This is a genomic window from Planktothrix pseudagardhii, assembly GCF_904830925.1.
Lineage (GTDB): Bacteria > Cyanobacteriota > Cyanobacteriia > Cyanobacteriales > Microcoleaceae > Planktothrix > Planktothrix tepida.
This window is the reverse complement of sequence record NZ_LR882967.1, coordinates 2,133,844-2,364,529: the sequence shown is the minus strand read 5'-3', so window position 1 is coordinate 2,364,529 and position 230,686 is coordinate 2,133,844. Positions and strand designations below refer to the sequence as shown.

Sequence of the window (230,686 nt, the reverse complement as noted above, 5' to 3'; positions counted from 1 at the left end):
AACTGTATAACGCGGTTGTTGATTTCCCCCAACAGATTCACTAAACTCCCAAGCGGTTTCTGTAGGTTCCAACCATTCATAAGCTTCTTGGGTTGTAACTTCTTTCACTAAGTTCAACCCAGCCATACTAGGAGCTTGTTCGACTAAATTTCGCAGTTCCCCCGGATCTAAAATTTCCGTAGAAATCGCCCCATTCATCGCTCCAACAGTACGGATTTTCCGAGTCAGGGCGCGGGTATCAATTCCGTAAATACCGGGAATATTGTGCTGTTTTAAATAGTCCGGTAAGGACTGAGTGGAACGCCAATTACTCGGACGGTGACAAATATTACGAGCAATAGCCCCTCGAACATGGGGAAACGCGGATTCTTCATCGTCGGGGTTAACCCCAGTATTGCCCAACTCTGGATAGGTAAAGGTGACAATTTGTCCACAATAGCTGGGATCAGTCAATACTTCTTGATATCCGGTCATACCCGTATTAAAGACAACTTCCCCAATGACGGTTCCTGGAGCGCCAAATGACCAGCCTGTATAGGTGGTTCCATCAGCCAGGACAAGTAAAGCAGGTTGTGCAGAGGTCAGGGACATTTAATTTGGTCTACCTTTAATCTGAAATCACCTCAATATTATTCCAGACATTCTCTGAACTGACACATAGATCTTGTCCTGTGTTGTCATTACCTGACTTTAGAGAAAAGGGAACAGGGAACAGGGAACAGGCAATATAGGCAATAGGTAACAGAGGGACATTGAACTTCTTTGACCATTCTTTAACTTCTTTAATATTCGGCTTCCTAATAACTAATTTGCAGGGTGACGGAGGCTCTGACTTGTTGTTCTCCTCCGACAACGGGAGTCGGTGGGGCTGCTGGTGCCATCGCATCTGCTTTATACATAACAGGCATGGGAACTGGGACACTGGCATTATTGACTTGAATACCGATAATTTCTCGGCGGGTTAAATTTAATGCACCTAAAACCGCATTGGCTTGACGTTCTGCTTCTTGGGTGGCGAGTTTTAAAGCTTGTTGTTGGGCGGCGTTAATTTCAGCTTCAGACGCGACGAAACTCACCCCATCAATACGGGTCGCCCCGGCTTTAACGGCATCATCTAATAAACTGCCGACTTTTTCGGTTTTCAACTTAAAACTGACGGTATTGGTGGCAGAATACCCGGTTAAGCGTTGTTGATCGTTAGTATAACTGTAGGTGGGGTTGAGGCGAATTCCGGTGGTTTCCAGTTTCTCAACATTGCGCGATCGCAGTAATTCTATCACCGCATTCGTTCGTCTGGCGGCTTCTGTTTGCACTTCTTCGGCGGTTTTCCCCAAGACTTCAACCCCTAACTGAACTTGGGTTTGGGTCGTTGGGATCATGACTACACCTTCCCCACTGACGGTTAGGGTTCTAACCCGTTGTTCTTGGGCAAAAACAGGAGCAATGAAGGGGATGCTAACTAATCCTAAACTTAAGGATAATGCTGTAATCAGGCTCCAAGGATTAATCGAACAAGAAGATTGATTGAAGGACATTGTGGACGTTCTCTCAAGTGCGAAAGGGGTATAACCATCAGGATAGTAGCTTCTTATGTAGAAGTTGTTTCTACCCTAGCTGTTCCTCGATTTCGCTCAATTATCCTCAAATTCGGGATGATCTCTGTAGAGACGCGCCTGGGCGAAGCCATGCCGTAAGGCTATTGGCGCGTCTGTATTTGCATGGCGCGTCTGTATTTGAGGTTCAATAGCGCGTCTGTATTTGGGTTAATGAGTTACAAATGATCAACTTGACGCTCTAGTTTATCTTGAATATTTTTAGGAATATTGCTTAATAAATCTAAACCCGTATTGGCTTCAATATCATCCACAGAAACTTGATAAGATTTCCAATTCTTTTTTAAGGAATTTGAGTTGGGAATTTTGACAGCAATCACACGGGTATTTTCCGTAATTTTTTGATTAGCTTGATCTAAAATAACAATGACTTTCCAATTCCATTCAGGAACAGTTATATTTCCTTTGGCAATAGTTCTAAGTTTGCCAGAACCCCCGGCAATAATATATAATTCTTTTCCTTCTTGAGCTAGATCTCGGCAGTGTTGTTCTAAATCACTCCAAATGCCTCGATTTAATTGTGGGGCTTGGGGAATAATATTAGTGAGAATAAATGTAGCACTATTATGTTCAGAGGTATTGGTGCGATCGCCAGAGGGAACTAAATGACCTCGATCATAACCTGTTCCCCGATAATCATTGGATTGAACTTGATACCATCCGGGAGGTAAATTTTCATCGGGTCTAAAATTATTTTGACGTTTAACCGTTCCTAACCAAGATTGATTCAAGTGCCAACTCACCCAATTAGCTGTTCCAGTTTTGCTATTATAAGATAAAACAAATTCGGGTTTTTCGATCAAAAAATTAGTGGAATTTTGAGGATCAGCCGTTGCTTGACTAGGGTTGCCCAGTTTCAGATGAATATCTGAGGCTGTGGGTGGGTTAAACAGAATTTGACATCCAGTTAATGTTAATACAGCAGCGAATCCTAGATTAAAAATTTGTAAAATATTTAATTGAACTAGATCTGTGGATTGGTTTTTTGTAGAAATAATTTTTAAATTAATCAATAAAGCCATAATAATATTATTCATGGGAATCCTTGGGTTAAAATACTTACATTACTTTTTAATCTATTTTGGTTTAGGTTTAGGTTATTAAACTCAAACCTGATTTTTTAGCCCAAAATATTATAGATCATTTTTCGTTATTTAAAGATTTTGTGAAAAAAAGTAAAATTTTATAAAATCGAGAAAAACAGTAGCCATCATAGGATAATAGTGCTACAATCAAGACGGTTTAAAATCCATCTTATAGGAATTTGTAATTCATCTTAGATCAATCGGTATGACTACGCTCAAAAATTACTATAGTATGTTACAAGTTAACCCCACATCGACAGCCTCAGAAATCAAACAAGCCTATCGTCGATTAGCAAAAATCTTTCATCCTGATAGCCAAACTCAATCAGCAGATCATGACCGAATTATTCAGATTAATGCAGCTTATGAAGTATTAAGTGATCCACAAAAACGCCAATCCTATGATCGACAACTGGGTTTAGAAGTTAATCCGTATTCTAACGGTTTTGAACCCTCGATTTCTAAAAAACAACAACAAAAAGCTACGGAAGCTGATGCAGAATTAAACGGTTGGATTAATAAAGTTTATAAACCCATTAATCGTTCGATTAATCAAATTTTAAAGCCTCTAAAATCGGAAGTCAATAAATTATCTGCCGATCCCTTTGATGATGAATTAATGGAAGCTTTTCAAGCTTATATAGAATTGTGTAGAAACGCTCTCAATAAAGCTCAACAATTATTCCGTTCTCAAAAAAATCCCTCCCCTGTCGCTGGAGTTGCAGCCCATATTTATTATACCCTCAATCACTTAGATGACGGACTCAATGAATTAGAAACATTTACCCTCAATTATGATGATTCTTCTCTACACACAGGTCAAGAATTCTTTAGGATTGCCTCTCGTTTACGTCGAGAAGCCCAGGAAGAAATGAAAAAAATTTGCTAATATATAAAGGTGTTATAGTTTAACCTATCTAGCGATCAGCAACAGGAGAATTAATTATTATGTCACCAACAAGATGTGCTTCCGGGGTTTGTATTAGATTTGCAAGAAATTTGGAATATCGGTTAAAATATAGAAATACTAATTAGTTAGGAAATTCAAAAATCAAGTTGTAGATCTGAATTTTTAACAGTTACTAATTGCTGCGGACAGATTACAGTAATTCTTGATGTGAGTGCAAAATCACTAGGATTAAAGGTTAGAATATGTGTAATATTATTGGCAAGCATGACGGCAATAAGGCGAACATCGTGAGTACGTTTTCCCATGACTTTATCCGTTGTAACCAAATCTAACCAATTTAAAAAAATTTGTGGGAATTCTTCTAATAAGGGAAAATGATTGAGAAGCTCATCTATAATGTTTCTTGTTTTGTCTGTAGTCCATCCTAAGCCATTTACTTCGATTGGTCTTGTAGCAACAACCCAAAGTTCAATTAATACTTGTCCAGTCAAAAAACATTCATCTCCTTGGTTTAGCAAATAAGATATTGCTTCTGTGGCAAGATCATGTTGCACATCTGAAGGGTTGCAAAAACGCAAGATAACATTGGTATCGAGCAGGTATTTAATCATTCTTCGTAAATACACTCACGGCTAAAGGCTTCATCGGGTAAGCTCACACTGGTTTTAGGGAGTTGAGAAATCCAATCACGGAATTCTATAGCCCGTTGTGTTGGTGTTGCTTTTTGCCACAATGGAACAAAAGATGATGTCACTTGACTAGATTGAGATTCCATCAAACTAATGAAATTGGCAACTTTCTTGAGTTGATCTTCATTGAGTTTGTCTAATTCTTGTTTAAGTTTTTCTCGTAGCATAACTAATGGTGGGGTAGAATTCTATTGATTATATCCTAAGCTTAGTTTCTTTTAGTTTAAGAAATCGAATTTTTGACCGTTCTTGAGCAACTGAAACAAGATTTTTTTATGAAAGTTGAGTTTTTTCTAAAAAAAGCTTAGAATAAATTTACATAACTTAACAACAGCAATCTGGCTTGCATTTTTATGGAATGCGTGATCACTCGTCGGGCGCAATTTTCCGCTAGTCATCGGTATTGGTTGCCCGAATTGAGCGCCGCCGAGAACATTGAGCGGTTTGGCCTCACATCCCGCGCCCCTGGACACGGACATAACTATGTTTTGTATGTGTCAATGGTGGGAGAACTCGATGAATATGGTATGGTGCTGAACCTATCGGATGTCAAACACACCCTAAAACAGGAAGTTACCGACCATTTAGACTTCGCCCATCTTAATGATGTTTGGCCGGAATTTCAGCAAACCCTACCCACTACGGAAGCTCTAGCACGGGCAATTTGGCATCGGTTAGCCCCCCATCTTCCCCTAACGAATATTCAACTATTTGAACATCCTGAACTCTGGGCAGACTATCAAGGAAACGGCATGGAAGCTTATCTAACACTTAGTACACATTTTAGCGCCGCCCATCGGCTGGCTCATCCCGACCTCAGTTTTGAGGACAATTGCGAAATTTATGGCAAATGTGCCCGCCCTAACGGTCATGGTCATAATTATCATTTAGAAGTCACGGTGAAAGGAGAAATTGATCCTCGTACAGGGATGATTGTAAAATTAGAAAGTTTACAAAAAGTGATTGATGATTATGTGGTAGAACCCTTTGATCATACTTTTTTAAATAAAGATATTCCCCATTTCGCTAAAGTTGTGCCAACGGCTGAAAATATTGCGGTTCATATTCGAGATTTATTGCAAAATCCCATTCAAGAATTAAGGGCAAAATTGCATAAAGTTAAATTGATTGAAAGTCCGAATAATTCCTGTGAAGTCTATTGTACAAATACAGAATCTGAGCCTAAAACACTTCAAGTAAAACAACCTGTATTAGCAAAGGTTTAATTAGGGGGTTGAAAACTCAAGCAACCGGGTTTCTAGTCATCATCTCTTGGAAAAATCAGGAGTTTTGGTCAAGAAACCCGGTTTCTGTATCAGTCCTAAAATCCTGACAAAGCTCTGTCAATTCGTAATATAGACTAGCACACCCAAATTCCACATCCCTTTCCTGTTGTTGAGTTTTATAAAGGGTTGGCAAAACTTTTATCCCACACGAGTTGACACCTATGCGGTTATCGACAGTTACCCTTTTAACCTTAGCGGCTTTTGTTGCTCAAGACTCCTCAACTGAGGCGAGTCCTATTCCTAATCAGGCGACAAATGCTTTACCTCATGCTTCCGAGTCGAGTCAAGCTGCTAATCCGGTCGAGATGATGGCATTAACTCCTAGTTTAGCAGTTAGTATTCCCGAAATGATGGAAAGTCCATCCTTTTCCTCAACGGAATTTTCTCCAAAAGATCTTACCTCTGTATCTATCACAAATGTACTTGATCAAACTTGGTTAGCGGAATTGGTTAAAATCGGTAATGGGGAACACCAAAGCCAGATAAAAAGCCCGATTTCTGTTGCACAACTGAGTCCGAGTTCCGCGTTAAATTATGAGTTTAGTCAAACCATTACTTTACTGAATACTTTATTAATTGTTGCCACCTTAGTTCCCAGTATAACAATTTTATTCTTTTGGTTAGTCCGTCGTTTGATTGTTAAAGAAATTGTGGCTCAAGCCCAGAAAAAATTAAATCATATTGATAATTTAGAAGCCCAATTAAAAGCGTCTAAACAACGCTATCAACAGTTAATTAAAGAATTAGAGTTTCAAATTACAACGACCCAGGAATCAATTAATTTTTTAAATCGGGAAGCGAAGGTTTCTAAATCTTCTATTGAACAGGTAGAAACCCTCAAATCTCAATTTATTTTACGTTTACAAGGAATGATTTCTGAGGTTCAAGACCTCAAAGAGCAAGCATTAAAAGAATTAGAAGAAAAAACCAGAGAAACAAAACAATCTATCCTTCCTGAAACATCCGTTTCGTTGAATGGTTTATCTCCCTCTTCCCCTTCAACAGAATCTTTACCTAAACAATCCATTAATTCTAGTATTGTACAGACAACGAAACCTTCTCAATCTTCTGAATCTATGATTGCGGATGATTATTTAAAAAAAGGGGAAGCTTTCTTAGTTGAAGGCCAGTTTAATCAGGCTTTAAATTGTTTAGGACAAGCAATTAAAGCCAATTCCCAGTTAGGGGAAGCTTGGTTTAAAAAAGCAACAATTTTAGGTCGATTACAACGGTATAATGAAGCTTTGATTGCTTATGAGAAATATCTAAATTTATACCCGGATAAATATGAAGGTTGGTATAATCGAGGTAATATTTTAGTCCGCTTACAACGGTATAACGAAGCTATTGAATCTTATGATAAAGCGATTAAAATCAAACCAAATGATTATGAATCATGGCATAATCGAGGGGCAATTTTGAAAAAATTTAAACGATTTGATGAAGCTTTAGAATCTTACAATAAAGCTTTAGAAATTTCTCCTGATAAATATGAAATCCTGCACAATCGAGGTAACGTTTTAGCAAAGTTACAACGCTATGAAGAAGCGATCGCTTCTTATCAACAAGCCATCAAACTCAATCCTAACAAGTGGGAATTATGGTCAAATCAAGCTAATGCTTTATCAGCTTTAGAACGTTATGAAGAAGCATTAGAAGCATTAGAAAAAGCTTTAGATTTAAAACCAAATCATTTTGAACTGTTGAAAACTCAAGGTAATCTTTTAGGGAAATTAAATCGAAATTCAGAAGCTTTAGATGCCTATCAAAAAGCAATACAGATTAAACCTGATAGTTATGAAACTTGTTTCCAGTATGGAGAAAATTTAGTAAAATTAAAACACTATGCAGAAGCGATTACTCTGTATGAACAAGCCATTAATTTAAAACCTGATTCCGCAGCATCCTGGCGTTCTAAAGGAATGTGTTTAGAAAAATTAGAACAATATTCTGAAGCTTTGGCTTCCTATGATGCAGCCCTTTCCTGTCAGTCTGATGATGCAGAAACCTGGCGTTATCGCGGATCTTTATTATCTAAATTAAAACAATATCCTGAAGCTATTTCATCATTAGGAAAAGCAATTTCTATTCAAAAAGAACTCAGAACTGCCAAAAATCCTGCTATTAGTTGAGCTTCCTAACCCTCCCCTGAATGAGGAGAGGGCTAGGGATAAAGTTAAACATTATTATCACAAATCATAACAACCGTTAGGGAAAGAGTACCTGAAAGAGTCTAACTTTCATTAAATTAGATGTAAGTGACTTAATCGGGCTTTAAATCGAGCCGGATTTAAAGAATTAGTGGGTAAAGTTTCCCCTGTTAAAATTATAGTTTTCAAAATGCCAAAATGAACTTCCAATAGATCAAATCTTTGGCGTTCAAGTGCGGGACAACCCCATTGAGTTGAACGACGATGGAAACAGGGTTGCAGAGTTTGGGAAACAGGAATACAAGAGAGTGGCTGGGATTGAGATTGCATAGATTTAATACAGTGGCTATTCCCCTCAATCATGTCTGTGTAAGTTCTGGAATTCTGTGGTAACAATCTCAATCCTTCGTGAATTTGATCCGTAAAACCACTGTATTAGATCAAAGTTAAAATAAGGCTAGGATCGGATTACTCGGTGATTAACATCACAACAACCGTGAAATTACCAAGGAATCGGTTGGCGATCGCGCCAAAATCCTCCAGTCGGTGTATCATCAGTGCGTGTAGCTAACCAAACAACCGTATCCGCCCCTTGTTCAGGAGTACGGGGTGCATTCGGGCCACCCATATCGGTTTTGACCCACCCTGGACAAATAGAATTCACTGTAATCCCACTACCTTGGAGTTGAGCCGCTAAAATGGTGGTTAAGCCATTTAAGGCAACTTTAGACAGGCGATAGGCGACTGCATCACTTCCCATGGTGCTGAGTTGACCCATTCCCGAAGACACATTAATAATTCGTCCTGTGTTGTGAATTTGCATCAAAGGAATGAAGGCTTGACAAACAAGTAAAACTCCATAAACATTGGTTTCCATTGCTAACCGAACTGTTTCTAAATCGGTACTTAAAATATTGTTTTGGGGAGGGTCAGGATAAATTCCAGCATTATTAACAAGAATATCAAGACGACCAAATTCTTGACGAACCCATTCTGCTAACTGTTGACTACTTTGTTTTTCTGTCACGGTTAGAGGAGCAGAAATCACATCTAATCCCTGAGATTTAAGTTCTTCCGCCGCTATTTTTCCCTTTTCGGGATCACGACTGGTTAAAATAATTTTAATCGAATGTTGAGCCAGTTGGCGACAGGTTTCAAATCCGATTCCTCGATTTGCACCCGTTACAACAGCAATTTTTGACATATTTTTGCTTTCCCAGGAAATTAAACAGATGGTTTAATTTTAAAGCAGAGTTAATCTGTTTTGTCATCCTCCCAAGAATAGATTATACAACTGTAAAAAACTCAGTTTCTGCATTGAGATAGTCTATGAATTTTCAACCCCTGATCAACCGACCCCATACAACCGTTATTTTAGCGATGAGTGCTGATGGTAAAATTTCAGATGAAGGGCGATCGCCTGCTCGATTTGGTTCTGAACAAGATAAACGACATTTAGAACAACAAGTTGCACAAATGGATGGGGTTTTATTCGGTGCTGGAACTTTAAATGCTTATCAAACTACAATCAGAATTACCGATCCTGAATTATTAGAAACCCGAAAACAACAAGGAAAACCTTCTCAACCGATTCAAATTGTGGTGTCTGGTTCAGGAAAGATTAATCCCAATTTTCGGTTTTTTCAACAACCTGTTCCCCATTGGTTATTAACAACAACAAGAGGTCAAGAATTAGGAGAAAAAACTAAAGGGTTTGAAAAAATTATCATTGCTGACAATAATTTTAATGAAATTGACTGGATAATAGCGTTTGAACAATTCCAAAAATTAGGATTAAAACGATTAGGAATATTAGGCGGAGGTCAACTTATTTTTACTTTATTAAAACAGAATTTAATTGATGAATTCTGGTTAACGATTTGTCCGTTAATTTTAGCGGGGAAAAATTCACCCACTCCCGCCGATGGAGATGGATTTTTATCCTCTGTTGCTCCCCGTTTGCAATTATTAGAGGTTAAAACCCTTGGTCAGGAAGTGTTTTTACATTATCAAGTGAGTTACACTACCTTACAGGAATAATGCGTCCCTAATCATTCTTGAGACAACATGGTAAAACCCTTAACATCCTCTTATTCTACCCGTTGGATTAATACGGTTGCCGAAGTCCCTCAAACGGCTTGGGATGCCCTTGCCCAACCCTTAATCACGCCTTTTTTTGAGTGGGATTGGTTGCATAATATTGAATCATCAGGAAGCGCCACTGGACGCACAGGTTGGCTACCTCATCATTTAACAGTATGGCGAGATCAACAATTAGTTGGAATTGCACCTTTATATGTTAAAGGGCATAGTCGAGGAGAATTTGTTTTTGATAATCAATGGGCGGATGTTGCCCATCAATTAGGAATTGAATATTATCCCAAACTATTAGGAATGTCGCCTTTTACTCCGGCAGAAGGCTATCGATTTCTGATTGCACCGGGAGAAAATGAAGAAGAAATTACAGAGTTAATGGTGCATTCTATTGATCAATTTTGCATTGGAAATAAAATTTCTGGCTGTAATTTTCTCTATGTTGATCCCGACTGGAAACCGATGTTAGAAAAGTTTGGTTTTGCTTCTTGGTTACACCATAGTTATATTTGGCAAAACCAAGGATATCAAACCTTTGATGATTATTTAAAAGGTTTTAATGCCAATCAGCGACGCAATATTAAACGGGAACGTAAAGCAGTTAATCAAGCCGGATTACAACTCCAAACCCTGACAGGGGATGAAATTCCTAAAGCCTTTTTTTCTCAAATGTATCACTTTTATGCCAGTACCTGTGATAAGTTTGGTTGGTGGGGAAGTAAATATTTAACGCGCAAGTTTTTTGAAGAATTACATCATAATTATCGCCATCGAGTGGTATTTGTTGCAGCGTTTGATGATACAAATCAACATCAACCTGTGGGAATGTCCTTTTGTTTAACCAAAAGCGATCGCTTATATGGTCGTTATTGGGGAAGTGTTCAAGATATTGATTGTTTACATTTTGATGCTTGTTATTATTCTCCCATAGAATGGGCAATTAATAACGGAATTTCAATTTTTGATCCGGGCGCTGGAGGTCGTCATAAAAAACGTCGAGGTTTTCCAGCTACACCGAATTATAGTTTACATCGATTCTATGATCAACGGTTGTCTAAAATTTTGCAATCTTATATTGGCAGAATTAACGATATGGAACAACAGGAGATTGATTATATTAATCAGGATTTACCGTTTAGTCAGTAGAAATTTGGTGCGTTGAATTAAATTTAAAAAGCTTTACATCTTTTGAATTTAAAAACGCAGCAAATCGCAAGTTAATACTGTAGAGACGTGCTATGTCTCGTCTCTCGTAATCCTGTATTATTAACAAATTATTCAATAATTTATATTGAGTCCTGAAGGACTCACTACGAGTGGGAAAAAGCGATCGCTATTTAGAATTCCTCTATTTTATGATAATATTGAATTTATTGCATCGTGCCATCCTCACCCCAGTCCTTAACCATGAGTCAATGCCTTAACCCAGATTGCCTCCAACTCAACTCTCAAACAACAATTTTTTGTCAAAAATGTGGCTCGAAATTACTGTTAACAGATCGATATCGAGCTTTAAAAATATTAGGTCAAGGAGGATTTGGTCGAACATTTCTAGCAGTTGATGAGCATAAACCGTCTCAACCCTATTGTGTAATTAAACAATTTTTACCGCAAGCTCAAGGCACAAATAATCAACAAAAAGCCGAGGAACTGTTTAAACAAGAAGCGATACAATTAGAACAGTTAGGCAAACATCAACAAATTCCTGAATTATTCGCCTATTTTATCCAAGATCATCGTCAATATTTAGTTCAAGAATATATTGAAGGGCAAAATTTAGCTCAAGAATTAACCGAAATTGGAGCATTTTCAGAAGCTAAAATTATTAATCTGTTAGGAGATTTATTACCTGTTTTAGCATTAAAGTTAATAATACTTTGGGTCAAGTCTTAGATAAACTCTTACAACAGGGAACTAGAAAACGTTTTCAAACGGCTCAAGAAGTATTAGAAGCATTACAATTAACAGAAAAACCGATATCACCACCAACACCTCAATTTACACCCCAACCAACAGTAAAACCTACACCCCAACCGGATATAGAATTAAAGTCAGCTAGAGGTGTTAATTATCATCAATTAGAGCAACTTTTGAAAGCCGGAAAGTGGAAAGAAGCTGACAAAGAAACGACTAATAAGATGTGTGGAGTCGCCGGAAGAACAAAGGCGGGATGGTTCAGGGCTGAAGATATTAGACATCTCCAAAATAGAAAAAAGGAGGGGTAAAAAGATGATAAAATTAAATTTTACCCCGGATTAGAGATGAGTAAATTAAGAGACTATCTGGACAAGAATCCCCAGCAAGCAAAAAGGCTATTAGGGATGGAATATGAACAGATGATAGAACTCATTCAAGCTGCGGAGTTATTAGAAGAAGAAAAACGACAGGAAAAAGAAAAAACTAAAATCAGGTTGATTAAAGCAGGTGGGGGTCGTCGGCAGAAATTATCTGTGGAGGAACAAATCTTACTGACTCTAATTTATCTGCATCAAATGCCCACATTTCAAATGTTAGGGTTACAGTTTGAAGTCAGTGAATCAACAGCGAATGATATTTTCCATAACTGGATAAAAATCTTGAGAGAATTACTACCAGCGAGTTTGCTAGAGCAAGTAAAAAAAAACGAGAGTGATTGGGAGTGGGTAGAAAAAATTCTGGTGGAATTTGAGTTAGTAGTAGATAGCTATGAACAGCCCAGGGAAAGACCAACAGACAATGAAGAGCAGAAAAAATATTACTCAGGAAAGAAAAAGACACATACCTTTAAAAATCAAGTCATTGTCATGCCAAATGGAAAAGAAATAGTGGATGTAGCTGTGGGTTATACCGGAGCAACAAGTGATCTGAAATTGTGGAGAGAAAGAAGCCAGGAATTGGGGAATAATCAAAAATACAGAGGGGATAAAGCTTATGTAGGAGAAACAGCAATTAATACACCACATAAGAAACCGAGGAATCAAGAGATATCGGCTGAAAAGCAAGAAGAAAATCGATTAAAAGCTAAACAAAGGATTGTAGTCGAACATTTAATAAGACTGATAAAAATTTATCGAGTTGCTTCAGAAAGATTTCGGTTAAAGAGGCAAAATTATGAAGCAATAATCTTGACAGTATGTGGATTAATAAGATGGCGAATAGGAGCGATTGTATTACCATCTAAGAATTGCCCAGAATTCTTTTGAGAAATGATTGCATATCAGAGATAAAATTCATTAGTTATTATTAATGTGACTGAAAAAGCCTATGAATCCGTTACTTTTGGAGAAGCCGGCACAGGAGTGCTAGAGATTCCAAAAGTAGCGATAGAGGGCATTTGGAGATTTTCGGAGATGTCTATTGATAATTTTCCCTGTGAGGATTTACGCACGATTGACCAACTTTGGGTCAAATATAGCAATGGACGCTTTGGCTTTTCGGTACAGAAGCGCATTTATCAAAGTCTGGGAGGAACCCGGAGTTATGATCCCAAAGTCTGGGAAGCGTTTGGTGATCAGGTCGGTTGGCGTGTAGGAGGTAGCTGGTTGTACTACAGTGAGCTAGAATTCAATCAGACAGCAGATATAAGCCATCTCCCTTGGGTTGATTGGTTGTGTTTTGGGGGTTGGGATGGGGTTGTTTTGGCTCCATCCTTCTTCGCATCGAGACTTGTAGACTGTAACATATAACGCTTTTAACCCGACAGCGTAGGGGCGAGGCGCGCCTCGCCCCTACAGGGGATTAATAGGGTTGCGGGTTTCCGATAGGGTCAGAAACCGGGTTTCTTAATTGCGCTTTTTGTTAGTAGCTGATATTAACGCAGAAACCCGGTTTCTTGGAATCGTCAATTTAAACACCCTGATTAGAGGCTAAAAACTCATGATGGTGCAAACCGTTACTAAAACCTATAGCTTTGAAGACTATCTCAATTATAGAGATGATACCGATCTTAAATATGAACTTTTTAATGGAGAATTAATTCAGATGACTCCCGCAAGTGGATGGCATTCGGATATTGTTGATTTTATACAAGAACAATTCAAAATAGAGATCCGCAGATTACAATTAGATTGGGTTGTGCGACCTGGAACTGTAGGAGTGAGAACCGGAATCAGAAAATCTCGCATTCCTGATTTATTAATTATGACGGAAACTCAGCGTCAACTTCTGAGAACATTACCCTCAGCTATTCTCGAAGACCCGCCTTTATTAGTGGTTGAAATTGTTAGTCCCAATAACCCCGATGATGATTATCGTTATAAACGTTCAGAATATGCAGCATTAGGCATTCCTGAATATTGGATTATTGACCCCCAAGCCTTAAAAATCTCAATTTTAACGTTAGTTTCTGGTTTATATGAAGTTATAGAAATGAGCCAAAAAGATCCGATAAATTCTATAACCTTTCCTGAATTAAAATTAAACGTTGAACAAATTTTAAATCCTTTTTAGACGGGTTCCCCTCGTTTCTAGGTTCTACCTAGAAATGAAAAAAGGAGGCTCTGCCTCCTATTATAATTAAGATTAGATCTCCTATTATAATTAAGATTAGAGGCAGAGCCTCAAATTGGCATTCCAATGCAGAGCATTGGAACGAGGAACTAATCAATTAAACGGATAAATTTCTTTTTGCCAACTTGGAGAACTTTACCCTTTAATTCATCAATAGAATTAAATATTATATCAACTTCAGAAATGCGATCGCCATCTAACTTAACAGATCCACCTTGAATTTCTCGTCGTGCTTCACTGCTGCTTTTACATAACTTACTTGCGCCGAGAATATAAAATAACTTAGCGGGAAATTGAATTTCAGCTAAGGAAAACTCAGGAACCGCTTCTGCTGTTTTTGCATCCCCTTGAACTAAGGTTAAAGAGGCTTTTTGAGCTTCTAACGCGGCTTCTTTTCCATGAAATTGAGACGCTATTTCTAATCCTAATAATTTTTGCTTGTCTCTAGGATTTTCGGGTAATTGATCAAGGGGAAGATTCGTTAATAGTTCAAAATATTGGTTTAATAAATTATCTTGAACCTTCTCTAATTTAGAATACATCGTTAACGGATCTTCCGATAACGCCACATAATTTCCCAGGGATTTTGACATTTTTTGAACGCCATCCGTCCCAATTAAAATTGGCATTAATAAACCAAATTGAGGTTTTTGTCCAAAATGCCGTTGTAAATCCCGTCCCACTGCTAAATTAAACTTTTGATCCGTACCCCCGATTTCAATATCCGCTTCCACCGCAACGGAATCATAACCTTGCATTAACGGATAGAGAAATTCATGTAAATAAATTGGACTTTCCTTTTCAAACCGCAGCGCAAAACCTTCTTTGGCTAACATTTGCCCGACGGTCATTGTTCCTAACAATTCCAGAATTTTAGCTAAATCTAATTGCGATAACCATTCCGAATTATAGCGAATTTCCAACCGTCCAGGGGTGTCAAAATCCAAAATCGGACGCAGTTGTTCTAAATAGGTTTGAGCATTTTTCTGGACATCTTCCGGGGTTAATTGACGGCGGACTTCGGATTTTCCCGTTGGGTCACCAATTCTAGCCGTAAAATCCCCAATAATTAACACAGCGATATGACCCGCATCTTGAAAAGCGCGTAACTTGCGAATGGGGATACTATGTCCTAAATGAATATCCGATGCAGTGGGATCAATGCCAAATTTAACCCGTAGAGGTCGATTTGTTGTCAATAATCGTTGACCCAAATTCTCATCGGGGTTCTCAGAGCTTATAATTTCAGGAAAAATCTCAGTAATCCCTCGGCGAAGGGGGGGAAAATCTTGTAGAGATACCGCCGATTCCAATTCTACAGAAGGTTGACTCACAGCCATGATCTTAAAATTCTTTTGCCAATTTAGGGTAAAATCCGTTAACCTTGATCCCGGAATAAAAATTTGATCCGTACCTTCGGGATTCTATCATTTCCCGCCCAACTAGGAGGAGATCTGTTCAACCCAAGCCTAAAGAAATCTGTTTCTAGGGTTTAACTGCACAATGCCAATGTTATATGCTATCACTGGAAGCTCAAAAAAAGTTAATATTTCTATCTGCAAGCCATAAATGTTATGTAGCCCTGTTTTCATTGAGGGAGTAAATTAAACGTGTCGTCAACTAACACAATCCCACAGGAGGTTCAGGTCAACAACTCATCAACGTTGTTTGACTTTGTTCAGTCTGTTAGCAAAGTAACTGCCGGAACCTTACTCGGCGTTACGATGTTAACCAGTTCTGTCGTCGCCGGTGGGCTGGTCGGCTTGGCAGTCAGTTTCCGCAATTTGCCGGATGTGCGGGTATTGCAGAACTATGTTCCTACAGAAACCACCCACATCTATGATATTAAAGGGGTTCCTCTGGCCAGTCTTCACGATGAAGCTAACCGGGAAGTCGTCTCTCTCAATCAGATTTCTCCCCATCTGAAACGGGCTGTTATAGCGATTGAAGACAGCAATTTTTACTATCACAAGGGAATTAACCCGACGGGGATTGTCCGGGCGTTTCTGGCTAACTTAGAAACGGGTTCCACGGTGGAAGGGGGTTCGACCCTGACCATGCAGTTGGTGAAAAACCTATTTTTATCCCCGAATCGTACCATTAGCCGTAAAGCCGCAGAATCGGTGATGGCGATTCGTTTAGAACAAATTTTATCCAAGGATGAGATTTTAGAACTTTATCTCAATCAAGTTTATTGGGGTCATAACCTCTATGGTGTGGAAACCGCAGCCCAGAGTTATTTTAATAAATCGGCGGCGGATTTAACCTTAGCGGAATCGGCAATGATGGCGGGTTTAATTCCTGCCCCGGAAGATTATAGTCCGTTTGTGGATTACAAAAAAGCCAAACAAAGGCAGTTAACCGTTTTGAAGCGGATGCGGGAACTTCAGTGGATTACCCCCCAAGAAGAAGCCCAAGCCAAGAAACAAACCTTACTCGTCGGCAAAATTACCTCCTTTAGCAGTAGCCGTCTTCCCTATGTGACGGAAGCTGTGGTTGAGGAACTTTCTGAACGCTTTGGTCGGGAGGCGGTTCTTAAAGGGGGAATGCGAATTCAAACCACCATTGATATGAATTTCCAACGGATGGCGGAAAAAACCATCAGTGAATGGCATGAAAATTTATACTATCAAGGGGTTTATAACAGTTTACAAAATGGCCAAATTGCCCTGGTTTCTATTGACCCTCGTACCCATTTTGTTAAGGCGATGGTCGGGGGAGCCGATTATAAAACCAGTCAGTATAATCGAGCCATTCAAGCCCTACGTCAACCAGGATCTGCCTTTAAACCCTTTGTTTATTATGCGGCTTTTGCTAGTGGCAAATACGGGCCGGATTCAACGGTTTATGATACGCCCGTAAGTTATCCCGATGGCTATGGCTATTATTCCCCCCAAAACTACGGTGGAGGTTTCTCTGGGGCGGTGAGTATTCGTACAGCCTTAGAACACTCCTTGAATGTTCCGGCGGTAAAACTGGGTCAAGAGGTGGGACTCAATCAAGTGATTGAAGTGTGTCGAGTCCTGGGAATTAAGAGCCCGATTGAACCTGTTGTTTCTCTACCGTTGGGGTCGGTGGATTTAACGCCGATGGAAATGGCTGGAGCTTATGCCACCTTTGCCAATGATGGCTGGCACTCTGACCCGACGTTTATTGTCCAAGTTACCGATAGTCAAGGCAATATTTTATTGGATAATACCCCAAAACCCCGATTAGTCTTGGATCAATGGGCTGTGGCGTCTCTCAATAGCGTGTTACAAGGGGTGATTAATAGCGGGACAGCGACTCGTGCCCAAATCGGACGTCCGGCGGCGGGAAAAACTGGAACAACCTCTTCTGAACGGGATATTTGGTTTGTTGGGTATACTCCCGATTTAGCAACGGCTGTTTGGGTGGGTAATGATGACTATACTCCCCTAACCTATGGGGCAACGGGAGGAACTATTGTGGCTCCGATTTGGCGTGACTTTATGTTACAAGCATTAGATGGGAAACCAGCCACTTCTTTTAAACCGGCTTCCGCTTATAGCAAACCTTAATTCAGAATCCAGTTCAGCTTCTAGTAAACCCAGAGAGGGAAACAATTTTTCCCGTGAGAAGAGTACAATAAAAGCAACACCCCCTGCTTAAGAAGTGGGTATCTGTTTCTGTGGGAATAAGCTAAAACGTTTTCCCTAGGCAATTGGAGTGATGGGTCTGTGGGAAATAACGCTCATTAGCTATTCCCAAAGATTAAAAGTTTTTATGCGTTAGGATCTAATTTGTTATGGAAAAGAATACATTTTCTTCGCCCAATACCACTCAGAAAGTGGAAGTTTCAATCCACATTGACTCGGAGTTACTCAATCAAATTAAACATCTGACCAATGATCCGAGTAAGGTGATTGAAACAGCCCTGCGTCAATGGCTTAGAGGAGAGCGTCCAGAGGATGAACTTGCCTTGACACTCCAGCGAAATCCCCCGATTCCACCGCGAGGGGAATGGAACGATTAAAATAAAATCCCTGATCAATCAGGATTTTGTTGATTGGGGTGTCTTAAATTCTCAATAGGAGATTTAGGGCAATCGCTGTATATAGTTGAGTAGGAGGCGCGGCTAAACGCTTCGATGTTGGATGGTTCAGTTAACACAGTAGTCGCGGATGCCAATGGACTTAGACAGGAACTCTCAGTTTGCAAGTTCAACTTCGGCTGACCCGATTTGGCAAGAGTTGGGTACTGATCTGGTTTTTATTCAAGATGCCGAGGGTCAGTATTTATCGTTTTATTGGCAACGACAGGATCGCTATCCGTTAGCGACGGATCAAATTATCGGTTCATCCATGGGGGAGTTGTTTAAACCTGTTGTAATTGCTCCCTATGAAGATCGAATTCGCCGCGTTTTAAGTAGTTTAATTCCAGAACGATTTGTTTATTCTTTTTCCTACGAAGAACAATATAAGCTGTTGTGTATTTAAACTGTGATTATAGCATTACCTTTGTTTTTAAGTTTACGTCCCCATTTAATAGATAACTGTCCTTCATTTAAAAGCTGATGTAATAAACACTCTAGCTCATCAACTGATTTAAAGAGTCGATGAGCTATATATTCTTTAGCTGAATGCCAGACTAATTCAATTAAATTATAATCTGGACTATATGCTGGAAGAAATTCTAAATAGACATTCGGCATTTCTGCTTTAATTTTTTCTAGGTACTCTTCTTTTTTGTGAAAACTTGCATTGTCAAGAATAATCAGGATCTTAGCTCCTTTTTCTACAAATTCTTCTGCTTGATTTCCCGCTAATACCCATTCATAAATTAGCTCTTGATAAAAACTTTTTAACACTTGATAAAAATTATCTGCATTTCCTTTATCCAGAAATTCTACAAATCTTTTTTTATCCGAGTACCTCAATCCTCCCATCACATTAACTCTTCCTTTCCTCCTGTCTCCTCTAATCTGTTTCCTCTTCCCTTTTTTACACCAATTCTTTCTTTTTATCACTCTTAAATTAAATCCACTTTCATCCCAAAACCATACCTGTAATTGTTCTGGACTTTCTTTTGCTATTTTCAAATATTCTTCTATTTTATCTTTAAATAATTTTCTTTTTTCTGGATCTCTTTTCTCTTCTAAGCTATACTTTGCCCACAAATAAACATACTTTTTTTCCTTTAATATCTTTCTCACTTGTGAACTACTTAATTTGATTCCTGTGATTTGTTCTAAATAAGTTGCCAATCTTTCTCCTGTCCATCTCCCAAATTCATATCCTAATTCTTCCGGTTCTTTTTCTACTGTTTCTAATAATATCTCTATATATTTGTCTGTGGCTTTTCTATAATTTCCTTTCATTCTTTCATCTTTTAGGCTTTCTAATTTGTCAGGGTCTCCATGTACACACCAATAACATACTTTGTTTAATGAGCAGCCCAAAAACTTGGCAATTTCACTTTGCTTTTTACCATCATTTAGCAATAATAAAATCAAGATTCTTTCTCGGATTTGTCCATTTTCTTCCTCTTTCAATCTTTTCTGTAGTTTCTCTACTTGCTTTTCATTTAAATGATTTTTAGCAGGCATCTTTTGATTGATTTTTCTAAACTTGGTTTTTCATTATACCCTATTTAGATGCTTAACAGCTTAAAACAAATTTGGCAACAAACCGTTAATAGTTTAGGGCAAGTTTTAGGGGTCAGTCGTTGTATTTTATGTCCCTATCGAGGCGGAAAAGAAGATCATTGGAACTTGCAAGAAACTCAAGTGGTGGCTGAATATCGCCTCGAAGAATTTCCGATGATGTTGGGTTTAGATCTGGAAATTGCCAAGGAATTAGGGTGGACACAAGCTTTAGCGACCTTAGAACCTGTTGTGGTCGAACGTACCTCTCCTGACCATGATCCTTATCAAAGGCATTCGATTTTAGTGGTGGCGACTTCTTATCAAGATCAACCGAATGGAATTATTAGTTTACAACAGTGCGATCGCTTTCGACAATGGACATCGGCGGAAGTGGAATTTATCAGAGAATTAGCGACTCATGTAGGAACCGCAATTGCTCACGCCACTCTCTATCAAGAGCTAGAAGAAGCTCGGATGGAAGCAGTCGCTCTTTCCCGATTAAAAAGTGAATTTTTAGCGAATACCTCCCATGAATTACGCACGCCTCTAAATGGAATTATTGGGTTTTTAAAGTTGGTTTTAGATGGGATGGTTGATGATCCCAAAGAAGAAGAAGAATTTATTCAAGAAGCTCACCGAGCCGCTTTACATTTATTAAATTTAATTAATGATGTTTTAGATATTGCTAAAATTGAAGCGGGGAGAATGGATATTGACTTGGCTTTAATTAAAGTCAATGAACTTTTAGAAGAAATTGAACATTTTACACGGGCGCAAGTGCAAGAAAAAGGATTAACCTTTACCGTCCAAAAAGCGGCTTATGAAGATGAAGTTATTATCTATGGAAATTATCAACGGTTATTACAAGTGATGTTAAATTTAGTCGGAAATGCAATTAAATTTACCCATGAGGGGGGAATTAATATTAGTTTGGGAATTCTTAAACAAACCGTTGTGTTTCAAAATCGAGAGTTTCCAGGAGTTGTAGAATTTCGGGTGGCGGATACGGGAATTGGGGTTCCCATCGAAAAACAAGATCGATTATTTAAAGCTTTTTCTCAAGTCGATGGAGGCTATACCCGCCAATATGGAGGAACGGGTTTAGGGTTAGTGATTTCACAGAAATTAATCCAAACTATGGGAGGAACGGTTAAGTTTTATAGTCTGGGTGAAGGGTTAGGATCAACTGTAACCTTTACTGTTCCCCTCTATCAGGAACCTCGGAATATGAGTCATTAATTGAAAATTGAGGTGTTGACTGATTTAATATTTTCGGGCGGTGAGGAAATACGTCAACATTTCGCCTTTTCCTTTAATATCAATTAACCCTCGTTCTTCAAATATATATTTATCTTTTAAACGTTCATAGGTAGCGACGGTAACTTGAATTTTTCCTGCGATTCCATGGGATTCCATACGATTTGCTGTATTAACAGTATCTCCCCATAAATCATAAGTAAACTTTTTTGTGCCAATGACTCCCGCTTCCACTGCGCCTGTATTAATTCCGGTTCGCATTTGTACAGGTTCATTTCCTTGCAGATGAAATTGACCGATAATATTTTGCATATCTAAAGCCATATTAGCGATCGCTTCAGCATGATCATCCCGTGGCGTGGGTAATCCCCCAACCACCATATAAGCATCCCCAATAGTTTTAATTTTCTCTAATTCATATTTTTCTGCTAATTCATCAAACGCGGAAAAAATTTCATTCAGAATTTCGACTAATTGAGCCGGGGATAAATTAGCCGATAATTTTGTAAAATTAACAATATCTGCAAATAAAACCGTCACATCTGCGAAACTATCCGCAATTGTGCTTTCACCCCGTTTTAATCGTTGAGCGATCGCTTCGGGCAAAATATTTAATAATAATCGTTCCGATTTTTCCTGTTCTTCCGCTAATTTTTTTAAATAGGCTTGTTCTTGATCCCTTAATCGTTTCTTTTCTAAACAAGCATTAATTCGAGCTTTTAATAAAACCGGATTAAAAGGTTTTGATAAATAATCTTCTGCCCCTAATTCAATACAACGCACAATACTATCAATATCATTAACCGCCGAAATCATCACCACCGGAATATGACGCAAAGCCGGATCAGCTTTCAAGGTTTCTAACACCTGATAGCCATTCATCTGAGGCATCATAATATCCAACAACACCAAATCCAGGGACATTGAACCCATCAGTTCCAACGCTTCAAAACCATTAGAAGCCACTGTCACCCCATAACCTTGACGCTGGAGTCGTTTGGCCAGCAGATCACGGTTCACTTCATTATCATCAACAATTAGTACACGATCCGGTTCAGCGTCCATCTCTATTCGTGGCTCCTACGCTCGTTTTGGGATAGTAACAACGAGTGCCACGCCTCCAACTAGGGTTTTCATATTATCAACAGAGATAATTAACGGTTGTATCCGACAACGTAGATGACAGTAGACGTGGGGGTGTTCCTTGGGTATGATCCCCCATCAGGGCTAGATCTGAGCCCGTGATCAAATCGGTTCATATCGCGCACAAATAATAACACACTCACTAATTGACTAGCTAGATGGGGATAAACAGCACAGGACGGGATAAAATCCGAGCGTTAACCCGATGAAATTTAAGCTCAGGGTGCAGGAGCTTTGTTTAAGCAGAGTTCTATTTTTTCCAACAGACGGGGAAATTCCACTGGTTTAGTATCATAATCATCACATCCAGCTTTTAAACATTTTTCGCGATCGCCTGCCATAGCATGGGCCGTGAGTGCAATTACAGGAATTCCCCCAGTTTTGGCATCGGCTTTAATTTGTCGAGTGGCTTCCCAACCATCCATCACCGGTAAACTCATATCCATCAGGATTAAATCGGGCATCAGGGAATGAGCTAATTCCACACCCTTTGCCCCATCTACGGCAATAGATACCTCATATCCTTTTCGGGATAGTCGCCGTTGTAGCATATCCCGATTCATTTCATTATCTTCAACTAACAAAATCTTTACCATGATCCAATCTCAACGTTGATAGTTTAGCGTTAGAATTCTCACGATTTAGAACTTAAGGGGGACTGTTTCAGGCTGGCATTTAACAAGATATGAATTTCTCGTAAAAGATCTTCACAGCTATAACTGCCTTTCTGAAGAATCTGCTCCACATAGCCCCGCAATAGTACCCATTCTGTGGGGGTTAATTCAGCCGCCGTTAGGACGATAATCGGGATATTTGCCCACTGATCTGTTCTGTGAAGGTCATGAATTAACTCAAAACCACTTTTTTCCGGGAGGACTAAATCGAGCAAAATCAGTTTGGGGGCTGACTGTTGAATCAGTTGCAAAGCCTCCTGACCATTTCCGGCTTCTTGGACAATCCAGCCCTGTCGCTGTAATAACCCCCGTAATAGTTGTCGGGTAGCGAGATCATCTTCGACCACTAAAATATGATCAGCCACAGGAAGCATATCCCGTTTCCGATCCGGGTGATACTTACTCAACAAAGCACTTAGGCGCTTACCATCAAACGGTTTGGTCAAATAGTCCGATGCACCAAGAGCAAAACCTCGATTTTTGTTGCTGATGAACGATAGCACAATCACAGGAATATCAGCGAGATCTGGATCAGCCTTTAATGTCGATAATACCGTCCAACCGTCCATTTTCGGCAAAATTATATCTAATATAATGGCATCGGGACGCTGCTGCTGGGCACGAGCGAGCCCTTCTTCCCCCGTTGCTGCCGTTTCTACCTCCAGTCCTTCCCGAATAAGTGATCGCTCAATTAAATCCCGTGTATTGGGATCATCATCAATCACTAACACGGTAATCGATGGCTCATTCACGTGTTCGGAAGGGTCATCCAGAATGATATCCGTTTCCCCTAGAGCGTCGATGTCTTCGACAGTAGCTTCTAAATTCGGATATTCTGAGCCTTTGAATTGAGATTGAACCAACAAAGGTAAATAAATGGTAAAGGTGGAACCTTTGCCTAATGCACTGTCAATGGCGATATGGCCTTGCATCATTTGACAAAAGCGTTGACTAATGGTAAGCCCTAACCCGGTTCCCCCATAGCGGCGAGTAGTAGACGCATCCCCTTGGGTAAAGGGTTGAAACAATTGTTTTTGTTGTTCGGGGGTAATTCCAATTCCGGTATCTCGCACTTGAAACTGAATATAATTGGCATCATCCGATGGCGGATCAAGGGATAAATCATTGTCCCGAACCCACTCAAAGGGAAGGCTTTGGGCACGACTAATATTCAGGGTAATTTCACCTTCCGAGGTGAATTTAGCCGCATTACTGAGTAGGTTCAACAACACCTGTCGAACTTTTGTTAAATCAGCGTGCATGGTGTCAGGCGCATCAGGGGCATAGTAAATATTTAAACTATTTTTATTTTGATCGACTAGAGGTTTAGCTGTTGTGACAATGCTCTCAATTAACATGGAAATTTGAAAGGTTTCCAAATACAAATCCATGCGTCCGGCTTCAATTTTAGAAATATCTAAAATATCGTTAATCAACGCTAATAAGTTGCGTCCGGCGGTGCGAATCCGATCTAAATCGGGGACAATATCGCCATAACCGGAGTCTCCTGCTTCCTCTGCTAAAATCTCACTATAGCCAATAATAGCGTTGAGTGGGGTGCGAAGTTCATGGCTCATATTAGCTAAAAAGGTACTTTTAGCTCGGTTAGCAGCAACAGCTTCTTCTTTCGCTTGTTTTAAGGCTTCGGCGGCGCGTTTACTCTCAGTAATATCTTCAATTGTACCTTCAAAACATAGTAATTGTCCGGTTTGATCCCGAACCGCACGGGCGTTTTCTGAGATCCAAATCATGGTTCCATCTTGACGATAGACTTGGGATTCAAAGCCGGATACAGAATGATTGGCTTGAATTTCTGCGATAAATTCGGCTCGACGGTTAGGATTTACATATAATTGATGATTAATATCCGTAATAGTTTCTAATAAATCTTCGGGAGAATTATAACCTAAAATTCTCGCTAAGGCTGGGTTAGCACTAATATATCGTCCTTCTAGGGTCGTTTGACAAATACCTTCGGCTGCATTTTCAAAAATACTCCGATATTTGGCTTCTGTTTGTCGCAGAAATTCTTCCGTTTGTTTGCGTTCAATGGCATTAGAAAACATTTCTCCGACCATTTTCAACAATGCAATACTATCCGATGACCAGGTATAACTTGAATGAATGGAATCAAACCGCAAAAATCCAACAATAGACCGACGACAGACTAAGGGAACTAAAATAATGGATTGAATTTGAGGTAAAGTATCGGTTTCTGAATAAGACGATACATCTGAAACGGGATGAAACTGCTGCAAATACTTTAAATCCTTTAGGGCTTCTGGGGGTAAATCCTGAACAGCAAGATAAATATTTTCATAGCGATTGAGTTGTCGTTCTAACCAAGGAATATCAGCCCCATAAAGTTTAGAACCGGAAATTTTTTTGATTAAATCTGTCAATTTGGAAGGCTGTTGAGAACGCTGATGTGGAGTTTTTATTGCCAACCATTGATAAATCGAATTCATCTGTATTTCTTGCTCGGAAAATAAATATAAATAGCTTTGTTCTACTCCAATAAAGGTACTAATTCGTTGTAACGCTTGTTGAATCCCATTTTCAATTTCATCCGTTGTTAAACTAATAAAATGGGTCGATAAATTAGTAATCAGTTGTTCAAATTCAACGCGATATTGCAAAGCTTTTTCGACTCGTTTGCGTTGGGTAATATCCCGAAAACTCCAGACTCTTCCCACTAATTTTTCTCCCATTTGGGAGGGATGGGAATATAACTCAAAAATTCGCCCATCTTTGAACTCCACCACATCATAAGTCGGGGTATGGGGTTCCGAAGATAACTGCATCACGGTTTTGAGAAATCGAGGCGGATCTTTTAATTGTCTTAACACAAAGGCTAAGACCGATTGATCATGGGGGGGCTTTAATAATCCAGGAGGAACTTGCCACATTTCCACGAATTTTTGATTAAAATTTAAGACTTTTCCCGTGCGATCAACTGCTAAAATTCCTGCATCTGTTGAATCAAAAGTAGCTTGTAATAAAGAGATAGATCGTTCCGCCTCTAATTGAGCTTGTTTGCGTTCGGTAATATCTAAAAAAACTAAGGCGGCTCCGACAAACGTGTTTTGTTCTAAAATCGGTGTTAATACATAGGAAACGGGTAAAATATTGCCATCGGCACAGATAAATTGATCATCACTGGATGCGATCGGTTCCAGAAGGGACGCTAACCCTGTAGCGGAAGCAGCAGCCAGCCGTTGAAACGTATTCAGAGATAATCGAGAACGGGCTCCAATGCGGTCTAAAATGGAGTTTCCGACTAATTCGGCTTCTGACCATCCCAATAGTCTTTCCGCTTCGGGATTCATGGATAATAAACAGCCCTGGGGATCTAAGATACACAATCCAGCACCTAGGGAACTAATCACCGAGCGCAGTCGATCCCGTTCCGCTTGTAAACGGGCTTCCGACTCCTGACTTTGCTGGTTATACAACTCTAACAATTCTCTGGAGGACAGGGTAAGGGAACGCTCCATCAAATAGCGTTCTTGATCGGCTTCCTTGTAGCTGCGGCTGACACGCTCCAGAAATTCTTCCCATGTAGCGATATCCACCGGAGGAGTCTGTGGATCAAGACCCAGGCGTCTGAGTTGGCGTTGGAGCGCATAGTGCATAGAATCTTAAGAGTGAAGAAGTCAGGATGCAGCCATTCATCAGAGACAATAGGGATAAAGCTAGGATTAGCTACTATTTTCTCGAATGGTAATTAAGGTCATGGTTTGATTGTGCAGTTCGCAGAGAGAGGCGACACCCGTAGGAGCTAGTTCCCCGTAGGAGTAAAAACCCATTTGTTGGGTTCCTTGGGGTAATTCATCTAGTGTAGCTTCTAATTCTTCTTCAGTACGCTCTCCTAGAACTAATCGACGACCGGAACCACTCATCGCGATCGCTAAAGTGGGTTCTAACATTATTGCCTGATTCTGGTTCAATTTCTGCTGTTCCCATTCTCCCGTTTTGCGTTGATTACTATTGCGAGTAATGAGTGCTGCTGCTAATGCTCCATCCACTAAACGCTCATAATTTCCTCGCATAAGTTGAGCAACAGAACCGACAGGAATATCACCTGTAAAAGTTAGGGATTTTGTCTCTTCATTAATGCCGATTAGGGTTCTCACCGTGCGTTTACGAGCTAAGGGAGTTCCCAATGCTAAAGGAAAAAATAAGCCACTGGTGGGCAAATTTCGGGCGTATTTGCCTAAATATTCTTGATAGAGTTGTAAAACCGGTTTGTGATCTAATTCATACAAAATATTGTGGTGGGAACGAGTGACTTGTCGTTCAGGGCCAAAGATTGTCCAACCCCCTTGGGAACCATAGCTAATTGCAATATCATTTCCATAAAATCCAACGGCGGAAACAGCACCAGAAATGGGTAAACGATTTTGTAAAATCCAAGTACGTTTAAATTGATGATTATCGGCGGCTAATCCTCCAACAATTAAGATAGGATCTGAAGAATTAAAAACAGAACTTTGATATAAAATTGAATTCACACCTCGTAAAAATTCACTGCCATTGAGTTGTAATCCATCTCCTAAAATAAAGACAGCTTTTAACTGAGGATCAGCCAATTGTTGAGCAATAGAACGACCTGCTTGATAAGAATAATCTTGTCTTTGAAGCGGATTTGATGAATTTGTTTCTTCAGAAAGGTGACAAAATGCTGTTTTTAATGAGGTATTATGAAATTGCAAAACACTGACGATTAAACTATCCTTCATCAAGGTTGAACCCCAAATTTCTCCGGCGGTTGAACACCCAATAAAATGAGATTGAGGATAAGCTTCTTTTAAGTCTTGTAAAGGTTCGAGATCGTCTTGAAACTGAACCCCACCAAAGACAATCACTAAAGTTTGATTTGAGTCCAGGGAGGGCAATGTTTTGACTGACCAGCCCGTGGGTTTCTTCCAGAAAAAAGTTTCTAATTTCATGATGAACTGGGTACAAAAGAAAAGGAAAAAATCAGGGAAATTGAGTAGAGGAAGATACTTCGGGGGGAGTTAAACGTTCCTCTTGTTGTTCGGCTTTGAGTTTAGGTTGAAGATAGAGATTTTCAACTAATGCCGCGACTCCGGCAAACCAAGGGGGAACAATTAATGCCCCCATAATTCCGAGAACTTGTACACCACCGAGTACGGATAAAAGCTGATATAAGGGGTGAATTCCCACCGATGAACCCACTAATAAGGGATCGAGAACGTAGGTTTCAACATTTTGAATAATTCCATATAATAATAATACCCAAACCACTAAAAATCCCCCTTTGGCTAAGGCAACAATTAAGGCAGGAATTGCTCCTAAAATCGGCCCTAAAAAGGGAATTAAATTGGTAACTCCGGCAATAGCTCCTAAGCCAATAGCAAAGTCTTTTAAGCCTAAAAATCCTAATCCCGTTGTTGTGGCTACCCCTAAAATTCCAGAGACGAGAATTCGCCCTCGAATATAACCCCCCATCCGTTGGCTAATGGGATCAACTTGGGCGGCTAATCGTTCATTCCAAGGATAGGGAAAAAATTGAATAAAACTATGAATTAAGGTTTTACTATCCGCTACCATATAGCCGGAAATAAATAAAGCTAAAATTAAACTGGCAACTCCCCCTAAAATTCCCCTCGTAATTCCGTAGGAACGTAAAATTAATTGTTGGCTGGAACGAATCACCCAACTGGTTAAAGATTGAGGATCAATGAGTTGTTCAATAAAGGTGGAAGTCTCTGATCCTAATCGACCGGCTAAATCCGTTGCAATTCTAATAATTTGTTCTGCAAAAACGGGAGATTGACGGACTAATAAGGTAATTTGATCCACAACCGCAGGCCCAATGACTAAGCCAAATCCCATTAATCCTGCGATTAAGGTTAAATAGACGATAACAACCGCTAACCATCGAGGAACCTGTTTTTTTTCTGCCCAATTGACAAGGGGGACAATAGAAGCAGCCAAAACAACAGAAATCATTAATAGAACGATTAAACCTCGCAGTTGCCAAAGCAGGACAAGCAGGAAAACCGATGCTACAATCAGAAGCAGACTAGAGAGAGAAAATGAGATACGTCGTTCAGATTTCATGGGTAGGCCGTGAGTTAGTCTAAGGAATGGAGACCTATCAAAGACCCCGTTTAATTCTATTCACCTGCTTTTTTAGTTTAATCATTACTGGAACATTGGTCAAGAGGAATTCTTTATTGATTGGTTATCAACTCTTTCGGAAGTTCTGTTTTATTTTATAATTGAAAAATTAAGAGAGTTTTAACTGTCTTAATGGTTTCTATCTGGGTAGAAGGTTCTTTATGCGAATTCATGTTGAAGGCTGGCGTTTTATGCCCCATTCTTATAGCATTATTAATCAATTCCAACTCTTGGAAATGCTAAGGCGATCGCCCTTACAATTAACCCATGAAGACATTCCTAGTTTAAAACCCCAATGGCAAACTTTTACCGGATTATTCAATCCTGAATTAGAAACTCGTTTACAACAAATTCCTCAAGCTATTAACCCCGTTGCTGATGTTACCCTCAGAATTCATCAACCGTTTAATTTTAAATCCTCTCTCAGTCGAAAAACCCTGGTTTATGCCACTGCACCTTGGGGAATTTTAATTGATTCATCCGCCCCCCTTAAACCTTTATTTCACTTAAAAAATCAAATTCTTAATCCTGATATCACAATTATTACACCGTCTCAATGGTCACGGGAAGGATTCATCAGAAGTGGTCTAAATCCTCAACAGGTAAAGGTTGTTCCTTGGGGTGTTGACCCAAGGATCTATTATCCTCTCAATCAAACGGAACGAACCGCTTTAAGGCAACAATGGGGATGGGATGATTATTTTATTTTTCTTCATATCGGTAGTTTACAAGATCAAGATGGAATTAAACCGATTTTAAAGGCATTTTCTCAAATTGTAGAGGATTATCCACAGGCGAGATTAGTCTTAAAAGGATCAAATCTATTTCACGATTCTGATCAATGGTTAGAGAGTGCCTTTAAAACTGTATTAACAGAAGAACAAGTTACTAAAATTTACCCTAAAATTGCCTATTTGAATCAACCTTTATCTTGTACCGCCCTAGCCCAATTATATCAAGTTTCTGATGCCTATTTAGCCACAGATGTTGCAACGGCTTTTAATTTATCGGTCTTGGAAGCTGCTGCATCAGGATTACCGATTATTTGTAGTTCTGGAGGTGCGACAGAAGACATTACTGATGAGCAGTTTACCTGGAAAATTAAAAGCTCCTTTAAGAATCAAATTATTCACAACCAAAGTCGGTTTTTCCTACATCCCAGTTGGGAACATTTGGCAGAATTAATGCAAGAAATTATAGACCATTCGGAATGGCGAGAACAAGCTAAAAAAATCGCTCCTCAATGGATAGCAGAACGTTATACCTGGAAACATACCATTGATCAACTGTTGGAAATTGCTCAACAAGAAACTCCCATCGCCTGGGGGGCTCCCCATCGTAACCTTCCCGTTTCTTTATCGTCTCCTCACAGTATTATTGTGGAAGGATGGCGAGATCTTCCCCATTCCTATTCCTTTATTAACAGTTACCAACTGTTAGAAATGGTCAAATATCCAGCTTTAAAAGTTTTTCATAAAGATATCCCCTATGTCACCTCTGAATGGAAGCCGAGTAAACAGTTATTAAGTCGGGAAGCTGAGGATATTTTAGATCGGATTCCTGCTCCTGAAACTGACCAAAAGGCAGATGTTACTCTCCGGGTTTATTGTCCGTTTAATTTAACAGCTTCTCCGAGTAAAAGAACTGCTATTTTTGGTTGTACAGAATGGGGAATTGTACCCCGTTCTATTTTAAACGGGATGAAAATTGACTGTTTTAGAGAAGCACATCGCCATTGGGATACCTTAATTATTACGTCTTCCCATTGGTCACGAGAAGGATTTATTCGCAGTGGTGCGGTTCCTGAACGAGTGGTGGTAATTCCGTTAGGAGTGGATACCCAGATTTATCATCCTTTACCCGAAGAGAAACGACAGGAACTTCGCCAACAATTGGGATGGAATGATAGTTTTATCTTCTTAAATATTGGAGTAATGTGGAATGAACGTCAAGGGATTGATCGGATTTTAAAAGCCTTTGCTCGAATTACTGAAAAATACCCAGAAGCTCGATTATTATTAAAAGGCAGAGATGCAATTTTTCCCTCAAAAGATTATCTCAAACAAGCAACAAAAGACAGCTTAAATGATGAAGAAATACAACGAGTTTCTACTCGAATGCGCTATATTGGTAACAATTTATCCTCCCTAGAAATGGCGCAATTATATCAAGCTGCTGATGCTTATGTGTCTCCCTATTCCGCCGAAGGGTTTAATCTTCCTGTCTTAGAAGCGATCGCCTGTGGCGTTCCGGTCATCTGTACCGATGGGGGGCCAACGGATGATTTTACTAATGAAACATTAGTGTATAAAATCAAAAGTACCTTTGATAAAATTACCTTACCAAGCGGTGAAACTCGATTCTTTTTAGAACCAGATCAAGAACATTTATTTGCCTTAATGGAAAAGGTGATTGAAAACGTAAATCTTTATCAAACCTTACAAAAAATGGGGCCGAATTTTGTCGAACAAAACTTTACCTGGAAAATTATTGTTGAGCAGTTATTAAAGGTTTTATTTCACAACCTTTAATTTTAAAATTAATCCCCAAACAGATGATTTTTAACCGAGAAATTTATTCTCAGTTTTAAGATTGAGATGTTCTGACTGTTTTTGTTGAAACGGACTTTATCTAGTCATTCTGGGAAGAATACGATACACTAACAATTACCAGTTTAAATTCTTGACGTTTTTGGTAGTACCTCTATGCAATCGGCCGTAACACCTAACACAGAATTAACAATGGATAATCCAAAGCGAGGGATGCCTGTCACCATTATTACAGGGTTCTTAGGCAGTGGGAAAACCACCCTCCTGAATCATATTTTATCGAATCAACAGGGAATCAAAACCGCCGTCCTGGTGAATGAGTTTGGTGAAATTGGGATTGATAATGAATTGATTATCAATACCGATGAAGATAATACAATGGTTGAGTTAAGTAATGGTTGTGTTTGTTGTACCATTAACGAAGATTTAGTGAATGCGGTTTATAAGGTTTTAGAACGGTCTGAAAAAGTGGATTATATGGTGGTAGAAACCACTGGACTTGCTGATCCGCTTCCTGTTGCTCTAACATTTTTAAGCACCGAATTACGGGATATGACCCGTTTAGATTCCATTATAACATTAGTGGATTGTTCTAATTTTAGTTTAGATTTATTTAATAGCCAAGCAGCTAACAGCCAGATTGCCTATGGGGATATTATTGTTTTGAATAAAACCGATCTGGTGGATGAAGCCGATGTCGATTTATTAGAAATTAGAATTCGGGATATGAAAAAAGATGCCCGAATTTTACGCACTCATAATTCTCAAGTTTCTCTTCCTTTAATTCTGAGCGTGGGATTATTTGAATCCGATAAATATTTTAATCCTGAATCTGATGCTCATGACCATGACCACGACCATGACCATCACGATGACCATGCTGATCATGTTTGTGATGAACATTGCGATCATGATCATGATCATGAACACCATCACCATCATGATCACGACCATGAACACCATCACCATCATCATTCCAACCACTTAGAAAATGATGGTTTTACCTCCCTTTCTTTCCAAAGCGATAAACCCCTTTCTTTAAGAAAATTTCAATACTTTTTAGATAACCAACTTCCTGGGAGTGTGTTCCGCGCTAAAGGAATTTTATGGTTTGATGAAAGTCCCAAACGTCATATTTTTCACCTCAGTGGAAAACGCTTTTCCATTGATGATGATGAGTGGAAAGGGGAACCCAAAACCCAATTAGTTTTAATTGGTCAAGAATTAGATCATGAAACCCTCCGTTCTCAACTCAATAATTGTTTATGTCTCCCCTCTACAAACCGGGGTAAAGGGTTTGGGAAATAGGTTAACATCAGTTATCAGTTATCAGTTAAGAGTAGAGAGTTAACCGTTTAAAATTTAATAGTTGTTTATTGTTACCTAAAAAGTGCAAGACTCAAAACTGCTCACTGGTAAGCTGCTCCTATCTAAATTGAATATTTTGTAGCCTAGAGTCCTTCTAGCAACGCTTGTAGGCAAAAAAATTAAGTGCATGACAGCTTAACTGATAACTGATAACTAATAACTGATAACTGATAACTGATAACTGATAACTGTTATGCGGGTAATAATTCAGCGAGTTAATCATTCTCAAGTTACTGTTGATGGGGAAATTATAGGTAAAATTGGAAGAGGACTCAACCTATTAGTGGGAATTGCAGAGACAGATACCGAAATTGAACTAAACTGGATGGCGCGAAAATGTTTAGAATTAAGATTATTTCCTGACCCGGAAACCAATACGGGAAAATGGGAAAAATCTGTTCAAGAAATCGGAGGTGAATTATTAGTTGTAAGTCAATTTACCCTTTATGGAGATTGTCGAAAAGGTCGGCGTCCATCTTTTGACCGTTCCGCACCGCCAGAAAAAGCTGAAAAACTTTATGAACTGTTTGTAGAAAAATTGCGTTTGAGTGGGTTAAACGTCAAAACTGGCAAATTTGGAGCTTTAATGCAAGTGTTCATTGAAAATGATGGCCCTGTTACGTTAACCTTAGAAAAAGAAGCAAACCCTTAATTCTTTCACTAATAAAGTATTTAGAAAAATGACCATTGCTATTGATTTTGGAACCAGTAATACTGTTATTTCCCGTTGGAATCCCGCCACACAACAAGCGGAAACTTTAAAATTACCGAATTTATCCTTAATTTCTAGTCAAAATCCCCCCCTAATTCCCAGTTTAGTTTATTTAAAAGATGCCCGTCAAGGAGACTGTTTATTCGGTCAACAAGTACGGGATGGGGGATATGATATTAGCAATGATTCTCGCTTTTTTAGGAATTTTAAACGGGGAATTGGTAGCAATATTCAAGGATTTTTACCTGAAATTGATGGTCAAATTATTAGTTTTGAACGAGTTGGAGAATTATTTTTAACGGGAATTGTTAATACAATTCGTCAACTCCCGATGGCGACTGATTCTTTAGTCTTTACCGTTCCCGTTGATAGTTTTGAATCCTATCGATATTGGTTAGGAAAAGTCTCTCAATCTTTGGAGGTGGAACAGGTACAACTCTTAGATGAACCGACAGCAGCAGCGCTAGGATATGGATTAGCAGATCAGGAGCTTTTATTAGTGATTGATTTAGGCGGAGGAACCTTAGATCTTTCCTTAGTTCGGTTAGATGGAAATAGCCATCAAAAACCCTTGGGATTTATTTTAAAATGGGGTCAAAAATCCTTTGCAGAATCATCAGGACAACGGGTAAAAACAGCTAGGGTTTTAGCCAAAGCGGGACAAAATTTAGGAGGTTCGGATATCGATAATTGGTTAGTAGATTATTTTACCCAAACCCAAGGTTTACCCAAAACTGCGTTAACTACTCGTTTAGCAGAACGCTTAAAAATACAATTGTCTTTACAAACCCAAGCAACAGAAGTGTATTTTGATGATGAAACCTTAGATAGCTATGAATTAACCTTAACGAGAAATCAGTTTGAAACGATTCTGAGCAAAGCTCAATTTTTTGAAACTTTAGATGATGCGATTGGAAAAGTCTTTCAACAAGCTCGTCGCCAAGGAATCGAAGTTGCGGATATTAATGGGGTTTTGCTCGTGGGAGGAAGTGCTCAAATTCCGGCGGTACAAACTTGGATTCAACAATATTTTGAATTCAGTAAAATTCGCTGTGAAAAACCCTTTGAGGCTATTTCTCACGGTGCTTTACAACTAAGTCAAGGCACCAAAATCGAAGATTTTTTATATCATAGTTATGGGGTGCGCTATTGGAACCGTCGAGATAATTGCCACAATTGGCATCCGATTATCAAATCAGGTCAACCTTACCCGATGACAACTCCTGTAGAATTAGTCTTGGGTGCCTCTTTAGAAAATCAACCAAGTATCGAATTAATTTTAGGGGAATTGGGAGATGAAACTGGGGGAACCGAGGTTTATTTTGATGGCGATCGCTTAATTACTCGTCGTTTAGATCAGGGTCAAATTGTACAACCCTTAAATGATAACCCAGGAGGTCGAACCATTGCTCAATTAACTCCCCCAGGGAACCCTGGAAGCGATCGGATTAAAGTTTTATTTCAAGTGGATGACAAACGATTTTTACGCATAACCGTCGAAGATTTATTAACAAATAGAATACTATTAGACAATCAAGTTGTTGTACAGTTAAGTTAAATGTGCCATCAATCAGGTTTTCAGTTCATCCTGATTTTAAGAGGGGGAAGAAAATATGCGATCGCGCGCCGTTCGAGAAGGTTCTGTTGGTTTGTTAATTCTGTTAGGATTGGGTTTGCTGGGAGCCGTAATTTTATGGCTCAAAAATATTAGTTTAGGCACTCGCAGCTATACTTTAATTGCAGAATTTACTGATGCGTCTGCATTACAAATCGGCACTCCGGTGAGATATCGAGGGGTTAAAATCGGTCGAGTAACCCGACTGGAACCCAACTTGAATTCTGTCGATGCCATCTTAGAAATTACACCCAGTAGTTTTATTATTCCTCGTAATATTATTATTCAATCTAACCAAATTGGTTTATTAAATGAAGGATATGTAGATATTATTCCTAAAGTAAATACCTCTCAAAAAATCGCCGATGCAGATCCCTTAAGTCCTGATTGTCCTGACACAATTCTGTGTAATAATACTCGAATTCCTGCGGAAACAGGCATTGATATTATGAAACTGATTTCCAGTTTATATCAGTTTGCAGAAATCTATGGAAATCCTGAGTTATATGTTAATTTGAATACGACCGCAAAAACCACCACAACGGCGGCGCAGGAAGCCACAAAATTGACAGGAAAACTATCGGATTTTTTGGTAGTAGCGCAATCTGAAATGAAAGACTTAAATGAGTCTCTTGATACAGGAATTGGCGGTTTAAATCAATCTGTTAATCAAGGTGTTACCTCTTTTACCTCAGAAATCAGTAATCTTTCGGCTAGTGTTCAACAAGATACCCAAGGAGTGTCTAAAGCTGCTGTTGAGTCTGCAAACTCAGTCGGTCGTGCGGCGGATCAAATTACGTCTTTGAGTAATCAATTTAATGGGTTATTAGCTAATAATCGTGTTACGTTAATTTCTACCTTAGAAAATATTAATCAAACCACAAAAGAATTAAGTGTTTTAGTCACAACTCTTACACCGATTATGAGTCAGCTAGAACAAGCCAAAATTGTTGAAAATTTAGAAGCCACCTCAGCTAATGCAGAAGCTGCTTCCGCTAACTTAAGAATTCTCTCAAAAGCAGTCAGTGATCCTGAAAACTTAATGCTAATTCAAGAAACTTTAACGTCCACCCGCAATACGTTGCAAACCCTTCAAAAAATTAGTGAGGACGTTAATCAATTAACCGGGGATGAACAGTTGCAAAATAACCTGAAAAATTTAATTAATGGTTTAGGTCGATTATTTGGTTCAACTCAACGGTTAGAACGTCAGAAATCCATGTCTGAACAATTAGAACCCTTAGCAGAAGCAGTAGAAAAAACTCAAGTTACACTCTCCACACTCAATCAAGCTTCAACTCTTAACACCGAAACACCACAACCCAATGAAACCGTAGAGAAATTGATGGATTCTGCTACAAATTATTCGGTTCATCAAAATCAAAAATTTATTTCTCAACCTTCCTATCCCCTAGAAACAAGTTCTTCTCCTATTTTAAATCCTACTCATTAGTAAAAAGAGCATTAACTAAACCCGGTTTCGGTTCCTTTCCCCCCATGAACTAATGCTAACTTTTCATACCGTTTAGCGTGTTCAATTAAATCTGCTGCTTCCTCTGGAGAAATTTCCCGTATCCGTTTTGCTGGAACACCAACAACTAAAGAAAACGGAGGAACATCTTTGGTAACAATCGAACCCGCCCCAATAATACTTCCCGTTCCCACTCGCACCCCGTCCAATATAACCGCCCCAATGCCGATTAAACTTCCTCGTTCAATATGAGCCGCATGAATCACCGCCCGATGGCCAACGGTAACACAATCTTCTAAATGTGTCACTTTTCCCGGATCACCATGTAAAATAGCACCATCCTGAATATTGGTTTTTTCTCCAATCACAATCCGTTCCACATCCCCCCGAACAACAGCACCATACCAAATACTCGCCCCAGCCCCAACTTCCACAAAACCCACTACCACCGCATTTGCAGCGACAAAGGCAGCTTGGGAGAGATCTACAGTAGGCCAATAGGTTGGGGGAGTCAACAAAGGTTGATCAGACATGGGTGTAACATTCCGTGAAAAACGAACAAACTAGAATAGAGAAGAAAGGGTAAAATTCCCATAGCTATAATAAACGACAGCCCTGGTGTAAAACCATTTAATGATGAATTCTGCCTTGCAGTACCCAATTTTTGGCCCAGAGATTAGTTGTCCCCATTGCCGTCAGCAAATTCCGGCTCTTACGCTGACGGATACCTATTTGTGTCCTCGTCATGGTGCTTTTGAAGCTGACCCGAATACAGGTGAGTTGGTTCATTTGCAATCAGGTCGTCATTGGCGAGAATGGCAGGGAGAATGGTATCGACAACATACCCATCCCGATGGAATTCGATTTGAAATTCATGAAGCGTTAGACCGACTCTACACCCAAGGTTATCGGGCTACCCGTGTGATTATCGCTAAACGCTATCAAGAATTAATCAGTGCCTATTTAGAACGCAGTGCCCCTTGGCGGAATGGGACAGATACCACACAACCGAGACTATACGGTTTACCTGTGGAATTTAGCCCCGATGCGAAGGATGAACCGTGCTGGGATGTGATTAATTTTGATTTAGATAAAGAACAGGGAGTACCCGTCCGTTATCCCTATTTTCGATTATTTGAATAGGGGGAAATTCATGCACCATGCGTCAATTCGGACGGCTAATATTCATCGAGCGATCGCTTTTTATGAAACCCTGGGATTTACGGTTTGTGAACGGTTTACAACGGGATATACCTTAGCGTGTTGGATGGAAGGGTTAAACGGACGAATTGAATTAATTGAAATTCCCCAACCGAAACCCGCCCCCGATGCGTTCTCGGATGAGCATTATGTCGGCTATTATCATCTTTCGTTTGATTTAACGGATCAAGTTTCTGATTTAGCCAGTTGGTTGAATCATCTTCAACATCAGTTTAATCAAGGAGTTACAGAACAGCCCAATTTATTTCAACCGTTAAAAATTCTATTAGAACCTATGCAACAAATGATCGGAGATCGGGTGTATGAAGTCATGTTTATTGCGGACACAGACGGTTTACCCTTAGAATTTATCCGCATTTTGTCGGCTGTCTAAGCAATTTCCACCCATTTCCTAAGAATGTTGTTCATAAAAATATAGAATTCAAAGTTTCCAAACTTGATATAATTCTCCCAAAAGTTTAGATCAAAACTTTGAAACCTAGAGAATTTCTGTTTTTTTTTAAATAAAAGGGTAAAAACATGATAAAATTTAATTTTGATTTTAAATTATTATTTAAACAAATTTTTGTTGGTTTAGGTTTATTATTGATCCTAATTTTGGAATTGAATTCTATTGAGATTCAACCTGCTTTCGCTGCGGTTGATTTATCCCGTCAACCGGCAACGGAAGTTACCGTTAGTTTAAGTAATGAATCAGGAGAATTAAAATTTTTCCCGGATCACTTCCAATTTGAAGCTGGAAAACCCTATAAATTAATCTTAAAAAATCCGAGTCCCGGTAAACATTATTTCACCGCTAAAGATTTTGCGGATATGAGTTGGACACAAAAAGTTGAGTCTGGAAAATTAGAAGTTAAAGGTGCAATTCACGATTTAGAATTAAAACCGGGTGGGGAAGCAACCTGGGTATTCGTTCCCATCAGAACCGGAACTTATAGTTTACGCTGTTCTATCCCCGGACATACTGAAGCCGGAATGAAAGGGGAAATTATTATTACCGAGAACTCGTGATTACAGTTGTTAGTATCTTGATTTTTGTAAAGAATAAGTGAGCGCTCTTGATTTTATCAGGTGGCCATCGCTATTTCTTTGCTTTTTTTCCTCCGACCCATGAAACAGCCCTGGTTTATTAACGGGGGGTTAAGTTGCTCAAAACGTAAAGATTTATTAATAAAATTTAGCTGAGGTAAAGCTTTATGCTCTGGATTTAAAGATTGAGTGAAACTAAGACCTATCAGAGTATAGAGGGAAACTGGATGAGGGTGATTATAGTATATTGATGAATATCAGGGGTATTATTCGCATATTTTCTGATGCAAAAACGGTTTTTCAACCGAGATCAGTTCCCAACCGAACTAATAATTAACACTGCATCTGAGGGAAATAGGGCTGACTGAAACCCACAACCCATAGGGAGACATTATGACAGGGTTAGAATTGGCTATTTTTATTGTAGGGCCGTTAGTTTCGTTTTTATTTGCGATCGCATTAACACCCAACAAACCGGAGATTGTTTCTGACCAGGAACATTCTCATATTTAATTTAATGAAGGTTTACGGGAGTGAGGGCAAAAGTCTCGTAAACTAGAGTCAGATTATTCTGACGGTTAAAACCGATGATAGGTTCCATAACTTTTAAACGGTTTTCACAAATTCTACTCGGTGGTGTGAGTGGAATTTTTATCTTGAGTTTTCATCAAGCCCAAGTTGCTGTATCTTTGCCGACTGTTGGGTTACCAACTCAAAATCAGGTTCTTCCAGCCGAGATTAATTCTTCTGAAGATTACATCGAAAAACCCACTATTCCCCCTTTAGGAGAACCAGACCCCTTTATCCCCAGACAACCTTTCCCCCCTCCGACTTTAAAGAAACCTGAAAAACCTTATTATTCTTTAATTCCAGAACGCTATAAAGGCAAAACCGTTAATCACGTTTCTCCTCGAAATCAAGAAAAAGTAATTGCCTTAACCTTTGATGATGGCCCTTGGTTAGAAACCTTAAAAGTGTTAGTGGTTTTACGACAGTTTGATATTAAAGCCACATTTTTTATTTTAGGTCGCAATTTAGTATTATACCCTGAAATTATACAACAAGTGGTTCAAGGGGGTCATGCGGTTGGGAATCATACTTGGACACATCCTTATGTTAAAATGGAGTCCCAGCAGGCAAAATCAGAAATTGAAAATACAGCCGCAAAATTACAGTTAATGACAGGGTTAAAAACCCGGTTATTTCGTCCTCCTGGCGGCATTTTAGATAATGGAACTGCGGAGTATGCTCGCAGTAAAAACTATGCCATTATTATGTGGTCAATTGATACGAAAGACTATCAACAGGCTTCGGCTGAAATTTTAGCAGATCGGGTTTTAAATCAAGCCCGTCCAGGGGATATTGTTTTAATGCACGATGGCGGTGGAAATCGGTTTCAAACCATAGAAGCTTTAAAGATGATCATTCCTGAATTACAAAAACGAGGCTATCGGTTTGTCACTGTTCCTGAATTATTAGCCTTATCTGAATAGTAAGCTAAATTCCACGAACGAGGTAATCATTGATGGAATTTTAGTCAGCACACTCTAGTCTCATCATTTCTCCAACCTTTGACAGATGAATTTTAGAGTTTTAACTCTTTAAAATAATAAAAGGGTCAAGGAATCAATTGAGCTTATACAGCCCCAAAATAACCCATTTTAAAGCTCAGATTGTTCATGCAAACTTTAATAGTAAATTCATCATCATTAGGAGAATAGCATGGCATTAAACAATAACAGTTCATCTAAAAAGCGGGTGGCAATTTTAATTGAAAATGGAGTCGAAGATGCAGAGTTTCTGATTCCTTATAATGCCTTTAAAATGTCCGAGGTGGAAACCGTTGTTCTTGGTTCTCGGATGAATGAAAAATACAAAGGAAAACAGGGAAAAATGACTCATTCTGCCGATGGAACGACGACAGAAGCCCGTCCAGAAGACTTTGATGCTGTGATTATTCCGGGGGGAATGGCACCCGATAAAATGCGCTGTAACCCCAATACAGTTAGATTTGTGCAGGCGATGATGGAACAAGGAAAATGGGTCGCTGCGGTTTGTCATGGCCCCCAGGTATTAATTGAAGGAGATTTATTGCGCGGGAAAAATGCAACGGGGTTTGTGTCTATTCGCAAAGATATGATGAATTCTGGGGCAATTTATCTAAATAAACCTGTAGTTATAGATGGTAATTTAATCACCTCTCGTCAACCCGGAGATTTAGCGATTTTTACCACTGCAATTTTACACCGATTAGGGTTAGGAAAACAAGCGGGTCTTCCTGATGAAAATAACAATTTAGCGGAATGGTGGAAATTAGCGGATGCTTGGGGAGGTTCTACCAAAGGAGAAATAGCTAAAGCATTGAATACGGCTTTAGCAGGAGAACATTATTCTTTAGAAGCCTTAGAACAGTATGCCGAAAAAGCGGATTATCTAAAATTAAAATTACTGTTGAAGGATTTTATTGCGATTAAACGGCGACATATTGATCAATTAGAAACTCGTTTGCAAGAGTTAGGAGAAAAACCGAGTTTACCATCAGCAATGGCGGAACCCTATGCGAAGTTAAAAAGTTGGTTACAGTCTAGTGATGATATAGCGGTTACAAAACGAGCATTAGGGGATATTCAAACCGGGGTTGTTGATGTTTTTAATTTACGGGTTCAAACCACTGACCCAATTTCAACGGCTTTATTTACCGAAATTGAACAACATTTAGCCGAACAAGAACAACAATTAGTCGAACTTTATCAAACCATGTTAGGGTCAAAATCTCCTGAACCTGCGACCCCTTCTACGGGTGCTGCTATCAGTCTGTAGGTTGTTTGAATTCAAGGTTAAAACTCAACAACAAATTTTTTTGAGCGATCGCTTCTTAATCTCATTGTCCATAATTGGAGAAGAGAGGCGATCGCTATTTTATCCCGTGAATCTAAATTAATTGTACAACTGTTTTAATTCCAAAATTATCGTAAGGGGGAGGTAACCTCGCCCCTACCTAGAAATCACAGTATTTTTGGGGATTAATAATTGGGCTGACTATTTTATACAATTGATTTAAACTTGCTATATAGCGGTTTCCTATTCTATCTGCTAAACAGCCAAATCTTTTAATCGCATGGAATATGATATGTCATTTTATGATTGGGGTTCCGGGTTCAGGAAAGTCAACGATTGCTCAACAACTTGCGGAAATTACCCAGGGTATTATTATTTCTACAGATCGAATTCGAGAACAACTTTATGGGGAGGAAATTATTCAGGGGAATTGGTCAGAAATTGAAGCAGAAGTTTTAAGACAAATGGAAACGGCGATCGCTTCTTCTCAACCGATTATTTATGATGCGACTAATGCTTATCCCCGATGGCGACTCGAACTGTTAGAAAAAATTGCTTTAATTTCTCCTGAAATCCCTCGTTATTGGATGGCTTGGGTATTAGAAACCCCGATAGAAATTTGCAAACAATGGAATCAAAATCGCCAGCGCCAGGTTCCTGAATTTGTTATTGAAAAAATGGGACAAGCGATCGCCAATTTTCCTCCCACTTTATCAGAAGGATTTATTACCATTTATCCTGTAAAACCTGGATATCTCGATTTAAAAATTCTACTAATCACTAACTATTAACAGTCAACAATTAACTTAAAATCGCGTTTCATACTCAAACCGAATTTCACTTTCATTACCGAAATTTGTAGCTCCGCGTAACAATAAATTATCATTCAGACGATAATTAATATTAAATAGAAAAGGTTGATGAGCCGCTAAGACACGACTTAAAGACACATAGGTATTATTGGTTACATCTAAACCCACTTCAATTCCCACCCCTAATGCTGAAGCTCTTCCACTCGAACCTCGTTCAGCAACCCGTGAGGGATAAATTCTAAATTCCGTTAATCCCGTTGCATTAATAATATCCTGCTGTAGCTTACCAAATAATCCCGCGCTGGCAATATTTGCTAATACTAATGTACTATCATCTTGAATGCCTTGAATCACACTTCCACCCAATAAAGCGACTAATTCATTTTGAGAACGAGGCGGAGAACTTTGTAACTTAATAATATCATTAATTTCCGATGCCGGGCCGCGCACAAGGGCAACAATACGAATCGTTCGCACAGTTCCAAACCGAGACGGACTTAAGGCTTCCGTTTGTTCAGCCGGGAATGCAGAGGGAGGAGAAACAAACCGCACCGCTTCAGGAACACGGGTGACTAAGCGAACGTTTAAAATGGGGTCGAGTCCCTCAGAAGGAACAAAGATGGCTTGTTGAGGATAGCCTCGATCTAATCGTAATTGACTGGTATAAAGATTCACTTGTCCTCCCGTTAAGTCAATGGTTCCTTGAGGACGAATATCATTAATACTCGCTAAACTTCCATTCAATTGAATTGTTCCTTTGGCAGTAAAATTAATTAAAGGAGCATCTAAAATTGGGGGCGTCATGACTTGAATATTATCGGCTAATGTAAGTTTTAATCCATTTAAACTGACATTCACCGGTGATTGAGAATTTGTTTCTGGGGTATCGGTTGGTAAGGTGGCGGTTTCTTGAGACGGTAAAATCACTCTTCCCTTACTTAATACGACTTCTCCGCCTAATTTGGGTTTTAAAGCTGTTCCTGTAATTGTGATAGCACCGGAAGCATTTCCTTTATAGAGATCGGGTAAATTTAGGGTTAATTGATCTAAGCTTAATTGTAGAGGAGTTTGCAGATCGGGATCAGTTTCAGCCAAGGGAGAAGACACGGGTAAAACGCCACTTAAGAGGATATTTCCTGTTCCTTTATCTCCTTGTAATTCCCCTTTAATTTCTTTAACCTGAATGCGATCGCCTGTAAATAAAGCCGTTCCACTTAATCCTACAATAGACTGTTCTAAACTGCGGGCGGTTAAGACTGCATCTTGAATTTTAAATAACCCTTCCGGTTTGAGATTGAGTTTAATTCCTCCTGTTTCTGGTTGTTGCAAACTGCCACTAATTCTTAATTGGACTAACCCCTTTCCTTCTTGCCAATTTAACTCAGGATTCAGTAAATTAATCACCGCTAACCCTTCATCTTTAATATCCACTCGCACATCCACTAAATCGCTTTCTGGAGTGACTTTAGCAAAGGGTAATTTAAAGGGGAGAGTTCCTTTAAAAGCAATAGGATCAACTTCAGTAACTAATAAGCTACCTCCAAATCTTAAGCGAGCATTATTATAACTAAAACTGCTTTGAGCTTCTTGAACCGGATCACCATTGACTGTTGCTTCTAATAAAGTTAATTCTCCCGATGCTTGGGGATTATCTAAAGTTCCCCCAACACTCGCCCGCACATTTAATTGTCCGGTTAAATCAACATTCGGTAAATCGACAATTTTTTCAATTTCTTCTAAGCGGATATTTTTAACTCGTAATTGACCAGAGGGTTGTTGATTGGCTAAATTTAATTGTCCGCGAAAATCATATAATGTTGCACCCGAACGCAGTTGTATAGGTTCAACTCGTAAAACATTATCAGCGAAATTAGCGTCTAATAGAAACTGATCAGCCCTATATTTTCCATAGTTCCAATCTTCACCTTTAACCGTTGCAGTCGCTTGAATTCCTGATTGAATTGAACCTTGAAAAGCAATTTCTCCGGTAAATTTTCCTTGTAAATCTTGTAAGGGAGGTAAAGGTTCCTTCGCGGCTTCTTCAATTGATTGTTGTAAGATGGCTTGAATTTCTGCAAATCGTCGTAATTGTTGCAATAATGTGGGATTTCCTGGTAAACCGACGGGTACTGGGGCGACTTCTGTAGCTGTTGCATAGTCAGGGGGTTTTAATCCTCTGGCTAAATCTTCTAAATTAAAGATTTTTAAGGCGGTTAAGACATCTTGTAAACTACCTTGGGGGATTTTAATGGTTCCTTCAAATTGATTGGATACAGTTGATAAATTTTGGGTATTGGGTGCGGAAAGACTGGCTAAAATTTCAGAAACCTGGGCTTTAGTATTAATTAAAACTTGAGTGATTCCCTTCTTCAGTTCAGCATCCGTTAAGGTTGCAATTCCATTTTGATAATTAAAATTTCCTTTAAAGGAATCCGCTTGAATATATCCTAAAGCGGGTTCTTGAACAATAATATTTCCCGTTGCAGCAATTTGATTCAGGTTAAAACTGGCTAAATTAGAAACTGTAACTTGTCCCGATGCTATCCCTTTTAACAGTCCAATATCGAATTGGGCTAAAGGAGAAAAACTTAAAGTTTGTAGGGGAAATTGTTCTAAACTAATGTTTAAATTATTGCCTTGGGATTGTCCGACTAATAAGCTTTTATCCCGTTGAACTAAGAATGAAATCGGTAAGTATTTATCATCTAAAACCAGTTCTATTTTATCCTGTTCTCCTGCTAAAGCAACATTTACCTGCTGACCGGGACTAATATTAACGGTTCCTGCTAAAAGGGGATCAAAAGTGACATCCCGCAGGGCAAAATTATTTAATCTTAAATCTCCGTTTAAATTTAAGGCGGAAAGGGTTCCGGTTAACTTCCCATTAAAATTAACAATTCCCGCCACTAAAGGGCTATCTCCGGTTGTAACTTCTGGGGGTAAAATTGCTAAAATATTTTGAGCTAAGGGAGATTGTAAATCAAAATTATTGACCCGAACATTTAAGTTTAAATTTGAGAGTTGGAGAATACCATTTCCTTGAAATTCAACCCCAACAAACCCATCGGTTGAAAATCCTGGGGTTTCTGCTTTTTGAATATTAATTTGTTGACCATTCCAACTCGCAATGGCATCAAAGGGTTGTTTAATAATCGGTAATTCTGTTAGTCGTAATTGGCCTAAAGCTTGGATCGTTTTAGGATTAATAGAGGCTAGATTTCCCTGTCCGATAATTTCAGTATTTAATAATCCTCGTAATAAAGGCATATTTTCTGCTTGGTCTAGCAGTCCGTTTTGATGTAAACTAGCCATGAGTTCAGGGATTTGAGATTCGACTAACCGAGAGAACCGACTAAGGGCAATTTCATCTCCTTTAAAACCTGCTTTCCATTGTCCTTGTTGGGTTTCTCCAGTTGCTAAAACTAAGCCTCCTCCTTGACCTAAATTAACTTGTCCGTCCAGACTGGCTATTAAGTTATTGGGTGAAAAATTGGTTAAATTTCCGCGAAAGTTAGCTGAACCTTGGAGAAATCCTCCTTGTAAATTTAAAGCGTTAATTTCAGCGACTAAACTGGGTTGTAAATTGGCTAAGGGTAATCCTAAATTAATTAAAGGTTGTAGAGGAATTTGATTGGTAATGACTTGAGCTATTAACTGATTATTTTGTAATTGTCCTTCTGCATTAATCGTACCGCCAAAATTACCTAAATTAACTTGTCCTGATGCGTTAGCAATTAGCGTATTTAGGTTTAAGTTATCTAAATTTCCGGTAATATTTCCCCCCCCAGTTAAACGACTATTCCGCAGGTCAATTGTTTGAATTTGAGTTTTAACATTATTGGGTAAATTAGCAAGGGGTAAGCCTAAATTAATCCAAGGATTTAATTGAATATCTCTGGCGTTAAATTCGCCTTTAAACTGTCCTTGATTGATTTGGCTATTGGCGGTAATGATTCCCCCTAAATTTCCTAAATTAATTATTGTTTTTGCGTTTCCCGTGAGGCTATTCGGGGTAAAATTTTCTATATTTCCGTTGAGAGAACCTGCAATTTGTAAAGTTCCTTGGCTGAAATCTAAGTTTTGCAGTTGTGCGGTTGTGGTCTGGGGTAAATTTGCTAAGGGTAATCCAATATTAATTAATCGAGGTAAGGCTAAATTATCGCTGGAAAATTCCGTTTTAAATAGTCCGTTTTGCAGTTGAGCGATCGCATTAATCGTGCTATCCCGAAAATTAAGTTGAATTTGACTATCTGCAATTAAAGTATTTAAAGAAAATCCCTTTAAATTTCCTGATAATTTTGCAGCGAGATTCAAACGACCATCAGTTAAATCAACCGATTGAATTTGTTGTTTTGTCGCATTGGGTAGGGAGGCAAATAATAAGCCTAAATCTACTAAAGGCGTGATTGCAATTTGATTCCCTAAAATTTCAGCGTTCCAAATATCATTATTATTTTTTTGAGCAATCAGATTCAGATTACCGTTAGCAATTTCAACTTGTACTTTCGCCGTTGTTCCTGCAAATTGAGCTTGACCCAACATCGGATAGGTCGCCGAGGGTAAGCTAAATTTAGCCTCACCTTTTAAGTTGTCTAAATTTCCAGAAACTTGAGCATTTGCGGATAAATTACCAATTCTAAAACTTGGTAAAAGTCCATAGGATTGAGCGATCGCATCCCCTGGAATATTATCTACAGTAAAATCTAACTTAACCGTCGGATTAAATTCGACTTTTCGGGTTGTAATTTCAGGCTTTGGAGGTAAGGTTGGGAGCGATTGATTCGGAGTGGGTTTTTGTTGACGGATAATGACTTTATCACCGGGTTTAAGCAGTTCCGGTTGGGTTCCTAATAATGCCGTTAATCCGTTTAATTGAACTTCTCCATTTCCCTTAACGGAACCGCCAACGGATGGTTGAATTAATAAATTTTGAATACCAATAACCGGATCGGCTAAAATTTTAAAATTGGGATCAAATTTGGCTAATAGATTAAAATCGGTTTGAATTGTATCAAAATAAATTCGATCAACTAACGTTTTTTGAGTAGTAGCAATCGTTCCTGAAATTTGAGGGGTTTGTAAATAGCCTTTTAAGTTGACATCAGCTTTTAATTCTCCCGTAATCGGAAACGGTAATTTCAGAGGTTCTCCTTGAATTCTTTCTACAGTTTTTAACAGCGTTGAAATTTGAACAGGTTTTAAATTAGCTGCTAAATTAACTTGAGTTTTAGCCAATTCTAAATTAGGATTTGTTAAAACAGATCCCTTCAGATTGAGAGCTAAATCCCCCATTGTTGTATTAAACTGATCAATAATCAGTTGAGTTCCCGCAAATCGCAATTTAGCTTGACTTAAATTAACCGTATCGGGAAGATTTTCAACCCCAACTTTAATTTGATCTAAATTTAACGTTCCTCGAACATCTAGGGGTTTATAATTCTCTAATTTAACGCTTAAATTTGTATTTAATTTCCCTTGTTTGACGGACACACCCGGAGTAGAAACAAACCAGGCGATTAAGGGTAAATCTATACGATTGGCTTGAATTTGGGCATTTACTCTGCCTGGTTCTAGTAAGGCATCTCCCTTAATTGCAAAGGTTCCCGTATCCCCAATTGTTCCAGCTAAATCTGCTTGAATTCGAGCATTATCTTCGCTTAAGTTAGCTCTAACTTGATCAACCCCAATTTTAATTGGTTTTTGCGTTTTAGTTCCTTGGGAATTAGCTTTCAAAATCTCATAAGGCATTAAATTAATTTGAGCCTTTTCAATGCCAATGGTTCTAAAAACTAAAGTAATGGCAGGATTCGGATCTAAATTTAGCTTTGTATTTAGCCAATTTCCTGATGCGTCTTCTTCGATATAAATATTAGGTTTAACTAATGTAATATCCAGTTGAACTTTGGGTTTATATAAGGATAAAAGGGAAAAATTAACTTCTACGGCTTCCGCTACAGCTTTATCAGTATCTGTTGCGGTAGGGGGAATAGATGAGTGACCAAAACGAATACTATTAAGGGTAAATCCTTCAACGGGGCCGACATTAACAGGCCGTTGTATAATAGTTTCTAAGGTACTGCCAATAATGGGTGCTAACCGATATCGAATAAACCAGGCGGCTGTTGTTCCCACTGTTAAGAGGGTGATTCCGCATCCGACACCCCCCCAAACCAGGATGCGCCTTAACCGTTGTCGGGGATGTAAAATTGGTTCAGAATTAGGATTAGGAGAATGAGTCATCTCAAATCTGGCTCTGGGTGAATCAAAACACTATTATAGAAGCAATTGAGACTTTAGCATTTTAGCAGTGAACTGCATAAAATAGTAGGTGGATAAAATTAATAACGTGTTAAGGCGAACTTCTGGTTCATCAAGTTGGATTCCTGTATCAATATTAAACTTAAATTGAGCGGGTTTTCTGAAGTTTACACTCGTTGATTAACAGGTAAGCTACAGCATTCTTATCAGTCAAAGTTTATTTAATTTTAATTAATTAAGTATTCTCCCGGAGTTAAATTTCTACAATCTATTCAATTATTACCTAAAATTCAGTGCATATACGGGGATAGCCACAAAATACAAGGGGAAAAACCCAATTTCGTTTTGACAATTATTAAAAAATGTTAAACACAAAAATATAAAAACTTTCTTAAGATTTCCGGGTATATTGAAAATACAAGCCAAGGAAACTGGAGCCATACATCTATGCTAGTCAGCCAACTCTTGAGGCAGTACGAAGAAGGGGAAACCAATTTTACAGAGGTAGACCTCCAAGGTGCAGACCTATCGGGTACGATTTTGATTGGCGTTAACCTTTCCAGAGCGAACCTGACGGGAGCCAACCTTAGTCGAGCCTTCCTGAGTCGGGTCAAATTGAATGGGGCCTGTTTGCATCGTGCTAATCTCAGTTATGCCAAAATGAACGAAGCAAAATTAGGGGATGCTAACCTGAGTAAAGCCAATTTGAGTGGTGCTTTTTTAGTCAAAGCTAAACTTCCTAATGCTAATTTGAGCGGTGCTATTTTGACGGGAGCTAATTTAAGACGCGCCACACTCCCTAATGCTAATTTATGCTCGGCAAATTTACAATTAACCAATTTAAGAGAAGCAAATTTAACGGGAGTTAACTTAAAATGGGCGAATTTAATCGCGGCAAAACTCAGTGGAGCCAACCTATTCGGAGCAGAATTAAACGGAGCTAATCTGCAAAAAGCTTATATGAATGGTCTTAAATTAAGTCGAGTTAATCTTGAGGGTGTAAATCTAAGTGAAGCTAGGCTTAATGGTGCAGATTTAGAAGATGCCACCTTAATTAATACTAACTTTAGTAAAGCTCAAATGCGAGGAATTCGGTTAACAAACGCAGATTTAACCGGGGCTAATTTAGAACGAGCGAGTCTGATGTGGGCTAATTTAAACTGGGCAAAATTACCTCAAGCTGACTTAAGGAATGCCGATTTAAGAGATGCGTCTTTATTGGGAGCAACCCTTGAAGGAACTCAATTTCAAGGCGCAAAATTACCTCAATCTTTAAAACTTTATCTGGATTTAGCGATTACTTGTTCTAATTTATATCAAGCTCATACTCAAAAGTGTGCGATTGAGTTAAGATCATGATTATAAAGAGTTAATCAGACATCAATGGGAACAGATTATGCGGTAGTGCTTGTTACGGCAAGTTCTAGGTTAGAAGCGGAAAAAATTGCTCAAGCTTTAGTTGAAAAAAAACTGGCGGCTTGTGTTAGCTTAATGCCTATTCATTCGATTTATACCTGGAAATCAGAATTATGTCAGGAGGATGAATGGCAATTAATGATCAAAACCGATCTCAGACAGTTTGAGCAGTTAGAAACAAAAATCAAACAACTTCACTCTTACGAAGTCCCTGAAATTATTGCGTTACCGATTATTAAAGGTTCGGGGGATTATTTAAACTGGATTTCTGAACAAACTCAGAAACATTAAAATTAAATTTTCATTTTCTCTTAATAATTTTATCCTTCTTATTCAGGTATTTAAGATACAATTAGCCTTAAGGTTTTTCCTTTTTCGTCGCTAACATCATATTGGATTGGTTCACCCCAAACTTATAACCGACTCCAAAATTAAGCGGTTTTATAGAAGAATTAGTTTGATAAACTTTCCTTAAATCCGATTGATAACGAACACTAAATAAGGAAATGGGGGCGGTATAGGTTCCAAAAAAATCTAAATTCCATTGTTTTTCTGCAAAGGATTTAAGCGGTATCCCAGAATCATCTTGTAAAATGGCTTGACTTTGATCCAGAATTAATTCTCGAATTGCTGAAAAAGTGGGTCTGTGCATTAAATAGGATGCGGCTTTAAGATAGGTCACGGGTTGATTAATTTGTTTAACAAATTGGCTGTATTGGGGTGTTTTTTTCAAGCCGTCATCGGAAATATCTGCGGAAAAATAATATAATGTTCGCGGTTGTTTTTCCCCTTTAGGAACAAAATCAATTTTTACCCCTGGAATCATTCCTTTTTCAAACTTTTGAATTTTAGCATCTTGATCTAATCCAATATATTGTAGATCTAAAATTCTATTATTGGTTCTTGCCATAAAGAATACAATTAACGGTAAAACGCCTTGATTCGATAAATCAGATTTCATTTCTTTGGTTTGAAAAAAGCTAAACTGAAGTAAAGAATAAAGAGAGTTTTTAACATCCGCTAACTTTTGATTACGTTGAGTTTCCGATAATTGATTAAAATCAGGAAGAGTTCCAACGGGTTCTAAAGCAGTAAGAACATATTTTTTAGATGTGGGAAAAAATAAATAAGCATATAAAAAATCAGGGCCACTAAAGGGATAAAAAATCTCAGGATTGGATTGATTAATCGTCGCTAATTCTTGTTCTGACCATTGACTGACTTTCGCCAGTTGTTGTTTTTCGAGTTTTGACCAAGCCGAATCAATAAAATTATGATAATTCATCCAAAAATTTGATTTTTCTAAGGAATAAAGTTTGCTTTTGGCATCTACTTTCATTCCAGCCATCAATTTAGCTGTATCGGTTAAATTATCAGCTTTTTTTGGGTCATAACTAGCTAAAGAGTCAACAGGTTTAGGGGGAATTGGTGGTGTTGTTTTCGTTTGACTGACTTCAGGTTGAGGTGTTTCAATATCTTGTTGAGGTTGAGTTTGAGAACAAGATTGCAATCCAGTAACCGTTAAAATAAGGGCTAATAAGGCTTTGATTTTCATAGACTATACTAATTTTTTGTGAACACCGATAAAATAGAAGGGTAAACCTAAGGCTATTGTTCCTAATCCAGCTAAGGATTCTAAAGGTTTATCCTGAAAAATAAATATTAGCATCCAAAGGCTAATTCCTAAAAAAATAATTGGGGTAATAGGATATCCCCAAGTTTGATAAGGACGGGGAGCATCAGGACAGCGCCATCGATAAACAAAAACCCCTAAAACGGTAATCACCGAACACAGGGTTAAGGTAAATCCTAAATAGGTAATTACGGCTTCAAAGCTGGCTGTAATGATTAAAATCATCACAATTGCGAGTTGGAAACAGATCGCATAATAAGGAATTCCATGTTTATTTTTTCGAGATAAAATTTTAAATAAAGGAATATCTTCTCCGATGACTTGGGTAACTCTTGGCCCGGTTAATACCATTGAACTGATAGAAGAAATCAAACCAAACCCAATTAATAATCCCATTAATTTTGCCCCAAAGTTGCCGAAAATTTGTTGGGCTGCAATATAACCAATTTCTAATTGTCCGGCTAATTGGTTTAGGGGTGTGGTATAGAGAAAAATAAAATTCAGAAGTAGATATAGAATTGTCACAATTAATGTGCCAATTAAGAGCGAGCGTGGTAAGTTTTTTTCAGGTTCTTGGAGTTCACTCGCTAAATAAACGGCTGCGTTCCAACCGGAATAGGAATAGGTAACATAGACTAAAGAAATGGCAAAAGAGGAACTTAAAATTATCGAAAAATCATTAATATTGGGTAAAAATTGAATCGGTTGGGGGTTAGCAAAGCTGAATCCACAGAGAATAAAAATCAAGATAAGAATTACTTTTAGAACAGTAAAGCTTTGTTGAAATATACTGCCTATTTTCAAGGTTTGGCTATGAATAAAAGAAACTAATATAACGGCTATTAAAGCGATTAGTGTAGGATAATTAAATATAGGAAATACACTGGATATATACTTACCAAAAGCCATCGCTGTGGCGGCAATGGGAGCGGCAAAACCAACAGTGACAGAAACCCATCCAGAGAGAAACCCCAACAGAGGATGGTAAATTTTAGATAGATAATGATATTCTCCCCCAGAACGAGGCATTGCTGCGCCTAATTCCCCATAACACAAAGCACCTGAAAGGGCAAAAATACCGCCAATTAACCACAAAAACAAAATGGCAAAACCCGATTGAATATCGATGACTTGAAACCCTAAACTGGTAAACACACCCGTTCCAATCATATTAGCAACGACAATACAAATTGCTGTTAATAATGAGATTTTACCCTGGGATGGTGGGACTATATTAGGGAAATCCGAGGTAGAATCAAGAGATGGAGTATCGTTAGATGAAGTCATGAATATTTTTAATGAATTCAGTAGGACTATAGCAGATTTTAATCTAATTTTCTATCCTACATTTTCATAAAATCACGGGTTGTCCCCTTTATTTAAGCTTAAAATTGTTCTCACTTCTTCCAAAACTTGATTTTGTTGTTATGGCATCATTGATTGGTAAATTAGGCATATAAAACTGACATTTAAAGCGTTTTTTAGATTTTATTGCCAATCAAAGATTAAGTTATCTATCTCTAAGTTGATTTTTAATGGTTTTAATCCCATGCTTGTAGAGACGTTTCATGAAACATCCCTACATTAACATTGAATTAATATTAACCCTTTAATTCTAAACACAACTGACGGAAATGTTCTCCTCGATGTTCAAAACTTTGATATTGATCAAAACTAGCACAAGCTGGAGATAATAACACAACTTTTGCTCCTAATTTAGGGGCAATTTCAGAGGCTTTTTGAATAGCTTTTTCCAGGGTTTCAACAATTTCAAAATTAAAGTAATTTTCTGCTTTTAACCGTTGAGAAAATGCCTCGGCTGCATCTCCAATTAATAACACTGAGGCTACTTTTTCTTTAATTCTATAAATCCAAGCCGTATCATCTCCTTTTTTAGCCTCTCCCCCAGCAATTAAAATCACCGGAGAATCAACCGCCGCTAATCCCACTTCTGCTGCATCATAATTGGTGGCTTTACTATCATTAATCCAATCAATTCCTTGCCAAGTCATAATCTGTTCTAAACGATGGGCAACCCCAGGAAAATTAGAAATAGCATGACAAATAGCTTCTGTTTCAATTCCGGCTAATCTAGCTGTAGCAACAGCCATTAATAGATTTTGTTGGTTATGACTTCCCACCATTTTTAAAGCATCGGCTTGAACAATGGGTTCTCCATTTTGCATCACCCAATTATTCTCAATATAAAATCCGAGTTCAGAATTAGCCACTAATTTTTCTTGTCCTAAAACACTTGTCCAACAGGCAGAAAGCCAACGTTGATGAGCCGTTTCTCTTAAATAAGGATCATCCCCATTAATTACTTGTTGTTGGGATTGATATAATAATTTAGCTTTAATATCATAATAGCGTTCTAAGGTGTAATGACGATTCAAATGATCCGGTGTAAACGTTGTCCAAACCGCAATTCTAGGATTTAAAGTGGATGAAGATTCGATTTGATAACTACTCACTTCCGCAATAATCCAATCTAACGGTTGAGCGCTTCCTTCGTATTCTTGTAAGGCTAATTCACAGGCTGCATACCCAATATTTCCACAGGCTGGAGCGTTTAAACCTGCGGCTTGAAATATCGCAGCAGTCAGGGCTGTTGTTGTGGTTTTTCCATTCGTTCCTGTAATACAAACCCAAGGCACATCTCGCAGATTTCGCCAAGCTAATTCCATTTCTCCAATGGTTTCTATGCCTAAATTTCGGGCGGTTTTTAACCCCGGAATATCCCAAGGAACCCCAGGACTAACCACCACTAAATTTAAGGACTCATCCGGTTGAAAATTCTCTCCTAAATTAACTACAATTCCTTCGCTTTCTAATTGTTGTTTTTGGGGTTCTAATTGAGAGGAATTGTTGCGATCGCTTAAACTAACATCCCACCCTTGCAATTTTAACAACCGTGCTGCGGCATTTCCAGATTTTCCTAAACCAATAACATGAGCTTTGAGCATAGACAATGTAATGATACCCTGTATAAATTCGTTGATTGTACTTGATAAAGAGGGCAGGTTTAGATTCACAACCTACCCCTATTTTTAACTTTTGACAATTGCTCCAAAATCAGCTAAAACACGGGCATGATTTCTTAATAATCCCAATAAATTCAAACGATTACGTTGAATATTTGGATCATCATCCATCACTAAAACACTTTCTGGGCCATCAAAAAAGCTGCTAACCGTCGGGGTAATTTCTGCTAATGCTTCTACTAATTGACGATAATTTCGCGTTGTTTGAGACGCTTGGGTTTTGGGAACTAACTGCACTAATGCTTGATAAAATTCCTGTTCAGAAGATTTTTGGAAAAGATCAGGTTTAACCTTTTTGTCCGGTTGCAATTCTAGGGTGCCTAAATCTCCGTGTTTGGCTAACCGAGTGGAACGATTAACGGTTTCATAAATTTGATCTAATGTGCCATCATTACGGATAGTTTGTAGGAATAACGCTCGATCTCGGACATCCAATAAATCCTGTAACGCCCGTTCTTTATATTCGAGATCATTGTCTCCTAAAACCGCATTGACTAAATCATAATCAATGGCTTTTTCATCCTGTAATAAGGTTCTAATCCGTTGCAGGAAAAAATCATCTAATTGATGAGTTAATCCTAGCATGGCATTAGGAAATGTATTGACAAAATCGGCTGAAATTTGTTTCAAAAGTTGATATAAATTCAACGATAAATCTGCCGACCAAATAATATTAATTACTGCATTTGCCGCACGACGTAAGGCAAAAGGATCAGAGGAACCTGTGGGTAACATTCCCAAACCAAAAATACTAACTAAGGTATCAAGTTTGTCCGCTAAACCCAACACTCGACCGACTAAAGTTTGGGGTAAATTATCAGTCGCACTGCGAGGTAAATAATGTTCAAAAATCGCCGTTGCTACCGCTTCCGGTTCTCCCCCTTCACGCGCATATTTTTCTCCCATTACCCCTTGCAATTCGGGGAACTCATACACCATTTGGGTGACTAAATCCGCTTTACATAATAATGCTGCCCGTTGAATTAAATTGCGATCTGATTCATTCACATTCAGTTGATCTGCAATCCAGTTAGCAATTTTACCAATGCGATTAACTTTATCTCGAACTGAACCTAAATTCTCTTGAAATGTCACTGCTTCTAAGGCAGGTAAATAGCTTTCTAAGGGCGTTTTTAAATCCGACTTATAGAAAAATTGACCATCCGCTAACCTCGCCCGAATGACCCGTTCATTTCCGGCTGCAATTAAATCTGATTTAGCGGGATCACCATTAGAAATCGTGATAAAATAGGGTTTTAACAGCAATGAATTTTGAGTTTCTGTTGTTAATACCGGAAAATACCGTTGATGGGTTACCATGACCGTTTTAATGACTTCAGCAGGTAAATTCAAAAATTCCTGATCAAATGTTCCGACAACAGCCGTCGGCCATTCCACTAAATTAACAACTTCTGCTAATAAATCTTCGGGAATTTCTGCCTGTCCTCCCACACTATTCGCTGCTATTTTAACTTCTTTTTGAATCGTCTGAATCCGTTCTTGGGGGTCAACTTCAATAAACCCTTTCCTAATAGATTCAGCATAGGTTTTAGCCTCAGAAATGGTAATCGGTTCTGGATGTAAAACTCGATGTCCTTGGGAAATGCGATCGCTTTTAATTTCTTCGGAACCACTAACTAATGTAACGGGTAAAATCTGGTCATCCAATAACGTAATTAACCAGCGAATCGGACGGGGAAATTTTAAATCTCCATCCCCCCAACGCATAAATCGTTTTCCTTCTAATTTGCTAATCCATTCTAGGGTTAATTTTGCTAAAATATCTGCTGTTAATGGACCCGGAATTTTTTTTAAAACAAAGACAAAATCCCCTTTAGAAGTGGGACGAATCTCTAGATCTTCTAAAGTCACACCCTGTTTTTTAATGAATCCTTCCGCCGCCGGAGTCGGTTTGCCGTCTTTGAAAGCGGTCGATGCTGGGGGGCCTTTAATTTCTTCTTCCCGGTCAGGTTGGTGGCTAGGAAGTCCTTCAATTAATACAGCTAACCGTCGTGGTGTTCCCCAGACATGAACGGACTCAAAGGTTAAAAACTGTTCTTTGAGACTGACGGAAATTTTTTGTTGCCATTGTTGAATGGCGGTTTCCACAAAGGTTGCTGGTAATTCTTCTGTACCCACTTCGAGTAAAAAACTAACCATAGGAAATTTTATAAGGGATGTTGCTAAGAAAATTAAGGTTACAAATAATTACCATAGCAGGTTAGGGGGTCATTACTCAAGGGTTAACCATTTTTTGAGAATTTTTCAATCCCCGTAGAGACGTGTCATGGCGCGTCTCGACAAGACTTTTGAAAATGCTTTTATTCCATAGGTTCGACGCCTAAAGATCGTAATTGTTCGGCTAAACATTCAGCCCGATTTTGAGCTTTTAATGCAGCTTCTTCAGGAGTCGGAATAACATCACCTTCTGGGGTAAAATATCGAAGTTTTTCTTGATAAATTCCCAGACATAATCCTAACACTTCACTTTCCAATAATCCGGTAGCATTCGGAATAATTTCTTCATATTCCTGTCCGACTAATTTAAACCCTGCTAATTCTAAATCATCGGGAGAAAACCAAAAATATTCCTGGGTTCTAAAGCGATCTTGATATAAATTTTTTTTAGTAGTTTTATCGGTTTCTGCCGTTGAGTCGGAAAGCAGTTCAATAATTAAATCGGGATATTTCCCTTCTTCTTCCCAAACCACCCAAGATTTCCTCGGACGTTTATCAGTGTTTCTCACCAAGAAAAAATCCGGCCCTCGAAAGTCTCGATTTCTTAGTTGTTGACGACTAAAATAAATCGTTAAATTTGCCCCGATAAAATAATTTGTTGTGTCTCTCCACAACCAATCTAAGCAAGATACTAATAATGCCAACTGGAGATAATGTAAGGTACTTTCCATTTCTATATATTCACTTTCAACCTGAGTTCCATCGGGCATTAAAGCCTCTAGTTGTTCTGCGGTAATTGACATTCTTACTTCTCCTCATTTGAGGTTGGCTTAATTTATTATATAGCAAGTATAAAGGAATTGTATAAAAGCAGGATTACGATTGTGAGGTTAAATAACTAATAACATCTAGCATTAACCGTTGTGATCGCCTCCTATCTTTTCCTTAAGTTGACACCAATGGGACGTGCCTCGCCCCTACACAGGGATTTGCGTTCATTTCTTAGGATTAATAATCAGCCATGATTATGAGGGTACAATCCATTTAGACTTGCTATAGTTTAAAATTTTTATATTCATTTTAATTTAAGTTAATCTGTTTTAATTCTAAATCTTTTTCAAAAATTTCATCAATGGGTAACATTTGACCATGAGTGGTCATAAATTTATGATCTTTTGTTGCTCGAATAACTGAACCATCTTCTAGGCAATATTCAAAAACTTCTTGTTCTCCTCGATGGTGCCATTGGGCGATAGGTTGAGTATAGATATAACCCTGATTATTAACAGTATAAACGGTGCATTCTATTTTTTCCTTAACAATTTTACCGATGGGCATTAACCCATATTCAACAGTTAAAATTTCTGTATCATAACTCAAACAATATTCAGCGAATTGAAGCATCTGTTCAAACAATTTTTCGGCAATTTCTTGGCGAACTCCATTTTTCGTTGCCCCATCAATAAAGGTTTCCCGTTGCTTCTGCATTTCTTCCGCTTTTTTCTTCCCCATCGCGCGGCGTAATAAGTCCGCTTGACCTAAAGAATAGCCCGCTAAATCTTGAGCTAATTTCATGATTTGTTCTTGAAAGCATAAAATTCCATAGGTTTCTTTTAAAATCGGTTCTAACATCGGGTGATCATAGCAAATTTCATCCCGTCCATGTTTACGATCAATAAATTGGGGAATTAAACCTGCATCTAATGGCCCCGGACGATAGAGGGCTAAAATAGAAGAAATATCATCTAAACAGGAAGGTTTGAGTTTTTTAACAATATCCATCATCCCAGAAGATTCTAACTGAAAAATTCCATCTAAATCCCCTTTTTCTAATAATTTATAAGTTTTCAATACATCTTCGGGTAACTTTTTATGGGTTTTATAAGCATCTTGCGCTCTCTTTTCTACATCAGAAGGTAGTTTTTCAGGATCAATTTTATGCTGATATTTTTCTTCAATATAATCAACGGCTTTTTGAATCATGGTTAAATTTTTTAAACCCAAAAAATCCATTTTTAATAATCCAACCGCTTCTAAATCCTCCATATAATATTGAGTAATGACCGCCCCATCATTATTACGTTGGAGGGGAACAATTTCGTCTAAAGGTTGTTTAGAAATCACCACACCCGCCGCATGAACTCCGAAGGTTTTGTTGGTTCCTTCGATACGAATTGCCATATCTAGCCATTGTTTAACTTTAATACTTCCGACTTCATCGCCTGCATCATTATGAATGGCAACATCTTCATTATCATAAGCTTCTTTGAATTCTGGAGCGGGACTTTGATCGGAAATCATAACTTTTAAACGGGTCGGTTTTCCCCGCGAAACCGGAATTAATTTTGCCATTTGATCCGATTTTTTATAAGAAATTCCTAACACCCTGGCGACATCTTTTAACACGGCTTTAGAGGTCATGCGGTTAAAGGTAATAATTTGAGCCACCTTATCTTCGCCATATTTATCAGTCACATATTTAATCATTTCGTCTCGCCGTTCAATACAGAAATCCGTATCAATATCAGGCATCGATTTTCGTTCAGGATTCAAAAATCGTTCAAATAATAAACCGTGAAAGACCGGATCAATATTGGTAATTTTTAAGGCATAAGCTACTAATGATCCGGCGGCTGAACCTCGTCCTGGCCCTACGGGAATATTGTTATCTCTGGCAAATTTAATATAATCCCAAACGACTAAAAAGTAAGTCGAAAACCCCATCTGTTGCATCATTTTAAGTTCATATTCTAAGCGCTCTTTATAAATAGGTTTAATCTCGCTTCGAGTTTTAGCATTCATCCGTTCTAATAACCCTTTCCAAGTCACTTCTTCTAAGTATGTATCGGCTGTATGATCGGCAGGAATGGGATAGTCAGGAATACGAGGTTCGCCTAAAATACCCTTATAGGGTTCAACTTTATTGGCAACTTCTACGGTATTATTAATCGCTTCTTGAATAATGTCATCGGATAAATGATCTCGAAATAGTTGCGCCATTTCTTCAGCAGATTTTAAATATTCTGTACCGCTATAGCGCATTCGTTTATCTTCATTAATTAACTTCTGGGTATTAATACAAAGTAAGGCATCATGGGCTTCCACATCGTTACAGGAGATAAAATGGGAATCATTTGTAGCCACAATTTTAATATTTAATTCTTGACTAATATTAACAATCTCAACATTAACCATCCGATCTTCTGGAGAGCCATGATCTTGAATTTCCAAATAAAAATCCTCTCCAAATACATCTTTATACCATTGAGCAACTTTTCGCGCCACATCATACCGTCCTTGTAAAATTGCCTGGGGAATTTCTCCGCCTAAACAAGCACTGGTAACAATTAACCCTTCATGATATTGTTCTAATAGCTCTTTATTAATACAGGGACGTGCAAAAATGCCTTTTCCTTGAAATCCTTGCAGGTGTGAAATGGTTGTTAATTTAACTAAATTTTTATACCCTTGGGTATTTTTTGCCAAGACGACTTGATGATATTTTTTCCGTCGAGAATCTTGAATATTAACATCCCCATTAACTACATACATCTCATTGCCAATAATGGGTTTAATATTCTTATTTCGACAAATTTTAATTAACTCAATTGCCCCATACATGACACCATGATCGGTGACAGCGATCGCAGGCATTCCTAACTCTAATGCTCGATCAATTAATTGAGGTAATTGAGATGCACCATCCAGTAAACTATAATCACTATGAATATGTAAACCGACAAAAGACATGGTTGAGTTCCTTTATTAAATTAAACTTAAAAATACTTGAGATAAAATGATTGACTTTCGTAATATTAACACAGTTTGGGCATCCATATTAGTGGAAACCCTCGCTCAATTAGGATTAAAAACAGCCATTCTTTGTCCCGGTTCCCGTTCTACTCCTTTAACCCTTGCTTTTGCTCAACATTCTAGCATAGAAACGATTCCGATTTTAGATGAACGGTCTGCCTGTTTTTTTGCGTTAGGAATTGCAAAAAGATCGGGTTTACCGACGGTTTTAGTGTGTACGTCAGGAACCGCCAGTGCTAATTTTTATCCGGCTATTATCGAAGCAAAAGAAAGCCGAGTACCTTTATTAATTCTAACAGCAGATCGTCCCCCGGAATTACGAGATTGTCATGCAGGTCAAACTATTGATCAAGTTAAATTATATGGGAATTATCCTAACTTTCAAACAGAATTAACGGTTCCGAGTTTAGATTTAGGATTGTTACGTTATTTGCGACAAACCTTAATTTATGCTTGGGAGCGATCGCAACTTCCCATCCCTGGCGTTGTCCATCTGAATATACCTTTTCGTGACCCGTTACATCCCGTTTCTCAAGCGGAAGCCACAGCTTTAAAAAGTGTATTTCCTGATGATTTTTTTACCAAAATTAATCTGATCAAAGCTCCTGTTTTATCGAGTTTTCATGCTTCTGATTATTTTAAACTCTGGTATAATTATTCCCAAGGAATTATTATTGCTGGGGTGGCACAACCTCAAAATTCAGAAGTTTATTGTCAAGCTATCACCCACCTTTCTCAACAGTTAAACTACCCCGTATTAGCCGAAGGATTATCTCCCGTTAGGAATTATTCTAACCTAAATCCCTATTTAATTTCAACCTATGATTTAATCTTAAGAAATTTTACCTTAGCCGAAAAACTTGCGCCTCAAGTTGTGATTCAAATTGGAGATTTACCCACCAGTAAAACCCTGAGAAACTGGTTAGAACAACAACAACCCGATTATTTTATCCTTGACCCTAGCTATCAGAATTTAGATGGGTTGCATGGAAAAACAACCCATTTAAGAATATCAATTGAACAGTTATCAGAACAAATTTATCGCCGGGAAGCTCCAGACACCTTAAATTTGACTGAATCTCAATTCTATTGTCATCTTTGGTGTGAGTTAGAAGCTCAAGCGAGAACTACCATTGATCAACAATTAGAACCTATTAACTTATTAATAGAACCTAAAGTTGCTTGGTTGCTGCCTCAAATTCTACCTCAAAACACCCCCATTTTTATTGCTAATAGTATGCCAGTCCGAGATGTAGAATTCTTTTGGAGTCCTAATTCTTTAAATATTCAACCCTTTTTTAATCGGGGTGCAAATGGGATTGATGGGACTTTATCCACTGCGTTAGGAATAGCCCATCATCAGCAAAGTAGTATTTTATTAACCGGAGATTTAGCTTTACTCCATGACACCAATGGATTTTTAATCAGCAACAAATTCATCGGTCATTTAACGATTATTTTAATTAATAATAATGGCGGTGGGATTTTTGAAATGTTACCCATTTCTCAATTTAATCCTCCCTTTGAAGATTATTTTGCCACCCCTCAAAATATTAATTTTGCTCAATTAGCCACTACTTATAATGTTGAGTATGAACAAATTAAATCTTGGGAACAACTACAACAACGTTTAAATCCGCTTCCCGAAACAGGAATTAGAATCTTAGAAATCCCAACAAATCGCAAAAAAGATGCTCAATGGCGACAACAGTATTTAAGGGAATTAGCAGATAAATTAAAGTTTTAGAAACCCGGTTTCTGAAGTTGCCAAACTCTTCGGCGTTTTTGACCTATTGGAATAGCCGGAAATTCATCAAGAAATACAATTTCAGGCATCTCACAGTGCAGACGTTCAAAAAGTGATTTTAACGATTTCTTAACCTCTTCTTGAATCACATCTTTTTCTCGATTTCTAACTTTCAAAGCAACTTCTATCCGATTAAAACTTAACTGCATGACTTGATAATCTTCAATATCCGCAGAAACCATAATAATTGTCCTCCGAATAAAATCAGGAAAAATTCTTACCCATTCATTTGTAGACTGATGAGGTAGATAAAAAATATCATCCTGTCGTCCTTCAATTCGTTCAATTGCCATTAATATTGATCCACATTGACAGGGTGTTTTACGTTCGACTAAAATATCATTCAGTTTATAACGGATTATCGGTTGCGTTTTGCGTCTAAAATCGGTTATAATCGGCATAAATCGAGATTGATTATCATCTAAATAGTCTTTCTGAATAGCAACAATATCCTCATTGAGATGTAAAGTTCCATAATCACAGGTATAACCTAAAAATCCTTCTGTACATTGATAAACTTGATGAATCATTTGATTAAAAACACCGCTCATATAATCAGCATCTAAAGGATCAAGCACTTCTGCAACAGAAACTATTTTTTTTGGTGATATTTTTAAACAGCCTTGTGCTTGAGATTCCGCTAATAATCTTAATAAAGAAGCAGGTGCAACTAAAAGTGTGGGTTGATAATGATTTAATCGTTGAATATGGTTGGTAATTGGGTCTAATAAATCAAAGAATTGGAACTGCAAATGCCGACTTTTTACCGTTTCATATAATCGACTATTTGCCCTCAGAAAAAATGCAATTTTTTCAGGGTATAAAATAAAATTGGGTAATAATTTAGCTAAAATGGTTCCAGCCCAAATCCATTGTTCCTGAGAACTAACTAAAAATAATCCTCGATTTCCACTGGTTCCCGTTGATAATCCAACGGTATAGCCGTATAAATTAGAGTTAAAATCCCGTGTTTGTTCAGCTTTTAACGCTATTTCAAAGGCTTCTGAGGCTGAAATTCCAACGGTATTAAGTTGATCAAAGTTTTCCATCATTTTTGCTTTATCAATCATCGGAAAATTTTGCCAATCAGAAATTTCTAAACCTTGATAATACTGTTGATAAAAGGGAGATTTTGGCAAAACCTTATTGAAAAACTTCTGAACCTGTTGATTTTGCCAAGTTAATAATTGTTCTCGGCTGTTGAATTGTCTAAAATATTTTGTTTGTAAATAATGTTTAAGAATGGTTAATGTGCGTTTCATTTTAATAATATCCTTGTAGGGTATGTTTTAAGCAGGATGATTATTATTGTATTGAATCAATAGATGGTGCGTGTGCTGCGATGACTAAAGGTTACAATGGCCTGTTGTATTGAATTAATATAGGGTGCGTGCGATGCAGCTTACGCACCCTACATATTACAGATAAAATTCAGTAAATTTACGGTTTATTTTTATGATTTTATCCTCTATTCTGATATTGGGAACTTTGAGCGATCGCTTCTGCTGAACCCTTGATCAATATTTCTACCCGCTTCCATTCTCCACATCACCCCCCCTCTCTGCTGCTTTCCATCTACCTCAAACACAAATTATGACAAATAAACCATCATTTGACCTAGCCAAACAAGGTGATCCGCAAGAGATTGCTAGACTAATCACTTATTTAATGACAGAACAAGAAATTATTGCTTTTGCAGAATTCAAGCAAGATTATCTGGAAATTAGCTTAGAATCTACCCCTGTTTCTCCACAACAAGAATCTGTTGCAGTTGTTGAGAGGATCATGCAAAAATTAAACTGTCCTTATATTAAATCAGTTGTTATTCAAGGTAAAGAACTAGCACTAGAGGAACCGATTTGGACTGAATGTATTAGTTTAGAGCAAAAAACTAAACCCCATCAAAAAAAATCCACCTTCACTTTTTTTCAGGGGTTAAAATGGCCAGTTTGGTTTCCCTATCCCAATTCTTGGTTGAGAACCATTCTGCTAATCGTTTGGATTATCTCTGTTGCTAAAATTACCCTATTTTGGGGAGCATTGATAGGGGGATTAACTTCAGATATTGAAATTGATCCTCGACCATTTTTACAATCATTGGGAATCGCATTTTTAATCTCTGGAGTCATTTATTCCTACGCGCACCACTGGATTTTTAATCGATCATTGCGGTATTTTTCCCCTTGGACACCCCATTATAGAAGTTTATGGGAAGGAATTTATGCTTTAATTGTCTTCTTGTTATCTATACTCATTGTTTTAGGCATTTTAATTCCCTTTTATCCAATTGAGAATTGCTATTCTTACATTATAGACAACTTTCAAGTTCAAGCGTGTCGTTTTCGAGAGCATCAGCAATGGGTAGAATCAGCAGGATTATTACAGATTATTTGCATTTTGTATCTCTATCAAATTGAATATCTGATTCGCCATAATCCTCAATTGAAAAAAAATGTGATTTTAATGGGATGTATTGGTTTAATTGCGGCGGTATCCATTCCTCTGTATTCTAAAAACATAGAAAATATTAAAACGGTACGTTCTTGGGTTGTTTCTTATCTTCCTGAAGGGAGAAAAACTGAAAATATTGTTAATAAAAATAGCGCAACCCAAACTGAGGCTTATTTAAACCGTGATGGAATTGCTCAAGAACAAATTCAACAAGATCAAAGTCGTTTAGAGTCTAATTACCAACCTCTAACTCCATCCTTAAAACCACCAGAAACTTATTTTCAACAAGGGTTAAATGAAGCGAATACCGCAGCGTTATTAACACAAACTTCTAAATCAAAAGATGAATGGGAATTTATAGCTAGTCAATGGGAAAAAGCCATTGAAAATATGAAAGCAGTTTCGACTTCTGATATTAATTATGGGAAAGCACAACAACGGGTTATTCAGTATCAAAAAAATCTGGATTATGCGCGTTTAGCTGCTAGTCGTGCTAAATAGTAAAACGAGCTAGACAACTTCTAGACTCAATGTGCTAAAGTTAAAGTAGATTAGGGCTATTTTTACAGCACAATTTGATTAATATGCTTGAACATATAGAAATTCAAAATTTTAGATGTTTTGAAGATACTAAAATTTTAGGGTTTAAACGAGTGAATTTAATTGGAGGTAAAAATAACGCAGGAAAAACAGCTTTTTTAGAAGCTTTACTGCTGCATAACTTTCCTCGCCCTAAAAGTATAATTGAACTGAAGAAAATTAGGAGAGAATCTTCAGAGATTTCAAAATCAAGACCTGAACGGACTTGGGATAATTTTTTTTTAGATCAAAGCCATCAAGGGCAAATAAAAATTAGTGGTGGAGATTCAGAAAATTTGAAAACGATAGAGCTTTCTATTTCGGATACAATTAACTCTGAAGATCAACAAGATATAAAAAAATTGATTGACTTTATTTCTCAAAATGAATCAGTAACATCACTTAATATTAAAGTCATTCAAAATCAAGAGAAAATATCTGAATCTTCGGTAATTTCAAGCTCTAACGGAATAATTTCAGTGAATGGTTCAGACTCCATTGATATACCCATTATCCCCTCTGGTTTAAGAATGTCGAATCAAGAGTTAGCTGAAGCTTATGATAAAGCTCGTTTAGATGAAAAAGATGGTGAAGTTTTAAAATTATTACAAATTCTTGATTCATCAATTCAAGAAGTCGATAGTTTTTTGATTGGTGAACCTACTTTATATTTAAGAAGCATCAATAAACGTCGTTTACCGATTTCACTTTATGGAGATGCTATTATTCGGGCTACAACTATGATTTTAAAATTAATTAATAATAATCATAAAATTTTATTAATTGATGAAATAGAAAATGGGATACATTATACTAATCAACGAGAATTCTGGAGAACCTTATTTCGGCTATCACAAGCACTAGATACTCAAATTTTTGCCACTACCCACAGTTTAGAAATGATTCAAGCTTTTGGAGATGTAGGCTTAGAAACAGATGAGGAAATGAGTGCTTATTTTGAACTAGCCAGACATCCTAAAACCAACAATATTATAGGGATTAAAAGGGATGTAGAAACTCTAAAATATGCTTTAGAACATGGAAAAGGAGTTAGAGGTGAGTAATCTTTTAATTGTGGAAAGTAAAAATGATAAATTTTTTCTTCAAGCTCTAATTAAAGAGCTAAATTATGAGATTGAGATTGATGCTTCTATTTGTATTGATGACTATGAGTGTTTAGAAGGATTAAGTGAAAAAAGGCTAGTAGCAGCTTTAAAATCCTTGTTAGCTGATATCCAAAAAAGACAAATTAGTAAAATTGGAATAGTAATCGATATTGATCATTATTCTCAGCAAGAGCGTTTGCAATTTATTAATCAATGTTTACGGCAGGTTTTTCCTTTAAATAATGAATTTTCTGAGATATCCCAATTCATAACGGTCAATATTCCTGACTATGATTCTATTAAAATCGCTTGCTATTTTACTAATGTAGAAGGTCAAGGAGAGTTAGAAACTGTTTTAAAACTGATTAAAACCCAAGAATCTCTTTATGCAGATTGTTTAGACAGTTGGCGAACTTGTTTAGAAAGTAATAATAAATCGATTAGTGATAAAGACTATGATAAATTTTGGATTAGTCTTTATCTTAGATTTGATACTTGTTCCCGTCGAGATCGATATCAAGCAGAACGAAAATGCAGCATGACAAATTTTAACTATATTATGGAAAATAAACAAGATATCTGGAATTTTAATCACCCTGTTCTGGATGAGATTAAAGAATTTTTACACCTTTTCGTGGCTGAGAGTTGATCAAAATGTAAAATCGATTATCCTATTAAGAATAGTTTATTCTAACTGCTATGTCTCTCACTGAAGAAATTTTATCTCAAATCCCTGGAAACCCTTTGAACGGTTTACGGAAAGCAGATGAACTATGGACGGGTTTAAAAAATAATAGTCTTCCCCTTCCTAATACCGTTAAAGAGGAATCTCAACGCTTGGAAACAGTGGATTATGATGTTGTTATTGGTGGGGGGACTCTGGGAATTTTAATCGGTACAACCTTAGCGATGAAAGGGTGGCGAGTAGCGGTATTAGAACGTGGAAAATTGCAAGGACGGGAACAAGAATGGAATATTTCTCGCAAGGAATTAGAGGTTTTTATTGACTTAAATTTACTGTCTGAGGTAGAATTAAAAACAGCGATCGCAACAGAATATAACCCAGCCCGTTTAAGCTTTCCGAATAATATTGAGATTTGGGTGAAAGATGTTCTTAATATTGGAGTTGATCCAGTTTATTTATTAGAAACTCTCAAAAATCGGTTTTTAGAAGCCGGAGGAATCTTATTAGAAAATACGGCTTATGAATCGGCTATTATTCATCCTGATGGCGTGGCGGTAAATGTAACCGAAATTCATTCCCCTCGCCTTGCAGGAGAGGGGTTAGGGGAGAGGTCAATCATTCTAAAAACCCGTTTATTAATTGATGCAATGGGTAATTTTTCCCCTTTAGTTCGACAAGCCAGACAAGGACAAAAACCTGATGCAGTTTGTTTAGTGGTGGGAACCTGTGCAACGGGTTATTCTAATAATGAAACGGGAGATATTTTTGCCTCTTTTACTCCTTTACAAAATCAATGTCAATATTTCTGGGAAGCGTTTCCCGCGAGAGACGGAAGAACGACTTATTTATTTACCTATTTAGATGCTGACCCCCAACGATTCAGTTTAGAATCTTTGTTTGAAGATTATTTTAAACTCTTACCTGAATATCAACAGATTGAACTTCATCAATTAACCTTTAAACGAGCGTTATTTGGGTTTTTTCCTTGTTATAAAAATAGCCCGTTAAAAATGCCTTTGAATCGTGTTTTTGCCATTGGAGATAGTAGCGGAAATCAATCTCCGTTAAGTTTTGGAGGCTTTGGGGCGATGGTACGTCATTTACAACGGTTAACGAATGGTATTGATCAAGCGTTAACAACTGATCAATTAAGCCAAAATGCCTTATCTTTATTACAACCCTATCAACCTAGTTTATCCGTTACTTGGTTATTTCAACGGTCGATGAGTGTGGGGGTTAAACAAACCCTTAACCCAGAACAAATTAATCAGTTATTAGCAACGGTATTCCAAGAAATGGAAGAATTGGGAGAACCAATTTTAAAACCCTTTTTGCAAGATGTGGTACAGTTTTTAGCGTTAACTAAAACCTTATCTAAAACGGCGATTAATCATCCCGGTTTGATTTTTAAAATTATTCCACAAGTGGGGTTAACCTCTTTAATTAATTGGACAATTCACTACTGGAATTTAGGGCTTTATACGGGTTTATATCCAGTTGCCAAAACCCTAGAACCTCTGTTCCAAAAATTACCTCCGGCTTCTCAATATTATTATTATCGTTGGTTGGAAGCTTGGCAATATGGGTCAGGACAGGATTATCATCAATCATAATAAAATAGCCCCTAGAAAATAGCGGGGCTGGGGAGGAGTATTTCTGTTATCATTAAAAGTAGAATTTATCAGGTGCATGGGGATGCACCCTACATCTAAAATGGGTTAAATGACTCCCAAACTGGATAATCCTAAAATCACACCCGCCCCTAAAATATGACCAAAACTTGTAGTTGCTAAAACCGCAGGTAAGCCAAACCCACCAAACAGATTAGAAGAGGGTAATTGAGGGCCAGCATTGGGGTGCTGAATTGAGAATTTACCAATGGCGATCGCTACAATATTGGACAAAATCATTACAATCGCGATGGTGGGACTCCAAGCGTGAGTAACGGGAGTGTTAGTAGCGGCGGCTAAAAGCATCATGGAATCATCTCCTAAAGTTTTTTAAACTGTAGCCAATGGAAATTAATCGTTATAGCTAAGATGTTTTACCAAACAAAGGGAATTCATTTTCGTCCTTGTAGCAATACTTAACATTTTCTGATTAAAATTGCTATCCTAGTTTAAAGAAACGGCCCGACTCCGAGAAACCATAGATTCTAATATGACTGAACAGCAAACCCGCATCTGTATCCTTGGCGGAGGCTTTGGTGGACTCTACACCGCCTTACGTTTGAGTCAACTTCCTTGGGAAAAATCCCAGGAACCGGAAATTGTTCTGGTGGATCAGAATGACCATTTTCTATTTTTACCTCTGCTGTATGAACTGCTAACCAATGAACTACAAGCTTGGGAAATTTCCCCGGCGTTTGAAGACCTGTTAAAAGATACAAATGTGCGGTTTTGTCAAGGTATTATCAACGAAATTGACATTGACGATAAACAAGTTAAACTGGAAAACAACACTTCAATTCCTTATGATTATTTAGTATTGGCAATGGGAAGCGAAACGCCTTTAGATTTAGTGGCGGGTGTCAAAGATTATGCGATTCCTTTCCGAACTATAGCGGATGCTTATCGTTTAGAAGAACAGTTGCGACGGCTAGAAACCTCAAATCAAGATAAAATTCGGGTGGCAATTGTTGGCGGAGGTTATAGTGGCGTAGAATTAGCTTGTAAATTGGCTGATCGCTTAGGAACAAAAGCCCGGATTAGAATTATTGAACAATCAGAGGAAATCTTAAAAACCTCTCCTGAATTTAATCGAGAAGCGGCTCAAAATGCGTTATCAGATCGGCAAGTTTGGATTGATTTAGAAACCACTGTAGCCGCAATTGAAGAGAATAATATTTCTCTGGAATATCGAGGTCAAATTGATCAGATTCCGGTTGATATTGTATTGTGGACAGTGGGAACAAAAGTCTCTCCTGTAGTCCGATCACTTCCTTTAAAACAAAACCAACGAGGTCAACTTGTTACAACCTCAACTTTACAAGTGATTGATCATCCTGAAATTTTTGCATTAGGAGATTTAGCAGATTGTAAAGATGCGGACGGTCAAACAATTCCAACGACAGCCCAAGCCGCTTTTCAACAAGCAGATTATACCGGGTGGAATCTTTGGGCTTTATTAACACAAAGACCTTTATTACTCTTCCGTTATACTGGGTTAGGGGAAATGATGACATTAGGAACAGATAACGCCACCTTAACAGGTTTAGGGATTCAATTAGAAGGTCAATTTGCCCATTTAGCCCGACGATTAATTTATTTATATCGTTTCCCGACCTTAGATCATCAGATTCGAGTTGCGGTTAATTGGATCACGCGCCCGTTGCAGGATTTATTAATCTCAATGGATCAAAAAATAGGCACAAGGAAATAGAAATTGAGAAACCGGGTTTTTCTGTTAAAATCTGTTTTGTAGGAACCCGGTTTCTGATTTAACCGTTAAATCATTAGAAAGTTGACCATGATTAACCTGGAACATTCTGCACCCGAAAAACCCCGTGTTATTTTTTTAGATGCTGTTGGTACATTGTTCGGAGTGCGTCATAGTGTGGGGGAAGCGTACCGAATCATTGCTGATCAATTTGGGGTAAAAGCTGAAGCTGAAATTTTAGATAAAGTCTTTTTTCAATGTTTTTTAGCGTCTCCGAGTATGGCGTTTCCAGGAGCAGAACCTAATGAAATTCCAAAACTAGAATTTGAGTGGTGGAAAGCGATCGCTGAACAAACCTTTAAAATTGTTGGACTCTATGATAATTTTACAGACTTTTCTGTATTTTTTCAAGCCTTATACAGTTATTTTGAAACGGAAAAACCTTGGTTTGTTTATGCTGATGTTCCCCCTCAATTAAAATATTGGCAAGAACAAGGAATAGAATTAGGGGTATTATCCAACTTTGATTCCCGATTATATCCCGTTTTAGAAGCCTTAAATTTAGCTGATTTTTTTAAATCTGTGACCATTTCGACAGAAGTAGGAGCCGCAAAACCGAGTTCTGAAATCTTCCAAATTGCTTTAAATAAACATCAATGTTCACCCGAAGAAGCTTGGCATATTGGTGATAGTTTAAAAGCTGATTATCAAGGCGCAAAAGCTCTAGGAATACGCGGAATTTTAGTGCATCGACAGGAACCTCCAAACGGGATTTTAGATGAATATGAAAGTTTAGAACAAATTCCGATATCCTAAAGTAGAGACGAGCCACGGCGCGTCTATCTTTGTCTATCTTTGTCTATCTTTGTCTATCTTTAAAGGCTCTCTACAAAAAACAGGAGTTAGGAAAACAGTGGAGTACAGTCGGAAAACCCAAGAAGAACCTGTCCAAAATCTTTCGTTTCGGGAGTTTTCATGGCCCTTTTGGCCCGTTGTCCCCATTTATCCCTACGGTCAACGGCGAACCCTCCGCACGGAAGTTGTTCCCAATACTATTTGGACATTTGAACAGGTACAGGGAATTCTGTATGTGGTGGTTCCCATTCGGATGACGGTGGTGAAACTTGACCAGGGGGGTTTGTTGGTTTATGCTCCCGTTGCTCCGACCCCAGAATGCCTCTGTTTAATGAGGGAATTAATCATAGAACATGGGGATATAAAATATATTATTCTGCCCACAATTTCAGGAATTGAACATAAGGTTTTTGTTGGCCCCTTTGCGCGAAAATTTCCCCAAGCTCAAGTTTTTGTCGCCCCCGGACAGTGGAGTTTTCCGATTAATTTACCTCTAAGTTGGTTAGGTTTACCGTTAAAACGAACTCATATTCTACCTTTAGATAGCCAAAAAACACCCTTTTCCGATGAATTTGACTATCGTATTTTAGGGCCGTTAGCATTAGGAGTTGGGCGGTTTGCAGAAGTAGCTTTTTTCCATAAACGTTCCCATACCCTATTAGTAACTGATACCATTGTTTCCATCCCTGATACTCCTCCAGCGATTGTACAACTCGACCCTTATCCGTTACTCTTTCATGCAAAAGATGATACTTTTCATAAAGTAGAAAATAATGAAATCACCCGTCGCCGAGGATGGCAAAGAATCTCGTTATTTTCCTTTTATTTTCGTCCGAGTGTATTAGATACGGTAGAATTGGGGGATGCGTTTCGAGAATCTTGGCAAGCACCCGACCGTTCTAAAAAAGCTTATTTTGGGATTTATCCGTTTAAATGGAAACCGAATTGGCAACAATCTTTTGACGCATTAAGAGCAAATGGACGGTTATTTGTCGCCCCCATTTTACAAACTTTAATTTTAAATCGCGCTCCCGAAGAAACATTAACTTGGGCAAATCAAGTCTGTCAATGGGATTTTAACCGAATTATTCCTTGTCATTTTGATTCTCCTATTCTGGCAACACCGAAGCAATTTCGACAGGCGTTTAGTTTTTTAGAAAAAAATGATAATAACAATTTATTGCCTCAAGAAGATTTTGAATTATTATTAGAAATTGATGATCTATTAAATAAATTTAAGATTACACCACCATCTAAGCCTAAAGTTTAAAGTTGTGAGTAAAGCTAAAGGGTCAAACTTAGGTGATGTATTTTTACTAATAGTCCTGATTATTTAATAGTTTTCTGTGACTTCCCTAAACGATAAGCGGTTAAAGAACTTTTGCGAATATCCGTTTCTAACTGTGAGATTAGTTCATCTAAATCTAAAAGATTTGTATCAATCCGTTTGCATAAATCTCGCATTTTAGTAGCAGAATGCAATCTGACTTCAGCATTAGGAATTTTAGGTTGATTCATCATAGTAAGTTCCAATTTATTTTAACTTCTTGAATACTAGCTTACATAGCTTCAGCATTAGCCTCAGCTTTTGCCACCAGAATACCGGAGGCGGAGCCATCCCTAATGGTGTCCCAAGGCAGAGCCTTGGAACAAGGGAATGGGAGGACTTTTTTGGCAGGTTTGGACTAAAACCTCTGTTATTTGATGCAGTTATGGATTTAAAATGAATCTATAACCTGTAATAGGTAGCACCATGACTGAACCCTCTCAACAGCAGGCTATCCAGAATCTGCAACGTCAATTCGCCAGTCCAGACGTTCAACAACGACTTGCAGCCCTTTCAGACTGTCTGAAATTTGATCAAGGCTTGGATTTACTCGCAAAACAAGCATTAACTGACCCTTCAGAAGCCGTTAAACAATCAGCTTTCTGGGTAATCTATGGTGATAATCCTTATTTAACTGAAAATGTTAATTTGCGATCGCCTAATATTATACTTCAAGATACAATTTCTTGTGTAGCAATTAGTTCAGAACATAAAATTATCGTCGGTGGCGGTTGGAAAACCATCAGAATTTGGAATTTAGAGACAGGAAAATTAGTTGATACAATTAACGCCCATTCCCATTGGGTTTTATCCGTTGCGATTAGTTCCAATGGTCAATATTTAGTTAGTAGTAGTATTGACAAAACTGTTAAGTTATGGAGTTTAAAAACTAAAACTCTTTTGCATACTTTTACAGGTCATACAAGCTGGGTTAATGTTGTTAAAATTACCCCAGATAATCAAACCTTAATTAGTGGAAGTTCAGATAAAACCATTAAAATCTGGAATTTAGAAAAGAAACAACTTGTCCATACTTTTAATGATCATACCGGATGGATTTCTTGTTTAGCAATCAGTTCTGATAGTCAAGTTTTAATTAGTGGAAGCACCGATAAAACGATAAAAGTATGGGATTTGACCAAAAAACAATTATTAAGAACTCTTGAAGGACATTCAGATTGGATTCAAAATGTCGCCATTAGTTCTGATGATCGATCTTTAGTTACAGGGAGTCGAGATGGAACTCTTAAAATTTGGCAAAAAGATCCCAAAACTCAAGGTAAAAATGAAAATTTTAATATTCCTTTTGTAACCGATGTTTTGAGTTTCTTTTTTGGAAAGAGTAATAATGAATCTCAATCTCAATTCCCCGTCAATACTTTAAAATGTGTTAAGACTATTACGGGAAAATTTCAAACCCTGACGGATTTTGATATTACTCCTAATGGTAATATTCAAGTGATAGGAACCCATAATGGAATTATTTATATTCAAAGCCCTAATCAATACCCCAATCAATCTCGTAAAATTACAGGTCATGCTGGATTTATTGGTTCTATTGCTGTTAGTTCTAATGGCAAATTATTTGTTAGTGGAAGTCGGGATTGGATCAAACTTTTGGATTTGCAAATAGGAAAAGTTTTAGAGGTTTTAGAAGGTGAGTCTCCTAAACTCAGATCGTTAACAATTAATCCTTCAAAAATAACGTTATATTGTGGTGACTATCAAGAGTTTACTATTCAAGGCTTTGATCAATATAATAAACCGATTAAAATTGAAAACATAACTTGGACTGCTACAGGGGGAGAGGTCGAAGATGGACTATTCCAAGCCGGAAATACATCAAATTCTAACTTTACAGTTCAAGCTAAAGTTAACACGGTTAGTTGTCAAGCGTCAGTTACAATTCGTGAACGACCTAAACTAACATCATTAACCATTAATCCTACAACAACAACTTTATATTGTGGTAAATCTCAACAATTTAAAGTTGAAGGTTTTGATCAATATAATCAACCCATTAAACTTGATCAAATTAATTGGACTGCTACAGGAGGAACCATTAAAAACGGATTATTTACGGCTGGAAATTTATCAGCTTCTAACTTTACAGTTCAAGCGAAAGTTAACACCGTTAGTTGTCAAGCGTCAGTTACAATTCGTGAAAAACCTAAACTAACATTCTTAAAAATTAATCCTCCAGCAAAGAATTTATATTGTGGTGACTATCAAGAGTTTACTCTTCAAGGCTTTGATCAATATAATAAACCGATTGAAATTGAAAACATAACTTGGACTGCTACAGGAGGAGAGGTCGAAGATGGACTATTCCAAGCCGGAAATATATCAGGTTATAACTTTAAAATTCAAGCTAAAGTTAACACGATTAGTTGTCAATCGTCAGTTACAATTCGTGAACGACCTAAACTAAAATCGTTAACAATTAATCCTTCAATCACAACTTTATATTGTGGTGATACTCAACAATTTAGTGCGGAAGGATTTGATCAATATAATCAACCTTTTTCCATTGGAAAAGTTACTTGGACGGCTGATAATATACAACTTCCTAATGATGGAATATTTGTTGCGGGTCACTTTGAAACAACAGTGACTATTACCGCAACAGTTGAAACCATTAGTCAATCTGTCCAAATTGAAGTTATTGAACTTCCCAGATTAACTTCTTTAAAAATATCTCCATCATTGATAGAAATGTATCCTGGTCAAAGCCATCAATTTACAGTTGAGGGTTTCGATCAAAGAGGAAATCCTATTTCAATTGAAAGAGTCAATTGGACTGCTACAGGAGGCAAAATTAAGGACAATGGAAATTATACCGTTGGGAATAATAGTAAAGGACAATTCACTGTTACCGCTTCAATACCCGGTCAAACAATTAGCGCAACAGCTAAAATTATTGTTCCTTCTATTTTAACTGATCTGATTATTTCACCGCAGACTATTTCTGCTGAACCGAATGAACCGATCACGTTTCAAGTCATGGGTTTAGATCAGATTGGAAATTGGATGTGGGTGAATAATATTGAATGGAAATGTACCGCCGGAGGTCGAATTAACCCAGAGGGAATTTTTAAAGGAGGTTATGAAAAAGATCTAGTTACTGTAACCGCCAAAGTAGGGTTACTTCAAGTTAGTGCAACTGTTCATATATTACCTGTTTTAAGACGAATTCAGATTAATCCTAATCGGAATATTTCTCTTAAACCTAATGAAAGTATAACTTTTAATGTCGTTGGGTTTGATCAATATGGAAATGAGATTGAAACCGGAAATATTGTTTGGGAAGAAAAAGGGGGAAGAATTGATCAGAATGGGAAATTTACAGCCAAGAATAACGATAAAGGCTCATATCAAGTAAAAGCTAAAGTTTCTCCATTATCTCCGTATGATATTCGCTCAAAAATATTAGCCTTTGGCATTTATACAAAATTAATATCTCGGAGTATTTACTGGGCAGAACGGTTATTTTCTCTGAGTGGTAACATTCAAAGTGTATTATTGTCTAATGCTGCGGAAACAGAGATTGAAGAGGAATCTGAAACAACTAATAATATCTCCACTACTTCTGAGCAAAATTCGTCTTCAGAACTCTTTAATTTTGAAATGGCTGTGCAAGCTTGGTTGATTAAACAAGCGATTAAAAGAACTATTCGTTTATTAGATTGGGTGGGGAACTCTTGTATTAATTTGGCTCAAATTAGTGATTCTGTTAATATCCAGGTTGTTCCTGTTTTAAGGAAGTTAAGAATTAATCCAGAACAAGTTGAAATTAAATCTGATCAACATTTTCAATTTAAAGTTATTGGATTTGATCAACAGGGAGATTTTATCGAACCTAATTATATTGAATGGGATGCAACAGGGGGAACAATTAATCAGAATGGTGATTTTGTTCCTTCAGCATCCTCTAATGGAAGTTATGAAATTTATGCTACAGCTATCTCAGAGAATATTAGCGATTTAGCTGAAATTAAAATTGTTCGGGTGACTCAAAAGCCAGATGTTTATATTCCACTACCAGATTTTAGTGATAGAAATTCGGGTCAACCCTCTGTCATAGTTAAAGTGATTAAAACGGTCGGTGAAACAATAGGTGAAACAATAGAAGATGTTAGAGAAATATTGGATAATTCCAAAAATAATCCTAACCCCGAACAAACATCACGTCCAACACTGAGTCCAACACCACGTCCAACACCACGTCCGACCCCAAGTCCGACTCCAAGCCCAACTCCAACACCGAGTCCGACTCCGACTCCAACTCCAACTCCAACTCCAACTCCAAGTCCATCGGTGGCAGGATTTAAGATTGAGTGTATTGAATCGAACACTGATGCACACCGGACTCAGTACGGAAAATTCGTCTTAGAGCCTTTAGAACAGGGTCAAGGGAGGACAGTTGGTAATGCTCTTAGACGGGTTTTACTCTCAAACTTAGAAGGAACGGCGATTACATCAGCACGGTTTGCGAATGTTAATCATGAGTTTGCGACGATTACAGGTGTTAGGGAAGACGTTTTGGAAATTCTGCTGAACCTAAAAGAAGTTGTTCTCAAAAGCTATACCCACCAAAAACAAATCGGCCGTTTACTGGTTCAAGGCCCAGCGACGGTAACGGCAGGTCATTTTGATTTGCCTTCAGAGGTTGAGGTCGTAGACAAAAACCAATATATCGCTACCCTAGCTCCTGGGGCAATCTTGGAAATGGAATTCCAAGTTGAGAAGGGAACCGGATATCGAGCCGTTGAGCGGAGCCGGGATGAGGCAACGGCTGTAGATTTTCTGCAAATTGATGCGGTGTTTATGCCTGTGCGAAGAGTCAATTATACCGTTGAGGAAGCGCGGGTTGGTGGGAATGAAGAAAAAGATCGCCTGATTCTGGAAATTTGGACAAATGGGAGTTTGTCACCCCAAGAAGCTTTGAGCCAAGCTGCGACAATTTTATTAGATTTGTTTATACCGTTAAAAGATATCACCCTGGAATCGATTAAAAGCGATCAGAATGATGATATCGATCCAATGAGTCAAATCCCAATTGAAGAATTACAGTTATCCATTCGGGCTTACAACTGTCTCAAACGCGCTCAAATTAACTCAGTAGCAGACTTACGAGATTATACTCAAGAAGACCTCGTAGAAATTAAAAACTTTGGTCAGAAGTCTACGGAAGAAGTCATCGAGGCGTTACAAAAACGCTTAGGGATTACATTGCCTCAAGAACGAGCCTCTAAGTCAGCTACGTCAAAAAATATCACCCCGGAATCGATTAAAAGCGATCAAAATGATGATATCGATCCAACCAGTCAAATCCCGATTGAAGAATTACAGTTATCAGTTCGGTCTTACAACTGCCTCAAACGTGCTCAAATCAACTCAGTAAGGGACTTACTAGATTATACTCAAGAAGGCCTCTTAAAAATTAAACACCTTGGTCAGCAGTCTACTGAAGAAGTCATCGAGGCGTTACAAAAACGCTTAGGGATTACATTACCTAAAGAACGAGCCTCTGACTATTAATGAATTGACAAGCCAACATCTACCAATTAATTGTTTTAATATGATTGTATTTGCGATCGCCCATTTTTATATTAATATCAATTATTGAGCGCGATCGCACTCCAAAAGAAATTGCCGAAAATATGCTATAATTAAATTCAGTAACGAGGCAAACTTTATGAAATTGACTGCGACACAGCACAAGTATATAGAACTGAATGAAAACGACGTTCCCTACATTGCTGGAACAACGATGAAAGTAATTGAATTAGTTTCCGGTCATCTGGCTTTTGGCTGGAGTCCCGAAGAAATTAAATTTCAACATCCCTATTTAAGCATGAGTCAAATTTATTCTACCTTAGCTTACTATTGGGATAATAAAGAAGAATTAGATGCTGATATACAGCGAAGATTTGAGAATGTTGAAACGTTACGTCAACAAGCAGGTGAATCGGCTTTAGTTAAAAAACTTCGCACCCAGGGACTCATTAAATGACCCTAGCCCTTTACATGGATGAACACATTCGTCGAGCAATTACTAACGGTTTAAAATTGCGCGGTATAGACGTTCTCACAGTACAAGAAGATGGACGAACTGGCACGCCTGACCCAATTTTACTTGATCGCGCCACAGAACTTGATCGCGTTATCTTTACCCAAGATGATGATTTTTTAGTAATAGCTAACCGTCGCCAGCAAGAGGGGCTAAAGTTTAGTGGGGTTATTTACGCACATCAACAGTCTGTCACCGTTGGAGAATGTGTGAGGGACTTAGAAATAATTGCCAAAGCAAGTGAACCAGAAGATTTAGTGAACCAAGTTCAATACTTACCTTTTTAACAATAAAGAGTAAGATATAGCAGTTATGATTTTATGACTTAAAGCAGTGCGAGCGTTCTCTCTCGCTACACCCCAACATCTATCAATTAATTGTTTTAATATTATTGTATTTGCGATCGCGGATTATCAGAATTTGCTAGAGTTAAGCTAGTGCTTTGTACTGGAGCAGCAAAATTATGATCCAAGTAATGATTAGCCCACAGTCCTTACTGGAAACAGGCATTAAAGTTGAGAAGGTTGATAGCCTTCGACTCTTCAAATTTACCGACGAGTTACAATCTAACCTCGAAGATTTGCTAGAAAAAAACAAGACAGGTTCACTAACCCTAGAAGAAGAGGCAGAACTCAACGCCATCGGGGAACTTGACCGTATCTTTACCTACCTCAATTCCCTCTTAGTTGCCGAGCAATGACTATTAATGAATTGACAAGGCAACTCGTGCGGAAACGTGCAGGCTACCTGTGCGAATATTGTCACTCTCCTGAGAAAATCAGCACCTCTCGTTTCACCATCGATCACATCCAGCCGCGCTCTCTAGGTGGCTCTGACAATTCTGATAACCTGGCTTTAGCTTGTAGCCGTTGTAACCAGCGTCGTTATAACTTCATTGTGGGTCGGGATGTGGAAACCTCAGCAATTCTGCCTTTATTTAATCCCCGTCAACAGCACTGGCCTGACCACTTCATCTGGAATGCTGAGGGTACGGAGATTGTCGGCACAACTCCCATCGGTCGAGCCACTTGTGAGCGTCTTGACCTCAACGACGAACGCTATAGAGGAGAACGTTCTATCCAAGAAGCCCGGACGCTATGGGCTCAGGCTGGCTGGCATCCTCCCTCAGAAGATCCCCGGCAGCTTGAGTAAGCAGATTTGTTGTATTTGCGATCGCTCTTATTTAAAACAGTAAAATGACTTGAAAATTTATCAAATTTATGATAAAATAAATTATACTATTTTTAAATACAGAGGCAATTTCTTTATGAGAAATAATTTTGAAAAATTAAAGAATATTTTTGGTCTGTTATTGAACCAAATTTACCTAAATTAAAAACTCAGATCGAAAAGATTTTACGACCTATATAAAATTAACAATATTTTTTGTATTAATATTAATATGTCTAAACACTATCCAAGAAATATGATCGGTTATGGTCGCCATACCCCCGATCCAAAATGGCCGAATCAAGCCCGAATTGCTGTACAATTTGTGATTAATTATGAAGAAGGCGGCGAGAATTGTATTCTACACGGAGATCAAGCTTCAGAAGCTTTTTTATCAGAAATTATTGGGGCTGAACCCTTTCAAGGATTGCGCCATTTGAACATGGAATCTATCTATGAATATGGCAGTAGATCCGGATTTTGGCGACTGTATCGGCTGTTTACCCAACGTCATATCCCCCTGACCGTTTATGGGGTGGCAATGGCTTTAGAACGCAACCGAGAAGTTGTTGCAGCGATGTTAGAAGCAAACTGGGAAATTGCTAGTCATGGGTATCGCTGGATTGATTATAAATATTTTAATGAAGAAATGGAACGGGAACATTTACAAAAAGCGATCGCCATTCATACCGAAGTTACGGGAACTCGACCCCTCGGTTGGTATACTGGACGCACCAGTTCCCATACCCGTAAATTAGTTGTAGAAGAAGGCGGATTTTTGTATGATGCTGATAGTTATGCCGATGATTTACCTTATTGGGTTTATGACTATGGAAAACCCCATTTAGTCATTCCTTATACCCTGGATAATAATGATATGCGGTTTGCTACAAATCAAGGCTTTAACAGTGGGGAACAATTTTTTACCTATTTAAAAGATGCCTTTGATTTGTTATATGCTGAAGGAGAAACCGCACCTAAAATGATGAGTATTGGATTACATTGTCGTTTAGTGGGTAGACCTGGACGGGCAGCAGCATTAGCTCGCTTTTTAGATTATATTCAAAATCATGACCGGGTTTGGATCTGTCGTCGGATTGATATTGCTCAACATTGGCATGAGTATCATAAACCTATCGCCGGAAACAACGCTTAAGGATTTATTAACTTTAACCCCTAAATTAATATGGCAAACACAACGGTTACTTTGAATAATAATACCTTTCAGTTGTTATTAGGAACAGAAGAAAGTGATACAATATTAGGAGATGCAGGAGATGACTTAATTTTAGGACTTTCCGGTAATGATTTTCTATCGGGAAATTTAGGAAATGATTGGTTAAATGGAAATTTGGGTAATGATGCGGTTGTGGGAAATGAAGGCAATGATAGCCTTTATGGCGGACAAAATAATGATGTTTTAGATGGTCGGAGTGGCGATGATTTGTTATATGGAAATTTGGATAATGATGACCTCACGGGAGATATCGGAACTGATACTTTATTTGGCGGTCAAGGAACCGATATTCTGCGGGGAAATGATGGAGATGACTGGTTATATGGAGATAAAGGAGATGATACCTTAATTGGAGGAACAGGACGCGATCGCTTTATCCTCGCCAACAATTTAGGGAGTGATACGATTAATGATTTTACCAAAGGTGAAGATTTGATTGGGTTAATGGGAGGATTAACTTTTGCACAATTAACTTTAGTTTCTGATCCGAATAATACCCTAATTCGGGTCACTAACACTAACCAACTTTTAGCAACCTTAATTAATGTTTCTGCTAATAGTCTCAGCAGTAACGATTTTCAAATTCTCCCTTAAATAAAATAGCTCTAATCTATAGCAGTTGCACCGGGTCGCTAGGACATTAATGATTGCTTTGATCCTCATTCCAGCAAAGACACACCATTGCTTGTCTCTAGTGACTCCTGCTCTCCAATATAAAGTTTAGTTAAAAGTTTTAGCAAAATATGAAGCTCTCGGACTTTTACAATCTCTCTGTTGTTTAAGTCCCGTAAGGGTTTAGACACTTTAACCATCTAATTCTTGTCCCCTAGGGCTTTTATAGAAACTTGGTACAATGCAACCAGCGAATTAAATTAGTTTTGGAATTCTGAACCCTTTAATTTCTATGACAACTGCAACAGCATATCCTAACGCCCCTGATATCTCCACTGATGATTATGTCGTCATTGGTTTAGCAACCTGTTTTATTAAAGAAGATGGGGAAGTTCATCAAGTTCAAGTCGTTGAACCCATTCCCTCAGCGGCTTTGGAAGCTATTTTGAAAGGAGTTCCTACATCCTATTCAATTGCTTATGCTGTAACATTGGGTTCTATTTTAAGTAATGGAGAAGCTAAAATTCCCGCAGAATTGGGAACAGATGCCCATTTTTGTGAAAATTTTAACGATCGCGCGATCGCTGCAACTCGCACCTATAAAAATCGCCCTCAAGCTAAACTTCATATTCCTTTAGGAGCAAATTTTAAAGAATTTAATTACTCCTTAGAACGGAAACGGGTGTTAAATTCTGAGCGTATTATTCGCACTGAAGATAATGTAAAACAACACGCTTATACTCACCAAGTTCTTTAGTTTGTTGAGATTTAAGTTAGGGTGATATCCTTTAACACTAGCCAAGGGTAAAGGATATCACCTCAATCTTTAATTATTTTGATTGTCCTGTTGTTGACTCTGTTGTAACGCTTGAATTTGTTCAACCGTTAACTCTGTTGTTTGAGAAATTTGTTCTAAACTCATCCCCATTCTCAGTAATAAAATCGCAACTTGTCGTAGTGCTTCAGCCCGACCTTCGGTAAGCCCTTCAGCCCGACCTTCGGTAAGCCCTTCAGCCCGACCTTCAGCCCGACCTTGTTCTTTACCTTGTCGTAAAATTTCTTGATACATGGTTGATTCTTGCATAATATCACTCCTAATAATCCGTTGAATGACATTGGTTTCTAACACTAATCCGGCGAGAATTGAAGATGCGGCGATCAGATTACTTTGAACGCGCCGATCTGCAATTTGTTCAGCAATTTGAGAGACTTGAGTTAATACCTGGGCGGGATCATTAGTTTGACTTAATACCGCAAAGGGTAATAACCCAGAAACTCTCAAAAATTCCTCTGTAGGCTGTTCCCAGAGACGAATGATTTCAAATTCATGGGAGGTTTTTTCGAGTCTAAAGGTATTTTGTTGAACTAAGGGGGAGTTAGTTCGTTGTAAATAAATCACCACCTGACGCATCACCTTTTGGGGAAACCGTCGATAGACCCTTACTCGATAATCTAACATCCGAAAGGGCATTATGGCATCCGGTTGAGTTTGAAATTCCGTATGCAATACTAACTCATCGGATTGTAGTAAAATTAAGGAATCTGCCCGAATCGGTTCTAAGGATAAATCCGTTGGACTCAGTTGGGTTAACTGTATGGGAGAACCCAATAACCAACTGGCTAAATCCTCAGAAAAATTCTCCGCGATAAATTTGCAGATATTATCAAACACCCTTCCCTTCCCTCATCTTGATAATTTAATGATAAACTTTTTAAGGAAGTTATAAATCTTAAAAAAGGATAAACATCAATGTTAAAACTCTATGGTGGTGCTCGTAGTCGGGCTTCAATTGTGCAATGGTATTTGGAAGAAATCGGGGTTCCCTACGAATTTATTCTATTAGATATGCAAGCCGGAGAACATCTGCAACCGGAATTCATGGCGATCAATCCCATTGGTAAAGTTCCCGCCATTGTTGAGGACGATTTTAAACTGTGGGAGTCGGGAGCAATTTTATTATATTTAGCCGAAAAACACGGTAAACTGCCTCATTCTCCCGAAGAAAGAGCCGAAATTTATCAATGGGTATTATTTGGAAATGCAACTTTAGGAACGGGAATTTTTATAGAAGCAAATCGGGAAAAAGAAATGCCCCGTTTACTCAATCCTTTGAATGAAATTCTGTCGAAACAACCCTTTTTAATGGGGAATGAATTGAATGTCGCCGATATTGCAGTGGGTTCGATTTTGGCTTATATTCCGATTATGTTGAAGTTGGATTTAAGCCCCTATCCGGCTGTTTTAGAATACATTAAATGGTTAACGGAAAGACCTGCATTTCAAAAAACCATTGGTAGCAGGAAGTAATATTTACCTAAGATGGCTATCAACGTTGAGTTAGAAAGACGGGGAAGTTAAACCCTCGATTGAGTAAACCTCCGCAATTTTCCAGCTTAACGCTGATAGCTTAAACTGTTTTTTTTATTTGAATCCCACAGAGGCTTGCCAAACAAAAGCCAACAACAGGAAAAAGACGGGGATAACAGGCAGAATGTCAACGACAGGGCTAAAAATGGAGTAAGCTTCGGGTAGCTTTGCTAAAAGCAGTGCTGCTTCCATGAATTAATATACCTCTCTAAAAATTATGTGGGCGAATTTTAAGGTATTTTACCATGCTCGGTGATGGCAACTTACGAATTTTATAGAGTAGGGGGGGAGAGGAGAGCAGGGGGAGCAGGGGAGAGGGGGACAAGGGGACAAGGGGAAGATTGCTTTTAACTGTCAATTTTGGCAATTGAAACGTGAAATTCCATCTGGGAGGTGGCACCAATTCCTCGAAATGTCCCTTTAATGGGGGCGGCGTGGCGGGGAATGGCTGTGGCGACTAAGGGAATATGGCGATCGCTAATGGCTAATCCTTGAGTCGGATCATAGCCTCGCCATCCCGCACCGGGTAAATAAACTTCAGCCCAAGCGTGTAAATCCCGTTTTTCTCGGTTTAAATTCCCTTCTTGATACCCACTAACAAAACGAGTCGCTAAATTCATCATCCGACACGCTTCCATAAACACAACGGTTAAATCTCGACAGGAACCAAACTGTTGTGTCCAAGTGATCCCAGGTGGTAAGGGACGACCTTTGGGGCGAATAATATGTTGACAAGCCTCATGAATTTTTTGATTTAATTCACTTAAAAAAGTGAGGGTTTGTCCTTGGGTTTTATGCCAAATTTCTTGAGCAAGTTGGGTAATAATAGGATCAGGAAGTTGTTGTAAATAGGGTTGTAAATGACTCAATATAGGAGCCGGATAATCTACAATAGGCAACTCCAGTGCCCAAGGTTCTAATAAATAATGAAAGGGGTTAGTACAGTGGGTTTCCACTTGGGAGTTAACCTTAATTTTTAATTCTTGAGTGGGTTGAGAAAACCAAATCTTAATGACATTATTTCCATCTAATTCCAAGCAATGTGATATCCCTTGAGGTTGAGGAAAAATGTCTACAGAAAATTCTTGTACCGTTTGAAACGCATCAGAACGAGGGCGTAACTGAATCAGATGGGGATCTAAAGTAACAGGTTGACTGTAAGTGTAATGGGTAAGGTGAGTAATATTATAGATCATGAACTCGCTTGAGTTTGACTCAATATCAGGGGACTTGCAACCGGTTTAAGCGCAAAAAAGGCTTCAAAAATTCGTTCGCCGACGCGATTCATTCGATCTTGTAAATCATCTAAAAATTCATGAATTCCCTCTTGCATAATTTCTTCAATTGTGATATAATCAAGCTCAGAACGTAGCCTTCCTAACTCTCGTTCTGCGGGGTTTTGCCAAGTGCCAGGGCTAGTTCCTGTAATACATTGTAGCGATCGCTCTGCCTGTAATAAACAATATTCAATTGATCGCGGAAATTCTCGATCTAAAATCAGAAATTCCACAACCCTAGACGGTGTAATCCGGTGTTGTTTGCGTTTGCGATACATTTCATAAGCACTGGCAGATTTTAACAAAGAAATCCACTGAATTTCATCAATGGTTGTTCCGACATCATTAACTGAAGGTAATAAAATATAATACTTCACATCCAAAATTCGAGAGGTTTTATCCGCCCGTTCTAATAGTCTACCCATATTGCCAAAATGCCAGCCTTCATTATGAGACATGGTAGCATCCATAACCCCTGCAAATTGATGTCCGCGCATTTTAACTTGATAGAAGAAATCCGAGAGTTGATAGTAACTTTCTCCCATCGCCGCATCTCGAACCATCAGATAAAATTCGTTAACTTGTTCCCACATTTCTGAGGAGATAATTTCCCGAACAGAACGAGCATTTTCACGAGCCGCCCGTAAACAAGATAAAATAGAATTCGGGTAATTACTATCAAAAGTTAAAAATCGGATGACATTTTCTTCTGTCGCTTCTCCATAGCGTTCTTTAAACAGTTCTAAATCCCCCGTTGTCACAACAATCGGTTTCCACTGTTGTTGAACACCAGAGGGAGAATCTAATAACAAATTTTGATTCACATCAATAAAACGAGCAATATTTTCCGCCCGTTCTACATAACGATTTAACCAATAAATAGAATCTGCAACACGGCTTAACATATTTAAAATTCTTGACGGTTGACGGTTGACGGTTGACTGTGTACAGACGTGCCTGGGCGGAGCCATGCCGATAGGCTATTGGCGCGTCTCTACTGACTATTTTTATTCACACAAAACCCAAGTATCCTTACTCCCCCCTCCTTGAGAAGAATTAACCACTAATGACCCTTTTTTCATCGCCACACGGGTTAATCCCCCTGGATGAACGTAAATATTTTCACCATATAAAACATAGGGTCTTAAATCAACGTGACACCCTTCAAAAATATCTCCTAATAAAGTCGGAACTCGTGATAAAGATAACGTCGGTTGAGCGATATAATTTCGAGGATTTGCTTTAATTTTTTCTCCAAATTCTAGGCGTTCTGCTTCCGTTGATTGGGTTCCCACTAACATCCCATAACCTCCCGCTTCATTTGCGGCTTTAACAACTAATTGATCGAGGTTTTCTAAAACATATTCAAGTTGTTTGGGTTCCCAACATAAATATGTCGGAACATTCGATAAAATTTGTTCTTCTCCTAAATAATATTGAATCATTTGGGGAACATAAGCATAAATCACTTTATCATCAGCAATCCCCGTTCCTAACGCATTCGCCAGCGCAACTCGACCATTTCGATACACTTCCGTTAACCCTGGAACCCCTAACATGGATTCAGGATTAAAAGCTAACGGATCAATAAACGTATCGTCAATTCTACGATAAATCACATCCACCCGTTGTAATCCTTTTGTGGTTCGCATTTGCACATAACCATCACTCACCACTAAATCCCGTCCTTCCACTAATTCTACCCCCATTTGTTGGGCGAGAAAAGAGTGTTCAAAGTAGGCAGAATTATACATCCCCGGCGTTAAGACAACAACGGTGGGATTGCTAATATGAGTCCCCACTAAATTCAACAAAGCATCTAATAAATGACTGGGATATTCATCAACGGGTTGAATTCCTAATTTAGCAAAAACTTGTGGGAATGTGGTTTTCATCACCCGACGATTTTCTAAGACATAAGAAACCCCAGAAGGACAGCGTAAATTATCTTCGAGAACGTACCATTTTCCCTCTTTATCCCTAACTAAATCCGTTCCGGTAATATGACACCAAATTCCTTTAGGTACTTTCAAACCCATACAAGGTTTCAGGAATCCCTTAGAAGAATAGATTAACTCTTCAGGGATAAACCCGTCTTTGATAATTTTCTGTTCTCCATAAATATCATCTATAAATAAGTTCAGCGCATGAATTCGTTGCTTTAATCCCTGTTCTAACCAAGCCCATTCTGAAGCGGAAACAATACGGGGAATTAAGTCAAAGGGTAAAATACGTTCTGTCCCTTGACTATCACTATAGACATTAAATGTCGCCCCTAATTTCATCATCGCAGTTTTAGCCGCTTCCTGTCGGATTTCTAAATCTCCAGGGGATAGAGAATTAATCCGATCAATTAACGCTGCTGCGTAGGGACGAGGTTGTCCTTTAGCTACAAAAAGTTCATCGTAGAATTCACCTGGATCGTAGGATTGAAATCGCACTGGCTTTTATCCTAATTGATTACAATATAATTGAGATATAAAAGTTTGAGAGACTACTTAACTGTAGCTTCTGATACAAATCTCCAAACCCTTGAACTTGATCTGAAACAGGGATCGAGGAATTAGGCTGGAATTGGCATCAAACCCCAAGTTTCCTTTTAACTCTTCCTGAAGACATCTTGTATTCTTTGGGGAACATTCTATAAAATAGACCTGTTCTTATTATTAAACAATTATCTCATTTTAATCTAAAAAGATAGTTAAGATTTTTGCAAAGTTTTGTAATTTTATGCCACAGGGATCAATGTTCAACAGTCACAGCCGAAAAATCTCGTTAAGTTATGAAGGAACTTATACTTGTCCAATTTGTCGTTGTGGTCAGATTTCTAATCTCACCTTGATGGAAGCTTTAGGGTGTGATGTCTGCCATCATATCTTTACGATTAACCTAGAAACACAAAGTTTAAAACTCGCAGATCGAGAACCAGCTTTAACCTGGCGTTGGACAGGAAAAACCTGGAAAGGTGAACATTTAGGCAATCTCGAACTCAGTTGGATTTATTGGATTATTGCTCTTAGTTTTGTTTTATTTCCTCCAAGTTTAATTGGTTTATCTGCTTTAATTTTTCCTCCCGTTTCGGGTAATGCTTGGAGTTGGTTTCCGCTAATCTGGACAATTTTAGCTTTTCTCGTTCATCTGTTTATTCTACTTTGGTTAATGGCAGAAGCTTATCAATTTCCGGTTTTATTATTCTTGAAAACTCAAGGGAGACGGATATTCAATATTCGTAATTCGTAATTCAGTTACCTAGAGGTGAAGAATGGAATACCGATTATTGATAAAACTATAAAAAATTGAGGAAATTTGGAATCACAAGAGCATTCGCAATATCCATAAAAAAAGCTCCGACTAAGGGAACAATAATAAAGGCTTGAGGTGAAGCTCCAAAATGTTCAGTTACGGCGGTCATATTAGCCATTGCGGTTGGAGTCGCCCCTAATGCGAGTCCCGAATATCCTGCCGAAATCACCGCCGCATCATAGCTTTTACCCATAACAGGAAACACTAAAAAGACCGTGTAAACCGTAATTATGAATAACTGTACGAACAATAATAAAGCGATTGGCCCAGCTAAGTCTACCAATGTCCACAACTGTAAACTCATTAAAGACATCGCTAAAAATAACCCCACACTCACATCAGAAATTAAAGCCAGAGAAGGAGTATCAGACGGCCAAGTAAAGCCTTTAAAGACCAAAGGCACAGTATTAGTTAAAATAATTCCAGCTAATAAACAACCCACAAACAAAGGTAATTTTAAACCGATAGCGGTAGCGATCGCATTGATTTCTAGTCCCAAACCAATAGCAAGATTAATGACTAATATAGAATTGAGCATAGTATTGTAATCAATTATAACATTCTTCTGATCGTTCTTAATACCGATGCTCAGATCTTGATTTGGGTTATTGGTTTGGAGTTGGTTTTTGTTAATTAAAAATTTGGCGATGGGCCCACCAACAATTCCTCCAAAGACTAAACCAAAGGTCGCACTGGCAATGCCTATTTCCGTAGCATTAGCAATTCCATAACTATCCTTAAATAGAGGCGACCAGGCGATCACCGTCCCATGTCCTCCACTCAGAGAAATCGACCCCGCCAGCAAACCAATGGGCAATTTTAACCCCGTTAAGGCTGCGATCGCAACCCCCGTGATATTTTGTACAATTAGATAACTGATCGCCATGACTAACAAAATTAATAGCGATTTCCCCCCTTTTACCAGGGTTTTGAGTTTGGCCGAAAGCCCAATAGTTGTAAAAAAAACAATCAATAAACCATCACGGACATTGAGATCGAATTCTATTTGATGCTGGAAAACCGCAAAACAAAGACCAAAAAATAAGGAGGCGAGGACACCTCCCGAAACCGCATCGGGGATATTAAAATCTCGAAGGAATTTAATCTTTTCGGTTAAATATTTCCCCAGATACAGAACTAAAATCGCCACAATCACCGTTTCGCGTACATTGAGTTGCAGGATATTCATGGTGTAAAATCTTAATCCCTGAGCATTGCACTTAAGTTTTTGATTATACGTTAAGTTCGGTGTCGTAGTCAGCCCTTCAGGGCTTCCGCTATAAGTAAGTTATAATAGGGGGATATATAAATTTTTGTCTAGTCTAGTTGGTTAGTCTAAAAAACGATGGGAATAAATCACAACAGCTATTATGAATATTGATACGGAAATCCTACAAATGGTTGGGATAATGCCAGAATCTCTAAAACAAGAGCTTCTACATTATGCTAACTATCTTATGGAAAACTACTCCCAAAAGACTCCCTCAGAGCAGCCCCCTGTTAAAAAACGTCGCTCAGGAATATTACAAGGGACTTTTGTTTTACCTCTATCTGATGATTTTGATGAACCTTTAGAAGATTTTAAGGAATATATGGAATGAATTCTTTTCTGTTAGATACTCATACTTTTATTTGGTTATCGGAAAATGATCCTAATTTACCTGATAGCCTAAGAGAGATGATTGATATAGCGGATCATGTTTATCTGAGTATTGCCAGTCTTTGGGAAATTGCGATTAAGTTAAATTTGGGTAAATTGTCATTACAACAAAGTTATAAAACCATTGAAGATAAGCTTGAAAATTCAGATATTCTTTTGCTCCCTATTATGTTTATTGATACGTTACAAATTTGTAATCTACCCTTACATCATCGAGATCCTTTTGATCGAATGTTAATCGCTCAAGCCATCAATAGATCCCTAATTTTAATTAGCAGAGATATCAAGTTTGATGCTTATCCTATTCAGAGATTATGGGATTAAAAACAATAAAAATAATCTTGGGTTTCGTTACCTTAACATCTGTCTACTATTCTTAGGAAGTCCAATCTACAAACAATTGTGAGACAACATATCAAGATAGTATCCGAAGCGATCAAAAGACCCAACGATTTCTGGGACTGGGTAACTGCCAACTGTTCCCAAGAACGCAGTATCGTAGTAAGCCCTTCATGGCTTCTTCTCTTAGGATAATCCCAAATCGGGCAAATGATTAACAATTTTAACAGTTTCCAAACTAACCGTTATCACTTGACCAATTAACCTAATAATATATTGTTCATCGTCTAAACGGTTCGGATCATTAACAATTCCACTGCGTTTATAAATTTTAACTTGATATTGATCAATAATCCAATCTAACGCCGAACGATTTCCTAACCGATATTCAAACACTTCAGGAGGAATACCGCTTAATGTCAGAAACTCATTATAAATAATTTGGGTTTTATCTTTACTGAGTTTCATTTTTTCAACTCGCCAATTTAACGGAACTTGATCATTTTCAATGAATTTAAGGCTATATTCGGGTTGTTGTTCATAGTTGAGATGGAGGTCTGCTAATTGTTGTCCAGCATCAACAAAACCGCGAAAATCTGGCGCGTAGGGAATGCGAGGAAGTTCTCGTTTGAGGTTGGCAGCGTAGCGTTCTCGATAGGTGGGATGATGCAATAATCCATAAGTATAATAGAAGATATCCCATTTTGTAATCGTCTGAACTTGGTAATAATTTCTAAATTGTTCAAGTGACCAGTCGGTGATATTTTCTTTTCGGTTTGTTCCGTCTTCGTCGTAGGTGTAGAAGGGGAAACATTGAGCTTTTTCAAAAGCCAAGTCTAAAGCAATAATAAATTTACTAATAAAACAACCAAATTCTTTTCTATTTCCAACTCCAGCAATAGAAATAATTAGATTTTCTGTTTCAGGCGTTGGAAGTAGATAAGGAAATTGATAACGACGCTCGTTTAAGGTTTTATCAAAATATAGATAATTTTTAGTAAATGGTCGGTAAAGTGATTGATTAATATAATCAGGTTTATACTCTATTTTAAATCCTCTCTTTAAGTAAATTTTTAATCCTTCAGACCAACTAATTTTAGTTTCATCCTTAGTTACAAAATCGTCTATTTTTAGAGAATGCTCAATACTCTGTGTCCAACTGAACATTTGTTCATTATAAGTTAATATAGTGCGTTTAACATTCTCTCCAAGATTAATCGCATCAAAATTATATACCCAGCAATCTCGACAAGTAGCTACTCCTCTACTATAAAGTTTAAAGATAGCATGAATTTCTTGCGTTTTTGATAATTTACTTTCTTTATTACCAATTGATATAAAATCATCAAAATCATAGTTCAAGCTTTCAGTTAACCAGGTATATTTTTTATCAGGCTCCATAAGATTCCATTGTACACCATCCCATTTCTGACATTGGTTTAAATAGTTATACTTTTCTTCTTTGCGCCAAAACTCATCAACTCTTGCATAATAAATTTGGGTAGATTGTGATCGCTTTTCTTTTTTTCTAATTAATAAATTAATACTCACTCCAACTTGAATTCCAAAAACATTATGCGTTGTGCCTGATAATTTACTGTTTTTTCTGACATTTCCTCCTAAATCTAAAATATAAATTACATCAAAATCTTTTTCTAAATTACATCGCATCCCATCAAAAGCAATTTCATTAATAAAACTATTATTTGTAACTAAAGCAATAATTCCCTCATCTCCAATTCTATCAGATGCCCAACGAAATGCTTTAACATAAGGATCAGAAAGCGCATTTTTATTCGTTGCTTTTGAATCTTTAGAATAAGTTGCAGCAACTCGATCATCAATTCCGGTTTTATCTTTATTCGTATATCTTCGATTTTTATTATTATCATTTTCATTTACTTGAGACGCATTATAAGGAGGATTTCCAATAATCACAAAAATCGGTGAACTTCTCTGACGTTGAACCCTAGCGGTATTTTCAGGCGTAAATAAAGATAACTGTTGCACCTGTTGATCAGAAAAGGTATCGACTAAACAAATACCCTCAAAAGCTTTATAACCTCCCGTTGCTTCAAAATATTGATGCTCAATATTCATCGAAGCAATATAATAAGGTAATAACATCACTTCATTGCAATGTAATTCCTGTTCATATTTATAGGGAAGGGCAGTTTTTCTAATTTCCTGCATCACCCGTAAAATAAAATTACCCGTCCCCACAAAGGGATCAAGAATATGCACACCCTTGTCATTTAACGACTTGCCAAACTCTTTTTGTAAGATATCCTCAACACTTTTAACCATAAAATTAACAATAGGTTGCGGTGTGTAAACAATTCCGTGCGTATCCGCAACTTTCACCGCAAACCCTTGAAAGAACTTCTCATAAACCGTATTCAAAAAATGCTGTTTATCGCTATAATCATCAATGGTTTGGGCCGCATCTTCCAAAGCGCGATAAAAATAATCAACTTCCCCTAAAAAATGATCTCGACTAAAAGATTTAGACGTTAATGCTTGAATTACCTTTTCAATTTCCACCGCAATAATATTGCGACGGGTGAAATCAGGATTATTAAAAATTTGTCTAAAAATTCGTTCTGTTAGCAAATGTTGGATTAACATTTCCTCCACCGCCGCCTCAGCAAGATTGGGGTTAATAGCTTGACGGCAAATGTCCGTAAATTCACTAAACGCTTGAATAAATTTCGGGTTCGTTTTCCGTTGAGTTTCAATTAAATTAATCAATTTACCCGATAAATCTTTAACTCGTCCCCCAAATTCTGATGCGGCTGTTTCCCATTGGGCAATTTCAGGAGTGCGATATTCAAAAAATAACTTTAACGTCTCAACTAAAATCTGCGGTTTCGTAATATCTTCATCACAGATTTGTTTCCCTCCTTGCCATAAAATAGCACGTTCAGGAGATTGAAAAATAATATTTTCTTTCGGATAACCAACGGCAAATTTTTGTTTAACTTCTCGGTCTAATTTATCTTGACTATCCTTGGCTTCCCAAACCCCATATCTAATACTTCCATCTCGAACTAAAGCACCATCAACCCGAATACTTTTACCATTGAGTAATTTAATTTGTTTTTCAGGAATTAAGGTTAAATCAAATTGTTGACAACAAGCTTTTAAGAGGTCTGCAAAGGCATCTTTCACCGCTAATTCATGGGAAACCCCCAATTTTGCAAACTGTTGTAAAGCGTCATAATAAGCTCTAACAGGTTTATGGGTGGGTTTCAAGTTTAGCGTCACCATAGGAAATAAGCCCTCAGACTATCTTTGCTAATTCTCTCATATTAAACTCAATATATATGCTGAATTTTTTGTAGTGCCAGCGTCCTCGCTTGCTACAGGACACGGTTTAAATGTGTAACAGCTTAGGAATTAAGCCCTGAAGGGCTTACTACGATAAAAACCTGGCTTCTTAATTTAAGAAACCAGGCTTTCAATTAATCAACTTAGACGATTTAACGCTAAACTTGAGAGTTTAATTAAACAGCAACAGCCGCTTTAGTAGAAGCACTCAATTCACCTTTGGCGTATTTAGCTGCAAATTCATCTAAAGTTTGAACTTTGATTTTATCTGCATTACCCGCAGAACCGAATTGGTTATAACGATCCGCACAAACTTTCTTCATGTATTTGATAGAAGGTTTGAGGAAGTGACGAGGATCAAAGTTAGAAGGATCTTTGAATGCAGCTTCACGGAAGGCGGCGGTAATGGCTAAACGGTTGTCGGTATCAATATTAACTTTACGGACACCGCTCTTAATTCCTTTTTGGATTTCTTCTACAGGAACCCCATAGGTTTCAGGGATTTTACCACCGTATTCATTGATCATCGCTAAGAGATCTTCAGGAACAGAAGAAGACCCGTGCATCACTAAGTGAGTATTGGGTAAGCGACGGTGAATTTCTTCAATGCGGCTAATAGCCAGAATTTCACCCGTGGGTTTACGAGTAAACTTGTAAGCACCGTGACTGGTTCCGATAGCGATCGCTAAAGCATCAACTTGGGTGGCTTCCACGAACTCAACAGCTTGGTCAGGGTCAGTTAACAGTTGTTCCATCGTTAACTTACCTTCTGCACCGTGACCATCTTCTTTGTCACCTTGCATGGTTTCCAGGGAACCTAAACAACCCAGTTCACCTTCAACGCTAACACCAATGGAGTGAGCCACTTTCACCACTTCCGAGGTGACAGCCACGTTATATTCAAAGCTGGCAGGGGTTTTGCCATCAGCTTCGAGAGAACCATCCATCATGACGCTAGTGAAGCCATGACGCATCGCAGAATAGCAGGTGGCGGGAGAGTTGCCGTGATCTTGGTGCATGGCAATGGGGATGTGGGGATAGGTTTCCACTGCTGCTAAAATCAGGTGACGCAGGAAGCTTTCACCTGCATATTGACGAGCACCGCGAGAAGCTTGCAGAATCACAGGGCTATTGGTTTCTTCAGCTGCCTGCATAATTGCTTGGATCTGCTCCATGTTATTCACATTGTATGCAGGAAGTCCATAATCGTTTTCAGCCGCATGATCCAGCAAAAGCCGCATGGGTACGAGCGCCATAAAATCTCCTCCTAAGTCGTTGTCTAAATTTATTCCGAGACCGTCTTAATTAAAATAATCTTAAGACAATTTGGTCATTTCCGGTGGATCGGATCAGAAATTTATCAAATTTTATGAACAAAATTGTAGTAAGTCCTTCAGGGCTTCAATCCCTTGCCGTTACAGGTCAGTTAAGCCCAGAAAAGCTCACAACTATTGATCTTGTTGGCTTGTATCGGTTTTTAACTTTCTAATATCACATAAAATTAATTTTGTCAAGTATCGCTATTGGCTTTTGGGAATTCTGCGATCGCTCGTCATCACATATTAATTAAGCTCTAAAAGACTAACTCCGATTTCTACTGTATTGCCGTGTTAGTTTAGTTACTTAGAAGTCAGAAGAGGAGCAGTCAATGGCTTATTGGCTATTTCAAAGTAACCCTAATTAATGATGCTGCTCTCGATCATGAAAAACATTACTGGCGAGGCGGTAAGACAATTCCAGATAATGCTCGTTTAGTACATCGTCAATGTAATTTACAACGAGAACCTTAAAAAATGATATACTGCGAAGGTTGAACATCAGTTATTATCTATGAGTTATCACGATCTCATCACCCTTGAGCCAGATAAGCGGGGTGGTAAGCCTTGTATTCGTCGGATGCGGATTACGGTTTATGATGTTCTAGGATGGTTAGCTGCTGGAATGTCGGTGGCTGAGATTATTGATGATTTCCCAGAACTAACAGAAACTGATATTAGAGCCTGTTTAGAATTTGCCGCTGATCGGGATCATCGTTTAGTTGCTTTGGTCAGTAATACTTGAAACTACTCTTTGATCAAAACCTAAGCCGAAAATTAGTGACTCGCTTGGCTGATATTTTCCCTGATGCTAGTCATGTACAGTTTTTTGAACTCGCAGAGAAGACAGATACAGAAATTTGGGATTTTGCTAAATTGAATGAGTTCTGCATTGTAACTCAGGATGCAGATTTTGCGGAAAGAAGCCGACTGTATGGTTCTCCCCCGAAAGTGGTTTGGTTAAGATGTGGAAATACACCAACCCGTCAAGTCGAAAGTCTGCTCCGTTCTGGACAAGAAGCAATACAAGAGCTTTTAGAAAATCCTAATCTTCACTGCTTAGAACTGCATTGATTAATGATATGGGTCGCCCGGGATTCGAACCCGGAACTAATCGGTTAAAAGCCGAGTACTCTACCGTTGAGTTAGCGACCCGCGTGTTTTTTCTTTTCTCACGCACAGTTTCTAATAGTAGCACAACATTTTTGGGTTGACAAGGGGGGATTCAAAAAAAAGTTGCGCTGAGGTGAACGAGCATCTCACAACTAGCTCCCGGCTTGAGATAGGTCAATAATTTTCCCGTATTCAGGGCATTACGGGGGGCTGTCCAAGGTTCCAAACAATAGTAATCCTTGCCCTTGAGTGTCCAATACACCACACTGGAATAAGCCGAACTATAGCTAAGGATAATTTTCGACTTCTGAGCATGATCAATCGTCGTTGTCGCTAACCCCGTTAAGGGACTAAACAACACATCAATTTCCTCCGCTTCCGCATCAAACCGCCCTGTAAACACCTGAGTTTTTTCAGTTTGTTGATCTCGATACTGCATCGCCGGAATTTCAAAAGCTAATTTCTCCTTATCCAACGCTAAAAAATAAGGATGTAACCCCGTGGAAAAGGGCATAGTTTGCGGAGGTAAACTATCTATTGTTCCGCAAAGGTTGGTATAGCGTTGGAAAATCTGTAAAGAATTCCCTTTGAGGGTGTAGGTAAACTCCACTTCAAAATCAAAAGGATAAACCGACCGAGTTTGAGCATTACTTTTTAATACCAACGTGATTGACGCACCGCCATCCGTTGCTTGTTGTACCACCGTCCACGGCAAATTCCGAGCAAAGCCATGTTGTTTGAGGGTATACCGTTGACCTTGATAGGTGTAGGTATCATCGGGTAAATTGCCACAAATGGGGAATAAAATCGGAATTCCCCCCCGTACCGTTAAATCAGGATTAGCAAATCGTTCCGTATCTAAATACAGTAAATCCTGACCCCCGACTTGCCAACGGGTAATAATTCCTCCTCGTTCTGGGACAACTTCTAGGCTAGACTGGGTAGCCTGATCCGAGAGGACGTAGGTTTTATATTGTTGATGGGACTTCAGTGCGATCGCAAACACAGTGATAGTTAAAAATTAATAAGTGATACATAAACTTAACCGATGGCAGCCCAAATATTACCCGATGGCTCGATAGGGCTCAGACTGCAAAGGCAGTTTAATCTCAGCATGAGATTCCTTGGCTTTCGGTAATACCGCAACGGGAGACTGGGTTGATTCCAGCAAAGTCGGTTCAGAATTCCGATGAGGAATCGTAATCTGAAACGAAATCGGAGAATTGGGACTCTTGTAACTTTGAGAGCTTGGAGCAGGAGCTTGGGGAAACGAAGGCAGAGAAATAAAAGGATCTTTAATAAAAGGTTCCTCAATATAAGGTTTGAGGTCATCTTGACTCTCCGTTTTCACCTCCAACTTAGGGGGTAAGGGGCTTTTCTCTTCTGAGACAGAAACTGACTCATCCGATAAAGGCTCCTGGAGTGTTTTGATCGCGGACGGTTGAGAGTCCTGATTCTGAACCGATTCAGGAGTGGGTACTGCCGTCACCGGAGAGGAATCGGGGGCTGGAGATTCCGTCACTAATGGTAAAGTCGGTTCCTCTGTTGGTGTTAAGGGAGCATTGACCGATTTAATATCACGCGGGGGCGCGTCCAAAACAACAACGGACTGCATCGGTTGATCAAAAATTTGCGAAAGTCGTTCCACCCGCTTGATAATATCCTCCCCTTTTTCTCCCGATATCACCTTAGCTTGATATTGAGTCACCTCTACGGGTAAAAATTCTACCTTCATTTTACGATGATCATTTAAAGCAACTCTTAAAACAGCCGTTTCATAGTCTGTCCGACTATTGCCCCCGAAAATAAAATTACCCAAGGAGTAAACAATCGGCCGACCTTTATAAATTTCTGCACCCTGCAAAACATGGGGATGATGACCAATAACGACATCCGCCCCTTGATCAATGGTGAATCGAGCTAAATCAATTTGCCAGTCCCCTGGATAATCATTCAGTTCTACCCCCCAATGGTAGTTAACCACGACCCAATCCACCTGATCTCGAATGGCTTTAATATCGGCTGCCACCCGATCATCATAACGTGGATTCGTTCCCGCCACACCCTCAGCTGCTGCATGAAAATCAGCATCATAATAGCCTAAATAGGCAATTCGTTGACCCTTGACTTCGATAATAGTAGGGCGACGAGCTTCTTTAAGATCTCGACCGGCTCCCACTGCCTGAATACCCGCCCGGTCTAACGTTTCCAGGGTTTCCACTAGCCCGGATTCCTCATAGTCCATGGTGTGATTATTGGCTAGATTAACAATATCAATGCCACCTTCTGTTAATACCTTAACCGCTTGCGGATCAGCTTTGAAATTAAACTGTTTATTTGGACGGCGAAGGGTAGAACGGGTGAGGGGATTTTCTAAATTCACCATCGCTAAATCTGCATCCCGATATTCGGGAAGTTGGGCAAAGGGTAAGGAATAATTTGTGCCAATAATAGTTTCAAAATGATCACTCAGGGTAACATCCCCCCCAAACACTAAAGTAACTGTTGGGTCTTGGGGATTTTGTACCTGTTGGTGTTGAACCACAGGAACCACTTCTAAAGCAGCTTGGACACTATCAGAACGTTTAGAAGGCGGTGCCACCATCACCACATTTTCTTGAGCCGGATTATTCAGGGGTAGCCTTTCGGCGGTAACTTCGTAGTAACTCACCCAACAGCCTAATACAAAGGAAGAAACGGCTGAACCCACCAGAAACATTAACCGTAGGGTTTTAAATTTAATGCCATCAAGGTTCAACCACCGAGTTTGTTCTCGATGAACTCGATTAGCTGGGGTAACCAGCCGCACCGATTGTTTCCAGAGAATTTCCCCATCCCCTTGATAGCGAGCCGCAATTTTCACTCCTTCTAAGTTGGGAGCGTTGAGTTTCCACAGCAAGTGACAGATAAACTTAACAATGCTGTCGGCTATCGGTTCTTGTTGAAATTCAACCAAGACGGGTAAACAGCCTTTGCGATCGGGGGGGGCTACTCTTGCCGAGATACCTTCCGGCTTAAGATAGGTATTAATTAAATAGCTGATTGCCCTTAAATCTCCAGAACGAGCTAATTCAAAAATAGAAGGTTGATTTAAATACTCTGCATAAACCATGAGAATGCTGTCCTCTCCTTTCTTTAAAAATTTAGATTGCTGTTTAGTTTAATCAATAACAATACTCTTGACCTTGTATCGTAGCGGACAGTTCGTTAAATACTCAATGATTGCAGTGCACGATTTCAACATAACGCTATAACTTTTCTCAGAAAAGTTTACCAGGTTTATTATAAGCTTTTCAGCGCTGGCGATCACCGAAGTTGAGTTCGGCATTTGCTGAAGCGTTATCTGAAGAAAAGTTGCTGAAATTCCCTCCTTGAGCCAACTCAACCTAGATTTAGGCTGTATACTGAAAATGTCCTCACTCTCAAGGCATAAGTACAAACTAAATTTTTTAGGCTAAATTTAACCTTGGGGTTAAAATAGAGGACAATTGTTTAGTCAAAATGGATGTTCTAGGAATCGAGTACAACTCAAGGGGCTTCGGCATCCTGCTCAACTGTCAATACTCGGTTAACTAGGGACATTCACACGAGCCAGCGAACTTCTCAGGAAAAGTAAAAAATGCTACATCGCAAGATTTATCAGCTTTGTTGTGACAGTCGGGAAGTCTCGATCTTCTTACGGGATCAACAACGTTGGATTGAGAAAGCTCGAATTACAGATATTGAAGGAGATCTAGTCACGCTGCGCTATGAGACCGATGAAGAGGATGAATTATGTTCTTGGGAAGAAATGATCCGCATCGAAAGTATCGGAGCCATTAGCCAAAAGTTAGCCTCCGTTCCCAAGTGTGATTTTGATCTTCCTATTTCGGATGACTGCCCGGAAGCAGAACAAATTCACAAACCTACCTCTGAGTCTAGCCCAGAATAAGAGAATTGTTCACGCTTTATTCAACGAGACGCTCAATCAATTCAAACATTGGGCAATATCCATCTGGAGTAACTTTAAAGCCGAAGAGAGCGGAAGTTTGATTCCAGCACCGTTGTCCTCGATAGTATTGGCAATTGCCACAACAATCGAGATCGACAGGAATGGGCCGATCACTCCCTTGGCTGAGAAACTCCCGTTGAGAAATGCCACGCAGCACTAATTCCTCACCTTGCCATCGCGCTTCTACTAACCCGGTATCCGCAAAGGCTGGCCACCGGGGGTCGGTGGTTAAAGTTGGGGGTAAGGTAATATGAATTTGAGTTTCAAATTCTGTAATTTCCCCTTCATATTGGGTTTCCGTTAAGGGGGGTTGTAAGAACGTTTCCCCGATGGGCAACTCTACCAGGGTTCCGGCATCTGGGGTATGGAGTTGATAGCGGTTTCGCAGTTCTTCTAAATTGGTCAGATCAGCCAAATAGGTGGGAGAACCATGCACAAAAATAATGTGTTGGGGTCGAAGGTTATGGATGAGTTGGGTTGTACCAGGGCCATCACAATGCTCTGAGATAAAATAGGTTTCAACCTGGGGTGCAGATTGTCCTGAGCGCGTCTCTACAAATTCAGGAATGGGGAGAATCTCTAAGGGTCTACCGGGTTTTTGAGGCAAAAATAACATCCAAGGCAGGGTGGAGTTTGCCCAATAGGAATTCCAATCGGCATACTCATCGGTGAGAATAATACAGGGAGACTGACTGAGTTGAGAGCGGTATTGTGGAGTCAGTCGTCGCACCCTCGGACGAATGCGCTCATCCCAAAATAAAGGCTGATGTTGAGCAAAATTCTGGACACTGGAGGGAAACTGGGACAGGAGTTGTAAATAAACATCGCATCCGGTCGCAACGGTTCCATCAACCCAAATATCGAGATCCCGACCTGTAAAATAATGGTGACTGCGAAGCAACATCAGCAGTTCTTGGCCTAAGCCTAAACTCGGTGTTGGTAAGAGCAGGCAATATTCAGCTTCTATCGCCCGATATAACCGTTCTGCAAGTTGGTTTTCCAGTTGACGGCGATGGGGATGACGTGCGGTGCCATAACTGCCTTCTAAGATTAAAACATCGGGCTTGAGCCCTCGCAACTCCCCTAAAGGTAAGCCTTCCACCAGGCGAGAATTTGAAAGAAAAAAATCTCCGGTGTAAATCAGTTTATAACTGCGTTCGGTTGTCACATAATTAATCAGCATTACCGAAGCTCCGGGTAAGTGACCTGCGGGAAATAAGGTAACACTGAGTCCCGGCTTGAGTTCCCGGGCAGAATGCCAAGGTAAAGGCTGACAGAGGGGATGATTAACATCCGGTTCCCAGTCAGGCCAGTTAAGGGGTAACAGTTGGGTTGTTACTTCACTTCCATAAATCGGAATTTGAGGAAATGCCTGATGGAAAGCGAGTAAACCTTGAGCATGATCTGCATGAGCATGGGAACAGAGAACGAAGTCAGCCGGAGGTTGATCTGAGGAAGCTAATAGGGGTGAAATGTCCTGAATCCCACAATCGAGTAAAATGCGATGAGATCCCATCCGCACCAGCAGACATAAACCTTCCTCTGCATGGCCAACGCTATAGGGCAAACATTCCAGGTCAATCACAGGAGTTCATCAACAGGATAATTAGTATAGATTTTAGAATTATGGGGGAGTTTTCCTAAAAAATGTTAAAAACTGTTGCATAAATGAGTTAAGAGGAGTGATATTCACGATGTCGATTGCACAATTCCAAGAATTTTTTGATCATTGCGTGGGTGAATGGACAACGGAACGCACTTACCATTACTTGAGTCATCAGGAGGTTGAGCGATCGCATACTGAATTTGTGATTCATCCTCTGGACAATGACGCTAAAGCCAAAGTCTTAGAAGATAATCAACGTTTATCAACAAACTTAGAATTAGAAACTCTCCCTGGATATCGACTGGCCTTCCAAACGGTTTCGGAAAAAGGGGATGAAGTTTCCCAAGCCTTGAATATTCTGTTTGTACCCCAAAAATTAGATTTCCCAATTATTGAGGGAGATTATTTACGGGATAAAGCTTATGAAGAAGCGAAACCGATGGTCGCGCACTTTCGCTATGATACCGAAACCCGTGAATTATTGATGAAAACAACCTACACACGGGTTGTGTCCGTTGATTCTATTACTTTAATTAATCCAGAGTTAAGAATTCGTCGGATTATTAATTATCAACGACCCCTGAATCATGAACCGTTAAATACGGTCTTATTAGTGGGGTTTGGAGTTGAGCAAAAACAATCATAAACAATCATCTTTTGAGAAGATTGTACAGCTTAAAAATCAAAGTTTTTTATTGAGAAAAAGCGGGTTAGGAAGCCTTGCTAGATGGGACAGAGGGAGTGATCCACCCCATCTAGGATCAAAGGCAGGGTAACAGGAGAGCAGAGGAGAATCTAACCTCTTGCTATTGTGATCATAAGGGTAATTCTGAGTGACTTGAGAAATGCAATAATTTCTTAAGTTTGTCCCCTTAACTTCCGTGATGACTTGTCACGGGAGCCACAATTCATTACAATTAAACATCAAAACCCGGCAAGAATAATTGACAGTCCTTGCTGTTCTATCACACATTGGCACTAAGGATAGGGGTGCAAGGTCAGGATGATCAACTGTCACACGGCATCTTTACTGATTTTAATGATTGTGGAAAACTGAATTCCAACTTTGTACAGGATCTCAATCAAGTTCTTATTTCTTGCGGGTGAACAGATCCTCTCATTCATAGGTGTTATCGAGTGAGTCGAATTCTTATTGCTGAAGATGAACCCCGCATAGCTGCCTTTCTGGAAAAGGGACTGCGAGCGAATGGGTTCACAACCTCCCTAGCGTGTGATGGACGAGAAGCGGTAGAAAAAGCCCTCGCCCATGAGTTTGATTTGTTGATCCTTGATTTAGGGCTTCCTGATCAAGATGGTTTTCAAGTTTTGGAACAATTGCGCGGACAAGGAGAGCAAATTCCCATTATTATCTTGACCGCTCGTGATGATGTTACTGATAAAGTAGCAGGGTTAGAAGGCGGTGCGGATGACTATGTGACCAAACCTTTCCGGTTTGCAGAACTTTTAGCCCGTGTTCGTGCCCGCTTACGACATCATCCTACATCCGGGAATAAAGAAGATAAAGCCTTAAAGGTGGGTCAAGTGACACTCGATTTATATGCCCGTCAAGTTTGTTTAGGAGAAACACCCATTACTCTTTCTGCCAAGGAATTTCAACTGTTAGAAACTTTCTTGCGCCATCCGGGGCAAGTTTTAAGTCGAGAACAACTCTTGGATCAAGTTTGGGGATATGACTATGATCCCGGATCGAATATTGTGGATGTTTATGTCGGTTATCTCCGCAAAAAGTTGGGGGGTGAGCGGATTGAAACGGTACGCGGAATGGGATATCGTCTGGTTTGTTAAAAAGGTTGGGAACTTTTGAGTTGTGTTAAGCGTCGAGGGACGCAACGCTGCGAGAACGTGCGATTGAGATAAATTCATTAACAAGAGTCAAGGGCCTTAAACCCCTTTCTAATTAAATCCTCAGAAATATTCGATTACCTGAAGTTGGGGCTTGAGACTGTAAACAAAGTCCAACTGATAAGTTTTGGCAAAAGCAAGAGAATTAGCGATCTCTTCTGTATGAATTGTCAGGTTGCATCTATAGATTAAGTTATTAACAATGATTTGGAAAACTGTTAATTATTGCCCCAACTTAGGGAAAGATTAAGTTAGGTGCTAAGGATTAATAACAGGAGTGTGAATAACAATCAAAATTGAGTAATGAGGCGGATTCTAATCTGTTAGTATTTCCCTGAAATATTGGATTAGATATCCTGTCTTATTAATAAATTTAAACCTCATTAAATTTTATTGAATTCGTTTTTAGAGGGAGATTAAGAGTTGATCTCGATAAAAATAATCTTTGATTAAATCCTGCAAAAGGTTTAGAATTAATTTGTACATTTTTCCCAAAAAGTCCACCTAAAATTTCAGAATAGGTGGGCTTTTTTACGTTTTATTTCAAAAAAGCAAAATCTTCAAATTTGGATATTAAGATATTTCTCATATAGATTTAATACCTATCTTAAATCTATTTTCTAGGATTAAGATAAGCAGCCAAAAAACCTCAGAACCGGATGATCTTTTAAATCTTGATCGCCCTTCTATTCTGGAGTTTCAAGATGAGTATGCTAAAACACCACTTTTCTGTCTTAGATCTGACAAGGTTGAGAAAACTATGGATGACCTACAAAAATTTGTCAAAGAATTTGATAAGCTCGGAGATAAAATCGGCAAGTTAGCCGATAAACCAGAGAAGTTTTTTAAAAAGCTAGATAAGATATTTGATAAGAATGCTTATCTGAAACTAAACTCTGATGTCAAACAAGCCGTTGAAGCCGGCTTAATTACACCAGAAGAACACTTTTTACTCTATGGGATTTATGAAAATCGGGAATGCAGTAATGTCTTCAGTGTCAGTCAATACTTACAACTGAATGTAGACATTAAGATTGCTGTTGAGCAAGAAGGGTTGAGTGCCATTGAACAATTTATCGATGTTGGCCAGAGCGAAAACCGTCCCTGGAATCCTCTATTTAATATTAATGAGTACCTGAATCTAAATCCTGATGTTGAGCAAGCTGTTCAAGATGGCTTAACCAATGCAACTGAACACTTCCTGGATGCTGGAATTGATGAAAACAGGAGCTTTAGTCTTGTTTTCAATCTCCCAGATTATTTAGCTCTCAATCCTGATATTGAGGCACAAGTTAAACAGGGTTTAATTAACCCCATTAAACACTTTTTTGATTTTGGTCAATTTGAAAAGCGAGAATGTAATAAATCACGTGAGTTCGATGGAGTGCGATCGCGACAAAACAGACGACTATTGGACAGGCGATCGCGATAAAACAGACGACTATTGGACAGGCGATCGCGATAAAACAGACGACTATTGGACAGGCGATCGCGATAAAACAGACGACTATTGGACAGGCGATCGCGATAAAGCAGACGGCTATTTGGCAGGCGATCGCGATAAAACAGACGGCTATTTGGCAGATGATCTAATCAGTAAGCGTGGGAAAATAGAGATGTAACCAGCAAATATTAGACAATTAGGGAGGCTTTTATGGATCACAGAGCATCACACTTAGACATGACAGAAGTTTTTTGTGACGTGGATGACTTTTGTCAAGTATTTGAACCCTTATTGGCACAAATGTTGTTACCAGAAGTGGTGGGTCAAAGCCGACCCAAAACCCGCTTGACTTTAAGTGAAATAATGACAATATTGATCGGATTTCATGGTTCACGTTACCGAACATTTAAAGACTTTTACCGATTACAAGTAATGGCATATTGGTCGAAAGCTATGCCTAACTTAGTCAGTTATAATCGTTTTGTTGAGTTAATGTCTTATGCTTTATTAGCACTATGTTGTTACTTTGAGTATTGTTGTAAAGGCGAGGTAACTGGAACAAGTTTTATCGATTCAACCGCCTTAAAAGTCTGTCATAAAAATCGAGCAAATAGCCATAAAGTCTTTGCTGGACTAGCGGAATGGGGGAAAAGTTCAATGGGCTTTTATTTTGGATTTAAGTTACATTTAATCATCAACGACTATGGGGAAATTTTAAATTTTCAAGTCACACCTGCCAATGTTGATGACCGAAAAGTAGTCCCAGAATTAACAGAAGGAATTGTGGGGAAAATTTTTGGAGACAAGGGATATATTTCGGAAAAATTATTTAGGCAATTACATGAAAAAGGTTTACAACTGATAACTAGGCTGAAGAAAAACATGAAAAATAAATTAATGTTGTGGTCAGATAAAATGAAATTAAGAAAAAGAGGTATAATAGAATCAGTGAACGATCAACTGAAAAACTTATGCCAAATTGAACATACAAGACATCGAAGTGTAGCTAATTTTATGGTGAATTTAGTAGCCGGAATGATAGCTTATACTTATCAACCAGAAAAGCCATCATTGTATGACATTGAACAACCCGTTTATCATTTTGAATAAATTTAAATTTCCCGCGCCTTAAATAAACATTAAAACTGACAAGCAAATTTCGATCAAGCCTTAGCACTTACAGCTTGGGGCTTCGCTGTGAGCGTCAGCCGGACGGTGTAGCGATCGAACTCCGTCGAACTCACGTTAATAAATCGTTTTTCAATGTCAAGGATTATCTAGCAGCAAATCCAGATGTTCAGAAAGCTGTTGAAGAAGGTCGGATTAGTGCGATCGCTCATTTTCTGGAATTTGGTCTAGCTGAAAACCGTCCCTTTAATCCCAACATTTCTGTCACCCAAATTCTGCAAAAATTCAATATTAGTAGCCTCGCAGCCATTAGTATTGAGCAAATCAAGCAATTTATTGAAGCCTCGTTATCAGCACCCACTCCTACACCTACCCCAACACCAACACCTGTTCCCACTCCTACTCCAACACCAACACCCGCACCGGGAACTACAACCTCTGATACTCCTAAAATTGTTTTCAATGAAAGCGAGGGGTCTACAGACGACAACACCTCAACGGAGACACCCACAACTTCCACTCAGCAGCGACCTCCCATCGATCTCAATATTCCTGAGCGACCTACACTATCACCAACTCCCACACCAGAACCGACGGTTACACCAACACCGCAACCCACTCCAGTTCCCACTCCAGTTCCCACACCGGAACCGACGGTTGCACCGACACCGCAACCCACTCCAGTTCCCAGTCAAGAGTTTTTCAATCTTGACTATATCAAAACCACCTACGCAGATGCACTGAAAGCGGGTTTAAATGTTGAGGATCTCAGCACCGTTTCAGCACAGGACATTATCGACTTTCTGAATAAAAAAGGATTAGAACTGGGAATTAATCCGTCTTTGTATGTAGATATCAAGATCTACACCCAAACTTACAGTCAACAACTGATCAGTTTCTACAAAGTTACCTCGGTTTCTGAACTAACCTTTACCCAAATTCTTAACTATATTAGTGGGGAAGGTTTAAACCAAGGAAATAGCCCGTCTCTGTTTATTGATCTTGATTTTGTCAAGAAAAACCACGCCAAAAAACTAGAGAAATTCTTTAAAAAAGCCCTTGACAAAATCACCAAGAAGGACATTTTACAATACATCGACCAAGAAGGAATTAAGAACGGAGATAAACTTTGTGGTTGCTTAGACTTTGACTATATCCGGTTAACCTATAGTGCTGAATTGACTGCTAAATTTGGCATTAGTATCGAACTGATCAAGAATCAGCAAATCTTTGAGTTTATCAACAGTGAAGAAGGATCTAATGTAATTACAAATCCTGCACCCACCGTTGATATTAACTTTATCAAAGTGGTTTATGCACAACAGATTGCTGCTTACTTCAGTATTACCATTGACCAAGTTGTTACTCTGTCCAATATTCAGATTCTCCAGTTTATTAATAATGTTCCCCCGGAACAAACCATTGATACCTCCTGGACAGTCTCTTTAAATTATCTCGAAGCCGTTTATGGTACAGAGTTAGTCGCTCAGTTAGGCGAAAATCCATCCATTGAGCAAATTCTTCAGTTGATTGAAGAACAAGGCATTAAAAATGGACATACGGTTTCTCCGTTCATCAGTTTAGACTATGTGAAACAGTTGCATCTCGATAAAATTATCGAAAAATACAACATCACAGATGTAACCAAGATTGAAGATGAAGATGTTCTTGAAAGCGTCAATGTAGATCACTCGATTGATGTTGAATACTGTCGCGTTAAATATGTAACTCAACTAGCAGCTTACTTCAAAGTTTCTCAGGAAGAAGTTGTTAACTTGACCGATGAACAAATCAAGGTTTATATCCTCGGAATTGGGTTAGAACTGGGATTAAATGGAAATGCAATTGACTTTAAGAAAGTTGAGAAATTACTGGAAAAAGAACTCAAAGATTTCTTTAAGATCAAAGATGTTAAAGAGTTAACCGATGGACAAATTAATGCGTTTCTATCGGGTGAAGGTAAAAAAATCGGACTGATCAAACAAATTAGTGAAGCCGTTGATATCGAATACTATAAAGGAATTTATGGTGAAGCTCTAACGGCTCAATTTGGAGAAGATGTCACCGCAGAAGAGGTTGTTGAATTCGTGTTTGGTGATGCCGCTCCCGTAATTGACGTGGAATTCTGCTTAAATCAATATGCAGATAAACTCACACAATATGCGGAAGGTTTAGGCAAAACTCTACAAGATTTAACGCCAGAGGATGTGAAACAATACTTCCTCAGTAATGAAGGGTTTGATGTTAATAAAAACCTCACTGCTTTTGATTTAAAAGCGTTCATTACCCAATATTCATCACAGTTGATTGCATTTTATAATGTCACTTCTGTTGAAGAACTGAATCAGACCCAAGTTTATGAGTTCATCACCCACGAAGCTTACAAATTTAATCTCGATCTTTCTGGATTTATCTCAGAAGCAGGTCTGGCATTCTACAAGGAACAATATGCTGAAAAAATCGCGGTAAAATATGGCGTTGAAGTCAGCGTTGTGCAAGAACTAAATGCCAATGTACTACTTGATGTTGTCTTTGGTGGATGGTCTAATGATCTTGATACTGACTACTTCCGGTTTAAATTTGAAGGAGATGTTCAGGCTGTATTTGGTGTAGCAACTATTGCTGAAGTTACGGATTTACAAATTCTCGAATACCTGGATGAACAGGAAACCGTTGATCCAAAAACAATCAACTGGTTTAATACCGATGAATATGTCAAAAAATACGGTAAAGACCTGGAAAAAGCACTGAAAGATTGCTACCACGTTAAAGACATTAGTGAACTGTCCAGTCAGCAAATTATTCAGTTTGCCTTTAGCGTTGATGCCAAAGCATTCAGTGTAGAAGGATTAATTGATTTACAATACGTTACTGATACCTTCAGCAGCGCAATTGTTGGAAACGATCAAGTTACTGAAAAATGGATCAGTCAATATATTAGCGTTGATGCTGGATATGTTGAGTCTCAACTCAGTGATTTGATTGCAGCCGAAACCGTTACCTTAGAACAAATTAATACAGTTCTAGGAACTACTGTTGCAAGCGTTGATTTGTTGAGTAAAAAACAACTGATCGATTTAATTAACAACAGTGAATTCAAGACCGCTTTAGGTGAAGGTGTTGAAATTAAACTGTCTCAAGATACCCCGAATTTAGATTATATCAAAGAAACCTTTGCTCCCGCCTTAGCAGAAGTTTTAGGGGTGAATGTTGCTTCAATTACGGGTGATAAAACCAACGTTGTTACTAACGATGAAGTTCTAACTTATTTGGTGGAAAATAAAGCCGCAGATATTGCTGCATTCGCCAAAGTTACTGAAGCTGAAGTTACAACAGATTTAGCAAAACAATGGCTACTTGAAGCCAATGTTGTTCCCTTAAATCAAGATAGTACTACTGATAATGGAGGTACACCTGCTGAAGGTACACCGACTGATATCGACTTAGTTTATGGCCGTTATCAACTAGAACAGTTAGTTACGGACAAAACGATTACCCTCGATACTGTTAATCAATTCTTACCTGTACCCATTGAGTCTGTAGACGCAATTACTGATCAAGATCTGACGAATTTATTACTCAATAACGACTTCCAAACCGCATTAGGTGAGAACAGTATTGAGTTGGTTCAACCTGCGACTTTAGATCTTAATTTCCTGCGTGCTGAATATCAGGATGAACTGTCAGCCAAATACAATTTACCTGTCGATACTGAATTTACTGAACAACAAATTAAGGATTATTTCAGTACCACAGATGCTGATAAAATTGCCGCCGCAGGTGTGAGCGTTGAAGAATATATTCAACAACTTACGGTGACAGAAGTTCCTGCAACTAATCCAACAACCGAACCAACAACAGACTTTGATCCAAAATATGTGAAATTCCAACTCCAAGATTTATTGGATCAGGATGTAATCACTCTCCAAGATGTTAATAATGTTCTGACTACTGATGTTCAGTCGTTAGATACGTTAACAGATGAACAAGTTAAAGAATTAGTTCTCAACGAAGCCTTTAACAAAGAACTGGGTCAAGATAAAGCTCTGAAACTGACACAAACAGAAACGCCAGATTATCAATATGTGCGTAGCGTTTATGCTCAGGACTTAGCTGATGCTTATAAAGTTTCAGTCAATGACGTTTTAGCTGGAGATGTTGTCCCACTCACGGACGAACAAATCCTCCAAGCCTTTACAGAAAGTCTGTCAACGGTTGATGTGGGATACGTCAGTTATCAAGTGGAACAATTGATTACTGATGGAACATTAAATTTAGATCAAGTCAAACAATTCTTAGGGACTGAAGACGCAACGTTTACAACTGTTGAAGATTTAACTAATTCTCAACTGATTCAGTTAGTCTATAGTCCCGAATTCAAGGATTTGTTAAAAGCAGGAAATCAAACATTGGAACTGTCTCCAGTTGATTATCAACACTATATTGAGGACAATACCGATGCGTTGAAAGCAGCCTATCCAGAGGTTACTAATATCGATGACTTAACTCTGGAACAAGTCAAACAGTTTATGTATGGCGAAGGTGTTAAACAGGGAATTGAGATTGACAAATATCTCGCTCTTGATTATCTCGAAAACACCTACAGCAGTGCCATTAATAGTGTTGAAATTGATGATCAGGTGGTGTTGAATTGGCTGAAAGATGACTACAATGAACTGGATGTCAACTATCTGCGTTATCAAGTTGAACAGTTAAGCGTTGAACAACAAACGCAGTTATTAACTGAACTGCAAATTGAGAAAGATGTTAATTCTCTGACAGATAAAGACATCATTTCTATTACCTTTAGCGACGCTTACAAAGAACTGTCGTCGGATAAGAGCATCCAACTCACAGCCATTGATGTTGATGCTTATCGCCAAGAATACGCCGAACAACTTGTTAATTATTACTTCCCCGCTAACGATAATATTCCCGATAGCGGTACTCCCGGCGATGGTACAACCAGCGTTGACACCAAACCAGAAGATACTACTGATGTCGGTACAACCAGCGTTGAACCCAAACCAGAAGATACTACTGATGTCGGTACAACCAGCGTTGAACCCAAACCAGAAGATACTACTGATGGCGGAATTACTACAACAACCAATCAACCTGAAGAAGGTGATAGTGGAAATGTAAATCTGGATTTGGTTGATAAACTGAGCGACAAAGACATCATTAAGTTTGCTTTCAGTGAAGGAATCAAACAAGGAATTGATCCTCTGGAATTCGTTGATACAGAATATCTGAAAACAGCTTTCAAAGCAGAACTAGCGACTCATTACAACGTTGAAGTTTCTGCTGTTGATCAACTCGATGATTCCTTGGTAGCTGACTATGTTTACGGTGGGATTTTGGGTGCAGAAATTGACTACAAATTCTATAGCCAAACCTACAAAGCCGAGTTAGAAACCACCTTCAGCAAATCTGTTGAACAATTGACCGATACTGAAATCCTGCAACACGCTTTAGACGTAACAATTCCTCAAGGAAAACCGATTGCGCCTGTTGATGTTGATGGATTTGTTAAGGAATACAAGAAAGAACTGTCTGATATTTTTGGAGTCGAACCCAAAGATCTCAAAAAACTGGATAAAGGCTTCCTCAAAGACTTTATTCTCGAACAAGCCAAAGATTACGATTTAGATGGCAAAAAATACACCAATCTCGACTACTATCGCAATCAAGATGGAGAAGAATTGTTAGACAACTACCGTGAGGAAAATGTCTACACTCTTGATCCCAAGAAAGTCTTTGATTACACCGTTGAAAATCCTCAAGAGGTTCCCAGTACGGCTCCAACAATTGACTTAGTTTGGTATCAAGAACAATATGCTGATGATATTGCAGCTAATAAAGCTAAAATCGATACCAATAAAGACAGCAAAATTAGCAACGATGAGTTGTCTGTCTATGCAACCGGAGAAGGTTTAATTAAAGGAAATAAACCCTCTGAATTATTAGAAGACTTCGATCAATATGTTGCTGATCCTCAAGTGCAAAAAGACCTCTTAACCTACTACAATACCGAGTCGGTTGATGCACTGACAAATCCTCAAATTATGACCTATATGGTGGGTAAAGGTTTGTCAGATGGTCACGAACCCTTCAGCGATGAATTCTTAACGAATAATCCTGGACTGGAGTTTGAAGCCTTCAAACAAGCTAATGCTCAAGCTTTAGTTCAATACACAGGAGTTGCGATCGAACAAGTGACTTACTTGAATGTCTTCTCCTATGAGGCTAGTGCAGGTTTGTTGAACTCAACAACCAGTAACAATGGTTTAGTCTAATCTCATCTTAAATCACGTCTCCTAACCTCCCCTGGCTCCCCAGGGGGGCTTTTTATTGCATGAAATTATAACTCTAATTGGATTAAAAAATAAATGACTTGCACAATTAAACCCCAGAAACCCTTATTTACGGTAAACTATTGCTCAATTAGTCACCTATTTACTTTGGCTAATCAAGTGTTTACCCCAAGTAATCCAGTGCTTCTCATAGTAAAAAGTAGATAGATGTGCCAAAGTGAAACAAATAAGAAACGAGAGTATCCTTTTGCTATAACGTATGATTGTATCCCCTGAACCGAGCCAACCATAGATAGTGATAGGGTGGATAACGTAGAGAGCATAGGAAATAGTGGCAATATAAACTAGGGTGCGATTAGTAAGCAACTGACCTAATCGAGTATTATTTTGATAAAGTGTAGCTCCGACCAGTGTAGCTGCCAGGTAGGGGCGGAGGTATTGCAAAAAACTACCTTGCGGATGACAAGAAATTAGTAATAAAAGCAGTAATAAGTAGCAGTTAATCTTACCTAGGAATTTCGGTATTTTTTCTCCTAACCGACGTTCATAGATTAAAGCTAGACAAGCACCTACCAATATCTCATCAACACGATAATAGGTTTCAATCGAAATAGGAACACCATGCCAAATCCGATTAGCTGTCACTGCGAAACAAAATGCTGGTAGCAACATCAACCCTCTTTGTCCTAAAGCCCCAATTAGCAGTGCTATAAAAATATAGAATTGCATCTCAACGCATACGCTCCACAAGTGTGCAGTCAGATGAGTTAACCAAAATGGAGGCAAGTTAGCGTAGAAGAAAAAGTGGGGAAAGTATCTATTCAATTCAGCCCCTACTAGAGGTAATGCAATGAGTATAAAAGCCCAGGCTAAGGGAATAATTCGACAAAAACGCCGGATTAAAAAGTGGCGAATATTCGATCGGTAAAACAGAGTGCTAGTAATTAGGAAGCCTGACAAAGTGAAGAATAGGCACATTCCTAATGCTGCGGACATACTATTAAGTTTCCAAAACTTTAGCCCCAGAGGCAACTGATGTGCAGCTAATACGCAAAGTATACTTATTCCTCGCCAACCATCTAGTGACGGATATCTTGGCATTGATCGACTAACAAATTTTTCTTCTAGTTCACTCATACATTACCCAATGCTGATGACAATTATTTCTTTGAACACAAACAGTTATAACATTACACTACTGATTTCGCCTTGAAAACAGCATCCTTGGTGGGAATATGATCTGACGCAAGAAAAATTCTCTAAATCATTTAAGATTGCTGATTCAGCCCTATCTATTTTTAACGTGAGTTCGACGAAGCGATCGCACAAGCCCCATCGCTATCGTACCCGAACTTGTCATGACAACTTTGTGGAAATCACTTAGATTTTTTCCCACAATGAACAAAACAAATTTTATAAGCGTACAAATGCTAAATTTTAAAAAAAGTAAACAGGTTCTTCGTAGTCATACAGAGAGGGCTTTTCGGGCTGATAAGTATAAGCAATCATTCCGGCTACTAAATTCACCATAAAATTAGCCACTTTCCGATGCCTGGTGTGTTCGATTTGGCAAAGATTTTTTAATTGATCATTGACCGATTCAATTATTCCTCTCTTCCTTAAGTTCATTTTATCTGATAATAGCATCAGTCTATTCTTCATATTTTTTCTCAATCGAGTAATCAGTTCTAATCCTTTTTCGTGTAATTTCTTAAACAGCTTTTCCGAAATATATCCTTTATCCCCAAATATTTTTCCCACTATCCCTTCTGTTAGTTCAGGAACCACTTTTCTGTCGTCTACATTGGCGGGCGTGACTTGAAAATTTAAAACTTCCCCATAATCATTGATCACTAAATGTAACTTAACATTAATTCTACAAACCGATTATAACTTACTAGGTTGGGCATTGCCTGTGACCAATATGGGGTCACTTGTAATTGATAAAAGCTTTAAATGTCCTGTAGCGAGAACCATGAAATCCGATCAGAATTGTCATAATTTCACTTAAAGTCATTCGCGTTTTTTGTCGGGTTTGACCGCTGACTTCAGGTAATAACATTTGTTCTAATAAGGGTTCAAATATTTGACAAAAATCATCCACATCACAAAAAATCGCTGTAATATCTAAGTGGGATGCTCTTGATTCCATACACACCTCTATTAACTTTTATTTCTTTTGGTTCTAGTTTTTTTCTCTCTTGATTTTATTCAATTTTTAGATTTAATGATCACACCCCCTCTATGAGTGTTGAGGTACTCCGGCTATCCCAAGCGGTGGCCTAGTGATGTCGCGATTGTGGCGACTACTAATCGCTTTTCTACTGTGCTGTAGGCGATCGCACTCCGTCGAACTCACGTTATTTTACTGCTTACTCTTTCCTGGGTTGAACATTTTTCCCCTCCCTGACTTCTGACGAAAGTTCTATCAATGCCTATAAAATATCATCTACGACCCCTCTGGGCTTACCCAAATTAACTTCTTAAAGCATTTTTCCAATACATATAAGTTTCTAACCCGATTTTATCTTGTTCTTCTTGATAAATTTGATCTAAACATTGAAACAAGGCTTTAGCCTGAGTTTCTAATCCTAATAATCTTAAACTGGTTAAAATGCGAGTCAGACGTAAATAGTTATGATCCCGCCAACCCACCCACTGTTTTTTTCGGGTTGGATAAGTTTCACTGGGAATAATTTGTATCGTTTGAGATGGCTGACACTCTAATTTTAGACCATAGAAATCTAACATTAATAATAAAGATTGATGTAAACGTTGTTTTAATTCTTTAGTATTTTTAAAGGTTTCAATAATAGACAGATTTAAGGTAGGCGCATCCCGATTAAAACGGCTTTTTTCCAGTAATGGAAATAGCCATTGAATATAATCATGGGTATATTCTAATCGGTCATGATCCCATTGCCAAATCTCCTCGATTTTCCGTCCTTTATGATCAGGAGATAAGCCTAAATAAAACAAAATAATAATATCCTGATTGTTAGCCATAGCGTTATCAGTTGTCAGTTATCAGTTATCAGTTATCAGTCGAAGAGTTAAGCATCAATCAGCTAATGACTGGTAACTAATAACTATTAGTTAGTTACTTTTTCCTCCTCCCCTTGTCCCCCTATAATCATAACAAATCTCGATGGGTAAACGGTTTAGCGTTGCTACCCGAATAAGTTGCTACAATATGTCCATCCCCAACAATTTGATATTTATAAGTCACTAATCCTTCTAAACCAACGGGGCCGCGAGGAGGCATTTGTTGGGTACTAATTCCCACTTCTGCACCGAAACCATACCGAAATCCATCTGCAAAACGAGTGGAACAATTATGAAAAACTCCCGCCGCATCCACTTGATTTAAAAAGATATTGGCTGCGGTTTGATCTTCGGTAACAATGGCATCAGTATGGCCGGAACCGTAAGTATTAATATGAGCGATCGCTTCTTCTAAATTCTCAACAATTTTAATCGATAAGATTAAATCGGTGTATTCTGTTGACCAATCTTCGTTCGTTGCTGGCTTAATATTAACCATTGCTAAAGTTTGAGCATCTCCGCGCAATTCTACATTTTTAGCTTGTAAGGCTGTTACCGCTTTTAATAAAAATTGAGAGGCTATTTCTTGATGCACTAATAAGGTTTCTACAGCATTACAGGCAGCCGGATATTGAATTTTAGAATCAACAGTAATGGCTATGGCTTTTTTAATATCCGCCAATTTGTCAATATAAACATGACAAATGCCTTCGGCATGACCTAACACCGGAATGCGAGTATTATCCTGAACAAACTTAACGAAAGAATTAGAACCTCGCGGAATAATTAAATCAACATAATCATCTAATCGCAATAATTCTAAAATTTCTTCCCGTGTAGTTAATAGTTGCACCGCTTCAGGATTAACCGCCGTTTGAGATAATCCTTGACGAATCGCATTCACTAAAGCTTGACAGGAATGAATCGCTTCTTTTCCCCCTTTTAAAATTACCCCATTTCCTGATTTAATGGCTAAGGCAGAAATTTGAATGACTGCTTCAGGACGGGCTTCAAAAATTACCCCTAAAACTCCTAGCGGACAAGTGATTCTTTTCAGTGTTAATCCTTGATCTAATTCCCGATGAATTTGTACCACTCCTACGGGGTCGGGTAACTTAGCAACGTCTCGTAATCCGGCAATGGTACTGTTTAATTTAGTCGCATCAAATTTAAGACGATTATATAACGGTTTGGGAATTCCTTCGGCTTCTGCGGCACGACAATCGGCTTCATTCGCTGCAATAATTTCTGGTGCTGCTGCTTCTAAGGCTTGAGCAACGGCTTCAATGGCTTGATTTTTTTCTACTGTTGATAATCCTGCTAATTTCTGTGCCGCTAAACGAGTTTTTGCAGCTAAATCAACCAGAGGAATAGAACGAGTTTCCGAAACTGTCATTGTTAAAATTTAACCCCTAAATCTGGAAAAAGATCAATATTTTTTATGATATAGCAGGGAAGAGGGAAGAGGGAACGGGAGACGGGGGGACAAGGGGACAAGGGGATGAGGGGATGAGGGGATGAGGGGATGAGGGGATGAGGGGATGAGGGGATGAGGGGATGAGGGGATGAGGGGATGAGGGGATGAGGGGATGAGGGGATGAAGGAAAAGTAAGTAATAGTCATTAGCTGATTGATGGTTAACTCTTAGACTGATAACTGATAACTGATAACTGTCCAACCATTAACAGCAATGACAAATTCTGAGATGATGAGAAAGCTAGGACTATTGACATCAGTGTATAGCTTGTATGCGAATCGCTCTTTTCACTGAGACCTTTTTGCCCAAAATTGATGGGATTGTGACGCGGCTGTGTCATACGGTCGAACAGTTACAACGGTTGGGAGACGAAGTATTAGTGATTTCACCAGCAGGGGGACTCACGGAATATAAAGGGGCTAGAATTTATGGGGTTGAGGGCGTTCCTTTACCCTTGTATCCAGAGTTAAAACTGGGAATTCCCCATCCCGGTATTCGGGTTGAGTTAGAGAAATTTCGACCGGATGTGATTCATGTGGCGAATCCAGCTATTTTAGGGTTAGGGGGCTTATATTATGCCAAAAAGTTAAATATTCCTTTAGTTGCATCGTATCATACCCATTTACCCCAATATTTGCACCATTATGGTTTGGGAATGTTGGAGGAGGTACTGTGGAGTATGTTACGAGCAGCCCATAACCAAGCTCAATTAAATCTTTGTACCTCAACAGCAATGGTACAAGAACTGGGGAATCACGGGATTGAACGTCTGGATTTATGGCAACGGGGAGTCGATACGGAACTGTTTCAACCCTCCTTAGCCAGCCGAGAAATGCGCGATCGCCTTAGTCAAGGACATCCCGATTGTCATTTATTACTCTATGTTGGCCGTTTGGGGGCAGAAAAAGAAATTGAACGAATCAAACCTGTTTTAGAACAAATTCCGAATGCTCGTTTAGCCCTCGTTGGAGATGGCCCTAATCGTCAAGTCCTAGAAACCCATTTTCAGGGAACTCCCACCCATTTTGTCGGTTATCTCCGAGGGAAAGAGTTAGCAACAGCCTATGCGTCGGCGGATGCGTTTATTTTTCCCTCCCGTACCGAAACCCTAGGGTTAGTGTTATTAGAAGCAATGGCCGCAGGAACGCCGGTGGTAGCCGCTCGGTCTGGGGGAATTCCTGATATTGTCACCGATGGCATCAATGGCTATTTGTTTGATCCCGATGACGAAGAAGGCGCAATGACAGCAACCCAACGATTATTGGCAAACCCCGAAGAACGGGAAACCCTGCGCCAAAATGCTCGTTTAGAAGCAGAACGTTGGGGATGGGCAGCTGCAACCCAACAATTACGCTCCTATTATCTAGGGATTCTCAGTCGTTACTCTTTGTCTTCTGCTGCTTAGGGTTCGTCAGAAACTTTAGACTGAAGACGAGGATGGAAGCCATGACCATCCTTTGTCTGCTATCATCTACTCATTCTGTCTCTCTTAGTTGGGAAGGTTCTATTCCATCAAAGCCACTTAACCCTTTGGGATCAGAGTCCGACCGTTTTATCTCCATCACCCAAACTATCCCCTTCCCATGACTTTTTCTAATGCTGGTAGCATCTTAGCTACGCTGACACAAGTGGATCGTATGGGCCTCTTGGCAGCGCGTGTTAAAAACCTGCCAATTGGGGAATTTATTTGCATTTTAGATTTTATTACCGCAGAATTTCAGCAATTTCTTCGGGCAATTGATCTGATCAATAATGAAGCGATCGAAACCCTCTTAGAACAGTTGCTTGATGCCTTTACCCTCAAAATTGGGCAAATTTTACAAGCGGATTGTACAACAATATTTTTAATTAATCGCAGCAAGAATCAACTCTGGTATACCAAAGTTGATGAAGAAACGGGACAGGCAAAAGAAATCCGTTTACCGATAGATGCGGGAATTTTAGGGTATGTGGCCCGGACGGGGGAAGCCATGAATGTGGCAGATGCCCACAATTGTCCGTTATTTGAAGCGGAAGTGGATGAACCCGCCGGGTATCATACTCACACGATTTTGTGTATGCCCATTTTCAGCAGTCAAAACCCAGAGGAAGCGGTGGCTGTGGTACGGTTGTTGAATAAAGCCGGAGATTTGGCTTTTACAGAAGAAGATGAACAACAATTTCGTTCTTTTGCAGATGCTATTGGGATTATTTTAGAAAGTTGTCAATCGTTTTTTGTTGCGGCGCGAAATCAACGGGGAGTGGCTGCTTTATTAAAAGCAACAACAACTTTAGGGCAAAGTTTGGATTTAGAAACAACTTTAAAAGCGGTGATGGAACAGGCGAGAGATTTAATGCAAGCCGATCGCAGCACGTTATTTTTATTAAAAAAAGAAACCCATGAATTGTGGACAAAAGTTGCCACGGCTGATGGTTCACAAATGATGGAAATTCGGATTCCGGCTAATCGAGGAATTGCGGGATATGTGGCTTCTACGGGTCAAGTTTTGAATATTCCTGATGCCTATTGCGATCCTCGGTTTGACCCTACAACTGATCGCAGGACGGGCTATCAAACCCGCAATATTTTATGTATGCCTGTTTATAATGGGGCTGGAGAATTGATCGGGGTAACGCAGTTAATTAATAAAAATAAAGGCAGCTTTACCAATTCTGATGAGGAATTTTTAAGGGCATTTAATGCTCAAGCGGGAATCGCCTTACAAAATGCTCAGTTATTTGAAAATGTGATGGTGGAAAAACAATATCAGAAGGATATTTTACAAAGTCTTTCTGATGTAGTAATTTCGACGGATTTACAAGGAAGAATTGTCACGATTAATGATGCTGCTTTGGAATTATTAGGCTGTCCCAAACCCCAAACCAATGATCGCACCATTCGTCAATATTGGGAAGAAAAATTAACGGGTCGTTATGTGTGGGATGTTGTACCCATTGAAAATTTAAGATTCCGTTTAGAAGATAGTTTACGCAATGCGGCGCGTCATTATGTCCCTGAACAAAGTTTAACAGTGGGTTTAATTAAACAAGAAGAACCCCAAGGAAAAATTGCGGGCTTAATTCCGACTTTAGTGATTCCTGATCGCTATCATGCTGAGATTTATTATCCTTGGGGAGAAGCGACTCCTTTACAACCCAAGGGAACCCTTGATCCTATAACACAATTTCGGGAAATTGAACGCAGTATAAATTTAACTGTAAATCCCCTGACTAACCCAGAAGGAGGGGTTCGAGGGGGGTTAGTGGTGTTAGAAGATATTAGCCGCGAAAAACGGATGAAAACGACTATGTATCGGTATATGACTCCGGGTGTTGCTGAACAGGTGATGGCGCTTGGAGAAGATGTATTAATGGTGGGAGAACGTAAAGAAGTTACGATTTTATTTTCAGATATTCGGGGTTATACAACCTTAACTGAAAATTTAGAAGCGTCGGATGTTGTTGCATTATTAAACCAATATTTTGAAACGATGGTAGAAGCGGTTTTTTCCCATGAAGGAACCTTAGATAAATTTATTGGCGATGCGTTAATGGCGGTTTTTGGTGCACCGCTTCCTTTGCGAGATAATCATGCGTGGATGGCGGTACAATCAGCTTTAGATATGCGCCGACGCTTAAAGGAATTTAACCAAATGCGACCCGATGAACCCCAAATTAAAATTGGGATTGGGATGAGTTCGGGTGAAGTGGTATCGGGAAATATTGGATCACAAAAACGGATGGATTATACGGTGATTGGAGATGGGGTGAATTTAAGTTCCCGTCTGGAACAAATTACGAAACAATATGGCTGTGATATTATTATTAGTGAGATGACTTATCATTTATGTCGAGATAAAATTTGGGTGCGAGAATTAGATCGGGTTCGAGTGAAAGGAAAACATCAGGCGGTGAGTATTTATGAGTTAATTAGTAATCGTTCTGTTTCCTTAGATTCATCTACGAAAGAGTTTTTAGATTGTTTTAATCAAGGCAGAATAGCTTATTTAACGAGAGAGTTTAAACAAGCAATTTTGATTTTTGAAGAAGCAAAAAAAATGCGTCCAGATGATCGGGCGGTACAAATTCATATTGCGCGATCGCAACAATATTTACAAACGTCTGTTCCTGAAGAATGGGATGGAGTTTATACCATGACAACCAAATAATATTCCATTCTTTACCCTTAAATTGACAGATAAATTTGCGAACCTTGACTGGTTTTATGCACTTCAATTCGAGCTTGAAAGGCTTCTTTTAAACTGGGAATATGGGTAACAGTCAGAATACAAGCAAAATCAGAAGCGATCGCATTAATTGCCGCTATTAAGCGATCGCATCCTTCTGCATCTTGGGTTCCAAAACCTTCATCAATAATTAACATTTGTAGAGAGGTTCCCGCCCGTTGTGCTAACAATTTAGCTAACGCTAACCGAATCGCAAAATTAATTCTAAAGGCTTCTCCCCCCGAATAGGTTTCATAAGAACGAGTTCCCCGCGCATCCGCAATTAAAATTTCTAAGGTTTCAATCATTTTAGCGGTTTTTGCAGATCGGGTACTGCGTCCGGTGCGTTGGGTGACAAATTGAACATGAAGTTGATTTGCAGATAATCGAGATAAAATTTGATTGGTTTCTGCTTCTAACTCTGGTAAAATATTCTCAATCATTAACGCTTGAATGCCATTTTTTCCAAAGGCTTGCGCTAATTCTTGATAAACTCGATATTGACGGCGAACTGTATCGAGTTGGGTTTTTAATTCTGTTTGTTGAGTGTTTAGCTGATCAAGTTGGGTTTGTTGTTGTTGTAAACTGCCTAATTGACCTAAATAACTATCTAATTTTAGTTGTTGTTGTTGAATTAATTGGTCTAACTGTTTTAACGCTTCTGTGGGGTCGGGAGTTTCTCTTAATTGCTGTTGTAATAGTTCAATTTGTCCTTGAATGGCTTGTAAATTTTTTACCCGTTCTTGAGTTAGGGTTTCTAATTCCTCAATGCGCTGTTTAAGAATCGGATATTGTTGTTTGGCTTGGTTTAATTGTTCTGTACGAGTTAACCAAACTTGGGCTTGACGTAACTCAGAACGAATGCGATTATGTTCTTCTACATTATAACCCATTGCGGTTATTTTTTGCTCTATCGTAACAATTCGTTGTTGAATTTCAGAATTATTTTTCTGTTCGGTTAAAGTTTGGGTTGATGTTTGAATTTGAGTTTCTAATTCAGGCTTTTGAGTCGTTATTTTTGTTAATTTATCTTCAGCATCCCGAATTTGACTATATTTAATTTCTGCCCAACGCCAGCGTTTTTCCTCATTTCTGGCTAAAGCATGGCTTTGTTCATTATAATTAATTTGGCTTAATTTTTGTTCTAAATCCTGCAATTCTGCATATAAATCCGTTGCATAACTTCCCGTTTCTAACATATCTTGAACAGATTTCTGTTCTAAAATCAGTTGTTGTAACTGCTGTTCATCTTGATACAAACCTTCTAATTGTGCTTGAATCTTTCCTCGGTGTTCTCGCAATTCTTCATAGGGTAATAAATCCTGTTGAATTTGTCGATATTCCTCTTGTAAAATTTTCAGTTCTCGATCCGCAACGACTAATTGTTCATGAACGACCCAAATTTGATTTCTGAATTCTTGTTGTTGATTTTGATGCTTAGAAATCACAAGATTCCAGTGATGTTCATCTAAGGGGCGATCGCATAAGGGACAGGGGGGAAATTGAGATCGCAATAACGGTGCATCATCAGTTTCTTTTTCCTCAGATTCCGATTTTGATAATAGTTGAATTTTTTGTTCTAATTCTGCTAATTTTTCTTCATAATCTCGTTTAGAATTATTCAAACGTTCCATAAAAGTATGGCGTTCTTGCCCTTTTTCTCGCACCCGCAGTTGATAAACTTTTTTCTTATCTAATTCTGTAATTTGATTCGCAATAGTTTCTAATTGTGCTTCTAATTGGGGGCGATGTTGTTTGAGGGTTCGTTGGAGTTTTCCGACGGAGGTTTTTAATTCTTCTAACCGAGCTTGTTGACGAGATTGAGATCGATCTAACTCGGTTTGTAGGCGTTGACGATGTTGTAAAAGTGGCGTTACTTCTAATTGCAATTGATCAAACTGATTTAACCGAGTTCTGGCCGTTTGTAACTGTTCTAACCCCGCTTCAATATCAGGTTTTTGGCTTAAAATTTGTAAATAATCTTGTTCCTGTTGGGTTAAGGCTTCTAAACGAGCTTGTAACGTTTGAATTTGCTGTTGTAAACTATTCAGATGTTGGCGTTGTTGTTCTTGTAATTGTTGGCGTTGCTGTTGATACTCTTGATACAGTTTAAATTGACTTGATAGAGATTCTTCCGTTGTTTGTAGCGTTTGAAAATATTGATATCCGGTTTGAATTTCCGTTTCTTGTTGTAAGACTCCTTCGAGTTCCTGACGTTGCTGTTGAGTAGCGGCTAATTCCTGTTGTAAACGTCGATAATCTTGGGCAAAAGTTTGATGTTGTTGTTGTTGTCCTGTTAAGAGCTTTTCCCACGCTTGACGATGATGTTGTTGGGCTTGTAATTGTTGATAATGATCTCGATCTTGGGCTTGTTTTTCTTGCAGATGATCAATCGTTGTTTGTAATTGAATAATATCCTGTTCTAATTGACCTTTTTGTTCAATTTGAGCTTGATTTGTAGTTAAAGTTTGTTCTAAAACTTCCCCTTGAGCTTTATACTCACGCGCTAAATCTTTGGCTTTTTCCGATAACCCATCATATTGATCTAATTTTAACAAACTGGCGAGGATTTCTTTCCGTTCTGTCGGACGTTTAATCATAAATTCATCCGCCCGTCCCTGTCTCAAATAAGCAGAATTAATAAAGGTATCATAATCTAATTTTAAGTAATCTAAAATCTTTTGTTGAGTCGCTCTTAACCCTCGTTCAGTAAGAGGACGAAATTTAATTGTATCTAAATCTTCTATTTCTTGTAACGCAGTGGTTGCGACTTGAAATTCTAAGGTTCCTGACTGACCTCGACGACGGTTCCGAATCACCCGATATAAATTCCCCTGATTAATAAAGGTAAAATCCACACGAGCTTCTACTTCCCCCATATAGATAATATCATCCTCCGATTCTGCCCGACTATTTCCCCAAATAGCCCAAGCCATTGCTTCTAATAAGGAAGATTTTCCCGCCCCATTGGAACCACAAATACAAGCGGTATGTAAACCACTAAAATCTAAAGTCGCTTCTCGGTAGCTGAGGAAATTTTTTAGGGTCAGTTTTTGGGGAATCATGGGTTATATAACAGGGAACAGGGAACAGGGAACAGGGAACAGAAAGAAAAAGATAGACACAAGCCTAGGTTTGCTGCATCAGTCCTTGTCCTAACTATTAGCTACGACTGCTATAACTGGATCTTGACGGGGATAAGTTTAGGATGTTGCTGCATTCATCAATCTTATATTAACGCAATTTGTGTTAGTTGGACTTCAACAAAACTATAGAAGGGAATCAACTTGATTGATTTCGCAGATTTTGAGCCATTAAATACAGGGTCGTCCATTCCTGCTGAATTTGGGTAATTTTGAGGGTTAAGGCTTGAGCAATTGTTTCTAAGGTTTCCCCCGCTTTTAAACGTTCAATAATTTGCTGTTGGGTCGGGGTTAAACCTTGCCAAAATTCTTGCCATTGCTGGGATGTTAACCCTAAACGATGTTCTGATAAAGAGGTTCCTAACCAACTGGTGACTAATTCTGGGTTTTGTTTTAAAGTAAAATTTTTAATGGCATGATAACTGACTTTTTCTCGCAGTCGATAGATTTGTTTAATGGGTAAATTTAGTTTTTGAGCGATCGCGTCTTGGGATAATCCTTGTAAATATAACCGCAACCATTCTGCCGCAATGGGGTCAACATTTTTAATTAAATACGCTTCAAATTCTGCTTGAACAGCTAACCGTTGGTTTTGTTGGGTTTGGAAATATTGTTCATCTTCATAGTGAGAAACCGCTTGATGATCGAATAAACTAATAGTTTCATCTGTCTCATCGGATAGGATTTCATCAGATAACTGTTTAATCCATTCTCCCGTAGGAACTTGGGTTAATCCACCCCGTTGAGTGCGACGTAAATAGTTAACAAATCGATAAACTAATAACGGTTGATTCCGAATAGGACGCAGACAATATTCTTCTACAGTTGTTAATAGTAAAGCATTTCTTAATTGTTGATTAGAGGTACATTGAGAAATCCATTGCATTTGTTGTTGCAAATAGCGATCGCTATTCAACATTTCCTGTACCACTTCTTGTAAAACATCCACCACTTGACGTTGACGATCTCGACTGGTAGCAACCCACAGGCGAACTTTTTGTCGCAAAATCACTAAACTCCCTAAGCGCTGCATTAAATTGCGATAAGCTTTTTCGGGAGACATCTCTAAATAGCGCTGTTGTAGAATGCGATAACGAAAGTTTAACCCTTGTTTGATCCGGTCTTGTTGGTCAGGAGGGAGAGTCTCTAAGGATTCAGAATTTTCTCCCAGTAACCAACGAATCAGGCTTTCTCGCGTGTTTGGGTTTAAGTGAGGGTAGTCGTTTTCCAGTTGAAAACGCCACTGATTTTTCCAAGATTCTGATAACGTCATTTAAAATTTAAAAGGTGCAAACAATTATCAATTTTAAGCTGTTTTCCTATTTTATCCTAAATCGGGTAAGCTACCATCGATTTTATGGGCTTGAACTGGAGAAGTGTCATTGAGTTTATTATGGATTATTTCAACTAAATGTTGAGTTTCTGCGGTTATTTGTTGCTCATTCAGCGTAACCATTTTGTCAATAACGGCTAGATAATTTTCTCCTTTTCGACCTAATAAAAAATAAGTATTCATACTACCTTTCCCTTTAATTGAAATTAAACCTCGTTTAACGACAACATATTTTTTCGGTAAAAGATGATAAGTATCTTCACTTATTTGAATATGTCCTGCTAACCCATGAGATTCCATCCGAGACGCAATATTAACCGTATCTCCCCATAAATCATACAAGAATTTTTTAATCCCAATCACACCCGCAACAACAGGGCCACTATGAATTCCAATTCGCACACTAAAGGCTTTATGATGGGTTTGATTAAATTCCAGAATTGCAGTTTGCATATCTAATGCCATATCTGCGATCGCAATTGCATGATCAGACCGAGGATCAGGCAATCCCCCCACCACCATATAAGCATCTCCAATGGTTTTAATTTTTTCTAATCCATATTTTTCTGTTAATCGATCAAAACTGGAGAATAATTCATTCAGTAAATTGACTAAAGAAATCGGACTTAAGGAAGATGAAATTTGGGTAAATCCAACAATATCGGCAAATAAAACAGTTACTTGTCCAAAATGTTCAGCAATCGTTTTTGTTTCTTGTTTCAGACGATTTGCAATCGGTTCGGGTAAAATATTTAAGAGTAAGCGTTCTGTTTGTTTCTGTTGATAACGCAGTGCAACTTCTGCCAATTTTCGTTTAATAAACTGACCTAACTGACTACCAATGGCGGTCATAGTTTGCATTAATTCTGGATCAGGCGAAGTTGTTTCTTGACTGAAAAAAGCCATCACTCCTAAGACATCTTTTCCATCTTGAATAGGGAATCCAAAAGCCGTCTGTAGCCCTAGTTCTTGAGCAATATGATGATGAGGAGATCCTTCATCAATCATCAAATCTTCACTCCACTGAGCAAATCCACTTCCCCAAATTTGACCCGGTAAACCCATATTCAGATCTAAGGTTATATTTTCATACAGCTTTTCAATTTTTGATAATTCAATCATGGGTTTTGCCCAGACTTCAAGACACTGAAGTTTCGGGTTAATTGACTTTACTTTAAAAGCAGACTCTTGAGCCAGTTCATTCTCTAACATTAACAGATCTGCTGAAAAAGGTTCTAACATCCAAACTTCGCCTAAAACCCATCCCCAACTTTCACAAATTGAGCATAAAATTTGCAGAAAAGCTTCATGAATATTGGCGGCTTCTGATAGAATTCGAGAAATTTGGTATTGAGTAAAAATTCTTTGTTGAGCACGTTTTCGAGCCGTGACATCCCGCCCTACATAAATAAAATCAAGGCTATCATCCGTATCAGTTGTTAGAGTTGAAATTGAAAATTCTAAGATGATTAGACCCCCATGTTTCTTTTTACAACTTAATTCCAAATTCTTAAATAGAAAGTCTTCTTTTTTAAGGAAAGATTCGGTCAAATACTCTTTTAAAGCCGTGTCATCTTCCAGAAAATCAAAGATAGGATTATTAATTAAATCCGATTGATTATATCCTAACAATGATAAAGTAGCCAGATTGACTTTTTTAATCATACCCTGTTGATTGGTAACAATTAAAATATCCTCCATTGAGGTAATAATTCGGTCAATATATTGTTGAGAATGAGAATAAGCATTTAACAACAACCGAGATTCATTGGTTTCTTGAACTAATGCTTGTTCTAACTGCATTTGTTGTGTAACATTCTCAAAAAGGATCATTAATTCAGGGATATGTTTACCTTGGATTGAAACGCCTAAAAAGTACATATTAAAATAAATTAATTCACTGTCCGGGATTTGTCGGCTCATGGAATTCAATTCAAAATAATCTTGATCCCCCTGGATAATGGCATCAATGATCTCCTCGGTTCCAAACAGTTCAGGAAAATAAGATTGAACGTTTTCTCCGATTACAATCGATGCAGCATCTTCCGCAAGCCGAACAACTCCTGGAGAAAACTCTTTAATGCTCAAGTCTGGATTGACAATCAAGTAATCCATTTGACGAAGAGTTAAAAACTGTTTAAATAAATTATCCATAATCCCTGAATGACTTCAATAAAGTTATTCTTTTTCTCAAATCTTAGCGTTAGATCACACTATTTTGGGGTAGATGCAATCGAATGAAAGGTACAATTAGGGAGAGGCTATACAAATGCAATTTCGGCCATTTTGTTTAGCTTGATATAAAGCTTGATCAGCCGTGTGAATGACAATTTGAGGGGTTAAATGTTCGATAGGAATTAACGTCGCTACTCCAATACTCATTGTGACATAATTACTGACCTGGGATTCCTGATGGGGAATTTGCAAGGCTTCCACCTGTTCTCGAATTTTTTCTGCAACCTGAATGGCTTCTGAAGTCTGGGTATTGGGTAAAATTACAGCAAATTCCTCCCCTCCATAACGAGCCACTAAATCGCTACTTCGTTGAACAATATTCTGTAAAATCTGAGCGACTTCCTGTAAACAAAAATCCCCCGCTAAATGTCCATAGCTATCATTGTATTGTTTAAAATAATCAATATCGAGTAAAAGCAACGATAAAGGTGCTCCTTCTCGTCTCAATCGATTCCATTCTTGATAAAGTATCCGATCAAAATGACGACGATTGGCTAGACCTGTTAATCCATCCTGAATCACTAACTGTTGTAATCCTTGATAAGCAATTTGTAATTGTTCATAAAGTTCAGCTTGTTGCAACGCAATAGCAATTTGGGTTGCTAATTCCTCTAATAAGTTAATTTCCCAGACTTCCCAATGGCGAGGTTGATAGCATTGATGCGCCATTAATAACCCCCAAAGTTGATTGGTGGAATTAGACTCTTGAGACGAGTCATAAATTAGAATCGGTACAACTAAACTCGCTTTAACTTTTAATTGAAGTAAAGAATAGAGATAGGGGAAATTAATAGGAACTAAGTAAACATCATCAATTGCATCGATTTTTCCAGAGTTAAAATAAGATAATAAAAGAAAATTAAAATCTGGGGTTAAAATAGATGGATTCAGATGTGGGATAGAAGAATTGATGACGGTTTCAGCGATTATTCGTCCTTCTGTTGGGGTGAAAAATCGATAAATTAAAACTCGATCAACCTGTAAAAAATGAAGAATTTCTCCGACGATTGTTTGTAAAGTTTCTTGTAAGCTTAAAGATTGATGAATGCGTTGGGTAATCGTTTTTAAAAGCCGATCACGTTCTCCTTGTTGACGTAACTGAAGTTCCACCCGTTTCTGTTCCGTCATATCTCGACCGATCCAAACAAATTCTTGATTTTCAGAAATATCAAAATTGAGGGAGGAACAAGAAAATGAGATCGGAAAAGACGTTCCAGTTTTAGCTTTACAGAGAATTTTTATCGGATTTAATAAATGAAAAGAAGCTAAGAATTCTGATTCTTTAAAATTATGGGTAATTTTTTCATCTTCAAATAATTTAAAAATAGAGTGTTGAATTAATTCTTCTTGGGAATAGTTAAATAAAACAATGGTTGCTCTATTAATAATTTTAATAATTCCCTGATTATCTGTTACAATCAACAAATCAGTCATAGAATTAATGATTTGATTTAGATAGGTTTTAGTCTTATCTAAAGCACTTAAAGCCAATCCATATTCTTTCGCAACTTGAGTAATTTTTTGTTGTTTTAAAAACCCATCTGTTGTATCTTCAAAGATAATTAATAATTCTTCACGATTGAGAGAAATTTCAGGATTATTTAAAACATAAATATCAAAATAGATAATTTCTTCCTCTCTCAAACCGCGACAGATTCCTTTAATTTCAAATTGATTAATTTGATGATTAATAATTTTCTTAAAGGTTTCTTCTAATCCAATTAACTCAGGAAAAGCATCACAGACATCTTCTCCAGATCGCACTTGCTCTGGACAATCTGCAAATCTGGCGACACCCCAAGATAATTCGACAATCCTAAGCTCTGAATTCATGGTCAAATATTCAATGTTTTTAGGCGCTAAGATTTTTTTTAACAGTGTGTTCATAACTTATCCCAGAACAAATGTAAAACTAAATTTTATGGTTTATGACGCTAGAAATTTCTGAGAAAGTTGGTAAAAAATTGTATCAACATGATCCCCGGTTTTGGCGGAGGTTTGATAGCTGGCTAAAATTTGTCCACATTGCTTAAAATCAGGAGCGAGTTTAACAATTCGTTCCAGTTCAGTTGAGTCAACCAAATCAATTTTATTAAACGCAATGACCATAAATCCTTTCGGATTGACTGATAAAAATAAGTCAATATGTTCCGAGAGCCGTTCTACCGTTTCCTGACGGGTCACATCTGCAACAATGACTGTACCGCTTGCTCCTTGTAAATAACTGGGGGCGATCGCTTTAAATTTAGTATGCCCTTCAATATCCCAAATTAACAATTGTACAGTTCCCGTTTTTTCAGGATTCAGGGCTACGATCTCAACAGCTTTGCGAGAAATTTTAACTCCCACCGTAGACAAATATTGATCACTAAATTGGCGATCCACAAATCTGCGAATCAAACTGGTTTTTCCGACTCCAAAATCACCGACTAAGCAAATTTTTTTAGAAATCATGGTTTCAGGGGTTTATTATCTTTTGATTGTAAGGGTATTATCTCAAACAAAACGGTTTGACTCAACCAAGGTTCCTGATTCTCATCTACTCCCCCAGGATATTCTATTTTTCCGACCGCTTCCAGCCTTCGTCGATCAATCCCTAAATCCTCCAAAATATTTTGAACGGTTTGAGCCCGTTTTACGGCCAACTGATCATTTTTACCAGCGTTTTCCTGTTGATGACTATAACCAATAATTTGTAATTTGAGATCAGGGTATCGCTTTAAATATTGAGCCAGAGGGACAAGTTTACCGCGTAAATCTTTCAAGATTAATTCAGCCGAATTCACCTTAAAATAAATCCGAGTCGGAATCGGAAGGGGTTGTACAACCAGATTGGCAACGACAGAATCTACCCCCTCAATTTTCTCAAAGGCTTGGGTGATTTTCTGGATATCTTCAGCTTTAATTACTTTTCCTTTCAAGGTAACTTGAGAGCTTTGATAATCAGCCGAAATAGAAATCCCACTGATTTGATTCAGCAATATTACCATTTGCTTAACTTCGCTGGCAACTTTAACCGGATCGGGAGGAAGTTTAACTGCAATAATTCGATTCTCAATTTGAAAATTAGGAGCCGTTTGTTGAACGATCGCTTTCGCTTTATCTTTCAATCTAGCCGTCGGAACTTTCCCTTCTAATTCTAGTATTTTTCCCTGCACTTGAACGGATAAAGGATAAATCGCTAACTCAGGTTCTGATCCTAATTTTGTCGTTAATGTAGCTTCTAATTGGCGCAAATTCATCTGGCGGTATTGATAAATTCCCAAAGAAATTAAAATCAAACTTAGTACCACTGCGCCACCAATTAAAAGAGTGGTTGGCTTTTGATAAACTTTTATATCAGTTCCAAACCGCATTAAAGCTTCAAGCTGGCACGGAATTCCATCAGGAACTGAATCGGGATCGCCTTCAAACTCTTCAATCGGCTGACTATATTTGACAATTAAAGTCGTCATCGTTTGGCGGATTTTTTTAATAAATTCTTTGGGGGGTTCTCCTTTTACTACAATTGCTAAATAACAATATCCAGCGACTTCGATAATAATTTTAGAATCCCCATACTCAATTTCATTCAGTTCTGAGACTTCACCCGTTTTTACAATACAATCATTCACAAAACTGCGAATTGCCGTTAACATTCCACCGATCATTTCGGCTTCAAGTTGTTGATCGGGTTGTTGCATTTGAGCAATGACTAAACCGGAACCTTTATGAATTAAAAATACCGCTTGCACGATAAAATTACTCACTTCCATTAAAATCAGTTCCGCTTCCGATACCCCTTGAACTTTCGATTGAATTTTCCGTTTGATTCCTTGCATACTCAAAGCACTATTTACTTTGTCATTAATATCTTTAATGGCTTCCCCTAAATAGCGGCTAATCGTACTCCCAATCACCGGATACAACGCATCCACCATTGAATCTCGTTCTAAACTAATTTGTTCTTTAATTGTCCGACCCATCATCGGTGCTAAAGCTTCGGCAATTTCATTGCGATCAATTCTAATTTGTTCTCGAATAGCCGCCCCAATTTCTGGCCCAATCGCTTGAGCAATTTCTTTAGGAGAATCCTGAATTTGTTTTTTAATCGCTTCAGGAATTAAATCCGCAATAGCAGCACTCATCGCCATTCGATCCGTTTGACCTTTTCCTCGAATCACTTCATCAATAATTGGAATAAAAGCTTGAATAAGCTCCTCTTTGGATTCATTAACTTTTAAATTTAAAAGTTGACCAATACTGGGAAGCAACAGTTCAATTAATTTTTGCGGTTCATAAATTTGGATTTCAATGCGATTGAGTTGCTGTGTAATCCGGTCTACCAGTTCTCGCACTTCCGGTAATTCCGATCCTAACAGTTGATTTTTCAATTCTTCTAAATCATCCGTTAAGTTAGAGCCAAACATTAACTCTTGTAATTGCTCTAAGGGATCATCAGGATTAGAAGCTTTTTTGATCTCTGAGGGTTTGGATACTTTTAATTCCGTATTTTGGGAATTCTGTTGAAGCGAAGGTTGATCTAAATTAAAGGCTTTTAATAAAGGTTCAAGAGCTTTTAAATCAAGAAGATCAGAAGGATCATCTTCTTCAATTTTCTCCCGATTAGATGAAACAATTTCAGGAATTTCCTCGGTTGATTTTAGCTCAACAGAAGCTTCTAAATTTTGAGAGGGTGTTGAGGAAGGAATTGAAGGGAAATTCTCTTCTATTTTGCTTACGGAATAGTCAATGTCCATTGCCGCAGAAGGAGGTTTTTCCAATAAGGGAAGGAGTCGCAAAACCCCATCATCTTCTGGCGTTGAAGGTTGAAAAGGCACAGGACGAATCGATGGATTTGAGTTAAGAAACTCAGGCTCAGAGACTACAGAATCAACCGTTAAGGGGGTGGGGAATGGTTCTGGGTCTAGGGGTAATATTGAGGGAGAAGGAGGAGATTTAGACTCATGACTCAGGTTTAAATCTAGTAATAAATTGATCAACGATGCTAGAGGATCACCCTCAACAGCATCGGATGAATTCTGTTGAGAGGTTATCCCCTGTTGTTGATCAATAGAGCTTAAATTATCCTGAGAAGAGGTCATAGTTTTGACCGAATTTAGAATTTAAAAGTGGTGATGTTCAGGAAGTGCAAAACTTCCATTGGCTTGATCATCGGCGGCTTGTTTGATCGCCGGGACAAATTCAGTTCCTTTTAATCTCATCCCAACTTCAAATAGCACTTCAGCCATATCATCGCGGGAGACTTTGACTTCTGTTAATAGAGAAAAGCGTCGCTCCAGTTCTTCTAATACTTGGTTTTTAAGATTGCGAACCTCCTCTTGTAATTGATCACGAGTTTGTCCTAATTCTTCGCGTAGAGAATTAGTTTGTTGATCTAAAGCTTCATCTAACGCTTCAATACTGCTGGAAAATTTGCGGTTGAGTCGATCGGTTTGTTGTCGCAGATCTGTTAATTCTTCCTGGGAATTTAAGGTCAGAATTTTGATTTTTTTATCTAAATTTTCTACAGAGGACTTGATTTCTGACGTTAAAACCGTTTTCAGTTGTTCAACACGATCTTGGATATCTTGTTGTAGAGTTGCGAGATCTGACTCCATTTTTTCAAACCGACCGTTATAGTCTCGGAGTTGAGATCCAAAGATAATATCACGGATTTGGTCGATATTGCCTAAACGCTCTCGCATTTCTTCTTTCGTGATTTCAGCCATGTTTACGTCCTCTAGATTCGGTTTTCTTTCATCAGCAAAGTTTTGATGTCCTACTTTAGATTGAAGTTAGGCTACAATTTTGGTTACAACTGAGCACGCCCTAGTCTGTAGGGGGTCTGACCCCTCTATTCATTCCCAGTTTTCGGACAATCTTCGAGTTTAGATGTCCTGGATTTGAGGTATCCAAAGATACTCAGAAAGATTAATTTTATTTTGAGCGTTAAATTGAATTCCTTCTGCTTCTAAAAGCGATCGCTGAAGAAAATCTGTACCTTTACGCCACAAGGAATGGGAAATTTCTCCTTTTGCATTAATAACTCGATGCCAAGGAATATCGGAAGTTTCTAAAGGAATTTTATATAAAGCATAACCGACTAAACGCGCCTGCTGACCTAAATTAGCGAGTTCTGCAATCTGTCCATAGGTCGCAACTTTTCCCCAAGGAATTTGAGAGACAATGGCATAGATTTGCTCATACTTTGACATATTTCTACTCCCAGTTCCCTATTCCCTGTTCCCTGATCACTAAGTTATCTCGATGAACCACTGTTTCTGCACCTTCATACCCTAAAATTTCAGGAATTTTATCCGAATGCAAACCCTTGATTTTTTGTAATTCTCCACGATTATAATTAACTAAACCCCTAGCAATTTCCTGTCCTTCTAAATCACAAATTTGTACCGAATCCTGAACCGTAAATTCTCCATCAATTTTCGTGATTCCTGCCGCTAATAGAGATTTCCCCCGTTGAGAAATTGCTTTAACAGCCCCTGCATCTAAATACAGTTTACCCAGTGGAATTAATACATTAGCAATCCAATGTTTTCGAGCATTAACAGGTCGAATTTGGGGTTCAAATTGAGTCCCAATGGCTTCCCCTTGCAGGATTTTTTCTAAATTTTGGGGGTATTTTCCCTCTGTAATCACCGTTCTCACCCCTGATCCCGTAGCAATTCTGGCTGCTTCAATTTTCGTAATCATCCCTCCCGTTCCCCACCCACTGCGAGAATCTCCCGTTTGCACTTGAAATTCTTCCAATTGTTTCATACTGGTGATTAAACTAATGGGTTGAGCATTGGGATTTTCACGCGGGTCGGCTGAATATAATTGATCAACATCTGTTAATAAAAATAACCAATCCGCCTCTACTAAACTCGCAACTAATGCCGAAAGAGTATCATTATCCCCAAATTTTAGTTCATCAACGGCAACGGTATCATTTTCATTAACAATGGGAATAACGCCTAATTTTAACAATTGTTGAAACGTATTATAAACATTCACATAACCGTTACGTTGAACTAAATCTCCCCGTGTCAGCAGGACTTGAGCAATGGGTTGTTGGAGGGAACTAAATAAATCATCATAAACGCGCATCAACCGACCTTGACCCACGGCGGCTACCGCTTGTTTTAAAGCAATAGTGCGGGGACGTTCGGTTAATCCTAAGCGATCGCGTCCCACTCCGACCGCACCGGAAGAAACCAAAACCACTCGATACCCCTGATATCGTAACCGAGTCAAGGTTTCGACTAAGGTTGCCAACGTCGATAACGCTAAATGTCCAGTTGTAGCCTGGGTTAAACTCGATGTACCAATTTTGATAACAAGGGTTTGAGACATAAAGGGTGTTGACGGTTGACAGTTGACGGTTAATGACTCACCGTAAAACGCCAACCCCCCCAAAGCAGGGAAGGCTGGCGTTTTACACAGGAATTTAAGATTTTATCAAATTAGGGTCTTTATATAAGCTGACCCGATTTGTTATTAAGTCATTATCATGATCCCATAAAACTTTAACCCGTTGAAATTTCATAATCTTTTCTTTAGATTTTAAGTTATTTTGGTTACAGAAAAAACCGATTGCCGTTTGAATCAGTGCAGGGTTGCCCCTAGCATTTTGGAGAGCCACACTTCAATATTACGAACAGAATTAGCTGGAGGCATCATGGTGGGATCAACCATCGGCTCTACCAGGATTGTAAACATTCCTAAACGGTTTCCCGCCAAAACATCTGTAAATAAGCGATCGCCCACCATTGCCACCTGTTCTACGGGTAAATCCATCGCTTCAACGGCTCGCTTGAGTTTCCGACGAGAAGGTTTACCAGCGCCACTAATGTAGGGCAAATTTAACGTTTCAGCAATACTACCAATCCGAGCTTGGCTAATATTGTTACTCACCAACCATAGACAAGTATGAGGTTTGAGGGTATCGATCCAACCTTTAAGATGTTCAGACACGGACTTTTCCGTAATCGGAACTAAGGTTTCATCCACATCTAGCACCATTCCTTTAATTTGGTGCTGTTCTAATAGATCCGCCGTCAAATGGACAACGCAATCTCCCAAAACTAAATCAGGTTGTAAGAGTTTCCCCCAAGACATAATAATTATAAAATTTTAGCCCCTTGATTTTAACCGAAAACGAGGTGACTTGGCTGCATCCTCCCTAAAAGAGTTTTCGTTAGAGGCTGTAGGGGGCAGAGCAATCATCAAGCTGCGATCAGAAATTTCCACCTCCGCGCGATTTCGTCCCCACTGTTCTAAGCCGACTACAATCGTACTGGAAAGAATTGCGCCTTTTGTTAAACGGGGATCAATTTTGCCTTCCGCAATTAACCGTTCAAAAATGGTTTTGAACGGAACATAAACATCCTGAAACGGTAGATTTTCTAAAGGTAAATTACAATCTGAAGATCGATCCACCGTAAACTTTAAATCCTTCGGTGTCACATTCCATAATTCCCCACTCACATGAAGTTGAGCTAAAGAATATTCCAGCACTTTTGGCTCACGAAGTAATTCGGGTAATGTTGAAGGTTTACCCTCATGAACCCCATAATCCATTAAATTAACCGATACGCCAAATCCTTGATGATGTTGTAAATTATAAAAGGTCATATCCGTATGTACACGGATTTTGCGGTATAAGTCCGACGATTTATCGCCAAAGCACACCTTAGCCCGTAGCTTTAAACGTACACCATCTACCCACTCATACAAGGGAGTTGTAGCTCGATTTCGGTGATCTAATCCCCCATAAGTCCCCCGATAGGTTTTCAGGTTTTCTTGCAGTCCAATATAAAAACTCCCATAACCAGCAGGAATTTGAGACAAACTTAAACTGTCATTGATTAGATAAGCGGAGGGACTACCCCCGACACCGTGATTTCTCCAGTAAAAAAAGTAAGGACAGCGACCTTGAACCGGAGGAGTGCCAACAGGTTCAGACGGGTTAGCTTCCATTAAAATTCGATTGGTCGGGGCGTTGGGATTTTCAGCTTCATTGGGAATACAACTTAACTTTCCCGTTGGCCCTACTTTTTCCTGGTGACTAAATGAGCCATAGGCTAAGGTATAAAATCCAGCACGATTAGCAATAGCATCGTAACATTTGCCACCAATACCATCAGGACAACGCTCAAAGTAAACAGGACTATGGGGATAATATCCCGCCACTCGGCGAATTTTTAAACCGGCATCCCAACCCCAAGGAATTAAAGCAGATGGGGGAGTAGGAGTCTGCTGAGAGTGAAGAACTGGAATTTGACCAGAGGATAACGGAATTAAAGAATTCTGCACCACTGGTGAAACCGTAGATAACCCAAACAACATAGCCCAATAGAGGCTTTTTATTTTGGCTAAAAACTTAAGTTTGGGAGTAAAAAAATAATAACCAGAGCGCACGTTCTTTTAGAGTCAGGAGATTGATTAAAAAACAGTAAGTCTTTTTTTCTAAAAAGAGAGGATTTTGCTAAATTCAACTCTCTTATTGAGAAGAAAGATTGCGTTCAACTTCAGCAATTGCTGCTTGATGTTCCGCTTCTGTTCGACTGAAAATATGGGTTCCGTCGTAACGTGCCATAAAGTAGAGATAATCGGTTTTTTCAGGGTTAAGTGTTGCTTTTAAACTCGCTAAACCCGGACTTGCGATCGCCGTTGGCGGTAAACCCACATTAATATAAGTATTGTAGGGAGACGGCGTTTCCACCTGTTTAAAGGTTAGGGGTTGATCAACGGTTTGACGAATTCCCAAAGCATATTCTACCGTCGGATCAGAAGCGAGTTGAATTCCCTTTTGCAAACGGTTGTGAAACACCCCGGAAATGCGATTTCGTTCTTCAGCGACAACGGCTTCTTTCTCCACAATACTCGCGAGTGTCACCCATTCATTCAAATCCAAATTCAGTTGGGATTTCGCTTGTTGATAGATCGGTAAAGCCGATTCTTGAAACCGATCTAACATCTGACGAATGATGACTTGGGGTGTCACTTCAGCCGATTCCACTTGATAAGTATCGGGAAACAAAAAGCCTTCTAATAAAGGTAAATTTTGAGGGAGCCAAGGATAATCTTGATAGGGAATTTGACGACTCGCTGCGATAAATTCCTGCGCCGAGAAAAATCCCTGTTGTTCAAAATATTCCGCCATTTGCTGAATTGACCAGCCTTCTGGAATCGTGAAACTAAGCGTCATCACTTCCCCATTCCAGATTTTAGAAGCGACTTCACTCAAGGATTGAGTTGGAGCCAGAGAATAGCTTCCGGCTTTAAAATCTCCTTGAGGATCTTTGAAGATTAACCACCGTGCCCACAGTCTCCAAGCCAAATCGGAACGAATTAATCCGGCTGCTTTCAAATCTTCCCCAATTTGCTGGCTTGATGTTCCAGGGGGAATCAGGATTTTCACACTGTTTCCACCCCCACTGGAGGATCTCACCTGTTCTTCACTTTGAGGAGCCGCACTTGCCCAACTCCACCACATCCAACCTTGCCATCCGAAGAATCCCCAGATTATCGGTAGAATAAGAAGATAAAAAAAACCTTTAGAAAACCGTTTCAAAGTTTGTCTATTTTGAGGTTTCTTTTGTTTTGTTTTTGCAATTTCCAAATTGCCACTCCCAAATCAAAACTCGATTTTACCTTCTACTGAAACCCTGCCCATCTCCCTCTGAGGAGATATTTATTATTAAGGGGTATACCTAGACCTGAATCAGTTACTCCAAAGCATCAAAAAGTTGATCTTCAATCAGGGGTAACAAAGGTTCTAACTTTTGAAATTCTTCCGGGGAAAGTTGTTTATATTCTCCCTGTTCATTGGTTTTAGCTAGAATAAAGAACGGATCGGCTGGGGTATAAATTCCGTATTCTTGCTCTTCGTGATAGAAACTAGCTAACCACAGGAGTTCCTCAAATTCTTCTTGGTCAGGTTGAGAAGAATCGAGATCAGCATTAGATTCTCCTTCTTCAGGAAAATCTGGTAATTCTCCTTCTACAGTTAGGGTAATTCCTGTGCGTTTGAGATCTAAATTGTGTTCTGCTAAAACAGCTTTAGCCGTTTTAAAAATTTTGTTAATTTCTGCTTCTGATTCTACAGGAACAGCAGATTCATCATCATCTTCTTCGTCATTCCAAGTTAAGATTTCGATGGGCGTGTCCACAGGAAGAAGCAATCCATACTCTTGACCTTCTAACTGAATTGAGGATTGCAAGGTGCAAACCAGCGATCGCCCCTGCTCATCGGTCAGGGTGACATAGGCTTCCTCAGAACGTCCATTATCGTTGGGAAATTTAGATGGGAGCATCATTTATACGGTACTATTTTTAGCCGCACTAAACGGCAATGGGGAGGAGTTCCCAAGGGATACGCTCAACCCTTTTCAACACCAGGATATCATCAAATTGGTTGACTATTAACGCAGCACCACCGCCAACCCCCTACTCCCCTTCTCTCCCCTTATCCCCTTATCCCCTTATCCCCTTATCCCCTTATCCCCTTGTCCCCTCATCCCCTCATCCCCTCATCCCCTCATCCCCTCATCCCCTCATCCCCTCATCCCCTCATCCCCTCATCCCCTCATCCCCTCATCCCCTCATCCCCTCATCCCCTCATCCCCTCATCCCCTCATCCCCTCATCCCCTCATCCCCTCATCCCCTCATCCCCTCATCCCCTCATCCCCTTGTCCCCTCATCCCCTCATCCCCTTGTCCCCTCATCCCCTTGTCCCCTTGTCCTCCTCTGGTCTAACCATTGTTGCAAAATCAAAGAGGCGGCTTTGCGATCAATCAGACTTTTGTTGCGAGAGGGGGAAATATTTTCTGAAATCATCAGTTGTTCGGCTTGGTAGGACGTTAGCCGTTCATCGATGTACTCTAGGGGTAACTTCAAGGCAGAAGCTAACCGTTGAGCATAGTTTTGCACCTGTTTGGCTTGAGATCCCAAGGAACCATTCAGATGGTAAGGCAACCCCACTACTAAGACTTGTACCTGTCGTTGCTGAACAAGTTCTTGAAATTGCTTAATATCTTGAGAAAAAGAACGCCGCAGGATGGTGGTGAGTCCAGTAGCAATTAAGCCTGTCCCGTCACAGCCTGCGACACCAACCCGTTTGCGGCCAATATCTAATCCCAAAGCAGAAATAAAAGCGGATTTTGTCTGTTGTTCCATTATTATTCACGGGGATCAGACGGTACATCTGAGGGCTTCTGAGTTAGATTTTTGGGGTCTAATTCTGTCCCTTCTGAGAGTCCATCCCCAGCAGAAGATTTTTGAGTAGCGGACGGATGTTGAATTGTTGGCCCTAACCAGGACATTCGGGTGGGTACAGGTTTATGGGCGGGTTGCCAACTGGGTAACACATCGGATAATTGCAATCCCTCTAAGGAAGATTTTGATTCCCGTAATTTATGCCAAACAGAGCGAGACATTAACAAAGTATGTTCTACCCGTTGTGCTCCAATTTTTTCTAAATAAGCTTCTCGTTCGGGTTGATAGTCGGCGGATGCCAGTCTCAGGGACTGGGGGCCAAATTCCTGGGCTAAATGAGCCATCTGGGATAACAGTTCGGGGTAAAGCCAGGTATAGGCAGGATGAACCGTTAACTCCGCAACGTGCGGCTGACAGCCATCACGGGATAACTGCACTTGGAAATAACCAATGGCTGCTTTACGTTGGGGTTCAAATACATAGCCACTGACTTGTTCGCTATGGCTCAACCATTGTTTGATAGCATCCACAACGGCTTGAATAAAGCTGGTTTTAAAATCTAAAATGTGCCGATCAAAGACCTGTCGCAGCAGGGGAGGCATAGAAACGGTATCAAGTTGATACAGCAGTTGAGCATCTGCATTGCTGACCGGGAGAAGGTTGGGTAAATCAGGTTGAGTGGTGGCTAAGGTTTGCAGGAGTTCCGGTTCCACAACCCAATAGGTCATGTGAGCTAAGGGTTGAAATCCATTTTGTCGATACAGTGCCATCAAACCGCTATCATTAACATTGACTTCTAATAGCCAAGTTCGCGCTTCCCACAACGTTTCAAAGCAATAGCGTAATAGTTGTGATCCAATACTACTTTGATCGTTTAACCGATCTACAAAGATACGTTCAATCCGCCAGGTACTACGACTGGTGTTAAAGGGAGATACTTTAATCATCCCTAATAGTTGACCAAACTGTTCCGCAATATAGGCGTTAAACAGGTTTTGGCAGGGGTTGGGAAACCAGCTTAAAAATTTGAGCAACCCATACCAACGTCGCAATTGTTCTAACTCGTGGCTCAAGCCTGTGTCAGAATTAGCTTGATCATCGGCTTGGCGATATAGCTGTTCAATGGCTTCTAAATCGCGGTATTGAAATTGGCGAATATTAAATTGATTTTGATTTTGGGATAGAAATAAATTCATGGGATCAAGTCGGGTAAAGGATCAGTTATCAGTTATCAATAACTGACAACTGATAACTGATAACTGATAACTGATTTTATAAAGGACGAATTAGCACCAGGGGGGTTTGCTCATCGGCATTTCCGGCGGGATTACTCCTTAAGGCTTGTTTGATCAAAGCAGTGGAAAGACCGGGGGTTGCTGCTAATATTTTAACGGCTTTTAAATCGTTCACGTCTACTATTGCTGCCCCTAACCCTGTTTCTTGTTGTAGGGTATTGACTACATTTTGGGGATCATCTGGCCCTAGGACAATAAATTGATCATAGGGGGGTAAAGTTCCGGTCACATCGTCAATCAGTCGAGCTTGTTCTCCGGCTAATTGATAAAATACTCCGGGTTTTCCTAAAAGTTTGGCTAAGGTTCCTACCACAATAGCAAATAAAACTCGTGCTGGCCCGACAACATCTACTAAAGTTTGCATTCCGCAGGCGGTGGCTAAACTAGAGGTGGGCATGAAGAAATAACAAACCCGTTTAGCAACCCATCCCGGTTTAATTTGGGTGGGGTGGAAAAATCGCCCTTGCATTAACGCAACAGGGGTTTCTCCCAAGGTAACAATATCCCCCGGTTGAGCATAGGGAAGTACATATTTTTTAATCACCTCAACGGGATGATCAATATGAGTTAATAAATGGGTACGGATGGGGTAAACTTCGGCTATCCCTTCAATAATTCGTTTATTGGGGGCTAGGGTCGGGTCTGGATATTTGAGGGGAAGGACAACGTGGCGAACTTTGGGGATGCGTCCTTCTGGCCCGTAGGTAATATAATCGACTTTCACCCAAGCTGATTGTAAAGCACTGAGGTCTTGTCCTTCAATTTCGACTAAGACTTTAATCCGGGTGGTTTTTTTGACTTTAACAATATACCCAAACCAATAATTATCCTCTCGGCTAGGGGCATCAAGATGGGCGGAAATCACTTTAATGGTGTGCTTAATACCGTCTAAACTCGCTTTAGAGAGCAGGTGAAGTTGAGCCGTGACTTCTGGCAACATAATCTCTAGGTTGGGGGTGAGATTACGGAATTCCATTTCCCCTCTCAACACATAATGGGTGGAGTCGGATAAATCCAGGTTCCACTCTCCTTGAGTTAGTTCTAGTTTATTGCCTGGACGCAGACGATATTGAATTTCTAGGGCTAATGTTCCTAAACCCAGTAAAACAAATGCGGCTGTTGTTACTAGGCTCAAACCTGCTGCCATTACACCACTTCCCCTTGTAAATGTCCGATTTGCACTTTCATCCTACCGCAGCCCGGATCTTCTACAATTGTTAAATTTAATTACAAAAATAACGGCTTACTCCCCTAAACTATTAGCAAGACTTATGCTATCGGGATCTTACGGTCAGATTCCATCCGATCTAGCGCCAAAGGGTATATTCTTATTTAAAGATTTGTAAAATTCAGAAGAGCGCTTGACGTATCTTAATACTTTCTCTAGGAGTCCCATGAAGCACAAGTCAATTGCAGAACGATTTTGCCTCACGGCTCACGTTGTATCAACGCTGTTTGGACTAGCTGGGTTATTGTTTATTCTACCCAACCCTGAACTCGTCGCGAATTTACCTCCGATGGGGATGAAATTGTTCTCCTGGGGAATGACAGCAGGAGGCATAACCTATATTGTGTTTGGGGCGGCAACACTAGCCTTATATGGGTATCGCACGTTAGGGTTAGGAACAACCTTAGCTTTTATGATTCCATCGGTCTTGTTATCCTTATCTAGTGAACTTTTAGGAACCAGTACCGGATTTCCCTTTGGTCATTATCAATATTTGAGTGGTTTAGGTTATAAAATTGCAGGGTTAGTTCCCTTCACCATTCCGTTATCTTGGTTTTATATGGGTTTAACCTGCTATTTGTTAGCCCGTGCAGGTTTAAAATTAACAATGGGAGATCGTTGGGGACGTCAATTAGCAGCTTTGGCATTAGGAGCGGTTTTACTCACCGCTTGGGATTTAGTATTAGACCCCGCCATGAGTCAAGCTCCTTTTCCCTTTTGGCAATTTCAAGAAGTCGGTGAATTTTTTGGAATGCCTTATCGAAATTTAGTCGGTTGGATGGGAACAGGCTTGGTATTCATGAGCGTTGGGGCGTTTTTATGGCGACGAACTCCCATTGCTTTATCTCGTTCTCAATTAACTGTACCCCTAATTGTTTATCTGACTAATTTCTTCTTTGGGGCAGCCATTACCGTTGTTGAATTAGATGCTCGTTTCCTCTTTCCAACGGCCTTAAGTATTTTATTTGGGGTCATTCCTGCCTTGATTTTCTGGTGGAATGCTAAACCTTCTTTAGAGACGATGGAAAGTTTATTACCCAGTGACAATATTAATCCCTCTCCCGTAGAAGTTGCTGCAAAGTAACAATTAAGATTTAAGTAGGATGGGCTTTGCCCATCTTTATTTATGGGAAAATAATTGAAGTCCAAGTCAAACTAAATTTAATGTTGAATCCAATTTTCTTAAATATTGCTAATTTTTCAAATATTAATTTCTGGTTTTTATTATTTTCAATAATATTAATCTTACAAATTCCAGCCACAATTATTATCTTATCTCGGTTATTCAAAGGAGCAATTCGAGTTCCTCCTTTACAACCTGAATCTCCCACCTTAGACCTCTTGGGAACGGTTAGTATTGTAGTTCCGACTTTGAATGAAGCAGCGCGAGTTACCCCTTGTTTAGAAGGCTTAACCCGACAAAGTTATGAAGTTCGAGAAATCTTAATTGTCGATAGCCATTCCCAAGATGGTACTCAGGATATTGTCAAACAATTTGCAGAATCTGATCCCAGATTTAGATTAGTTTTAGATGAACCATTACCGTCGGACTGGGTAGGTCGTCCTTGGGCGTTAAATACGGGTTTTTTAAATAGTTCTGAAAAAAGTGAATGGATTTTAGGTATTGATGCTGATACTCTACCGCAACCGGGTTTAGTGGCAAGTGTGGTGAAAACTGCGATCGCAAATCAATATGATTTATTATCATTATCTTGTAAATTTATTCTCAAATATCCAGGGGAATTGTGGTTACAACCTGCCCTATTAATGACCTTAGTTTATCGCTTTGGTTCACCGGATTTATCACCCCAAAAACCTGAACGAGTGATGGCAAATGGTCAATGTTTTTTATGTCGTCGTTCGGTATTAGAAAAAGTTGGGGGATATTCCAGCGCTAAAAATTCCTTTTGTGATGATGTTACCTTAGCTCGAAATATAGCTCAACAAGGATTTAAAGTTGGGTTTTTAGATGGGGCAAATGTATTAACCGTTAGAATGTATGATGGCTTAAAAGATACTTGGGAAGGTTGGGGGCGATCGCTCGATCTTAAAGATGCTTGTTCTAAGACTCAATTGTGGTCAGATTTATTCATTTTATTAGCAGTTCAAGCCTTACCGTTACCTTTATTACTGATTAATCTGTTATTTTCCTCTAGTCTATCTTTACCCCCTATTTTAAGCTCAACGTTGTTAGGATTAAATGGTTTTTTACTGTTTCTGCGGTTAATATTAACGGCTGCCATTTCGTTATCCTATGATTTCAGCCAAGCTAAACAGCCTTGGGTATTTTGGTTATCTCCCCTCGCTGATGCGGTGGCGGTATTACGATTATGGATATCTGCAACTCAAACTCAAATTCAATGGCGAGGGAGAACCTATGGAAAGAATTAAAACCTAAAAATTCATGATTAATTGTTACGTCTTTTAAAACTGTTATTAGGTATTGCTATAATAGAAATACCGAAAAAATACACTGTTTATTGGTGTAATTAAGAAAAAGCTGTTATGGAATACCAATTTGATTTTAATATTGAGAAAGGAATAGAGTCTATTCTTTACATCTTGGAGCTATTAGAGAATAAGGTTCAACCAACAATTCATCGTGTTTCTAAATTTTTATATTTTGCAGATAAGGAACACTTAGAAAAATATGGAAGATTTATTTTTGGGGATAGCTATTACGCCATGAAACATGGCCCTGTACCCAGTCAGATTTATGATTTACTGAAATTAGTGCGTGGAGATTTGTCTCCTAGCTTTCAGCCTTCGCAAGAAATATCTGAACAGGTTCTTCAGGCTTTCAAGATAATGGAAGTTTGTCTTTTGCAGAGCTTACGGAGTTAAGTCATGATCGCGCCTGGGAATCTGCGGATGAGAACGATATAATTAATGTGGAAGATATGATCAAAACCTTTGATAATTCTGTAGAACTTCTTGAACATTTGCAAAATCCACACCCCTAGGTTAGAACTTTATGCCAGCACAGTGGGAAATATTTTCCAATAGGGCGATCGCTAACAGAATCTTTTAGACAAAAACGGCGATCGCATCAAAAGACGGAAGTTCAGGCATCAAAATAATATTTTGCCCCATTATAGCGTAGTGCTATAACAGGGCAGAACATCGCTAAATCAGCGCTTGATAATAAACCATCAACGGCCAGCCAACCGTTAATCGACTCGTTCTAATTGCCAGAGAATTTGATTACCTTCTCGCCGCACTCTGGATACTTCCCAGTTGCGCCATGCCCAGTTATCTCCTCGACTGGTCACAGCGCTGGCGTTAATATCCATGAGATCGGCCAGTTCAGAACTACTGATTAAGTAGCCTTTAGTAGCAATTTCATCAGCAATATGCAGGGTTTCAATCAAATTGCGAAGTTGGTTAACCCTAACCTCGCGGGGTAGATTGTCTAATGAATCGTTAATTAGGTCAGTCATGGCAAGATCTCAGACAGCAAGATTAGAGTCTATCACACAGCATTGTATCGTTCTGCTCAAAATTAGGTTAGTTGCAAGAAAGACATTCTGAAAATAAGGATAGGAAATGAGCTATTTTTTAGCTATCACTTTATTCAACAGGTGATTGTGATTGCATCAGATGAGGAAGCAAAGTTCCATCCAGAGGGGTCTTAAACTGTTTCCTCAATTAATCCAGGCGGGGGAATAATTTCAATCCGTTTTTGCTCTAAATCCACAATGGGAACGATTTCTTTGACAAAGGGAATCAAAACGGTGGGTAGGAGTTTGGATTTACGTTTCTTTTTGGTTTTACGATGAATCTGTTCTGGGAGGGGGTCAGCAACGAGAGTGTCTGGGGCTGGAGTTGGGGAATGTAACTCCACTTCTAGTAAATCATTTCCAGCCGAAATCACATCTATGACTTTTCCAATCACTTCCGCTTTTCTTTGGTCGAATACTTCCAACCCAATTAAATCTAAAACATAAAATTCATCTTCTTCTAAATGGGGGCGATCTTGGTCTGTGATCAACAACGGACAACCTTGTAATGCTTCTGCCTGAGTTCGATCTTCAATGCCCTCGATTTCAACGACATAAATGCCCTTGCTGGGCATTAAATAGCCTCCCAAAAACTCCACAGGTTTAGGTTCGGTTTGTCCGGGGGGTAATAGCCAGCGCTGACCCGGTTCGATAAACCGTTCTGGGAAATCTGAATTGGGATAAACTCGAACTTCCCCTCTTAACCCGTGAGCCGCCACAATAGTGCCGATCTCTATCATTTTAGATAGTTCCATAAGAATTAAAAACCGCAACAGAAGAACACATCGCTACCTGATAAAATCAAAAGCAGTGGCTCATTTTTTACAACAATAAATATATTAACAACTCTAATAGAAAAACTGAAAAAAGTCAAGGATTACCGGAAAATATTGGCTCTGGCTAGTCTTCTTAATAGTCATCTAAGTTATGTAGAGGTTTTGGAACCCTGAAATTTAACACCGTTACAAAATTACTATTTCTTTAAATGTAAAGTTTTGTAATTATTTTCGACGCTTCAAAAAAAAAAGAATCAGTCAGTTATACTAAAGTTAGGAATTGTAAATGAGGATATTCTCTAACAAAACCCAAAGGCTTGTATAAAATTCCTAGAGATTGTCCTTTAGAAGCATCACCTAAACTGGGTGCGATCTCCTATAATCTTTTGACTCCTCCAGCCGAGGGGTGGGTTTTCCACTTGACAAACCTCCCTAATTTTTCAACTGATTCAGACTAAACTAGAACCTCTTCAGGTAATAGAAAATAAAGGATTGATCATGAGTACCATTAATTTTGACCTAAGTTCAGCCTTCACGGATAATATATTACTGATCATTGATTCATCCGTTACGAATATCCCCCAATTATTAGACGCAATTAGTGAAAATATTGATTTTATCATCCTCTCCAAAACTGAAGATGGAATTCAACAAATTACCAATATTTTATCAGACTACAAAAATTTAAAAGCTGTTCATCTGCTCACCCATGGAAGTTCAGGAACACTGCATTTAGGAAATACCACCTTAAACGTCAATAATCTTGAAAAATATGCGCCCCAACTCAAAACGTGGCGACAAACTTTTACAGAAAATACCGATGTTTTAATCTATAGTTGTGAACTCGCATCGGATAACGGTGGGTTTCTGTCTCGTCTTCATCATTATCTAGGAGTCAACCTAGCAGCTTCGCGTCAAAAAGTAGGTTATACTGCCTTGGGAGGAAATTGGAACCTAGATGTTATCTTAGGAAAAATTACCACTTCATTTCCATTTAATCAAGAAAAAATTGCTGATTATCCAGCCATATTAGGGACTTATAACGTCAGTACCGTTGATGGGCTAAAAACAGCCATTAACACGGCTAACACCACACCAGAAGACGATATTATTAATTTAACAAAAGGAGTCTACAGCTTAACAACCGTTGATAACAACACCTCCGATGGTTTTGCTAGTGATGCTAACGGTTTACCCACTCCTACAGATATAACCGTTGGCGGAAAACTGACCCTGAACGGGAATGGGGCTATTATTGAACGAAGCACCACAGCACCTGCTTTCCGTTTCTTTTATGTTCCCTCCAATAGTGACCTCACCCTCAATAACCTCAGCTTCAGTAATGGGGAAGCAAACAAACGGGGAGGAGCAATTTATGTTAGTAGTAGCTTAGGCAATCTTACCGTTAATAATAGTACCTTTGCCAATAACAAAGTCACAGGCGACGGAGGATATGGCGGTGGAGCAATTTTTATTTACTACAATAGTACCGCTACAATTAATAATAGTACCTTTTCCGGTAACAGTGCAGAAGATAGTGGCGGTGCTATTCATAATGTTGGCGACTTATCCATTACCAATAGTACCTTTACGAACAACAAAGCCGATATTAATACGACTAATAGTACCTCTTATGATAGTGGTGGAGCCATTTTTCAAAATAGTGGAACAGCCACCCTTAAAAACACATTAATTGCTGGAAATCAAGACTTATCAACAAATATTAAAAACCCCGATATAGCGGGAGGAACTTGGACGGATGGAGGTGGAAATTTAATCGGAGATAATAGCGGTGTTGAAACCACATTTCCAGCCAGTAGTTTAGTCGGAACAGCCAGCAATCCTTTAGATGCTAAATTAGGCCCTTTACAAGATAATGGCGGCTTAAGTTTTACCCATGCTTTGTTAGCAGGAAGTCCAGGGATTGATACAGGAAATACGACTAATGCGACCGGATTAACAACCGACCAACGAGGCGTTGGATTTGCCCGAATTGCTAATAATATTGTTGATATTGGTGCATTTGAATATGCTCCCCCAGAAATAGAAGTCTTAGACGGAAGCACCAATATTATTGATGGAACTTCAACAGCTATTAATTTGGGTCAGATATCCCTGGGAGGAAGTCTAACTAAAACCTTCACGATTAAAAATACAGGATTAGGGGATTTATTATTAACTAATCCGATAACTTTTAGCGGAACAGGCTTCACCGGATTAGGAAATTTTACCACCACTACACTCGCTCCTAATGCTAGTACAACTGTTGATGTTACCCTCACACCTAATCAAATAGGAACACTCGCAGGAGAATTATCTTTTAGTAATAATGATGGAGATGAAAACCCGTTTAACTTTCCTTTTGAATTGATTGCTTCTGCGGTAGAAATTAGTAAAGTTCAAGCTCCTCCTGCGATTACCTTAAAAGCGGGAGATAACCTCGATTTTGTGGTAAAATTTACTCAGCCTGTCACGATTAATAAAGGGACAGGAAATGTTAGTATTCCTGTTACTTTAGATACAGGCGGAATTGTTAATGCGACGTTATTGGGCACAGGAGCAGCAAATACTCAGCATATTTTCCGTTACAATATTGGTTTAGGAAAAGAGGATAATAATGGCCTCGTTATAGGAACAGCGTTAACCTTAACGGGGGATGCAACTGTTAAAGATAGTGGGGGAAATAACGTTAATTTAACCCTCAAAAATGTGACTGATACCACAGCCATTAAGATAGATGCAGTCACACCAACCATTAGTAGTATTACTCGTCAAACGCCCCTCACCGAAATTACCAATGGAAATACAGTTATTTATCAAGTTAATTTTAGTGAAGGAGTAAAAGACTTAGACAGTAGTGATTTTATCATTACCTCAACAGGAACCGTAAACGGTACAATTGCTAATGTTTCTGCTACGACAGGAAATAGTGTTAATGTTACTGTCAATAATATTAGTGGAAACGGAACATTACGACTCGATACCTCAGCAACTCCAACCATTAAAGATATTGCTGGAAACTCGTTAACAACAGCCTTTAATACAGGTGAAACTTATACCGTTGATGGAACTCTACCAACCATTAGTAGTATTACTCGTCAAACGCCCCTCACCGAAATTACCAATGGAAATACAGTTATTTATCAAGTTAATTTTAGTGAAGGAGTAAAAGACTTAGACAGTAGTGATTTTATCATTACCTCAACAGGAACAGTAAACGGTACAATTGCTAATGTTTCTGCTACGACAGGAAATAGTGTTAATGTTACTGTCAATAATATTAGTGGAAACGGAACATTACGACTCGATACCTCAGCAACTCCAACCATTAAAGATATTGCTGGAAACTCGTTAACAACAGCCTTTAATACAGGTGAAACTTATACCGTTGATGGAACTCTACCAACCATTAGTAGTATTACTCGTCAAACGCCCCTCACAGAAATTACCAATGGAAATACAGTTATTTATCAAGTCAATTTTAGTGAAGGAGTAAAAGACTTAGACAGTAGTGATTTTATCATTACCTCAACAGGAACAGTAAACGGTACAATTGCTAATGTTTCTGCTACGACAGGAAATAGTGTTAATGTTACTGTCAATAATATTAGTGGAAACGGAACATTACGACTCGATACCTCAGCAACTCCAACCATTAAAGATATTGCTGGAAACTCGTTAACAACAGCCTTTAATACAGGTGAAACTTATACCGTTGATGGAACTCTACCAACCATTAGTAGTATTACTCGTCAAACGCCCCTCACAGAAATTACCAATGGAAATACAGTTATTTATCAAGTCAATTTTAGTGAAGGAGTAAAAGACTTAGACAGTAGTGATTTTATCATTACCTCAACAGGAACAGTAAACGGTACAATTGCTAATGTTTCTGCTACGACAGGAAATAGTGTTAATGTTACTGTCAATAATATTAGTGGAAACGGAACATTACGACTCGATACCTCAGCAACTCCAACCATTAAAGATATTGCTGGAAACTCGTTAACAACAGCCTTTAATACAGGTGAAACTTATACCGTTGATGGAACTCTACCAACCATTAGTAGTATTACTCGTCAAACTCCCCTCACCGAAATTACCAATGGAAATACAGTTATTTATCAAGTTAATTTTAGTGAAGGAGTAAAAGACTTAGACAGTAGTGATTTTATCATTACCTCAACAGGAACAGTAAACGGTACAATTGCTAATGTTTCTGCTACGACAGGAAATAGTGTTAATGTTACTGTCAATAATATTAGTGGAAACGGAACATTACGACTCGATACCTCAGCAACTCCAACCATTAAAGATATTGCTGGAAACTCGTTAACCACAGCCTTTAATACAGGTGAAACTTATACCGTTGATGGAACTCTACCAACAGTTAGTAGCATTATTCGTCAAACTCCCCTCACTGAAATCACTAATGGAAATACAGTGGTTTATCAAGTGAATTTTAGTGAAGGAGTAAAAGATTTAGACATTAGTGATTTTATCATTACCCCAACAGGAACCGTAAACGGTACAATTGCTAATGTTTCTGCTACGACAGGAAATAGTGTTAATGTTACTGTCAATAATATTAGTGGAAACGGAACATTACGACTCGATACCTCAGCAACTCCAACCATTAAAGATATTGCTGGAAACTCGTTAACCACAGCCTTTAATACAGGTGAAACTTATACCGTTGATGGAACTCTACCAACAGTTAGTAGCATTATTCGTCAAACTCCCCTCACTGAAATCACTAATGGAAATACAGTGGTTTATCAAGTGAATTTTAGTGAAGGAGTAAAAGATTTAGACATTAGTGATTTTATCATTACCCCAACAGGAACCGTAAACGGTACAATTGCTAATGTTTCTGCTACGACAGGAAATAGTGTTAATGTTACTGTCAATAATATTAGTGGAAACGGAACATTACGACTCGATACCTCAGCAACTCCAACGATTAAAGATATTGCTGGAAACTCGTTAACCACAGCCTTTAATACAGGTGAAACTTATACCGTTGATGGAACTCTACCAACAGTTAGTAGCATTATTCGTCAAACTCCCCTCACTGAAATCACTAATGGAAATACAGTGGTTTATCAAGTGAATTTTAGTGAAGGAGTAAAAGATTTAGACATTAGTGATTTTATCATTACCCCAACAGGAACCGTAAACGGTACAATTGCTAATGTTTCTGCTACGACAGGAAATAGTGTTAATGTTACTGTCAATAATATTAGTGGAAACGGAACATTACGACTCGATACCTCAGCAACTCCAACGATTAAAGATATTGCTGGAAACTCGTTAACCACAGCCTTTAATACAGGTGAAACTTATACCGTTGAGGTCATAACGCCAACACCGACCCCAACTCCAACGCCGACGATAACACCTAGCCCAACACCGACAATAACACCAACTCCAACACCCACACCGACGATAACACCTAGCCCAACGCCGACAATAACACCGACCCCAACACCCACACCGACGATAACACCGACCCCAACACCGACCCCAACTCCAACGCCCACACCGACAATAACACCGACCCCAACACCCACACCGACAATAACACCGACCCCAACACCCACACCGACGATAACACCTAGCCCAACGCCGACAATATCACCGACCCCAACACCGACAATAACACCGACTCCAACACCCACACCGACAATAACACCGACCCCAACACCCACACCGACGATAACACCTAGCCCAACGCCGACAATAACACCAACTCCAACACCCACACCGACAATAACACCGACCCCAACACCTACACCGACAATATCACCAACTCCAACGCCTACACCGACGTTAGAACCCACTCCAACGCCTACACCGACGTTAGAACCGACCCCAACACCCACACCGACAATAACACCAACTCCAACACCCACACCGACAATAACACCGACCCCAACACCCACACCGACGTTAGAACCGACTCCAACGCCTACACCGACGTTAGAACCGACTCCAACGCCTACACCGACAATATCACCAACTCCAACACCGACGTTAGAACCCACTCCAACGCCCACACCGACAATATCACCAACTCCAACGCCTACACCGACGTTAGAACCCACTCCAGCGCCGACAATAGCTCCAACGCCCACACCCTTACCAACCTTAGCCCCGACCCCAACACCTACAGCAACGTTAGCCCCTACCCCAACACCATTACCTTCTGGTGATACCACTCCCCCGACGGCCATCATTACGCAAAATCGTCCCCCCTCTGACAATACTGTTTACTGGAGGGTTATATTTAGTGAATCTGTTAAGGGGTTTGAAGCGAATGATCTCATCTTAGGAGGAACTGCGAAACCCAAAACCGCAACTATTACAGGTAGTGGGAGCATCTATGAGGTAGCGGTTGGGGGAATGACAACCTCTGGGAATGTTTCGGCTACACTTCTACCCAATACTGTTACCGATGAAGCGGGCAATTTTAACCAACAGAATACCGTCATCGAATACAACTATATCCCTGACTATCTTAACTCTATTGCTAAAGACCTGGGAGTTACCCCAAAAGAACTAGCGACAACAGCACTGTTTCAAGCAACATTCGCAAATTATAAAGATCCCAAGCCGATACTTGAAGCATTTGTATCTAAAACGAAGGCTAGTGGTCTCTTTAATGTTTCGGCATTCAACAATCCCACCTTTGTAAACCTAATAACAACCGCAGCAAATTCATCTGACATTATAGGAGCATTGAACGGACTAAGTGTTGAACAATTTGCTTTGCTAAATCGATTAGGTTTGGGACAGTTTGGCAGTTCACCTATACGTCGAGCTAGAGTATTTAGCAGAATCAAATACTCTGAGATCTCGTTAACTCAGACGGCGACTTATAACTTTACGAGTGTCAGGTTTACGGGGCCTGGTGGCATAATTCCCCCCGGTCTTTTCAATATTCCGCGTAGCGGCATGGAATCTCACGAAAACTTAATCGCACCTCAATATGATGTGACATCCTTTGTTGATGACCTGGCATCTGAGAATCTTAATTCTATCCCCCTGTTAGATCCAGGAGACGATACATTTTCTCAGCATTATTATGTATTGAATTCCAATGGGGGTATGGTATTCCCTCTGGAAGTTGCCCAGAAATTAAGTATTTCTGAACAACCGATTAAGGCCAACGCGACGAATCAGGAGATATTTGAACATTTCAATCGAGAAAGCTTTGAAGTTTCTGTCCCTGAAAAGATTGGCGGTGCAATTTTGACAGGAAATAATCGCACCTGGCAAAATTTACAAACAGATCTTCAAGAAACGCTAGGAACTGAATCTTCTGAACTCAATCAATTGGCTCAACAAATTTTAACTCGGTTTGATGCTAATACCCAATGGGATTTCTCTATGTTTGCTCCTTTCTCCCAATTGCCAGGAGATTTACCGAGTAGTCAGCCCATTCTGATACAAGCCAATGTAGCTTTATCACAACAAACAGGAGTCGGAAATCAACAAATTAGCTTGATTGATAGTACGGATTTGCCTAATTCTATTATTCAACTCCAAAATATTAATGTTGCTTTATTAAGGGGGCAAATGCAACTCTTGGGGGATGCAGAAACCAATATTGTTGTTGGAGATAAACTAAGCCAAACTATTGCATTAGGTCAAGGAGATGATGAAGCACATGGCGGTGCTGCTGGAGATCTTCTCTATGGTGGAAAAGATCATGATTTGCTATGGGGAAATCAAGACAATGATAACTTGTTTGGAGATTTAGGAGATGATAGTCTTTATGGTGGACAAGGAGATGATTTCTTAGATGGAGGAGAAGGGGATGATCACCTATTTGGAGATGTAGGAAATGATATTTTAATCGGAGGTAAAGGAAGCGATCGCTTTTATATTGCAGGGAATACAGGAGTAGATATCATTAATGATTTTACTCTAGGCGAAGATCAAATTCAGTTAACAGGCGGATTAAGTCTTGAAGCGTTGCAAATCACAACCGTTAATGGTAATACAATCATTAAACTTGCCAATACGGGAGAGGAACTTGTTAAACTGTTGGGTTTTGATAGTACCTTAATTAATTCCTCAGAATTTATCGCTTGATAGCAGTTAGCAAAGAAGTATCCGTATAGCAGTCTTTGTCAAACAAAATGTTTAGCGAAGACTGCTGTTGCAAACACAGATAGTAATATGAAATCCCTAAATATTTGCTACAAATTCCCCCCTGTAGAGACGCGCCATGGCGCGTCTCTACAGGGGGTTTAGGGGATTATCTGTAGTATAATTTTCAGGATTTCATATTATTTGCTGGCGATACGTTAGCAAATATGGCTAGTACCCTCGGTTTCTGACCCGACCCATGAAATAGCCCTGGACATAATGCCAGATTAGGAAACACTCATGCTTCAAAAATAATACATGGGTTTTTGTTAATTTTAGCATCTTCCGCAAGAAGCCCCACGACTGACCCGATAGGGCAGCGTGGGATGAATTGCGGCCGGGGACTATAGAATGTTCAATAATTGGCTATTATAAAATATAATATAATAAAAAAGGAGGTGATTCAAATTGCTGAAGGCTACAAAGGTTAGACTCTATCCAACACCAGAACAGGAATTGGCGTTAGCCAAGTCATTTGGTTGTGCAAGATGGTATTGGAATTTTGCCTTAAATGCCTGTGTTCAGCACTATCAAGAAACTGGCAAAAGCCTAAAATTACCATCTTATAAGGGAATGCTCCCTCAACTCAAAAAAGAATATCCTTGGCTCAAAGAAGATTGCTACTCATCGGTTCTCCAGTGTGTAGCTATAAACTTAGATAGAGCTTACAAGAACTTTTTTGAGGGACGAGCTAAATTTCCTAATTTCAAATCTAAACATCACAAGCAATCAATTCAGTATCCCCAAAGTGTTACTGTTAGCGGTGAATATCTAAAAGTCCCTAAGATTGGTGAAATTAAAGCAATATTTCACCGAGAGATTACGGGAAAAATTAAAACGGTAACAATCTCCAAAACTTCGACTGATAAATACTTTGCTTCCATCTTATGTGAAATTGAAGGAACCGACGTTAAACAGTCGGGAGATCAGATTATTGGGATTGATTTGGGGTTAAAAGATTTTGCAATTACTCACAATGGAGAGAATGCAACTAAATATGCTAACCCTAAATATTTATATCGTCATCAGAAAAATTTAGCCCGAAAACAGAAAAAACTCTCTCGAAAAACTAAAGGTAGTAAATCGAGAGAGAAGTTTAGGAAAACTGTAGCTAAGGTTCATGAGAAAATAGCCAATTCCCGCCAAGATTTCTTGCATAAATTATCAAGAAAATTGGTTGACGAAAGCCAAGTCATTGTCGTTGAAAACCTCAACGTCAAGGGGATGGTTAAAAACCGGAAGCTATCAAAAGCTATATCTGATGTGGGTTGGGGAAAATTTGTCAATTTTATTGATTACAAGTTGAAGCAAAAAAATGGCGAACTTGTAGAAATTGATCGCTTTTTCCCTAGTTCCAAAACTTGTTCGAGTTGCGGTTATATCCTAAGTGAGTTGTCTCTGGATGTTAGAGAATGGGATTGCCTAAATTGTCAAACTCATCATGACCGTGATGAAAACGCTGCATTAAATATCAGGAACGAAGGCATCAGAATATTAACTGAAGGCGGAGGGAACCCCGTCTTTGCCGATGGAGGCTGTGTAAGTCCACCTGCTTGCAAAAGTAAGGGGCATCGGTCTGTGAATTCGGAAGCCTACACCGACCCGATTAGGGCGGTGTAGGTAGTTCACCATTTTTCCAGGTTTTCGAGTCCATAATGTCCTAAAATACTGGAGATTATCGGGATCACCCTTAACGGTTGAAGATTAAGCTTCACCTCGATTTGATATTTTCCCATTAAATAACGCACAATGACTTTATGGTGACACTTATCAGATTGTGTCAAAATCGAAGTCATGTTAATCTACACAACCCCGACATTCGACGCACAAGCGAAACAGCAGGGCATCCAGAGTCAAGTGGCAGAATTACTCGTCACCCTCAAGGCTCAAGGGACAGTAGCAGTACAGGCACTATTTGAGTGGAATTATCCCTACTTAAAGCGGCCTATACGGAATTTGCGCTTGCTGGGAAAAATTCTATGGGTTAAAAATGACCCAATTTTATGTTTATTGGCCGTTTTTCCCAGAGGGGGAAAAGAATATGAGGCCTTTTTGAGAAATCCCGATGACTATGGAAGAGATTATCTGGATACCTTAATTGATCAAAAAGAATTAGATAATAGTATTAATGCCCAACGGGAGGAACAAAAATCCTTTCCCCGTCGTCCGAGTTTGCCGGAAGATTTACGCCAAATTTGGTTAAAAGGGCCAGATTGGATTAAGAATACAACGGATGCTGTGATTTGTGAAAGTGAAATTTGGGTGGCACAGTTTAAGCAGCGAGACACTCAACTACAATGGCGAACTTATTATGACATTGTTGATAGTTTAGTGGAAGGGAAAGAAGCAATTAAAATTATAAAAACAGAGTTTGATAATATTGAAATTGCAGGTAAACCTGAAGACAATCGTTATATTCTCTATAGTTGGATTCTCACCTCAGATATTCCTAACCGCAGCGTTTTATTTCTGCTATCTACGTTTGATCATCATCCTAACTTCAATGATATTCTTGAAGTCGGTCAAATTACTCGTTTATTTAATTTTAATTCAGGAGAACCTGATTTAACAGAATCTTCAAATCACTCTAATTTTAGTAATATTTTAGCTCAGGAATTAACGTTAGAAGATTTAGCCCGTTATACTCGACGCTCTTATCCTGATTATTTATTAGGAGATTCCGAAATCTGGTTAGAAATTGAACAGGAATTCGGAATTAATTGGGCGTTATCAATGGAGGAAGAAAAGATTCTGCATGAATTATCGACTCCAGAGTTAGGAAGTAGTTCTCTTCCGGTTTTTATTAATGGACGAGCCGGAAGTGGAAAATCTACCATGTTATTTTATTTGTTTGCTGATTATTGTTATCGATATCAAAAATATTATTTACAATATCGCCAAAAATTAACCCAAGTTCCCCATCCTTTATTTTTAACGTATAATGAACAATTATTAGGGAAGGCTAAAGAAGGGGTTGAAAAACTTCTAAAAAGTCACCATAAATTTTTATTAGAAACTAATGGGCAAGGAAATAAACCTTCTATTGATGTTTGTTTTAAATCTTTTCAGCAATTTCTATTAAGTTTATTACCTCCTGAAGAAAGCGATAGATTTGATCCTGATAAATATATTTGTTTTCATGAATTTAGGCAACGATGTGGTCGTCGCTATAGTCGTTATTCTCCCGAACTGTGTTGGCATATTATTAGAACGTTTATTAAAGGTTATACCCTAAGCGGACAACATGAAGGGTATATGACCCCCGATGATTATCAAGAAGTGCCTCGACGGGAACGCAGTTTATCGGTTGAAATTTTTCAAGCGATTTATAAACAAGTTTGGCCTTGGTATTATCAATTAACGACTAGAGAAGGCTATTGGGATGATCAAGATTTAATTAGAAAAGTCTTAGAAGTTCGTCGAGATCATTTACCGCTTTATACTGCTATTTTTTGTGATGAAGCTCAAGATTTCACCAGCTTAGAACTGCGATTAATTATGCAGTTATCTATCTTTTCCCATTGTGATTTATATCCCCCGGTCTGGTGTTTACCCTTTGCCTTTGCGGGAGATCCCTTTCAAACTTTAAACCCGACAGGATTTCGCTGGGAAAGTGTCAAGGCGACCTTTTTTGATCAAGTCATTGCCGCCCTTGACCCAACTCGTCAACTGAATTTAACCATGACCTTTTATGAACTTGAATCCAATTATAGATCGAGTCCGTCTATTGTCAAAGTAACTAATTTAATTCATCTCTGGAGACATATTTTATTTAAGATTCAGGAGTTAAAACCCCAAGAATCTTGGCAATCTTATATTGAGTCTCCCATTCCTCAAAAGTTTATTTTCGGACAGAATAATTTTTCCTCAGAAGCCTTAAAAAAACATATTGAAAAATCTCCTATTTTTATTGTTCCTTGTGAAGCGGGAGGGGAATTAGACTATATTCGACGAGATGAATTTTTATCGCCTTTATTTCCTGATGCAACTGAAGAACATCCCCCCAAGAATATTTTAAGTGCTATTCAAGCGAAAGGATTAGAATTTCCCTTAGTAATTTTATATAAATTTGGCGATCAATTTGCTAAAGAATTTAATCAACGTCCCTTAATTGATTATGTCCAAGGAACAGAAAATCATCCTTTAGAATTAGAATACTTTTTTAATAAGCTTTATGTTGCTGCTAGTCGGGGAATGTCGGATTTAGTGGTTATTGATACGGAAATGGGCGATCGCTATTTATGGCAATATGCTACTGTTGAAACAGACCCAGCGATAGAGACGCGCCTGGGCACGTCTCTACATTATGATCAATATTGGTTAACTCAAGTTGATAATCGGGAGAACTGGGAAACCTATATTGGAGGAGTCCGTTGGGGGGATAATTTAGAAGAATTACAACGGGATAATAGAGCCTCCCAAGCGCAGGAATTTGAAGAAAATGGTCGTAATCAAAAAGATGCTACATCCATGCGACGGGCGAAACAATTTTATCGAGAATTAGGCTATTTAGAAAAAGCAGATATTTGTGAAGCCTTCGCGTTAAAATTTGATAAACGCTTTCGAGAAGCCGGACGTTTATTCCTCAAAAGGAGTCAAGAATTAGAGGCATGGGATTGTTTTTGGGATGGAATGTGTTGGCAAGCTTTAGCTGAATGGTATCGCCAATTTCCTCAGAAAAAACAGGTAGAACAGCCTTTAGTTGAATTTATGGCACAAACCCCAAAAACCTTGCCGAATATTCGACAATTTACCCAATTTTTAGAAGAGAGTTTAAGCAACCAAATTCTCCAAGAAAATCGTTTAGTCAAAGCTTGGAAAGCGGCTGTTCAAGATTATAGCCGTCAAATTCGGATTTTAATGCGGGAAAAAATCTTAGACCCGGAAGAATGGCAACGGTTTGCAGAGGTTTTAGAAGGATTAGATGAAGCTAAATATAATGGGGTTTTAGAATTAGCAGGAGATTGTTATTATCGGGCGAGAAATTTACGGCGGGCGGTGCGCTGTTGGCAGGATAGTAACACCACTCAAAAACGAGAATATAATATTGCCCAAGCCGAATTATCAGGATTTCCCGAAGGATTACCTTATTTAGAAAAAGCCGGAGATTTTGAACGGATGATTGTGGAATGGGAAAAATCAGGAAAGTCAGGTAGTCAACAATGGTTAAAACATTTAGATTGTCTTGGACGGGCTTTAGAACGACAAAATCGCCTACGAGATTGGATTGATTATTTAATTAAAATTAAACGTTGGATTGATGCGATCGCAGCGATTGAAAAATGTAGTAAACTGGAAGCTATTCTATTTAGATTTGAACTGTTGCGTCAAATTGCCCGTTCTAATTTAACTCCTGAACAAGCACGGGATTTTAGAAGTCGTTATTTAACTTTAATTGAAAAAGTCTTATCCAGTGACAACTGGCGACAAAAATTAACAATGGTTGAAGTGGGAATTACTTTAGAAAAAATTGGGGAACTTGTTCCCACCCTCAAATTCTATGAACGATTTATTAACTGTAATGAACTGGCTTTACAAGACTTTGCGAGAGAACGATGGTTAGCCACCAAACTCAAACAAAAAGATTATGCCTTAGTCGCTGAACCCATCCGGGCGGAAGAAATTCACCAAGATATTATTCGCAAATCTAAGGATTGGAAAATCAATCCCGCCACCTTAAATATTGACACTCCGCGCTTAGATTTGTTAGACCGTCCTGAACTTTTACAACTTCATCCCGGCGATACCCAACATCGTTCTGATAGTTTACCCGATAATGAAATTCAAGGTTTACCTCCCGGTACAAAAATCCGTCTTTTGGGGCCAGAAGCCGATGGGTTTAGTTTCCAAATTGGTCATATTCAAGTGAAACGCGCTAAACGGAATAATAGTTTATGGGTGCTCTTGACCGATATTTACAGTTCCAAAGCTTTACAAATTGATGTTGATGGTAAACAGGGTAAAGTTAGAATTGGAGAATTAATGCTAGAAGTCGCAGATGGTCATCAACTGTCCTTTAATAGTACCACAGGAGATTATCGAGGCGTTGTTTTCTATCGAGATGAAAAGCCGAGGGTCGAGTTGCATATTCGCGGCATCTCTAGTATTATTTCCTTGTAGGGAATAAAATTGAATCCTAGACAGTTCTAATCAAGAAGGCTAGATATCTTCATGACTAACCAGTTTTTGGCTTCTAATTAACAAAAGCAAAGCTAATACAAATAACCCTATGTCAGCCCAATTTTTTGTTCAACCCATTCTCGAAATCAACGTTAAGGAATTAGAAGCGTTACTGCAAACCCTTCCTAACCATCAACTTCAGTTAATTGATGTGCGCGAACCTGAAGAAATTGAGATGGCAAAACTTGACGGGTTTATGAATTATCCCCTCAGCCAATATAGCCAATGGTCTGAGCAAATTTTGGTAGAGCTTGATGCCACCCAAGAAACCTTGGTTCTGTGTCATCATGGTGTGAGATCGGCTCAAATGTGCCAATGGCTGATTCGCCAGGGCTTCACCCAGGTTAAAAATATTACCGGGGGTATTGATGCTTACTCAATTTATGTTGACTCCAAAGTTCCTCGATATTAAATATTCATGAACAACAACTGTTTTATTCTTCTGGATTCGGTGAATTTATAATGATAGGAAACCCGATTAAAAAGTCTGATTTTGTCCTATCTCCCTACATCAAAAGTAACAACTTACGGGCTACTTATCAAATTTTAAATACAGTTGTTCCTTATTTCCTTTTATGGATTTTAGCCGTTAAAGCGGCTTCTATTTCCTTTTGGTTGCTTCCGCCCATTATGGTTTTAATGGTGCTGTTTTCAGTGCGTTGTTTTTCTTTAATGCACGATTGCGGACACTATTCATTGTTTAGTTCAAAAAAGGTGAATCGGGTTGTTGGTTTTATGTTTGGTGTGATTAACGCCATTCCTCAATACCCTTGGTCAAGAGGACACGCCTATCATCACAAAACTAACGGAGATTGGGAACGCTATCGGGGGCCATCTGCTTTAATTTCGACGCAGGAATTTGCCAAACTGAGTCCATCAGGTCAATGGTGGTATGAATTTCTCAGACATCCCTTCATGATTTTTCCGGGTGGTTTTTTCTACCTAGCTATTAAGCCCAGACTGGCTTTAATCGCCGGAATTTATGGGTTTTGGGGTCATCTACTCAATTACTTAAAACAATATCCTGATATTACTTTAATGGGGTGTTTTTCTTCTTATAAATCCAAAACTTGGTATACAACGGCTGAGTTTTGGGATCTACTTTTCAACAATATTTGTGTTGTAGGTAGCTGGATTTTTCTGAGTTATTTTTTAGGGGTTGGTTTCTTCTGGAGTGTTTATTCTATTACTCTCACCTGTTCAGCAGCACTGTTTATCTGTGTGTTTTTTGTACAACATAACTTTGAAGGTTCCTATGCCCATAAAACCGAAGGTTGGAATTATCTACGAGGAGCGATTGAGGGCAGTAGTTACCTAGAATTACCGCTTATTTTAAAGTGGTTTTCCGCAGATATTGGCTATCATAATATTCATCATCTTTGTGAAAGAATTCCTAATTATAATCTTGAAGCCTGCCATCATCACAATCAACACCTGCTCACTCGTGTAAAAACCCTGCGAATTGCCGATATTTCAGATTGTTTTAAGTTTATCCTCTGGGATTCTGCTTCAAATCGTCTTGTTTCGATCTCATCCTTTCGTGAGGCTTCCCAGCCTAAAGGGGTAGAGATTGGCGTTCACTAACTCGGTTTTAGAGCCAATTCCCCCAAATTTGCTCAGATTTGGTACACCCTGGAACGGCTTCGTTAAGATAGGAATTACCGGAAAATAGGAGCCGATCAATTATGGTAATAACATCCGTTGGGTCTAATTTTTCAGATGCGATTGATCAAGGATATTATTTAGATCGGGACTGCACCACCCTATCTCGTCATGTTCTTCAACAATTGCATAGTTTTTCCCCCGATGCTCAAGATATTAGTGCTTTAATGAATCGCATCGGACTGGCGGGAAAACTCATCGCTCGCAGGTTATCCCAGGCGGGTTTAGTGGATGATGCGTTAGGGTTTACAGGGGTCGTGAACGTTCAAGGAGAGTCCGTTCAAAAGATGGATGTTTATGCCAACTCCGTCTTTATTTCGGTGTTCAAACAAAGCGGTTTAGTCTGTCGTTTGGCATCAGAAGAGATGGAAAACCCCTTTTATATTCCCGAAAATTGTCCCATCGGACGCTATACCTTGCTTTATGATCCTTTAGATGGTTCATCAAATTTAGATACGAACTTAAATGTGGGGTCAATTTTTGCCATTCGTCAACAAGAAGGCAATGATGAAGATGGCGCGGCGGCGGATTTATTGCAAAATGGACATAAACAAATTGCCGCCGGATATATTCTTTATGGCCCTAGTACAATGTTAGTTTATTCCATTGGAACGGGGGTGCATTCCTTCATTCTTGACCCCAGTTTAGGAGAGTTTATTTTAGCGAAAGAAAACATTTCTATCCCTAATCACGGCCCGATTTATAGTGTTAATGAAGGCAATTTTTGGCAGTGGGATGAATCCATTCGGGATTACACTCGTTATGTACATCGCCATGAAGGATATACAGCCCGTTATAGTGGTGCTTTAGTGGGAGATGTTCACCGAATTTTATATCAAGGCGGTGTGTTTTTATATCCGGGGACGGTTAAGAAACCAGAGGGAAAATTACGGTTATTATATGAGTCTGCACCCATGGCTTTTTTAATGGAACAAGCGGGAGGACGAGCTTCAACAGGAACTCAAGAAATTTTAGATGTTGTTCCTGAAAAATTACATCAACGCACTCCTTTAATTATTGGAAGTAAAGAGGATGTTGCCTTAGTTGAATCGTTTATTCAAGACCGCAAACGTCGGGAACAAGAAGGCGGTCTGGAATAAATAGTCTATTTCAGCAATTGATACTACAAATTATTCCCTAAACCACGTAGAGACGCGCCATGGCACGTCTCTACAGGGGACGGATGCGTAGCAAAGATTTGAGGATTTCAGATTAGAATAGCGGTTAATTAATATTCCCTAACCCAACTTTCAACTGCTTCTAATAAATTATCCTGCGACGCCACAAAGGAACGTTGCGGGGGTGGTAACGGGAGGGGGTCGGGTGTCACCCAACCGAGGTGTAAGACGTCCGTGAGATAGTCGCAACAGTCGATGACTTCGGGGGTGGGTGTCCCATCTGCGAGTAACAGAATGAACAGATGGGGGGTTTGGAGTTGCTGTTTCAGGTGGATAATTTTGGTTTCTAGGTTAGCGGGGGTCTGCACTTCGGGGGGAGTTCCATCGGGTAAAAGTTTTTGATAAAGACGGTTACAAAATGCTTGGATAAATTCGTTTTTGGTGTTGAGGGTTAGTAGTTTATTGATGTTGATACAGTGGAGGGGGAGGTGGGGAAGTTGGGTACAAATATCGGTGAATTGTTGTTCTAATTGTCGCACGGTTGGGGTATTGCCAACGGGGGTATTATTGGTAATTTCACTATTCTTTATAATGTCATCCTGAGCGGAACGCAATGAAGCGAAGGATCTCTGAGATTCTTCACTTCGCTCAGAATGACAACTGTTATTATTAGAATTGTAGGTAATAAGGTGGTAATTCCATGCTTGATAAAATTTGAGATAAGGTAGATTTTGGGCGCATTTCCAGAGAAGCGTAACAGCAGTTTCAGAGAGAAAAGAACTAAAAATCTTAGAGAGATCATTGTTATAAACTCTATCCTTTAGGTTATGGCTGAGGGCAAAAACTACATCTGCATATTGTTTTTCAGTTTTGATGATTTTTACTAAACTCTCGGTCGCCCACCTGCGACTATAATAATCACTTGTTTCAAATATCCACCGAATTAATGCCTGTATTGCGCTTTCATTTCCAATAGCAATTTCCCCTAAATTTTTTGCTATCTGTCTGCAAGTATATTCATTTTTAGTATTTTCAAAGGTACGAATTAACGCCTCTATTGTTAGCTCATTTCCAACGGCAATTTTACTTAAAGTATTAGCCGTCCAAGCACGAATATCCTCATCTTTAGTTGTGTCTAGCAACCCAATTAACACCTGTATTGCTATCTCGTTTTTAGGATCAATTTCCCGTAAACTATTAACAATAGACCTTCGAGTTAATTCATTATCAGTGGTTTCCAATAACTGAAGTAACTCCCGTATTGCTAACTTATTTCCAGGGTCAATTTTTCCTAAACAATAGGCAATAGACCTTCGAGTTAATTCATTATCAGTGGTTTCCAGTAACTGAAGTAACTCCCGTATTGCTAACTCATTTCCAGGGTCAATTTTTCCTAAACAATAAGCCATAGACCTACGAATATCTTCATCCTCAGTAGTTTCCAATACCCGAATTAGCCCCCCTATTGCTAAATTATTTCTAGGAGCAATTTTCCCTAAACTCTCGGCAACCTGCCTGCGAATATTTTCATCCTCCGTAGTTTCTACGATCTGAATCAACGCCCGTATTGCTAACTCATTTCCAGGATCAATTTTTCCTAAACTATCAGCAGCCCTCCTGCAAATATCTTCATCCTTCGTAGTTTCTAACACCCGAATTAAACCCTGTATGGCTAACTCATTCCCAACGGCAATTTCCTCTAGTTTATAGGCAACCATCCTGCAAGTATCTCCATTCTCAGTAGTTTCTAAAACTCGAATTAACGCCCCTATTGCTAACTCATTCTCAACGTCAATTTTCCCTAAGCTATAGGCAACCATCCTGCAAGTATCTTCATTCTCAGTTGTTTCTAAAACCCGAATTAACGCCCCTATTGCTAACTTATTCCTAACGACGATTTCCCCTAAGCTATCGGCAACCCACCCGCGAGTACCTTCATTTTCAGTTGTTTCTAAAACCCGAATTAACGCCCCTATTGCTAACTCATTCCCAACGGCAATTTTCCCTAAACTATAGGCAACCCACCCGCGAGTACCTTCATTTTCAGTAGTTTCTAAAATCCGAATTAAATCCCCTATTGCTAACTCATTTCCAACGGCGATTTTTCCTAAACTATCGGCAACCATCCTGCAACTATCTTTATTCTCAGTAGTTTCTAAAACTCGAATTAAATTCCCTATTGCTAACTCATTCCCAACGGCAATTTTCCCTAAGCTATCGGCAACCATCCTGCGAGTACCTTCATTTTCAGTTATTTCTAAAACCCGAATTAGCGCCCCTATTGCTAACTCATTCCCAACGGCAATTTTCCCTAAGCTATCGGCAACCCACCTGCGAGTACCTTCATTTTCAGTTGTTTCTAAAACCCGAATTAGCGCCCCTATTGCTAACTCATTCCCAACGTCAATTTCCCCTAAACTATAGGCAACCGACCCCCAAGTCCATTCATTCTCAGTAGTTTCTAAAACCCCAATTAAATTAGCGATCGCTTTTTCTCTAATTGTCTCTGGTAATACTGTCCTTGCACCTTCCTCAATTAAACTAAGAAAAGTTCTCCATTCTTGCTTTTCAATATTAAAATACCCAAAGCCCCATTTAACAATTTGTTCTACAATTTCATCAGATAAACAACATTCTTTAAACTCATTAATTCCTGCGGCAGCTAAAAAATAGGCACGATATTCATAAAAACCTCTGCCATTATGATGCTCTAGTTCTATAAAGCCATCCTCAAAATTTACTAATGCCCGAATAAATCCTTCTTTCTCCCCTGCTTCCACATCATCCCGCCCCAACCATAATAAAATCACCTGTTTCCATTGGGGTTGAAAAATGCGATACTCTTTCCCCTCCACCGGACAATTGAGATGATTTCGAGGTAAAAAATAATCCCAATCCTTAATCGCTAAAGCTGCAAAATATTCCTGAAACGTGGGATGGAAAAAGGCATAAACCGCTTGGTCTGAATCTTTTTCCTCAACGGATACTAACCCCACCCGATTTAACCATCCTAATTTTAACGCCCAATCAAATAGAGTATTTTCCCGTTGCGGTTTTCCTAAATATTGCTCAACAAATTTTTCCTCTAAGCGAAACCGAAATTGTTCACGGTTTATCGCTGTTTTCGCTAATTCTCCTAACTGTTCATGGAGACATTCTTGCACATCGAATGGAATTTGAAACGGTTTCTGTTCATCCTTCCATTGATAATGACCCTTCACCAACCGTTGATAAAGTCCCGCTTGGGTTTCCGGTAATTTTTGCCCCCGTTTCCAAGTCCGACATAATAACGCTAACCGTAGGGGATTTTTAATTAAATCATTAATGCGGGTTTGGTTCGGTTCTTTTAACTGTTTTAATAATTCCTGACTCTGGCTTGCATCGTTAAACCATTGTTCAATAAATTCCTGAATCTGTTGGGAATTAAAATCTAAATTGCGATAAACATCAAAATCCCTTAAAGCGTTTTTCTCCCCCTCCCACACATTCAACCGACAAGTTAACACCACCCGTAACCCCTGCGTCCATCCTTCCGCTAACTGTTGATTAATGGTTACCAAAGGTGACGTTATCCCCATTTCATCAACGGCGTCGAGGAGTAAGTAAACCGGAGTTGACCTCTCCCCCGACCCCTCTCCTGCAAGGCGAGGGGAGTTAGTTCCCCCATGCTTTCCAGTTCCCTCTCCTTTTAGGGGAGGGTTAGGGAGGGGTCTTATCAACCTTTCAAACCCAGCAACCCATTCCGACGAAACCCCCGTTAAACTTGGGGTTGCATCCCGTAACCAATTTTGAGTTAAATAATCTCGTATGGGTTTATCAACATCCGCCAACCGAATTAAAATCGGATAACCTAAATTTTCCTGTAAAATCCATCGAGCAATTTGATATAATAACGTTGTTTTTCCCGCCCCAGGTTCCCCAATAACTGCCAACCGTTGACCTTTACTTTTACTATTCCCTTGTCGTAAAACTTCCTCAAAAAATTGATTCGGTTCGCTGTAGGTTTTCGTGATTTCCGTTTCTGCTAATTGATAAAAATCTGACCCGTCCTCTGGGTTCACTTCCTGTTTTTGTCGTTTTTCCTGTTCCCGTTTCGGTTCCACTAACCCCAAAGGAACATAAAAATTAATCCCCGTTAATGGGTTATTCTTAAGAAAGCGTTCTTCGTAGGCGTCGAGACGAGATTCACAAATTTGATGCCAGTTAATATCATTAGGTTGTAGCGGTTCAGGGTCAGGTTTGGGGAAATTGACAATATCTGCTAATTCTAAGTTTAATGCTTTTACAATTGCGATCGCATAACCGATATCAATAGCAGTTCCTTTCAAAAAACGTTTAACCGTGTCTAAACTGACGTGAGCTTGTTTCGCTAAATAGTCTTGTGTCCAGCAATTTTTTCCCGTTTTTCCCACTTCTCTCGATTTTTCCAGTTCAACCATTCTCGCTTTAATTTTAGCGATTCCCTCAGAAGTAGCGGCAACACTGCGAGATGTAGACATTTTTTAACAAGTCTAGGTTTTTCTGGCTATTATTAATAGTATCTCAAAATCATTTAATTTACAATGGGACAAAAACTCTATCAAGACCTTGAATAACTATAACAGGAGTATGTATTATGAGCGGACATCATAAATTTAAACAATTGTTGGAGAATCTTCCACCGGATAGAAAAGCTAAAATTGATCAAAAAACAGCCCAACTCTTGATGCAGGAATACCAAAAGCAAGAAGAAGCAAAATTAGAAACTTTATTATTAGAAGGTTTGAACTCTGGAGAAGTAACACCGATGACCCCCAAAGATTGGGTAGATATTCGTCAAGCTGTGCGACAACAAGTTATTAAAGATAATAATTTCAGTCAAGAATAACCGATGAAATATTTAACTAAGGTGGGGGCGAAGCCACACCCAAAGCGTGTTTACTTAACCCACGTTAGCCCTGAAATAAATTTCGGGCTAAAAGCTGAAGTCATCTTTAGATGACTAAGATCATTCTTCATTAACCCGTTTTAACGGGTTTGAGCTTTGAGCCTGAAATTTATTTCAAGGCTTTTAGCGCGATTGTTGACGGACTTTGGGCGCGCCTCACCCCCTACGGTGGGATAATTTAATCATTAACAATCTTACTCTGATCATTCTGTATCAGGCAACTGTTCTAATTCTTCTGCAATTAAAGTTTGCAAATCTTCGCCACAATGGGTTTGTAAATGAATTATTACTGCTAATAACTCTGCTAAACTATCCCCTTTTTCATTATTGCTTAACAAGTTTCCTGTCTGAATTTTATCTAAAAGCTGAATAACGGTTTGGCATTCTTCACCAAGTTCTGTTATCAAAGTTTGTAAGGTTGAACTTTTAATAAAAGATGTGCGATCGCTAATATCCATAATGGTTTCCTCATCGGTTTATTGTTAAATGTGAAGGGTGCAGAATGGTGCTGCTCTGTTTTGCTCTAGCACTGCACTAAGGGTTTTATTTAGCGTGGTTTCAGAGTTCAAGAGAAACCCGCTATGCGACAGAAATTTACTGGTATTTTCTATGCCATTATTGCTCCGTTATTCTATGGTTTACTGCCTTTATTCTGGCGGTTTGTATCCCTCCCTACACTGGATTTAATTAGCTATCGTTGCTTATTCACCTTTGCCATTTTAGGAGTGATTTTATTAATCACAGGTCAATGGGTAACAGTCCGTAACTTCAGCTTGAATGTCATTATGAAAGTGGCTAAATCTGCCTTTTATTTAGCGACCCATTTAGGCTTTTTTATGGGTGCGATCGCTCTGGGACATCAAGTAGAAGCTGCCATTGGAATGTTTCTCGCACCCGCAGCAACAGCCGTTTTATCAACAATTTTATTAGGAGAAAAGCTTAACACAATTAAACGGCTTTGTGTTGGAATTTCGGTATTTTCAGCGATTATTTTCTTCTATGAAGCTCAAGAAATTCCTCATTTTGCAGTATTCATCGCGTTAACTTGGGGGCTGTATTTGTGTGAACGTAAACACGCTTTAAAAATGGTCAATAACCCTCTCGCCTACAGTTGGTTGGAACAAAGCTTAATTGCAGGGGTTTTAATTGTAATTTTAAATAGCGTTTTTCCAGCTAATATTCAACCCTTAACGGCTGTTAATTCTAGTGCTTTCTTAGTATTAGGTGGCGGATGTACCTTAGCAACCATCGCTAGTTTTTTACAATCAAAAGCCTCTCAAATGATTGACTGTTCCCAAGTGGGGATGTTGGGGGTACTTTCTCCCGTTGTGCAGTTTACTGTTGCGGTACTCGTCGATCAAAAACCCGTTAGCTTGTTACAACTAACTGCCATCATGCTGTTATTAATTGCCGTTGTCTTATACAACTGTCCTCCCCTCAAAAACCCAACGTTATCAAAAGCAAACTAACTGAAGCAGAAACCGGGTTTCTGAATTATCTAACTTTTCACAACAAACCCTAAACGAGAAACCCGGTTTCTTGGATCTCTTGAAAAATTATCTGAATAGGAGTTAATATTATGTCCTGTCCTCAAGTCGGTTGCAAACTGAGAAAAATGTCAGAAAATCAAGCCGTTTGTTTAAAAAATGGTTGTGTTTTTAGGTTAGAAAAACAGCAAACTGTTGATAATAATGGAATTTTATGGTTTTTATTGATTGCTTTGTTTGTGTTTATTATTGTGGTGGCTAGGGGGTAATGGAGGAAGCCGTTTTTACTCAGATAGAGCTTATCAGATCGGTGCTATCAGTAGAAAACTCTCCCCAAGGGAGGTTATTAACTTTAATATTGAAGCCATAAAATAGAGATCGTGCCGATGTTGATTACCCAAATAGGAACTTTATTATGACTGTTAATCACCTTTTAGAAATTGAAGATCTCGGTCAAAGTATTTGGATGGATAATTTAAACCGAGATTTAATAGAATCCGGTGAATTAAAACGGATGATTGAAGAAAAAGGCATTCAAGGCTTAACTTCAAATCCGGCTATTTTTGAAAAAGCGATTAAAGGAAATGCCATTTATGATGCAGATATCGAAAAAGGCATTAAAGCCGGAAAATCGGTATTAGAAATTTATGAATCCTTGATTTTTGATGATATTCGCAAAGCTTGTGATATTTTTAAACCGGTGTATGAACAAAGTCAAGGATTAGATGGGTTTATTAGTATTGAAGTTCCCCCTAATATTGCCTTAGATACAGAAAAAACGATTCAAGAAGCCCGACGCTATGCTAAAACCATAGAACGGGAAAATTTAATGATTAAAATTCCGGGGACGGCGGCGGGTTTACCTGCGGTTAAACAGGTGATTAGTGAGGGAATTAATGTCAATGTTACCTTATTGTTTTCCGTTGATAGCTATATTAATACGGCTTGGGCTTATATTGAAGGATTAGAAGCCCGTGTTGCTCAAGGTCAAGATATTAGTAAAATTGCGTCCGTTGCCAGTTTCTTTTTAAGTCGGATTGATAGTAAAATTGATGAGATCATTGATGCCAAGCTGAGAAATATTAACAATATCAACGTTAAGGCTAAATTAGAAGCTGTTAAAGGAAAAGTGGCGATCGCTAATGCTAAAATAGCTTATCAAGAATATCTTAAAATCATTAAAACCGATCGCTGGCAAGCCTTAGCAGAAAAAGGAGCCAAAGTTCAACGGTTACTCTGGGCAAGTACCAGTACAAAAAATCCGAATTATCCCGATGTTATGTATGTGGATGAATTAATCGGGCCAGATACCGTTAATACCTTACCTCCCTCTACTATTGAGGCTTGTATTGATCATTGTAATGTAGCGAACCGGGTAACAACAAATGTTGACAATGCCTATCGTTTGATTGAAAATCTCAACGATCCCGATATTGAGATTAATTTAGAGCAAGTCATGGAAGACTTACTAACGGATGGGATTGATAAATTTATTCAACCCTTTAACTCCTTGATGGCTTCTCTCCAAGACAAAGTAGAACGACTGGCGACCGTCGCCCGATAAATTCTCACAATCAGTTGTGTTAGGATTTCTCTAAAAAAGGACAATCCCAGAAGAGGTCAAAAACTAGGCTTCTTGGGGGTTGTCCTTCTCCATTTTCAAAGTGCTAATCTTAAATTAAACCAAAGTTTTAAAGGGAAAAAGACAATCATCTGTAAAAATTATTTATAATCTAAGTCAAACCCTATCAATCGGGAAACTGCTATTAAAGCCTCTCTGTGGTCAAATCTATGATCCCTAATCCTGATTAGTCCTGAATAAAAATTATTAATTGATTGATCGCAAAAGGAATCTCAATGGTTACACTTATTGAAAATCCCCTGCGGGTAGGACTGCAACAAGATCGAATTCCCGAACCCCAGATTTTAGTAATTTTTGGTGCATCGGGAGATTTAACCCAACGAAAATTAGTTCCTGCCCTCTATCAAATGAAATTAGAGCGCAAATTGCCCCCAGAATTAACCATTGTTGGGGTAGCTCGTCGGGAGTGGAGCCACGACTTTTTCCGCGAACATTTGCGTGAAGGAATTGAAGAATTTGGGGGCGGTTTATACTCCCAAGCTCTATGGGACGACTTTTCCCAAGGTATTTTTTATTGTTCGGGGAATATGGATGAACCCGAAAGTTATCAAAAACTGAAAGCCTTTTTAAGTGAACTCGATGAACTCCGTCGCACCAGAGGAAACCGAGTCTTTTATTTATCTGTCGCGCCTCGTTTCTTCGCCGAAGCCATTCAACAATTGGGGGGAGCGGAAATGCTCACCGACCCCAAAAAGCAGCGTTTAGTGATTGAAAAACCCTTTGGTCGAGATTTAGGTTCGGCTCAGGTGCTCAACCGAGTTGTCCGTCAAGTTTGTTCTGAAGAACAAGTCTATCGCATTGACCATTATCTAGGAAAAGAAACCGTCCAAAACTTAATGGTATTTCGGTTTGCTAATGCGATTTTTGAACCTTTGTGGAACCGTCAATTTGTTGATCACGTCCAAATTACCGTTGCCGAAACTGTCGGTTTAGAAGGACGGGCAGGTTATTATGAAACCTCCGGGGCGCTGCGGGATATGGTGCAAAACCACCTGATGCAGTTATTTTCCCTAACGGCTATGGAACCTCCCAATTCCCTCGACGCGGATAGTGTTCGCAATGAGAAAGTCAAGGTTGTTCAAGCGACCCATCTGGCTGATATTAATTATTTAGAATATTCTGCGGTGCGCGGACAATATACCCCCGGTTGGATGAACGGCCAACAGGTTCCAGGCTATCGCTCAGAAGAAGGAGCAGCCCCCGACTCCACTACCCCAACGTATGCTGCGTTAAAATTTTATATTGATAACTGGCGCTGGAAAGGAGTACCGTTCTATCTACGAACCGGAAAACGAATGCCGAAAAAAGTCACAGAAATTGCCATTCAATTTAAAGAAGTTCCGTTTTTAATGTTCCAGTCCGCCGCAAAACAGGCTAACCCGAATGTTTTAGTGTTGAGAATTCAACCCAATGAAGGAATTTCCATGCGTTTTGAAGTGAAAACCCCCGGAAACTCATTGCGAACTCGCTCCGTTGATATGGATTTTCGCTACGATACCGCCTTTGGTAAACCGAATACAGATGCCTACGCCCGTTTATTGATTGACTGTATGTTAGCCGATCAAACCCTGTTTACACGCGGCGATGAAGTCGAAGCCTCTTGGCAAGTCCTCACCCCGGTCTTAGAAGTCTGGGATGCTCCCGCCCCGGCTGAGTCTATTCCCCTGTATGAAGCCGGAACTTGGGGGCCAGTAGAATCGGAACTGCTACTTAACCGAGACGGCCGCCGTTGGCGCCGATTGTAAATCAGTGATCAGTGTAGAGACGTGCCATGGCGCGTCTGTTAATAGTTAGCAGTTGTTGCCTGATAACTATTAACTATTAACTGATCACTGATAACTATTAACTGATAACTGACAACTGATAACTGATAACTGTTATGAATACACCTCTTGTTGCATTACAAAAACCGAAGGATATTTCCTTAAGCCAAATTGAAGCTGAATTAAATAGTATTTGGCTGAGTCAAAATATTGGAAATGGGAAAACCACCGCCATTGCGACTCGTGCGGCAACCTTTAGCATGGTGGTTTATGAACCCGAAGAATTTCAACAATTGTTAGGGACGTTAGGGTTCTATGCAGGTAGTATTGATGGGATTCATGGCACAGCCACCCGCGATGCGATTAAAGAAGCTCAAAAACAGTATGATTTACCAATTACCGGACGAGTTGACCCCGATACATTAACAAAATTACGGGAGGAATTTGCTAAACTTCCGGCTTCAAAACAAACGATTAGTAATCTGGACGCACGGGGATTTAGTATTAGTGAAACCATCGCCGCCCAAAATCCTTGTCGGATTATTACCCTTTGTCCGACCTTGGGAGAAGATACGGGAGTAACGGCTCAAGTTTCTGCCTATTGCCCGATTCAGAAAAAACATGAAGAAGGGTTAGTGTGTTGTGAATATATTACGTTGCGAGGCACAAAAGCTGCATTAGAACGGGTGGGAAATGTGGTTTCATCGTTAATGATTCCCGATTTACCTAAATTTGTTTGGTGGAAAGCAACACCCAATCCTGAGCAGGAATTGTTTAAACAATTATCCAGTTGTTCCAATTGTGTGATTGTGGATTCGTCTTATTTTAGCGATCCTGAATCGGAATTATTAAAAATGCAGAATTTAATTGAAGAGGAAACCTATATTGCGGACTTAAATTGGCATCGACTTTCGCCTTGGCAAGAATTAACCGCCTCGGCTTTTGATCCCCCAGAACGCAGAACTTCCCTGGTTGAAATTGATAATATCACCCTTGACTATGAAAAAGGCAACGCCGCCCAAGCTTTAATGTTTTTAGGGTGGTTTGCGAGTCGTTTAGAATGGAAACCGGTTTCCTTTATTAGACATCTCCAAAATAGAAAAAAGGAGGGGTAAAAAGATGATAAAATTAAATTTTACCCCGGATTAGAGATGAGTAAATTAAGAGACTATCTGGACAAGAATCCCCAGCAAGCAAAAAGGCTATTAGGGATGGAATATGAACAGATGATAGAACTCATTCAAGCTGCGGAGTTATTAGAAGAAGAAAAACGACAGGAAAAAGAAAAAACTAAAATCAGGTTGATTAAAGCAGGTGGGGGTCGTCGGCAGAAATTATCTGTGGAGGAACAAATCTTACTGACTCTAATTTATCTGCATCAAATGCCCACATTTCAAATGTTAGGGTTACAGTTTGAAGTCAGTGAATCAACAGCGAATGATATTTTCCATAACTGGATAAAAATCTTGAGAGAATTACTACCAGCGAGTTTGCTAGAGCAAGTAAAAAAAAACGAGAGTGATTGGGAGTGGGTAGAAAAAATTCTGGTGGAATTTGAGTTAGTAGTAGATAGCTATGAACAGCCCAGGGAAAGACCAACAGACAATGAAGAGCAGAAAAAATATTACTCAGGAAAGAAAAAGACACATACCTTTAAAAATCAAGTCATTGTCATGCCAAATGGAAAAGAAATAGTGGATGTAGCTGTGGGTTATACCGGAGCAACAAGTGATCTGAAATTGTGGAGAGAAAGAAGCCAGGAATTGGGGAATAATCAAAAATACAGAGGGGATAAAGCTTATGTAGGAGAAACAGCAATTAATACACCACATAAGAAACCGAGGAATCAAGAGATATCGGCTGAAAAGCAAGAAGAAAATCGATTAAAAGCTAAACAAAGGATTGTAGTCGAACATTTAATAAGACTGATAAAAATTTATCGAGTTGCTTCAGAAAGATTTCGGTTAAAGAGGCAAAATTATGAAGCAATAATCTTGACAGTATGTGGATTAATAAGATGGCGAATAGGAGCGATTGTATTACCATCTAAGAATTGCCCAGAATTCTTTTGAGAAATGATTGCATATCAGAGATAAAATTCATTAGTTATTATTAATGTGACTGAAAAAGCCTATGAATCCGTTACTTTTGGAGAAGCCGGCACAGGAGTGCTAGAGATTCCAAAAGTAGCGATAGAGGGCATTTGGAGATTTTCGGAGATGTCTATTGATCAACAAGGGGATTATGACATCAAACATATTCGGTTTATTGGGCCGAATGATAAAGAAATTCTGGCAGAACTCGCAGCCATTCCAACGGCAGATTACGGTGAAATTCCAGGGGATTTAGTCGGATTACGGTTAACATCGGGAAATCCTAACGCTAACTGCTGCACGATTTTATGTTCAGAAACCACCGGATGTATGCGGATGGAAGCCGGAGGAAGTGCTCAATCTTGTCGGACGGAACAGGTAATTGCTGCAACGGATCAAAAAGCCGAGTCTCTGATGGCGCAACAGTTACAACGTTGGGGACAGGATGTTCTCTATGAAGAAAGTCTGGGTCTGACGGCTCAAATTCTGAAATTACAGTAGTTCCTTTGAAGTAGATTTTAGTGATTCCCCCGTGATAAACAGCTTATCATGGGGTATTTTTTTCGGCTAATTTTCTATTCCTTGTGATAGGTATCACGTCAAATAGTGACGGCTCCGCTTGACATCCTCTCAATATTTTAAAATATTATTTGGAACTAGAATTCCTATAATTTCTGACAATTTGTTAATATGGAAGAGGTTTCGGAATATCGGATTCTTTTCCGATAGAACAAATTTAGAAGTGCTTATAGCTTAAAAGAGATTTTGTGAAATGTGTTTTTAAGGGTCGCAATTCATCCACTGCCAACCTTTCACTTTTGGCTATTGTCACTTCCTGCCCCCATTTTTTGATAAAATGAGTTGAACCCCCTACAATCTAGGGAAATCTTTAATAGAGGAGTATTGTGTCTTTTGTCTTCCTTGTTGGAAATCGTCAAAATCTATCCGTAAATCAACGGTCGTTAACATTGATACTAGGGTTGAGTTGAGATAAAAATTGTCTTTCTGTTGGAACAATCCTGATTGATCCATAAAACATAGATTCCACTCGATATGAACTCCAACTCATTTAGAGAAACGACTATATTAATTGTTGATGATAGCCCAACAAACCTTAATTTATTGTCGGGTTTTATCGATAATTGTGGCTGGAAAATTTTAATTGCAACCCATAGTAAGCAAGCGATTGAAATAGCGGAGAGTGAGCAGCCTGATTTAATTTTATTAGATGTAATGATGCCGGGGGTTGATGGTTTTGAAACGTGTCAACACTTGAAAAATAACCCCCAAACCTATGATATTCCGATCATTTTTATGACCGCCGTGGCAGATAAGTTGGAGAAAGTTCATGGCTTATCCATTGGGGCTGTCGATTATATTACTAAACCGTTTCAATCCGAAGAAGTCATTGCTCGAATTAAAATCCATTTAAAAATTCGTTCTCTGACACAACAATTATTAGAAAAAAATCAAGAATTAGAACAACGAGTTTTAGAACGAACTGCTGAATTATCTCAAGCATTAGAAGATTTAAAACAATCCCAGATGCAATTAGTACAAAGTGAAAAAATGTCAACTTTAGGACATTTGATTGCAGGTGTAGCTCATGAAATTAATAATCCCATTAACTTTATTGCTGGAAATTTGAATCATGCGAGTATTTATATTAATGATTTAATTAATCATTTAAGACTCTATCAAACCTACTATCCTAAACCGGATCAGTCTTTAATTGATCATGCCGATTCTATAGATTTAGATTATTTAATTGAGGATCTTCCGAAACTGATTTCTTCGATGAAATTAGGAACAGATCGAATTTCTAATATTAGTACCAGTTTACGCACTTTTTCGCGTAGCGATACCAAGGTTCAAGTTGCTTTTAATATTCATGAAGGTTTAGAAAGTACCCTATTAATCTTAAAACATTTATTACAAGCCACAGATTATCGCCCGGATATTAAAATCATTAAAAAATATGGACAAATGCCGATGGTTGAATGTTATCCAGGGCAATTAAATCAAGTCTTTATGAATTTAATTAATAATGCGATTGATGCTTTAAATGAATCGAGTCAATCTAAATCCTATCAGGAGTTACTTCAACGCCCCAATCAAATTATAATTTCGACTTATTTAGTTGCTAATAGTCGTGCTGTTGCAATTTCAATTAAAGATAATGGAACCGGAATGTCGGAGGAGACTCGAAAATGCGCCTTTGATTATTTATTTACAACAAAGCCTGTCGGAAAAGGCACAGGACTAGGATTATCTATTAGTCGAAAGATTATTGAAGATAGTCATAAAGGGCGATTATTATGTCATTCTCAGTTAGGAGAAGGCTCGGAGTTTATTATCGAAATTCCTATTTGTAAAGAGTTTGGAATTTAATTGTAAATGATAGAACGGGAAAGAAGTATTTTTTAATATAAATAAATTTTAAGTGCCGAAGTAGAATTGAAGCGATATATAAACTATGTCCTTGATTTTATCTGGTTTTTAACGGCGTTGCCACCCCGTGATATTTTACTTTCTTTACATTTTTATATCAATGCTAGTAATTAAGGACTAAAAAATCGTTTCTCGTGGTAAAATCAGAAACCGAAAAGAAGAAACTTAGCGTTTCAAATTGAGGAAACCCAGTATGAGCAATCAACAACAAATTACAGACCTTTATAACACAGGAGTTGATCCGGATCGAAACCTGTTGGGTGATAGCCTTCCAGACCCTCACTATCAACTAGAAAGTTTTCCGGCCGGTACAGTAACACCCGCCGTTACCAGTCCTGATAATTCTTTAGCAAAGAATTGGGTTGCTAATACCGCAACTTCCCGATGGATTGGCCCCAATCGTCCTTCTGCTAATGGGCCAGTTGGAGAATATATCTATAAAACAACCTTTACTCTACCCATCTTTTCTGAAGCTTTAATTGTTGGTGAACTTTCAGCCGATGACAATGTTACAGATATTCTCATCAATGGGGTTTCTGCTGGTAATCCTAATCCTTTAGGGTCTTGGACAACGGTTAGTCAATTTCAGATTTCGACTGGATTTGTCGTTGGTAAAAATACCATCGAATTTAAAGTGAATAACTCTAATGGCCCTACAGGTCTTCGCATACATAGCATCACTGGAACTTATACACCTGCTTTGTCTACTGTCGGTAAAATAGTGATTAATGCAGACGAATGGACATTAAGTGATCACGGGCTCAATGTTGCTCCTGATGGAACTCAATTTGCTCTCAATATTGCCAATTACTTTGTAGGTAATCAAAACGGGAAATTCCATGTCCTTTCCAACAATTTCGGGTTAACTGGAGCCTCTTTAGCAACAGTAATGACCAATGCAGGTCATACTTGGACAAAGGGAATGAATATTAGTGTTAACTTAGCAACTCTTCAACAATATGACGGGATTTTTATCGGCGGTGATCCGATCGATAACCAGGTCTTAATTGAATACGTTCAGAATGGAGGAAAGGTTTACCTCTGTGCAGGTACAGGTCAAGGCGGTTCACAAGCAGAAGCCAACAATTGGAATACGTTCCTAGCTGCTTTTGGACTCAAATATCAGGGAACTTATAACGGAATTAGTGGTAATATTCCTGTGAGTAAACCCAATCATCCTTTGTTTGCTGGAGTCACAACCCTCTATCAGAATAGTGGAAACTCCATTACTGATTTACAATCTGATTCGTCCTTAAATGAAATTGTTTTTAATGATAGTAACGGACAAGGGTTAATTGCTACGGCTGAATTTATTCAAACACCTCCTACACCTTAACCCGCACCAAAACCCACTTCTAAAGCAAATACGTCAATATCAGGACTTACGCAATGCCTCTATCAGTAGGATGTGTTAGTGGCAGTTTAACGCACTAATACATTATATCCCTCTTCTGTCAGTTTCCGAAAAACCTTGCATTTTTTGAATCCTAGAGCCTAGACAGAGCAAGTGATCGCGTTATTTTTTCTCAGTAGCAATTCCTGAGAGTGCGAAATTAGTCAAAATGCGATCGCCACATCCCAGACTGTTGACTATAACGTGGCTTTGGAAATTACTAATCATAGGAAAAACCGGAGAGTGACAGAAGAGGGATATAGCACTTCCAAATGAGTTATAATAAATGTAAGGTTAGCAATAATCCCCCAAAGCTGGCAACGGAAAATGAATATAATCGACGAAATAGACGATTTTATCAATCAGACAAAAGATCCTAGAGAAATTAAAAGAGCGATCGCTGTCAAACTCAAATTACAAGGTAAAGCCTACCGGGAAATTCAAGACTTATTACAAGTTTCTCAAGGATTTATTAGCCAATGGAAAAATCGGGTGCTTGTGGAAGGAGTAGACAGTTTAAAACTTCAATATAAAGGAAGGAAAGGTTATCTAAGCCCTGAAGACAAACAGAAAATTATTGAAGAATTAAGGGAAAGAGATTGGTTAAGATTGTCTGATTTACAAGTTTTGTTAGAAAGGGAGTATGGAGTCGTGTTTCAATCCCATCAAAGTTATTATAGCTTGCTGGAAGAGGCTCGCATCAGTTGGAAAAAAAGCCAAAAAAAGAATCCGGCTAAAAATGAGCAGTTAGTCCAAGAGAAAAAGGAAGAAATTGAAAAAAAGTTAGCGAGTTGGAAAGAGGAAATAGGGGCGGGAAAGCTGACAGTGTTTATGATTGATGAATGTCATCTTCTTTGGGGAGATATTTTAGGGTATGTTTGGGGAAGGACGGATCGAAGAATAGAAATTCCCATCAAAAATCAAAAAGAAAGGCAAACTTATTATGGAGCTTTAGATTACCAAACGAAAGAATTTATTATCAAAGGTTATGCGGCGGGCAATACAGAAAATACCGTAGACTTTCTCCAGTATTTACAACAGCAAAATCCGGGGAAAAGGTTGGCTATAGTCTGGGACAATGCCACTTATCATTGTTCTCAAAACTTTCGAGATTACTTAACTCAAGTTAATCAAAATTTATCGGAAGAAGAATGGCGGATTACTTGTGTAAATTTTGCTCCTAATGCGCCGGAGCAAAATCCGGTTGAAGATATTTGGTTACAAACCAAAAATTTCGTGAGAAAATTCTATCATTTATGCCCATCTTTTAAAGTAGTTAAGTGGCTATTTGAGTTTTTTGCTCAGGGGCAAATTTTTGATTTTCCCAAGCTTTTTATGTACGGGATTTTGCCACAACCTATTTAGGATTGCTATAGTAGTAATGGCACACTTAAAAACCAAAGCTACCACTAGCAATTTAACCGAAAGGGAGCAATGGAAATGGAATTTAACCCGATTACTTTACGAAAAAGGTTATAATCGCCAAGAAATTGCTGATTTATATAAAGTTATCGATTTAATGATGGCTTTACCGGAAGCATTACAATTCAGTTTTGAGGAAAAATTAACCCAATATCAGGAGGAGAGGAAAATGCCTTTATTAACTAATATTGAAAAACGTGCTTTAGCAAGAGGTAAAGAAATTGGAGCAAAAGAAACTTCTCAACAAAGCATTTTTGATTTACTGGAAATTCGCTTTGGAACTTTACCCGAAAGCTTAATTCAAAGCCTCAAGCAAATTGATGATATGATCGTATTAAAGCAACTCCATTTACAAACAATAAGTGTTAATTCCTTGGAGGAATTTCAACAGCTAATAGACTCTAATTTAACTAATGAAAATTAATTCAACAGTGGAACAGGCATCCTGCCTGTTTCTCGACAAGAACATTGTTTTATTATTTAAACAGCAAACAAAAGTGCATACTGGAGTAAAGGGATTATGGAGCCGTTTTGAATGTCAACCCTATTGGAAAGAATCACAATTAATCCCAGGCAATGTGGTGGTCGTCCCTGTATTCGAGGGATGAGAATTCGGGTGTCAGATGTGTTAGACTTGTTTGCGGTTGGACTCAGTGCGGAAGATATATTGGAAGAAATGCCTGATCTCGAAGCAGATGATTTGAAAGCATCTCTTTTGTATGCCTCGCGGAAACTTAATCACCCAGTATTAGGGACATAAAAATCTGGATGGATAAAACAAAATGAACGAACAATTACTACTTAATAAATGGCACAAATTAAAATTAGAAGATCAAGAAAAAGTTTTAGCTTTTATAGATGCTATTGACCCAGAAAAACCAGAAGAAAAATTATCTGAAACGACTGAAATCGTTTACAAACCTCAGACAGAATTAGGTAAAAAACTTTGGGAAATTAGACAGAAAATAATTAAAGATCCCAATATTAAATTATTAGATTTGGATGATATAGAAGCTGAGTTAGATGAAATTAGAAGTAAAAATCAATGACAATTATTCTAACTTATTTAGATTCTGGAGTTTTAATCGCTGCTGCTAGGGGGACTGATATAGTATCCTTAAAAGCCACATCAATTTTAGATAGTAAAGAGCGACAATTTTGTTCTAGCCCTTTTGTCAGATTAGAAATTTTAACTAAAGCTAAATATCATAAACAGCAAGATGAAGTTTGGTGTTAATATTTGTTTAGTTCTGTTAAGTCGCCTTCAAGGTTATCTGTGGGCTTGTATTTAAGACATAATCTACGAACTCGCTGTCTTGTAGTTCGTATTCAAATACGCTAGACTACCCCGTTGGGTTAATATCTGAACAAGAGGAAGTGAATGAGTAGAAGCATCTCTACAGTGGATCTGTTTTGTGGTGCTGGAGGACTAACTCATGGTTTTGAGCAAGCAGGTCTTCCAGTCAAAGCTGGATACGATATCGATCCTGCGTGTCAGTTTCCTTATGAATATAACAATAAAGCAAAATTTATATTGCAAGATGTGGAAAATGTAAAGGGTTGTGATTTAGCAGAATATTTCTCTGGAAGCCGTATTAAAGTATTAGCAGGATGCGCTCCCTGTCAGCCATTTTCAAGTTATTCAAGACGTTATAATGATCAACAATTGAAGTGGAAGCTTTTACAGGATTTTGCTCGTTTAATTGAAGAATGCGAACCCGATATTATTTCAATGGAAAATGTACTTTTATTAAAACGTCATTCAGTTTTTCAGGAGTTTATCACCCAGTTGAAACAGTTGAACTATTGTTTTGAGTCTTATGAGGTTAACTGTTTAGATTATGGAATTCCTCAATCTCGAAAACGATTAGTCTTGCTTGCTTCAAAATTTGGAAAAATTAACCTAATTCCACCAACATATAACCCCAACAATTACCAAACAGTCAGACAAACTATTGGACACCTTGAACCCCTTTCTGCTGGTGAAACTTCTAAAATAGATTGGCTGCATAGATGTAGCAAACTTTCTAAACTGAATTTACGTCGTATTCGTGCTTCAAAACCCGGAGGAACTTGGCGAGATTGGCCTCAAGAATTAATTGCAGAATGTCACTTAAAAACAAGCGGTAAAACCTATCCAGCAGTATATGGTAGAATGGAATGGGATAAACCTAGTCCAACTATTACTACACAGTGTTTTGGTTTTGGTAATGGTCGTTTTGGTCATCCTGAACAAGATAGAGCGATATCTCTGAGAGAAGCAGCTTTATTACAGACTTTTCCACCAGAATATAAATTTGTACAACCTGATAAACCCCAGGCAATTGATCTAGTAGGACGATTAATTGGAAATGCTGTTCCTGTTAAGTTAGGCATGGTAATAGCTCGAAGTATTTTAGAACATATTCACGAGGAAAACTAAGGATATTGTATAGAACTATCTAAATATTCTTGATTTTCTAAATATTGTTGAATGTTTTGTAATATTTGCTGGAGATACTCTATTACCTCTTCCTTCACGTTCAGCAAATCCTCAATACTCGTCTGTTGCCCAATTTCTGCAAATGATTTATTGCCATGTGCTAAATCGTTCCGATTCTGCATTATCTCGTATAAATGTTCACCATGTTTGGTTTTGGAGTAGTCAGTATCAAAAGAGAATCCATACTTTCTAGCTGTTTTGGTAATCTCATCTCGATCAACATTCCCTGAAAATAATTCTCTTTTCTGGAAACCAGCAGTAATAATATCAAGAGAAATATCTCTGAGCCTAGAGTGAACATTATCAGGTGAGCGTTTTTTGAAGTTATATATAACTATTTTTTTGATCTCGATTCTCACCAAATCAAAGGAAATTCTTTGACTACTTATTTCATTAAATATAGCTTCTATAGCATTACGCATAGTTGATTCAATAAGATTATAAAGTAGTAAAAAGGCATTAGCTTTGAGCGTTTTTGCCAGGTTAGAATCGATAGCTGTAATTGTTTGATCACCATTATCTCCTAACACAGCTAATTTTGTTGTTTCTTGGATAAGCCCCTCTATAAATTCAAAATATTGATTTACTTCTTGGACACGGGTATGGAACTCTTCAACAACTGTTTGCATAGTTAACTTAAAAGTTGATCACGCACATATTCAATGCGCTTAATTACTTTAGGTCTGGAGTTACTGGCATCTGAGGTAGTATATTCTTTGAATTCTGGTGATTCAAGCCAATTGATTGAATTGATTTCAAGAGCAGGTTTTTCCCTCAAGGCGAGTGCAACACCTACAGAAATTGCCTCAAATCGAATTCGGGGTGTTTTTACATGGCCTTTTGCTTTACTAAATCCATTGGGAAAGTATTTTTCAACAAAATCTAACATTTTATGAAATTCGGAGCGCATACCATCTTGGTCAATTTCACGATGATTATGTTGTTCTAGGTATTCATTAAGAAATACATTAACCTGTCTATCAAAATTCTGATAATTGTTTAAATAAGCAAAGAAACGTAAGACAAATTCTTCAGGTTCGCGTTTGCGGACAAGTGCTTCTGATATGGGGCATAGTTTAATAAATTTGGGATCTTTGGCTAGTTCTTCAAGAAGATTGACAAATGGGCCAGGAGATATGCCTCTCCGCTTCTCCATATCATTGAGTTGAACACTACCCGTATTGATGCGTTCAAACATATCCCGTCGAGTTTCTTCATCAGCTTTCTCAGTCAGGACAATCATGCGAATAGTAGCACGGTTGAAACGTCTCTGTCTTGCCAGTGGCAAATCGCTGAATTTGAAGTAGTTAAGCTGCTTTAGCTTTTCTAGCCCACAGAGCTTTAGCTCATCATTGAGAAATCTGTCTAAAGTACGGATACGTTGGGTTCCATCAACAATTTCTAACCGAGCTAAATCTTCCTCATCATCTTCTTGTTTCGGTCGTAAATCAGCAACAAAAATATAGGGTATAGGTAGTCCGAGAAAAATAGATTCAATAAACTTTGACTGCCGAGTTTCTTCCCAAATCATATCTCGTTGATAATCTGGTATATACAACTCACTCATATCTTCATCTAGCCCATCTCTATATTTCTGGACAAGCACTTCCACTGGATATTCTTTTGTGTCATAGTCAACGGTTTTTTGCTTTTCCCGAATTTCTACTTCTGCGGCTTCTCTTTGTTCATGTGTAATCTCAGATTCTGGCAGTATTTTTGGGATTTTTGGCATATTGATCTCCAGTTTTGACAACATGGATGTTATAGAGGTTTAGTTACATCTAATGTACTTAAAGAAGAACAGACATTTTGCCTGTTCTTCTTACTGATCAATTATAAAGAATTAGATTGCAACCGCCAATTCAGCAACTGACGCTTCAGGACTATCTTTCTCCGAAGGAGGAACAACCTGCCAGAACTTCGGTAAATACTCCGACCAGTTCGCCAGAATTGCCTTAGCCTTCTCGCTTCCCGTGCGTTCCGCGTGCTGTTCAATTAACTCTTTTAACTGCTGTTCACCCATCGGCGTACTCACCCGTTGAATTTTGACAATTTCCGGGTTAATCATTTCAGGAAACTCCCCATCTTCATCGAGGAAATAGCCTAAACCGCCCGTTTGTCCAGCACCCACATTCCGCCCGACTTTACCCAGCACCACCACAACACCGCCTGTCATATATTCACAACAGTGGTCGCCAGCGCCTTCAATAACGGCTTTACCCAAGGAGTTCCGCACCGCAAACCGTTCTCCAGCTTTTCCGTAGGCGTATAACGTTCCCCCCGTCGCCCCATATAAACAGGTATTCCCGATAATCACATTCTCAGACGGGTTATAAGTGACAGCCGCCGGAGGTTTAATAATAATCTCTCCCCCGTGCATTCCCTTCCCGACATAATCATTGGCTTCCCCGGCTAGAGTTAACTTCATTCCCGGTAAATTAAACGCCCCAAAACTTTGACCCGCCGAACCTGTAAAGTTAAGGTTAATTTGTCCTGCAAAGCCTTTATCGCCATACAGCGAGGCAATTTTACCTGCAATGCGGGTTCCTACTGTTCGGTCAGTATTCACCAAACGCACGGTTTTTGTCACCGTCCCTTGATTTTGAATAGCGGTGGCAATTTCCACATCTTCTAATAACACATCATCCAAAACCGGGCCGTTACTATGGATGGGTTCATGATTTAACCAGTTGCGATCGCTGCTAACGGGAGGTTGAGTTAAGACCTCTAAATTCAGGTGTTGAGTTTTGGCAACATTGACGTTATCCCGACGTTTCAACAAGTCAGACCGTCCGACTAAATCGACTAATTTCCGATATCCCAACGCCGCTAAAATATGGCGCACTTCTTCAGCGACAAAATAGAAGAAGTTAACAACATGACCCGGAGTTCCAGGGAACCGCTCTCGCAGACGTTCCTGTTGAGACGTTACCCCCACCGGACATTTATTCGTATGGCAAATACGCGCCATTACACAGCCTTCCGCTATCATTGCAATGGTTCCGAAGCCGAACTCTTCAGCCCCCATTAACGCCCCCATCACCACATCCCATCCGGTTTTGAAACCGCCATCAACCCGCAAACGCACCCGGTCGCGGAGTTTATTTCCCATTAACACCCGATGCACTTCCGTTAACCCTAATTCCCAAGGGCCACCCGCGTGTTTAATGGAGGAGAGGGGAGACGCACCCGTCCCGCCATCGTGACCAGAAATTTGAATATAATCTGCGTTGGCTTTAGCAACCCCGGCTGCAATGGTTCCAATTCCGACTTCTGCCACTAATTTTACTGAAACCGTCGCTTTCGGGTTAATTTGGTGCAAATCAAAAATTAATTGGGCTAAGTCCTCAATGGAATAAATATCATGGTGAGGGGGAGGGGAAATTAACGTGACTCCGGGTTTCGAGCGCCGCAACATGGCAATATAAGGGCTGACTTTTTGACCGGGTAACTGTCCCCCTTCTCCGGGTTTTGCCCCTTGAGCAATTTTAATCTCAATGGACTGGGCACTCATTAAATATTCCGGTGTCACCCCAAACCGTCCCGATGCGACCTGCTTAATGGCAGAACTGGCACTATCTCCATTTTGCAATCCTTTTAAATAAGGACGACTCACGGAAATTCCGTTTTCATCGACATCGTTAAAAATCTTGAAGCGGGCGGGGTCTTCTCCACCTTCGCCAGAATTGGATTTACCGCCTAAGCGGTTCATGGCGATGGCTAAGACTTCATGGGCTTCTGGAGATAAAGCTCCCAAGGACATCCCCCCGGTACAGAAGCGTTTAACAATCTCTTCAACGGGTTCAACCTCATCTAAAGGAATTGAATCGCGATCGCTATTAAAGTCTAATAAATCCCGTAACGCCGTTACCGGGCGGTTTTCCATAAATTGACGATAGATTTCATACAAATCAAATCCATCTCCCTCCGTAGAGCGAATAGCTTTATGGAGTAATTTTGTCATTTCGGGGTTATTTAAGTGATATTCACCCCGCTTCATGGCGTTGACAAAGCCAAAGTTTTCTAATTTTTTAGCTTCTAGGGGGAAGGCTTTAGCGTGGAATTGATACACCTCTTGGCTTAACTCAGAAATCGTTAACCCACCCACACGAGACACCGTACCTCGGAAGCCAACCTCTAGTAAATCTTCTCCAATACCAATGGCTTCAAAGATTTGTGCTCCTTGATAGGATGACAGCAGCGAGATTCCCATTTTGGATAGGATTTTGAGTAACCCATCTTCTACCGCCTTGCGATAGTTCTTCTGAGCTTGTTCGATGGTGATGGCGGGAATTTTCCCACTTTCCATATTGCTCTGAATTAGGGGAGTAGACCACCAATGGCGTACCGTTTCCAAAGCCATATAGGGACAAATCGCCGACGCTCCATAACCGACTAAACAAGCAAAATGATGGGTATTCCAACATTGGGCTGTTTCTACCACAATTGAAGCGTTTAACCGTTTCCCAGTTTTAATTAAATAGTGGTGTACCGCCCCGGCTGCTAATAACGGAGGAATATAGGTTTGTTCAGCCGTTAACCCTTTATCGGACAGAATAATAATTTCTTTGCCTTGATCTACTGCTTCTGCGGCTTTTTCACACAGTCGAGTTAAGGCGATCGCACAACCATTTGGCCCACTTTCTAACCCGTAAAGGGTTGAGAGTGTCGTACTGGGAAAATCAGACTGACGCAAAGCTTCTAATTCCGATTCGTTCAGCAGGGGAGAGTCAATTTTAAACAGTCGAGCATCTTCGGGTTTCGCATCTAACAAATTCCCCCGTTTTCCTAACCGCATTGACAACGACATCACAATCCGTTCCCGTAACGGGTCAATAGGCGGGTTTGTTACCTGAGCGAATCGTTGCTTAAAGTAGTTATATAACAAATGGGATTTATCAGACAGCACCGCTAAGGGAATATCATCTCCCATACAGAAGGTTGCTTCCTTCCCGGTACTCGCCATATCCGCAATTTGGATATCTAAATCTTCCGCGCCATAGCCAAAAGCCGTTTGCTGTTGGAGGAGGTCGTTAGGTTCTAATTGTTTTTCCGCAGCAAAGGGTTGGGGTTCGAGGTCGTGACGATATTGTTGTAACCAGTCCCGATAAGGATGTTCATGGGCGACCCGTTGTTTAATCTCCCAATTTTTGAGAACTTCATGGGTACTTAAATCTACCGCAATCATTTGTCCTGGCCCTAAACGGCCTTTTTCCTGAATTTGATCTTCAGGAACATCCACCACCCCTGCTTCCGAGGCGACCATAATCACGCCATCTTTGGTAATACAATACCGCGCCGGACGTAACCCATTACGGTCTAAACAAGCTCCAATTTGTTTACCATCACTAAATACTAATAATGCTGGCCCATCCCAAGGTTCTTGAATACCACTGTAATATTCATAGAAATCGGTAATTTCGGGCAAATCTTTCAGGTTTGGCTGGTTTTTATAAGCTTCGGGAACCATAATCATCAGCGCTTCCAACGGACAACGCCCGGTTCTCACCAGCAACTCCATCACATTATCTAAATTAGCTGAATCACTATTTTTAGCATCGACAAAGGGAATTAAGGTTTTTAAGCGATCGCCCCAAACCGGATGGGATAACACCCCTTCCCGTGCCCGCATCCAGTTAATATTGCCTAACAGGGTATTAATTTCGCCATTATGCCCTAACAGTCGCATCGGTTGAGCTAAGGGCCATCGGGGCATAGTATTGGTGCTGAAGCGTCGATGGTAAACCGCAAAATTGCTTTTATAGGCAGGGTTCGTTAAGTCTAAATAAAATTCTCCTAAGACTGCTGAACGCACCATCCCTTTATAGACAATGGTACGGCAAGACAGAGAACAAATATAAATATTCTCACCCCAAACTAATCCCTGTGCTTCTAAGGCGACCCCAGAGGAACGTCGAGCTAAAAACAATTGTCGATCTAAATCATCCCCCGTGTAACCCTTCGCTGAATAGACAATTACCTGTTCAATACGGGGTTGATTTTCTCTGGCTTGTTCTCCCAAAACTTCCGGTTTGACAGGAACTTCCCGCCAACCGACCACCACTAATTCTTCTTGTTTGAGGTCAGTTTCAATAATTTCACGGGCTTTAGCTGCTAAATCACTATCTTGGGGTAAAAATACCATCCCCACCCCAAATTTACATTCCGGCTCTTGCAAAATATCAATATTTCGTTCTGCAAACCAAGGCGTGAACAATTCCCAAGGAATAGCGGTCATGATCCCCGCCCCATCCCCGGAGTCTTGGTCTGCACTACAGCCCCCCCGATGTTCTAAACAAGTTAAGGCTGGTAACGCTTTTTGAATAATAGAATGACTTGCACCCCCAGATGGGTTGGCAATAAAACCCACCCCGCAAGCATCTCTTTCTTCAACTAACCAGCGTTGACCGCCATAAGGGTAGCCCATATTCCCGTGCATATATTCTTGTTGATTCTGTTGTTGGTTGTGATTGACTCTCGTGTTATCCATGTCTTGATTCTATCGAGTGAAGGTAAACGCAGCACCGAAGCACAAAAGATTGCAGTGTCGCGTCAAGGGATGGGGCGGGTTAATGATCATGAAATACTGGACGGGAAGACCCCGCCCCTACTGCGTTTTTCCTGAGATTCTATGTAACAAGTAAGCGTTACGTTCTTTACAATAAGAATCAAATTTTAGCCAAAATTTACATAGGGCGGAAAAACCCCGCCCTTACTAGCATACACTGAATTGGATCACACTTTGAAATAATTTGAGGATTCGTTGACAAAGTACAGGATTGACGGTTGACTGTTCACTGATACGAGTTCATCGTTTGAAAGTGTTAATGATACAACGGTTAACTTAACCCCCCTGTCATGCTGAACGAAGTGAAGCATCTACGAAGTGAAGCATCTACGAAGTGAAGCATCTACGAAGTGAAGCATCTACGAAGTGAAGCATCTACGAAGTGAAGCATCTACGAAGTGAAGCATCTATTGTTAACCTCGAAGATACTCAGAGATTCTTTGGCTGACGTAACGCTACGCGAACGCTGCGCTCAGAATGACAATAGGTTCTCCGTTTACATTTTTGTCAAAATATGCTTAATTTTAATCTAACTCAACCCCCAAAAAATCTGATTCTCTTATTAAGTTTAATCGGGTTAAGCACTCTCCCAATCAACACTCTAGCCACACCCCGAATAAATAATTCTTCACAATACGGGAATAGTATTGAATTGAATAACCATTTAATTAATATTCCTTGGAGAATTGATTCAACTAACAGAACCTCAAAAGATTCTGTACAAATTAGTGATATTGGATTAATGCAGAATCTCGGAGTGAATTTACTCAATACTAATAATAGTTCTCAACAACCGATTCAATGGTTTTCTGATTCAGTTATTTTATCGGCTCAATATATTCGTCCCTATCGCTATTTAGATTTATCGAATTTTCCAGCAAGTTCTCAATGGGAAATTCAACCCAATGGAACAACTTTAAAAATTACAGTTCCACCCTCTATTATCCAATCTATTAGTTTTGAACCTTTACCTTTAGAAATAGAACCATCTCTAAAACCATCTAACTTTATACTAAAAAAAATTATTATTGAACTCGATAAACCAACAATTTGGCAACAACCTATTCCTGATGTCCAAAAAAGATTACCCTCTCCAACTCCTCAACCTTCATCTCCACCTTTAACCGATGATCCAACGGTTCAGAATCAAACTAAACTTGCTCAACCTTCTCCTCCCACATTACAAGATTGGAGTTTAATTTTAGAGGCTAAGGCTAATCCTCAACTGTTATCCAATAATATTTATAATATAAAATTACAATCCCAAAATTCCCAAACTCGTCTACAATTTAGCGTTCCTCCAGGTTGGCGACCTGTTGTAACAAGCTTAGACTCTCCCTATCGTTTAATAGTGGAAATTAAACCCGATTTTTTACAGTCTAAAAATATTTTATGGCAACCGGGAATTAGGTGGAGACAGGAGTATATTGAAATTCCTAAAACCGAGACGACATCTTTAGGATCTTTACTAAATCGAATTTTCAAGACTCCAGAATCATCGGTTGAACGATTTCCGGTGTATTGGTTAGAAGTTGACTTAAAACAACCTCAAATTAGCTTAATTCCTATTTTAAGTAATGTTAATTCTCGCCAAGGCACTTCACCTTTATTAGATATAGCTCAAAAAGCAGACGTTTTAGCAGCCATTAACGGAGGATTTTTTAATCGAAATAATCAATATCCTTTGGGCGCTATTCGATTCAATAATAACTGGTTATCGAGTCCGATATTAAATCGAGGTGCTATGGCTTGGGGACAAGATAAACCGATCATTATGAATCGTTTAATCTTAAGAGAAACTATAACCACAGATTCGGGTCAAACTTTACCTTTACAATATCTAAATAGCGGTTATGTAGAAGCCGGAATTTCTCGTTATACTTCTGATTGGGGAAACAGTTATACTCCAATTAACAATCAAGAAAAAATTATTGTTGTTGAAAATAACCAAATTACTCGTCATATTGATGCCCCAAAATCAGGATCACCTGCCATTCCTATTCCGGTTCAAGGTTATTTATTAGTGATCCGAAGCCGTCCTGATTTATTAAATTTATTACCCATCGGAACTCGTTTACAATTACAAAGTCAAACAGAACCTTCGGATTTTCAAAATTATCCTAATATTTTAGGCGCAGGGCCGTTATTAATTCAAAATCGTCAAATTGTTTTAGATGCAGCCTTAGAACGATTTAATCCCGCCTTTCAACAACAAAAAGCTATCCGCAGCGCAATTGCAATCACTCCCAATAATACTTTACTCATACTAGCCGTTCATAACCGTCCCAATGGTTCTGGCCCTAGTTTAGCCGAACTCGCTCAAATTCTGCAAAAATTAGAAGCAATAACCGCTTTAAATTTAGACGGAGGAAGTTCTACCAGTCTCTATTTAGGGGGATACTATTTAGATCGTCCTTTCCCCACAGCAGCACCCGTTCATAACGGTTTAGGAATTGTGATAACAGGTGAATCGTTAAATGTCAACAACCAATAGCTAACAGTCAACTTTAATGTTCTGTAAAGATTTGACCAGTGCTAGGTTAAAGACGATTATTATAGATGACAGTAAGCTAGGGTGTATTTGCTATGGTGGTTGTGGTAAGTATTCTTGAGGACGTTGAGATTCACCCAAGTGTTCACCAATACCACTCTAGGTTTTAACAACAATAGAACTTCCGTCAAACCTTTGATAAGGAAATAGAATCATGGTAGTAGCCCAGGAAATTGTTGAAAATTCTAAACCCTCAACCGAGAATCTCCCGACTGTATGTAATGCCACAACAGAATTGAGACCTTGGGGTTCATTTACGACACTCGAAGAAGGGCCAGGATATAAAATTAAGCGCATTGAAGTCAAACCCGGTCATCGGCTGAGTTTACAAATGCACCATCATCGCAGTGAACACTGGATTGTTGTGGCAGGAACTGCTAGGGTTGTGTGTGGGGATTGTGAAGAAATTTTATTCTCGAATCAATCTACTTATGTTCCTCAATGTACGTCTCACCGTTTGGAAAATCCCGGTGTCATTCCCCTTGTATTAATCGAAGTCCAGAATGGAGAATATTTGGGAGAGGATGATATTATTCGGTTCCAAGATGACTATTCTCGTACACCTGCATGACTAGAACCCATTCCCCCTGGTAATCTAAAAATGGGTTAACATTTTTGTAAGCAGGTGTTCCATGATTTCTCTCAGTCCAGCAGCAACTCGTGAGGTTCTGCGCCTTAAGTCCAAGCAAAATCATCCTCATCTCCTCTTTCGTCTTGGAGTTCAAAAGGGAGGCTGCTGCGACTGGTCTTATACAATGGGATTTGATCACCAACGCCAGTCGAGTGATGTCGTTTATCAATTCCCTGAGATTGACATTGTGATTGCCTCGGAAAATTTAAAGTACCTAGAAAACTTAACCATTGACTATTCTGAAGATTTAATGGGGGGTGGGTTTCGCTTCCAAAACCCCAACGCCTCCCAAAGCTGTAGTTGTAGCTATTCTTTTGTTCCTCAAACCTAAAACCCTTTATCTTATCTTTTCTGTTCCCTGTTCCCTGTTCCCTGTTCCCTGTTCCCTGTTCCCTGTTCCCTGTTCCCTGTTCCCTGTTCCCTACAACAGAAAGTTTGCCAAAAGTGACTGGATAGGTTATTATGATCTTTTGGGTGTCAACATCTGACCCTAACTTTTGAAAGAAAGTCCCATCCCCAGATCGGGGAGGGATATTTCAGTGGAGATACCTCAAAACTTCAAATTGCCGAATTAATTCAGTATGTCGTAACTCATGCCCACTATCCAGCAACTAATTCGTTCTGCACGGGAACAGACTCAGAAGAAAACAAAATCGCCCGCCCTCAAGAGTTGCCCTCAACGGCGGGGAGTCTGCACACGGGTTTATACAACCACCCCTAAAAAACCTAATTCCGCGCTGCGTAAGGTGGCAAGGGTGCGGCTAACCTCTGGCTATGAAGTGACAGCATATATTCCGGGTATTGGTCACAACTTGCAAGAACACTCCGTAGTAATGATTCGAGGCGGTCGGGTGAAAGATTTGCCTGGAGTTCGATATCACATTATTCGGGGAACATTAGACACGGCGGGAGTCAAAGATCGTCGTCAGGGACGCTCGAAGTATGGTGCCAAGCGTCCTAAATAAGAGCTTTGAGTCATGGTCAAGTTGAAGCAAGCTAGGTGTTGTTAGCTCAAGACTAACAGCATCTAGCCTGTGATGACTTGTACTAATCACGCTCGAATCTAAAATCATCTATTGTGTTGAGGAAGATACAATATGTCTCGTCGCAGAGTTGTACAAAAGCGTCCGATTCCCGCCGATCCGGTTTATAACAGTCGCTTAGTTAGCATGATGGTACGTCGCATCATGAAACATGGAAAGAAATCCATTGCTTACCGGATCATTTATCAGGCGCTAAAAACAATCGAAGAAAGAACGGGTTCAGAACCTTTAGAGGTCTTTGAAAAAGCCGTTCGCAATGCTACCCCCCTCGTTGAAGTGAAAGCACGACGGGTTGGCGGTGCAACCTATCAAGTTCCGATGGAAGTTCGCTCAGAACGGGGAACAGCTTTAGCTTTACGTTGGTTAATTCAATATGCTAGAGCCAGAACCGGACGTTCCATGGCGGTGCGATTAGCCAATGAACTGATGGATGCTGCCAACGAAACCGGAAGTGCAGTTCGCAAACGGGAAGAAACCCACCGGATGGCAGAAGCTAACAAAGCCTTTGCTCATTATCGGTATTAAAAATTGGGGATAGCAGTGATATCCGTAAACGTATAAAATCTTAATAAAGGTTTAAAAAGGAGGTAGCTGTGGCACGTACCGTCCCGCTTGAGAGAGTACGGAATATTGGTATTGCAGCCCATATCGATGCGGGCAAGACAACCACAACAGAGCGTATTTTATTTTACTCTGGGGTGGTTCATAAAATGGGCGAAGTCCATGAAGGAACCGCAGTAACCGACTGGATGGCTCAAGAGCGGGAGCGTGGAATTACCATCACGGCTGCCGCGATTACTACCAGTTGGAAAGATCATAAGATCAATATCATTGACACTCCGGGTCACGTAGACTTCACCATTGAAGTCGAACGTTCCATGCGGGTGTTAGACGGTGTGATTGCAGTTTTTTGTTCCGTTGGCGGTGTTCAGCCTCAATCTGAAACCGTTTGGAGACAAGCCGATCGCTATAAAGTTCCTCGGATTGTCTTTGTGAACAAAATGGATCGCACGGGCGCGAATTTTTTCAAAGTTTATGAACAAATCCGCGATCGATTAAGAGCGAATGCAGTTCCCATTCAAGTCCCCATTGGAAGTGAAGACAATCTTCAAGGCTTAGTGGATTTGGTGGAGATGAAAGCTTATATCTACACCAACGATAAAGGAACGGATATCCAAGTCACGGATGATATTCCTGAAGAGGTTAGAGCAGTTGCTGAAGAATACCGCGTGAAACTGGTGGAATCAGTTGCTGAGACCGACGATCACCTGATGGAGAAGTATCTCGAAGGGGAAGAACTGACGAACGAAGAAATTCGGACGCAGTTACGCAAAGGAACGATTGATGGGACAATTGTTCCCTTACTTTGTGGTTCAGCCTTCAAAAACAAAGGGGTACAACAACTGTTAGATGCGGTGGTTGACTATCTCCCGGCTCCGGCGGAAGTTCCTCCGATTCAGGGAACCTTACCCGATGGTGAAATTGCCGTCCGTTATGCCGATGATAATGCTCCCTTATCGGCACTGGCCTTTAAGATCATGGCTGATCCCTATGGCCGTTTGACCTTTGTGCGGGTCTATTCCGGTGTTCTGCAAAAGGGGAGTTATGTTTTAAACTCCTCAAAAAATAAGAAAGAACGGATTTCTCGCTTGATCGTTCTCAAAGCTGATGATCGGATTGAAGTCGATGAACTCCGGGCTGGAGACTTAGGGGCGGCATTGGGTTTGAAAGATACCCTGACCGGTGATACCCTCTGTGATGACGCGAACCCAATTATTTTGGAATCTCTGTTTATTCCTGAGCCTGTTATTTCTGTTGCGGTGGAACCCAAAACGAAACAGGACATGGAAAAACTTTCCAAAGCTCTCCAGTCTTTGTCAGAGGAAGACCCCACCTTCCGGGTTTCCGTTGATTCTGAGACGAACCAAACCGTGATTGCTGGGATGGGTGAACTCCACTTGGAAATTCTGGTAGACCGGATGCTGCGGGAGTTTAAAGTGGAGGCGAATGTTGGTGCTCCTCAAGTTGCTTATCGGGAAACCATCCGCAAACCTGTGAATCGAGCCGAAGGCAAATTCATCCGTCAAAGTGGCGGTAAAGGTCAATACGGTCACGTTGTGATTAATCTCGAACCGGGTGAACCGGGTAGCGGATTTGAATTTGTTTCCAAAATTGTTGGGGGAACTGTACCCAAAGAGTACATCAACCCAGCCGAACAAGGAATCAAAGAAGCTTGTGAAACGGGTGTGGTTGCAGGTTATCCCCTGATTGATGTGAAAGCCACTCTGGTGGATGGATCTTACCACGATGTAGACTCCTCAGAAATGGCATTCAAGATCGCTGGCTCCATGGCACTTAAAGAAGCGGTGAGTAAAGCGTCACCCGTGCTGTTAGAGCCGATGATGAAAGTTGAGGTAGAAGTCCCAGAAGACTTTATTGGTAACGTCATTGGAGACCTCAACTCTCGCCGAGGCCAAATTGAGGGCCAAGATACGGCTCAGGGTATTGCCAAAGTGACCGCTAAGGTTCCCTTAGCTGAGATGTTTGGTTATGCAACTGACATCCGTTCTAAAACCCAAGGTCGTGGCATTTTCACAATGGAGTTCAGCCACTATGAGGAAGTTCCTCGTAGCGTTGCTGACGCTATTGTTGCCAAGAGCAAAGGAAACTAAATAGGCACTCGCGGATTGTCAGGTTTGAGGTTGCCGGTTGCAGGTTAACCCCCAAAAGCCAACAACCCACCCCTGACACCTGACCCCTTTCCTCAATTATTATTCTTGAAAACTTTCAATTTGTAATTCAAAATGGCACGCGCAAAATTTGAACGGACAAAACCCCACGTTAACATCGGTACGATTGGTCACGTTGACCATGGTAAAACCACTTTAACGGCTGCAATTACCATGACTTTGGCAGCCCTGGGTCAAGCCACTGCTAAAAAATACGACGAAATTGATGCCGCACCCGAAGAAAAAGCACGGGGGATTACGATCAATACGGCTCACGTTGAGTATGAAACCGCAGATCGCCACTATGCTCACGTTGACTGCCCCGGTCACGCTGACTATGTGAAAAACATGATCACCGGTGCCGCCCAGATGGACGGTGCAATTTTAGTGGTGTCTGCGGCTGATGGCCCTATGCCACAAACCCGTGAACACATCCTGTTAGCCAAACAGGTCGGGGTTCCCAATATCGTTGTGTTCCTGAACAAGGAAGACATGGTAGATGATGCTGAATTGTTAGAACTGGTAGAACTGGAAGTGCGGGAACTGTTAAGCTCCTACGATTTCCCCGGTGATGATATCCCCATTGTGGCTGGATCTGCCAAAGAAGCTTTAGATGTAATGGTTGCTAATCCCAAAACAGCTAAAGGGGATAATCCTTGGGTGGATAAAATCTACAAACTCATGGAAGAAGTCGATGCCTATATCCCCACTCCTGAGCGTGATATTGACAAACCATTCCTGATGGCGGTTGAAGACGTATTCTCCATTACTGGACGGGGTACAGTGGCAACGGGCCGGATTGAACGGGGTAAAGTCAAGGTGGGCGATAACGTTGAATTGGTCGGAATTAAAGCAACCCGTGCTACCACCGTTACGGGAATAGAAATGTTCAAGAAGAGTCTGGATGAAGGGATGGCTGGAGACAACGCCGGACTTCTGTTACGCGGTATCCAGAAAGGTGATATTGAACGGGGAATGGTGATTGCCAAACCCGGTTCGATCACGCCTCACACTGAATTTGAATCCGAAGTTTATATTCTGACCAAAGAAGAAGGCGGTCGTCACACACCGTTCTTCCAAGGCTATCGTCCTCAGTTCTATGTACGGACAACGGACGTGACTGGAACGATCAGTGCTTTCACTGCTGATGATGGCAGCCAACCGGAAATGATTATGCCTGGTGACCGGATTAAAATGACGGTACAACTGCTCAACCCTATCGCCATTGAACAAGGGATGCGGTTTGCTATTCGTGAAGGTGGCCGGACTGTGGGTGCGGGCGTTGTGTCCAAAATCTTGAAGTAGACACCAGAATTAAACAGTCTGGTTGATGGAAAGGTGGCAGAAAAGGAGAAAGGTTTGATTCCCTTTTCTCCGCCTTCTATCTTAGAAAAACGAAAATTTATCAAACCCTTCATCCTGAACCTAGAAAACTCAACATCAAAATGGCTACTATTCAACAGCAAAAAATTCGGATTCGTCTCAAAGCGTTTGATCGCCGTTTACTTGATACCTCCTGTGAGAAAATTGTAGATACGGCTAATCGTACCAGCGCCACTGCTATTGGGCCGATTCCTTTACCCACAAGACGCCGGATTTATTGTTTATTGCGTTCTCCTCACGTTGATAAAGATTCACGCGAACACTTCGAGACTCGTACCCATCGACGCATTATTGATATTTATCAGCCTTCTTCTAAAACCATTGATGCTTTGATGAAATTGGATTTACCGGCTGGGGTTGATATTGAAGTAAAACTCTAAGCGACAACGTTGTGAACCTACTCAACCTGACCTTTCAATTGGGAGGCGTGAGTAGGTTTTCTCTATTTTGATCCTCACAAGATAACAATTATAAAAATTATAGATTAGGCAACTTTTCGATTTTTACGTCTACCAAGCTGCCTAACTCGGTTTGATTTTTGGATAGAGTCACCTCTATCACCGGAACAGGTCTGGACTCTCCCTAAATTTGCCCGACAAATTCCCATCTGTCAGTTCTGACCGAGGAGAGCGCACGCAGGCGGGAGGGAAACAACACGAAATCCGTAGTTCCTGTTCCGACTGTCCGGCTCGTTCCTGTTACGATTGGCACTGCGGCAATTCCTGGGATTGTTGTTCCACGAACCTCCGCGTATCACCCGGAAGTGCCTGTCCCGTCTTCACCTTCTCGATAATTCGAGAGAAGCAAATATCTGTTGACGGAGTTGCCAAGTATCGCCTTGTTGAAGATGGGCAACCCAACTTTGGATTGATTGCGACACTTTTTCGCCCCCAATTTTACCTTGATCATATTCTACCTGCATTCGTCGCAATCGGCGTCTGGCTCGACGTAAATTTTCTTTACGGACTCGAATTCTATCGGGTAAGATGCGAAATCCGAGAAAATTGGCTCCGATTTTTGTTTCAAATAATTGGCTTTTAATGGGATGAATTTTGACTCTCAATGTGGCTAAATATTCCTCGACTGCTATTCTTGCATCCGCTAGAAATTGGGGGTTATCTGAAAATAAAGCAAAATCATCAACATAGCGGATATATTGAGTGACTTTGAGTTTTTCTTTGACAAAATGGTCAAACCCATTCAGATAAATATTAGCAAAAAATTGACTGGTTAAATTTCCGATGGGAAGACCTCGCCGTCGTTGTAAGGGTTCTAATAAACTATCCCCTGGAAAATATTCTACCATAGGTTCTTGTTCATTGCTATTATCAATAATTTTATCAATCAACCACAGGGTATCGGAACATTTGATCTTTTTGCGAATTAAGGATTTTAAAATAGTATGGTCAATACTGGGAAAATATTTGCGGATATCACATTGGAGAACATAATGGCTAGACCGGGAAAATTCTGTAAATCGACGCAGGGCACGATGGGTTCCAAAACCGACGCGATTTGCATAGGAATCAGCAATATAAGTTCGTTCAAAAAGGGGTAGAATAATATTACATAAAGCATGATGAACGACTCGATCTCGATAGGGTGCAGCCGAGATCATCCGAGATTTGGGTTCTTTAATTTCAAAGGTTCGATAATGACCTGGACAGTAGGTTTTAGACTCTAATTCTGTTTTTAACTTAAAAAGTTCGGACTCTAAATTATAGTTAAAGGCTAAAACATTTTCTCGAAATCGCTTGCCTTTTTGGGCTTGGCGTGCTGCTGCTAATAAATTGCTAAAATCAATAATTTCTGACCAGAGATTTCCGTACCGTTTCATAGTTTTGGGGGTTTATTGCGTTGTTGTTTAATCCATCCTCCTAACTCTGTGCCAATTTCATTAATCAATTTTGCGATATACTCATAGCGTTCAGTTTTAATGAGTTCAAAATCTAGTAATAGCCGAGTTTGATGTCGTAGGATGTCTAATTTAACATTTAATAATTCGAGTTGGTTAAGTTTGTCTTTGGCATAACGGGCTAAAATTAATCCTTCCAGAAAGTCATAGAGTCCTGTAATGATTCTATCTCCTAATGTAAATTTATGATCTCGCGGTAGGCGGTTTAATATGGGTACATACCATTTAATTAAATCATAGGTTTTCTGAATAATCGGTAATTCACTCATACTCATACATGGTCTAAATAACCTCTAAGTGCTATTACAATGGCTGAATACCATTTAAGCAGCAACAGAAATTGTCTTAACGGTTAGAGAAGGTTCGGGAATAGCTTGACCATCTTCTCGCAGAGTGTCAATATACAATTCAATCGCTTCTTTAATATTATTTGCGGTTTCTTCTAAGGTTTTTCCTGTAGAAATACAACCGGGTAAATCAGGAACGTAAGCAGAATAATTACTCCCAGCCCATTCAAAAATTGCAACATATTCTTTCATGATTGATCCTCTAATTGTGCTTGTTTCCAGATACTTTTGAGAGTTCCAATAGCAACTTCATCAGAAAAATTACCCAGTACAACAACGATACCGGATTTTTCAGGATGTTTTAGGACTCGATGACTTCCTCGCATTCTTGCTTCATACCATCCATCCGCTTCTAATCTCTTGAGTACCTCACGAACTTTCATTACTGCTCCTACTCATACATTTTTACGGGTTAACATACTCATAGATTTTTTCTCGGTTGAGGTACTCTTCTTTAATTCCTAACTGAAAAGTCGGAAAGGAATATTTGGGTTTGGGGATAACGGAAACAGACACCTCTACTTGATCACCCTCTTGGACATTTTCGGGCAAGCCATCTATGAGAATAATGCTTTTTCCTTTGATATAACCTTTCATAATCATTGGTTTTCCTCCCTTAATACCTGATGCAATTATCTAATAGATCTAGCCAGCGAGACGCTGGCACTACTTTTTTTACCAATAATATCAAATCAAGAATTGGTAGTGTGAGCGTCCTCGCTCGCTAACTGCTCAAAAATACCTAATAAACGGATAAAAAGAGGGCAGGTTTATTAAAATTATTGCGGGTTGACACAATTTTCTAACAAAACCCGTCCCCTGAAAAAAAAATTTTAAACGCGCTAACGCGCGAAAAGGGTAAAGAAAAAGAAGGGTAAAGGGCTAAAGGGCTAAAGGACAAAGGGTTACAGAGTCCACGCAGGCGGGAGGGAAACAACACGAAAACCGTAGAACCTGTGCCGACAGACCGGCTCGTACCAGAAACGAAAGGCACTGCGGCAATTCCAGGGATCGTAGAGCCACGAACCACCGCGCATCACCCGGTATTGAGTATTTCCGTCCGACTCCCAAACACTGCCATCATCTGGCGCATCATCATAATTTTCATGCCAAGGGTCAGCGCACCATTCCCAAACGTTGCCGTGCATATCGTATAATCCAAAGGCATTTGGAGGGAAACTACCGACATCGGTGGTTTTTTGACGATAAGTTCCTGTCGGTGCAGAAGCGTAGCTGTAATTTGCGTCGTAATTGGCTAAATCGGCTGTAATGGTTTCGCCAAAATGGAAAGGACTTGTAGTTTGAGCGCGACAAGCGTATTCCCATTCCGCCTCACTGGGTAAACGATAGCTTTTACCTGTTTTTTGGGAAAGTCGCTGACAGAATTCCTGCGCTTCGTGCCAGGTTACACTATCAACGGGTCGGTTTGCACCTTTAAAACTAGAAGGATTATTCCCCATAATAGCTTCCCATTGAGCTTGAGTAATGGGATATTTTGCCATAGAAAATGCAGCAATATTAACCGGATGTTGGGGATATTCATCACTACTTGCATCTGCTTCATTTTGGGCTGCACCCATCATAAAAGTTCCCCCAGGAATGGATACCATTTCTAAACTAATATTATTGCCTAAATCTTGTTTAAAAAATTCAGCCCGACGGCGTTCTCGTTTGGTTTCCTTTCCTTGGGCGTTAACAGTAATCACGTCAAACTCAAATTCCTTTTGGCGACGGCGTTTTTCTGCTTCTTCCTGACGTTTTTTATCCCCTTCCTGACGGCGTTTTTCATCCCAAACTCCTTGAGCAACATCTCGATTATGGGCGACATCGGGTAAATTAGGATTAAGGGCGAGACAGGAATTGTAATCGGCGATCGCTTTTTCATATTCTCCTAATTTATAATAAGCATTAGCGCGATTATTGTAAGCTCCGACATAATTCGGATTCAGTCGCAAGGTTTGGTGATAATCCTCAATAGCGGCTTGATATTCCCCTAATTTACTATAGGCTAATCCGCGATTATAATTGGCATCGGGGGAATTAGGTTCGAGTAACAACACTTGGGTAAAGTCATCAATGGCGGTTGTATATTCTCCCTGTTGACAATGGTTTTGTCCCCGTTGATAACAGGCTTGAACAATATTAACGCGGTGGGTTTCTCCCAAGGTTGCTAACAAGTTATTGATTTTTTCAATATAGTCTACATCCTGAGCCGTTACAACAGAATTAACGGTATCCCATAACTCAGATTCTTCAGAAACCGGGTTTCTGAGTCTCAACCAAGATTCTACAGAATTAATTAATTGTGTTTTCGCCCAAGATTTATTGGGTAAATTGACTAAACCCTGCGCTAATTCTAAGATTAATTCAGGGAGACGATGAGAACTTTCTGTTTCTAGGATTTTGTAGATTTGTTCATAGCCAGAAATGACCATCCATATAACTGAATCTGCAACTTCTCCTTCTGGGATATTCTGAGTTAAATCTGGGAGGAGTTGGGGTAATAAAGGCGTGAAATCATGGAGAAATAAATGATGAGTGTCAGCTATCCAACCTGCGACTAAACAATGACAAGTGATTAAAAACTGATACAAATCTTCAAAATGCTTGCTATTAATTTTATAGTGAATTTCTAACTCATCATCGTCTATTCCCTCCTCTCGTAAACTTTGTTCTTCTTCCCAAATTTTGAGATTAATTTCATTATCCCCGCCCCGTTTATCAATGTCAGCTTGGGTTTTTCCTAATGCAATCAGTTTATCTTTTGTATTCTTCCAAGTCAAGGCGCGAGTTTTAGCAGAATTATACAAAATATCCCGATAGGACAAACGAGCAATAATCGTTTGATAGGAATAGTTAGGTTGTCCTATTGTCCAATAGGCGACTCGGAAATTGAGATAATCTCCATCAAATTCCGACTCTAATATTAAGGTCGGTTCTGATTTTAACATCCCGAATAAAGCTTTAATACTCGCTTCACTATGAAAGCGTTTACTTTCCCAAGCGCCTGCTAAAAATTCTATCGGTCTTCCCTGTTGAGAATAGTGGTCAAAAAAATCACGCAATTGTTGATTTAAGGTTAATTCGATATCGGGGAAATTTTGAGGTTTTTCGACAAATCGTTCAAACTGAACTTTAGGGGGGGCGATAAAAACTCGCAGGGGAATTAAACTATTATTGCAGGATTCTAAAATTTGTGCGGGAGGTAAGGTTAACGGCCAATTCGCAAAAATTTTCTGAACTTCTGCTTGGTTATGGGCAACTTTTATAGCGGTTTCTCGGTGATATTCAGCGATAATTAATTGGGTTTCTCGATTATACTGGGCTAATTCAGTTTGTAGTTTTTCTTCCTGTTCAAAACGCCAGCGTTGAAACTCAATATTGCTTTTGTGAATGGCTAAATTAACGCTTTGGATATATTCTTGGAGTTCCTTTTGTCGTTGATGATTGAGTTCAGATTGTTGGGCTTGAAATTCTCGATTTTCTCGATTTTGGATATATTGTAGTTTAATTTGTTCTAATTGAATCTCATGCCGTTTTTCCTCAATTATAGCAGTGTTCGCAACTTGTACACATTGTAATTTATACTGTGCTAACTGAATTTGTTGTCGTTTTTCCTCCATTGCAGCTTGATTAGCTACCATTATTTTTGTATTTCTTTCTTGAGTATCAGCGATGTATTTTTGAGGAAGGAATACAGATTCAAAACCTCTCTTGACTTTATCCCAAAGTCCCATTTTTGCTTCTCCTGGTAATAAGCGTGTCATTAGTTAATCTCCTGTCAATTAATTGTCTGATTATTCTTTGATGAAATTGGTTGATTTATCCGAAAATTTTAGGTGTATTTAGGTAGGGGGTTGGGCGAGGAAACCTCGCCCCTACGTCTCCTAATTGATATCCACCCGTAGGGGCGGGGTCTTCCCGCCCCAATTGAATTCCCCCAATTTCTAATCTCAAATTAACCTGGACTAGAGGTGTTAAAAACTAACACTGTTGCCGCCCAAATCGGTGTTTTTCCTTCAGCAAAAACTGCCCCATCTAAGGTATAAGCATGACCTTTTGTATCAACCCAACCAATACATTTATCATGGGCATCATAAACCTTCATATCAGCGCCTAAATGCCCCATATAATGGTGGCTCGTGTTATAAAATTTTTGCCCCTCAATATGTCCGGCTTGTCCTCCACTATCCCAATAAACATCACCATCTGCATAAATATGAACGCTATTAGAATCTCCACTTTGTACATAATTAAACGTTTGCATTGCGGAAAAGGTAGACATTTGTTGCGAGTGATCTTCTATTCCCGAATTGTGATAGGATTGATCAGGGGTTGAATAGTCGGTTTGTGCGGGCTGTTGATAAGGATTAAATTGTTCTAACTCCGCCCCATTGGGATGAAATTCTGGAGTTTGAGGGTGAAAGTCAGAGATAAAAGAGGAGTGTAACCCTTGATAATATTCCCCATTTCCACCTAAGTTAGAGACATCAAAATGAGGATGATGGGGGTCGTGGCCCTGGAAATCAGGTGCAGAAGGAATCTGTTGTTGATGGGGGTCAATGTCTAAAGATTGGATTAAATTATTTAATAGAGAATCCAAGTTGTCTAGGGAGCCATTGCTGAGAGGATTATTCATGGCTATGATCCAAAATATTTAACTTTGTATTATAACGTAGTCATCTATATTTGTGTTCAACTCTCACCTGAAACTCAGAAACCAGGTTTCTCAGTCTGTTTAAAAGTTCTCAGAAATTGGATTTTTTCAACAAGATTTCTATTCAGCAGCAAAGTTATTACAGAAACCCGGTTTTTTTCCGGGTCTAGCAGTTTTCCCTCAAGTGAGGCACAATTAAGGATTATGCTTCCTTGTGAGTAGGTCTTAATTTAACGGACAATGGCATCATATTCCTCAATTGCTGTTCGAGAACTTCCTCTGTTTCCTCTACCGGAAGTGGTTTTATTTCCAGGTAGACCCTTACCCCTGCATATTTTTGAATTTCGCTATCGGATTATGATGAATACTATCCTGAATACGGATCGCCGTTTTGGGGTATTGATGTTTGATCCGAATCAAGGTCAAGTCGCTTCGGTGGGTTGCTGTGCCGAAATTGTCCAATACCAACGTTTACCCGATGATCGAATTAAAATGCTGACGTTAGGACAGCAACGGTTTCGGGTGTTAGAAGCTGTTCGGGAAAAACCTTATTTGGTGGGTTTAGTAGAATGGATCGAAGATGAACCCCCCCAACAGGATTTAAGACCTTTAGCAACGGAAGTAGAGCGTTTGTTGCGCGATGTGGTTCATCTCTCAGGAAAGTTGATGGAACAAAATATTGAGCTTCCTGATGATATTCCTGATTTACCGACGGAACTTTCCTATTGGGTTGCGAGTAATCTCTATGGAGTCGCAACGGAACAACAAACCCTATTAGAGATGCAAAATACTGTCGCACGTTTGGAACGGGAAGTGGAGATTTTAACATCAACCCGTAATCATTTAGCAGCACGGACTGCACTTAAGGATGCTTTAGATTAACTGATCTTTAATTTAAAAGAGATAATCTCGAACCGGGTTTTTGAGTTTACGCTACTGATAAAACCCGGTTTTTTTGTGTATTAACGCAGCCTACGAGTAACGACTGGGGGGTAAAGATAAAGGCTGTTGAGAAGGGGATTTGCTCTGAGTAGAATGTCCATTTCGTTCAACAGGAGGTTCCAGTTTAGTATCTTCAGAAATTAAAGGATCAGAAGATAAAAATAACTCTCGAATCAGTCTGGCGGCGGCTCGTTGGGCTAATTCTCCAGCTACTTTTTGACTCAACTGTCGGACTTCCGGTTTAACAATTAAACTCGGAACACGCTGCACTAATAGCATCGGGTCAAACCCTTTTGTTTCTTGGAGAATACTAACAATGCGTTGAATCTGTTCTAAATTATTTTGAGTTGAGGTGACTTGAGGTTCTTTTGCCGGATTAGAAACCAGTTTCACCCCCATCCATTCAGCGACTTTAGATTGAGCCGTCGTCAACGCATTACGAGAGGCAACATCAATGCTTTGAACAAACTCATTAGCTAATCGTTCTCGAATAAATTCTCCCCGGTCTGAAAACAAAAAGTCTAGGGTTTGATTCAACACTTCATTAATATCATAATCATCACTATTTCGAGCATTCTTGAGTAAATTTTCTAATCGATTCCATCGGAATGATCCGTCTTTAAACAATAAATCTTTCAAAGAAGTTCTTAATTCAACGGAAGGATCAGTTAACAATCGTTTAGCTACATAAGGATAAGCTTTACTTAAAACTTTAAAGTTGGGATCAACATTAATAGCAATGCCTTCTAATGTCACCAAAGATCGAATGATTAACGCATAATATGCCGGAACTCGGAAGGGGTAATCATACATTAATTCCGAGAGTTGATCCGTAATACTCTTAAAATTCAGTTCAGCAACACTCGCCCCTAACGCATTACTAAACACTTTTTCTAAAGCCGGAATAATCGGAGTTAAATCGGTATCGGGCGTTAAAAATTCTAATTTGACATAATCTTTGGCTAACCCTTCAAAATCTCGATTCACTAAATGGACAACCGCTTCTAATAACCCATAACGTTGATAAGGTTTAACCTCGCTCATCATGCCAAAATCCAGATAAACTAACTTACCTTCAGGGCTGGCTAATAAATTACCTGGATGGGGATCGGCATGGAAAAACCCATGTTCTAATAATTGTCTTAAAGAACATTGCACCCCAACTTCAATTAAGTAACGGGCATCAATGCCTTGGGCTGCAACTTCTTCTAAATTGGTTAATTTAGAACCGTTGATCCACTCCATTGTTAATACACGGCGTCCCGTATATTCCCAATAAATTCGAGGCACATAAATATCCTGAATATTGCCGTAAAGTTGTCGAAATCGTTCCGCATTTCGTCCTTCATGGTTGTAGTCCATTTCTTCATAAATGCGACCCCCAAATTCATCCATAATGGCGACTAAATCACTACGGATAAACTTAAAGGTTTTCTTAGCCCATTGTGCTAAGGTTCGTAAAATATAAATATCGAGGGCAATGCTTTCAGATAACCCCGGACGCTGGACTTTGACCGCGACAACTTCCCCAGTTTTTAATTTACCTTTATAAACTTGTCCTAAAGAGGCGGCTGCTAAGGGTTCAGGGCTTAATTCAGCATAGATATTTTCTGGGCGATCGCCTAATTCTTCTTCAATAAATTGATAGGCGACTTCATTGGCAAAGGGAGGGAGTTGATCTTGTAATTTGGTTAATTCTTCTAAATATAAAGGGGGTACTAAATCCGGTCGAGTGGATAACGCCTGTCCCACTTTAATAAATGCCGGGCCGAGTTCTGTTAAGGTGGTTCGCAGTTGAATTGCGCGTTTGCGATCAGTTTTTAGGTTTTTTCCGCCTTTGCCATCTAACCATAATCCCAAGGCAAAGAAACCCAATTTTCCAATAATGCTTAACAGGCGTCCCCAGACTTGGAACACACGAGAACGGTAATAATCTGCAATGGCAATCGGATCGTACCGTAATGCAGGCTGATTAGATTCATCATCGATTGTCACCTCTGACGGTTGAGGCAGTTGGTGATGTTCTTCCACAAATTCTGAGGAGACATCAATGGTTGCAGGGGAAACCGATCTGCTCGGTTGCAGGGGAGTAATCGTCATAAGAGGTGAATCTGAATCAAGCTGGGGCTTTGCAGGCAATACCGTCTTGACTTCCATAAATGTAGGACTTAGGTGGGAATTTCTGTTAACTATTGTAACAATATCTCAATCAAGTCCTTTACTTCCCCAGAAAGACCGTCCGATTGATGGGGAATTAACCCTACTCACAATTCCCTGTTTCTGTTGTGTGGGTCAGTCGGTTGCAAATATTCAAGAGATAGAGGCGGGTACTCACCGGAAGACGGGGTAAGGGAGCTTCCAGATTCGGCCAGGTGGGTAAATCGAAGCAGGGACAACAATTAGGAGGCATTCCGGCAACTTTCACCGGCACTGAGAGAGAACAACGGGCACAGGATTCAATTTCCCATTGTGAGGAGAGCAGATCTTCAATGGTTTGCTCTGTGCCTTCCAAATAACACTCCCCAGAGTCAGGGGAAAGGATTTCCTTCCAGCAGTCCTCAAACTCGCGGCTATATCTGTCTCCTTGAACGACAGGTTGGGGTAAGCGAGATTCTGCACCGTTGCGAATTAACACTTTTTTACCTAACTGAAACCAGTAGGCTAAATATTGTTTAACTTGGTGTTGTGAAGCCATAAGTCTACTGTTTTAAGGTTTTAATTGCTAAATTTAAGGTTGACGGAGCAGAAATTTAACCTAAAAGCAGAGCCAATCGACTAATGGGTATTTCCTTATTTTTATTCTAGGGGTTAAATTGCCTCTTAACTCCTCCTTAAATCTATATTAATCCTAAAATTAAATTCCGAATAGGATAAATATTTTACAATTACTTTCGAGGAATCCGTAATCCTTTAATACCGATGAGATGGCTTTGTTTTGGAAAAAACATAGAGTTTAATTATAAATATGTACTATATTATCGATTGATAACCAGGTACTTTTTTATGTATTAATAAATATAACAAATAAATTAATTTTTGTAAATCTTCATAAAGATAGATTTTTATTTTTTAAATGATGAGCAATAAGTGATTGTATTCATAGACTTTTAAAATAAATTCTAAAAAAGCAATATCCTTTAGCAATCAATCCATAAATGATTAGAATATAGATTCTAAATTAATACTTTTAAAGCTCTTTATCAAAAATTATAAAATAAATTTATTGATTAATGTTAATAATTATTCTCCCCAAGATTTGCGGTGAAGGAGTTAAGGTAGATATCTAAAAAAATTTCTAACAGAGAATAAAAGGGTTGAGGAGAAGCCTAAAATCATCCTTTGGGCCATAATTCTTAAAAGTTGTTAATGGATTGTGCCCAAGGGTGACTTCCCCTCTACACTCAAAAAGGAGATTTGTCCAAAAGCGACCAGCCATTATGTCAAGTACAAACCTACAAGCATCAAATTCCGATACAACACCCCATACAGCCCGCCATCAAATTGTGATTGTTGGGGGAGGAGCCGGAGGAATTACCGTCGCCGCCCAACTGATGCGGAAAGATTCTAGCCTGGATATTGCTATTATTGAACCCTCAGAGAAACATTACTATCAACCCGCTTGGACGTTAGTGGGTGGGGGTGCTTATAACATTGACGATACGATTAAAGACGAAAAAGACTGTATTCCTCCTGGTGTCAAGTGGATTAAAACTTATGCGGATCAATTTGAACCGGAAAATAATGTAGTCATTACCCAAGATGGCCAGCGCATTCAATATCAATACTTAGTGGTTTGTCCAGGGATTCAAATTGATTGGCATTTAGTCGAAGGATTAAAAGATGCCATTGGTAAAAATGGAGTCACAAGTAATTATTCTTTAGAATACGCGCCCTATACTTGGGAATTGTTAAAGAATTTTAAAGGGGGAACGGCAATTTTTACCTTTCCATCCACACCCATTAAATGTGGAGGCGCACCCCAAAAGATTATGTATTTAGCGGATGATACCTTCCGCAACAATGGGGTACGGGAAAAAAGCCGGGTTATGTATTGTACGGCGGTTGGCAAAATGTTTCCCATTCCGGGCTATTGTGAAGCATTAGAAAAAGTCGTGGAACGTCGCAATATTGATGTTAAGTATCAACATAATCTCAAAGCGATTAAACCCGAAACCAAAGAAGCCATTTTTACTGTCACAACGGCTAATGGAGTGGAGGAAGTCAGGATTAAATATGATTTAATTCACGTCACGCCACCCATGAGTTCCCCGGATTTTATTAAAAATAGTCCCTTAGCAGTACAACCGGGGGGATGGGTAGATGTGAATAAAACAACGTTACAACATAACATTTATCCGAATGTATTTGCGTTAGGAGATGCTTCTTCCCTACCGACTTCTAAAACCGCAGCAGCAATTCGGAAACAAGCACCTGCATTAGTGGAAAATCTCTACAGTTTAATTCAGTCTCAAAAACTAACAGGAAGTTATGATGGTTATACCTGCTGTCCGTTAATTACGGGTTATGGAAAAACGATTATGGCGGAGTTTACTTATGAAAATAAACCTGACTCTAGTTTTCCCTTTGACCCCACACAAGAACGTTATAGTATGTGGTTAGCCAAGCGTTATATTTTACCTTGGTTATATTGGAATCGGATGTTAAAAGGTGCGCCCTTTGAGGCAGATCGTTTGAAGTCGTTGAAAGGTTAATTTTATTTGAGAAGCCGGGTTTTTTCAAAGAACTTTAGGAAGAACTTAAAGCTTAAAAAATCCGGTTTCTCGAAAAAAAGAGTTTTAAGATTAAAACCCACATTCCGCAGATGAAGGCTAAAATTTTCCACTGATTCTAAAAAAATGCGTGGTGCTATATTTTACCCTTTCTCTCAATTATTATCCTACATTAAAAAAAGCCCAAATTATTGCTATGTAATAATTTGGACTTTTATTGGTTCCAATTTAATCAGAAATTAAATCTTCTGAAATATCTGTGGAATGGGAGTTGTAAGTTAACCAGAGATGCTTAACTTCGTTCACCCTGACATAGGGGACAGTAGGATATTAAGTTGCACGCTGTTCAACTAACACTTGATAAGCAGCATTGAAATCACCCGTTGTAATCCGAATCTCAGTCGGGTCAGTCATTCCCTGATGCCGATAACGACGAATCGCTACCAGTGCGGCTTGGTTACATAATAACGCTAAATCCGCCCCATTCCAGCCTTCCGTTGCTTCGGCCCAATAACCTAAATCCACATCCTGTAAAGGACGTTCATCGTTATGGACTTGTAAAATTGCTAAACGACTAGAAGCACTCGGTAAATCCACTTTTAACTGTAAATCTAACCGTCCCGCCCGTAATAAGGCTGGGTCTAACGCATCCGGGCGGTTTGTAGCCCCAATCACCAAAATCGTCGCCCCCGTTTGCAATCCATCTAACTCGGTCAAAATTTGTCCCACAACTCGGTCACTTACCCCAGAATCCCCGCTATAACGGCCTCTTGCTGGAGCTAAGGTATCAATTTCATCAATAAACACTACACAAGGCGCAGCTTGACGAGCTTTGGCAAATAACTCCCGTACCGCTTGTTCACTGGCTCCCACCCATTTACTCAGAAGTTCCGGGCCATTAATACTAATAAAATTCGCTCGCGCCTGAGATGCAACGGCTTTCGCCAATAAGGTTTTCCCCGTTCCCGGTGGCCCCCAAAGCAAAATGCCTTTGGGTGCTTGGGCTTTGGTTTGCATATATAATTGGGGATGGAGTAATGCTCCTTCCACAGATTCCTGTAGGGTTTGTTTAATTTGTTCAAGTCCGCCAATATTGTCCCAAGCGATATGGGGAGATTCCACTTCCACAGACCGCAACACCGCAGGTTTAACTTCTTTGAGGGCTTGCAAAAAGTCGGACTGGCTGACTGTCATGATTTCTGGAATTTTGGATTCAATCGTAGGAACCTGACGTCGCAAAGCACTATAGGCTGCTTTCTGGCAAACTGCTTTTAAATCTGACCCCACAAATCCCACGGCATTATCCGCAATCAAAGCTAAGGAAACCGATTCATCTAAGGGCATGGAACGGGTGAGAATCTGGAGAATTTCTAAACGTCCATTGCGGTCAGGAACCCGAAACTGCACTTCTCGGTCAAACCGTCCGGGGCGGCGTAAGGCGGGATCAAGATGGTCGGGGCGGTTCGTGGCGGCAAGAACAATCACCCCTTGAGCTTGGGAAAAGCCATCCATTAAACTCAGCAGTTGGGCAACGAGTCGTTTTTCCACTTCCCCTTCCACTTTGCTGCGATCAGGAGCCATGCTATCAATTTCGTCAATAAAAACGATACAAGGCGCATTTTTTGCGGCTTTCTCAAAAATTCCTCGCAGTCGTTGTTCGGCTTCCCCATAATATTTACTCATCACCTCTGGCCCGACTAAGGCAATATAGTTAACACCGAGTTCTTCCGCCAGGGCACGGGCGGTCAGGGTTTTGCCTGTTCCTGGGGGGCCAACCAACAGCACCCCACGAGTGGGTTCGAGTCCTAATTTCGCTAATAAGTCGGGGCGTTTTAGGGGAATGGCAATCAGTTCTTTGAGTTCTTTGAGAACTTCTGTCAATCCGCCAACGTCTTTAAGGGAAGGGGTGGTAGCTTCTTCTGGGGGTGTCATAGTGTCTTCAAATCCTGAATCTGAGGGGGAAGATGAGCGACTGCGATTGACCTCAAAATCACCCCCACCAGAACTGCTCGTGCGGGGAATGCCGCCTGGACGGGGAATCCCACCAGAACGGGGAATATTACTCAAGGGACGAGAACTAAACTGCACTTCAGTTTTAATTTCTCCTTTTTCAAGTTTTTCTTCTAAGGTTTTCGCCAGTTCGACTAATTGCTCAAAACCTTTGAATAACTCTGTCATAAAATTTCTCCTGAATCAATTGAACAATAGAGGCTGGGTAGATAAGATGGGGTTGAGGAATCTAAGGTTTACACCTATAGTAGCGATGAGTCCAGGTAAAAAACCGAAAAACCGGGGTTTCAATGATTTCTCATGTCCTAATTGCACCAGGGGGTTGCTATCAATGCCTTTAAAACAGAAGATCGGCAGCCCCTTTAACTCGGGCTAGAGGTTCCACTGACCGAGGTAAACTGGGTAGGCGAATCAGAGTTTGATCCGGGAATAAATCCCGATCAATTTCCTCATGCGCGTGATAACGGTTCTGCACGACATAGCGTTGATAGACTCCCATTTTTTTCAAAGATGCTGTTAATCGAACTTGTTCGGCAACAATGGCATCTTGGGCTTGCAGAATCCCAATAAATTCTGTATGTTGGGGATTTTTTAGTTTTTTCTGGGCTTGCATCACTTGTTGTCTTAAGGTTCGCAATCGCCCCATTAAATCTAAACGCCCTAATACATTTTGATACTTCATCCACAGCTTAAAAATCCAAGCTAACCACTCCCCTAAAGCGGTTGGCATTTCTAAAAAACGCAGAAGATGACCGGTAGGAGCCGTATCTAAAATAATTAAGTCTTGTTGTTTCTGGTCTAATAAATCCATGACGGTTACTAACGAGAGCATTTCATCAATTCCCGGTAAGGATTGAGCTACAATTTGTCGCCAAGCCTCAGGAGTATAGGCCAGTTTTATCGATCCGTCTTCCTTGCCTTCACCGCTAATCATTTCTGCAAGTTCCCACAAATAATCATTGCGAAATTGCTCTAAAACAATATCAGCATCGACTTCTTGACCGCTTAAATTGGCGGTTAATTGTGTGGGTTGATGTCCTAATTTTTCCCCAAAGGCATCTCCTAAAGAATGGGCTGGATCAATAGAAATAATCCGAATATTTTTCTCAGGATAACGATGGGCTAATCCCCAACCTAGGGCAGCAGCAACAGTTGTTTTACCTACACCTCCCTTTCCTCCAATGATAATTAATTGACGTTTTTCAGCAATAAAATCGCTAAAACTAGGGAGAATTTTTTCTGGCCATTGGATAAGAGGTGGGGGAACTAATTCTACAGTTTCAAGGGTTTGAATTTGGCTCATGATCAGATCTAAAGCTTCACTCCCTAGAGGTTCTGTTGATTGTTGGGGAAGGGTAAAAATGGCATCTTGACCCGGAAGTTTAAGGAATTTACTCAGAAGTTCTTGTTGTTCGCTATAGCGATCTAAGTTTAGGTTTGATTGGGATAAAATTCGATTGATAAATAAACTACCGCAGGGAATATTTAAGTGCTGCAAACTCTTGAGTAATCGTTCGGTTTCTAATAAACTCATCGGTTCTGCAATGGCCACAACTAAACAAACAGTGAAACTGGCATCTTGCAATAGTTGTTTTCCTTCGGTTAATTCCGATTTCATTTTGACCAAAAAGTCATCCACTTCATCCGCATTGTAAGTTTTTACAAAGGTTTGGGAGATGACTCGATGTTTTTCTTGAAATAATTCCAAAGAATTTAAAATAATCTCTAAAAAATCTTTAATTCCTAATAAATTTAAGGTATGACCGGAAGGAGCCATATCAACAACAATTCGATCAACTATTTTTTCAGTGAGTAACCGTTGAATTTCTAATAACCCCATAATTTCATCTAAACCGGGCCAGTCTAAATCCCAAACAGGGGTTAAATCTTCTCCTTCAACAAAGCTGCCTCGTTCAACTAAGAGTTCTAAAAATTTTCCATATTTTTCTTTAAATTCTAATAGTAATTTTCCCGCATCTAACGCTCTAACCTTTAAATTTGGTAAGTCTTTTAAAGGTAATGCTTGATCTAAGACTTGTGTTTGTAAGATATCTCCTAAAGAATGGGCTGGATCTGTTGAGATTAATAGGATTTGCTCATCAGGAAATAATTTAGCCCAACGACGAGCAAATCCACAGGAAAGGGTGGTTTTTCCCACTCCTCCTTTGCCACTAAACATGACTAAATGGCGAGTGTCATAAGGGTTAAGAATGTTGTTTACAGGGTGAAAGTTAATCATATAGAAACTCAGTTAAATAAAGTGATAGGGTGGAGAAACTTGTCCTAATTGCAATTCCCAACGGGGACAAACTTTCTGCCAATTCAAGAAATGATTAGTTAGGAAAGGTTCATCTTGACAAGGCACTAAAAGATAAATTCGTGATTCTGCTCCTGGACAAGCATTGATAATCGTTGATTGATACTGATCGGTAACTAAATGAACGACCTTTTGCCATTCTGTTGCTTGCAGGATATAAAAGTTTTGTTGGGTTTGATAGTGCTGTTTTTTAACTAAAAAATATTGTCTTCCCGTCATCTCAGAACCTAAAACAGGTTCCTCTAACTTACGAGGAATACATTTTAAAATATATTCCCCTTTTCCTTGGAGTTGTTGGAGCTTTTTTTGGTATTCTTCGCTATTAGAACCGAGATGATCAAGTAAATTGTCTCCCTCTAAAAAAGACGTGCCAAAACGTAAGGGCAAAACTGTCGTTTGCTGAAACAATTCGCAGATGACACGATCATGGGATAAAACAGCTTGAATTAAGCGTTCATTATCCTTTTGTAAGGCATCTAAACAGACGTCTGGTTCTACTAGAGCCGAGATTTTTCCTGAAGCCATCAGTAAGACTGGGCTGGCAATTCCAACAGGTAATTTCAAGATCTGTTTTGGAGTTTTTAAAAAAGCGTAAGTATATAAATTATATAATTTCATAGGGCTGGCAAAAGAAATTTTTCAAAAATTTTACAAATCTTTGTATTTGAAAGTGAAATTTCAGTTTTAGTCTTTTTTTAAGAAAACCATGTATAACATCCAATTCCTCGCTATAATATTATAAACTATTCAGGAATTCTTATGACAAGCAATCGTGTTAAAGGCCCAATCAAACCTAAAATCAGCACTATGCCTCGGAATAAATCTGAAGCATCTCAGCAACTTGAATTGTATAAGTTGATTACTGAAAAACAGCGTATCCAAAAAGAATTACAATTGATGGAGCAGCGACTTCAACAGTTAAAAAATCGTCTCACGGTTCTGAATCATCAAATCGATAGTACAGAACAGACTATTCAAGATTTACGCCAAGCTAATCCCACTATACCTAAAATGCTTCATCCTTCTAAACCGATTGCTCAGTCTTCTAATTTCCAAGCCTTTTACCTGGAATATTAAAACTGAAGAGTGCGGGTTAAAGATGGGAATTTCTTTAATTCTTTACCTTGTAAAACCCGCTTTTTTAAGATCATGATAGAAAAAAAAATAATCCTATCTCTAGCTTTTATCAATCGATGAGATTAGGAAAATGCAAGAATAGGATTTTAATTCAACAATAATTTTTATCTTTTTCTACTCATGAAGGTGATCAGGATATTGAGGCTAGTTCTCTACAGACTCTTCTTCTAAAGCCTGAATTTTTAATAAAAGTTCTTCTTCCTGAATTTCAAACTCTTCCTCAGAAATGTTGCCCATATCATAAGCTAGTTGTAATGATAATAATAATTTGTGCAAATTTTCAGTGTCATCATATTCCGTATTTGCACGCTCTTCAATTTTCTCTCCGATCCAGATTAAGCCATTCAGGGGCCCGGTAACAGGAAAGCATAAAAGATCAAGAAACATAACTGATACTCTCCTTACATGAGTTGAGCAAAGGTATAAGGTGCTGTTAAATTGTTGTAGCGAATTCGCAAGCGATCGCCAAATTGTTGATCGATCGCTTCAACTTTCTGACTAAATTCAGATTCTTGATCCCAAGGAATTAAATAAGCCGTATTGTAAATCATGTCATCCATCATCGGCTCGTTTTCTACAACCTCTTGAGCACAGTGATTTAATTGATCTCGAAAGACCTGAACAATTTCTTGTTTACATTGGTATAAGCTGTTTTCAATCCTTTGACCAATATAGATAATTTCTTCCATCGTTAACGTTTTGCCGAGCATATCATCCCGTTGTTTTTTCAACTCCTGATTACACTCGAGAATTCTTTTTAATTCAGACGGGCTATCCCAAAAAATCTTAATGCTAACTTCTCGTTTTCCTGACAATTTGGTAAATAACTCTTTGAGTTGATTCTGATAAGGGATAATCAATTGTTCTATCACCGTTTCCCAGGTTTTCACAACCAATCCAAAACGCAATGGTAGCAAAGTACGGAACCCTGCTTCCATTACGTTTTCTAGGACTTTTTCATGACAGATTAGATAGCGACGGGAAGCCAAATATTTCTCTTTATGAACAACAGAGTAGAGAAAACTAAATCCTTCAATGACTTCACTGTGAACGAGTTCATGATCAATCCCTTCCCAAACCATTTCGTCAGGAATCTGATCGGCAAATATTCCATATAAATAAAGACCCGTAGCCATAAATCATCTCCAAAATTAAAGGGGCTGAGAAGTTAGCACTAAACGAAGCTTTAGATGAATTAAATCAAGTTTGGCTAAACCTAAATCGACATTTCCTTCTACAACAACTCCAGTATTTAAAAGTCGATCAACCAATTCTAATATAGAAGGACTGGCGCTATATTCTCCAGGGTAATAGCTTCCTGGGGAGGGTAAAAGCGTACCAAATTCTCCAAGATTGATATTCAAATCTTTCGGATCGACTTCAAAAATTGCACACAAATGGAGAATTTGCTCTTGTAATTTTTGCAAACTTTCTGCGGCTCTATCTAAATCAGCTTCGCTGAGAATTCTGCCTTCTTCCATGCGGCGAATGATTTGAGCTTCTAACAGTTGACGTACCAGTTCTACCACCGTTAACAGTAAAGGTGCTAAACCCCCTTTACTATGAGTTGTTTCAGAAGTCGGTAAGATCTCATGGGCAGTATCACAAGGTGTGCAAACAAGTGTCATAATCGCAGTTAGTAAATAGGTTTTTGGCGACGAAGCTCAAGCCTGGAATTTCGCAAACTTGAAATTTTCTCTAAGTTTAAATGAGGCAAACTACCTCCTAACTTGTTAGGACTTAAGCAAAGAATTGTTTGGCTTTTGGGAATGTTTTTCATTGTTCGGACTGGTATCATGGCTTTCTATTGCACTCGATTGGGTTAAGGATTTTAAGGCTTTAAGTTCAGCTTCTAAGCTCTGGAGTCGCTGTGAAAGTTCTTTATTTTCTGTTAATAAAGCTTGAGATTGACTATTAAGATAGGGGTCACTTTCCCACCAATTAATTCCAATCTCCCGTGCTTTATCAACAGAGGCAATTAATAGACGAATGCGGATATGTAGAAGTTCAGTAGAAGCGATTGCCACAGAAATATCGCCCGCAATCACAATTCCTTTATCTAAAACTCGTTCAAGGATATCCGCTAAACTAGAACCTTGAGTAGCCGTTGTTATGGAGCTATTTGAGTGGCTTTTGATGGGGGGAGCAAAAGTGGAGGAAGTCACGGTTGGTTTCACTCAAAAAGAATATAAAACTGGTCTTGTTGTTTCAACAATTTCTTTTGCAGTAAAGAACGAACAGCTTTTTCTGCTTGATTTTGCTTGAGGTTTAAAGTTTTGTAAATTTCATGAAAGCTGGCTTTGCGGGTTTGCTGCAAATAATTATAAATTTTCTGTTCATGTTCCTTTAAAGGATCAGGAGGTAACGCACTGGCATTTGGACTACCCGTTTCTTCTACAACAGGTAAGGATTCTGTTGGATTCTCGTTAAGAATTTCCCATAAAATAGTTGTCGATTGATCGATGGGTAAATTAGTCCGTGATAAGAGAACATCTGCACAAATATCGCGGAAATCTGCGTGATTGGGGGTGGCAACAATCTCGTGTTCGGCGCAGACTTTGGCAATCATTAAACAAGAACGCAAACCTGATGTTTTTTCAGCCGTAGTTTTCAGACGGAAAGTTTTGACGAGGTTGACAATAAATAACGCATCTTCTCGACGAATACCCGTTTTTTGGGCGAGAATTTCAGTCTGAGTCAGTTCATCCGGTTCTGGCATATTAATGGTTACCAACCGATCCATTAAGGCATCTTGGGTAGCATGAACGCCACAATATTCTTCCGGGTTAGAGGTAAAAATTGCCCGAAACTGAGAATGGACTTGCAGGTAATCGGGTTGATTGCTAGTGGGCGGCAGGGTCAGAATTTTTTCTTCTAAGGCGGAGAGTAAAACGTTGTTGACTTCGGGTCGAGAACGGTTAAATTCATCATAAACTAACGTAAATCCTTCTCGACAGGCCATCGTCAATCGAGAATCCACCCAATTATGTTTGAGCTCGTCCTCAACTTTGAGAACGCTGTGGATATAGTTATCCATCAGTTTTTTGTGGGTATAACCTGACTGAGAGCCAATTAAATCGGAACTGGTGAAGTCATCATCTCCGAAAATTAGCATGACGGGTCTAGCTAAACAATTAGCCAGGTGCATGGCTAGTGTGGTTTTTCCGGTTCCGGCAGGGCCACGCAGATGAATGGAAAAACCAGAGTGCAGGTAACGTAAAGCCCGGGTTGTAATTTGATGAATTGAAGGTGTGACGACAAATTGACCAGGGCGAACGCGGAGGACAGATCTTCTTGTTTGAGGTTCAGCAACTGTCATGGTTGAAATCTAGTAAACGTCAATAAATTTTCTGAGAAGCTTGATGAAGAAAGTTGACAAATTGCAAACAAATGTGCTATTCTGTAAATACAGTTATATATAGTTACCAAAGCTACAATTCGTGCAAATCTGTTAGCGGTAAGACTAACCGTTATTGCCTGCTAAGGGTAAAAGGTAACTAGCCCTTAGTTTGCAGGAATCCTGTATCCGTTAGGACAGGAGTTCTACTTCTACCATGAGTTTGGGATCTCAAAAGAAGTAGGATTAGTCACACTAGGTTAAAAACCTAAAACTCGTTGTTGTATTTTAATGATAACCCTCTAGTTTAGCTCGACAAAAAGCGACTAGAGGGGTTTTTTTATCCTAGTCTTTGAGCTTGGTTAAAACGAACCAGGAGAATTATTTTCCAAAAACATAGATAGACAACTCTTTACGAAATTGGCGCAAATCTTGTTTTTGCTGCTTCGCTTGAGCTAGACGTTCTTTTTGGATAGCTGTTAAAAACACTCGATTTTCTTGTTTCAATTTTTTGTGAAATTGACTTAGGGAAATCGCTTGTTTCTTGGCTTGGGACAGACGTTCTTTGTGGATAGCTGTTAAAAACACTCGATTTTCTTGTTTCAATTTTTTGTGAAATTGACTTAGGGAAATCGCTTGCTCTTCAGCTTGTTGTTGTCTTTTAACTTGGGTAGCCGACAGAAAAGCTTGAGTCTCTTGGCAGAGTTCAGCCACTTCTTCTGCAATTGATAAACGCTCCTGTCGGAATTTTTCCATGAGAGCAGTCATGGGGTTTTCCTCAATAACACTAAATCATGACTAACCCCACTCATCAGCCGAATATTGACAGCGACTGACTGGGGTTAAACAGTACAAATACCTGCTTTTCCCGCTCCCTCATCCTATGGAGTCTTTACGAAGGTTAGGGGATAAAAGAAAAGCAGACAATTGTTCAGAACTTGAAGATTCCTCAATCAGAAGATTGAAAAATCTATTATTAATCTTAGGCAGGAACCGCAGCGGATTGAGTCAGACCAACAGCTTCAGCATATTTCAGGTAGGTTTCAACAGAAGCGATAACGACGCGGGCTTCAATTGCTAACAGTTCAATTCCCACAAGAGAGACACGAGCCCAAGCATCAATAACGATCCCTTTGTCAAGAATGCGATCAATAACTTCAGCTAAACTAGAGGAAGAATTGGTTTTTTCGACAGCCATGGTTTTGTACCTTTATTACTCATTGTTGTTTGTTTTGTCTAGGGTTAAGAAGTCTTTCACCTCTCCCTGACACTTTGAATCATACCAATTGTTTTTTAAATTTGTCAACACTTTTTCAAAAGTTTTTTGTTAAATAATGTAAAGCTTATTTTGTTTTTTTCAAAAGGTTTTTATTGCATTATGTAATAATGTAAAGTTCATTTTGGTACAATTACGGATATTTTGATTAAACATAAGAGAAATTACGGTCAATAAAATTGATCGAACATCAATACTTTGATTAGGATCAGGGTAGAATTTTTGTTTGAGATCAGTTAACATTCATTAAAAATGCAACTTTTTATATAAATTTCTTCCTCTCAATATGAATACTACCCGACTTGAAACTCCTTACAGTGCTAGGGTTTTAGGTATTTTCAAGGGTTAAGTCAGAAGTCTTGAATTCTCTGGCAATACTTACACCACCAAGAATTGATTTGAGAGTTTAGATGAATACAACCGTAAATATACGGATACAACCGTAAATATACGGATGTACACTTAAGGCAGTACGGAGATCTTATCGCTTGAAACAGCCTCTTCTTTGGGTGGAATGCCAATGATCTAATATAATGAGAAGGCAGAAGACAAAGGATACTATTAGGGGTCGATGAGGGCTTTACAACCCTCACCTCCCATTCAGAACCGTGCTTGCGACTTTCACCGCACACGGCTCCTAGTCTAGTTGACTGTTATCATCAGAACATCTGGTTTATGATTGAGTTGTAAGACCCATCAGTTGCCGTTTTGATATCGTGACAATGGCGATGTAATAGTTGCAGGTTCTTATATTCGTTTTTCCCGCCTAAAGATGTAGGATGAATATGGTCGATTTCTACAACATCTTCTGGGGTAAAATATTGTCCACAGAAGTTACATTTACCTTTTTGCTTTTTGAGCAAAGTTGCTACTCTTTTAGGTACATCAAAAGATGTTCCTTTTCTTGTACTCCAGTAAGTCCAGTTTCCATCATAAGGTGATGCGTCAGGTCTTACAGTTACATGGCGGGTGATAGGTATTTCTGCATGGGTTAGTAGTTTATACCCGTCTTTGGTTTCAAAACTCCATGCCCTATTCTCGTTTTTTCTGAAGTAGTTTTTCAGTTTTTTGTAACTTGCTTTACCGCATCGGCTGACTGTCCATGCTCTTAATCTTTGCCATGTAACATAGTCTAATGAGGAGAATGTTTCTTTGGAAACAACTTTGGAATGGTAGTTACACCATCCTCTTATGACTGGGTTTAGGTTTTTGATTAATGCGTGTTGGGGTGCAGTTTTGTGGGTTTTAATTACTTCCTTCACCTTATCCGAGTGAGCTTTGATTGATTTCTTACTAGGTTTGATTAAGGTTTTAAAACCTAATAATTTGGGTTTTTGACTTCCGGTTTTACTAGAATGGTGTTTACCAACTGGATATTGCCGGAAGTTCCAGCCTAGAAAGTCGAATCCTGGTTTTACCTTTTCGCCGTTTATTTCGATTTCTCTTAATGTGTGGCAAATTCGGGTTTTGGCTGGTTTCAGTTCTAATCCGATAGGTTTTAACCATTCTTCGATTTCAATCATGCACTGTTGAATAATTTCTAATTGTGGACTTACCACGATGAAATCATCGGCATATCTAATGACTAGGGCTTGAACACGGTATTTCTTTTTTGGAAATTTATGTTCAATTAGTCTAATCATTCCATCCAGTGCGATGTTAGCGAGTAGAGGACTGATAACACCTCCTTGTGGTGTACCTGCCTCGGTTGCCTCAAATATGCCGTTGTCCATTACTCCAGCTTTCAACCATTGTCTGATTTGGGCTTTTATTATTGATGGACAATCAATTTTGGACAGTAGGTAATCATGATTAATCTGGTCGAAGCATTTTGAGATGTCAGCATCTAGGATGTAATATTCCCCTTGTTTGATGCTATGGAAGACTCGTGACATTGCGTCATGGGCAGAGCGTCCGGGTCTAAACCCGTAGCTTTCACCCTCAAATCTGGCTTCCCATTGTGGCTCTAATGCAGATTTCACCAAGGCTTGCCTTACTCTGTCGTTTATAGTTGGAATTCCTAGAGGTCTTTCCTCACCGTTGGGTTTGGGTATCCATTTCCTTCGGAGTGGTTTTGCCTTTTGGTATTTATTCAAGTTTTGGGCAAGTTCTAATCGTTGTTTGGGTGTGATGGATTTAACCCCATCTATCCCGGATGTCTTCTTGCCTTGATTATCTTGAGTTACCCTTCTAATTGCTAAGAGTTTGGCGTAATATGACTTGACTAGAAGTTTTTGGAGCTTCCGAGCTTTTGCATTTTGTCCCGATAATGATGCCTGGTAAATTCTCTTTTGCAGCTTAAATACTACCCGTTGAACTTTCGCCCAATTGATAGTATTCCATGCAGTCGTAGTCTTGGTTATACTCGTTTTCACCGTTTTAACTGCTAATTAAAACCTTACCTAACAACTAAACCGGACTCCATGGGCATATCTTAAACATTACGTTTAAGCATTAGCTTCAGAATCCATCTCTCGCCCTCATAACATACGCTTTAGATTTGTAGCTACCTAACAGTATTCGACCTCTGTAGGAGTATACGAGGGGTTTTAACGTTCCTTGGAAATGGGTTTATTGCCTTTAGAATCATCCTATCCGCCGAGGTACTTTTGGGAGTCTTAGTAAGTGTTGAACTGAAATACTTACCTTTTATAGAAGTATCGTTGAAACTTCCATCTTTTCCCTTTGTTCTTTTGAACGCAGCGTAATCAAGTCAATTTCGCTACTTTATTATAACGACGGTTCAAGTCGGATGTTCACTTTCGTTATTCTTGGGCAATTGGCTAGAGAAATTACTTAGGTATTTGACTTATATCCGATTCCCCTTTACTCCCAGCTTCAGTGTTTTGATAATCAGTCTGACACTGTGGGAATTGCCGTATCTCTTTGGAATGGGCTACCGTACTTTATTGTTCGGAAAGCCGCACCATTGACTCCGAGATTGACCTTCCTTTAGGGTCACATTTCCAAAGTTAAGACAGGTTTTGATTGGATTTATTGTTGGGTTTGAATGCCCTTCTATCAATTGTCTACACCTATCTCCCTGCTTACGTTTGGGGTTTATCCCTAGACTTTGACAGGAACGTTTCGCACCAACCATTTAATAATGCAACAAACCTAAACTCTTGACTTTTGACTCCCGTTATGAATTGACTTGTCGCTTAACTTCCTGTTCAATTTGCTGGGGAATTTTAGCGAGTTCTGCCGAAAGTTGTTGTAGAGATTGTTCTACTTTTTGATGCAGTTCATTCATTTGGTGTTGTTGTAAATTTCCCCATTGAGGTAATTGATTAATAAATTGTTGAAGATCGACAATAACATGAGTTAAGCTATTGATTTGTTCCAATTCAGGGCGTTTTTGGAACGTTTGGACAATAACTTCTAACTCCGATTGCATCATCGTTAAGGTTTTTTCTAATAAATTTTGACGTTCTAATAGATTTTGAATCACGATCATTAAAGATTGTAATTCCTGAGCTAATTGAGGATTCGGAGTAAAGGCCAGCCCTGAAGAAATATTTAAAGTATTAATTGTATTTTTTAATTGATCCATTAATTGATCTAAATCCGCTTGATGTTGCTGAACTAAGCTTTTTGTATGGGTAGCACTTTTCCGAGCTTGTTGGGCCAATAATTGACGATTCAACCAATTCAATCCTAAAGCTAAAGATCCCGGAATCACTGCATAAGTTATGGGTTGTCCGGTGAGAAGACTAAAAGAACCAATAATTGCAGCAATAATCAAAATTAATTCTACGATTTCAGGCCATCGTTTATGATTCAGCATATTAATACTCTCAAGTGAAGTTAAATAAAGGCTTCTGGTAAAGAAGGAGAATCGTGGACGCTGCTTTAAAAGTAACAATCCCGATAATCACCTCCCCTAAATTTGCAAAATCAATCGAGCTAAATTAAAATAAATTAACACCCCTAAAACATCAACAGCCGTGGTAATAAACGGTGCTGACATTAAAGCCGGATCTAATCCTAATGAACGGAATAAAAAGGGCAAAGAAGAACCCGCCACCGAAGCTAAGATGGAAATCGCGACTAAACTAACTCCCACCGCCACAGCAACAGATAAATTGCCTTGGACAACAAATGTATTTGCCCAAATTGTAGCTAAAATTCCTAAGATTGAACCTAATAATGCTCCCGCTAATCCCTCGCGGATAATGACTTGTAATGGCCCCATTGCCCGGATTTCATCGGTATTCATCCCCCGAATCACAACAGTAGACGATTGCGCCCCCACATTGCCTCCTGTTCCCGTCAGTAAGGGAATAAAAAACGACAGTGCCACCACCTGATGTAACAGATCCTGTTGCATTTTCAAAATTGAACCCGTGACACTATTTGTTAAGAGTAAAACTAATAACCAAACCACCCGTCTGCGGGCGATTGTTAGCAAATTTGCCTGAAAATAATTATCGCCATCGGTTTGCACCCCCCCCAAAGCATAAATATCTTTTGTGGCTTCCTGTTGAATAATATCTAACACATCATCAACGGTAATAATTCCCACTAATCGCCGTTCACTATCTACCACTGGAATCGCTAAAAAATCGTACCGTTGAATAATATCCGCCACTTCCTCTTGATCGGTGTCCGTTTGCACAGAAACAATATCCTGATTCATAATTTCACCGACGGTTTGTTCTAGTTGGGCGGTGACTAAATCCCGCAACGATAAAATCCCTAATAACCGCCGATCTGAATCCGTAACATACAGAGAATAAATCGTTTCTGTGACATGGGCTAAACTGCGAATTCGTTCTAAACTTTGGCTAACGGTAAAATATTCTTTCAGGGAAACATACTCCGGGGTCATGATTCGTCCGGCGGTTCCCGCTTCATATCCCAATAACAACGCCGTTGATTGACGTTCTGTGGGGCTTAATTCGGCAACAATTCGCCGCACGACGGAGGCGGGTAACTCCTCAAATAAACGCGCTCGGTCATCCGGTGACATTTTATCTACAATGTCGATGACTTCTTGGCGCTTGAATTTTTCGCAGAGAGATTGTTGAACGCTGGAGTCGAGTTGTTCGTAGACTTCGATCGCCTCATCTTTGGGTAATAACCGAAAAGCAATCACCTGCATGGTTTCGGGTAAACCTTCGATAGCCTCGGCGATATCCGCCGGTTGTACAGGCTTCAGGATGCTTTTGGCGGCTGTTAAGTCTCCGAGCTCCAGTAACACTTGTAGTTGCGTCCGCACCAACTCCCGTAACTCTTTACGAGAGATGGTTGAGGTTGGGGGTATGGATTGATTGGCTTCAGTCAAAGGCAGCCCTCCTAAAACAGTTCTGCATCCAGATCCAGTCTAAAGGCTTAAGGTGAACCTTCACCCTCTAAATCAAAAACAGGGAACAGGGAACAGGGAACAGGGAACAGGGAACAGGGAATTAGAAATGTATCAATAATTCTGTCTGTGCTAAATTAACTAGATTTTGATGAAATCCTAAATTTTGAAAGGTATCTAATCTGGGTGTTGATGGATTGATTATAGAGCAAGTTGATCGTTTTCCATCAAGTTACAATTAAACGTTGATTTGTTGTTTCCCTTTTGGGTTAAAGATAAAGGCTGAAGCCCAACAACGAATTGTCTGGTTTAGATTATACTAAAATGAATCCTGTTAGATAAACTCAGCAATGATTAAAATTTTGCATCTTTCGGATATTCATTTAGGGAGTAGTTTTTCCCATGGTCGAATTAATCCTGAAACGGGGTTAAATAGCAGATTAGAGGATTTTATCGCTACCTTGGGACGTTGTATTGATCGAGCGATCGCAGAACCCGTTGATTTAGTTTTATTTGGGGGAGATGCCTTTCCTGATTCTACCCCGGCTCCCTATGTTAAACAAGCCTTTGCATTTCAATTTCGGCGGTTAGTAGATGCAGAAATTCCAACGGTTTTATTAGTCGGAAATCATGATCAACATTCCCAAGGACAAGGGGGAGCCAGTTTAGGAATTTATCGCACGTTAGGGGTTCCCGGATTTGTTGTGGGGGATAGCTTAGAAACCCATACCATTCAAACCCGAAATGGAGCCATTCAAATTATTACTTTACCTTGGTTAACCCGCTCAACATTATTAACTCGCCCTGAAACCGAAAAACTGTCTTTAGAAGCCGTTAATCAACTGTTAATTGACCGTTTAACCGTTGTTTTAGAAGGAGAAATTCGGAGTTTAAATCCAGAATTACCCACAATTTTATTAGGACATTTAATGGTTGAGAGAGCGAATTTAGGAGCCGAACGATTTTTAGCCGTTGGTAAAGGATTTAATATCCCGCTTTCCCTCTTAACTCGCTCTTGTTTTGAATATGTCGCCCTAGGTCATGTCCATAAACATCAAAATCTTAACCGCACCAATGATCCACCTGTTATTTATCCTGGAAGTATTGAACGGGTTGATTTTAGCGAAGAAAAAGAAGAGAAAGGATTTGTATTAATTGAACTCAAAAAAGGGAAAGTTAAATGGGAGTTTTGTGCTTTACCCGCTCGTGCTTTTTGTACGATTAAAGTTGATCTATCTAAAAGCGATGATCCTCAACAAATGGTAATAAAAGCCATTCAAAAACATAAAATTGAAGCAGCTGTTGTGCGTTTAATTTATCAACTGCGTTCAGAGCAATTGGATTTAATTAATACCGCCGAATTACATGATCTTTTAAGGAGTGCCCATACCTATACTATTCAACCGGAATTAGTCAGTCAGTTAGCTCGACCCCGTTTACCGCAATTAGGAACACAAGGGAGTAGTCTGGAACCGTTAGATGCTTTAAAAACCTATTTAACCAGTCGAGAAGATTTGCAAGGATTTCAATCTGAAATGATGGAAGCTGCTCAACTGTTATTAGCGGGAGAAAAATAGAATCAAGATTCAGGGGGAGAATTATGATTCCGTTGTTGCAACGTCCGTTCAATTAAGCCAATTAAATGCTGCGGATTTGACTCTGAACTAGGATTCTCTTCTGGGGTGAGGGCTAATTTTTCGATTTTAGAAATCAAAGAAGGAATCAACTCAGGACTCATATTTTTAGCTTGTTCTACAATTAAAATAATTAAATTCGGATCATAATTATCAATCAGTCTCTCTAATTCCTTAACAACCAATTCTGCCCGTTCTAACTTTGAGAGAATAGAACGAGCAATCTCAGCGTCATTTTCAGCAATATCTTGAAGTTTTTGAGAATGAAATCTAAAATGATTTGCTACTTTATTCATCTGCTGATTGACATTTAAAATTTGATTGAGCAGTTGATTGATTTCCATATTAATCCGACTCAATCCTTGGGAAGGAGTTTGAGATTGATGAGCAATAATAGAGGCTTGTACTGCTAAATGACGAATTTGTTGAAGAATCTTAGCAATTAAATTACACGCCGAGTGAATAGATTCTAAATCATTAGAAATAGATTCACTAATCCTTTGAACATGACTTGTATTAGCATGGATAGAATTTGTACTAACATAAATTGAATGAAAAGATTTGTTAGTTTCTCCAATCACTAGCTGACTTAATTGTAAAAAATCCTCATTAATCTCCGTAATTTTTTGTGCAGTTTCAAAAATTTCCTGTTGCTTAATTTTTAAAAAATCACCATAATTTTTTTTGATTACTTCTTGCTGGCTTTGATAATATTTTGTATATTTTTTAAACTTTCTTTGTTCAACTTCAATAATTTTAAAAGAATGTTCAACTTGGGATTGTTGCTGCTGAATCAAAGTTTGAGCATGATTTAAGAGTTGATTTTGAGCTAATAATAAAGTTTGAATATCGAGAATTCGATAAAATTTATTATCAAAAATAACAACAATCGGCTCATAAATTAATTCTTTAGAGCGATTCAATGCACTATTGACAGCTTCTCCAATTTTACAATTTTGATCCAGCAACAAGGCAGGAATCCTCAGATAATCGAGCAGCATTTGAATCGGTTGATTGAAATACAAATTTTCTCGCTGGGTAGTATTCACTTGTTCTCGAAACTTCGCCCGTGAAATCATGCCTAAGAAGTCGCGGTTATCCATGATAATAACGCCCGGTAAATCGGGGTTTTGGGCAAACTTCTTAGCTACACTCTGTCCTAAAGTGCTAGAACTGACGGTAAAGTCATAAGAAAGGACAGAAGCTAAGGTAGAATCAAAAGTGATGGGAGATTGGCTGCTCATTCATTTTGGCGGTTCAACGCAAACAGGGGTTCTTCCAAGATCATACTGATGAGGTAAGACTGTTCTGTCCATCTTAGAACCGTAAACTCGCAAATAGCTACAAAAATGGCTACAACCTTTTTGTTTTTTCTTCCTCCCCCCCCCTATTCTTTAGAGTGACGGTTATATAAGCCTGTGGACGATGCCTTATACCAGCAGCTTCAACAAGAACGACTTCTGAATCAAGTCACGACTCAGATTCGTCAGAGTTTGGATTTATCGGTGATTTTGTCAACTGC

Annotated in this window: 179 protein-coding genes, 1 tRNA gene and 8 pseudogenes (2 of these 188 running past the window's edge); 99 read left to right on the top strand and 89 right to left on the bottom strand. The window is 39.3% G+C overall.

Annotated elements, in window-relative coordinates; translation table 11 throughout:
* From carA to NMK36_RS09930, 3 genes are all read right to left on the bottom strand, one after another.
* Nucleotides 1-591, bottom strand: the 5' portion of a protein-coding gene (gene carA, locus NMK36_RS09940) for a glutamine-hydrolyzing carbamoyl-phosphate synthase small subunit (protein WP_072722176.1). 561 nt of this gene lie to the left of the window's left edge; 591 of the gene's 1,152 nt are visible here — the first part of the coding sequence; it begins with the start codon at nt 589-591; its stop codon lies off the left edge, out of view.
* Between the two features lie 206 nt (nt 592-797).
* Nucleotides 798-1,535 carry an SIMPL domain-containing protein gene (locus NMK36_RS09935; protein ID WP_072722177.1) on the bottom strand — a complete coding sequence of 246 codons (738 nt, stop codon included), beginning with the start codon at nt 1,533-1,535 and terminating at the stop codon, nt 798-800.
* A 236-nt stretch (nt 1,536-1,771) separates the two neighbouring features.
* Nucleotides 1,772-2,650 carry a DNA/RNA non-specific endonuclease gene (locus tag NMK36_RS09930; protein WP_254173648.1) on the bottom strand — a complete coding sequence of 293 codons (879 nt, stop codon included), beginning with the start codon at nt 2,648-2,650 and terminating at the stop codon, nt 1,772-1,774.
* Nucleotides 2,651-2,903: 253 nt separating this feature from the next.
* Between NMK36_RS09930 and NMK36_RS09925 the strand changes: the two genes are divergently transcribed.
* Nucleotides 2,904-3,587: a J domain-containing protein gene (locus tag NMK36_RS09925; RefSeq protein ID WP_072722178.1), complete on the top strand. Its 684-nt coding sequence runs from the start codon at nt 2,904-2,906 to the stop codon at nt 3,585-3,587.
* A 155-nt stretch (nt 3,588-3,742) separates the two neighbouring features.
* Here the strand turns inward: NMK36_RS09925 and NMK36_RS09920 are convergent, their stop codons facing one another.
* Both NMK36_RS09920 and NMK36_RS09915 read right to left on the bottom strand, forming a co-directional pair.
* Nucleotides 3,743-4,219 carry a type II toxin-antitoxin system VapC family toxin gene (locus tag NMK36_RS09920; protein WP_254173647.1) on the bottom strand — a complete coding sequence of 159 codons (477 nt, stop codon included), beginning with the start codon at nt 4,217-4,219 and terminating at the stop codon, nt 3,743-3,745.
* Nucleotides 4,216-4,464: a hypothetical protein gene (locus NMK36_RS09915; protein WP_254173646.1), complete on the bottom strand. Its 249-nt coding sequence runs from the start codon at nt 4,462-4,464 to the stop codon at nt 4,216-4,218. The genes NMK36_RS09920 and NMK36_RS09915 overlap by 4 nt, the downstream gene beginning before the upstream one ends.
* Before the next feature lie 186 nt (nt 4,465-4,650).
* Here NMK36_RS09915 and NMK36_RS09910 point away from each other — a divergent pair, with 186 nt between their 5' ends.
* Together NMK36_RS09910 and NMK36_RS09905 are read left to right on the top strand one after the other, a co-directional pair.
* On the top strand, nt 4,651-5,523 hold the full coding sequence (locus NMK36_RS09910) for a 6-carboxytetrahydropterin synthase (protein ID WP_072722179.1): 873 nt from the start codon (nt 4,651-4,653) through the stop codon (nt 5,521-5,523).
* A gap of 221 nt (nt 5,524-5,744) precedes the next feature.
* On the top strand, nt 5,745-7,715 hold the full coding sequence (locus tag NMK36_RS09905) for a tetratricopeptide repeat protein (RefSeq protein WP_254173645.1): 1,971 nt from the start codon (nt 5,745-5,747) through the stop codon (nt 7,713-7,715).
* A 111-nt stretch (nt 7,716-7,826) separates the two neighbouring features.
* On the opposite strand, the gene NMK36_RS09900 is transcribed toward NMK36_RS09905, so the two are convergent.
* A complete protein-coding gene (locus NMK36_RS09900; RefSeq protein ID WP_139295160.1) occupies nt 7,827-8,063 on the bottom strand; it encodes a hypothetical protein in 237 nt (78 codons plus the stop codon).
* A gap of 172 nt (nt 8,064-8,235) precedes the next feature.
* Complete coding sequence (locus NMK36_RS09895; protein WP_072722182.1) at nt 8,236-8,937, bottom strand: SDR family oxidoreductase; 702 nt, start codon at nt 8,935-8,937, stop codon at nt 8,236-8,238.
* Between the two features lie 125 nt (nt 8,938-9,062).
* Between NMK36_RS09895 and NMK36_RS09890 the strand changes: the two genes are divergently transcribed.
* The 7 genes and pseudogenes from NMK36_RS09890 to NMK36_RS09865 all read left to right on the top strand — a co-directional run bounded on the left by NMK36_RS09890 (nt 9,063) and on the right by NMK36_RS09865 (nt 14,255).
* On the top strand, nt 9,063-9,773 hold the full coding sequence (locus NMK36_RS09890) for a RibD family protein (protein ID WP_254173644.1): 711 nt from the start codon (nt 9,063-9,065) through the stop codon (nt 9,771-9,773).
* Between the two features lie 27 nt (nt 9,774-9,800).
* Nucleotides 9,801-10,973 (top strand): GNAT family N-acetyltransferase, encoded by a 1,173-nt coding sequence (locus NMK36_RS09885; RefSeq protein ID WP_254173643.1) that lies wholly within the window; start codon nt 9,801-9,803, stop codon nt 10,971-10,973.
* Nucleotides 10,974-11,234: 261 nt separating this feature from the next.
* A pseudogene (locus NMK36_RS29105) lies at nt 11,235-11,684 on the top strand (protein kinase domain-containing protein); the annotation flags it as partial.
* Nucleotides 11,685-11,704: 20 nt separating this feature from the next.
* Nucleotides 11,705-12,052 carry a GUN4 domain-containing protein gene (locus tag NMK36_RS29100; RefSeq protein ID WP_438822819.1) on the top strand — a complete coding sequence of 116 codons (348 nt, stop codon included), beginning with the start codon at nt 11,705-11,707 and terminating at the stop codon, nt 12,050-12,052.
* Nucleotides 12,053-12,088: 36 nt separating this feature from the next.
* Nucleotides 12,089-13,009, top strand: coding sequence for a transposase (locus tag NMK36_RS09875; RefSeq protein ID WP_254172698.1), 921 nt, complete (start codon nt 12,089-12,091; stop codon nt 13,007-13,009).
* Nucleotides 13,010-13,054: 45 nt separating this feature from the next.
* Complete coding sequence (locus NMK36_RS09870; protein ID WP_438822818.1) at nt 13,055-13,492, top strand: GUN4 domain-containing protein; 438 nt, start codon at nt 13,055-13,057, stop codon at nt 13,490-13,492.
* Between the two features lie 190 nt (nt 13,493-13,682).
* Nucleotides 13,683-14,255, top strand: a complete 573-nt coding sequence (locus NMK36_RS09865) for a Uma2 family endonuclease (RefSeq protein WP_254173642.1) — start codon at nt 13,683-13,685, stop codon at nt 14,253-14,255.
* Between the two features lie 149 nt (nt 14,256-14,404).
* On the opposite strand, the gene tyrS is transcribed toward NMK36_RS09865, so the two are convergent.
* Nucleotides 14,405-15,655 carry a tyrosine--tRNA ligase gene (tyrS, locus tag NMK36_RS09860; protein ID WP_254173641.1) on the bottom strand — a complete coding sequence of 417 codons (1,251 nt, stop codon included), beginning with the start codon at nt 15,653-15,655 and terminating at the stop codon, nt 14,405-14,407.
* Between the two features lie 384 nt (nt 15,656-16,039).
* Between tyrS and NMK36_RS09855 the strand changes: the two genes are divergently transcribed.
* The 3 genes from NMK36_RS09855 to NMK36_RS09845 all read left to right on the top strand — a co-directional run bounded on the left by NMK36_RS09855 (nt 16,040) and on the right by NMK36_RS09845 (nt 18,772).
* The gene (locus NMK36_RS09855; protein ID WP_254175174.1) at nt 16,040-17,854 is read left to right on the top strand and encodes a transglycosylase domain-containing protein; all 1,815 of its coding nucleotides are present in this window, start codon (nt 16,040-16,042) and stop codon (nt 17,852-17,854) included.
* Nucleotides 17,855-18,081: 227 nt separating this feature from the next.
* Entirely contained in the window at nt 18,082-18,309 is a 228-nt protein-coding gene (locus tag NMK36_RS09850; RefSeq protein WP_072722190.1) for a type II toxin-antitoxin system CcdA family antitoxin, read from the top strand.
* A 148-nt stretch (nt 18,310-18,457) separates the two neighbouring features.
* Nucleotides 18,458-18,772, top strand: coding sequence for a hypothetical protein (locus NMK36_RS09845; protein ID WP_254173640.1), 315 nt, complete (start codon nt 18,458-18,460; stop codon nt 18,770-18,772).
* On the opposite strand, the gene NMK36_RS09840 is transcribed toward NMK36_RS09845, so the two are convergent.
* Nucleotides 18,769-19,881, bottom strand: coding sequence for an IS630 family transposase (locus tag NMK36_RS09840; RefSeq protein ID WP_254172743.1), 1,113 nt, complete (start codon nt 19,879-19,881; stop codon nt 18,769-18,771). The two genes, NMK36_RS09845 and NMK36_RS09840, sit on opposite strands and share 4 nt — an antisense overlap.
* A 60-nt stretch (nt 19,882-19,941) precedes the next feature.
* Between NMK36_RS09840 and NMK36_RS09835 the strand changes: the two are divergent.
* A pseudogene (locus tag NMK36_RS09835) lies at nt 19,942-21,159 on the top strand (sensor histidine kinase); the annotation flags it as partial.
* Between the two features lie 24 nt (nt 21,160-21,183).
* Here NMK36_RS09835 and NMK36_RS09830 read toward each other — a convergent pair.
* The 5 genes from NMK36_RS09830 to NMK36_RS09810 form a co-directional block, all read right to left on the bottom strand.
* Nucleotides 21,184-22,242, bottom strand: coding sequence for an adenylate/guanylate cyclase domain-containing protein (locus NMK36_RS09830; protein WP_072722192.1), 1,059 nt, complete (start codon nt 22,240-22,242; stop codon nt 21,184-21,186).
* Nucleotides 22,243-22,538: 296 nt separating this feature from the next.
* On the bottom strand, nt 22,539-22,916 hold the full coding sequence (locus NMK36_RS09825; protein WP_072722193.1) for a response regulator: 378 nt from the start codon (nt 22,914-22,916) through the stop codon (nt 22,539-22,541).
* 38 nt (nt 22,917-22,954) lie between these two features.
* A complete protein-coding gene (locus NMK36_RS09820; RefSeq protein ID WP_254173639.1) occupies nt 22,955-26,629 on the bottom strand; it encodes a PAS domain S-box protein in 3,675 nt (1,224 codons plus the stop codon).
* A 66-nt stretch (nt 26,630-26,695) separates the two neighbouring features.
* Complete coding sequence (locus tag NMK36_RS09815) at nt 26,696-27,946, bottom strand: FIST signal transduction protein (protein WP_072722195.1); 1,251 nt, start codon at nt 27,944-27,946, stop codon at nt 26,696-26,698.
* 31 nt (nt 27,947-27,977) lie between these two features.
* Nucleotides 27,978-29,084, bottom strand: coding sequence for an AI-2E family transporter (locus NMK36_RS09810; protein WP_072722196.1), 1,107 nt, complete (start codon nt 29,082-29,084; stop codon nt 27,978-27,980).
* A 221-nt stretch (nt 29,085-29,305) separates the two neighbouring features.
* Between NMK36_RS09810 and NMK36_RS09805 the strand changes: the two genes are divergently transcribed.
* The 5 genes from NMK36_RS09805 (at nt 29,306) to NMK36_RS09785 (ending at nt 36,841) form a co-directional block, all read left to right on the top strand.
* Complete coding sequence (locus NMK36_RS09805) at nt 29,306-31,675, top strand: glycosyltransferase family 4 protein (RefSeq protein WP_254173638.1); 2,370 nt, start codon at nt 29,306-29,308, stop codon at nt 31,673-31,675.
* 174 nt (nt 31,676-31,849) lie between these two features.
* Nucleotides 31,850-33,001 carry a CobW family GTP-binding protein gene (locus tag NMK36_RS09800; protein WP_254173637.1) on the top strand — a complete coding sequence of 384 codons (1,152 nt, stop codon included), beginning with the start codon at nt 31,850-31,852 and terminating at the stop codon, nt 32,999-33,001.
* A gap of 253 nt (nt 33,002-33,254) precedes the next feature.
* Complete coding sequence (gene dtd, locus NMK36_RS09795; RefSeq protein WP_254173636.1) at nt 33,255-33,713, top strand: D-aminoacyl-tRNA deacylase; 459 nt, start codon at nt 33,255-33,257, stop codon at nt 33,711-33,713.
* A 28-nt stretch (nt 33,714-33,741) separates the two neighbouring features.
* Entirely contained in the window at nt 33,742-35,331 is a 1,590-nt protein-coding gene (locus NMK36_RS09790) for an Hsp70 family protein (RefSeq protein ID WP_254173635.1), read from the top strand.
* 55 nt (nt 35,332-35,386) lie between these two features.
* Complete coding sequence (locus NMK36_RS09785; protein ID WP_254173634.1) at nt 35,387-36,841, top strand: MlaD family protein; 1,455 nt, start codon at nt 35,387-35,389, stop codon at nt 36,839-36,841.
* 11 nt (nt 36,842-36,852) lie between these two features.
* On the opposite strand, the gene NMK36_RS09780 is transcribed toward NMK36_RS09785, so the two are convergent.
* Nucleotides 36,853-37,392 carry a gamma carbonic anhydrase family protein gene (locus NMK36_RS09780; RefSeq protein ID WP_072722202.1) on the bottom strand — a complete coding sequence of 180 codons (540 nt, stop codon included), beginning with the start codon at nt 37,390-37,392 and terminating at the stop codon, nt 36,853-36,855.
* 100 nt (nt 37,393-37,492) lie between these two features.
* On the opposite strand from NMK36_RS09780, the gene NMK36_RS09775 reads away from it, so the two are divergent.
* From NMK36_RS09775 to NMK36_RS09750, 6 genes are all read left to right on the top strand, one after another.
* The gene (locus NMK36_RS09775) at nt 37,493-38,002 is read left to right on the top strand and encodes a TIGR02652 family protein (protein WP_072722203.1); all 510 of its coding nucleotides are present in this window, start codon (nt 37,493-37,495) and stop codon (nt 38,000-38,002) included.
* A 10-nt stretch (nt 38,003-38,012) separates the two neighbouring features.
* Complete coding sequence (locus tag NMK36_RS09770) at nt 38,013-38,453, top strand: VOC family protein (RefSeq protein ID WP_072722204.1); 441 nt, start codon at nt 38,013-38,015, stop codon at nt 38,451-38,453.
* A 146-nt stretch (nt 38,454-38,599) separates the two neighbouring features.
* Nucleotides 38,600-39,091: a plastocyanin/azurin family copper-binding protein gene (locus tag NMK36_RS09765; RefSeq protein WP_072722205.1), complete on the top strand. Its 492-nt coding sequence runs from the start codon at nt 38,600-38,602 to the stop codon at nt 39,089-39,091.
* Nucleotides 39,092-39,696: 605 nt separating this feature from the next.
* Complete coding sequence (locus tag NMK36_RS09760; RefSeq protein ID WP_254173633.1) at nt 39,697-40,602, top strand: polysaccharide deacetylase family protein; 906 nt, start codon at nt 39,697-39,699, stop codon at nt 40,600-40,602.
* A 229-nt stretch (nt 40,603-40,831) separates the two neighbouring features.
* The gene (locus NMK36_RS09755; protein ID WP_254173632.1) at nt 40,832-41,929 is read left to right on the top strand and encodes a DJ-1/PfpI/YhbO family deglycase/protease; all 1,098 of its coding nucleotides are present in this window, start codon (nt 40,832-40,834) and stop codon (nt 41,927-41,929) included.
* 305 nt (nt 41,930-42,234) lie between these two features.
* The gene (locus NMK36_RS09750) at nt 42,235-42,738 is read left to right on the top strand and encodes an ATP-binding protein (protein ID WP_254173631.1); all 504 of its coding nucleotides are present in this window, start codon (nt 42,235-42,237) and stop codon (nt 42,736-42,738) included.
* A 15-nt stretch (nt 42,739-42,753) separates the two neighbouring features.
* Here NMK36_RS09750 and NMK36_RS09745 read toward each other — a convergent pair whose 3' ends face one another.
* On the bottom strand, nt 42,754-48,999 hold the full coding sequence (locus tag NMK36_RS09745) for a translocation/assembly module TamB domain-containing protein (RefSeq protein ID WP_254173630.1): 6,246 nt from the start codon (nt 48,997-48,999) through the stop codon (nt 42,754-42,756).
* A 465-nt stretch (nt 49,000-49,464) separates the two neighbouring features.
* Here NMK36_RS09745 and NMK36_RS09740 point away from each other — a divergent pair, with 465 nt between their 5' ends.
* Together NMK36_RS09740 and cutA are read left to right on the top strand one after the other, a co-directional pair.
* A complete protein-coding gene (locus NMK36_RS09740; RefSeq protein WP_072722209.1) occupies nt 49,465-50,376 on the top strand; it encodes a pentapeptide repeat-containing protein in 912 nt (303 codons plus the stop codon).
* Between the two features lie 24 nt (nt 50,377-50,400).
* Entirely contained in the window at nt 50,401-50,724 is a 324-nt protein-coding gene (cutA, locus tag NMK36_RS09735; protein ID WP_072722210.1) for a divalent-cation tolerance protein CutA, read from the top strand.
* Between the two features lie 67 nt (nt 50,725-50,791).
* Here cutA and NMK36_RS09730 read toward each other — a convergent pair whose 3' ends face one another.
* From NMK36_RS09730 to NMK36_RS09705, 6 genes are all read right to left on the bottom strand, one after another.
* Nucleotides 50,792-51,988, bottom strand: a complete 1,197-nt coding sequence (locus NMK36_RS09730) for a hypothetical protein (protein ID WP_072722211.1) — start codon at nt 51,986-51,988, stop codon at nt 50,792-50,794.
* A 3-nt stretch (nt 51,989-51,991) separates the two neighbouring features.
* Nucleotides 51,992-53,353, bottom strand: coding sequence for an APC family permease (locus tag NMK36_RS09725; RefSeq protein ID WP_254173629.1), 1,362 nt, complete (start codon nt 53,351-53,353; stop codon nt 51,992-51,994).
* Between the two features lie 314 nt (nt 53,354-53,667).
* Nucleotides 53,668-55,032, bottom strand: a complete 1,365-nt coding sequence (gene murD / locus NMK36_RS09720; protein WP_254173628.1) for a UDP-N-acetylmuramoyl-L-alanine--D-glutamate ligase — start codon at nt 55,030-55,032, stop codon at nt 53,668-53,670.
* 84 nt (nt 55,033-55,116) lie between these two features.
* A complete protein-coding gene (glyS, locus tag NMK36_RS09715) occupies nt 55,117-57,270 on the bottom strand; it encodes a glycine--tRNA ligase subunit beta (protein WP_254173627.1) in 2,154 nt (717 codons plus the stop codon).
* Nucleotides 57,271-57,431: 161 nt separating this feature from the next.
* Entirely contained in the window at nt 57,432-58,091 is a 660-nt protein-coding gene (locus tag NMK36_RS09710; protein ID WP_072722216.1) for a Uma2 family endonuclease, read from the bottom strand.
* 277 nt (nt 58,092-58,368) lie between these two features.
* Nucleotides 58,369-61,038, bottom strand: coding sequence for a DNA polymerase III subunit alpha (locus NMK36_RS09705; protein ID WP_254173626.1), 2,670 nt, complete (start codon nt 61,036-61,038; stop codon nt 58,369-58,371).
* A 46-nt stretch (nt 61,039-61,084) separates the two neighbouring features.
* On the opposite strand from NMK36_RS09705, the gene menD reads away from it, so the two are divergent.
* Nucleotides 61,085-62,848 (top strand): 2-succinyl-5-enolpyruvyl-6-hydroxy-3-cyclohexene-1-carboxylic-acid synthase, encoded by a 1,764-nt coding sequence (gene menD, locus NMK36_RS09700; protein ID WP_254173625.1) that lies wholly within the window; start codon nt 61,085-61,087, stop codon nt 62,846-62,848.
* Here the strand turns inward: menD and NMK36_RS09695 are convergent.
* A complete protein-coding gene (locus NMK36_RS09695) occupies nt 62,845-64,170 on the bottom strand; it encodes a F390 synthetase-related protein (RefSeq protein ID WP_072722219.1) in 1,326 nt (441 codons plus the stop codon). The genes menD and NMK36_RS09695 overlap by 4 nt on opposite strands.
* A gap of 331 nt (nt 64,171-64,501) precedes the next feature.
* Here NMK36_RS09695 and NMK36_RS09690 point away from each other — a divergent pair, with 331 nt between their 5' ends.
* The 4 genes from NMK36_RS09690 (at nt 64,502) to NMK36_RS09675 (ending at nt 69,342) form a co-directional block, all read left to right on the top strand.
* Nucleotides 64,502-65,860: a YfhO family protein gene (locus tag NMK36_RS09690; protein WP_254173624.1), complete on the top strand. Its 1,359-nt coding sequence runs from the start codon at nt 64,502-64,504 to the stop codon at nt 65,858-65,860.
* 83 nt (nt 65,861-65,943) lie between these two features.
* The gene (locus NMK36_RS09685; protein ID WP_072722221.1) at nt 65,944-67,002 is read left to right on the top strand and encodes an AAA family ATPase; all 1,059 of its coding nucleotides are present in this window, start codon (nt 65,944-65,946) and stop codon (nt 67,000-67,002) included.
* Nucleotides 66,995-67,693 (top strand): DUF3226 domain-containing protein, encoded by a 699-nt coding sequence (locus tag NMK36_RS09680; protein WP_254173623.1) that lies wholly within the window; start codon nt 66,995-66,997, stop codon nt 67,691-67,693. The genes NMK36_RS09685 and NMK36_RS09680 overlap by 8 nt, the downstream gene beginning before the upstream one ends.
* 50 nt (nt 67,694-67,743) lie before the next feature.
* Nucleotides 67,744-69,342 (top strand): FAD-binding oxidoreductase, encoded by a 1,599-nt coding sequence (locus NMK36_RS09675; protein WP_254173622.1) that lies wholly within the window; start codon nt 67,744-67,746, stop codon nt 69,340-69,342.
* A 105-nt stretch (nt 69,343-69,447) separates the two neighbouring features.
* On the opposite strand, the gene psaK is transcribed toward NMK36_RS09675, so the two are convergent.
* Nucleotides 69,448-69,708, bottom strand: a complete 261-nt coding sequence (gene psaK / locus NMK36_RS09670; RefSeq protein ID WP_072722223.1) for a photosystem I reaction center subunit PsaK — start codon at nt 69,706-69,708, stop codon at nt 69,448-69,450.
* A 181-nt stretch (nt 69,709-69,889) separates the two neighbouring features.
* Between psaK and NMK36_RS09665 the strand changes: the two genes are divergently transcribed.
* The 3 genes from NMK36_RS09665 (at nt 69,890) to NMK36_RS09655 (ending at nt 73,232) form a co-directional block, all read left to right on the top strand.
* Nucleotides 69,890-71,110, top strand: a complete 1,221-nt coding sequence (locus NMK36_RS09665; RefSeq protein WP_254173621.1) for an NAD(P)/FAD-dependent oxidoreductase — start codon at nt 69,890-69,892, stop codon at nt 71,108-71,110.
* Nucleotides 71,111-71,197: 87 nt separating this feature from the next.
* Nucleotides 71,198-71,923, top strand: a complete 726-nt coding sequence (locus tag NMK36_RS09660) for an HAD-IA family hydrolase (protein WP_254173620.1) — start codon at nt 71,198-71,200, stop codon at nt 71,921-71,923.
* Between the two features lie 97 nt (nt 71,924-72,020).
* Nucleotides 72,021-73,232: a DUF4336 domain-containing protein gene (locus tag NMK36_RS09655; protein WP_254173619.1), complete on the top strand. Its 1,212-nt coding sequence runs from the start codon at nt 72,021-72,023 to the stop codon at nt 73,230-73,232.
* Between the two features lie 59 nt (nt 73,233-73,291).
* Here NMK36_RS09655 and NMK36_RS09650 read toward each other — a convergent pair whose 3' ends face one another.
* Nucleotides 73,292-73,483: a hypothetical protein gene (locus NMK36_RS09650; RefSeq protein ID WP_072722227.1), complete on the bottom strand. Its 192-nt coding sequence runs from the start codon at nt 73,481-73,483 to the stop codon at nt 73,292-73,294.
* 232 nt (nt 73,484-73,715) lie between these two features.
* On the opposite strand from NMK36_RS09650, the pseudogene NMK36_RS09645 reads away from it, so the two are divergent.
* From NMK36_RS09645 to NMK36_RS09600, 10 genes and pseudogenes are all read left to right on the top strand, one after another.
* A pseudogene (locus NMK36_RS09645) lies at nt 73,716-74,882 on the top strand (WD40 repeat domain-containing protein); the annotation flags it as partial.
* A gap of 2,724 nt (nt 74,883-77,606) precedes the next feature.
* Nucleotides 77,607-78,548: pseudogene (locus NMK36_RS09640) on the top strand (DNA-directed RNA polymerase subunit alpha); the annotation flags it as partial.
* Nucleotides 78,522-78,830, top strand: coding sequence for a DNA-directed RNA polymerase subunit alpha C-terminal domain-containing protein (locus tag NMK36_RS09635; RefSeq protein WP_254175173.1), 309 nt, complete (start codon nt 78,522-78,524; stop codon nt 78,828-78,830). The pseudogene NMK36_RS09640 and the gene NMK36_RS09635, both read left to right, overlap by 27 nt.
* A 157-nt stretch (nt 78,831-78,987) precedes the next feature.
* Nucleotides 78,988-79,305 carry a DUF433 domain-containing protein gene (locus tag NMK36_RS09630; RefSeq protein ID WP_254173618.1) on the top strand — a complete coding sequence of 106 codons (318 nt, stop codon included), beginning with the start codon at nt 78,988-78,990 and terminating at the stop codon, nt 79,303-79,305.
* On the top strand, nt 79,302-79,649 hold the full coding sequence (locus NMK36_RS09625; RefSeq protein WP_254173617.1) for a DUF5615 family PIN-like protein: 348 nt from the start codon (nt 79,302-79,304) through the stop codon (nt 79,647-79,649). Before NMK36_RS09630 ends, NMK36_RS09625 begins: the two co-directional genes overlap by 4 nt.
* A 176-nt stretch (nt 79,650-79,825) precedes the next feature.
* Entirely contained in the window at nt 79,826-80,062 is a 237-nt protein-coding gene (locus tag NMK36_RS09620) for a hypothetical protein (protein WP_072722229.1), read from the top strand.
* A 26-nt stretch (nt 80,063-80,088) separates the two neighbouring features.
* Nucleotides 80,089-80,514 (top strand): HNH endonuclease, encoded by a 426-nt coding sequence (locus tag NMK36_RS09615; protein ID WP_245824372.1) that lies wholly within the window; start codon nt 80,089-80,091, stop codon nt 80,512-80,514.
* Between the two features lie 250 nt (nt 80,515-80,764).
* Nucleotides 80,765-81,688, top strand: coding sequence for an allantoinase PuuE (gene puuE / locus NMK36_RS09610; protein ID WP_072722231.1), 924 nt, complete (start codon nt 80,765-80,767; stop codon nt 81,686-81,688).
* A 30-nt stretch (nt 81,689-81,718) separates the two neighbouring features.
* A complete protein-coding gene (locus NMK36_RS09605) occupies nt 81,719-82,363 on the top strand; it encodes a calcium-binding protein (protein ID WP_072722232.1) in 645 nt (214 codons plus the stop codon).
* A 310-nt stretch (nt 82,364-82,673) separates the two neighbouring features.
* Nucleotides 82,674-83,138, top strand: coding sequence for a hypothetical protein (locus NMK36_RS09600; RefSeq protein ID WP_072722233.1), 465 nt, complete (start codon nt 82,674-82,676; stop codon nt 83,136-83,138).
* Nucleotides 83,139-83,207: 69 nt separating this feature from the next.
* Here NMK36_RS09600 and NMK36_RS09595 read toward each other — a convergent pair whose 3' ends face one another.
* Complete coding sequence (locus NMK36_RS09595; protein WP_254173616.1) at nt 83,208-84,053, bottom strand: Rpn family recombination-promoting nuclease/putative transposase; 846 nt, start codon at nt 84,051-84,053, stop codon at nt 83,208-83,210.
* A 78-nt stretch (nt 84,054-84,131) separates the two neighbouring features.
* Between NMK36_RS09595 and NMK36_RS09590 the strand changes: the two genes are divergently transcribed.
* Nucleotides 84,132-84,689, top strand: a complete 558-nt coding sequence (locus NMK36_RS09590; protein WP_254173615.1) for a glutathione S-transferase family protein — start codon at nt 84,132-84,134, stop codon at nt 84,687-84,689.
* Nucleotides 84,690-84,803: 114 nt separating this feature from the next.
* On the opposite strand, the gene NMK36_RS09585 is transcribed toward NMK36_RS09590, so the two are convergent.
* From NMK36_RS09585 to NMK36_RS09570, 4 genes are all read right to left on the bottom strand, one after another.
* Nucleotides 84,804-84,941: a photosystem II reaction center protein K gene (locus NMK36_RS09585; RefSeq protein WP_072722235.1), complete on the bottom strand. Its 138-nt coding sequence runs from the start codon at nt 84,939-84,941 to the stop codon at nt 84,804-84,806.
* 155 nt (nt 84,942-85,096) lie between these two features.
* Nucleotides 85,097-85,945 carry a transglutaminase family protein gene (locus NMK36_RS09580; protein WP_254173614.1) on the bottom strand — a complete coding sequence of 283 codons (849 nt, stop codon included), beginning with the start codon at nt 85,943-85,945 and terminating at the stop codon, nt 85,097-85,099.
* Entirely contained in the window at nt 85,942-86,931 is a 990-nt protein-coding gene (locus NMK36_RS09575) for an alpha-E domain-containing protein (protein ID WP_072722237.1), read from the bottom strand. Before NMK36_RS09575 ends, NMK36_RS09580 begins: the two co-directional genes overlap by 4 nt.
* Before the next feature lie 102 nt (nt 86,932-87,033).
* Complete coding sequence (locus NMK36_RS09570) at nt 87,034-88,467, bottom strand: circularly permuted type 2 ATP-grasp protein (protein ID WP_254173613.1); 1,434 nt, start codon at nt 88,465-88,467, stop codon at nt 87,034-87,036.
* Nucleotides 88,468-88,771: 304 nt separating this feature from the next.
* Here NMK36_RS09570 and NMK36_RS09565 point away from each other — a divergent pair, with 304 nt between their 5' ends.
* On the top strand, nt 88,772-89,266 hold the full coding sequence (locus NMK36_RS09565) for a hypothetical protein (RefSeq protein WP_072722239.1): 495 nt from the start codon (nt 88,772-88,774) through the stop codon (nt 89,264-89,266).
* A gap of 46 nt (nt 89,267-89,312) precedes the next feature.
* Here NMK36_RS09565 and gltS read toward each other — a convergent pair whose 3' ends face one another.
* The gene (gltS, locus tag NMK36_RS09560) at nt 89,313-90,518 is read right to left on the bottom strand and encodes a sodium/glutamate symporter (protein ID WP_072722240.1); all 1,206 of its coding nucleotides are present in this window, start codon (nt 90,516-90,518) and stop codon (nt 89,313-89,315) included.
* Nucleotides 90,519-90,699: 181 nt separating this feature from the next.
* Between gltS and vapB the strand changes: the two genes are divergently transcribed.
* Entirely contained in the window at nt 90,700-90,930 is a 231-nt protein-coding gene (gene vapB, locus NMK36_RS09555) for a type II toxin-antitoxin system VapB family antitoxin (RefSeq protein WP_072722241.1), read from the top strand.
* Nucleotides 90,927-91,313, top strand: coding sequence for a type II toxin-antitoxin system VapC family toxin (locus tag NMK36_RS09550; protein ID WP_072722242.1), 387 nt, complete (start codon nt 90,927-90,929; stop codon nt 91,311-91,313). The genes vapB and NMK36_RS09550 overlap by 4 nt, the downstream gene beginning before the upstream one ends.
* A gap of 201 nt (nt 91,314-91,514) precedes the next feature.
* On the opposite strand, the gene NMK36_RS09545 is transcribed toward NMK36_RS09550, so the two are convergent.
* Both NMK36_RS09545 and fba read right to left on the bottom strand, forming a co-directional pair.
* Entirely contained in the window at nt 91,515-94,598 is a 3,084-nt protein-coding gene (locus NMK36_RS09545) for a type ISP restriction/modification enzyme (RefSeq protein ID WP_254173612.1), read from the bottom strand.
* A 236-nt stretch (nt 94,599-94,834) separates the two neighbouring features.
* On the bottom strand, nt 94,835-95,914 hold the full coding sequence (fba, locus tag NMK36_RS09540; RefSeq protein ID WP_072722243.1) for a class II fructose-bisphosphate aldolase: 1,080 nt from the start codon (nt 95,912-95,914) through the stop codon (nt 94,835-94,837).
* Between the two features lie 399 nt (nt 95,915-96,313).
* Between fba and NMK36_RS28975 the strand changes: the two genes are divergently transcribed.
* Genes NMK36_RS28975 through NMK36_RS09530 form a run of 3 tightly spaced genes read left to right on the top strand, consistent with a single transcriptional unit; the run spans nt 96,314 to nt 97,048 of the window.
* Nucleotides 96,314-96,448 (top strand): HNH endonuclease, encoded by a 135-nt coding sequence (locus tag NMK36_RS28975; protein ID WP_367997209.1) that lies wholly within the window; start codon nt 96,314-96,316, stop codon nt 96,446-96,448.
* Between the two features lie 40 nt (nt 96,449-96,488).
* Nucleotides 96,489-96,719, top strand: a complete 231-nt coding sequence (locus tag NMK36_RS09535; protein ID WP_072722245.1) for a DUF433 domain-containing protein — start codon at nt 96,489-96,491, stop codon at nt 96,717-96,719.
* Nucleotides 96,716-97,048: a DUF5615 family PIN-like protein gene (locus NMK36_RS09530; protein WP_072722246.1), complete on the top strand. Its 333-nt coding sequence runs from the start codon at nt 96,716-96,718 to the stop codon at nt 97,046-97,048. Before NMK36_RS09535 ends, NMK36_RS09530 begins: the two co-directional genes overlap by 4 nt.
* A gap of 9 nt (nt 97,049-97,057) precedes the next feature.
* Here NMK36_RS09530 and NMK36_RS09525 read toward each other — a convergent pair.
* The 3 genes from NMK36_RS09525 to NMK36_RS09515 form a co-directional block, all read right to left on the bottom strand.
* Nucleotides 97,058-97,129: transfer RNA gene (locus NMK36_RS09525), tRNA-Lys, on the bottom strand.
* Between the two features lie 70 nt (nt 97,130-97,199).
* On the bottom strand, nt 97,200-98,093 hold the full coding sequence (locus NMK36_RS09520; RefSeq protein WP_072722247.1) for an aldose epimerase: 894 nt from the start codon (nt 98,091-98,093) through the stop codon (nt 97,200-97,202).
* 57 nt (nt 98,094-98,150) lie between these two features.
* Nucleotides 98,151-100,199, bottom strand: coding sequence for a CapA family protein (locus NMK36_RS09515; protein WP_072722248.1), 2,049 nt, complete (start codon nt 100,197-100,199; stop codon nt 98,151-98,153).
* Nucleotides 100,200-100,706: 507 nt separating this feature from the next.
* Here NMK36_RS09515 and NMK36_RS09510 point away from each other — a divergent pair.
* Nucleotides 100,707-101,018: a DUF6679 family protein gene (locus NMK36_RS09510; protein ID WP_072722249.1), complete on the top strand. Its 312-nt coding sequence runs from the start codon at nt 100,707-100,709 to the stop codon at nt 101,016-101,018.
* A 16-nt stretch (nt 101,019-101,034) separates the two neighbouring features.
* On the opposite strand, the gene NMK36_RS09505 is transcribed toward NMK36_RS09510, so the two are convergent.
* Complete coding sequence (locus NMK36_RS09505) at nt 101,035-102,663, bottom strand: MBL fold metallo-hydrolase (protein WP_367400293.1); 1,629 nt, start codon at nt 102,661-102,663, stop codon at nt 101,035-101,037.
* 109 nt (nt 102,664-102,772) lie between these two features.
* On the opposite strand from NMK36_RS09505, the gene NMK36_RS09500 reads away from it, so the two are divergent.
* From NMK36_RS09500 to NMK36_RS09475, 6 genes are all read left to right on the top strand, one after another.
* A complete protein-coding gene (locus NMK36_RS09500; protein ID WP_072722250.1) occupies nt 102,773-103,330 on the top strand; it encodes a phycobiliprotein lyase in 558 nt (185 codons plus the stop codon).
* 491 nt (nt 103,331-103,821) lie between these two features.
* The gene (locus NMK36_RS09495) at nt 103,822-104,490 is read left to right on the top strand and encodes a response regulator transcription factor (RefSeq protein ID WP_072722251.1); all 669 of its coding nucleotides are present in this window, start codon (nt 103,822-103,824) and stop codon (nt 104,488-104,490) included.
* An 817-nt stretch (nt 104,491-105,307) separates the two neighbouring features.
* Entirely contained in the window at nt 105,308-105,979 is a 672-nt protein-coding gene (locus tag NMK36_RS09490; RefSeq protein WP_254173610.1) for a hypothetical protein, read from the top strand.
* Nucleotides 105,927-106,169, top strand: a complete 243-nt coding sequence (locus NMK36_RS09485; RefSeq protein WP_254172700.1) for a hypothetical protein — start codon at nt 105,927-105,929, stop codon at nt 106,167-106,169. The genes NMK36_RS09490 and NMK36_RS09485 overlap by 53 nt, the downstream gene beginning before the upstream one ends.
* A 32-nt stretch (nt 106,170-106,201) precedes the next feature.
* Nucleotides 106,202-107,101 carry an IS982 family transposase gene (locus NMK36_RS09480; protein WP_254172701.1) on the top strand — a complete coding sequence of 300 codons (900 nt, stop codon included), beginning with the start codon at nt 106,202-106,204 and terminating at the stop codon, nt 107,099-107,101.
* Nucleotides 107,102-107,175: 74 nt separating this feature from the next.
* Nucleotides 107,176-113,418: a hypothetical protein gene (locus tag NMK36_RS09475; RefSeq protein WP_254173609.1), complete on the top strand. Its 6,243-nt coding sequence runs from the start codon at nt 107,176-107,178 to the stop codon at nt 113,416-113,418.
* A gap of 156 nt (nt 113,419-113,574) precedes the next feature.
* Here NMK36_RS09475 and NMK36_RS09470 read toward each other — a convergent pair whose 3' ends face one another.
* From NMK36_RS09470 to NMK36_RS09455, 4 genes and pseudogenes are all read right to left on the bottom strand, one after another.
* Nucleotides 113,575-114,573, bottom strand: a complete 999-nt coding sequence (locus NMK36_RS09470; protein ID WP_254173608.1) for an acyltransferase family protein — start codon at nt 114,571-114,573, stop codon at nt 113,575-113,577.
* 300 nt (nt 114,574-114,873) lie between these two features.
* Nucleotides 114,874-115,588, bottom strand: a pseudogene (locus NMK36_RS09465) (IS982 family transposase).
* 323 nt (nt 115,589-115,911) lie between these two features.
* Entirely contained in the window at nt 115,912-116,442 is a 531-nt protein-coding gene (locus NMK36_RS09460; RefSeq protein WP_254173607.1) for an opioid growth factor receptor-related protein, read from the bottom strand.
* Nucleotides 116,443-116,569: 127 nt separating this feature from the next.
* The gene (locus tag NMK36_RS09455) at nt 116,570-117,877 is read right to left on the bottom strand and encodes a glutamate-5-semialdehyde dehydrogenase (RefSeq protein WP_254173606.1); all 1,308 of its coding nucleotides are present in this window, start codon (nt 117,875-117,877) and stop codon (nt 116,570-116,572) included.
* A 352-nt stretch (nt 117,878-118,229) separates the two neighbouring features.
* Between NMK36_RS09455 and NMK36_RS09450 the strand changes: the two genes are divergently transcribed.
* Together NMK36_RS09450 and NMK36_RS09445 are read left to right on the top strand one after the other, a co-directional pair.
* Nucleotides 118,230-119,363 carry a glycosyltransferase family 4 protein gene (locus tag NMK36_RS09450; RefSeq protein ID WP_072722255.1) on the top strand — a complete coding sequence of 378 codons (1,134 nt, stop codon included), beginning with the start codon at nt 118,230-118,232 and terminating at the stop codon, nt 119,361-119,363.
* 178 nt (nt 119,364-119,541) lie between these two features.
* Entirely contained in the window at nt 119,542-122,106 is a 2,565-nt protein-coding gene (locus tag NMK36_RS09445) for an adenylate/guanylate cyclase domain-containing protein (protein ID WP_072722256.1), read from the top strand.
* Nucleotides 122,107-122,123: 17 nt separating this feature from the next.
* Here the strand turns inward: NMK36_RS09445 and sbcC are convergent, their stop codons facing one another.
* The 16 genes from sbcC to NMK36_RS09365 form a co-directional block, all read right to left on the bottom strand.
* Nucleotides 122,124-125,228 carry an exonuclease subunit SbcC gene (gene sbcC, locus NMK36_RS09440; protein ID WP_254173605.1) on the bottom strand — a complete coding sequence of 1,035 codons (3,105 nt, stop codon included), beginning with the start codon at nt 125,226-125,228 and terminating at the stop codon, nt 122,124-122,126.
* Nucleotides 125,229-125,445: 217 nt separating this feature from the next.
* Entirely contained in the window at nt 125,446-126,579 is a 1,134-nt protein-coding gene (locus NMK36_RS09435) for a HetZ-related protein 2 (RefSeq protein ID WP_072722258.1), read from the bottom strand.
* 51 nt (nt 126,580-126,630) lie between these two features.
* Entirely contained in the window at nt 126,631-128,793 is a 2,163-nt protein-coding gene (locus NMK36_RS09430; RefSeq protein ID WP_072722259.1) for an adenylate/guanylate cyclase domain-containing protein, read from the bottom strand.
* A gap of 96 nt (nt 128,794-128,889) precedes the next feature.
* Complete coding sequence (locus NMK36_RS09425; RefSeq protein WP_254173604.1) at nt 128,890-130,707, bottom strand: sensor domain-containing diguanylate cyclase; 1,818 nt, start codon at nt 130,705-130,707, stop codon at nt 128,890-128,892.
* A 93-nt stretch (nt 130,708-130,800) separates the two neighbouring features.
* Entirely contained in the window at nt 130,801-131,328 is a 528-nt protein-coding gene (locus tag NMK36_RS09420; RefSeq protein ID WP_072722261.1) for a Rab family GTPase, read from the bottom strand.
* Nucleotides 131,325-133,958: a BON domain-containing protein gene (locus NMK36_RS09415; protein WP_083580194.1), complete on the bottom strand. Its 2,634-nt coding sequence runs from the start codon at nt 133,956-133,958 to the stop codon at nt 131,325-131,327. Before NMK36_RS09415 ends, NMK36_RS09420 begins: the two co-directional genes overlap by 4 nt.
* A gap of 21 nt (nt 133,959-133,979) precedes the next feature.
* Nucleotides 133,980-134,585: a hypothetical protein gene (locus NMK36_RS09410; RefSeq protein ID WP_072722262.1), complete on the bottom strand. Its 606-nt coding sequence runs from the start codon at nt 134,583-134,585 to the stop codon at nt 133,980-133,982.
* 159 nt (nt 134,586-134,744) lie between these two features.
* Entirely contained in the window at nt 134,745-135,071 is a 327-nt protein-coding gene (locus NMK36_RS09405; RefSeq protein WP_072722263.1) for an MGMT family protein, read from the bottom strand.
* Between the two features lie 4 nt (nt 135,072-135,075).
* Nucleotides 135,076-136,209 carry a glutamate 5-kinase gene (gene proB, locus NMK36_RS09400; RefSeq protein ID WP_072722264.1) on the bottom strand — a complete coding sequence of 378 codons (1,134 nt, stop codon included), beginning with the start codon at nt 136,207-136,209 and terminating at the stop codon, nt 135,076-135,078.
* Between the two features lie 252 nt (nt 136,210-136,461).
* Nucleotides 136,462-136,974, bottom strand: coding sequence for a YqeG family HAD IIIA-type phosphatase (locus NMK36_RS09395; RefSeq protein ID WP_072722265.1), 513 nt, complete (start codon nt 136,972-136,974; stop codon nt 136,462-136,464).
* A 15-nt stretch (nt 136,975-136,989) separates the two neighbouring features.
* Nucleotides 136,990-138,204, bottom strand: a complete 1,215-nt coding sequence (locus NMK36_RS09390; protein ID WP_139295161.1) for a hypothetical protein — start codon at nt 138,202-138,204, stop codon at nt 136,990-136,992.
* A gap of 154 nt (nt 138,205-138,358) precedes the next feature.
* Nucleotides 138,359-139,432, bottom strand: coding sequence for an endolytic transglycosylase MltG (gene mltG, locus NMK36_RS09385; protein ID WP_254175172.1), 1,074 nt, complete (start codon nt 139,430-139,432; stop codon nt 138,359-138,361).
* Between the two features lie 154 nt (nt 139,433-139,586).
* On the bottom strand, nt 139,587-140,174 hold the full coding sequence (locus NMK36_RS09380) for a DUF3727 domain-containing protein (RefSeq protein ID WP_072722267.1): 588 nt from the start codon (nt 140,172-140,174) through the stop codon (nt 139,587-139,589).
* A 392-nt stretch (nt 140,175-140,566) separates the two neighbouring features.
* On the bottom strand, nt 140,567-141,037 hold the full coding sequence (gene ruvX, locus NMK36_RS09375; RefSeq protein WP_254173603.1) for a Holliday junction resolvase RuvX: 471 nt from the start codon (nt 141,035-141,037) through the stop codon (nt 140,567-140,569).
* Nucleotides 141,038-141,039: 2 nt separating this feature from the next.
* Nucleotides 141,040-142,272 (bottom strand): GNAT family N-acetyltransferase, encoded by a 1,233-nt coding sequence (locus NMK36_RS09370; protein ID WP_072722269.1) that lies wholly within the window; start codon nt 142,270-142,272, stop codon nt 141,040-141,042.
* 76 nt (nt 142,273-142,348) lie between these two features.
* Entirely contained in the window at nt 142,349-143,518 is a 1,170-nt protein-coding gene (locus NMK36_RS09365) for a F420-0:Gamma-glutamyl ligase (RefSeq protein ID WP_072722270.1), read from the bottom strand.
* A gap of 247 nt (nt 143,519-143,765) precedes the next feature.
* On the opposite strand from NMK36_RS09365, the gene cruF reads away from it, so the two are divergent.
* The 3 genes from cruF (at nt 143,766) to NMK36_RS09350 (ending at nt 146,443) form a co-directional block, all read left to right on the top strand.
* Nucleotides 143,766-144,683 carry a gamma-carotene 1'-hydroxylase CruF gene (gene cruF / locus NMK36_RS09360; protein WP_072722271.1) on the top strand — a complete coding sequence of 306 codons (918 nt, stop codon included), beginning with the start codon at nt 143,766-143,768 and terminating at the stop codon, nt 144,681-144,683.
* An 80-nt stretch (nt 144,684-144,763) separates the two neighbouring features.
* Entirely contained in the window at nt 144,764-145,990 is a 1,227-nt protein-coding gene (cruG, locus tag NMK36_RS09355; RefSeq protein WP_083580195.1) for a 2'-O-glycosyltransferase CruG, read from the top strand.
* A gap of 114 nt (nt 145,991-146,104) precedes the next feature.
* The gene (locus tag NMK36_RS09350; RefSeq protein ID WP_072722272.1) at nt 146,105-146,443 is read left to right on the top strand and encodes a type II toxin-antitoxin system antitoxin SocA domain-containing protein; all 339 of its coding nucleotides are present in this window, start codon (nt 146,105-146,107) and stop codon (nt 146,441-146,443) included.
* Nucleotides 146,444-146,769: 326 nt separating this feature from the next.
* Here the strand turns inward: NMK36_RS09350 and NMK36_RS09345 are convergent, their stop codons facing one another.
* Together NMK36_RS09345 and rimM are read right to left on the bottom strand one after the other, a co-directional pair.
* Nucleotides 146,770-147,039, bottom strand: coding sequence for a hypothetical protein (locus NMK36_RS09345; RefSeq protein ID WP_072722273.1), 270 nt, complete (start codon nt 147,037-147,039; stop codon nt 146,770-146,772).
* A 191-nt stretch (nt 147,040-147,230) separates the two neighbouring features.
* Nucleotides 147,231-147,854: a ribosome maturation factor RimM gene (gene rimM / locus NMK36_RS09340; RefSeq protein WP_254173602.1), complete on the bottom strand. Its 624-nt coding sequence runs from the start codon at nt 147,852-147,854 to the stop codon at nt 147,231-147,233.
* Nucleotides 147,855-148,373: 519 nt separating this feature from the next.
* Between rimM and NMK36_RS09335 the strand changes: the two genes are divergently transcribed.
* Both NMK36_RS09335 and NMK36_RS09330 read left to right on the top strand, forming a co-directional pair.
* Complete coding sequence (locus tag NMK36_RS09335) at nt 148,374-155,975, top strand: DUF4347 domain-containing protein (RefSeq protein ID WP_254173601.1); 7,602 nt, start codon at nt 148,374-148,376, stop codon at nt 155,973-155,975.
* 465 nt (nt 155,976-156,440) lie between these two features.
* Entirely contained in the window at nt 156,441-157,652 is a 1,212-nt protein-coding gene (locus NMK36_RS09330; protein ID WP_072722281.1) for an RNA-guided endonuclease InsQ/TnpB family protein, read from the top strand.
* Nucleotides 157,653-157,657: 5 nt separating this feature from the next.
* On the opposite strand, the gene NMK36_RS09325 is transcribed toward NMK36_RS09330, so the two are convergent.
* Nucleotides 157,658-157,828, bottom strand: coding sequence for a hypothetical protein (locus tag NMK36_RS09325; protein WP_186440465.1), 171 nt, complete (start codon nt 157,826-157,828; stop codon nt 157,658-157,660).
* On the opposite strand from NMK36_RS09325, the gene NMK36_RS09320 reads away from it, so the two are divergent.
* The 4 genes from NMK36_RS09320 (at nt 157,827) to fbp (ending at nt 164,974) form a co-directional block, all read left to right on the top strand.
* On the top strand, nt 157,827-162,152 hold the full coding sequence (locus NMK36_RS09320) for a hypothetical protein (protein ID WP_254173600.1): 4,326 nt from the start codon (nt 157,827-157,829) through the stop codon (nt 162,150-162,152). The two genes, NMK36_RS09325 and NMK36_RS09320, sit on opposite strands and share 2 nt — an antisense overlap.
* Before the next feature lie 109 nt (nt 162,153-162,261).
* Nucleotides 162,262-162,624, top strand: a complete 363-nt coding sequence (locus tag NMK36_RS09315; protein ID WP_072722283.1) for a rhodanese-like domain-containing protein — start codon at nt 162,262-162,264, stop codon at nt 162,622-162,624.
* Between the two features lie 50 nt (nt 162,625-162,674).
* Nucleotides 162,675-163,796 (top strand): fatty acid desaturase, encoded by a 1,122-nt coding sequence (locus NMK36_RS09310; protein WP_254173599.1) that lies wholly within the window; start codon nt 162,675-162,677, stop codon nt 163,794-163,796.
* Between the two features lie 101 nt (nt 163,797-163,897).
* A complete protein-coding gene (gene fbp / locus NMK36_RS09305; protein ID WP_254173598.1) occupies nt 163,898-164,974 on the top strand; it encodes a class 1 fructose-bisphosphatase in 1,077 nt (358 codons plus the stop codon).
* A gap of 128 nt (nt 164,975-165,102) precedes the next feature.
* Here the strand turns inward: fbp and NMK36_RS09300 are convergent, their stop codons facing one another.
* Entirely contained in the window at nt 165,103-169,491 is a 4,389-nt protein-coding gene (locus NMK36_RS09300; RefSeq protein WP_254173597.1) for a HEAT repeat domain-containing protein, read from the bottom strand.
* Nucleotides 169,492-169,607: 116 nt separating this feature from the next.
* On the opposite strand from NMK36_RS09300, the gene NMK36_RS09295 reads away from it, so the two are divergent.
* Nucleotides 169,608-169,859: a hypothetical protein gene (locus NMK36_RS09295; protein WP_254173596.1), complete on the top strand. Its 252-nt coding sequence runs from the start codon at nt 169,608-169,610 to the stop codon at nt 169,857-169,859.
* Between the two features lie 263 nt (nt 169,860-170,122).
* On the opposite strand, the gene NMK36_RS09290 is transcribed toward NMK36_RS09295, so the two are convergent.
* A complete protein-coding gene (locus tag NMK36_RS09290) occupies nt 170,123-170,377 on the bottom strand; it encodes a hypothetical protein (RefSeq protein ID WP_254173595.1) in 255 nt (84 codons plus the stop codon).
* A 123-nt stretch (nt 170,378-170,500) separates the two neighbouring features.
* On the opposite strand from NMK36_RS09290, the gene NMK36_RS09285 reads away from it, so the two are divergent.
* From NMK36_RS09285 to NMK36_RS09215, 15 genes and pseudogenes are all read left to right on the top strand, one after another.
* Entirely contained in the window at nt 170,501-171,388 is an 888-nt protein-coding gene (locus NMK36_RS09285) for an EamA family transporter (RefSeq protein ID WP_254173594.1), read from the top strand.
* A gap of 110 nt (nt 171,389-171,498) precedes the next feature.
* Nucleotides 171,499-171,675 carry a hypothetical protein gene (locus NMK36_RS09280; RefSeq protein ID WP_254173593.1) on the top strand — a complete coding sequence of 59 codons (177 nt, stop codon included), beginning with the start codon at nt 171,499-171,501 and terminating at the stop codon, nt 171,673-171,675.
* A 146-nt stretch (nt 171,676-171,821) separates the two neighbouring features.
* Complete coding sequence (gene tal, locus NMK36_RS09275) at nt 171,822-172,970, top strand: transaldolase (protein ID WP_254173592.1); 1,149 nt, start codon at nt 171,822-171,824, stop codon at nt 172,968-172,970.
* Nucleotides 172,971-173,263: 293 nt separating this feature from the next.
* Nucleotides 173,264-174,793: a glucose-6-phosphate dehydrogenase gene (gene zwf / locus NMK36_RS09270; protein WP_254173591.1), complete on the top strand. Its 1,530-nt coding sequence runs from the start codon at nt 173,264-173,266 to the stop codon at nt 174,791-174,793.
* Between the two features lie 134 nt (nt 174,794-174,927).
* Nucleotides 174,928-175,890 (top strand): annotated as a pseudogene (opcA, locus tag NMK36_RS09265) (glucose-6-phosphate dehydrogenase assembly protein OpcA); the annotation flags it as partial.
* A 72-nt stretch (nt 175,891-175,962) separates the two neighbouring features.
* Complete coding sequence (locus tag NMK36_RS09260; protein WP_254172698.1) at nt 175,963-176,883, top strand: transposase; 921 nt, start codon at nt 175,963-175,965, stop codon at nt 176,881-176,883.
* Between the two features lie 165 nt (nt 176,884-177,048).
* Nucleotides 177,049-177,405 (top strand): annotated as a pseudogene (locus tag NMK36_RS09255) (OpcA/G6PD domain-containing protein); the annotation flags it as partial.
* A gap of 552 nt (nt 177,406-177,957) precedes the next feature.
* Nucleotides 177,958-179,295, top strand: coding sequence for a hybrid sensor histidine kinase/response regulator (locus NMK36_RS09250; RefSeq protein ID WP_072722290.1), 1,338 nt, complete (start codon nt 177,958-177,960; stop codon nt 179,293-179,295).
* A gap of 253 nt (nt 179,296-179,548) precedes the next feature.
* Complete coding sequence (locus NMK36_RS09245) at nt 179,549-180,691, top strand: hypothetical protein (RefSeq protein ID WP_072722291.1); 1,143 nt, start codon at nt 179,549-179,551, stop codon at nt 180,689-180,691.
* A 384-nt stretch (nt 180,692-181,075) separates the two neighbouring features.
* Nucleotides 181,076-182,113 carry an IS630 family transposase gene (locus tag NMK36_RS09240; RefSeq protein WP_072718165.1) on the top strand — a complete coding sequence of 346 codons (1,038 nt, stop codon included), beginning with the start codon at nt 181,076-181,078 and terminating at the stop codon, nt 182,111-182,113.
* Between the two features lie 16 nt (nt 182,114-182,129).
* Entirely contained in the window at nt 182,130-182,594 is a 465-nt protein-coding gene (locus NMK36_RS09235) for a hypothetical protein (protein WP_254173590.1), read from the top strand.
* A gap of 111 nt (nt 182,595-182,705) precedes the next feature.
* Nucleotides 182,706-182,930 carry a DUF433 domain-containing protein gene (locus NMK36_RS09230; RefSeq protein ID WP_072722293.1) on the top strand — a complete coding sequence of 75 codons (225 nt, stop codon included), beginning with the start codon at nt 182,706-182,708 and terminating at the stop codon, nt 182,928-182,930.
* A 22-nt stretch (nt 182,931-182,952) separates the two neighbouring features.
* A complete protein-coding gene (locus NMK36_RS09225; protein WP_072722294.1) occupies nt 182,953-183,219 on the top strand; it encodes a hypothetical protein in 267 nt (88 codons plus the stop codon).
* Nucleotides 183,216-183,407, top strand: coding sequence for a hypothetical protein (locus NMK36_RS09220; RefSeq protein WP_072722295.1), 192 nt, complete (start codon nt 183,216-183,218; stop codon nt 183,405-183,407). The genes NMK36_RS09225 and NMK36_RS09220 overlap by 4 nt, the downstream gene beginning before the upstream one ends.
* A 144-nt stretch (nt 183,408-183,551) precedes the next feature.
* The gene (locus NMK36_RS09215; protein WP_072722296.1) at nt 183,552-184,592 is read left to right on the top strand and encodes a DNA cytosine methyltransferase; all 1,041 of its coding nucleotides are present in this window, start codon (nt 183,552-183,554) and stop codon (nt 184,590-184,592) included.
* Here NMK36_RS09215 and NMK36_RS09210 read toward each other — a convergent pair.
* From NMK36_RS09210 to gltB, 3 genes are all read right to left on the bottom strand, one after another.
* Entirely contained in the window at nt 184,589-185,281 is a 693-nt protein-coding gene (locus NMK36_RS09210; RefSeq protein WP_072722297.1) for an MAE_28990/MAE_18760 family HEPN-like nuclease, read from the bottom strand. The two genes, NMK36_RS09215 and NMK36_RS09210, sit on opposite strands and share 4 nt — an antisense overlap.
* A gap of 2 nt (nt 185,282-185,283) precedes the next feature.
* Nucleotides 185,284-186,384, bottom strand: a complete 1,101-nt coding sequence (locus NMK36_RS09205; protein ID WP_072722298.1) for a DUF262 domain-containing protein — start codon at nt 186,382-186,384, stop codon at nt 185,284-185,286.
* Nucleotides 186,385-186,495: 111 nt separating this feature from the next.
* Nucleotides 186,496-191,142, bottom strand: a complete 4,647-nt coding sequence (gene gltB, locus NMK36_RS09200; RefSeq protein ID WP_254173589.1) for a glutamate synthase large subunit — start codon at nt 191,140-191,142, stop codon at nt 186,496-186,498.
* Between the two features lie 592 nt (nt 191,143-191,734).
* Here gltB and NMK36_RS09195 point away from each other — a divergent pair.
* From NMK36_RS09195 to rpsJ, 8 genes are all read left to right on the top strand, one after another.
* On the top strand, nt 191,735-193,714 hold the full coding sequence (locus NMK36_RS09195; RefSeq protein WP_254173588.1) for a phosphodiester glycosidase family protein: 1,980 nt from the start codon (nt 191,735-191,737) through the stop codon (nt 193,712-193,714).
* A gap of 211 nt (nt 193,715-193,925) precedes the next feature.
* Entirely contained in the window at nt 193,926-194,342 is a 417-nt protein-coding gene (locus tag NMK36_RS09190) for a cupin domain-containing protein (RefSeq protein WP_254173587.1), read from the top strand.
* A 61-nt stretch (nt 194,343-194,403) separates the two neighbouring features.
* Complete coding sequence (locus NMK36_RS09185) at nt 194,404-194,733, top strand: HesB/IscA family protein (protein ID WP_072721125.1); 330 nt, start codon at nt 194,404-194,406, stop codon at nt 194,731-194,733.
* Nucleotides 194,734-194,995: 262 nt separating this feature from the next.
* Nucleotides 194,996-195,367 carry a 30S ribosomal protein S12 gene (gene rpsL, locus NMK36_RS09180; RefSeq protein WP_026786431.1) on the top strand — a complete coding sequence of 124 codons (372 nt, stop codon included), beginning with the start codon at nt 194,996-194,998 and terminating at the stop codon, nt 195,365-195,367.
* A gap of 132 nt (nt 195,368-195,499) precedes the next feature.
* A complete protein-coding gene (gene rpsG, locus NMK36_RS09175) occupies nt 195,500-195,970 on the top strand; it encodes a 30S ribosomal protein S7 (RefSeq protein WP_072721124.1) in 471 nt (156 codons plus the stop codon).
* 68 nt (nt 195,971-196,038) lie between these two features.
* Complete coding sequence (gene fusA, locus NMK36_RS09170; protein ID WP_072721122.1) at nt 196,039-198,117, top strand: elongation factor G; 2,079 nt, start codon at nt 196,039-196,041, stop codon at nt 198,115-198,117.
* A gap of 132 nt (nt 198,118-198,249) precedes the next feature.
* Nucleotides 198,250-199,479 (top strand): elongation factor Tu, encoded by a 1,230-nt coding sequence (tuf, locus tag NMK36_RS09165; protein ID WP_072721121.1) that lies wholly within the window; start codon nt 198,250-198,252, stop codon nt 199,477-199,479.
* 140 nt (nt 199,480-199,619) lie between these two features.
* Nucleotides 199,620-199,937 carry a 30S ribosomal protein S10 gene (gene rpsJ, locus NMK36_RS09160; protein ID WP_072721120.1) on the top strand — a complete coding sequence of 106 codons (318 nt, stop codon included), beginning with the start codon at nt 199,620-199,622 and terminating at the stop codon, nt 199,935-199,937.
* Nucleotides 199,938-200,167: 230 nt separating this feature from the next.
* Here the strand turns inward: rpsJ and NMK36_RS09155 are convergent.
* From NMK36_RS09155 to NMK36_RS09115, 8 genes and pseudogenes are all read right to left on the bottom strand, one after another.
* Nucleotides 200,168-200,317 (bottom strand): annotated as a pseudogene (locus NMK36_RS09155) (SUMF1/EgtB/PvdO family nonheme iron enzyme); the annotation flags it as partial.
* Between the two features lie 18 nt (nt 200,318-200,335).
* Complete coding sequence (locus NMK36_RS09150) at nt 200,336-201,394, bottom strand: RNA-directed DNA polymerase (protein ID WP_254173585.1); 1,059 nt, start codon at nt 201,392-201,394, stop codon at nt 200,336-200,338.
* Nucleotides 201,391-201,747, bottom strand: a complete 357-nt coding sequence (gene avd, locus NMK36_RS09145; protein ID WP_254173584.1) for a diversity-generating retroelement protein Avd — start codon at nt 201,745-201,747, stop codon at nt 201,391-201,393. Before avd ends, NMK36_RS09150 begins: the two co-directional genes overlap by 4 nt.
* Nucleotides 201,748-201,795: 48 nt before the next feature.
* A complete protein-coding gene (locus tag NMK36_RS09140; protein WP_254173583.1) occupies nt 201,796-202,011 on the bottom strand; it encodes a type II toxin-antitoxin system HicB family antitoxin in 216 nt (71 codons plus the stop codon).
* Nucleotides 202,008-202,202 carry a type II toxin-antitoxin system HicA family toxin gene (locus NMK36_RS09135; protein ID WP_254173582.1) on the bottom strand — a complete coding sequence of 65 codons (195 nt, stop codon included), beginning with the start codon at nt 202,200-202,202 and terminating at the stop codon, nt 202,008-202,010. Before NMK36_RS09135 ends, NMK36_RS09140 begins: the two co-directional genes overlap by 4 nt.
* Before the next feature lie 22 nt (nt 202,203-202,224).
* On the bottom strand, nt 202,225-202,422 hold the full coding sequence (locus NMK36_RS09130) for a hypothetical protein (protein ID WP_254173581.1): 198 nt from the start codon (nt 202,420-202,422) through the stop codon (nt 202,225-202,227).
* Between the two features lie 302 nt (nt 202,423-202,724).
* A complete protein-coding gene (locus NMK36_RS28970) occupies nt 202,725-205,586 on the bottom strand; it encodes an SUMF1/EgtB/PvdO family nonheme iron enzyme (protein WP_367997176.1) in 2,862 nt (953 codons plus the stop codon).
* 191 nt (nt 205,587-205,777) lie between these two features.
* The gene (locus NMK36_RS09115; protein ID WP_254173580.1) at nt 205,778-206,458 is read right to left on the bottom strand and encodes a hypothetical protein; all 681 of its coding nucleotides are present in this window, start codon (nt 206,456-206,458) and stop codon (nt 205,778-205,780) included.
* Between the two features lie 258 nt (nt 206,459-206,716).
* Here NMK36_RS09115 and NMK36_RS09110 point away from each other — a divergent pair, with 258 nt between their 5' ends.
* The gene (locus tag NMK36_RS09110) at nt 206,717-207,358 is read left to right on the top strand and encodes an LON peptidase substrate-binding domain-containing protein (protein WP_254173579.1); all 642 of its coding nucleotides are present in this window, start codon (nt 206,717-206,719) and stop codon (nt 207,356-207,358) included.
* Between the two features lie 90 nt (nt 207,359-207,448).
* Here the strand turns inward: NMK36_RS09110 and NMK36_RS09105 are convergent, their stop codons facing one another.
* Together NMK36_RS09105 and NMK36_RS09100 are read right to left on the bottom strand one after the other, a co-directional pair.
* Nucleotides 207,449-209,518, bottom strand: a complete 2,070-nt coding sequence (locus NMK36_RS09105; protein ID WP_438822817.1) for an ABC1 kinase family protein — start codon at nt 209,516-209,518, stop codon at nt 207,449-207,451.
* Nucleotides 209,519-209,678: 160 nt separating this feature from the next.
* Nucleotides 209,679-210,113 carry a hypothetical protein gene (locus NMK36_RS09100; RefSeq protein WP_072721114.1) on the bottom strand — a complete coding sequence of 145 codons (435 nt, stop codon included), beginning with the start codon at nt 210,111-210,113 and terminating at the stop codon, nt 209,679-209,681.
* A 742-nt stretch (nt 210,114-210,855) separates the two neighbouring features.
* Here NMK36_RS09100 and NMK36_RS09095 point away from each other — a divergent pair.
* Nucleotides 210,856-212,130 (top strand): NAD(P)/FAD-dependent oxidoreductase, encoded by a 1,275-nt coding sequence (locus NMK36_RS09095; protein ID WP_254173577.1) that lies wholly within the window; start codon nt 210,856-210,858, stop codon nt 212,128-212,130.
* Nucleotides 212,131-212,478: 348 nt separating this feature from the next.
* Here NMK36_RS09095 and NMK36_RS09090 read toward each other — a convergent pair whose 3' ends face one another.
* From NMK36_RS09090 to NMK36_RS09080, 3 genes are all read right to left on the bottom strand, one after another.
* Nucleotides 212,479-214,326, bottom strand: coding sequence for an AAA family ATPase (locus NMK36_RS09090; protein ID WP_072721110.1), 1,848 nt, complete (start codon nt 214,324-214,326; stop codon nt 212,479-212,481).
* Between the two features lie 169 nt (nt 214,327-214,495).
* The gene (locus NMK36_RS09085; RefSeq protein ID WP_254173576.1) at nt 214,496-216,397 is read right to left on the bottom strand and encodes an ArsA family ATPase; all 1,902 of its coding nucleotides are present in this window, start codon (nt 216,395-216,397) and stop codon (nt 214,496-214,498) included.
* A 12-nt stretch (nt 216,398-216,409) separates the two neighbouring features.
* On the bottom strand, nt 216,410-217,093 hold the full coding sequence (locus tag NMK36_RS09080) for a GvpL/GvpF family gas vesicle protein (RefSeq protein WP_190516860.1): 684 nt from the start codon (nt 217,091-217,093) through the stop codon (nt 216,410-216,412).
* Between the two features lie 141 nt (nt 217,094-217,234).
* Between NMK36_RS09080 and NMK36_RS09075 the strand changes: the two genes are divergently transcribed.
* Nucleotides 217,235-217,552 (top strand): gas vesicle protein, encoded by a 318-nt coding sequence (locus NMK36_RS09075; RefSeq protein ID WP_072721106.1) that lies wholly within the window; start codon nt 217,235-217,237, stop codon nt 217,550-217,552.
* A 204-nt stretch (nt 217,553-217,756) separates the two neighbouring features.
* Here NMK36_RS09075 and NMK36_RS09070 read toward each other — a convergent pair whose 3' ends face one another.
* From NMK36_RS09070 to mgtE, 10 genes are all read right to left on the bottom strand, one after another.
* Nucleotides 217,757-217,999 carry a gas vesicle protein GvpG gene (locus tag NMK36_RS09070; protein WP_072721105.1) on the bottom strand — a complete coding sequence of 81 codons (243 nt, stop codon included), beginning with the start codon at nt 217,997-217,999 and terminating at the stop codon, nt 217,757-217,759.
* A 14-nt stretch (nt 218,000-218,013) separates the two neighbouring features.
* A complete protein-coding gene (locus NMK36_RS09065) occupies nt 218,014-218,748 on the bottom strand; it encodes a GvpL/GvpF family gas vesicle protein (RefSeq protein WP_193868808.1) in 735 nt (244 codons plus the stop codon).
* A 15-nt stretch (nt 218,749-218,763) separates the two neighbouring features.
* A complete protein-coding gene (locus tag NMK36_RS09060; protein ID WP_190516864.1) occupies nt 218,764-219,240 on the bottom strand; it encodes a gas vesicle protein K in 477 nt (158 codons plus the stop codon).
* A gap of 105 nt (nt 219,241-219,345) precedes the next feature.
* A complete protein-coding gene (locus NMK36_RS09055) occupies nt 219,346-219,777 on the bottom strand; it encodes a gas vesicle protein (RefSeq protein WP_254173575.1) in 432 nt (143 codons plus the stop codon).
* Between the two features lie 8 nt (nt 219,778-219,785).
* Nucleotides 219,786-220,931: a gas vesicle protein GvpN gene (gvpN, locus tag NMK36_RS09050; RefSeq protein ID WP_254173574.1), complete on the bottom strand. Its 1,146-nt coding sequence runs from the start codon at nt 220,929-220,931 to the stop codon at nt 219,786-219,788.
* Nucleotides 220,932-221,330: 399 nt separating this feature from the next.
* Nucleotides 221,331-221,717, bottom strand: coding sequence for a gas vesicle protein GvpC (gene gvpC, locus NMK36_RS09045; RefSeq protein WP_072721099.1), 387 nt, complete (start codon nt 221,715-221,717; stop codon nt 221,331-221,333).
* A 214-nt stretch (nt 221,718-221,931) separates the two neighbouring features.
* Nucleotides 221,932-222,147: a gas vesicle structural protein GvpA gene (gene gvpA / locus NMK36_RS09040; RefSeq protein ID WP_002735503.1), complete on the bottom strand. Its 216-nt coding sequence runs from the start codon at nt 222,145-222,147 to the stop codon at nt 221,932-221,934.
* 737 nt (nt 222,148-222,884) lie between these two features.
* Entirely contained in the window at nt 222,885-224,600 is a 1,716-nt protein-coding gene (ltrA, locus tag NMK36_RS09035; RefSeq protein WP_367997175.1) for a group II intron reverse transcriptase/maturase, read from the bottom strand.
* 767 nt (nt 224,601-225,367) lie between these two features.
* Entirely contained in the window at nt 225,368-226,012 is a 645-nt protein-coding gene (locus NMK36_RS09030; RefSeq protein ID WP_193868804.1) for a hypothetical protein, read from the bottom strand.
* A 96-nt stretch (nt 226,013-226,108) separates the two neighbouring features.
* Nucleotides 226,109-227,512, bottom strand: coding sequence for a magnesium transporter (gene mgtE, locus NMK36_RS09025; RefSeq protein ID WP_190516873.1), 1,404 nt, complete (start codon nt 227,510-227,512; stop codon nt 226,109-226,111).
* 368 nt (nt 227,513-227,880) lie between these two features.
* On the opposite strand from mgtE, the gene sbcD reads away from it, so the two are divergent.
* Nucleotides 227,881-229,107, top strand: coding sequence for an exonuclease subunit SbcD (gene sbcD / locus NMK36_RS09020; protein WP_254173573.1), 1,227 nt, complete (start codon nt 227,881-227,883; stop codon nt 229,105-229,107).
* 2 nt (nt 229,108-229,109) lie between these two features.
* Here sbcD and NMK36_RS09015 read toward each other — a convergent pair whose 3' ends face one another.
* Nucleotides 229,110-230,408, bottom strand: a complete 1,299-nt coding sequence (locus NMK36_RS09015; RefSeq protein ID WP_254173572.1) for a chemotaxis protein — start codon at nt 230,406-230,408, stop codon at nt 229,110-229,112.
* A gap of 174 nt (nt 230,409-230,582) precedes the next feature.
* Between NMK36_RS09015 and NMK36_RS09010 the strand changes: the two genes are divergently transcribed.
* On the top strand, nt 230,583-230,686 hold the 5' end (the start) of the coding sequence (locus NMK36_RS09010; protein ID WP_072721089.1) for a hybrid sensor histidine kinase/response regulator. 1,777 nt of this gene lie beyond the right edge of the window; 104 of the gene's 1,881 nt are visible here — the first part of the coding sequence; the start codon lies at nt 230,583-230,585; the stop codon falls past the right edge of the window.

Excerpts from the sequence above, each read along its gene's own strand:
- NMK36_RS09935 (WP_072722177.1), bottom strand. The coding sequence starts at position 1,535 with ATGTCCTTCAATCAATCTTCTTGTTCGATTAATCCTTGGAGCCTGATT.
- NMK36_RS09930 (WP_254173648.1), bottom strand. The coding sequence starts at position 2,650 with ATGAATAATATTATTATGGCTTTATTGATTAATTTAAAAATTATTTCT.
- NMK36_RS09925 (WP_072722178.1), top strand. The coding sequence starts at position 2,904 with ATGACTACGCTCAAAAATTACTATAGTATGTTACAAGTTAACCCCACA.
- NMK36_RS09920 (WP_254173647.1), bottom strand. The coding sequence starts at position 4,219 with ATGATTAAATACCTGCTCGATACCAATGTTATCTTGCGTTTTTGCAAC.
- NMK36_RS09915 (WP_254173646.1), bottom strand. The coding sequence starts at position 4,464 with ATGCTACGAGAAAAACTTAAACAAGAATTAGACAAACTCAATGAAGAT.
- NMK36_RS09910 (WP_072722179.1), top strand. The coding sequence starts at position 4,651 with ATGGAATGCGTGATCACTCGTCGGGCGCAATTTTCCGCTAGTCATCGG.
- NMK36_RS09905 (WP_254173645.1), top strand. The coding sequence starts at position 5,745 with ATGCGGTTATCGACAGTTACCCTTTTAACCTTAGCGGCTTTTGTTGCT.
- NMK36_RS09900 (WP_139295160.1), bottom strand. The coding sequence starts at position 8,063 with ATGCAATCTCAATCCCAGCCACTCTCTTGTATTCCTGTTTCCCAAACT.
- NMK36_RS09895 (WP_072722182.1), bottom strand. The coding sequence starts at position 8,937 with ATGTCAAAAATTGCTGTTGTAACGGGTGCAAATCGAGGAATCGGATTT.
- NMK36_RS09890 (WP_254173644.1), top strand. The coding sequence starts at position 9,063 with ATGAATTTTCAACCCCTGATCAACCGACCCCATACAACCGTTATTTTA.
- NMK36_RS09885 (WP_254173643.1), top strand. The coding sequence starts at position 9,801 with ATGGTAAAACCCTTAACATCCTCTTATTCTACCCGTTGGATTAATACG.
- NMK36_RS09875 (WP_254172698.1), top strand. The coding sequence starts at position 12,089 with ATGAGTAAATTAAGAGACTATCTGGACAAGAATCCCCAGCAAGCAAAA.
- NMK36_RS09865 (WP_254173642.1), top strand. The coding sequence starts at position 13,683 with ATGATGGTGCAAACCGTTACTAAAACCTATAGCTTTGAAGACTATCTC.
- tyrS (WP_254173641.1), bottom strand. The coding sequence starts at position 15,655 with ATGGCTGTGAGTCAACCTTCTGTAGAATTGGAATCGGCGGTATCTCTA.
- NMK36_RS09855 (WP_254175174.1), top strand. The coding sequence starts at position 16,040 with ATGTTAACCAGTTCTGTCGTCGCCGGTGGGCTGGTCGGCTTGGCAGTC.
- NMK36_RS09850 (WP_072722190.1), top strand. The coding sequence starts at position 18,082 with ATGGAAAAGAATACATTTTCTTCGCCCAATACCACTCAGAAAGTGGAA.
- NMK36_RS09845 (WP_254173640.1), top strand. The coding sequence starts at position 18,458 with ATGCCAATGGACTTAGACAGGAACTCTCAGTTTGCAAGTTCAACTTCG.
- NMK36_RS09840 (WP_254172743.1), bottom strand. The coding sequence starts at position 19,881 with ATGCCTGCTAAAAATCATTTAAATGAAAAGCAAGTAGAGAAACTACAG.
- NMK36_RS09830 (WP_072722192.1), bottom strand. The coding sequence starts at position 22,242 with ATGGACGCTGAACCGGATCGTGTACTAATTGTTGATGATAATGAAGTG.
- NMK36_RS09825 (WP_072722193.1), bottom strand. The coding sequence starts at position 22,916 with ATGGTAAAGATTTTGTTAGTTGAAGATAATGAAATGAATCGGGATATG.
- NMK36_RS09820 (WP_254173639.1), bottom strand. The coding sequence starts at position 26,629 with ATGCACTATGCGCTCCAACGCCAACTCAGACGCCTGGGTCTTGATCCA.
- NMK36_RS09815 (WP_072722195.1), bottom strand. The coding sequence starts at position 27,946 with ATGAAATTAGAAACTTTTTTCTGGAAGAAACCCACGGGCTGGTCAGTC.
- NMK36_RS09810 (WP_072722196.1), bottom strand. The coding sequence starts at position 29,084 with ATGAAATCTGAACGACGTATCTCATTTTCTCTCTCTAGTCTGCTTCTG.
- NMK36_RS09805 (WP_254173638.1), top strand. The coding sequence starts at position 29,306 with ATGCGAATTCATGTTGAAGGCTGGCGTTTTATGCCCCATTCTTATAGC.
- NMK36_RS09800 (WP_254173637.1), top strand. The coding sequence starts at position 31,850 with ATGCAATCGGCCGTAACACCTAACACAGAATTAACAATGGATAATCCA.
- dtd (WP_254173636.1), top strand. The coding sequence starts at position 33,255 with ATGCGGGTAATAATTCAGCGAGTTAATCATTCTCAAGTTACTGTTGAT.
- NMK36_RS09790 (WP_254173635.1), top strand. The coding sequence starts at position 33,742 with ATGACCATTGCTATTGATTTTGGAACCAGTAATACTGTTATTTCCCGT.
- NMK36_RS09785 (WP_254173634.1), top strand. The coding sequence starts at position 35,387 with ATGCGATCGCGCGCCGTTCGAGAAGGTTCTGTTGGTTTGTTAATTCTG.
- NMK36_RS09780 (WP_072722202.1), bottom strand. The coding sequence starts at position 37,392 with ATGTCTGATCAACCTTTGTTGACTCCCCCAACCTATTGGCCTACTGTA.
- NMK36_RS09775 (WP_072722203.1), top strand. The coding sequence starts at position 37,493 with ATGATGAATTCTGCCTTGCAGTACCCAATTTTTGGCCCAGAGATTAGT.
- NMK36_RS09770 (WP_072722204.1), top strand. The coding sequence starts at position 38,013 with ATGCACCATGCGTCAATTCGGACGGCTAATATTCATCGAGCGATCGCT.
- NMK36_RS09765 (WP_072722205.1), top strand. The coding sequence starts at position 38,600 with ATGATAAAATTTAATTTTGATTTTAAATTATTATTTAAACAAATTTTT.
- NMK36_RS09760 (WP_254173633.1), top strand. The coding sequence starts at position 39,697 with ATGATAGGTTCCATAACTTTTAAACGGTTTTCACAAATTCTACTCGGT.
- NMK36_RS09755 (WP_254173632.1), top strand. The coding sequence starts at position 40,832 with ATGGCATTAAACAATAACAGTTCATCTAAAAAGCGGGTGGCAATTTTA.
- NMK36_RS09750 (WP_254173631.1), top strand. The coding sequence starts at position 42,235 with ATGATATGTCATTTTATGATTGGGGTTCCGGGTTCAGGAAAGTCAACG.
- NMK36_RS09745 (WP_254173630.1), bottom strand. The coding sequence starts at position 48,999 with ATGACTCATTCTCCTAATCCTAATTCTGAACCAATTTTACATCCCCGA.
- NMK36_RS09740 (WP_072722209.1), top strand. The coding sequence starts at position 49,465 with ATGCTAGTCAGCCAACTCTTGAGGCAGTACGAAGAAGGGGAAACCAAT.
- cutA (WP_072722210.1), top strand. The coding sequence starts at position 50,401 with ATGGGAACAGATTATGCGGTAGTGCTTGTTACGGCAAGTTCTAGGTTA.
- NMK36_RS09730 (WP_072722211.1), bottom strand. The coding sequence starts at position 51,988 with ATGAAAATCAAAGCCTTATTAGCCCTTATTTTAACGGTTACTGGATTG.
- NMK36_RS09725 (WP_254173629.1), bottom strand. The coding sequence starts at position 53,353 with ATGACTTCATCTAACGATACTCCATCTCTTGATTCTACCTCGGATTTC.
- murD (WP_254173628.1), bottom strand. The coding sequence starts at position 55,032 with ATGCTCAAAGCTCATGTTATTGGTTTAGGAAAATCTGGAAATGCCGCA.
- glyS (WP_254173627.1), bottom strand. The coding sequence starts at position 57,270 with ATGGTTAGTTTTTTACTCGAAGTGGGTACAGAAGAATTACCAGCAACC.
- NMK36_RS09710 (WP_072722216.1), bottom strand. The coding sequence starts at position 58,091 with ATGTCAATTACCGCAGAACAACTAGAGGCTTTAATGCCCGATGGAACT.
- NMK36_RS09705 (WP_254173626.1), bottom strand. The coding sequence starts at position 61,038 with ATGTCTTTTGTCGGTTTACATATTCATAGTGATTATAGTTTACTGGAT.
- menD (WP_254173625.1), top strand. The coding sequence starts at position 61,085 with ATGATTGACTTTCGTAATATTAACACAGTTTGGGCATCCATATTAGTG.
- NMK36_RS09695 (WP_072722219.1), bottom strand. The coding sequence starts at position 64,170 with ATGAAACGCACATTAACCATTCTTAAACATTATTTACAAACAAAATAT.
- NMK36_RS09690 (WP_254173624.1), top strand. The coding sequence starts at position 64,502 with ATGACAAATAAACCATCATTTGACCTAGCCAAACAAGGTGATCCGCAA.
- NMK36_RS09685 (WP_072722221.1), top strand. The coding sequence starts at position 65,944 with ATGCTTGAACATATAGAAATTCAAAATTTTAGATGTTTTGAAGATACT.
- NMK36_RS09675 (WP_254173622.1), top strand. The coding sequence starts at position 67,744 with ATGTCTCTCACTGAAGAAATTTTATCTCAAATCCCTGGAAACCCTTTG.
- psaK (WP_072722223.1), bottom strand. The coding sequence starts at position 69,708 with ATGATGCTTTTAGCCGCCGCTACTAACACTCCCGTTACTCACGCTTGG.
- NMK36_RS09665 (WP_254173621.1), top strand. The coding sequence starts at position 69,890 with ATGACTGAACAGCAAACCCGCATCTGTATCCTTGGCGGAGGCTTTGGT.
- NMK36_RS09660 (WP_254173620.1), top strand. The coding sequence starts at position 71,198 with ATGATTAACCTGGAACATTCTGCACCCGAAAAACCCCGTGTTATTTTT.
- NMK36_RS09650 (WP_072722227.1), bottom strand. The coding sequence starts at position 73,483 with ATGATGAATCAACCTAAAATTCCTAATGCTGAAGTCAGATTGCATTCT.
- NMK36_RS09630 (WP_254173618.1), top strand. The coding sequence starts at position 78,988 with ATGAAATTGACTGCGACACAGCACAAGTATATAGAACTGAATGAAAAC.
- NMK36_RS09625 (WP_254173617.1), top strand. The coding sequence starts at position 79,302 with ATGACCCTAGCCCTTTACATGGATGAACACATTCGTCGAGCAATTACT.
- NMK36_RS09620 (WP_072722229.1), top strand. The coding sequence starts at position 79,826 with ATGATCCAAGTAATGATTAGCCCACAGTCCTTACTGGAAACAGGCATT.
- puuE (WP_072722231.1), top strand. The coding sequence starts at position 80,765 with ATGTCTAAACACTATCCAAGAAATATGATCGGTTATGGTCGCCATACC.
- NMK36_RS09605 (WP_072722232.1), top strand. The coding sequence starts at position 81,719 with ATGGCAAACACAACGGTTACTTTGAATAATAATACCTTTCAGTTGTTA.
- NMK36_RS09600 (WP_072722233.1), top strand. The coding sequence starts at position 82,674 with ATGACAACTGCAACAGCATATCCTAACGCCCCTGATATCTCCACTGAT.
- NMK36_RS09590 (WP_254173615.1), top strand. The coding sequence starts at position 84,132 with ATGTTAAAACTCTATGGTGGTGCTCGTAGTCGGGCTTCAATTGTGCAA.
- NMK36_RS09585 (WP_072722235.1), bottom strand. The coding sequence starts at position 84,941 with ATGGAAGCAGCACTGCTTTTAGCAAAGCTACCCGAAGCTTACTCCATT.
- NMK36_RS09580 (WP_254173614.1), bottom strand. The coding sequence starts at position 85,945 with ATGATCTATAATATTACTCACCTTACCCATTACACTTACAGTCAACCT.
- NMK36_RS09575 (WP_072722237.1), bottom strand. The coding sequence starts at position 86,931 with ATGTTAAGCCGTGTTGCAGATTCTATTTATTGGTTAAATCGTTATGTA.
- NMK36_RS09565 (WP_072722239.1), top strand. The coding sequence starts at position 88,772 with ATGTTCAACAGTCACAGCCGAAAAATCTCGTTAAGTTATGAAGGAACT.
- gltS (WP_072722240.1), bottom strand. The coding sequence starts at position 90,518 with ATGAATATCCTGCAACTCAATGTACGCGAAACGGTGATTGTGGCGATT.
- vapB (WP_072722241.1), top strand. The coding sequence starts at position 90,700 with ATGAATATTGATACGGAAATCCTACAAATGGTTGGGATAATGCCAGAA.
- NMK36_RS09550 (WP_072722242.1), top strand. The coding sequence starts at position 90,927 with ATGAATTCTTTTCTGTTAGATACTCATACTTTTATTTGGTTATCGGAA.
- NMK36_RS09545 (WP_254173612.1), bottom strand. The coding sequence starts at position 94,598 with ATGGTGACGCTAAACTTGAAACCCACCCATAAACCTGTTAGAGCTTAT.
- fba (WP_072722243.1), bottom strand. The coding sequence starts at position 95,914 with ATGGCGCTCGTACCCATGCGGCTTTTGCTGGATCATGCGGCTGAAAAC.
- NMK36_RS09535 (WP_072722245.1), top strand. The coding sequence starts at position 96,489 with ATGAGTTATCACGATCTCATCACCCTTGAGCCAGATAAGCGGGGTGGT.
- NMK36_RS09515 (WP_072722248.1), bottom strand. The coding sequence starts at position 100,199 with ATGGTTTATGCAGAGTATTTAAATCAACCTTCTATTTTTGAATTAGCT.
- NMK36_RS09510 (WP_072722249.1), top strand. The coding sequence starts at position 100,707 with ATGCTACATCGCAAGATTTATCAGCTTTGTTGTGACAGTCGGGAAGTC.
- NMK36_RS09500 (WP_072722250.1), top strand. The coding sequence starts at position 102,773 with ATGTCGATTGCACAATTCCAAGAATTTTTTGATCATTGCGTGGGTGAA.
- NMK36_RS09490 (WP_254173610.1), top strand. The coding sequence starts at position 105,308 with ATGGATGACCTACAAAAATTTGTCAAAGAATTTGATAAGCTCGGAGAT.
- NMK36_RS09485 (WP_254172700.1), top strand. The coding sequence starts at position 105,927 with ATGGAGTGCGATCGCGACAAAACAGACGACTATTGGACAGGCGATCGC.
- NMK36_RS09480 (WP_254172701.1), top strand. The coding sequence starts at position 106,202 with ATGGATCACAGAGCATCACACTTAGACATGACAGAAGTTTTTTGTGAC.
- NMK36_RS09470 (WP_254173608.1), bottom strand. The coding sequence starts at position 114,573 with ATGAGTGAACTAGAAGAAAAATTTGTTAGTCGATCAATGCCAAGATAT.
- NMK36_RS09460 (WP_254173607.1), bottom strand. The coding sequence starts at position 116,442 with ATGGCTAACAATCAGGATATTATTATTTTGTTTTATTTAGGCTTATCT.
- NMK36_RS09455 (WP_254173606.1), bottom strand. The coding sequence starts at position 117,877 with ATGACAGTTTCGGAAACTCGTTCTATTCCTCTGGTTGATTTAGCTGCA.
- NMK36_RS09450 (WP_072722255.1), top strand. The coding sequence starts at position 118,230 with ATGCGAATCGCTCTTTTCACTGAGACCTTTTTGCCCAAAATTGATGGG.
- NMK36_RS09445 (WP_072722256.1), top strand. The coding sequence starts at position 119,542 with ATGACTTTTTCTAATGCTGGTAGCATCTTAGCTACGCTGACACAAGTG.
- sbcC (WP_254173605.1), bottom strand. The coding sequence starts at position 125,228 with ATGATTCCCCAAAAACTGACCCTAAAAAATTTCCTCAGCTACCGAGAA.
- NMK36_RS09435 (WP_072722258.1), bottom strand. The coding sequence starts at position 126,579 with ATGACGTTATCAGAATCTTGGAAAAATCAGTGGCGTTTTCAACTGGAA.
- NMK36_RS09430 (WP_072722259.1), bottom strand. The coding sequence starts at position 128,793 with ATGGATAATTTATTTAAACAGTTTTTAACTCTTCGTCAAATGGATTAC.
- NMK36_RS09425 (WP_254173604.1), bottom strand. The coding sequence starts at position 130,707 with ATGAATTCAGAGCTTAGGATTGTCGAATTATCTTGGGGTGTCGCCAGA.
- NMK36_RS09420 (WP_072722261.1), bottom strand. The coding sequence starts at position 131,328 with ATGATTTCTAAAAAAATTTGCTTAGTCGGTGATTTTGGAGTCGGAAAA.
- NMK36_RS09415 (WP_083580194.1), bottom strand. The coding sequence starts at position 133,958 with ATGACCTCTTCTCAGGATAATTTAAGCTCTATTGATCAACAACAGGGG.
- NMK36_RS09410 (WP_072722262.1), bottom strand. The coding sequence starts at position 134,585 with ATGGCTGAAATCACGAAAGAAGAAATGCGAGAGCGTTTAGGCAATATC.
- NMK36_RS09405 (WP_072722263.1), bottom strand. The coding sequence starts at position 135,071 with ATGTCAAAGTATGAGCAAATCTATGCCATTGTCTCTCAAATTCCTTGG.
- proB (WP_072722264.1), bottom strand. The coding sequence starts at position 136,209 with ATGTCTCAAACCCTTGTTATCAAAATTGGTACATCGAGTTTAACCCAG.
- NMK36_RS09395 (WP_072722265.1), bottom strand. The coding sequence starts at position 136,974 with ATGTCTTGGGGGAAACTCTTACAACCTGATTTAGTTTTGGGAGATTGC.
- NMK36_RS09390 (WP_139295161.1), bottom strand. The coding sequence starts at position 138,204 with ATGTTGTTTGGGTTATCTACGGTTTCACCAGTGGTGCAGAATTCTTTA.
- NMK36_RS09380 (WP_072722267.1), bottom strand. The coding sequence starts at position 140,174 with ATGCTCCCATCTAAATTTCCCAACGATAATGGACGTTCTGAGGAAGCC.
- ruvX (WP_254173603.1), bottom strand. The coding sequence starts at position 141,037 with ATGGAACAACAGACAAAATCCGCTTTTATTTCTGCTTTGGGATTAGAT.
- NMK36_RS09370 (WP_072722269.1), bottom strand. The coding sequence starts at position 142,272 with ATGAATTTATTTCTATCCCAAAATCAAAATCAATTTAATATTCGCCAA.
- NMK36_RS09365 (WP_072722270.1), bottom strand. The coding sequence starts at position 143,518 with ATGGCAGCAGGTTTGAGCCTAGTAACAACAGCCGCATTTGTTTTACTG.
- cruF (WP_072722271.1), top strand. The coding sequence starts at position 143,766 with ATGAAGCACAAGTCAATTGCAGAACGATTTTGCCTCACGGCTCACGTT.
- cruG (WP_083580195.1), top strand. The coding sequence starts at position 144,764 with ATGTTGAATCCAATTTTCTTAAATATTGCTAATTTTTCAAATATTAAT.
- NMK36_RS09350 (WP_072722272.1), top strand. The coding sequence starts at position 146,105 with ATGGAATACCAATTTGATTTTAATATTGAGAAAGGAATAGAGTCTATT.
- NMK36_RS09345 (WP_072722273.1), bottom strand. The coding sequence starts at position 147,039 with ATGACTGACCTAATTAACGATTCATTAGACAATCTACCCCGCGAGGTT.
- rimM (WP_254173602.1), bottom strand. The coding sequence starts at position 147,854 with ATGGAACTATCTAAAATGATAGAGATCGGCACTATTGTGGCGGCTCAC.
- NMK36_RS09335 (WP_254173601.1), top strand. The coding sequence starts at position 148,374 with ATGAGTACCATTAATTTTGACCTAAGTTCAGCCTTCACGGATAATATA.
- NMK36_RS09320 (WP_254173600.1), top strand. The coding sequence starts at position 157,827 with ATGTTAATCTACACAACCCCGACATTCGACGCACAAGCGAAACAGCAG.
- NMK36_RS09325 (WP_186440465.1), bottom strand. The coding sequence starts at position 157,828 with ATGACTTCGATTTTGACACAATCTGATAAGTGTCACCATAAAGTCATT.
- NMK36_RS09315 (WP_072722283.1), top strand. The coding sequence starts at position 162,262 with ATGTCAGCCCAATTTTTTGTTCAACCCATTCTCGAAATCAACGTTAAG.
- NMK36_RS09310 (WP_254173599.1), top strand. The coding sequence starts at position 162,675 with ATGATAGGAAACCCGATTAAAAAGTCTGATTTTGTCCTATCTCCCTAC.
- fbp (WP_254173598.1), top strand. The coding sequence starts at position 163,898 with ATGGTAATAACATCCGTTGGGTCTAATTTTTCAGATGCGATTGATCAA.
- NMK36_RS09300 (WP_254173597.1), bottom strand. The coding sequence starts at position 169,491 with ATGTCTACATCTCGCAGTGTTGCCGCTACTTCTGAGGGAATCGCTAAA.
- NMK36_RS09295 (WP_254173596.1), top strand. The coding sequence starts at position 169,608 with ATGAGCGGACATCATAAATTTAAACAATTGTTGGAGAATCTTCCACCG.
- NMK36_RS09290 (WP_254173595.1), bottom strand. The coding sequence starts at position 170,377 with ATGGATATTAGCGATCGCACATCTTTTATTAAAAGTTCAACCTTACAA.
- NMK36_RS09285 (WP_254173594.1), top strand. The coding sequence starts at position 170,501 with ATGCGACAGAAATTTACTGGTATTTTCTATGCCATTATTGCTCCGTTA.
- NMK36_RS09280 (WP_254173593.1), top strand. The coding sequence starts at position 171,499 with ATGTCCTGTCCTCAAGTCGGTTGCAAACTGAGAAAAATGTCAGAAAAT.
- tal (WP_254173592.1), top strand. The coding sequence starts at position 171,822 with ATGACTGTTAATCACCTTTTAGAAATTGAAGATCTCGGTCAAAGTATT.
- zwf (WP_254173591.1), top strand. The coding sequence starts at position 173,264 with ATGGTTACACTTATTGAAAATCCCCTGCGGGTAGGACTGCAACAAGAT.
- NMK36_RS09260 (WP_254172698.1), top strand. The coding sequence starts at position 175,963 with ATGAGTAAATTAAGAGACTATCTGGACAAGAATCCCCAGCAAGCAAAA.
- NMK36_RS09250 (WP_072722290.1), top strand. The coding sequence starts at position 177,958 with ATGAACTCCAACTCATTTAGAGAAACGACTATATTAATTGTTGATGAT.
- NMK36_RS09245 (WP_072722291.1), top strand. The coding sequence starts at position 179,549 with ATGAGCAATCAACAACAAATTACAGACCTTTATAACACAGGAGTTGAT.
- NMK36_RS09240 (WP_072718165.1), top strand. The coding sequence starts at position 181,076 with ATGAATATAATCGACGAAATAGACGATTTTATCAATCAGACAAAAGAT.
- NMK36_RS09235 (WP_254173590.1), top strand. The coding sequence starts at position 182,130 with ATGGCACACTTAAAAACCAAAGCTACCACTAGCAATTTAACCGAAAGG.
- NMK36_RS09230 (WP_072722293.1), top strand. The coding sequence starts at position 182,706 with ATGTCAACCCTATTGGAAAGAATCACAATTAATCCCAGGCAATGTGGT.
- NMK36_RS09225 (WP_072722294.1), top strand. The coding sequence starts at position 182,953 with ATGAACGAACAATTACTACTTAATAAATGGCACAAATTAAAATTAGAA.
- NMK36_RS09220 (WP_072722295.1), top strand. The coding sequence starts at position 183,216 with ATGACAATTATTCTAACTTATTTAGATTCTGGAGTTTTAATCGCTGCT.
- NMK36_RS09215 (WP_072722296.1), top strand. The coding sequence starts at position 183,552 with ATGAGTAGAAGCATCTCTACAGTGGATCTGTTTTGTGGTGCTGGAGGA.
- NMK36_RS09210 (WP_072722297.1), bottom strand. The coding sequence starts at position 185,281 with ATGCAAACAGTTGTTGAAGAGTTCCATACCCGTGTCCAAGAAGTAAAT.
- NMK36_RS09205 (WP_072722298.1), bottom strand. The coding sequence starts at position 186,384 with ATGCCAAAAATCCCAAAAATACTGCCAGAATCTGAGATTACACATGAA.
- gltB (WP_254173589.1), bottom strand. The coding sequence starts at position 191,142 with ATGGATAACACGAGAGTCAATCACAACCAACAACAGAATCAACAAGAA.
- NMK36_RS09195 (WP_254173588.1), top strand. The coding sequence starts at position 191,735 with ATGCTTAATTTTAATCTAACTCAACCCCCAAAAAATCTGATTCTCTTA.
- NMK36_RS09190 (WP_254173587.1), top strand. The coding sequence starts at position 193,926 with ATGGTAGTAGCCCAGGAAATTGTTGAAAATTCTAAACCCTCAACCGAG.
- NMK36_RS09185 (WP_072721125.1), top strand. The coding sequence starts at position 194,404 with ATGATTTCTCTCAGTCCAGCAGCAACTCGTGAGGTTCTGCGCCTTAAG.
- rpsL (WP_026786431.1), top strand. The coding sequence starts at position 194,996 with ATGCCCACTATCCAGCAACTAATTCGTTCTGCACGGGAACAGACTCAG.
- rpsG (WP_072721124.1), top strand. The coding sequence starts at position 195,500 with ATGTCTCGTCGCAGAGTTGTACAAAAGCGTCCGATTCCCGCCGATCCG.
- tuf (WP_072721121.1), top strand. The coding sequence starts at position 198,250 with ATGGCACGCGCAAAATTTGAACGGACAAAACCCCACGTTAACATCGGT.
- rpsJ (WP_072721120.1), top strand. The coding sequence starts at position 199,620 with ATGGCTACTATTCAACAGCAAAAAATTCGGATTCGTCTCAAAGCGTTT.
- NMK36_RS09150 (WP_254173585.1), bottom strand. The coding sequence starts at position 201,394 with ATGAAACGGTACGGAAATCTCTGGTCAGAAATTATTGATTTTAGCAAT.
- avd (WP_254173584.1), bottom strand. The coding sequence starts at position 201,747 with ATGAGTATGAGTGAATTACCGATTATTCAGAAAACCTATGATTTAATT.
- NMK36_RS09140 (WP_254173583.1), bottom strand. The coding sequence starts at position 202,011 with ATGAAAGAATATGTTGCAATTTTTGAATGGGCTGGGAGTAATTATTCT.
- NMK36_RS09135 (WP_254173582.1), bottom strand. The coding sequence starts at position 202,202 with ATGAAAGTTCGTGAGGTACTCAAGAGATTAGAAGCGGATGGATGGTAT.
- NMK36_RS09130 (WP_254173581.1), bottom strand. The coding sequence starts at position 202,422 with ATGATTATGAAAGGTTATATCAAAGGAAAAAGCATTATTCTCATAGAT.
- NMK36_RS28970 (WP_367997176.1), bottom strand. The coding sequence starts at position 205,586 with ATGACACGCTTATTACCAGGAGAAGCAAAAATGGGACTTTGGGATAAA.
- NMK36_RS09115 (WP_254173580.1), bottom strand. The coding sequence starts at position 206,458 with ATGAATAATCCTCTCAGCAATGGCTCCCTAGACAACTTGGATTCTCTA.
- NMK36_RS09110 (WP_254173579.1), top strand. The coding sequence starts at position 206,717 with ATGGCATCATATTCCTCAATTGCTGTTCGAGAACTTCCTCTGTTTCCT.
- NMK36_RS09105 (WP_438822817.1), bottom strand. The coding sequence starts at position 209,518 with ATGACGATTACTCCCCTGCAACCGAGCAGATCGGTTTCCCCTGCAACC.
- NMK36_RS09100 (WP_072721114.1), bottom strand. The coding sequence starts at position 210,113 with ATGGCTTCACAACACCAAGTTAAACAATATTTAGCCTACTGGTTTCAG.
- NMK36_RS09095 (WP_254173577.1), top strand. The coding sequence starts at position 210,856 with ATGTCAAGTACAAACCTACAAGCATCAAATTCCGATACAACACCCCAT.
- NMK36_RS09090 (WP_072721110.1), bottom strand. The coding sequence starts at position 214,326 with ATGACAGAGTTATTCAAAGGTTTTGAGCAATTAGTCGAACTGGCGAAA.
- NMK36_RS09085 (WP_254173576.1), bottom strand. The coding sequence starts at position 216,397 with ATGATTAACTTTCACCCTGTAAACAACATTCTTAACCCTTATGACACT.
- NMK36_RS09080 (WP_190516860.1), bottom strand. The coding sequence starts at position 217,093 with ATGAAATTATATAATTTATATACTTACGCTTTTTTAAAAACTCCAAAA.
- NMK36_RS09075 (WP_072721106.1), top strand. The coding sequence starts at position 217,235 with ATGACAAGCAATCGTGTTAAAGGCCCAATCAAACCTAAAATCAGCACT.
- NMK36_RS09070 (WP_072721105.1), bottom strand. The coding sequence starts at position 217,999 with ATGTTTCTTGATCTTTTATGCTTTCCTGTTACCGGGCCCCTGAATGGC.
- NMK36_RS09065 (WP_193868808.1), bottom strand. The coding sequence starts at position 218,748 with ATGGCTACGGGTCTTTATTTATATGGAATATTTGCCGATCAGATTCCT.
- NMK36_RS09060 (WP_190516864.1), bottom strand. The coding sequence starts at position 219,240 with ATGACACTTGTTTGCACACCTTGTGATACTGCCCATGAGATCTTACCG.
- gvpN (WP_254173574.1), bottom strand. The coding sequence starts at position 220,931 with ATGACAGTTGCTGAACCTCAAACAAGAAGATCTGTCCTCCGCGTTCGC.
- gvpC (WP_072721099.1), bottom strand. The coding sequence starts at position 221,717 with ATGACTGCTCTCATGGAAAAATTCCGACAGGAGCGTTTATCAATTGCA.
- gvpA (WP_002735503.1), bottom strand. The coding sequence starts at position 222,147 with ATGGCTGTCGAAAAAACCAATTCTTCCTCTAGTTTAGCTGAAGTTATT.
- NMK36_RS09030 (WP_193868804.1), bottom strand. The coding sequence starts at position 226,012 with ATGCTGAATCATAAACGATGGCCTGAAATCGTAGAATTAATTTTGATT.
- sbcD (WP_254173573.1), top strand. The coding sequence starts at position 227,881 with ATGATTAAAATTTTGCATCTTTCGGATATTCATTTAGGGAGTAGTTTT.
- NMK36_RS09015 (WP_254173572.1), bottom strand. The coding sequence starts at position 230,408 with ATGAGCAGCCAATCTCCCATCACTTTTGATTCTACCTTAGCTTCTGTC.